This is a genomic window from Burkholderia sp. JPY481 (assembly GCF_038900515.1).
Lineage (GTDB): Bacteria > Pseudomonadota > Gammaproteobacteria > Burkholderiales > Burkholderiaceae > Paraburkholderia > Paraburkholderia youngii.
In genome coordinates this window covers 57260-287945 of the sequence record NZ_JAYMRT010000002.1, presented here as the reverse complement: position 1 = coordinate 287945, position 230686 = coordinate 57260, and the positions used below count along the sequence as shown (strand labels likewise).

General features: G+C 64.3%; 204 protein-coding genes and 5 pseudogenes (2 of these 209 cut by a window edge). 127 read left to right on the top strand and 82 right to left on the bottom strand.

Annotated elements, in window-relative coordinates; genetic code table 11:
• Together VSR82_RS06635 and VSR82_RS06630 are read right to left on the bottom strand one after the other, a co-directional pair.
• Nucleotides 1-1209: the 5' portion of an MFS transporter gene (locus VSR82_RS06635; RefSeq protein WP_429456262.1), read on the bottom strand. It extends 102 nt beyond the left edge of the window; the window shows 1209 of its 1311 coding nt (coding positions 1-1209); it begins with the start codon at nt 1207-1209; its stop codon lies beyond the left edge, outside the window.
• Between the two features lie 178 nt (nt 1210-1387).
• On the bottom strand, nt 1388-2482 hold the full coding sequence (locus VSR82_RS06630; protein WP_368583417.1) for a tartrate dehydrogenase: 1095 nt from the start codon (nt 2480-2482) through the stop codon (nt 1388-1390).
• Between the two features lie 124 nt (nt 2483-2606).
• Here VSR82_RS06630 and VSR82_RS06625 point away from each other — a divergent pair, with 124 nt between their 5' ends.
• The 19 genes from VSR82_RS06625 to VSR82_RS06535 all read left to right on the top strand — a co-directional run bounded on the left by VSR82_RS06625 (nt 2607) and on the right by VSR82_RS06535 (nt 18246).
• Complete coding sequence (locus VSR82_RS06625; protein WP_429456265.1) at nt 2607-3533, top strand: LysR substrate-binding domain-containing protein; 927 nt, start codon at nt 2607-2609, stop codon at nt 3531-3533.
• Between the two features lie 70 nt (nt 3534-3603).
• The gene (locus VSR82_RS06620) at nt 3604-4155 is read left to right on the top strand and encodes a BPSL0067 family protein (protein WP_429456267.1); all 552 of its coding nucleotides are present in this window, start codon (nt 3604-3606) and stop codon (nt 4153-4155) included.
• Nucleotides 4116-4283: an STY0301 family protein gene (locus tag VSR82_RS06615; protein WP_429457742.1), complete on the top strand. Its 168-nt coding sequence runs from the start codon at nt 4116-4118 to the stop codon at nt 4281-4283. Before VSR82_RS06620 ends, VSR82_RS06615 begins: the two co-directional genes overlap by 40 nt.
• Nucleotides 4284-4653: 370 nt before the next feature.
• On the top strand, nt 4654-5997 hold the full coding sequence (locus VSR82_RS06610) for a TAXI family TRAP transporter solute-binding subunit (protein ID WP_429456269.1): 1344 nt from the start codon (nt 4654-4656) through the stop codon (nt 5995-5997).
• Nucleotides 5998-6234: 237 nt separating this feature from the next.
• Nucleotides 6235-6438: a DUF3562 domain-containing protein gene (locus VSR82_RS06605; RefSeq protein WP_368583420.1), complete on the top strand. Its 204-nt coding sequence runs from the start codon at nt 6235-6237 to the stop codon at nt 6436-6438.
• Nucleotides 6439-6580: 142 nt separating this feature from the next.
• Nucleotides 6581-7042: a GNAT family N-acetyltransferase gene (locus VSR82_RS06600; RefSeq protein WP_498857530.1), complete on the top strand. Its 462-nt coding sequence runs from the start codon at nt 6581-6583 to the stop codon at nt 7040-7042.
• Nucleotides 7043-7198: 156 nt separating this feature from the next.
• Nucleotides 7199-7495, top strand: coding sequence for a hypothetical protein (locus VSR82_RS06595; protein WP_368583422.1), 297 nt, complete (start codon nt 7199-7201; stop codon nt 7493-7495).
• A gap of 101 nt (nt 7496-7596) precedes the next feature.
• Complete coding sequence (locus tag VSR82_RS06590; protein ID WP_429456273.1) at nt 7597-9309, top strand: acid phosphatase; 1713 nt, start codon at nt 7597-7599, stop codon at nt 9307-9309.
• A gap of 216 nt (nt 9310-9525) precedes the next feature.
• Nucleotides 9526-9885 (top strand): DUF3564 domain-containing protein, encoded by a 360-nt coding sequence (locus VSR82_RS06585; RefSeq protein ID WP_013092796.1) that lies wholly within the window; start codon nt 9526-9528, stop codon nt 9883-9885.
• A gap of 320 nt (nt 9886-10205) precedes the next feature.
• The gene (locus VSR82_RS06580) at nt 10206-10955 is read left to right on the top strand and encodes a DNA/RNA non-specific endonuclease (protein ID WP_368583424.1); all 750 of its coding nucleotides are present in this window, start codon (nt 10206-10208) and stop codon (nt 10953-10955) included.
• Entirely contained in the window at nt 10948-11208 is a 261-nt protein-coding gene (locus VSR82_RS06575) for a hypothetical protein (RefSeq protein WP_176107048.1), read from the top strand. The genes VSR82_RS06580 and VSR82_RS06575 overlap by 8 nt, the downstream gene beginning before the upstream one ends.
• Before the next feature lie 309 nt (nt 11209-11517).
• Nucleotides 11518-12633, top strand: coding sequence for a SpoIIE family protein phosphatase (locus VSR82_RS06570; RefSeq protein ID WP_410848708.1), 1116 nt, complete (start codon nt 11518-11520; stop codon nt 12631-12633).
• Between the two features lie 12 nt (nt 12634-12645).
• Nucleotides 12646-13209 carry a SiaB family protein kinase gene (locus VSR82_RS06565; protein WP_368583427.1) on the top strand — a complete coding sequence of 188 codons (564 nt, stop codon included), beginning with the start codon at nt 12646-12648 and terminating at the stop codon, nt 13207-13209.
• 19 nt (nt 13210-13228) lie between these two features.
• Nucleotides 13229-13624 carry a DUF1987 domain-containing protein gene (locus tag VSR82_RS06560; RefSeq protein ID WP_410848710.1) on the top strand — a complete coding sequence of 132 codons (396 nt, stop codon included), beginning with the start codon at nt 13229-13231 and terminating at the stop codon, nt 13622-13624.
• A 1-nt stretch (nt 13625) separates the two neighbouring features.
• Entirely contained in the window at nt 13626-14351 is a 726-nt protein-coding gene (locus VSR82_RS06555; protein ID WP_368583429.1) for a GGDEF domain-containing protein, read from the top strand.
• 137 nt (nt 14352-14488) lie between these two features.
• Nucleotides 14489-16483 (top strand): putative bifunctional diguanylate cyclase/phosphodiesterase, encoded by a 1995-nt coding sequence (locus VSR82_RS06550; RefSeq protein ID WP_498857529.1) that lies wholly within the window; start codon nt 14489-14491, stop codon nt 16481-16483.
• A gap of 148 nt (nt 16484-16631) precedes the next feature.
• Nucleotides 16632-17018, top strand: a complete 387-nt coding sequence (locus VSR82_RS06545) for a hypothetical protein (RefSeq protein ID WP_368583431.1) — start codon at nt 16632-16634, stop codon at nt 17016-17018.
• A 241-nt stretch (nt 17019-17259) separates the two neighbouring features.
• Nucleotides 17260-17577: a hypothetical protein gene (locus tag VSR82_RS06540; RefSeq protein WP_429456279.1), complete on the top strand. Its 318-nt coding sequence runs from the start codon at nt 17260-17262 to the stop codon at nt 17575-17577.
• Nucleotides 17578-17706: 129 nt separating this feature from the next.
• Nucleotides 17707-18246: an Mpo1 family 2-hydroxy fatty acid dioxygenase gene (locus VSR82_RS06535; protein WP_498857528.1), complete on the top strand. Its 540-nt coding sequence runs from the start codon at nt 17707-17709 to the stop codon at nt 18244-18246.
• A gap of 14 nt (nt 18247-18260) precedes the next feature.
• Here the strand turns inward: VSR82_RS06535 and rarD are convergent, their stop codons facing one another.
• Nucleotides 18261-19157: an EamA family transporter RarD gene (rarD, locus tag VSR82_RS06530; protein WP_429456283.1), complete on the bottom strand. Its 897-nt coding sequence runs from the start codon at nt 19155-19157 to the stop codon at nt 18261-18263.
• Nucleotides 19158-19715: 558 nt separating this feature from the next.
• Here rarD and egtD point away from each other — a divergent pair.
• Nucleotides 19716-20699, top strand: a complete 984-nt coding sequence (gene egtD / locus VSR82_RS06525) for an L-histidine N(alpha)-methyltransferase (RefSeq protein ID WP_410848714.1) — start codon at nt 19716-19718, stop codon at nt 20697-20699.
• A gap of 106 nt (nt 20700-20805) precedes the next feature.
• Here egtD and VSR82_RS06520 read toward each other — a convergent pair whose 3' ends face one another.
• Nucleotides 20806-21099 carry an acylphosphatase gene (locus tag VSR82_RS06520; protein ID WP_013092809.1) on the bottom strand — a complete coding sequence of 98 codons (294 nt, stop codon included), beginning with the start codon at nt 21097-21099 and terminating at the stop codon, nt 20806-20808.
• A gap of 138 nt (nt 21100-21237) precedes the next feature.
• On the opposite strand from VSR82_RS06520, the gene hpnA reads away from it, so the two are divergent.
• Nucleotides 21238-22248: a hopanoid-associated sugar epimerase gene (gene hpnA / locus VSR82_RS06515; protein ID WP_184057734.1), complete on the top strand. Its 1011-nt coding sequence runs from the start codon at nt 21238-21240 to the stop codon at nt 22246-22248.
• A 99-nt stretch (nt 22249-22347) separates the two neighbouring features.
• Nucleotides 22348-22902, top strand: a complete 555-nt coding sequence (locus tag VSR82_RS06510; protein WP_429456286.1) for a hypothetical protein — start codon at nt 22348-22350, stop codon at nt 22900-22902.
• 91 nt (nt 22903-22993) lie between these two features.
• Here the strand turns inward: VSR82_RS06510 and VSR82_RS06505 are convergent, their stop codons facing one another.
• Nucleotides 22994-24166, bottom strand: coding sequence for a glycosyltransferase (locus VSR82_RS06505; RefSeq protein WP_368583438.1), 1173 nt, complete (start codon nt 24164-24166; stop codon nt 22994-22996).
• On the bottom strand, nt 24166-25032 hold the full coding sequence (gene hpnC, locus VSR82_RS06500) for a squalene synthase HpnC (protein WP_429456288.1): 867 nt from the start codon (nt 25030-25032) through the stop codon (nt 24166-24168). The genes VSR82_RS06505 and hpnC overlap by 1 nt, the downstream gene beginning before the upstream one ends.
• Nucleotides 25033-25408: 376 nt before the next feature.
• Here hpnC and ispH point away from each other — a divergent pair, with 376 nt between their 5' ends.
• Nucleotides 25409-26353 carry a 4-hydroxy-3-methylbut-2-enyl diphosphate reductase gene (gene ispH, locus VSR82_RS06495; protein WP_368583440.1) on the top strand — a complete coding sequence of 315 codons (945 nt, stop codon included), beginning with the start codon at nt 25409-25411 and terminating at the stop codon, nt 26351-26353.
• A gap of 10 nt (nt 26354-26363) precedes the next feature.
• Entirely contained in the window at nt 26364-27518 is a 1155-nt protein-coding gene (gene hpnH / locus VSR82_RS06490) for an adenosyl-hopene transferase HpnH (protein WP_013092815.1), read from the top strand.
• Nucleotides 27519-27633: 115 nt separating this feature from the next.
• Here hpnH and VSR82_RS06485 read toward each other — a convergent pair whose 3' ends face one another.
• On the bottom strand, nt 27634-28236 hold the full coding sequence (locus VSR82_RS06485) for an MlaC/ttg2D family ABC transporter substrate-binding protein (protein WP_176120875.1): 603 nt from the start codon (nt 28234-28236) through the stop codon (nt 27634-27636).
• A 210-nt stretch (nt 28237-28446) separates the two neighbouring features.
• Between VSR82_RS06485 and hpnN the strand changes: the two genes are divergently transcribed.
• Together hpnN and VSR82_RS06475 are read left to right on the top strand one after the other, a co-directional pair.
• Nucleotides 28447-31062: a hopanoid transporter HpnN gene (gene hpnN / locus VSR82_RS06480; RefSeq protein WP_429456291.1), complete on the top strand. Its 2616-nt coding sequence runs from the start codon at nt 28447-28449 to the stop codon at nt 31060-31062.
• 2 nt (nt 31063-31064) lie between these two features.
• A complete protein-coding gene (locus tag VSR82_RS06475; RefSeq protein WP_368583442.1) occupies nt 31065-32084 on the top strand; it encodes an MlaA family lipoprotein in 1020 nt (339 codons plus the stop codon).
• Nucleotides 32085-32179: 95 nt separating this feature from the next.
• On the opposite strand, the gene VSR82_RS06470 is transcribed toward VSR82_RS06475, so the two are convergent.
• Together VSR82_RS06470 and VSR82_RS06465 are read right to left on the bottom strand one after the other, a co-directional pair.
• Nucleotides 32180-32665, bottom strand: coding sequence for an acyl-CoA thioesterase (locus VSR82_RS06470; RefSeq protein ID WP_368583443.1), 486 nt, complete (start codon nt 32663-32665; stop codon nt 32180-32182).
• A 219-nt stretch (nt 32666-32884) separates the two neighbouring features.
• Entirely contained in the window at nt 32885-33064 is a 180-nt protein-coding gene (locus VSR82_RS06465) for a hypothetical protein (protein WP_498857527.1), read from the bottom strand.
• Between the two features lie 545 nt (nt 33065-33609).
• Between VSR82_RS06465 and VSR82_RS06460 the strand changes: the two are divergent.
• The 3 genes and pseudogenes from VSR82_RS06460 to VSR82_RS06450 all read left to right on the top strand — a co-directional run bounded on the left by VSR82_RS06460 (nt 33610) and on the right by VSR82_RS06450 (nt 34410).
• Nucleotides 33610-33932: pseudogene (locus VSR82_RS06460) on the top strand (STM2901 family protein).
• A pseudogene (locus VSR82_RS06455) lies at nt 33929-34084 on the top strand (acyl carrier protein); the annotation flags it as partial. The pseudogenes VSR82_RS06460 and VSR82_RS06455, both read left to right, overlap by 4 nt.
• A gap of 104 nt (nt 34085-34188) precedes the next feature.
• On the top strand, nt 34189-34410 hold the full coding sequence (locus VSR82_RS06450) for a hypothetical protein (protein WP_368583445.1): 222 nt from the start codon (nt 34189-34191) through the stop codon (nt 34408-34410).
• A gap of 23 nt (nt 34411-34433) precedes the next feature.
• Here the strand turns inward: VSR82_RS06450 and VSR82_RS06445 are convergent, their stop codons facing one another.
• The 7 genes from VSR82_RS06445 to VSR82_RS06415 all read right to left on the bottom strand — a co-directional run bounded on the left by VSR82_RS06445 (nt 34434) and on the right by VSR82_RS06415 (nt 41559).
• Nucleotides 34434-35192 carry a phosphorylase gene (locus VSR82_RS06445; protein ID WP_429456296.1) on the bottom strand — a complete coding sequence of 253 codons (759 nt, stop codon included), beginning with the start codon at nt 35190-35192 and terminating at the stop codon, nt 34434-34436.
• A 3-nt stretch (nt 35193-35195) separates the two neighbouring features.
• Entirely contained in the window at nt 35196-37280 is a 2085-nt protein-coding gene (gene shc, locus VSR82_RS06440) for a squalene--hopene cyclase (protein WP_429456298.1), read from the bottom strand.
• Nucleotides 37277-38545, bottom strand: a complete 1269-nt coding sequence (hpnE, locus tag VSR82_RS06435; RefSeq protein ID WP_429456300.1) for a hydroxysqualene dehydroxylase HpnE — start codon at nt 38543-38545, stop codon at nt 37277-37279. Before hpnE ends, shc begins: the two co-directional genes overlap by 4 nt.
• A 4-nt stretch (nt 38546-38549) precedes the next feature.
• On the bottom strand, nt 38550-39398 hold the full coding sequence (gene hpnD / locus VSR82_RS06430; protein ID WP_429456302.1) for a presqualene diphosphate synthase HpnD: 849 nt from the start codon (nt 39396-39398) through the stop codon (nt 38550-38552).
• A 232-nt stretch (nt 39399-39630) separates the two neighbouring features.
• Nucleotides 39631-40581 (bottom strand): sensor domain-containing diguanylate cyclase, encoded by a 951-nt coding sequence (locus VSR82_RS06425; protein WP_429456304.1) that lies wholly within the window; start codon nt 40579-40581, stop codon nt 39631-39633.
• Entirely contained in the window at nt 40578-41201 is a 624-nt protein-coding gene (locus tag VSR82_RS06420) for a chemotaxis protein CheC (protein ID WP_368583451.1), read from the bottom strand. Before VSR82_RS06420 ends, VSR82_RS06425 begins: the two co-directional genes overlap by 4 nt.
• Nucleotides 41194-41559: a response regulator gene (locus VSR82_RS06415; protein ID WP_368583452.1), complete on the bottom strand. Its 366-nt coding sequence runs from the start codon at nt 41557-41559 to the stop codon at nt 41194-41196. The genes VSR82_RS06420 and VSR82_RS06415 overlap by 8 nt, the downstream gene beginning before the upstream one ends.
• Nucleotides 41560-42164: 605 nt before the next feature.
• On the opposite strand from VSR82_RS06415, the gene VSR82_RS06410 reads away from it, so the two are divergent.
• Nucleotides 42165-44459 (top strand): hybrid sensor histidine kinase/response regulator family protein, encoded by a 2295-nt coding sequence (locus tag VSR82_RS06410; protein WP_498857526.1) that lies wholly within the window; start codon nt 42165-42167, stop codon nt 44457-44459.
• Between the two features lie 236 nt (nt 44460-44695).
• A complete protein-coding gene (locus tag VSR82_RS06405; protein WP_429456309.1) occupies nt 44696-45868 on the top strand; it encodes a hypothetical protein in 1173 nt (390 codons plus the stop codon).
• A 104-nt stretch (nt 45869-45972) separates the two neighbouring features.
• Here VSR82_RS06405 and VSR82_RS06400 read toward each other — a convergent pair whose 3' ends face one another.
• Nucleotides 45973-46530, bottom strand: coding sequence for an NADPH-dependent FMN reductase (locus tag VSR82_RS06400; protein ID WP_429456311.1), 558 nt, complete (start codon nt 46528-46530; stop codon nt 45973-45975).
• Between the two features lie 289 nt (nt 46531-46819).
• Between VSR82_RS06400 and VSR82_RS06395 the strand changes: the two genes are divergently transcribed.
• Nucleotides 46820-47035, top strand: a complete 216-nt coding sequence (locus VSR82_RS06395; protein WP_176107084.1) for a hypothetical protein — start codon at nt 46820-46822, stop codon at nt 47033-47035.
• Between the two features lie 80 nt (nt 47036-47115).
• On the opposite strand, the gene VSR82_RS06390 is transcribed toward VSR82_RS06395, so the two are convergent.
• Nucleotides 47116-47250 (bottom strand): hypothetical protein, encoded by a 135-nt coding sequence (locus VSR82_RS06390; RefSeq protein ID WP_368583456.1) that lies wholly within the window; start codon nt 47248-47250, stop codon nt 47116-47118.
• Nucleotides 47251-47702: 452 nt separating this feature from the next.
• On the opposite strand from VSR82_RS06390, the gene VSR82_RS06385 reads away from it, so the two are divergent.
• A complete protein-coding gene (locus VSR82_RS06385) occupies nt 47703-48311 on the top strand; it encodes an RNA polymerase factor sigma-70 (RefSeq protein ID WP_368583457.1) in 609 nt (202 codons plus the stop codon).
• Nucleotides 48298-48504, top strand: coding sequence for a zf-HC2 domain-containing protein (locus VSR82_RS06380; RefSeq protein WP_429456313.1), 207 nt, complete (start codon nt 48298-48300; stop codon nt 48502-48504). Before VSR82_RS06385 ends, VSR82_RS06380 begins: the two co-directional genes overlap by 14 nt.
• A gap of 22 nt (nt 48505-48526) precedes the next feature.
• Here the strand turns inward: VSR82_RS06380 and VSR82_RS06375 are convergent, their stop codons facing one another.
• Nucleotides 48527-48817 carry a DUF1272 domain-containing protein gene (locus VSR82_RS06375; protein ID WP_429456315.1) on the bottom strand — a complete coding sequence of 97 codons (291 nt, stop codon included), beginning with the start codon at nt 48815-48817 and terminating at the stop codon, nt 48527-48529.
• 282 nt (nt 48818-49099) lie between these two features.
• Here VSR82_RS06375 and VSR82_RS06370 point away from each other — a divergent pair, with 282 nt between their 5' ends.
• A complete protein-coding gene (locus tag VSR82_RS06370; RefSeq protein WP_429456317.1) occupies nt 49100-50083 on the top strand; it encodes a sulfonate ABC transporter substrate-binding protein in 984 nt (327 codons plus the stop codon).
• Nucleotides 50084-50137: 54 nt separating this feature from the next.
• Here VSR82_RS06370 and arsC read toward each other — a convergent pair whose 3' ends face one another.
• On the bottom strand, nt 50138-50497 hold the full coding sequence (gene arsC / locus VSR82_RS06365; RefSeq protein ID WP_429456319.1) for an arsenate reductase (glutaredoxin): 360 nt from the start codon (nt 50495-50497) through the stop codon (nt 50138-50140).
• Nucleotides 50498-51218: 721 nt separating this feature from the next.
• Here arsC and parA point away from each other — a divergent pair.
• Both parA and VSR82_RS06355 read left to right on the top strand, forming a co-directional pair.
• Nucleotides 51219-51881, top strand: a complete 663-nt coding sequence (gene parA / locus VSR82_RS06360) for a ParA family partition ATPase (RefSeq protein WP_013092840.1) — start codon at nt 51219-51221, stop codon at nt 51879-51881.
• Nucleotides 51882-51905: 24 nt separating this feature from the next.
• Nucleotides 51906-52961, top strand: coding sequence for a ParB/RepB/Spo0J family partition protein (locus VSR82_RS06355; protein WP_368583462.1), 1056 nt, complete (start codon nt 51906-51908; stop codon nt 52959-52961).
• 58 nt (nt 52962-53019) lie between these two features.
• Here VSR82_RS06355 and VSR82_RS06350 read toward each other — a convergent pair whose 3' ends face one another.
• Nucleotides 53020-54369: a replication initiation protein gene (locus tag VSR82_RS06350; RefSeq protein ID WP_368583463.1), complete on the bottom strand. Its 1350-nt coding sequence runs from the start codon at nt 54367-54369 to the stop codon at nt 53020-53022.
• A gap of 2024 nt (nt 54370-56393) precedes the next feature.
• Between VSR82_RS06350 and VSR82_RS06345 the strand changes: the two genes are divergently transcribed.
• A complete protein-coding gene (locus VSR82_RS06345; protein ID WP_498857525.1) occupies nt 56394-57623 on the top strand; it encodes a DNA-binding protein in 1230 nt (409 codons plus the stop codon).
• A gap of 70 nt (nt 57624-57693) precedes the next feature.
• Here the strand turns inward: VSR82_RS06345 and VSR82_RS06340 are convergent, their stop codons facing one another.
• From VSR82_RS06340 to VSR82_RS06330, 3 genes are all read right to left on the bottom strand, one after another.
• On the bottom strand, nt 57694-58776 hold the full coding sequence (locus tag VSR82_RS06340) for a tyrosine-type recombinase/integrase (RefSeq protein WP_429456324.1): 1083 nt from the start codon (nt 58774-58776) through the stop codon (nt 57694-57696).
• Between the two features lie 115 nt (nt 58777-58891).
• The gene (locus tag VSR82_RS06335) at nt 58892-59290 is read right to left on the bottom strand and encodes a DUF2471 family protein (RefSeq protein ID WP_429456326.1); all 399 of its coding nucleotides are present in this window, start codon (nt 59288-59290) and stop codon (nt 58892-58894) included.
• Between the two features lie 67 nt (nt 59291-59357).
• Nucleotides 59358-60005 (bottom strand): helix-turn-helix domain-containing protein, encoded by a 648-nt coding sequence (locus tag VSR82_RS06330; RefSeq protein WP_429456328.1) that lies wholly within the window; start codon nt 60003-60005, stop codon nt 59358-59360.
• A gap of 137 nt (nt 60006-60142) precedes the next feature.
• Between VSR82_RS06330 and VSR82_RS06325 the strand changes: the two genes are divergently transcribed.
• The gene (locus VSR82_RS06325) at nt 60143-61348 is read left to right on the top strand and encodes a glycine C-acetyltransferase (protein ID WP_429456330.1); all 1206 of its coding nucleotides are present in this window, start codon (nt 60143-60145) and stop codon (nt 61346-61348) included.
• A gap of 28 nt (nt 61349-61376) precedes the next feature.
• Complete coding sequence (gene tdh / locus VSR82_RS06320; protein ID WP_176378814.1) at nt 61377-62408, top strand: L-threonine 3-dehydrogenase; 1032 nt, start codon at nt 61377-61379, stop codon at nt 62406-62408.
• A 41-nt stretch (nt 62409-62449) separates the two neighbouring features.
• Here tdh and VSR82_RS06315 read toward each other — a convergent pair whose 3' ends face one another.
• Nucleotides 62450-63100: a YceI family protein gene (locus tag VSR82_RS06315; RefSeq protein WP_368583469.1), complete on the bottom strand. Its 651-nt coding sequence runs from the start codon at nt 63098-63100 to the stop codon at nt 62450-62452.
• 122 nt (nt 63101-63222) lie between these two features.
• On the opposite strand from VSR82_RS06315, the gene VSR82_RS06310 reads away from it, so the two are divergent.
• The 4 genes and pseudogenes from VSR82_RS06310 to VSR82_RS06295 all read left to right on the top strand — a co-directional run.
• Nucleotides 63223-63894: a TetR/AcrR family transcriptional regulator gene (locus VSR82_RS06310; protein WP_429456335.1), complete on the top strand. Its 672-nt coding sequence runs from the start codon at nt 63223-63225 to the stop codon at nt 63892-63894.
• Between the two features lie 9 nt (nt 63895-63903).
• Entirely contained in the window at nt 63904-64383 is a 480-nt protein-coding gene (locus tag VSR82_RS06305) for a nuclear transport factor 2 family protein (RefSeq protein WP_410848736.1), read from the top strand.
• A gap of 247 nt (nt 64384-64630) precedes the next feature.
• Entirely contained in the window at nt 64631-65146 is a 516-nt protein-coding gene (locus tag VSR82_RS06300; RefSeq protein ID WP_152852699.1) for a hypothetical protein, read from the top strand.
• Between the two features lie 646 nt (nt 65147-65792).
• A pseudogene (locus tag VSR82_RS06295) lies at nt 65793-66322 on the top strand (MFS transporter); the annotation flags it as partial.
• On the opposite strand, the pseudogene VSR82_RS06290 reads toward VSR82_RS06295, so the two are convergent.
• Nucleotides 66322-66558: pseudogene (locus VSR82_RS06290) on the bottom strand (response regulator transcription factor); the annotation flags it as partial. The pseudogenes VSR82_RS06295 and VSR82_RS06290 overlap by 1 nt on opposite strands.
• 150 nt (nt 66559-66708) lie before the next feature.
• Here VSR82_RS06290 and hpaC point away from each other — a divergent pair.
• Entirely contained in the window at nt 66709-67245 is a 537-nt protein-coding gene (gene hpaC, locus VSR82_RS06285) for a 4-hydroxyphenylacetate 3-monooxygenase, reductase component (RefSeq protein ID WP_429456338.1), read from the top strand.
• Between the two features lie 119 nt (nt 67246-67364).
• Here hpaC and VSR82_RS06280 read toward each other — a convergent pair whose 3' ends face one another.
• From VSR82_RS06280 to VSR82_RS06265, 4 genes are all read right to left on the bottom strand, one after another.
• On the bottom strand, nt 67365-69014 hold the full coding sequence (locus VSR82_RS06280; RefSeq protein ID WP_429456340.1) for an NRAMP family divalent metal transporter: 1650 nt from the start codon (nt 69012-69014) through the stop codon (nt 67365-67367).
• Between the two features lie 875 nt (nt 69015-69889).
• Complete coding sequence (locus VSR82_RS06275) at nt 69890-70270, bottom strand: BON domain-containing protein (protein ID WP_410848739.1); 381 nt, start codon at nt 70268-70270, stop codon at nt 69890-69892.
• Between the two features lie 910 nt (nt 70271-71180).
• Nucleotides 71181-71939: an SDR family oxidoreductase gene (locus VSR82_RS06270; protein ID WP_429456342.1), complete on the bottom strand. Its 759-nt coding sequence runs from the start codon at nt 71937-71939 to the stop codon at nt 71181-71183.
• Between the two features lie 53 nt (nt 71940-71992).
• The gene (locus VSR82_RS06265; protein ID WP_429456344.1) at nt 71993-72955 is read right to left on the bottom strand and encodes a GlxA family transcriptional regulator; all 963 of its coding nucleotides are present in this window, start codon (nt 72953-72955) and stop codon (nt 71993-71995) included.
• Nucleotides 72956-73212: 257 nt separating this feature from the next.
• Here VSR82_RS06265 and VSR82_RS06260 point away from each other — a divergent pair, with 257 nt between their 5' ends.
• The 6 genes from VSR82_RS06260 to VSR82_RS06235 all read left to right on the top strand — a co-directional run bounded on the left by VSR82_RS06260 (nt 73213) and on the right by VSR82_RS06235 (nt 78864).
• A complete protein-coding gene (locus VSR82_RS06260) occupies nt 73213-73854 on the top strand; it encodes an HD domain-containing protein (protein ID WP_429456346.1) in 642 nt (213 codons plus the stop codon).
• Nucleotides 73855-73921: 67 nt separating this feature from the next.
• Complete coding sequence (locus VSR82_RS06255) at nt 73922-74185, top strand: YlcI/YnfO family protein (protein WP_498857524.1); 264 nt, start codon at nt 73922-73924, stop codon at nt 74183-74185.
• A gap of 21 nt (nt 74186-74206) precedes the next feature.
• Nucleotides 74207-75196 carry a LysR family transcriptional regulator gene (locus tag VSR82_RS06250; RefSeq protein ID WP_368583479.1) on the top strand — a complete coding sequence of 330 codons (990 nt, stop codon included), beginning with the start codon at nt 74207-74209 and terminating at the stop codon, nt 75194-75196.
• A 104-nt stretch (nt 75197-75300) separates the two neighbouring features.
• On the top strand, nt 75301-76494 hold the full coding sequence (locus tag VSR82_RS06245) for a CaiB/BaiF CoA transferase family protein (protein WP_368583480.1): 1194 nt from the start codon (nt 75301-75303) through the stop codon (nt 76492-76494).
• A complete protein-coding gene (locus tag VSR82_RS06240) occupies nt 76491-77456 on the top strand; it encodes a hydroxymethylglutaryl-CoA lyase (RefSeq protein WP_429456349.1) in 966 nt (321 codons plus the stop codon). The genes VSR82_RS06245 and VSR82_RS06240 overlap by 4 nt, the downstream gene beginning before the upstream one ends.
• A gap of 76 nt (nt 77457-77532) precedes the next feature.
• Nucleotides 77533-78864, top strand: a complete 1332-nt coding sequence (locus tag VSR82_RS06235) for an MFS transporter (RefSeq protein WP_410848744.1) — start codon at nt 77533-77535, stop codon at nt 78862-78864.
• A gap of 393 nt (nt 78865-79257) precedes the next feature.
• Here the strand turns inward: VSR82_RS06235 and VSR82_RS06230 are convergent, their stop codons facing one another.
• Nucleotides 79258-79989, bottom strand: a complete 732-nt coding sequence (locus VSR82_RS06230) for a GntR family transcriptional regulator (protein WP_368583483.1) — start codon at nt 79987-79989, stop codon at nt 79258-79260.
• Nucleotides 79990-80159: 170 nt separating this feature from the next.
• Here VSR82_RS06230 and VSR82_RS06225 point away from each other — a divergent pair, with 170 nt between their 5' ends.
• From VSR82_RS06225 to VSR82_RS06210, 4 genes are all read left to right on the top strand, one after another.
• The gene (locus VSR82_RS06225) at nt 80160-81380 is read left to right on the top strand and encodes a pyridoxal-phosphate-dependent aminotransferase family protein (protein WP_429456352.1); all 1221 of its coding nucleotides are present in this window, start codon (nt 80160-80162) and stop codon (nt 81378-81380) included.
• A gap of 174 nt (nt 81381-81554) precedes the next feature.
• Nucleotides 81555-82841: an MFS transporter gene (locus VSR82_RS06220; RefSeq protein WP_410848746.1), complete on the top strand. Its 1287-nt coding sequence runs from the start codon at nt 81555-81557 to the stop codon at nt 82839-82841.
• Between the two features lie 3 nt (nt 82842-82844).
• Nucleotides 82845-83594, top strand: coding sequence for a 2-keto-4-pentenoate hydratase (locus VSR82_RS06215; RefSeq protein ID WP_429456354.1), 750 nt, complete (start codon nt 82845-82847; stop codon nt 83592-83594).
• 47 nt (nt 83595-83641) lie between these two features.
• Nucleotides 83642-86674, top strand: coding sequence for an FAD-binding and (Fe-S)-binding domain-containing protein (locus tag VSR82_RS06210; RefSeq protein ID WP_429456356.1), 3033 nt, complete (start codon nt 83642-83644; stop codon nt 86672-86674).
• 36 nt (nt 86675-86710) lie between these two features.
• Here VSR82_RS06210 and VSR82_RS06205 read toward each other — a convergent pair whose 3' ends face one another.
• Nucleotides 86711-87586: a helix-turn-helix domain-containing protein gene (locus VSR82_RS06205; RefSeq protein ID WP_410848749.1), complete on the bottom strand. Its 876-nt coding sequence runs from the start codon at nt 87584-87586 to the stop codon at nt 86711-86713.
• A gap of 235 nt (nt 87587-87821) precedes the next feature.
• Between VSR82_RS06205 and VSR82_RS06200 the strand changes: the two genes are divergently transcribed.
• The 4 genes from VSR82_RS06200 to VSR82_RS06185 all read left to right on the top strand — a co-directional run bounded on the left by VSR82_RS06200 (nt 87822) and on the right by VSR82_RS06185 (nt 92297).
• Entirely contained in the window at nt 87822-88724 is a 903-nt protein-coding gene (locus VSR82_RS06200) for a DMT family transporter (RefSeq protein ID WP_429456358.1), read from the top strand.
• Nucleotides 88725-89057: 333 nt separating this feature from the next.
• Nucleotides 89058-91241, top strand: a complete 2184-nt coding sequence (locus tag VSR82_RS06195) for a hypothetical protein (protein ID WP_429456360.1) — start codon at nt 89058-89060, stop codon at nt 91239-91241.
• Nucleotides 91242-91335: 94 nt separating this feature from the next.
• Nucleotides 91336-91593, top strand: a complete 258-nt coding sequence (locus VSR82_RS06190) for a hypothetical protein (protein ID WP_176107130.1) — start codon at nt 91336-91338, stop codon at nt 91591-91593.
• 104 nt (nt 91594-91697) lie between these two features.
• The gene (locus VSR82_RS06185) at nt 91698-92297 is read left to right on the top strand and encodes a LysE family translocator (protein WP_429456362.1); all 600 of its coding nucleotides are present in this window, start codon (nt 91698-91700) and stop codon (nt 92295-92297) included.
• 44 nt (nt 92298-92341) lie between these two features.
• Here VSR82_RS06185 and VSR82_RS06180 read toward each other — a convergent pair whose 3' ends face one another.
• The 4 genes from VSR82_RS06180 to VSR82_RS06165 all read right to left on the bottom strand — a co-directional run bounded on the left by VSR82_RS06180 (nt 92342) and on the right by VSR82_RS06165 (nt 97743).
• Nucleotides 92342-94072, bottom strand: a complete 1731-nt coding sequence (locus VSR82_RS06180) for an FAD-dependent oxidoreductase (protein ID WP_498857523.1) — start codon at nt 94070-94072, stop codon at nt 92342-92344.
• A 117-nt stretch (nt 94073-94189) separates the two neighbouring features.
• Complete coding sequence (locus VSR82_RS06175; RefSeq protein ID WP_368583492.1) at nt 94190-95182, bottom strand: DedA family protein/thiosulfate sulfurtransferase GlpE; 993 nt, start codon at nt 95180-95182, stop codon at nt 94190-94192.
• Between the two features lie 407 nt (nt 95183-95589).
• Nucleotides 95590-95841, bottom strand: coding sequence for a hypothetical protein (locus VSR82_RS06170; RefSeq protein ID WP_008921056.1), 252 nt, complete (start codon nt 95839-95841; stop codon nt 95590-95592).
• Between the two features lie 501 nt (nt 95842-96342).
• Nucleotides 96343-97743: a GntP family permease gene (locus tag VSR82_RS06165; protein ID WP_368583493.1), complete on the bottom strand. Its 1401-nt coding sequence runs from the start codon at nt 97741-97743 to the stop codon at nt 96343-96345.
• Nucleotides 97744-98072: 329 nt separating this feature from the next.
• On the opposite strand from VSR82_RS06165, the gene VSR82_RS06160 reads away from it, so the two are divergent.
• The 7 genes from VSR82_RS06160 to VSR82_RS06130 all read left to right on the top strand — a co-directional run bounded on the left by VSR82_RS06160 (nt 98073) and on the right by VSR82_RS06130 (nt 107308).
• A complete protein-coding gene (locus VSR82_RS06160; RefSeq protein WP_429456365.1) occupies nt 98073-99539 on the top strand; it encodes a sigma-54 interaction domain-containing protein in 1467 nt (488 codons plus the stop codon).
• Nucleotides 99540-99638: 99 nt separating this feature from the next.
• Complete coding sequence (locus VSR82_RS06155) at nt 99639-99902, top strand: hypothetical protein (RefSeq protein ID WP_429456367.1); 264 nt, start codon at nt 99639-99641, stop codon at nt 99900-99902.
• A 517-nt stretch (nt 99903-100419) separates the two neighbouring features.
• Complete coding sequence (locus VSR82_RS06150) at nt 100420-100623, top strand: hypothetical protein (protein WP_018438439.1); 204 nt, start codon at nt 100420-100422, stop codon at nt 100621-100623.
• 143 nt (nt 100624-100766) lie between these two features.
• Complete coding sequence (locus VSR82_RS06145) at nt 100767-101966, top strand: serine hydrolase domain-containing protein (RefSeq protein ID WP_429456369.1); 1200 nt, start codon at nt 100767-100769, stop codon at nt 101964-101966.
• Nucleotides 101967-102091: 125 nt separating this feature from the next.
• Nucleotides 102092-102391 carry an H-NS histone family protein gene (locus VSR82_RS06140; protein ID WP_429456371.1) on the top strand — a complete coding sequence of 100 codons (300 nt, stop codon included), beginning with the start codon at nt 102092-102094 and terminating at the stop codon, nt 102389-102391.
• A gap of 710 nt (nt 102392-103101) precedes the next feature.
• Nucleotides 103102-104703, top strand: coding sequence for a peptide chain release factor 3 (locus VSR82_RS06135; RefSeq protein WP_429456373.1), 1602 nt, complete (start codon nt 103102-103104; stop codon nt 104701-104703).
• Nucleotides 104704-104872: 169 nt separating this feature from the next.
• Nucleotides 104873-107308 (top strand): bifunctional acetate--CoA ligase family protein/GNAT family N-acetyltransferase, encoded by a 2436-nt coding sequence (locus tag VSR82_RS06130; protein WP_429456379.1) that lies wholly within the window; start codon nt 104873-104875, stop codon nt 107306-107308.
• 42 nt (nt 107309-107350) lie between these two features.
• On the opposite strand, the gene VSR82_RS06125 is transcribed toward VSR82_RS06130, so the two are convergent.
• Both VSR82_RS06125 and VSR82_RS06120 read right to left on the bottom strand, forming a co-directional pair.
• Nucleotides 107351-107896, bottom strand: a complete 546-nt coding sequence (locus VSR82_RS06125) for a hypothetical protein (RefSeq protein WP_013092899.1) — start codon at nt 107894-107896, stop codon at nt 107351-107353.
• Nucleotides 107897-108025: 129 nt separating this feature from the next.
• Nucleotides 108026-108811 (bottom strand): IclR family transcriptional regulator, encoded by a 786-nt coding sequence (locus tag VSR82_RS06120; protein ID WP_176366385.1) that lies wholly within the window; start codon nt 108809-108811, stop codon nt 108026-108028.
• A gap of 249 nt (nt 108812-109060) precedes the next feature.
• Here VSR82_RS06120 and VSR82_RS06115 point away from each other — a divergent pair, with 249 nt between their 5' ends.
• The 4 genes from VSR82_RS06115 to VSR82_RS06100 are packed head-to-tail and all read left to right on the top strand — an operon-like array spanning nt 109061 to nt 112617.
• Nucleotides 109061-110101, top strand: a complete 1041-nt coding sequence (locus tag VSR82_RS06115; protein WP_429456382.1) for an aldo/keto reductase — start codon at nt 109061-109063, stop codon at nt 110099-110101.
• A gap of 7 nt (nt 110102-110108) precedes the next feature.
• On the top strand, nt 110109-110939 hold the full coding sequence (locus VSR82_RS06110; RefSeq protein WP_429456384.1) for an amidohydrolase family protein: 831 nt from the start codon (nt 110109-110111) through the stop codon (nt 110937-110939).
• Nucleotides 110940-110972: 33 nt separating this feature from the next.
• Complete coding sequence (locus VSR82_RS06105) at nt 110973-111716, top strand: SDR family oxidoreductase (protein WP_368583503.1); 744 nt, start codon at nt 110973-110975, stop codon at nt 111714-111716.
• 52 nt (nt 111717-111768) lie between these two features.
• Nucleotides 111769-112617 (top strand): ureidoglycolate lyase, encoded by an 849-nt coding sequence (locus VSR82_RS06100; protein WP_368583504.1) that lies wholly within the window; start codon nt 111769-111771, stop codon nt 112615-112617.
• 86 nt (nt 112618-112703) lie between these two features.
• Here the strand turns inward: VSR82_RS06100 and VSR82_RS06095 are convergent, their stop codons facing one another.
• Nucleotides 112704-113138: a PaaI family thioesterase gene (locus tag VSR82_RS06095; protein WP_176120798.1), complete on the bottom strand. Its 435-nt coding sequence runs from the start codon at nt 113136-113138 to the stop codon at nt 112704-112706.
• 283 nt (nt 113139-113421) lie between these two features.
• On the opposite strand from VSR82_RS06095, the gene VSR82_RS06090 reads away from it, so the two are divergent.
• Nucleotides 113422-115044 carry a methyl-accepting chemotaxis protein gene (locus VSR82_RS06090; RefSeq protein WP_410848760.1) on the top strand — a complete coding sequence of 541 codons (1623 nt, stop codon included), beginning with the start codon at nt 113422-113424 and terminating at the stop codon, nt 115042-115044.
• Between the two features lie 131 nt (nt 115045-115175).
• On the opposite strand, the gene VSR82_RS06085 is transcribed toward VSR82_RS06090, so the two are convergent.
• The gene (locus VSR82_RS06085; RefSeq protein WP_013092907.1) at nt 115176-115379 is read right to left on the bottom strand and encodes a cold-shock protein; all 204 of its coding nucleotides are present in this window, start codon (nt 115377-115379) and stop codon (nt 115176-115178) included.
• Between the two features lie 298 nt (nt 115380-115677).
• The gene (locus VSR82_RS06080; protein WP_498857522.1) at nt 115678-116811 is read right to left on the bottom strand and encodes an AGE family epimerase/isomerase; all 1134 of its coding nucleotides are present in this window, start codon (nt 116809-116811) and stop codon (nt 115678-115680) included.
• A gap of 222 nt (nt 116812-117033) precedes the next feature.
• On the opposite strand from VSR82_RS06080, the pseudogene VSR82_RS06075 reads away from it, so the two are divergent.
• The 6 genes and pseudogenes from VSR82_RS06075 to VSR82_RS06050 all read left to right on the top strand — a co-directional run bounded on the left by VSR82_RS06075 (nt 117034) and on the right by VSR82_RS06050 (nt 121981).
• Nucleotides 117034-117566 (top strand): annotated as a pseudogene (locus VSR82_RS06075) (MgtC/SapB family protein).
• 150 nt (nt 117567-117716) lie between these two features.
• Entirely contained in the window at nt 117717-119087 is a 1371-nt protein-coding gene (locus VSR82_RS06070; RefSeq protein WP_429456391.1) for a hypothetical protein, read from the top strand.
• Between the two features lie 163 nt (nt 119088-119250).
• Complete coding sequence (locus tag VSR82_RS06065; RefSeq protein ID WP_176107149.1) at nt 119251-119409, top strand: hypothetical protein; 159 nt, start codon at nt 119251-119253, stop codon at nt 119407-119409.
• Between the two features lie 480 nt (nt 119410-119889).
• On the top strand, nt 119890-120204 hold the full coding sequence (locus tag VSR82_RS06060) for a hypothetical protein (RefSeq protein ID WP_429456393.1): 315 nt from the start codon (nt 119890-119892) through the stop codon (nt 120202-120204).
• Between the two features lie 214 nt (nt 120205-120418).
• Nucleotides 120419-121294 carry a 3-hydroxyacyl-CoA dehydrogenase family protein gene (locus VSR82_RS06055; RefSeq protein WP_429457744.1) on the top strand — a complete coding sequence of 292 codons (876 nt, stop codon included), beginning with the start codon at nt 120419-120421 and terminating at the stop codon, nt 121292-121294.
• Between the two features lie 75 nt (nt 121295-121369).
• Nucleotides 121370-121981, top strand: coding sequence for a flavin reductase family protein (locus VSR82_RS06050; RefSeq protein WP_429456395.1), 612 nt, complete (start codon nt 121370-121372; stop codon nt 121979-121981).
• A gap of 4 nt (nt 121982-121985) precedes the next feature.
• On the opposite strand, the gene VSR82_RS06045 is transcribed toward VSR82_RS06050, so the two are convergent.
• On the bottom strand, nt 121986-123425 hold the full coding sequence (locus VSR82_RS06045; protein ID WP_368583510.1) for a polyhydroxyalkanoate depolymerase: 1440 nt from the start codon (nt 123423-123425) through the stop codon (nt 121986-121988).
• Between the two features lie 239 nt (nt 123426-123664).
• Between VSR82_RS06045 and VSR82_RS06040 the strand changes: the two genes are divergently transcribed.
• Nucleotides 123665-124318 (top strand): glutathione S-transferase family protein, encoded by a 654-nt coding sequence (locus VSR82_RS06040; RefSeq protein ID WP_368583511.1) that lies wholly within the window; start codon nt 123665-123667, stop codon nt 124316-124318.
• A 44-nt stretch (nt 124319-124362) separates the two neighbouring features.
• On the opposite strand, the gene VSR82_RS06035 is transcribed toward VSR82_RS06040, so the two are convergent.
• From VSR82_RS06035 to VSR82_RS06025, 3 genes are all read right to left on the bottom strand, one after another.
• Entirely contained in the window at nt 124363-126333 is a 1971-nt protein-coding gene (locus VSR82_RS06035; RefSeq protein WP_410848764.1) for a methyl-accepting chemotaxis protein, read from the bottom strand.
• Nucleotides 126334-126522: 189 nt separating this feature from the next.
• Entirely contained in the window at nt 126523-129162 is a 2640-nt protein-coding gene (locus VSR82_RS06030) for a heavy metal translocating P-type ATPase (RefSeq protein ID WP_429456399.1), read from the bottom strand.
• Nucleotides 129163-129257: 95 nt separating this feature from the next.
• The gene (locus tag VSR82_RS06025) at nt 129258-129905 is read right to left on the bottom strand and encodes an FMN-binding negative transcriptional regulator (protein WP_410848766.1); all 648 of its coding nucleotides are present in this window, start codon (nt 129903-129905) and stop codon (nt 129258-129260) included.
• 343 nt (nt 129906-130248) lie between these two features.
• Here VSR82_RS06025 and VSR82_RS06020 point away from each other — a divergent pair, with 343 nt between their 5' ends.
• Nucleotides 130249-131667, top strand: a complete 1419-nt coding sequence (locus VSR82_RS06020) for a DUF1254 domain-containing protein (RefSeq protein WP_429456401.1) — start codon at nt 130249-130251, stop codon at nt 131665-131667.
• 215 nt (nt 131668-131882) lie between these two features.
• Complete coding sequence (locus VSR82_RS06015; protein ID WP_429456403.1) at nt 131883-135665, top strand: DUF748 domain-containing protein; 3783 nt, start codon at nt 131883-131885, stop codon at nt 135663-135665.
• Between the two features lie 681 nt (nt 135666-136346).
• Here VSR82_RS06015 and acnA read toward each other — a convergent pair.
• From acnA to VSR82_RS05985, 6 genes are all read right to left on the bottom strand, one after another.
• Nucleotides 136347-139061 (bottom strand): aconitate hydratase AcnA, encoded by a 2715-nt coding sequence (gene acnA / locus VSR82_RS06010; RefSeq protein ID WP_368584182.1) that lies wholly within the window; start codon nt 139059-139061, stop codon nt 136347-136349.
• Nucleotides 139062-139103: 42 nt separating this feature from the next.
• Nucleotides 139104-140555 carry a bifunctional 2-methylcitrate dehydratase/aconitate hydratase gene (locus VSR82_RS06005; RefSeq protein WP_429456408.1) on the bottom strand — a complete coding sequence of 484 codons (1452 nt, stop codon included), beginning with the start codon at nt 140553-140555 and terminating at the stop codon, nt 139104-139106.
• Between the two features lie 24 nt (nt 140556-140579).
• Nucleotides 140580-141083: a hypothetical protein gene (locus VSR82_RS06000; protein WP_013092926.1), complete on the bottom strand. Its 504-nt coding sequence runs from the start codon at nt 141081-141083 to the stop codon at nt 140580-140582.
• A 101-nt stretch (nt 141084-141184) separates the two neighbouring features.
• Nucleotides 141185-142372 carry a bifunctional 2-methylcitrate synthase/citrate synthase gene (prpC, locus tag VSR82_RS05995; RefSeq protein ID WP_429456412.1) on the bottom strand — a complete coding sequence of 396 codons (1188 nt, stop codon included), beginning with the start codon at nt 142370-142372 and terminating at the stop codon, nt 141185-141187.
• Between the two features lie 57 nt (nt 142373-142429).
• Nucleotides 142430-143446 (bottom strand): HpcH/HpaI aldolase/citrate lyase family protein, encoded by a 1017-nt coding sequence (locus VSR82_RS05990; RefSeq protein ID WP_368584179.1) that lies wholly within the window; start codon nt 143444-143446, stop codon nt 142430-142432.
• A gap of 196 nt (nt 143447-143642) precedes the next feature.
• Nucleotides 143643-144626, bottom strand: coding sequence for a malate dehydrogenase (locus VSR82_RS05985; RefSeq protein ID WP_013092929.1), 984 nt, complete (start codon nt 144624-144626; stop codon nt 143643-143645).
• 539 nt (nt 144627-145165) lie between these two features.
• Between VSR82_RS05985 and VSR82_RS05980 the strand changes: the two genes are divergently transcribed.
• The 11 genes from VSR82_RS05980 to leuB all read left to right on the top strand — a co-directional run bounded on the left by VSR82_RS05980 (nt 145166) and on the right by leuB (nt 154939).
• Nucleotides 145166-145966 carry a GntR family transcriptional regulator gene (locus VSR82_RS05980; RefSeq protein WP_013092930.1) on the top strand — a complete coding sequence of 267 codons (801 nt, stop codon included), beginning with the start codon at nt 145166-145168 and terminating at the stop codon, nt 145964-145966.
• A 157-nt stretch (nt 145967-146123) separates the two neighbouring features.
• Nucleotides 146124-146540: a succinate dehydrogenase, cytochrome b556 subunit gene (gene sdhC, locus VSR82_RS05975; RefSeq protein WP_368584177.1), complete on the top strand. Its 417-nt coding sequence runs from the start codon at nt 146124-146126 to the stop codon at nt 146538-146540.
• 3 nt (nt 146541-146543) lie between these two features.
• Entirely contained in the window at nt 146544-146912 is a 369-nt protein-coding gene (sdhD, locus tag VSR82_RS05970) for a succinate dehydrogenase, hydrophobic membrane anchor protein (protein ID WP_013092932.1), read from the top strand.
• 4 nt (nt 146913-146916) lie between these two features.
• Complete coding sequence (gene sdhA, locus VSR82_RS05965) at nt 146917-148692, top strand: succinate dehydrogenase flavoprotein subunit (protein ID WP_368584176.1); 1776 nt, start codon at nt 146917-146919, stop codon at nt 148690-148692.
• A 26-nt stretch (nt 148693-148718) separates the two neighbouring features.
• Nucleotides 148719-149423: a succinate dehydrogenase iron-sulfur subunit gene (locus tag VSR82_RS05960; RefSeq protein ID WP_008924387.1), complete on the top strand. Its 705-nt coding sequence runs from the start codon at nt 148719-148721 to the stop codon at nt 149421-149423.
• 83 nt (nt 149424-149506) lie between these two features.
• Nucleotides 149507-149779 (top strand): FAD assembly factor SdhE, encoded by a 273-nt coding sequence (locus VSR82_RS05955; protein WP_008924386.1) that lies wholly within the window; start codon nt 149507-149509, stop codon nt 149777-149779.
• Between the two features lie 72 nt (nt 149780-149851).
• The gene (gene gltA / locus VSR82_RS05950; RefSeq protein ID WP_368584175.1) at nt 149852-151153 is read left to right on the top strand and encodes a citrate synthase; all 1302 of its coding nucleotides are present in this window, start codon (nt 149852-149854) and stop codon (nt 151151-151153) included.
• Nucleotides 151154-151471: 318 nt separating this feature from the next.
• The gene (gene leuC, locus VSR82_RS05945; RefSeq protein ID WP_368584174.1) at nt 151472-152881 is read left to right on the top strand and encodes a 3-isopropylmalate dehydratase large subunit; all 1410 of its coding nucleotides are present in this window, start codon (nt 151472-151474) and stop codon (nt 152879-152881) included.
• A gap of 5 nt (nt 152882-152886) precedes the next feature.
• The gene (locus VSR82_RS05940) at nt 152887-153045 is read left to right on the top strand and encodes an entericidin A/B family lipoprotein (RefSeq protein WP_013092936.1); all 159 of its coding nucleotides are present in this window, start codon (nt 152887-152889) and stop codon (nt 153043-153045) included.
• An 85-nt stretch (nt 153046-153130) separates the two neighbouring features.
• Nucleotides 153131-153784: a 3-isopropylmalate dehydratase small subunit gene (gene leuD / locus VSR82_RS05935; protein WP_410848772.1), complete on the top strand. Its 654-nt coding sequence runs from the start codon at nt 153131-153133 to the stop codon at nt 153782-153784.
• An 87-nt stretch (nt 153785-153871) separates the two neighbouring features.
• Entirely contained in the window at nt 153872-154939 is a 1068-nt protein-coding gene (leuB, locus tag VSR82_RS05930) for a 3-isopropylmalate dehydrogenase (RefSeq protein WP_429456421.1), read from the top strand.
• A 131-nt stretch (nt 154940-155070) separates the two neighbouring features.
• Here the strand turns inward: leuB and VSR82_RS05925 are convergent, their stop codons facing one another.
• Nucleotides 155071-155268, bottom strand: a complete 198-nt coding sequence (locus VSR82_RS05925; RefSeq protein ID WP_368584171.1) for a hypothetical protein — start codon at nt 155266-155268, stop codon at nt 155071-155073.
• On the opposite strand from VSR82_RS05925, the gene asd reads away from it, so the two are divergent.
• From asd to VSR82_RS05860, 13 genes are all read left to right on the top strand, one after another.
• The gene (gene asd / locus VSR82_RS05920) at nt 155267-156388 is read left to right on the top strand and encodes an aspartate-semialdehyde dehydrogenase (RefSeq protein WP_368584170.1); all 1122 of its coding nucleotides are present in this window, start codon (nt 155267-155269) and stop codon (nt 156386-156388) included. The two genes, VSR82_RS05925 and asd, sit on opposite strands and share 2 nt — an antisense overlap.
• Nucleotides 156389-156524: 136 nt before the next feature.
• A complete protein-coding gene (locus VSR82_RS05915) occupies nt 156525-159071 on the top strand; it encodes a FimV C-terminal domain-containing protein (RefSeq protein ID WP_429456423.1) in 2547 nt (848 codons plus the stop codon).
• Nucleotides 159068-159880 carry a tRNA pseudouridine(38-40) synthase TruA gene (gene truA, locus VSR82_RS05910; RefSeq protein WP_176123359.1) on the top strand — a complete coding sequence of 271 codons (813 nt, stop codon included), beginning with the start codon at nt 159068-159070 and terminating at the stop codon, nt 159878-159880. Before VSR82_RS05915 ends, truA begins: the two co-directional genes overlap by 4 nt.
• Nucleotides 159877-160587 carry a phosphoribosylanthranilate isomerase gene (locus tag VSR82_RS05905; protein ID WP_368584168.1) on the top strand — a complete coding sequence of 237 codons (711 nt, stop codon included), beginning with the start codon at nt 159877-159879 and terminating at the stop codon, nt 160585-160587. Before truA ends, VSR82_RS05905 begins: the two co-directional genes overlap by 4 nt.
• Before the next feature lie 60 nt (nt 160588-160647).
• Complete coding sequence (trpB, locus tag VSR82_RS05900) at nt 160648-161841, top strand: tryptophan synthase subunit beta (protein ID WP_013092943.1); 1194 nt, start codon at nt 160648-160650, stop codon at nt 161839-161841.
• 9 nt (nt 161842-161850) lie between these two features.
• Complete coding sequence (locus VSR82_RS05895) at nt 161851-162765, top strand: DNA-methyltransferase (RefSeq protein WP_429456426.1); 915 nt, start codon at nt 161851-161853, stop codon at nt 162763-162765.
• Nucleotides 162766-162845: 80 nt separating this feature from the next.
• A complete protein-coding gene (gene trpA / locus VSR82_RS05890) occupies nt 162846-163658 on the top strand; it encodes a tryptophan synthase subunit alpha (protein ID WP_429456428.1) in 813 nt (270 codons plus the stop codon).
• Between the two features lie 78 nt (nt 163659-163736).
• Nucleotides 163737-164609, top strand: a complete 873-nt coding sequence (gene accD / locus VSR82_RS05885; RefSeq protein WP_176378872.1) for an acetyl-CoA carboxylase, carboxyltransferase subunit beta — start codon at nt 163737-163739, stop codon at nt 164607-164609.
• A gap of 223 nt (nt 164610-164832) precedes the next feature.
• Nucleotides 164833-166143, top strand: a complete 1311-nt coding sequence (folC, locus tag VSR82_RS05880) for a bifunctional tetrahydrofolate synthase/dihydrofolate synthase (protein ID WP_368584165.1) — start codon at nt 164833-164835, stop codon at nt 166141-166143.
• Nucleotides 166144-166172: 29 nt separating this feature from the next.
• Complete coding sequence (locus VSR82_RS05875; protein ID WP_429456431.1) at nt 166173-167108, top strand: SPOR domain-containing protein; 936 nt, start codon at nt 166173-166175, stop codon at nt 167106-167108.
• A gap of 7 nt (nt 167109-167115) precedes the next feature.
• The gene (locus VSR82_RS05870; protein WP_368584163.1) at nt 167116-167667 is read left to right on the top strand and encodes a CvpA family protein; all 552 of its coding nucleotides are present in this window, start codon (nt 167116-167118) and stop codon (nt 167665-167667) included.
• Nucleotides 167668-167756: 89 nt separating this feature from the next.
• Entirely contained in the window at nt 167757-169307 is a 1551-nt protein-coding gene (gene purF / locus VSR82_RS05865; protein WP_368584162.1) for an amidophosphoribosyltransferase, read from the top strand.
• A 121-nt stretch (nt 169308-169428) separates the two neighbouring features.
• A complete protein-coding gene (locus VSR82_RS05860; protein ID WP_429456434.1) occupies nt 169429-170625 on the top strand; it encodes an O-succinylhomoserine sulfhydrylase in 1197 nt (398 codons plus the stop codon).
• 20 nt (nt 170626-170645) lie between these two features.
• On the opposite strand, the gene VSR82_RS05855 is transcribed toward VSR82_RS05860, so the two are convergent.
• Complete coding sequence (locus VSR82_RS05855) at nt 170646-171434, bottom strand: helix-turn-helix domain-containing protein (protein ID WP_429456436.1); 789 nt, start codon at nt 171432-171434, stop codon at nt 170646-170648.
• Between the two features lie 19 nt (nt 171435-171453).
• The gene (locus tag VSR82_RS05850) at nt 171454-171795 is read right to left on the bottom strand and encodes an FKBP-type peptidyl-prolyl cis-trans isomerase (protein WP_368584159.1); all 342 of its coding nucleotides are present in this window, start codon (nt 171793-171795) and stop codon (nt 171454-171456) included.
• A 196-nt stretch (nt 171796-171991) separates the two neighbouring features.
• Between VSR82_RS05850 and VSR82_RS05845 the strand changes: the two genes are divergently transcribed.
• A complete protein-coding gene (locus VSR82_RS05845) occupies nt 171992-172813 on the top strand; it encodes a sensor histidine kinase (protein WP_410848781.1) in 822 nt (273 codons plus the stop codon).
• A 91-nt stretch (nt 172814-172904) separates the two neighbouring features.
• Complete coding sequence (locus tag VSR82_RS05840; RefSeq protein WP_429456439.1) at nt 172905-174248, top strand: hemolysin family protein; 1344 nt, start codon at nt 172905-172907, stop codon at nt 174246-174248.
• A 40-nt stretch (nt 174249-174288) separates the two neighbouring features.
• On the opposite strand, the gene treY is transcribed toward VSR82_RS05840, so the two are convergent.
• The 8 genes from treY to VSR82_RS05800 all read right to left on the bottom strand — a co-directional run bounded on the left by treY (nt 174289) and on the right by VSR82_RS05800 (nt 193995).
• Complete coding sequence (gene treY / locus VSR82_RS05835) at nt 174289-177156, bottom strand: malto-oligosyltrehalose synthase (RefSeq protein WP_429456441.1); 2868 nt, start codon at nt 177154-177156, stop codon at nt 174289-174291.
• Entirely contained in the window at nt 177153-179357 is a 2205-nt protein-coding gene (gene malQ, locus VSR82_RS05830; RefSeq protein ID WP_498857521.1) for a 4-alpha-glucanotransferase, read from the bottom strand. Before malQ ends, treY begins: the two co-directional genes overlap by 4 nt.
• A complete protein-coding gene (gene treZ, locus VSR82_RS05825; protein WP_429456445.1) occupies nt 179354-181258 on the bottom strand; it encodes a malto-oligosyltrehalose trehalohydrolase in 1905 nt (634 codons plus the stop codon). The genes malQ and treZ overlap by 4 nt, the downstream gene beginning before the upstream one ends.
• Nucleotides 181259-181393: 135 nt before the next feature.
• Nucleotides 181394-183607, bottom strand: a complete 2214-nt coding sequence (gene glgX, locus VSR82_RS05820; protein ID WP_429456447.1) for a glycogen debranching protein GlgX — start codon at nt 183605-183607, stop codon at nt 181394-181396.
• A 115-nt stretch (nt 183608-183722) separates the two neighbouring features.
• Nucleotides 183723-185933: a 1,4-alpha-glucan branching protein GlgB gene (gene glgB, locus VSR82_RS05815; RefSeq protein WP_429456449.1), complete on the bottom strand. Its 2211-nt coding sequence runs from the start codon at nt 185931-185933 to the stop codon at nt 183723-183725.
• Entirely contained in the window at nt 185926-189393 is a 3468-nt protein-coding gene (gene treS / locus VSR82_RS05810; RefSeq protein ID WP_368584151.1) for a maltose alpha-D-glucosyltransferase, read from the bottom strand. Before treS ends, glgB begins: the two co-directional genes overlap by 8 nt.
• Nucleotides 189390-192842: a maltotransferase domain-containing protein gene (locus tag VSR82_RS05805; protein WP_498857520.1), complete on the bottom strand. Its 3453-nt coding sequence runs from the start codon at nt 192840-192842 to the stop codon at nt 189390-189392. Before VSR82_RS05805 ends, treS begins: the two co-directional genes overlap by 4 nt.
• Nucleotides 192843-193332: 490 nt before the next feature.
• On the bottom strand, nt 193333-193995 hold the full coding sequence (locus tag VSR82_RS05800; protein WP_429456451.1) for a DUF1345 domain-containing protein: 663 nt from the start codon (nt 193993-193995) through the stop codon (nt 193333-193335).
• Between the two features lie 342 nt (nt 193996-194337).
• Between VSR82_RS05800 and VSR82_RS05795 the strand changes: the two genes are divergently transcribed.
• From VSR82_RS05795 to VSR82_RS05780, 4 genes are all read left to right on the top strand, one after another.
• Nucleotides 194338-194964, top strand: coding sequence for a sugar dehydrogenase complex small subunit (locus tag VSR82_RS05795; protein WP_429456453.1), 627 nt, complete (start codon nt 194338-194340; stop codon nt 194962-194964).
• Between the two features lie 80 nt (nt 194965-195044).
• Complete coding sequence (locus tag VSR82_RS05790; protein WP_429456455.1) at nt 195045-196646, top strand: GMC family oxidoreductase; 1602 nt, start codon at nt 195045-195047, stop codon at nt 196644-196646.
• 21 nt (nt 196647-196667) lie between these two features.
• A complete protein-coding gene (locus tag VSR82_RS05785; protein WP_429456457.1) occupies nt 196668-198098 on the top strand; it encodes a cytochrome c in 1431 nt (476 codons plus the stop codon).
• Nucleotides 198099-198286: 188 nt separating this feature from the next.
• Nucleotides 198287-199024 (top strand): metallophosphoesterase, encoded by a 738-nt coding sequence (locus tag VSR82_RS05780; protein WP_410848793.1) that lies wholly within the window; start codon nt 198287-198289, stop codon nt 199022-199024.
• Between the two features lie 37 nt (nt 199025-199061).
• On the opposite strand, the gene VSR82_RS05775 is transcribed toward VSR82_RS05780, so the two are convergent.
• Together VSR82_RS05775 and VSR82_RS05770 are read right to left on the bottom strand one after the other, a co-directional pair.
• Nucleotides 199062-199763 (bottom strand): RES family NAD+ phosphorylase, encoded by a 702-nt coding sequence (locus VSR82_RS05775; RefSeq protein WP_429456459.1) that lies wholly within the window; start codon nt 199761-199763, stop codon nt 199062-199064.
• Nucleotides 199760-200122, bottom strand: a complete 363-nt coding sequence (locus VSR82_RS05770) for an MbcA/ParS/Xre antitoxin family protein (protein WP_368584143.1) — start codon at nt 200120-200122, stop codon at nt 199760-199762. Before VSR82_RS05770 ends, VSR82_RS05775 begins: the two co-directional genes overlap by 4 nt.
• Before the next feature lie 186 nt (nt 200123-200308).
• On the opposite strand from VSR82_RS05770, the gene VSR82_RS05765 reads away from it, so the two are divergent.
• A complete protein-coding gene (locus tag VSR82_RS05765) occupies nt 200309-200935 on the top strand; it encodes a hypothetical protein (protein ID WP_429456461.1) in 627 nt (208 codons plus the stop codon).
• Between the two features lie 44 nt (nt 200936-200979).
• Here the strand turns inward: VSR82_RS05765 and VSR82_RS05760 are convergent, their stop codons facing one another.
• Nucleotides 200980-201831: a LysR family transcriptional regulator gene (locus VSR82_RS05760; protein WP_429456463.1), complete on the bottom strand. Its 852-nt coding sequence runs from the start codon at nt 201829-201831 to the stop codon at nt 200980-200982.
• 98 nt (nt 201832-201929) lie between these two features.
• On the opposite strand from VSR82_RS05760, the gene VSR82_RS05755 reads away from it, so the two are divergent.
• The 6 genes from VSR82_RS05755 (at nt 201930) to arsH (ending at nt 205542) form a co-directional block, all read left to right on the top strand.
• Complete coding sequence (locus tag VSR82_RS05755) at nt 201930-202322, top strand: tautomerase family protein (RefSeq protein ID WP_429456465.1); 393 nt, start codon at nt 201930-201932, stop codon at nt 202320-202322.
• Between the two features lie 63 nt (nt 202323-202385).
• Nucleotides 202386-202718, top strand: coding sequence for an ArsR/SmtB family transcription factor (locus VSR82_RS05750; RefSeq protein ID WP_368584139.1), 333 nt, complete (start codon nt 202386-202388; stop codon nt 202716-202718).
• A complete protein-coding gene (locus VSR82_RS05745; protein WP_429456468.1) occupies nt 202715-203182 on the top strand; it encodes an ArsI/CadI family heavy metal resistance metalloenzyme in 468 nt (155 codons plus the stop codon). Before VSR82_RS05750 ends, VSR82_RS05745 begins: the two co-directional genes overlap by 4 nt.
• Entirely contained in the window at nt 203179-203700 is a 522-nt protein-coding gene (locus VSR82_RS05740; RefSeq protein ID WP_429456470.1) for an arsenate reductase ArsC, read from the top strand. Before VSR82_RS05745 ends, VSR82_RS05740 begins: the two co-directional genes overlap by 4 nt.
• Nucleotides 203687-204784, top strand: a complete 1098-nt coding sequence (arsB, locus tag VSR82_RS05735) for an ACR3 family arsenite efflux transporter (protein WP_429456472.1) — start codon at nt 203687-203689, stop codon at nt 204782-204784. The genes VSR82_RS05740 and arsB overlap by 14 nt, the downstream gene beginning before the upstream one ends.
• Nucleotides 204781-205542, top strand: a complete 762-nt coding sequence (gene arsH, locus VSR82_RS05730) for an arsenical resistance protein ArsH (protein WP_429456474.1) — start codon at nt 204781-204783, stop codon at nt 205540-205542. The genes arsB and arsH overlap by 4 nt, the downstream gene beginning before the upstream one ends.
• A 66-nt stretch (nt 205543-205608) precedes the next feature.
• On the opposite strand, the gene VSR82_RS05725 is transcribed toward arsH, so the two are convergent.
• Nucleotides 205609-205857, bottom strand: coding sequence for a hypothetical protein (locus VSR82_RS05725; RefSeq protein ID WP_368584134.1), 249 nt, complete (start codon nt 205855-205857; stop codon nt 205609-205611).
• A gap of 144 nt (nt 205858-206001) precedes the next feature.
• Here VSR82_RS05725 and VSR82_RS05720 point away from each other — a divergent pair, with 144 nt between their 5' ends.
• The gene (locus tag VSR82_RS05720; protein WP_368584133.1) at nt 206002-206706 is read left to right on the top strand and encodes an SDR family NAD(P)-dependent oxidoreductase; all 705 of its coding nucleotides are present in this window, start codon (nt 206002-206004) and stop codon (nt 206704-206706) included.
• 85 nt (nt 206707-206791) lie between these two features.
• Nucleotides 206792-207637, top strand: a complete 846-nt coding sequence (locus VSR82_RS05715) for a TOBE domain-containing protein (protein WP_368584132.1) — start codon at nt 206792-206794, stop codon at nt 207635-207637.
• Nucleotides 207638-207700: 63 nt separating this feature from the next.
• On the opposite strand, the gene VSR82_RS05710 is transcribed toward VSR82_RS05715, so the two are convergent.
• The 4 genes from VSR82_RS05710 to VSR82_RS05695 all read right to left on the bottom strand — a co-directional run bounded on the left by VSR82_RS05710 (nt 207701) and on the right by VSR82_RS05695 (nt 210773).
• The gene (locus VSR82_RS05710; protein WP_498857519.1) at nt 207701-208411 is read right to left on the bottom strand and encodes a sulfate/molybdate ABC transporter ATP-binding protein; all 711 of its coding nucleotides are present in this window, start codon (nt 208409-208411) and stop codon (nt 207701-207703) included.
• 1 nt (nt 208412) lies between these two features.
• The gene (modB, locus tag VSR82_RS05705; RefSeq protein ID WP_429456479.1) at nt 208413-209087 is read right to left on the bottom strand and encodes a molybdate ABC transporter permease subunit; all 675 of its coding nucleotides are present in this window, start codon (nt 209085-209087) and stop codon (nt 208413-208415) included.
• A 22-nt stretch (nt 209088-209109) separates the two neighbouring features.
• Nucleotides 209110-209883: a molybdate ABC transporter substrate-binding protein gene (gene modA / locus VSR82_RS05700; protein ID WP_429456481.1), complete on the bottom strand. Its 774-nt coding sequence runs from the start codon at nt 209881-209883 to the stop codon at nt 209110-209112.
• Nucleotides 209884-210071: 188 nt separating this feature from the next.
• The gene (locus tag VSR82_RS05695; RefSeq protein ID WP_429456483.1) at nt 210072-210773 is read right to left on the bottom strand and encodes a phosphatase PAP2 family protein; all 702 of its coding nucleotides are present in this window, start codon (nt 210771-210773) and stop codon (nt 210072-210074) included.
• Between the two features lie 360 nt (nt 210774-211133).
• On the opposite strand from VSR82_RS05695, the gene VSR82_RS05690 reads away from it, so the two are divergent.
• Both VSR82_RS05690 and VSR82_RS05685 read left to right on the top strand, forming a co-directional pair.
• Nucleotides 211134-212312: an extracellular catalytic domain type 1 short-chain-length polyhydroxyalkanoate depolymerase gene (locus VSR82_RS05690; RefSeq protein ID WP_429456485.1), complete on the top strand. Its 1179-nt coding sequence runs from the start codon at nt 211134-211136 to the stop codon at nt 212310-212312.
• A 109-nt stretch (nt 212313-212421) separates the two neighbouring features.
• Complete coding sequence (locus VSR82_RS05685; protein WP_176378905.1) at nt 212422-212604, top strand: DUF3563 family protein; 183 nt, start codon at nt 212422-212424, stop codon at nt 212602-212604.
• Here VSR82_RS05685 and VSR82_RS05680 read toward each other — a convergent pair.
• The 7 genes from VSR82_RS05680 to VSR82_RS05650 form a co-directional block, all read right to left on the bottom strand.
• A complete protein-coding gene (locus VSR82_RS05680; protein ID WP_368584126.1) occupies nt 212601-213059 on the bottom strand; it encodes a TspO/MBR family protein in 459 nt (152 codons plus the stop codon). The two genes, VSR82_RS05685 and VSR82_RS05680, sit on opposite strands and share 4 nt — an antisense overlap.
• Nucleotides 213060-213103: 44 nt before the next feature.
• The gene (locus VSR82_RS05675; RefSeq protein ID WP_498857518.1) at nt 213104-214603 is read right to left on the bottom strand and encodes a cryptochrome/photolyase family protein; all 1500 of its coding nucleotides are present in this window, start codon (nt 214601-214603) and stop codon (nt 213104-213106) included.
• 186 nt (nt 214604-214789) lie between these two features.
• Nucleotides 214790-215209, bottom strand: coding sequence for an organic hydroperoxide resistance protein (locus tag VSR82_RS05670; RefSeq protein WP_429456490.1), 420 nt, complete (start codon nt 215207-215209; stop codon nt 214790-214792).
• 171 nt (nt 215210-215380) lie between these two features.
• Nucleotides 215381-215833, bottom strand: coding sequence for a MarR family winged helix-turn-helix transcriptional regulator (locus tag VSR82_RS05665; protein ID WP_429456492.1), 453 nt, complete (start codon nt 215831-215833; stop codon nt 215381-215383).
• Between the two features lie 170 nt (nt 215834-216003).
• Complete coding sequence (locus VSR82_RS05660; RefSeq protein ID WP_368584122.1) at nt 216004-216810, bottom strand: BPSS1780 family membrane protein; 807 nt, start codon at nt 216808-216810, stop codon at nt 216004-216006.
• Entirely contained in the window at nt 216801-217796 is a 996-nt protein-coding gene (locus VSR82_RS05655; RefSeq protein WP_176107219.1) for a homoserine kinase, read from the bottom strand. The genes VSR82_RS05660 and VSR82_RS05655 overlap by 10 nt, the downstream gene beginning before the upstream one ends.
• A gap of 214 nt (nt 217797-218010) precedes the next feature.
• Nucleotides 218011-218409 carry a hypothetical protein gene (locus VSR82_RS05650; RefSeq protein ID WP_013092991.1) on the bottom strand — a complete coding sequence of 133 codons (399 nt, stop codon included), beginning with the start codon at nt 218407-218409 and terminating at the stop codon, nt 218011-218013.
• Between the two features lie 188 nt (nt 218410-218597).
• On the opposite strand from VSR82_RS05650, the gene VSR82_RS05645 reads away from it, so the two are divergent.
• A complete protein-coding gene (locus tag VSR82_RS05645) occupies nt 218598-220124 on the top strand; it encodes an AMP nucleosidase (RefSeq protein WP_368584187.1) in 1527 nt (508 codons plus the stop codon).
• A 31-nt stretch (nt 220125-220155) separates the two neighbouring features.
• On the opposite strand, the gene VSR82_RS05640 is transcribed toward VSR82_RS05645, so the two are convergent.
• The 3 genes from VSR82_RS05640 to VSR82_RS05630 all read right to left on the bottom strand — a co-directional run bounded on the left by VSR82_RS05640 (nt 220156) and on the right by VSR82_RS05630 (nt 222152).
• A complete protein-coding gene (locus tag VSR82_RS05640; RefSeq protein ID WP_429456495.1) occupies nt 220156-220686 on the bottom strand; it encodes a chromate transporter in 531 nt (176 codons plus the stop codon).
• Nucleotides 220683-221252 carry a chromate transporter gene (locus tag VSR82_RS05635; protein WP_429456497.1) on the bottom strand — a complete coding sequence of 190 codons (570 nt, stop codon included), beginning with the start codon at nt 221250-221252 and terminating at the stop codon, nt 220683-220685. The genes VSR82_RS05640 and VSR82_RS05635 overlap by 4 nt, the downstream gene beginning before the upstream one ends.
• A gap of 156 nt (nt 221253-221408) precedes the next feature.
• Nucleotides 221409-222152 (bottom strand): LOG family protein, encoded by a 744-nt coding sequence (locus tag VSR82_RS05630; RefSeq protein WP_368584119.1) that lies wholly within the window; start codon nt 222150-222152, stop codon nt 221409-221411.
• A 1-nt stretch (nt 222153) separates the two neighbouring features.
• Here VSR82_RS05630 and polA point away from each other — a divergent pair, with 1 nt between their 5' ends.
• The 3 genes from polA to VSR82_RS05615 all read left to right on the top strand — a co-directional run bounded on the left by polA (nt 222154) and on the right by VSR82_RS05615 (nt 227380).
• On the top strand, nt 222154-224895 hold the full coding sequence (gene polA / locus VSR82_RS05625; protein ID WP_410848813.1) for a DNA polymerase I: 2742 nt from the start codon (nt 222154-222156) through the stop codon (nt 224893-224895).
• Nucleotides 224896-225052: 157 nt separating this feature from the next.
• The gene (locus VSR82_RS05620; protein ID WP_410848814.1) at nt 225053-226408 is read left to right on the top strand and encodes an NAD(P)/FAD-dependent oxidoreductase; all 1356 of its coding nucleotides are present in this window, start codon (nt 225053-225055) and stop codon (nt 226406-226408) included.
• Between the two features lie 99 nt (nt 226409-226507).
• Complete coding sequence (locus VSR82_RS05615; RefSeq protein ID WP_429456500.1) at nt 226508-227380, top strand: dienelactone hydrolase family protein; 873 nt, start codon at nt 226508-226510, stop codon at nt 227378-227380.
• A gap of 109 nt (nt 227381-227489) precedes the next feature.
• Here VSR82_RS05615 and VSR82_RS05610 read toward each other — a convergent pair whose 3' ends face one another.
• The gene (locus VSR82_RS05610; RefSeq protein WP_410848815.1) at nt 227490-228359 is read right to left on the bottom strand and encodes a sulfurtransferase; all 870 of its coding nucleotides are present in this window, start codon (nt 228357-228359) and stop codon (nt 227490-227492) included.
• 149 nt (nt 228360-228508) lie between these two features.
• Nucleotides 228509-229615: an aromatic ring-hydroxylating oxygenase subunit alpha gene (locus tag VSR82_RS05605; RefSeq protein WP_368584114.1), complete on the bottom strand. Its 1107-nt coding sequence runs from the start codon at nt 229613-229615 to the stop codon at nt 228509-228511.
• A gap of 320 nt (nt 229616-229935) precedes the next feature.
• Here VSR82_RS05605 and VSR82_RS05600 point away from each other — a divergent pair, with 320 nt between their 5' ends.
• Both VSR82_RS05600 and VSR82_RS05595 read left to right on the top strand, forming a co-directional pair.
• Nucleotides 229936-230244: an exodeoxyribonuclease VII small subunit gene (locus tag VSR82_RS05600; protein ID WP_090808406.1), complete on the top strand. Its 309-nt coding sequence runs from the start codon at nt 229936-229938 to the stop codon at nt 230242-230244.
• Nucleotides 230241-230686, top strand: the 5' portion of a protein-coding gene (locus VSR82_RS05595; RefSeq protein WP_368584113.1) for a polyprenyl synthetase family protein. It continues 436 nt past the right edge of the window; only the first 446 of its 882 coding nucleotides appear in the window; the start codon lies at nt 230241-230243; the stop codon falls past the right edge of the window. Before VSR82_RS05600 ends, VSR82_RS05595 begins: the two co-directional genes overlap by 4 nt.

Sequence of the window (230686 nt, the reverse complement as noted above, 5' to 3'; positions counted from 1 at the left end):
ATAGAGCCCCGCCGTATAGCCACCCGTCACGTTCTTGAGCCAACCGATCGCAAACGGCCCGACGAAGCCGCCGAGGTTGCCGATCGAGTTGATCATCGCAATCCCCGCCGCCGCCCCGGCGCCCGACAGGAACATACTCGGCATCGCCCACAGTGGCGCCTTCGCGGCGCTGATGCCGACGTTCACGACGACGAGCGCAAGCACGATCATCAACGCCGTGCTCGCATTGCCGGCGAACACGAAGCCTACGCACGCAAGCGCGCACGGAATCACGACGTGCCATGTACGTTCGTCGGTACGATCCGAGTGCTTCGCCCATAGCACCATCGCGATCACCGCGAGCACGCTCGGCACACCGGCAAGCAGCCCGGTTTCGAACGTGCCGAAACCATATTGGCGGATGATCAGCGGCGCCCACAAGCCGAGCGTATACAGTCCCGCCGAGGTGCCGAAGTAGATCAGCGCGAGCGCGAGCACGCGCGGATCGCGCAACGCGCTGAGCGCGCCGGCCGTGTGGCCTGCCTGCGCGTGTCGCGCGTCGGCTTCGAGCTTCAGTTTCGCGATCAGCCAGTCGCGCTCTTCGGGCTGCAGCCATTCGGCTTGCGCGGGCTTGTCGGTCAGATACTTGAGCACGCAGAAGCCGAGGATGATCGCCGGCAAGGCTTCGAGTATGTAGAGCATCTGCCAGTCGGCGAGTCCGGCGATCGGCGGCAGTTTCATGATCGCGCCGGAAATCGGCGAGCCGATCGCGGTCGAAATCGGCGCGGCGGCCATGAACCACGCCGCCGCGACCGCACGCTGCCGGGTCGGAAACCACAGGCTCAGATACAGGATGATGCCGGGAAAGAAGCCCGCTTCGGCGACGCCGAGAATGAAGCGCAGCGCGTAGAAGCTGTTCGGCCCGACGACGAACGCCGACGCGAGCGACACGAGCCCCCACGACACCATCACACGAGCAATCCAGCGGCGCGCGCCGACCTTGTGCAGGATCAGGTTCGACGGCACTTCGAACAGAAAATAGCCGATAAAGAAGAGGCCGCCGCCGAGTCCGAACGCGGTCGGCGAAAGACCGATCGCCTTGTTCATCGACAACGCGGCGAAGCCCACATTCACGCGATCGAGAAAGCTCACGAAGTACAACAGCATGACGAACGGGATGATCCGCAGCATCAGCTTGCGGGACACCCGGCTTTCGAGTTCCGAAGTCATTGTCTCCTCCTTCTGCGCGCGGCAGTGGACCGCGCGCGAGCCTCGCGCCGGCCGACGTTGGGCCGAGCTAGTCGAGTCAAGGTTGGGTGCCGGCCACGTGGTGGCCGGGGCGTAGACCGCGCGCCTGGGTTGCGCGCGGTTCCCGCTCGGTACTGGTCAATTCAAGCGAATTCACCGCTCAAGCCGCGTTCGCCGCGGGCGTCGCCGCCTGCTCGATGAACGCGCATACGGCCGCCGTGACCTGCGCGGTCGTAGCCGTGCCGCCGAGGTCGCGGGTATGAAGCGACTTGTTCGCGGTGACCGCTTCGACGGCCTGCATTACGCGCGTGGCCGCGTCGAATTCGCCGAGGTGTTCGAGCAGCATCACGACCGACCAGAACGTGCCGACCGGATTCGCGAGCCCCTTGCCCATGATGTCGAACGCGGAGCCGTGGATCGGCTCGAACATCGACGGATAGCGGCGCTCCGGATCGATGTTGCCGGTCGGCGCGATGCCGAGGCTGCCCGCGAGCGCGGCTGCGAGGTCGCTGAGAATATCGGCGTGCAGATTGGTGGCGACGATCGTGTCGAGCGTGGCGGGGCGATTGACCATGCGCGCGGTCGCCGCATCGACGAGTTCCTTATCCCACGTGACGTCCGGAAACTCCTTCGAGATTTCGAGCGCGATCTCGTCCCACATCACCATCGCATGACGCTGCGCGTTGCTCTTCGTGATCACGGTCAACAGCTTGCGCGGACGCGACTGCGCGAGCCGAAACGCGAAGCGCATGATGCGCTCGACGCCGGCGCGCGTCATGATCGACACGTCGGTCGCGGCTTCGATCGGATGGCCCTGATGCACGCGGCCGCCGACGCCCGAATATTCCCCCTCCGAGTTTTCGCGAACGATGACCCAGTTCAGGTCCTCGGGCTTGCAGTACTTCAGCGGCGCGTCGATGCCGGGCAGGATGCGCGTCGGGCGCACGTTCGCGTATTGATCGAAGCCCTGGCAGATCTTCAGACGCAGACCCCATAGCGTGATGTGGTCGGGAATGTCCTTGTCGCCCGCCGAGCCGAACAGGATCGCATCCTTGTTACGGATCGCGTCGAGCCCGTTGCCCGGCATCATCACACCGTGCTGGCGATAGTAGTCGCCGCCCCAGTCGAAGTTCTCGAACTCGAACGTGAAGGCGCGGGTGGTTTTCGCGAGCGCTTCGAGCACCTGTGCGCCGGCCGGCACGACCTCCTTGCCGATGCCGTCGCCGGGAATGGTTGCGATGCGATAGGTCTTCATGTCTGCGTCCTGTGCTTGGCGAATGGCGTGAGTGGACTCTAGCGCGCTCGCACGGGTAAAAACCGGTGCTAAACTCAAAGCATCTTTAACTTGCATTCACAAATGCGAAGGCGTGGAAAAGACGATGCGCGACACCGTGCAGCCAGCGGATCTGAGCTTTTTCTCGACGCTCGCCGCGAGCGGCAGTCTCAGCGCGGCCGCGCGCGAGCTGGGGCTGACCGCGGCCGCGGTCAGCAAGCGCCTCACGCAGATGGAGCAGCGCGCGGGCGTTGCGCTCGTGAACCGCACGACGCGCCGCATGATGCTGACGCCCGAAGGCGAGCTATACCTCGAACGCGCGCGGCGGATTCTCGACGAGATCGACGAGCTGGCCGAATTGCTCGGCTCGGCGAAGAAGACACCTAAGGGTTTGCTGCGCGTGAACGCGACGCTCGGCTTCGGGCGCAGCCATATCGGGCCGGCGATTTCGCGCTTCGTCGCGCGGTATCCGCAGGTGTCGGTTCAACTGCAGTTGTCGGTCACGCCCCCGCCGCTCACCGACGACAGCTTCGACGTCTGCATCCGCTTCGGCGAGCCGCCCGATACGCGCGTGGTCGCACGCCGGCTTGCGCCGAACCGGCGTCTGCTGTGCGCGGCGCCGTCGTATCTCGCGGCGCACGGTACGCCGCTCACGGCGCACGATCTGACGCGCCACAACTGCATCGGCATTCGGCAAGGCGACGAAGCGTATGGCGTGTGGCGGCTGACTTCTGGGCGCGGCGCCGCGCGCAAGACCGAGGCGGTGCGCATCAAGGGAACGCTGACCACCAACGACGGCGAGATCGCCGTCAAATGGGCGCTCGAAGGACACGGCATTCTGCTGCGCGCGGAATGGGACATCCGGCAGTATCTGGCGGAGGGGTCGCTGGTTCAGTTGCTGCCTGATCACGACACGCCGAATGCGGATATCTTCGCGGTGTATTCACCACGGCATCAGATGTCGAATCGGATTCGCGCGTTTGTCGAGTTTATTGCGCGGGAGTTGGGGGGTGAGGTGGGGATGGTTGTGTAGTGCTGCGGAGCGGGTGACTCGAGGTCGAGCTACTCGACACATCGCGACACATTGATCGGGAGGCTGTTTCTTGCTCGCTAGCAACCAAGCGCATCTGATCGGGAATGGCGAGTGCGTTACACGCGTTCATGCTGTTGTGAGTATTTCGCGGTCTTCCTTATGGAAAAGGGGAGACCGGGTCCAAGGCAATGTCCTCATCGCCAAAGGAACCGTAATAGCTAAATTCGACAGCAATGGACGCTATGGAAATTACACGAACGGAACCAGCCACGCGGCAATTTATCTCGGGCAAACACTGGATGGAATCACTGTAATTGACCAGTGGAATGGACATACCAAACAACCTCCGCATCGGCGTACTATCCATTTCCGTCGCGGCCATGGAACGCCTGTTAATCCGATATTATGTTGTCGAATAAGGCGCTCTTCCTGGCAGTTTGCCTCGTGGCAACGAGCGCCGCGGGTGCGTCGCCAACACGGGTCCGGTTCGAATGCCCAAGCGTTCTTTCTGCGGGAGGGCAACATCATGTTCTGGATAACGCATCCCTGTTCGATGGTCCTCCAGAATAGGCGGCGGACCTTATTCCTGAGCCGGGAAAAGCATCTGACCAGTGGGATTTAACGGGCGTCGACCCCTATCTGGTATGCCGCTACCACGGCACTAACAGCACTCTTGTGATTCATGCTGTTGGTGCTCGGACCTGTGAAGCCACCAGCAAACCCTTTGCGGTTCACTGCACCTCTCGTTAAATGGACTGGGCAACCGCAAAATGGCGACCCGGCTCACAGTCGCTGCGGTTGCTGCCTAGATGCCGTTGGCACACGGCAAAGTTTGCATCACATTAACTCAACACTTGATACTGACGACCTTGAGCCTCCGACACCGCAACTCCCTCTGACTGAACAAACGACGCGCGTGTTCGTACGCCGGAATGGCCTGTACGACTGGAATCTGTAGCGCGAATATCGCGGTCGCCACAGTCTGTAAACAGACCCCGCCTGTTTTCACTGCACATCACTGGCTATCGAATAAAACTCCCCGATATCGTAAAGTTCAGGAACCAAACCCCGATCCCACTCCTTGACTCACCAAGGCCGGACCTGACCAAGCCGGGTAACGATGCCGAGACCAGACCCTGCGCCGTACCGCAGCCCGAGAACCCCGACGACACGGCGGCGCCGGCGTCTTCTGATCATCGGCTCGATCGTGCTCGTCGCCGCGCTCGGCTGGATGCTCGCGTTGATTCTCGAGCCCGCGTTCCAGCGCACGATCGTCATCACCTCCGGCGCGGACGGCGGCATTTACCGCGGCTTTGCCGATCGCTACGCGCCGCTGCTCAAGCGTGAAGGCATCAAGCTCGACATCCGCAGTTCGTCGGGTTCGGTCGAAAACTACCAGCGCCTCGCGGACCCGGACAGCGCCTATCAGGTCGGCTTCATCCAGTCGGGCACGACCAGTCCGAAAGACACGGACAATCTGCAAACCATCGCCGCCGTGTCGTACGAGCCGATCTGGGTGTTCTATCGCGGCGACGCGACGATCGACCGGCTGTCGCAACTGCGCGGCAAGCGCATTTCGATCGGCGTGCCGGGCAGCGGGCTGCTCAACGTCTCGCAGGTGCTGCTCGGCTACAGCGGCGTCACGAGTCAGAACTCGACGCTGCTGCAGATGGACGCGAACGCCGCATACGAAGGGCTGGAAAGCGGTCAGATCGACGCGGCGTTCTTCATCGGCCGGCCCGACGCCGACATGCAGCACACGCTGCTGACCAGCAACCTGAAGCTGATGAGCTTCGCGCAGGCCGATGCACTGGCGCAAAAATTCCCGTCGCTTTCGAAGATCGTATTACCGCGCGCCTCGACGAGCGTCGCCGACGATCTGCCGCGCAGCGACGTCACGCTGCTCGCGGCGACGGCGCTGCTGGTGTCGAAGGACGCGCTGCATCCGGCGCTCGTCTATCTGCTGCTCGACGCGGCGCGCACGGTGCACGGCGGCGAGGACTACTTCACGCCCCTCGGCACGTTCCCGAATCTGAACACCGAAGAATTCCCGATCTCCGACGAAAGCGTGCGCTACTTCAAATCGGGCCGGCCGTTTCTGTATCGCTACCTGCCGTTCTGGCTCGCGAGTCTGATCGAACGGCGGCTGCTGATTCTGGTGCCGTTCCTCGCGCTGCTGATCGGCCTCGCGCAGGCGCTGCCGCGCATGCTCGAAGCGCGTATGAAGAAACGCCTGTTCGTGTGGTACCGCGCGATCAAGGCGCTGGAGGACGAAGTGTGGAAGAACGCCGAGCCGACTCGCGCCCAGATCGCGCAATGGAGGGACGAGATTGAAAACATCGACGCGAACGCTAGCCAGATCCGGATTCCGTACCGCTACTTTCAGGACGTTTACGCGCTGAAGCAGGCGATCGGCGTCGTGCGCGACCGGATCGCGCATGTGGCGCAGAAGATGGAGAAGTAAAAACGCTGTTCGCTTATCCCTGCGCGTTTCCCGGGTATTCACCACCGCCGAACCGGTTGATTTTTCGCGCGCCCTCACCGCAGGGTCGCTTGCCGCAGCGCAAGAAGAAAATCTCTGTGAAACCGGTCGAACGATAGGCCGATTTAATTGGCGTGCTCGCGAATCGCATCCTGTAATGGACTCCTGCCGTGCGCGTACCGTCCATCCAGTCTGCCGCGCACTACCCGGAGAGCGCCCATGTCGCAGCCTGAGCCGAATGTCGACGAAGTAGTCCGCAGCATCGCCGAAGAAACCGACACGCCGACCGAAACGGTGTCCCGCATGTACGCCGATACGCTCGCCGAATTCCGGAGCGAGGCGCGCGTGTTCGACTACGTTCCGCTGTTCGCCGCGAAGAAGGTCCGCAACGAGCTTCGCCAGAAGCATTCTCGCAAGCACTGACACGCTGTAGGCGGTGATGCATCGGTTCACCGCACTGCCGCACGCGTCGTGGCTCCAGATTTGGCGATCATGGTGGAGCTAACAATCACGTCGCAAATTTTCTATGCTGGCGGTTCCATAGCTTTCCAAAGGAGCCGCCCACATGTCCGCCCCGCTGCAGATTCGCGCCGTCACCCGTGACGATTTCGATGCATGGCTGCCGCTGTGGAACGCCTACAACGCGTTGTATGGCCGCTCGGGCGAGACCGCGTTGCCGCGCGAGATCACGCAGATCACGTGGAATCGCTTTTTCGATGGCTACGAGCCGATGCATGCGTTCGTCGCCGAACGCGCCGGCCAATTGCAGGGCATCGTGCATTTTCTGTATCACCGTCATACGACGATGGCGGGACCGATCTGCTATCTGCAGGACCTATACACGCTCGATAGCGAGCGCGGCAAGGGTGTCGGCCGTGCGCTGATCGAGGCCGTCTATGAGCGGGCAAAAGCCGACGGCGCGCAACGCGTCTACTGGCAGACGCACGAGACGAATCACACCGCGATGCAGCTCTATGACAAGGTCGCGGACAAATCCGGCTTCGTGGTTTATCGCAAGACGCTCTAACGCACAGCGCTTCATCCAGTCCCATCGGCTTGCGTCCCGCCTATAGCGCGAAGCATGCGGCAATTCGGCCACGCGGTGCTATGCTTTGATCCGGTCCTAGCGGCGCGGTGTGTCCCAGCCGCGCGCTCGCGCCGCCCAAGCGTAGGAGGCCACGCCATGCCCAACGCGATCCAGATTCAGGTTGCCGACTCGCATCTTTATCCGGGCTGCGCGGTGCGCATCGCCGATCTTCCCGAACCGGCCGGCGCGCCGAACCTCGCCGAGGCGCGCGTCGAGTTCGCGGATGGCTCCGGGGCGCACGCCATTTGTCATCGGCGCGCGCATGACGAACTCGAATTGACCGTCGACCGTTACGCGACGCAAAAGCGTCATCCGATCGACGCACGGCACTGGCTACTATTGGCTGTCGATGCCACGCATCACAGCTGGCGCGTGAAGCGTCGGCTGCCGTAAAGCCGCGAGGCCTGCCGGCCTCGGCGGTTCCATAACCGGTGTCGCGCGCGCCGCCTGCAGCGGCGCCGAAGCGACCGTCACGTCTCCTTCGGAACTCACCGATGACCGACCACGATCCTCACCTGCCGCCGAAACTGGACAACCCCGATTCAATCGACAACACCAACGACGCCCCCGACGATCCCGAACGCCGGCGCGTCCTGACCGGTCTCGCGGCAGTCGGGCTCGGCCTCGCGCTGCCCGGCTGCAAAACGGGCGAGGAACTCGCGGGCAACGGCCCGCCGCGCAGCGCCGCCGACTTGCGGCTCGACGCTGCGCTGCACGATCAGGTGAAGAACATCGTGGTGATTTACGCGGAGAACCGCAGCTTCGCGAACCTGTACGGCAACTACCCGGGTGTCCAGCATCCGCTCGACGCGGTCACCGCCGAGCAGTACGTCCAGCTCGACCGCGATGGCAAGACGCCGCTGCCGCGGCTGCCTGCGATTTGGGGCGGGCTCGTGCCGCAGGCGCAGGAAGTGGACGGCAAGCGCTACATGATCGGCGAAAAAGATCTCGATCATCTGCGCAACCGGCCGTTCCAGATCGTCGATGCTCACGGCGCACCGTTGCCGACCGGCGTGATCACCCGCGATCTGATCCATCGCTTCTATCAGAATCAGATGCAGATCAACGCGGGGCGCAACAACCAGTTCGCCGCGTGGGGCGATTCGGGCGGCCTCGTGATGGGGCACTACCGCAATTCCGCCGACTCACTGCGTCTCTGGAATCTGGCGCAGCAGTACACGCTGTGCGACAACTTCTTCATGGCCGCTTTCGGCGGCTCGTGGCTGAACCACATCTTCCTGATCTCGGCGCAAGCGCCGTACTACCCGGACATCCACAACAGCCCGGCCAGGAAGATGGTGTCGGTCGTGGAAGGCGACGATCCGACCGGCACCCGTTTGAAGCTCGCGCCCAATTCACCCGCGTCGGCGCTCGACGGTCCGCCGAAGTTCGTCAACGACGGCGCTTTCACCGCCGACGGCTATGCAGTCAACACGATGGCGCCGCCGTATCAGCCGAGCAGCGTGCGTCCGGCCGAAGGCGGCGACCCGGCCTTGGCTGATCCGTCCGACCCGCGCGTTATGCCGCCGCAGAACTACGCAACGATCGGCGACCGGCTGACCGCCAAGGGCATCGACTGGGCATGGTACAGCGGCGCATGGCAATTCGCGCTCGATCATCGCGATACGGGATCGATGCCCGACTTTCAGTATCACCATCAGCCGTTTAACTACTTCGCCAATTACGCGCCGGGCACGGCCGCGCGCCGCCGCTATCTGCGCGACGGCGGGATGGGCAACGACGCGTCGACCAATCGCCTGATCGCCGAAATCGACGCGGGACGTTTGCCGACCGTCACGTTCTACAAACCGCAGGGCGACCTGAACATGCACGCGGGCTATGCCGACGTCGCCTCGGGCGACCGTCACATCGCGACGCTGATCGAGCATATTCAGCGCGGCCCGCAATGGCAGAACACGGTCGTGATCGTCACCGTCGACGAGAACGGCGGTTGGTGGGACCACGTCGCGCCACCGGTCGGCGATCGCTGGGGGCCGGGTTCGCGCGTCCCCGCGCTGGTGATCTCGCCGCTCGCGAAGAAGGGTTACGTCGATCACACGGTGTACGACACGAACTCAATCCTGCGTTTCATTAGTCGTGTGCATGGACTCGCTCCGCTCGATGGCGTGGTCGCGCGCGACAAGGCATTCGCCAGCAACGGACTCGCGCCGCTCGGCGATCTGACCGCTTCGCTCGATCTCGCTTGAACGCCTGTCGGCTGCGTTGATTTGCCGCGGCTCGCGATGTGCATGTGGTCGTTACAGCATGCATATCGCGTCCGCCGCGCCGCGGTGAGCATGCATCGTTCCTCCCCCACGGTTTGAAGAATTATTTTTCCATTCGCAAATCATGCCTTTGTCTTGCATAAAGCGCCGCGCCGCCTAGACTGGTAAAGCCCTTCGCAATTTATGAACGGAACTGCTATGCGACTGACCATCCTGATCAACGGTTCCGATCCCACCGTAAGCCATGATTACGCTGTGCTCTGGCTCGATACCGATGAACATCGGTGGTCGAGAGAAGCGCATCAAGGGATCGACTTGCCCCCTTGGGGTGAGCTGCGCGACGAGAACGGCGTGACCACGCTGTGCGCACCGAGCGCCGACGCGCCGCTCTGTACGTTGCGCGGTCTGCACGTCGATCGCAAGGAACGAGTGAGCGCCGCACAGGGCGCTGCAGCATGGACCGCGCTGCGAACCCGCAAGGCGACTAGCGGCTTCTGGCGTTTGCAGGCGGTGGATCGTCAAAAAACTCGCGCTGAAAACAGCGTGTTCGGTAATTAATCTCTGGCGCGCTTCGCCGCGCTTCTCTTTTCCGGTCGAAACTTCCGGCTCGTTGCGCGAGCACTGCTCGAACTCGTAAATCTGTTCGTGCGCAAACGAACATAACGTACCGCCATATCGCGAGCCTTAAGACCTTCTTAAGCTTGCGTGAGTAGAGTCGGAAGTCCACGCATTCGGGTCGCTGCAAAGCGGCCCACTTTTTTGTGCGGCGCACGCCGCCTCTTCTGTTTCCCATCCCCTTTCTTTGATTCGCATGGTGCGGTCGCTCGATGCGGGCCGCGACGCTATACTTGCGTCCCCTTTCATCGAACCACCGACACATGAAGAAGTGGCTTGCCTGTCTGTTCCTCGCCGTCGCCGCTCATGCGGGCGCGGCGCCCCCCTGCACCAGTTTCACGCCGAATGCGCAATGGCCCGTCCTCACCAACCAGAAGATGGCGCCCAAAACGCGCATGCTTTGTTATAGCGATTTCGCGGTACTGCATTCGGGTATCACGCACGGTCCGCTGTGGTCGGCCGAACATCTGACACGCGAGCACATCGAAGAAGCGAAGGACATGGTGCGTACCAACAAATTCTTCGAAGACGCGCGTCTGCCCGAAGGCGAAGGCGCGACTCTCGCCGACTACAAACGCAGCGGCTTCGATCGCGGTCATATGAGTCCGGCGGGCAATCGCTGGAACAATGAGGCGATGGCGCAATCGTTCTCGCTCGCGAACATCGTGCCGCAAGACCGTCAGAACAACCAACGATTGTGGGCGCGCATCGAAACCGCGGTGCGTAAGATCGCACTCGCCTACGACGACACGTACGTCGTCACCGGACCGCTATTCACCGGTCAGCAATTGCAGACGATCGGACCGACCCGCGTGTTCGTGCCGACCCAGTTGTACAAGGTCGTCTATGTGCCGTCGCGTCAACTGGCATTCGCAGTCGTGGTTGATAATGTAGCGACCAACCGCTACGACATGCGCACGATTCACGAACTCGAAGCGATGTCGGGCATCCGCTTTCCGGGCATTCCGGATAACCTGAAGGACCAGCGGCCAGGAGGACTAAAAGGTGTTTAAGCCCTACTCGAACGATGACGATGTGCTCAACATTCAGGGCGATGCGCTCACGCTCAGCAACGGCACGACGCGTGTCGTGCTGAACGGCACGCTCGAATTGACGCGCGATCAACGCGGATTGAAGGCGGCGCTCGCGCTGAAGGAAGCGCTCGATGCGATCGTCGCGAGTCTGCAGGCGCAGAAAGATCTGCCGGCGAAGGTGCAGGACGAGCCGGATGCCAAGCCGGGTGTCGTGCAGAATCCGTTTGAATAACTGGACCGTCGACGTTGCATTTGCGCAACCTCGCAACTCGCAAGTTTTACTGATGTCGGTCACGCAAACCTTTGCGTGACCACGCGTTTTCCAATCTCGCGCCAATCGGGCGGAGCACCTCCGCTCTGTCACATAAAGTACATAGAGAAACCTTAGCGTGCGAGGTTTCTTCATACATCGACTGGCGTCGCCATGCATCCAGCGTTCTCGAGGTTTCGCCGTTCTTCCGCACAGGGGAATCCGCGCACAGCCGGAGACTTGTGCCAGGAAGTTCCATCCGTAGACGTTGAAGATCCCAACTCCGTGGTCATGGAGATCTTCTCGGCGCGCCGCGACATGCAGAGTCTCGCTGTCATCAATCACCAGCGTCCCATCGGCCTGATCAATCGCGATATCTTCATGTCGCAGATGAGCAAGCCGTTCCATCGCGAGCTTTACGACAAGAAGAGTTGCATCGCGTTCATGGACAAGGACCCGCTCATCGTCGATGCCGGCGTGAGCATCGAGGCACTGACGTTCAGGACCGTCGAGGCCGGAGAAAAAGCACTGGTCGATGGTTTCATCGTGACGCGCGACGGACTCTTCTCAGGTCTCGGCAGCGGTTTGCAGCTGATCAGCGCGGTCGCTGAAATGCAGGCGGAGAAGAACCGCCAGATCATGCAGAGTATCGAGTACGCCAGCGTGATCCAGCGCGCCATGTTGCGCGCTTCCAGCGAGACGCTGTCGATGAAGCTGCGCGACGCGGCGATGGTCTGGGAACCTCGCGACGTGGTCGGCGGCGACTTCTATCATTTCGCGGCCTTTCCGAACGGCTGGTTCGGCGCCGTTGCCGATTGCACCGGACATGGCGTGCCCGGCGCCTTCATGACCTTGCTTGCTTCGGCGTCATTGTCGAAGGCGCTCGAACAGATCGGTCCGCGCGACCCCGCCGCGCTGCTGGCTGCCGTCAATCGCAACGTCAAGGCCTTGCTGGGGCAAGTGAACGGTGCCGACGAAGGAACCCAATCCAACGACGGCCTGGACACGGCACTCTTCTGGTTCGATGCCACCGAGAGCGTGCTGCATTTTGCTGGCGCGAGGATCGCGCTGCACATCCTGTCACCCGATGCCGGGGCGTTCGAAACGATCAGCGCCGACCGCATGGGTGTCGGCTACGTGGACAGTCGCGCCGACTATGCGTGGAGCTTGCGCTCGGTTCCGGTGACGGCGGGTAGCCTGCTGTTCGTCTATACCGACGGCCTCGCCGATCAGATCGGCGGCCCGCGCAACATTTCTTTCGGCCGGCGCCGTGCGCTCGACCTGATCCTCGAGAACCGCGCCGAAACCCCAGCGACGATTTGCGAGCGCGTCCGGCTCGCGCTCGCGGAGTGGCAAGGCAATCAACCGCGCCGTGACGACGTCACGCTTTTCTGTGCCCGCATTTAGTGAATTCCCAGAATGTCTCAACTACTAGAACAAGACAGCGCTTTTTTCGAACTCGCGCAGCGGCGCAACGTGCTCTTCTATCACAAGGGCTACTTCTCCCATAACATCGTCGCGTCGATGGGCGAAGTCGTGAAACTGCAACTCGAAGTCGCCGGCGTCAGCGGTCCTACCCGCCGCAAACTTTTCTCGTCTTTTATCGAGCTGGCACAGAACATCGTTCATTACTCGTCGAACGCGCTGGAGCCCGGCGGCGAACGGGCAGGCGCGATACGCGAGGGCGCGGTGTGCATCTCCAGGCACGGCGAGCATCATGTGATGCTGTGCGTCAATCCCATCGCGACCGCCGAGGTCGAGGGCCTGCGCAACCGGTTGGAGCCTCTGCGCAACATGTCGCTCGAAGAAATCAAGCAGGCGTACAGGGTGACATTGCGTGCCGACGCTCCGAAGGACAGCAAGGGCGCCGGCCTCGGCTTCCTGACGATGGCGCGCGACGCGAGCGCGCCCCTCGAATTCGCTTTTCATCCGCGTGCCGACGAACCCGGCACCACGCTGTTTTGCCTCATGGCCATCATCTGAGCAGGAAGGCACAAGAACAATGGAAAACCTACACATCCCCGCGACGACGACGTCGCCCGAAGTCGACTTTCGCTTCGACCAACACGCGTTGTCGATCAAGGGTGAGTCCTACCCGGAAAACGCAGCCGCTTTTTACGCGCCGATCATCGAGCAGATGCGTAAGTACCTCGCCGCGAACACCGGGGCCGAAATCACCATCGACGTCGCGCTAACGTACTTCAACAGCTCGAGCACCAAGATGCTGTTCAGCATCTTCGACGCGCTCGATCAGGCGGCGGAATCGGGAAGCCGCGTGTCGATGAACTGGTATCGCGACGAGGAAGACGAGACCATCGCCGAATTCGGCGAAGAACTGAAGGCCGATTTCCGCTCGATCGAGTTCACCGATCGTCCCATCGCGCAGCAGGGAAAATAAGGTGCGTTCGACCTCTTCCCGTGACGTGTCCTCGGGCGGCGCACCCGATCTGTTCCAGAACGAGAGCACGGCGCTGGCAAAGGCCCGCGCAATGCATTCGATCATCGATGCGGATGCCGCGGAATATCGCCAGTCGCTGGGCGAACTGATCGAGCACTTCCAGCGCCTGATGCGCGAAACACGGCGCCTGATCGGCCGCAGCGACCGGGCCGAACGCGAGATGCAGGTGCTGGCCCAGCAGTTGGCGTATCGCGCCTCGCACGACGCGTTGACGGGCGTACTGAACCGCAGCGCCGTAATCGAGCGGACCACCAAGGTTTTGCGCACCAGCAGCGCGGTGATGATCATCCTCGACATCGACGAATTCAAGCGGATCAACGACGACTACGGCCACCCCACTGGAGACGCGGTCATTTCGGGGGTCGTAGACTGTCTGCGCGGAATCGTCGGGGAACAAGGCTTCATCGGGCGAGTGGGCGGTGAGGAGTTCACCGTGCTGCTGCCCGGTCATGAACCGGCCAGTGGCGCCATTCTTGCCGAGCGCATGCGGGAAGCCATCGGTGACTCGCTGGTCGTTCCACCGGTCGAGCGCCGCATCACGGCCAGCTTTGGCGTCAGCATCAACGCAGTCGGAACCTGTTTCGACACCGCATACGGTCTCGCGGATGCGGCTCTGTACCGCGCCAAGCGAAGCGGACGCAACCGCGTGGAATTTGCTGATCAATAGGCGGATAAGCAGAGCCATAGCGCGCCATTACCGGGGTAGATCCCCAGCGCCCTAAGGCAAGTCATGCAGCCACCTGAACATTCACTATCCGGGCGGGCCGGTTTTCGCCCGCGCTGGGTTGACGCAAAGGAAGCGCCTTGGGACAGGAAGCAACGCGCAAAGCCGGTACTGTCATCGCCGTGCTTGCCATCCTCGCTGTCATTGCGACGAGTACCTTCCTCGCAATCCGCCAGAGCAGCGAGCAGGACAGTTCGCTTCGGACGATCCAGGCTTCCGGGCGGCTGCGCCACGACCTCGACCAGGTTCAGCATGCCATGCTCGATGAGCATGCGACGCTCTACACCTCGATAGCCACGGTGCCGCTCTACAACCGCGCGGCCTATACCTTTCCGATGCTGGAACTGCTCGCGTTGACGCGCGACGCGCGCGAGAGCTGCAGCGAGAATCAGGAATGCGTATCGCGGCTATCGGACCTGGACGACATGATCGGCAGACTCAGCGAGCTGAGCTTCGGTCTCGCGCGCACGATCGCGGAGCATCCCGGCAGCGTGGCAGTGGGCGACCCCAGACTCGAGGAAATCGACGCGTATTTCTATAGCGTCCTCGAACGGGTAGTCGACGTACGACTCGCGGCCGATGCCAAGGTCGCTTCAGTCGTCAGCAAATCCTCGCTCGACGGGAAGTGGTTTACGCGCGTGCTGTTGGGCTGCGGCGTCGCTTCGGCCTTGCTGCTGCTTTCGCTGATTCACTGGAACGGCCGCATCGGAGCGCATCTGCGCCGCTCGCTCAAAAGCCTCGAACATCAAGCCAGATACGATGCCCTGACCGAGCTGCCGAACCGGGTGCTGCTCGGCGAACACCTTTCGGAGTCGCTGGTGCGCGCGCAAGCGACTGGCCAGAACGTTTCCGTCCTTTTTCTCGATCTCGACCGTTTCAAGGACGTCAACGATTCGCTCGGACACCGCGTTGGCGATTTGCTGCTGCAAGCCGTGGCGCGAAGGCTTCAGCGCCTGCTGCGCGCGACGGATTTCGTCGCGCGCTACGGGGGCGATGAATTCGTCATCGTCGCGGAACGGGCCGACGCGACGCAACTCACCGAAATGCTGGAGACGCTGATTCACGAGATGAGCGAGCCGTATAGCATCGGCGAGCACGAGCTTTATCTCGAAGCAAGCATCGGCGTCAGTACGTTTCCACAAGACGGCGCGCAGCCTGAACTGCTCACGCGCAATGCCGATGCCGCGTTGTACGTGGCGAAATCGCGCGGGCGAAACGGCTATCAATTCTACGAACCGGAGCTGAGCCGGGCGGCCGCCGAGAAGTTGCGGCTCACGACGCGACTGCGGCGCGCGGCGAAAGCCAATGAGTTGTATCTCGCGTATCAGCCGCAGATCGATATGAAAACCGGATGCATCGTCGGTGCCGAGGCGCTGTTGCGCTGGCACGATGACGAACTCGGTGAGGTGTCGCCGGCCGTCTTCATTCCGCTTGCCGAAGAAACCGGTCTGATTCAGAGCATCGGCAGATGGGTATTGCGGCAGGCGTGCCTGCAGGCGAGCGCGTGGGTACGCTCGGGGCTTCCGCCCGTGCGCATCTCGGTCAATGTTTCGCCACTTCAACTCGAACGGGCGGACCTTCCCGGCGTAGTGCGCTCGGCACTCGAGGAGGCCAACTGGCCCGCCGAACTGCTGGAACTCGAAGTCACCGAGGGCACGCTGATGCGCAACGCCGAAGAAGCGCAGCGGGCTTTTCGCGAGCTGCGCGAACTCGGTGTGTCCATCGCCATCGACGACTTCGGCACCGGCTATTCGAGCCTCAGCTATCTGAAACGCTTTAGCGTCGATCGCATCAAGATCGATCGCGCCTTCGTTTGCGAGATCGGCAGAGACAAGGAGCTCGAAGCGCTATCGCTTGCGATCATCGCGATTGCTGAAACGCTGAGCTTCGATGTGATCGCTGAAGGGGTCGAGCTCGAGGTCCAGCGCGAGTTTCTGGTCCGCCACGGATGCACGGTGGCCCAGGGTTTCCTGTTTAGCCGAGCGGTCTCGCCGGAAGCTTTAGCGCAATTGCTCGGCAAATCCCCGGTCGCGTCTTCATTGAGCGTGGCGACTTTCCGTGGATTCACTTTCTGAGCCGCAACATGTATCCGCGCTGACGCACTACTTACGTTTTGTCACCAGCGCAGCGTCAACTCCTGTATTCCGCCCTACGTTAAACCGGCAGCGCTGAAATGATTCAGCCGCGACAAACGAATCCACCGATTCAACCAGGAGTCACATCATGAAGACGCTTTTCGCCGCTGTTGCTTCCGCACTGCTCGTGTCGACCGCATTTGCTCAAACGGCCGCACCGTCCGCCGCACAACCCGCACAACCCGCGCAAGCCACGCAGCTGCCGACTGCCGGCCACGCGAATCTGAAAGCAAGCACCGCGGTACAAGCCGGCGCGACGGACGACAGCGCGACCGCAGCGAAAGCGCCCGCCGAAGCCGCCGCGCAAAAGCACGTGAAAAAGACTTCCGCCCATACGAAGAAGGTCCACAAGTCCACGAGCAAGCATGCCGTCGAAACGAGCGCCGCGAAGACTAAAACGGAGAGTGCGAAAGAGGCCAGCACTGCCCCGGCGAAAGCCGACGGCGCACAAGCCGACACGACCAAAACGCAATAACACGTGATCGGTTTCGGCGCTGACCGGCCATGCAGGTGCTGTTCAAATAGAAGCTGATCGAAGCCGGACCGTGCCGTTCAGGGAGGGCGAGTCTTGTGACTCGCCTTTTTTTATTCCGCGCGCGATGCCGTGTCGTATCTTTTTGTCGACAGACGCGCGAATTTTTGCACCGTCTTTACTCGCGGGCGATTACTCTCGAATTGTTCCAATTCACCCTCGCGTTACACGAACGCCGCATCACATGGCTCTCACGCAATCGCTCGACACGCTCTCTGCGCAACCTGCCAGCAAGCAGGTTCAACCCAGCAACGTCATTCCTTTTCCGTCGGCGCGTTCGCTTCTGCTCGTGACGCTGCCGCAGCCTCACTTGCGCGCACTGCTTCATTCGCCGCTCGGCGTCTATGTCATCAACACGGAGCCGGTGCGCGGAGAAGTCCGCGTGCAACTCGGCATCGCGCGCGAAGATCTCGACTTCACGCTGCACATGCTGCTCACCTCGTTGCCCGCCGCGACGATCGGCCCATTGAAACGTCGCGCCGGTCACCCGAGCGCGCGTTAAACGCGCTCGACGAGCACAGTACGAACCATGCACAGCATCAGAGGGCGATCGTCGCTGATCGTCGGCTACCCTATGGTTTGAAAATCCGCTCCGCGCGATTATGCTGACGTTGACACAGGAGCGGCACTCATGAGAACGCTGACGCAGCAACTGACGCAATACGCGGCCTACCATCGCGACCGGCGCAATATCGCCACGCACTTCGTCGGCATTCCGATGATCGTGCTCGCGCTCGCGGTGTTGCTGAGCCGCCCGTCGTTCGGTGCCGGGATGTTCCCGGTCACGATGTCGCCAGCGCGGCTGTTGTTCGTCGCGGCGACCGTCTATTACCTCGCGCTCGACGTGCCGCTCGGCGTGCTGATGGCGTGCATCTCGGCGCTCTGCCTGAGGTTCGGCGAGTGGTTGGCCGCCCAAACGACGCTCGTGTGGCTCGCGACCGGCATTGGACTCTTCGTGATCGGCTGGGTGTTCCAATTCGTCGGTCACGTCGCGTACGAACATCGCAAGCCGGCCTTCGTCGACGACGTGATCGGCCTGTTGATCGGCCCGCTATTCGTGCTCGCCGAAGCGCTGTTCGGGGTCGGCTGGCGCCCCGAAATGCGCGACGCGATCGAGGCGCAGGTAGGCCCGACTCGCATCAATCCACAGCGGACCGAAGCGCATCGCTGAGCGCGCGTCGCCGTTCAGCTCGACGCAAACCGAACGAAGCGCACGCTGTGCAGTGCGGTCAGCGCAACGGCGATCCAGATCGGCACATAGGTCGCGAGTTGCGCGACGCTCAGCGTTTCGCGCAGCAGCGTGATCGATACGAACACGAGCAGCACCGGCTCGACGTAGCCGAGGATGCCGAACAACGCGACCGGCAACAGGCGGCTCGCCTTCAGATACGAAGCGAGCGCGAGCGTGCTCAACGCGCCGAGGCCCGGTAACAGCAGAAACCACATTTCCGCGCGTCCGGCGATCGCTTGCAGCGAACCGCCGACAAGAATGGACACGATCGCCACCGGCAGCAGCAAGGTCATTTCGACGGTGAACATCGCGAGCGAATCCTGATTGATCTGGCGGCGCAGCATGAAATAAGGCGGATAGCCGAGCGCGACGACGAGCGTCGGCCACGAAAACGCGCCGGTCACCCACAGCTCGTGCGCGACGCCAACCGCAGCGCAGGCGACCGCGAGCCACTGCAACGCGTCGAGCCGCTCGTGATAGTGGAAGCGCCCGACCAGCACCATCACGAGCGGCAGCAGGAAATAACCGAGCGACACTTCGAGCATGCGCCCATGCAGCGGCGCCCACAGAAACAGCCATAGCTGCACGCCGAGCAAGCCCGCGGCCACGCTCATCGCGATCCCGAGCTTCGGCTGCTTCATCATTCGGACAACGAGCGCGCGCAGAATCGGCAGACGCTTGCGCACCGCGACGAGCAGGACCGCGCCGGGCACGGTCCATACGATGCGCCATGCGAAGATGTCGAGGCCCGAAAGCGGTTTCAGCAGCGTCGCGTAAGCGGACAGCAGCGCGAACATCGCCGACGCCCCGACCGACAATGCGATCCCGCGCCTGAAGTCGTTGTGGTTCATTGCGCGGTCCGGAATCGGTGTGACGCTTGGCGTTGTGGCGCGCGACGCAGGCTCGCGGCGTTCGTTGTCGTCATGAATATGATGTCTCGTGAGCAGGCGGGCATGGGTGCAAAGCGGCCGGCCCTGCATTGTTGTTCTGAAGCGGCGCTGCAAAAAACTCAGAAAACGGGCATTCTAGACGGGTTGGTCGCCGACGGGCCTGCGCTTTTTCGTCAATCGGCTGCAATTAGTCGTGCGCATTGCCCGTCAATGCACTAGAACATAACTTCATGTGCGCGGCCGGCGAACTCATTTCCGGTTCGTCATCGTCGTGCGCGAATCTTGCTACCAGGTTTTGCACGCTGTGGCCCCGTCGCCCGCGACAACGACAGCCACAGTGGCACGAAACGAGCAGCACCCACGAGCCGGGTCGGCGAATGCAACTCCGAGCGTAGTCTCGGAGCCCGTCATCAACCGACGTCCGCGCATCTCGCCCACGGCACGCGTCAACCGCTTTTCATCGCGCATGCCACCACCCGGCAGCAATCCCGCTCATCGAATGTGACTACTGGAGCCAGCATGACCCAGCCAGCCCTATCGCTTAGCAACTCGCCTTCCGAACTGCGCCGCGCCTTCGCCGCCGACGTATACGCCGGCCTCACCCACACGCCGCAAAAAGAGCTGCCGTCGAAGTATCTGTACGACGAAGTCGGCTCCGCACTTTTTGAAGTGATTACCGTATTGCCCGAATACGGCGTCACGCGCGCCGAAGAGCGGCTGCTGACGAAGCACGCGGCCGATATCGTCGAGCATTTGCCGCATGACGTGACGGTCGCCGAACTCGGCAGCGGCAGCGGCCGCAAAACGCGGCGCATTCTCGAGGCGCTGTGTAAAAAGCGCCCCACTTCTTACTGCCCGATTGAAATATCGCGCAGTGCTTTGCAGTTGTGCCGGCGCGAACTCGGCGACATCGAGCGGATTTCGATCGTCGGTTATGAGCGTGACTATCTGGCCGGTCTCGCCGAGGTGAGCCGGCAGCGCGCACCCGGCGACCGCTTGCTCGTGCTGTTTCTCGGCAGCACGATCGGCAACTTCGGCCGGCTCGCGGCAACGCGTTTTCTGCGAGACATCCGCAACATGCTCGCGCCCGGCGACGCGCTGCTGCTCGGCACCGATCTGATCAAACCGACCCCCGTGCTGATCGCCGCGTACGACGACGCGGTCGGCGTGACCGCGTCGTTCAATCTGAACCTGCTCGCGCGCATCAACCGCGAACTCGACGGCGACTTTCCGCTCGATGAGTTCGAGCACGTGGCGCGCTTCAATCCGGACGCGCGCAGCATCGAGATGCATCTGCGCGCAAAGCGCGATATCACCGCTCACGTGCGCGCCGCAAAGCTGACGGTGTCGCTGAAGGAAGGTGAGACGATCTGGACCGAAAGCAGCCACAAGTATCGCGCGGAAGAATTGCCCGCGATTGCCGATGACGCCGGATTCGTGTGCAGCCATCAATGGATCGAGGATGAGTGGGGATTCGCGGAGAGTTTGCTGGTGGCGCGCTAAGCGCTGACCTCGCGGCGAATCACCGCCGATAAAGGCCATCAACGAAAAAGCGGCGCGCCCTCCTCTGGACGGCGCGCCGCTTTTTTTTAACCCGCGTAGCTCGAACTCAATGCTGCTCGAAGCGCTCGTACCGCTTGTCGGTCGCGCGCTCCTCGCCGCTCACCTCGGTCACACGCGCCGCCGGCGGTCCGTGACGCAGCCACGACAGCATCCGGTCGATCTGATTGGCCGGTCCCTGCAACATCGCTTCGACCGAACCGTCGTCGAGATTCGCGACCCATCCCTTGATGCCAAGGGCGTGCGCCTGGCGCACCGTCGCCAGGCGAAAGCCAACGCCCTGCACGGTGCCGCGCACCCGCGCGTAATACGTTTCGATCCGCTCATCCAGATCCGGGGCCATGCCGCTACCTCCTTTTAATGCCTGACAGTCTTTCAAGCCGGCATTCTAGTCGCGTCCCGGCGAGCGTGCTCGACAACACCCATCCATCGCGCGCGCCACGTACAATCCGTCGACCGTCACGCAGGAAATGGAAACAGAATGACCGAACAGAATCGCGATCTCGTGCTCGTGACCGGCGCATCCGGCTTCGTCGGCTCGTCGGTGGCGCGCATCGCGCAAAGCAAGGGCTTTCGTGTACGCGTGTTGGTGCGCGCGACGAGTCCGCGCAAGAACGTCGAATCGCTCGATGCGGAAATCGTCGTCGGCGACATGCGCGACGAAGCATCGATGCGCAACGCGCTGCGCGGCGTGCGCTATCTGCTGCACGTGGCCGCCGATTATCGGCTGTGGGCACCGGACCCCGGCGAGATCGAACGCGCGAACCTCGAAGGCACCGAGGCGACGATGCGCGCGGCGTTGAAGGAAGGCGTCGAGCGCATCGTATACACGAGCAGCGTTGCGACGCTGAAGGTGACGAGCTCCGGCCAGTCCGCCGACGAAACCTCGCCGCTGCGCGCCGATCAGGCGATCGGCGTCTACAAGCGCAGCAAGGTGCTCGCCGAGCGCGCTGTCGAGCGCATGATCGCCGAGGACGGTCTGCCCGCGGTGATCGTCAATCCGTCCACGCCGATCGGCCCGCGCGACGTAAAGCCGACGCCGACCGGCCGCATCATTCTGGAGGCGGCGCTCGGCAAGATTCCCGCATTCGTCGATACGGGCCTGAACCTCGTGCACGTCGACGATGTCGCCGCCGGCCACTTCCTTGCGCTCGAACGCGGGAAGATCGGCGAGCGCTATATTCTCGGCGGCGAAAATCTGCCGCTGCAGCAGATGCTGGCCGACATCGCGGCGTTGACCGGTCGCAAGGCACCGACACTGAGCCTGCCGCGCTGGCCTTTGTATCCGCTCGCGATGGGCGCGGAAGCGGTCGCCAAGTTCACGAAGCGCGAACCGTTCGTCACCGTCGACGGACTGAAGATGTCGAAGAACAAGATGTATTTCACGTCGGCGAAGGCGGAACGTGAACTGGGGTATCGCGCGCGGCCATATCGCGAGGGTCTCGCCGATGCGCTCGAATGGTTCCGGCAGGCGGGGTATCTGAAGCGGTAAGCGACAGCCGTAAGCAATTTGTTACAAGTCCCGCGCCGGCGACGGGTCCAAGCCCGCGCGCAGCAGGTAAAATCGCGGGTCCTACCTGAGAAACCTCGCATGAATCTTCACGAACAGCTCGGCGCGCTGGAAACGGGCGTCGATCAGCTCATTCAGGCTGTCGTGGCCACGCAGGCCGAGAACACTCCCCAGACAAACGCTGACGCGGCGGCATCGCCCGCGGCGGCGGAGCACGCCGCGCACGACATAGCGGCGGAAGCGGCAGCGGAACAGCCCGCGAGCCCCGCAGCAACCGCCGCAGCGATCGATAAGCCGGCCGCCCCGCAATTGCAGCCGACGCTCGAGATCAACCGCCCCGCCCGTGACGAAATCACGATGACGATCGGCAACCAGACCGTCGCGCTGCGCCCGGAGCAGATCAGCCGGCTGATCGAGGAACTGTCGAACGCGCGCGCGTCGATGACGCCGGAGCAGCCGCAGGGCATCCCGCCGGGCTGGCAATTCGTGTCGACGAAGAATCCGATGATGGCCGTGCAGAAGCAGTCGAGCGGCGACCGTTTGCTCGTGATGCGCCACACCGGCCACGGCTGGGTGCCGTTCACGTTCTCGCCGGACGTCGTGATCCAGATGTACATGATGCTGACGAACGCGTGATGAGCAGCGCGTGACGAAAAAAAAGCGGCCAGGAGCCGCTTTTTTTCGTCTGCATTCTGCCGGCAGCATCATTGGCCATCGCCAAACGAATTCACCTCTCCTGCACCGGCGCCTGCACGCGCGCCTTCCACTGTCCACCCTTGCCACGCCAGTAACGCACCGCAGATGCGAACGTTGCGCCGACATAGAACAGTGCCACGAGCGGCAGAAACGGCGCCCACAGTGGCGCGCGCCGGTAATAGACGAGCATCGGCGCATACGCGCAGCACATCGCGGCCCACGCGATCCAGGCCGGCCAGCCGAGCGGCCCGAGAATCAACGCCGCGACCGGCGGCAACAGATAGATGATCGCCATACCGACGAGCGTGCCCGCGAGCAGCAGCGGCGAGTAGCGCAACTGCGTGAACGCGGTACGGGCGATCATGTTCCAGATGTCGCGCCAGCTATCGTACGGACGCAGCGACACGCTCTTCGCCGCCACGTCGAGGCGGATCGGATGACGCCCGCTGCCGCGATGCTTGATGCGCGCCGCGAGACTGCAATCGTCGATCAGCTCGGCGCGGATCGACTCGATGCCGCCCGCCTCCTCGAGCGCCGCGCGGCGCACCAGCATGCAGCCGCCCGCCGCGGCCGCGGTACGGTTGCGCGGATTGTTGACCCACGCGAACGGATACAGCTTCGCGAAGAAGAATACGAAGGCCGGAATCAGCGCCTTTTCCCAGAACGAATCGCAGCGTAGCCTGACCATCAGCGAGACGAGGTCGCGCTTTTCGGCATCCGCGCGCGCGACGAGCTGCGTCAACGCGTCGGCGGGATGGCCGATGTCGGCATCGGTCAGCAGCAGGAACTCGGCTGGCAAATCGAGCGTGCGCACCGCCTCGATGCCCTGCGACTGCGCCCACACCTTGCCGGACCAGCCCGGCGGCAACGGCTTCGCGCCCAGCACGGTGAGGCGCTCCGGACATTGCAGCTGCAGCGCGGCGGCCCGCGCGGCGTCGGCGGTGCCGTCGGTGCTGTGATCGTCGACGACGATCACGTGGAACGCGCCCGGATAGTCCTGCTTGAGCAGCGACGTCACCGCCTCGGCGATCACGTCGACTTCATTGCGCGCCGGTACGACGGCCGCGACGGCCGGCCATGCTTCGCGCGCCGCGATGGTCAGCGGCGCGGCGGGACGCGCGCGCCAGAAGCCGCCGCGCGCGAACAGCAGCACGCACCAGATCAGCAGGGAAACACACGAAAGAATGAACAGGACCGCCGCCATTAAGCATTTCCCTCGATTGAGCGCGCCGCCATGCCGACGCGTCTGGATAGTTGCATTGTCAGGGTGCGTGCCGCCACCACGCACCAGTCGAACAGATTGAGCACCAGGCGCTTGCGGAACACATCGTAGTCCGCGCGTTCGATGCGCTCGAGATACCGCAGTCCGGCATGCACCGCGCCGCTCAGCTCGATGCCGAGCCGCCCCGGCGTGCGCAGCGCGAGCGGCGCGCCGCTGATCAGCGTGGCACGCACGAACGCGATTTCGTGCGCCATCAGCGCGCGCCACGCGTCATCGACGACCCCCTCGGCAATCTGCGCCTCGGTCACGCCGAAGCGCAGCAGATCGGCTTGCGGCAGGTATACGTGCTGTCGTTGCCAATCCGCAGCGACGTCGAGCCAGAAGCTGATCAGCTGCGAGGCCGTGCAGATCGCGTCGGCGTCGGCGAGGTTGTCCGGCGTCGCCGCGCCGACCAGATGCAGCAGCAGATGCCCGACCGGATGCGCCGAACGGCGGCAATAGTCGACGAGCGCGGCGCGATCCGCATAGCGATTCGTATCGATGTCCTGTGCGCAGCCGTCGAGCAGATCGTAGAACGGTTCGAGCGGCAGCTCGTATTGCGCGATCACGCCAGCCAGCTTGCCGAACAGCAGCGCATGCACGGGCGCTGCGCGCCGTTGCGCGATCGCGTCGAGCCCGGCGCGGAAATCGGCCAGACGGGCGTGCCGCTCGGCGGCGTTCCACTGACCTTCGGCGGAGATATCGGCCGCGGTGCGCACGACCTGATAGATAATACCGACAGGCGCGCGTAGCGCCTTCGGCAGCAACACGCTCGCGATCGGAAAGTTTTCGTGTTGATCGACGTCCATCCAGCGAGCCTCGAAACCATTCTGTAATACAGCGCGATGTCCGCGCAGCAAGGATCGGTAGTTTAAGGGTTCCGCCGTGACGGTGCAGTGTGCGGTCATGGCCGGGCGCGTTACGAGGCGATCTGGCGCTGGCTCCTTACATCGTGGTAACGCTCGTAGCCCCGGTCCTCCGCAAGGCCCGGCAGATGCGGCAAGCGCCCAACACACGGGCCGCACCAGAAAGCAAAGCGGCCCCGATAGCGTTAGAATGCGCGTTTGGTTTTGCTGTACCGGCCGGTCGCCGGGGCTCAAGACGTCAACTAATCAAGATGAGCGCGGCGATAAAGTCAGTTTCACGACTTCTTCGAAACCCGCGTTAGTCGGAGTTCGCCAACTTATGCGAGTCATCCTTGCCCAGCCGCGCGGCTTTTGTGCGGGCGTTGTCCGCGCGATCGAAATCGTCGATCGTGCGTTACAGCAACACGGCGCTCCCGTGTATGTCCGTCACGAGATTGTCCATAACCGTCATGTGGTCGACAATCTGCGCCAGAAGGGCGCGCGTTTCGTCGAGGAGCTCGATGAAGTGCCGCAAGGTGCCGTCGCGATATTCAGCGCGCATGGGGTTGCGCAAACTGTCGAACGCGATGCCGAAGCGCGCGGCCTCGACGTGCTCGATGCCACCTGCCCGCTCGTGACCAAGGTGCATGTGCAGGGTCGCCAGTACGTGGCCGCCGGCCGCACGCTGATCCTGATCGGCCACGCCGGCCATCCCGAAGTGGAAGGCACGATCGGCCAGATTCCCGGCACGGTGCTGCTGGTGCAGAGCGAGGCAGAAGTCGCGAAGCTCCAGTTGCCGGTCGATGCGCCGCTCGCCTACGTGACGCAAACCACGCTGTCGGTCGACGACACGCGCGGCATCATCGACGCGCTGCTGCGCCGCTTTAGCGACATCGTCGGTCCCGACACGCGCGACATCTGCTATGCAACGCAGAACCGCCAGGCTGCAGTGCGCGAGCTGAGCAAACAGGTCGACGTGCTGCTGGTGGTCGGCGCAACCAACAGCTCGAACTCGAACCGGTTGCGCGAAATCGGCAGTGAGAGTGGCGTGGCGAGCTACCTCGTCGCCGACGGCTCCGAAGTGAAGCCGGAATGGTTCGCTAACGTGCACACGGTCGGCATCACGGCCGGCGCATCGGCACCCGAAGAAATGGTCGAAAACGTAATCGATGCGCTGCGCGCATTGGGGCCCGTCGATGTCACGACGATGGCGGGCCGTGAAGAAAAAGTCGAATTCAAGTTGCCATCGAAACTGATGCAACCACTCGCTGCACGCGAAGTTTAAGGAGGACGCCTTGTCTATTCCGCTGCTACAGAAAGTCCGCGTCGGCGCATACATCATGCGCCAGCATCTCTCCGGCAACAAACGCTATCCGCTCGCCCTGATGCTGGAGCCGCTGTTCCGCTGCAATCTCGCCTGCAATGGCTGCGGCAAGATCGACTATCCGGATCCGATCCTGAACCAGCGTCTGTCGCTCGAAGAATGCCTTCAGGCAGTCGACGAATGCGGCGCGCCGGTCGTGTCGATCGCCGGTGGCGAGCCGCTGCTGCACAAGGAAATGCCGCAGATCGTCAAGGGCATCATGGCGCGCAAGAAGTTCGTATACCTGTGCACGAACGCGCTGCTGATGGAAAAGAAGATGGACGACTACGAGCCGAATCCGTACTTCGTGTGGTCGGTTCACCTCGACGGCGACAAGGAAGCGCACGACCACTCGGTGTCGCAGGAAGGCGTGTACGAGAAGGCCGTCGCCGCAATTCGCGAAGCGAAGCGCCGCGGCTTCCGCGTGAACATCAACTGCACGCTGTTCAACGACGCGCAGCCGGAACGTGTGGCGAAGTTCTTCGACACGCTTGGCCCGATGGGCGTCGACGGCATCACGGTGTCGCCGGGTTATGCGTATGAGCGCGCGCCGGATCAGCAGCACTTCCTGAACCGCGACAAGACCAAGCAGCTGTTCCGCGAAATCTTCAAGCGCGGCAACAACGGCAAGAACTGGTCGTTCAGCCAGTCGGCGATGTTCCTCGACTTCCTCGCGGGCAACCAGACCTACGAATGCACGCCGTGGGGCAACCCGGCGCGTACCGTGTTCGGCTGGCAAAAGCCTTGCTACCTGGTCGGCGAAGGCTACGTGAAGACCTTCAAGGAACTGATGGAAACCACGGACTGGGACAAGTACGGCACCGGCAACTACGAGAAGTGCGCCGACTGTATGGTCCACTGTGGTTTCGAAGCGACGGCCGTGATGGACACGGTTGCGCATCCGCTGAAGGCGCTGAAGGTCAGCATGCGCGGTCCTAAGACCACGGGCGCGTTCGCGCAGGACATCCCGCTCGACAAGCAGCGTCCCGCCGAGTACGTGTTCTCGCGTCACGTCGAGATCAAGCTCGAAGAAATCACGCGCGCCGGCAAGGGCAAGAAGGTGGAGACCGCGACGGCGACGCACTAACGCGTTCCACAGGAGGCGGCCGGGCGCCGCCTATGAAGGATGAAAAAAGCGCAGTGGCCAATCAAGGCCACCGCGCTTTTCTTTTACCGACTAACGCTTCTGTCGACCGACCCGCTTACGCGCCGCGCGCATTATGCTCGGTCAGGAATTTGATCAGCCCGTCGATGCCGCCTTTGGCGATCTGATCGGCGAACTGCGTCTGATACACCTGGATGAGCCACGCGCCCATCATGTTGATGTCGTAGATCTTCCAGCCCGACGGCCCCTTGGTGAGCCGGTAGTCGATCGCATCGTCGCCGCCGGTGCTGATTACGTGCGATTGCACGACGATGTCGGTCGCGCCGGCGGGCGCGCTGACCGGTGCAAACTGGAACTTCACTTCCTGGTCGCGCAATTGCGATAGCGATGCGGCGTAGGTACGCGTGAGCAGCAGCGTAAACTGCTCGTACAGTTGCTTCTGCTGTTCCGGCGTCGCGGTCGCCCACGGCTTGCCGACCGCGATACGCGTGGTGCGCTGGAAGTCGGTGGCGGGCAGGAAGTGCGTCTGGACGACCTGGGTGATCTTCGCCATGTCGCCGCCGCGCGCCTGCGGGTCAGCCTTCATTGCAGTCACCGTGCCCTGGACTGCACTTTTTACCACCGCGTCGGGTGCGCTCTGCGCAAACGCCGCCGTGGATACCACGGCCGCAGCCACAAAAGCAGTCAGATATCGTTTCATACGCTTGTCATGACTCGAAAGAAGTAGCGCCGGCGGGCCGCAGCCCCGCGGCTAAAGAGGGTAGACCAGTATAGCGGGGATTACGTTCCCATCCTGGCGAAGCTGTCAGGAGTCGTACTTGCTACCGAAGTCGGGCTTGCTTGCCCGGGCTCTGTATACTTATGCACCTTCGTCAAAAACAACACCCGTGATAAGGCCACGTCCGCCTACATGCTGAAGCCATACATCGTCCGTCTCGTCGCGTACTCGGTGCGTCATCCGCTCAGGATCATCGCGCTGTCGATCGTGCTCGCTGTCCTGAGCGGCATATACGTCGCGCATAACTTCAGGATCAACACGGACATCAGCCGTCTCGTCGAGACCGACAAGCAATGGGCGGCAGCCCAGAATGCGATCGACGCAGCCTTCCCCGACCGCGGCGGCACCATGCTGGTGGTGGTCGAGGCGCGCGCGCCCGAATTCGCCGACGCCGCGGCCAACGCTCTGACCGCCGCGCTCAGAGCCGATCCCAAAGAGTTCACGTCGGTCTCGCAACCCTCCGGGGGCCCGTTCTTCGAACACAACGGCCTGCTGTTTCCGTCCACCGACGAGGTGATGTCCACCACCTCGCAACTCGTACAGTCGCGCCCGCTCGTCAATCAGCTTGCGCATGATCCGAGCCTGACCGGTCTCGCCGGCACGCTGACCACGAGCTTGCTGCTGCCGCTGCAACTGGGCCAGGTCAAACTCTCCGACATGAGCCGGCTGCTTGCGCAAAGCGCGAACACGCTCGATCGCGTGCTGGCCGGCCAGCCCGCCGCGTTTTCATGGCGCGCGCTCGTCGATAAGAGCGCCGCCGCCGATCCGGCGCGTTCGTTCGTGGTCGTGCAGCCGGTCGTCAACTACGACGCGCTGGAGCCGGGCGCAAGCGCATCGAGGGCAATTCGCGCGACCGCGGTGTCGCTGCATCTTCAGGAGCGCTACGGCGCGACGATCCGCCTGACCGGCGAACAGCCGCTCGCAGACGAGGAGTTCGCGTCGGTGCAGGACGGCGCCGTGCTGAACGGCATCGGCACTTTCATCGTCGTGCTGATCATTCTGTGGCTCGCGCTGCGCTCGGGCCGCATGATCGCGGCCGTGTTCATCACGCTGTTCGTCGGCCTCGCGATCACGGCCGCGCTCGGCCTGTTGATGGTCGGCGCGCTGAACATGATTTCGGTCGCGTTCATGGTGCTGTTCGTCGGGCTCGGCGTCGATTTCGGCGTGCAGTTCGGCGTCAAGTATCGCGAGGAGCGCAACCGCGACGACCGGCTATCGGCCGCGCTGATGCACACCGCGCACAGCATCGGCGTGCCGCTCACGCTCGCGGCCGTGGCAGTGGCGCTGAGCTTCTTCTCGTTCCTGCCGACCGCGTATCGCGGCGTGTCGGAGCTTGGTCAGATCGCGGGCGTCGGCATGTTCGTCGCGTACTTCACCAACATGACGCTGCTGCCGGCGCTGCTGAAGATCTTCAATCCGCCGGGGGAAGTCGCATCGCCGGGTTTCAAGCAGCTCGAACCCGTCGACGACTTCCTCGATCGCAATCGCAAGCCGGTGCTGATCGGCACGCTGATCGTCGTGATCGGCGCGACGCCGCTGCTCGCGCACCTGCGTTTCGACTTCAATCCGCTGCATCTGAAGGACCCGCATACGGAGTCGATGGCGACATTGCTGTCTTTGAAGGATTCACCTGAAGCCGCGGTCAACAACGTGCAGGCGCTGGCGCCGTCGCTTGCCGACGCCGACGCGATGGCCGAGCGGCTGCGCAAGCTGCCGGAAGTGGGCCGCGTCAACACGCTGAGCACCTTCGTGCCGGCCGAGCAGCAGCAGAAGATGATGTTGATCGCAAGCGCCGCGCAGCAACTGCTGCCGGCGCTGCAACAGCAGCCTGCGCCGCAAGCCACCGACGCGGTGCGCGTCGCCGCCTTGAAGCGCGCGGCCAATCAGTTGTCGCTCGCCGCCGAGGACCACCCGGGCCCGGGCGCGGCGGAGGCACAGCATCTGTCGACGACCTTGCAAAAGCTCGCGGCCGCCGACGCCGCCACGCGCGACCGCGCCGAAGTCGCGATGTCCGACACGCTGCGCATCGCGTTGAAGCAGCTGGAGAACCTTCTGCAGCCGACCGAAATTACTCAGGAGACGCTGCCGCCAGGCATCACCGCGATGTGGATCGGCAAGGGCGGCCACTCGCTCGTCGATATCGCGCCGAAGGTGCCGCCCGGCGTCGACCCGAACGACGACCAGATGCTCGCCCGCTTCGCGCGCGCGGTGAAGCAGGCCGAGCCGGGCGCGATCGGCGGACCGATCTCGATCATCCATTCGGCCAACACGATCATCAAGGCGTTCCTGCAGGCGGCCGTCTATGCGCTGCTGTCCATCGCCGTGCTGCTGTGGATCGCGCTGCGCCGGATCGGCGACGTGCTGCGCACGCTGGTGCCGCTGCTGGTCTCCGCGTTGGTCACGCTCGAGCTGTGTGTGGTGTTCGGGATGCCGCTGAACTTCGCGAACATCATCGCGCTGCCGCTGATGCTCGGCGTCGGTGTCGCGTTCAAGATCTACTTCGTGATGGCGTGGCGCCACGGCCAGACCGGCCTGTTGCAGTCGAGCCTCACGCATGCGGTGCTGTTCAGCGCCGCCACAACGGCCACCGCGTTTGGTAGCCTGTGGCTGTCGCACCATCCGGGCACGTCCAGCATGGGGAGGCTGCTCGCGCTTTCGTTGTTCTGCACGCTGATCGGCGCGGTGGTTTTCCAGCCGGTGCTGATGGGCAAGCCGCGTCAACGTCGCGGGAAGCAAAAAGGAATATAAGCATGAAGCTGCGTAACACCGCGCTGGCGCTCACCGCCGCGGGTCTCATTTCGGGCTGCGCGACCGCCCCGGATCGCAAGCCGGGCGATCCGTTCGAGCCAGTGAACCGGGCGATCTTCACTTTCAACGACGGAGTCGATCGCTATATCGCGGTGCCGGTCGCGAAGGGCTATCAGAAGGTGACGCCGCAGCCGCTGCGCACCGCCGTCAGCAATTTCTTCTCGAACCTCGGCGATCTCACCAACGCCGCGAACGCGCTGCTGCAACTGAAGATCACCGACGCGACCGAAGACATCATGCGGTTCGCGTTCAACTCGGTGTTTGGTATCGGCGGCCTGCTCGACTGGGCGACGCCGGCCGGCCTGCCCAAGCATCATCAGGACTTCGGTCTGACGCTCGGGCATTGGGGCATTCCGTCGGGTCCGTATCTGGTGCTGCCGCTGTTCGGGCCGAGCACGGTGCGCGACAGCATGGGGCTCGTCGTCGATGTGAAGTTCAATCCGCTGAACTATGTCGAACCGGCGACCCGCAATCCGCTGTACGTGCTGCAGTTCGTCAGCACGCGGTCGGATCTGCTCGGCGCGACCAGCCTTCTGGAGCAGGCTGCGCTCGACAAATACTCGTTCGTGCGTGATGCCTATGTGCAGCAGCGCCTCGCGCGTCTGCGCGGCACGGGCAATAACCCGGCGCCGCTGCCGGAGTACGACGATCACGGCGATACCGGTCCGGCTGCTGCCCCCGCAGCAGGCGCGCCGGCGGGCGGCGTGCCGAATTACTCCGATCCGGGCGATGTGGGCGAGACGCCGAATGGGGCCTCAGGAGAGGGTGGCGCGGCCAAGGGCGCGCCGGGCGCGCTGCCGAACTACAACGATCCGGGTGAGTCCGCGCCGGCGCCCAATGGGGCTTCCGGCGGCGCGACCAAAGCGCCTGGCGCGGATCTGCCGAACTACGCCGATCCGGGGGACAGTGGCGCGGGTGCAATGCCGGCTGCGCCTGCGGCGCCGGCGTCGTCTCCGCAGTAATACGCGCTCCAAAGCACAGCGGGGCGCCCTCGATGGGCGCCCCGCGTGGAAGTCAACCGCCGCCCGACCAACCCGCGGGCCTTACTACAGCCCGCTCAGTGCAGGCTCTCGACCTCGCTGCGCGCCGCGACCCGATCTTCCTCCACCGTCGCGACTGATGCCGGTTGCGGCACCGGCTTGGAGTTCGCGCGATAGTGAGCGAACTGCTCGTCCGCGTAACGGATACGCGTGCGGCCGTGCGGCGCCGGGTCGCCGTTTTCGTCGAGATTGACGAACACCATTTTCTCGACCGTCAGAATGCTCTTGCGAGTGATCTTGTTGCGCACTTCGCAGCGCAGCGTGATCGACGTGCGGCCGAAATGCGTCGCGGTCATGCCCAGTTCGATGATGTCGCCCTGGCGCGCCGAGCTGACGAAGTTGATCTCTGACATGAACTTCGTCACCACACGCTGGTTGTCCAGCTGAGAGATCGCGTAGATCGCGGCTTCTTCGTCGATCCAGCGCAGCAGGCTGCCGCCGAACAACGTCCCGTTGGGATTCAGGTCTTCGGGCTTGACCCATTTTCTTGTGTGGAAATTCATTTGGCACTCCGTGTCTGAGGCTCCCGGGTAGGCGCGTCGTGCGCCAGAACCTAGGGTTAACGCTAGCATTGTACCAAAGACGAGGGTTTTCCCTGGTATATCAACGATTGCATAATTAATCGTGCCGATAGTCGGCGGTTCTCTTAAAGGACTGGCGATGGTTGCGACCGACGGAAAAAGCCCGCTCGAGAGCGAGCGGGCAGGTCAGGGATGTACTGCCTAGTCCATCGGGTCATACCGGTGGAATCCTTGGTAGCCGGTTGTGTCCTCTACCTTGGTTATCCGCCAGTGTCCGTTTTCCATTGCGACGAACACGAGGAGATTCTGCTTTTCGGCTAAGCCGAACGTCACTGGAATTACCCCGGTCCCGCCGAGCGCGATTGCCGGGTGCAAGGTCATCGTTTTGAGCCATATCTGTGGATCAAGGTCTTGCGCCCGCGTGAAGTAGTCCGCGCCGCCTCGCAAGCGTTTGTGACGATAGTCAATCCCGCAGATTATCGACCGTTGGTTTTGCCACATAGTTGTAAATGTGGTTATCCGTCAATTGATAAACGCCGCCCTCCTGTTGAAAATACCGTGTGTAAAACGCCTTTACAACAGTTTCTGGTGTATCCGGAGTCGCTGGGCTAGCTACGCCCGGCTTGAGTGTCAACGAAAGCGCCAGTGAGGCAAAAACGCACAAAATAAATTGATCATAGTCATTCGCGCCGGAATATTTTGTATGCGGGTTTGATGGTTCGATAGGGCCGGCCCCCTGATAAGCAGTGTATTTTCGTCCAACATCGCCTGAAATTTAGCGGGACGCGCTGATCATGTCGATTAGTGAAAATTAATTTCACCATAATTTGCGATTAAATCCACCATTTCTATAGTCAAAACGTTATCTCAAATAAAAAGAGCATTCGTCAGCTAGAATTTCCTCGTTTTACAGACGGGAGAAAGCAGTGAGCGATAACCGGTATTCGTTTGGCATACACAAAAATATTCGGGCCGTGGATTTGTTGACGTCCGTAGCGCTTGATGAAACGGCTAAACAATTCGGGATAAGCGACCTGACAGCTGCCGCAGTGGTCCTTTTAGGACAGGCAGATATACCGGTGTCGGGCAAGTAGCAGTTCGGATTGCTTTCACGCGGAATCTTGGTGCATTCGCCGGCCGGGTCCTAGTCATTGGGGAGATTTTTCTCGCTGCGGATGCGATACAGATCATGCGTCGCACCGTGACGACCTATAACCGTCTGGCGCTGCCCGAGGACAGGCTGCTGTGAATGACACGGATATCTGGGAACGCCTTGAGGCTTTCACTCGCGAAGAACTAGGACGGCCAATCTTTGGTGGCCCACTGAAGTTGACGCCCTCTACCAGGCTTGAACAGGACCTGGGGGTAACCGGACTTGATGGTGTCGAGTTTATCGACAGGTGAGCTCTCACGTTCAACGTGCAGGCGGACGGTTTTCCATACAGGCGCAAGAGGCCGGCGCGCCGACACTACGCCTGTCTGGCGCTCCACCGAACCGAACTGGTATGAACTGGATCGTCGATAAAGCGGCGCTTCTGCTCGCCGCTATCGCCGGTGCGGCGATCGCATGGACGCTGATTCGCTACAGCGGCCAGTGGTTTGCGCTGCTGCTGTTCACAGTGGCATTTGCCGGGCTTTTCGCGGACAACCAGCGGCTACGCAACCGCCTAAGGGACTTAGGCGAAGACCCGAGTCGCCGCTCCAAGTGCGGCTCCCGCACACGCTAGCGACTTGCTGCCATCGCCGTCGTTCAACCGGCGACACCCGTGAACCGCAGCGCGCCGCCCTCGCCCAACGCCTCCCGCGTCTCGACCAGCGTAGTCCGCGCGGCGCGCGCATCGCCGGCGAGCCGCAGCAGCGCACCCAGTTGCGATGGCTGCCGCAGCAATTCGAGCAGAATCGGCCCGAGCGCGGTGGTGCCGTCGTCGCGCAAACCCGCCGTCGCGGCCGGCGGCAGCGTGCGCCAGGCCGGATCGACGACCGCTCGACACACGGCGAACGGCAGACCGTGCGCGGCAGCGGTCGCCCCCGCGATGTGCGATTCCATGTCCACCGCTAGCGCGCCGGTCGATTCGTGCAGCGCGCGTTTGTCTTCCGCGGCGATCAGCGGCGCGGCGACCGCCGCCGTCGCGCCACGACGCACACGTCCCGCGAGCCGTTCGGCCGTCCTGACGTCGGTTACCGCGGCGGCAATCCGCTCCGACCACCGCCGATCCGTGTCGATGCGTCCAAACGGTCCATGCACCGCATCCGCGACGATCAGCGCCCCTGGCTCCAGATCCGGCGCGAGTCCACCCGCCGTGCCGAAACTGATGATCCCCGCCGCGCCGCGAGCGACCGCCGCGCTTAGCGCGCGCTCGAGCAGATCGGCCCGCGCCGCGTACACGACCTCGACGCGCTCGCTGCCGTCGCCGCGTGCGATGCGCGCCTCGAACGCCATGCCGGTCACGACGATCACTGGCAAACTGCTATCGCCCGTCCCGACGGACGGCGTCATCGATACGGACATCCGTCACATCCCGACCGTGACGCGCGTGAGCCCATTGCGCTTCAGATGACGGAAGCGCGCGAGCGCCCACAGCGGGAAGAACTTGCGATAGCCGTGGTAGCGCAGATAAAACACGCGCGGAAAGCCCGTCGCGGTAAAGCGCGTTTCGTCCCACAGCCCATGCTCGCGCTGCTCACGCTGCAGATAGTCGATCCCGCGCGCCACCGCATCGTGATCGACCTCGCCCGCGGCCATCAGCCCGAGCAGCGCCCAGGCGGTCTGCGACGCGGTGCTCGGCGCGCGCTCGTAGCCGCGATAGTCGAGCTTGTAGCTCTCGCCGCCCTCGCCCCAACCGCCGTCCTCGTTCTGGATCGACACGAGCCATTGCACCGCGCGCCGCATACGCGGGTCGTCGTGCGCCATGCCGGCCGCGTTCAGCGAGCACAGCGCGGTCCATGTGCCGTAGATGTAGTTCAGGCCCCAGCGGCCGTACCAGCTGCCGTCCGACTCCTGCTCCTGCAGCATGTAGTCGAACGCGCGCTGCGCCGGCTGGCTGTTTTGCGGCAACTCACCGATCTGCGCGAACATCGACAGACAGCGGCCCGACACGTCCGCGGTCGGCGGATCGAGCAGCGCGCCGTGGTCCGAGAACGGGATGTTGTTCAGGTAGTACTGCGTGTTTTCCGGCTCGAATGCGCCCCAACCGCCTTCGCTGCTTTGCATGCCGACTATCCATTCGCGCGCGCGCGCAATCGCTTCGCGATCGACATCGGACTTCGTGAGCGCAGCCGAACGATGCATCGCCATCGCGACCACCGCGGTATCGTCGACGTCCGGGTAATGCGCGTTGTTGTACTGGAACGCCCAGCCGCCCGGCCGCACGTTCGGGCGGCGCGAAATCCAGTCGCCGCGCACGTCGAGAATCTGCAGCGGACGCAGCCACGCAAGCCCGCGTTCGGCCGCCTGTTCGGCACGTGCCTCGCCGGTTTCGAGCAAAGCGTGTGCAGCGAGCGACGTATCCCACACCGGCGACAGACACGGCTGGCAATACGCTTCGTCGTCCTTGATGACGAGCAGCTTGTCCAGCGACTTGCGAGCGATCGCGCGGTTCGGATGATCGGCTGGATAGCCGAGCACGTCGTACATCATCACCGAGTTGGCCATCGCCGGGAAAATGGCGCCGAGGCCGTCCTCGCCGTTCAGCCGTTCGTCGACGAACGCGACCGCCGCGCGGATCGCGCGTTCGCGGCTCGCCTTCGGCAGCAGGCCGTCGACCGCGCGCAGCACCGTATCGACACAGCGGAAAAAGCCGAACCAGCCCGCATGCTGATGCGGCGCGCGCTCGTTCATACCGGTGTTCACCGGCGCGCCGCGGAACAGCTCGTCGATGCGCACCTTGCGCGGGTTGCGAGCGAGCGGCCGCTTCGCATTGAGCACGAGCAGCGGCACGATCACCGTGCGCGCCCAGTACGACACCTTCGACAGATGGAACGGGAACCACATCGGCAGCAGCATGATCTCGACCGGCATCATCGGCACCGCGCGCCACGACACCACGCCAAAGAGGGCAAGCAGAATTCGCGTGAACACGTTCGCGTGTTCCGCGCCGCCGTGCGCAAGGATCGCGTCGCGCGCGCGCACCATGTGCTCGGCGTCGACCGGGTCGCCGATCATCTTCAGCGCAAAGTACGCCTTCACGCTCGCGCTGATGTCGAGCGCGCCATCGGTGAAGAGCGGCCAGCCGCCATTCGGCAACTGGATGCGGCGCAGATAGCGCGCGATCTTCTGTTCGAGTTCGAGGTTCGGCGTCTCGCCGAGGTAGTGAACCAGCAGCACGTATTCGGCCGGAATCGTCGCGTCGGCTTCGAGTTCGTAGACCCAATGGCCGTCCGGCTGCTGCGCGGCCAGGATCGCATCGGTCGCGCGCGTGATCGACACGTCGAGCGGGCTCGCGCCGCCAGTTTGCATCGGCGACGGCGTTGCGGTTGCCAATGCGTCCGCCACGGCGGGCGCGTTGGCAACCACGGCAGCTTCGGCCAGGTTCGGCGCCGCGTCGGCGGCTTCGGGCAGCACCGCGTCGAGCGGCTGCGTTTGAGATAAGTCGTTCATCTGCGTTCCATCGGTTGATTCAGCAGCGTATCCGCGGCCTTCTGGCCGGAGCGGATCGCACCTTCCAGCATCGCGGGCAGGCCGGTGGACGTCCAGTCGCCTGCGAGCAGCAAATTGTTCCAGCGAGTGCGCGTGCCCGGTCGCAGCGTCTCCTGCGCGGGCAGCGCGGCGAACATCGCGCGCGGTTCGATCACGACCTGCCAGCGCGGTAGCGGCGCGAGCGGCAGGTTCACCGCCGCTGCAACCTCCGCCCAAACGGTCGCCGCGAGCGCGTCGTGCGGCATGTCGATGAGCCGCTCGTCACCGTTGAGCGTCACCGACAGGCGGTCGTCGAACGCAAACAGCCATTCGGCCGTTCCGTTCAGCAACGCCGTGATCTGCGGCAGATTGAACGGCGGCTCAAGCGCGAAATGCACGTTCAGTGCGGCCGCGAAACGCGTCGGCGCACGTAGCCCCGGCACCAGCGCAGCCGCGGCTTCGGGCGGCAGCGCCAGAATCACCGCCTCGTTCGCGCCGAGCGTGATGCTCTCATCGGCGAAATGCAGCGCCTGTACACGCGCCGGGTCGGCCGCGAACACGATGTCGCGCAGACGCGAACCGAGCCGGATCGTCGCGCCGCCATGTTGCAGGAGCCGCAGCGCCGGATCGACGAACGCACTGCCAAGACCGTTACGCGCGACGAGCGGCCGGCACGCGAGCCCGCCCGCGAGCAGCGTGTCGCGCACGAGCGCGCCGGTCAGTTCGGCCGAGGCGTCGCGCGGCTCCAGATTCAGCAGCACATGCAGCAGCGGCCGCAGCAGCCGGTCCCACAGCGGACCGTCACAGCGCATCGTCTGCGCGACGCTGCGGCCCGGCTTCGCGAACAGCAGCGGCACGAGCGACAGGTAGTCGGTCGGCACCGTGTTCGGCACGCGCGCATGCGCGTCGAAAATCCACCACGGCAGACGCCCCGGCGACAGACGCACGCTCCAGCGCGACCGCGTGGCCAGATCGACGAACGGATACTCGGGCTGCGCGGGGCCGACCAGTTCGTCGGCGGCGCCGATCGCGCGCACGTAGTTCAGCGTCGCGGCATTGGCCGACAGCACGATGTGATTGCCGCTGTCGAGCGTCGCACCGAGCTGCGTGTCGTAGTACGAACGGCAGCGGCCGCCCGCGTGATCCTGCGCTTCATGCAGCACGACCCGCGCGCCGCGCCGCTGCAACTGCACCGCGGCGGCGAGCCCGGCCACGCCCGCGCCGACCACGTGGACGAGCTTCGGCATCAGCTCAGAAAAGCGCGTAACGCGCGACGATCCACAGCAGGCGCAGCTTCGGCTTGCTGACCTTCGTGCGCGGAACGTCGAAGCCGCGCTCCAGCGTACGCTCGAGCAGCACGCGATAGACGCCCGACATGATGCGCGGCGCACGCACCTGAGCGCGCGGCTCGCGATCCATGATCGCATCGGATTCGGCGAAGTGCTGCTTCGCGCGCTCGGCGAGCGTCGCGCAGACGCGCGGCAGCGACGGATCGTCGGCGATCTGCCGCGGGTTCGTGGCAGCGATGCCTTCGCGCGCGAGCAGTTCGCGCGGCAGATAGCAGCGGTTGATGTCGGCGTCTTCGTCGATATCGCGCAGGATATTGGTGAGCTGCAGCGCGCGGCCGAGATGGTGCGCGAGCTGCCGGCCCGACTCCTCCCGCATCCCGAATATCCTCACCGACAGACGGCCGGCCGCGCTCGCGACGCGGTCGCAATACAGGTCGAGCGTGGCGTCGTCGGGCGCGCAGATGTCGGCGGCGGCGTCCATCGCCATGCCGTCGATCATCGCGTGAAAATCCTCGCGTTGCAGATGAAACATGTGAATGTGCCGCGTCAGCGCGCGCAGCGACGCGCGCGGCTGGCCGGCGTAGCAGGCGTCGATGTCGGCGCGCCATTGCTCGAGCCCGGCCGCGCGCTCGGCGGGCGGCAGGTTGCTGTCGGCGATGTCGTCGACGGCGCGGCAGAACGCGTAGACCTGATACATCGCATCGCGCTGCGCCGCCGGCAAGATGCGCATCGCGAGATAAAACGAGCTGCCGGACGTGGCGGCAGCCGCGTCGATTTCAGTATCGTCCACGACGAGATTGGAAACAGCCAAGACGATCTCCGCTGGAGGCGCCCGCTGAAAGGCGTTCAAAGAGGTTTTTATGCCGACCCGCAAGGCAGTGTGCCCGCGCGCGCGGACACGCGCGAAACATCCGGCTGGGCGGCCGGAAACGGCGAAAAGTATAGCAATCTTTGCCGGTGACCGCAGATTTGGCGGCCCATGAGGGACGAAAGAAAGGCCGCCGGGCGCGGCCGGCTGGAACCACGCCGCCCCCGCTAGCGAATCACGCCCCCGCGAGCCGGAACGCGACCGCGCAGTTGCGGCCCTGGCGCTTTGCTCTGTAGAGCGCCGCGTCGGCCTCGTTGATCAGCACGTCGTACGCGGGTACGCCCTCGCGCGCCGACGCGCCGCCGAGGCTCGCGGTGACCGGCACGCTGGTGCCGATCAGCTCGACCGGCGTTTCCTCGATCACGCGACGGATCTTCTCCGCCACCAGCATCGCGTCGTCGAGCGGCGTGCACGGCAGCAGCAGCGCGAACTCCTCGCCGCCGAAGCGCCCAAATGTGTCCTGCGCGCGCACCACACCCGCGACACGCTGCGCCATCACGCGCAGCACCGTATCGCCGACGCCGTGACCGAACTGGTCGTTGATCTGCTTGAAATGATCGAGATCGAACAGCAGCATCGACATGTCGCCGCCATAGCGCTGCCAGCGCGTGAACTCGTCGCGCAGCCTCGCTTCGAAAAAGCGCCGGTTCGCGATGCCGGTCAGCCCGTCGCGATTCGCATACTCCTGTAGCTTCGCAACCGCCTCCTCGCGTTCGCGCTGCACGATGCTCACATGCGTCACGTCGGAGATCGTCACGCACACGGCCACCACTTCGCGATCGCGCATCAGCGGCATGAACGTGCAGTCCTGCTGCATGAAGTCGACCCCGCCGGTGATCGGCCGGTCGTGATCGAACTTGAACAGGTACGGGCGCTGCTCCCACGAGCTGAACGCGAAGCTGCCGAGCTGAAACACGCTTTCGATCTTGCGCGACAGCCACACGCGCGGCAGCTCCGGAAAGTTCTGGTAGATCGAGCGGCCGACCACCTGCTCCGCCGACAGGCCGCTATGGTCCTGCATGAAGCGATTCCACATCAGCACGTTCAGTTCGCGATCGAGCACGAAGATGCCAAAACCGACCCGCTCGACTACGAGGTCGCTCAACGATTCCACTGGGACATTCATAGACTGGACAGCAGCGCATCGAGCGCTTCGTTCATGTGACGGATTGAGTCTTCGGCCATCAGCATCACCAGATGCGCGCGAAAACTATGATGTTCGAGCGCGAAGTTCACTTCGACGAGCAGCGCCACCTGCCATTGCAGCACGCCGGGCTGGAACACTTCGTCGAGCGTCAGCGTGTCGCCGAGCACGCCCGGCGCGGAAAACACCGGCGTGCGGCCAAGCTGGTCGAGTATCGACGACACGCAAGCACCCGACAGCAGGTTCGCGACGTCGAGCATCAGTTCGCGCTCGCCGATCGTCTCGTAGCTGGAACGCGCGTACGGGTCGCTGACCAGCGAACACAGCTGCGCGATGCTGTCGCTGCGACAGATCACCAGCACCTCGCCCTTGATGTCCGAGCGAAAGCCCTGACGCACCGCGCTGACCGTGTCGTCGATGTGGGTCATCTCGCGCAGCGTGCGCGCAGCATCGCTCACCGCGACCATCTTGACGCGCGGCACCGACAGCTCGATAAACGAATCGAGCAGTCCCGCGAGCCGCGTCGCGGCCCGGCCCATCGCAAGGTTGGCGATTTCCTGGAGCGCGTCGCGCTGGTCTTCGGTGAAGGCGGGCTCAGACATACAAGCCGTACTCCTTGAGGATGGGCAGGACCGCCTCCGGCGTCACCGGCTTGGCGATGAACGCGATCGCGCCGAGCTCGCGCACGCGCTCCTGGGCGAGCGGCTGCACGTCGGCGGATACGACGATCACGAAGGTGTTGAGGTCCTCGTGCTGCAACGCTTCGAGAACCTGGTAGCCAGTCATGTCCGGCATCGTCAAATCGAGGAACATCACCGAGGCCTTGCCGTCGCGATACAGCGCGAGCGCCTCGTGCCCGTTCGTCGCGTAGGACACGTCGACGGCCCAGTCGGGCGGCAGAGCCTTCGTGAGCAACTTGCGGGCGAGCAGCGAATCGTCGGCGATCACAATGGGCAGCATGGCAACGGCGGGTCGGGCGGTTTTTTAGGCGGGTCGAATAAAGGAATCGGCTCGTTCGTATGCGCGCTTTCCGCGCCTGGTCGTTTGCGTTTTGTTCGTCCCGACAGCGGAGGACGGCACGCCTTCGCGTGATGCCGACCGATGCGCGACCAGGTACAGTGGCGCCTGTCGAATTGCAATTGCCTATGGCGAGAGGGGTGCGAATGCGGCAGGACGCGTTTTGGCGGACCTCGACGATCCGGCGCACAGAGGTGGCAACGGCCTTTTATCGTGGCGAGGATTGTCGAAGCAAAGCCGCGCAAAAGCAACTCGCCGAAATCGCTGACCGTAACGTTCTGTTTCCACGCTAGGCTAATTTGAGAAATAGTTTTATCGTCTGAGCCAGCATTCTTTTAGCTTTATCCTTTTGTGTACGTTTGCGCTTCCCGATTCGTCGCTGTTTTAAAGCCGCTCTTAAAGAACGGCCGGTCCGGTGGACGCTCGTCCCCGACGCTTTGCGGCGAGTTTTTCCGCGCTGCGTCTATGCTTGTTCTGAAGGCGGCATGGTGCCGGCAATGGCCCGATACGGGGCTGCCACATTCGAACGACTTTTCGCGTCAACGACAATGACATCAGACCAGGTCGACTCCGTGCGAGCGGGCCGCCTTTCGGGTCGTCCTGCCCGCGAGCAGGACGACGCGTCGTTTCCCGCCGTGCCGGAACAGAACTTCCAGGTACGTCGCATCACCCTGATCGCGCTGCTGGTCGTGGCGATCGTGCTGCCGTTCGTCTACGTCGCCGCGATGGCTTTCAGCGATCTGCGCTCGCGCGAGGCCGACGCGACCGAGCTGGCGCTGCGCACGGTGCGGGTCGCCGAAGAACACGCGTTGAAGGTGTTCGACATGAACGAGACGCTGAACTCGCGCATCGTCGATCTGACCGAGGGCCTCGACGACGACGGCATCCGCGCGCGCGAACACACGATTCACGACAAGTTGCGCACGATGGGCGGCGGCTATCCGCAGGTGGCCTCAGTGTCGATCTACGGCGAACAGGGCGCGCTGCTGGCGAGCAGCCGCGTCTATCCGTCGCCTACGAGCTCGATCGAACAGCGCGCCGATTTCGTCGGCATCCGCGGCGGCAATGCGCTCGAACATGTGTCGAAAGTGACGACGGGACACGTGAGCGGCGAGCAGGTGTTCAACATGGGCGTCGAGCGTCAGGCACCCAACGGCTCGTTCGCGGGCGTCGTGTCGATCGCGCTGCGGCCCAGCTATTTCGATGCGTTCTATCGCGAGCTGCTCGGCAACAGCGACGACACGCCGATCATCATGAGTCTCGTGCGCACCGACGGCGCGGTCCTCGCGCATTACCCACGCGGCCCGCGCGAGCCGACCGCGCTCGCATCGGATTCGCCGTTCGCCGAAGCGGTCTCGCGCGGGCAGCGCTCCGGCGTCGTGCGGATGCACTCGAGCTTCGCCGACGGCAACCTGATCGTCGCGTTCCGGCACGTCGGCTCGTATCCGGTCTACGTGCTGTGCGGCTATCGCACGTCGGCGATCTGGGCCGCCTGGTACAGGCACCTGAGCGTGCTGATCCTGTCGATGTTCACACCGTCGATAGTGCTGTGGTGCGTGATCTGGCTGTCGCTGCGCCGCCTCGGCGCCGAAGAGGAAGCGTGGCAGCGCTGGCAGGCCGAGGCATCGATGCGCCGCTCGATCGAATCCGCGTACCGCCAGTCGCGCAAGATGGAAGCGCTTGGCACGCTGGTCGGCAGCGTCGCGCACGACTTCAACAACCTGCTGATGATCCTGTCGGCCAACGTGCAGATCGTGCGACGGCGCGGCGTCGGCGGACTGGAGCGCGAACTGTCGGCGATGGAGCGCGCGTTGAAGAGCGGCCAGTCGCTGACGCGGCAGCTGCTCGGCGTCGCGCGCAAGCAGCCGCTGCGCACCGAGACGCTGTCGCTCGAACGCTGGCTGCCGTCTTGCCGCGAGCTGCTGCGCGCGTCGCTCGGCGCGAAGGTGTCGCTCGTGATCGATAGCGGCGTCGATACCTGGCCGGTGCGTGTGGACGTCGCCGAGCTCGAACTCGCGCTGATCAACGTCGCCGTCAATGCGCGCGATGCGATGCCCAACGGCGGGCGCTTCACCGCGCGCGCGAGCAACGTCGTGTTCCGCCGCGAGGACGGCTTTCCGCTGACCGGCGAGTTCGTGCAGCTGTCGCTCGAGCACACCGGCGCCGGCATGGCGCCCGAGGTGCTCGCGCACGCGTTCGAGCCGCTTTACACGACCAAGTCCAAAGGCATGGGCACGGGGCTCGGGTTGCCGCAGGTGTTTGCGTTCTGCGAGGGCTCAGGCGGGCTCGCGGCAATCGACAGCGCGATCGGCGCGGGGACCGCGGTGCGGCTCTATCTGCCGCGCGCGTCGAGCGAGCCGCAGACGGCTGGACCCGCCGAAGCGCTCGCGCCCGCGAGCGACGCGCCGCACGGTCTGCGCGTGCTGCTGGTCGAGGACAACGAAGAAGTCGCCGCCGGCACCGAGGCGCTGCTGCAGATGATGGGCCACCAGGTGAGCTGCGTGTTCAACGCCGACACGGCGCTGCGCGTGCTCGACGATGCCCGCGCGAAGCGTGCGGACACCGGCGAGCCGCTGCCGTTCGATCTGCTGCTGTCGGACATTCACATGCCGGGCAAGATGAACGGCATCGACCTGGCCGAAGCGGTGCTCGGATTCGACCCGCCGCTGCCGGTGATTCTCGTCACCGGCTACGCGGAAGAGCTCGACCGCGCGCGGCACGTGAACGTGCATGTGCTGTCCAAACCGTTCGATATCGGACTGCTCGAACAGCTGCTCGAAACGATCCAGCGCAACGCCGTGCAGACGAGCGCCGATACCGCCACGGATCCGGCCGATACCTGACGTCCGCGACGTCCCGGCGTCATTTACCAGAACTTGTAAAAAGCGCGGCGCTCACACGCAGCGCCTCGTTCGTCGCGAGTCCGCGCGATGCGTAGCGCGGCGGGCATCGCGGCCGTGCACGGGACGCAGCGCCGTCGCGCGTCGGTGCGGGGGCATGATCGTTGCGTGCCCGAAGACGGCAAGGGGACGGCGCCTCGGGTGCCGCCCGTTCCAGCACAACATGTCGGGAGACAACCATGCAACATCTCGTGATTGGTTTATTCGACACTTACGTGCAGGCTGAAACCGCCCGCGACACGCTCGTGCAAACCGGTTTTGCGCGCGAGAAGATCGAGTTGCAGGCGAACGCCGAACCATCGGTTGGCTCGGCCACCAGCGAAGTCGCCAACGCGGGCGTACTCGCGAATATCGAGCGCTTTCTCGCCAGCCTGTTCTCGACTGGGCCGCGTCCGTCGGACACCGCCCGTTATGCCGAGGCGATGCGGCGTGGAGCGGTGCTCGTGTGCGTTCATGCCGCGAGCCAGTCGCATGCGGAATTGGCGCGCAACACGCTCGTGCGGCTCGGCGCGACCGATATCGGCGACCGCCTGCCCGAGGCGGACACCCCAGTCGCCTCCAGCCGCGACCACTCGGTGCTCGATGAGCTGGGCATCGGCGCGGTGATGCCGGGTACGCCGCGTACCTCGAGCGTGACCACCGAGGCGAGTGCGACGCCGGGCATGCGGGACACCAGGGCAACACCGGGGGCAAGTGTGAGTTCGAGTAGCGGCGCAACGGGTGCGGCGGGCATCAGCGAATCGACCGGAATCGCCGGCGCCACGAGCGCCACTTCGGCAACCGGTACGAGCGCGCCCGACACCGTGCCTCCTCCTGCTCCTCCGCGCCCCGATCCGCTGACCGCCATGCCGCCGGCGGACATCGGCGCGGCCGCCGAGCCGTTCGCGCCGCCGCCGATCAGCGATCGGCCGACGAGCGATCCGGTCAACGAACCCGTCGCCGATCCTCTCACCGGCGATGTGGGACGCAGCGCGATCGCCGCCGGCTCCGTGCCGGGTTCGGGCGCGGTGATGCAGCCCCAGCCGTCCGACATCGTCCCGGAAGGCGGACAGCCGGGCACCGGTCCCGGCGCGCAGATGCCGAACGAATATCTGGAGTATGAAGAAGACTTCCGCACGCACTACGACGAGCAGTACGCAGCCGCGAACGCGCGCTACGAAGACTATGTGCCGGCCTATCGCTACGGCGCGGAGATCGGTCGCGACGCGCGCTTCCGCGATCGTCCGTGGGAAGAGATCGAGCCCGAAGCTCGCCGCCATTGGGAAACCACGTCTCCGGAGAGCACGTGGGAGCGCTTCAAGCTCGCGGTGCGGCATGGGTGGGAGCGGGTGACCGGGCATCACCACGTATAGGTGATGCAGCGGGCGAAACGGGCGCGGCCGCCTCGCGCGGCGCGCGCCGTGTCCTCGTTGCTTCGGCGGATGGTCAGGGCGCGGTCAGCGCCGCTAAGTCTCGATTACGCCACCGCGCCATGCCGCTTGATCCACGTGACGTAGCGGTCCATGAACGATTGCAGGAACTTGCGCGTGCCTTCGTTGACGATCTCGCCTTTTTCGTTGATCACCGACGGATCGTGCTTGATGAACACCTCTGGCTGCCCCATCGTCGCGACGTCGAGATAGGCAAGCACGTTGCGCAGATGCTGTTGCGCGAGCGCCGTACCGGTGGCGCCGACCGAGGTGCCGATCACCGCGCCCGGCTTGTTGCCCCACGAGTTCGTGCCCCACGGCCGCGAGCCCCAGTCGAGCGCGTTTTTCAGCACGCCCGGCATCGAGCGGTTGTATTCGGGCGTCACGAACAGCAGACCGTCCGCGGCTTGCACGCGCTCCTTGAGCTTCTTGCCGGCTTCCGGATAGTCGGAGTCGTAGTCCTGTGAGTACAGCGGCAGGGAGCCGATATCGATGTATTCGAAGGTGAAATCGGCTGGAGCGAGAGAAATCACCGCCTGAGCCAGTTGGCGATTGAACGAATCCCGCCGCAGGCTGCCGACGACCACTGCAATGTGATAGGCCATGTTCGCTTCCTCGGTTAGTGCGCTCGACGCGCAGAGAGTAGGACTGTTCATGATAGGCAAAAGCCGCGTGAAACGCCTGGCCACTGGCGGATTTGGCGAGGCGATAGCGGATCGGGAAGGGTTCTTGCGGCAGCTTTCGGTGGATAACCTCGCAGCTCGAAAAGTTATCCACAGAATCGCTGAATAACCTTGTGGATAAGTAGAACTTTTGCCTTGTCAATCAAGCATGCCTTCGGGCCAGGGCGATCTGAGGCAAATGGACACCACCGACCTTCTGGAGGACCGGATCATGAGTCTCGACTACGCAGGAAAATCCCACGACGAAGCGGTCGCCGCGCGCAAGAAAGCGCGGCAGCGCGCGCAGGAGCCGGCGGGCGGCAAGATGGCCGTCGACGGCGTCGAAGCCGATGCCACGCATAGCTGCGGCGAGCTGTCGGAACAAGGCAAACAGGTGTGGCGTACGGGCGCCGGGCTCGATGGCGGAGGCAAGGCGCCGAGCCGCTAGGGGTTGATCGCTGAATGCAAAAAGGGCGCCGTTGCCGGCGCCCTTTTCTTTTGCTTGCTTGTTGCGTGTGCGGCGTGCGATCAGTTGCCGAAAAATACGTTGCAGTACGACTTCGGGCCGTTGCAGGTCGAAGCCGGAGCGTCGGCATGAGCGACGCTCGAAGCGGCTGCGAAGAGTGCGGCCGAAGCGATCAGGGCGGAGAAAATGCGTTTCATGGTCGGGACCTCGTTTGCGTATCGTTGCGCGATCTGATGCGATCGATGGCGTGAAGAATAGCGAGCGGGTCCGCGTCCACAAACAGCGAAGATGAGAAGATATTTTTTTATAAACTGAAATAATCGCTACTGCCTGAGCGCGCGGAACTGGTGATCGACCGCGACGCGTTGATTGAGCGATAGTCCGAGTCCAAGCTTGCTGGCGCGGAGGCTCGACTTATCATTTCTTGCAACAATTAATTGCCGCTGTCATAAGCCGCCGCGCCGCGCGACCAAGTTCCTTCGGGACATCGATTGCCAAGGGGTATATGTTCAATACCGCTTCGTTAGGGCACGAACGTGAGAGAGAATGGCGCACGCATCCGCAAATCGCGCGAGGACGACCATCCGCTCATGAATCACGACGTTTCAAGGCAACACCCACAGCCGGCACCGCAGCGACGGGGCACGCCGTGACGCAGCCAGGCGGCCCATCGCTCGACGATCCCATCTATCTCGCGCAATTGCGGCGCGACCTCGTGCGCTTCGCCCGTCTGCAATTGCGCGATGCCGCAGCCGCCGAGGACGCCGTGCAGGAAGCGCTGACCGCCGCGTGGATGCAGGCCGCGCGTTTCGCCGCGCAGTCGGAGCACAAGACCTGGGTGTTCGGCATCCTGCGCCACAAGCTCGTCGACACGCTGCGGGCGCGCCAGAGGACGGTCAATCTGTCGTCGCTCGAAGCGGAGATCGATGGCGAAGCGTTACTCGATCGCGAGCTTTTCAAGGACAACGGCCACTGGTCGCGCGAGACGAAACCGCGTCCATGGCCGACACCCGAAACCGCACTGCGCCAGCAGCAGTTCTGGACGCTGTTCGAAATGTGCCTCGAGCATTTGCCCGAGCACATCGGACGCGTGTTCATGATGCGGGAGTTTCTCGACCTCGACATCGCGGCGATCTGTGCCGAGCTGCAAATCAACGCGAATCATTGCAGCGTGCTGATCTATCGCGCGCGGCTGCGGCTGCGCACGTGCCTGAGCGAAAAGGGCCTATCCAGCGAGGACGCGAATGGGGAAGTGTAAAGACATCACGCGGCTGCTATCCGACGCGCTCGACCGCTCGCTGTCGACTGGCGAATGGCTCGCGATCCGCCTGCATCTGCCGACCTGCAGCGGGTGCCGGAACTATCGCAAACAGATCCGCCTGCTGCGGGTCGCCGCGCATGTGGCGAGCGGAATCGCGAGCGCCGATGGAGCGGTGAGCGGCGACGAGTGATTTGCCGCTTTGCCTTCGCGGTTCAGCGCTCGCCGGGCGGTACGTCGCGATAACGTTCGAAAAAGCGGGCGTGCGACGCTTCGTCGACGCCGACGGGATGCGCATCGGCACGCGCGGGATGTTTCGCGAGTTGCGCACGGGTGCGGATTGGCCGAGGCGCGAAATTGCCGCCGCAATTCGGACACACGTTGCGCAGCTCGGTCAGCGCGCAGACCTCGCAGAACGTGCACTCGTAGGTGCAAATCATCGCGTCGGGCGCGTTCGGCGGAAGTGACTTGCCGCAGCCTTCGCAGGTCGGTCGCAATTCAAGCATGACGGGGTGCTCCTGTCGTTGGCAACGCGGGGCGCGGTTTTCCTGCCTGGCGTCGCGAGAGGATCGATGCAGCCACGCGTTGCTGGCCGCTGCCGCTGTAATGCCGGTCGATTGTAGCGGGAGGGGATGGGGCGCGCACTCGGCGTTAGACAATGCTTCGCTACTCCCGAATGATTTGCTTATGCGAATTTATCGGTTCGTCCAGGCGGGCGGACGAATTATCGTCGGAGCCAATCGGACCAGCCTTGGTGTCCGTCAAATTCTCTTTCGACGAGTATTCTCATGTCCCGTGATCCGCTGCTGACGCGCCGTACGTTTCTCGCCGGCGTAGGTGCAACGCTGGCCGCCGCCGCGTTGCCGGTCTTCTCCACCACCGCATTTGCCGCCGATGAACATGCGAAAGAACTTCGCATCGGATATCAGAAAGCCGCGAGCACCCTGGTATTGCTGAAGGCGCACGGCACACTCGAAAAGCGGCTCGCGCCACTCGGCATCACGGTCAAATGGACGGAGTTTCCGGCGGGGCCGCAACTGCTGGAGGGGCTAAACGTCGGCGCGATCGACTTCGGCTATGTGGGCGAAGCGCCGCCCGTGTTCGCGCAAGCGGCCGGCGCCAATTTCGTCTATACCGCGTATGAACTTCCGACGCCGCACGCCGAAGGCATTCTCGTGCATCCGGACGCGCCGATCAGAACCTTGGCCGATCTGAAGGGAAAGAAGGTTGCACTGAACAAGGGCTCCGATGTGCACTGGTTTCTCGTCGCCGCGTTGCAGAAAAACGGCGTGAAGTTCAGCGAGATCCAACCGGTGTATTTGCCGCCCGCCGATGCACGCGCGGCCTTCGAGCGCGGTGCGGTCGATGCGTGGGCTATCTGGGATCCGTTTCTCGAAGCCGCCAAAAGGCAGACGAACGCGCGGCTGCTTGCCGATGCCGAAGGTATCGTTAGTCACCACCAGTTCTTTCTGAGCGCGCGACCCTTCGCGCAACAGAACGGCGACGTTCTTGCGATCGTGATCGATGAAGTCGGCAAGGAAGGGGCGTGGGTGCGCGGCCATTACAGCGAGGCCGCCGCACAACTCGCGCCGATTCAAGGGCTCGACGCGAGCGTGATTGAATCAGGCTTGCGCCATTACGCGCACATCTATAAGCCCGTCGACGCGAACGTGCTTGCGGAACAACAACGCATTGCGGACACGTTCACCGAACTGCGCCTGATCCCGACGAAAATCGTGACCAAGGATGCCGCGCTGTCGGGCAAAGCCTAGCTCAGCAGTTCGAGGTCGCATTGCGCACGTCGGTTGACTTTGAAGCTCGCGCGATCAGGGGAAAAGCGCGGCGACATTTTCGGGCGGGCGGCCGATCACGGCACGCCCGTTTCTCACGACGATCGGTCGTTGCAACAGAATCGGATGCTTCGCCAATGCTTCATAGAGCTGGGCGTCAGTCAGCGACGGGTCGGCGAGATTGAGTTCTTTATATTCGGCCTCGGTGTCGCGGATCATTTCGCGGACCGGACAGCCAAGTTGAGCATTGAGATTCTTGAGCTCTGCGACGGTCAGCGGCCTCTTCAGATATTCGACGATTTCCGTCGCTTCATTTGCGGGGTTGTAGGTGTTCGCGACGAGTTCGCAGGTGGCGCGCGATTTGGAGCAGCGTGGGTTGTGGTAGATGGTGATCATGGCTTGGTTCAGGGCTTGCGCCGTTGAAGGTTGCTGTGACGGTTAGACGGGTTCGGGAATTTTAGCGGGTGACTTGGTGGCGTGGCGGGGGATGATTGCGCGGCATGCGCGTTGTTCGAACGAACGATGGGGTGGGTCGGTTTATGCGCATAAACCGATGCGCTCTTCCGGGGTGAGTCGGTATCGTTTAATGCTTGCAGCGTGAGCTCTCGTCACTCCTCTGACCCGCTTACGCGGGCGCGATACAAACGACGACCTATATGCCATTGCTGATGAACCGCCTGCGGCACGTTGGCCGCTCCTGCCAAGTTCGGGGAGGAGCGGCGTCGGACGAATCCATGGCGAATGCTCTCCTGCAGGCCAATTTCCACGCGAACTTTTATGCGCATAAAGTCTGCGGCCCCTTGGTCGCTCCGATGTGCGCGTTCCTTCTCAGCGAGATCAACTCGAGAATCACGCGACCAGTCGCCCGCGACTGAGCACGCAGTACTTGAGCGCTCATTCCTTTCCTCCCGTCCCCTCCGAGGGATAGCGATCAGCAACGCTTAGCCTCAGTCCGCGCTCTTATAGGCCGCAAGCCCTCGAGCACACCCTTGATGCCTCTTTATGCGCATAAACCCTCTGCCGAATGGCGTATTTCCGAATTTTGCTTACTCAAATCATTTGAAATAGCAATTCAACCAGGTAAAATCCATTTGCGTCTAAAAAGAGGAGGTGAAATTTGGCGGCAGAAATCATCGCGGTAACACAGCAGAAGGGCGGGGTCGGGAAGAGCACCATCGCGATGCATCTCGGCGCTGCATTTCACGAGAAAGGCAAACGCGTTCTCGTCGTCGACGCGGATGGCCAAAACACTCTGATCCACTGGGCGAGCGCTGCGTCCGACGGCGACATCGGTATTCCATTCGCCGTCGTCAACCTGTCCGAAGCCGGCAGCCAGATCCATCGCGAGATCAAGAAGTTCGTGGCTGACTACGACATCATCGTCGTCGACTGCCCGCCCTCCATTACCGAAAAAGTCTCCGGCGTCGTCCTGCTTGCAGCGAGCGTCGCGGTGATCCCAACTTCGTCGTCCCCCGCCGATTACTGGTCGAGCATCGGCCTCGTCAAACTGGTTCAGCAGGCGCAGGTCATGAACGAAGACCTGCGTGCCGTGTTCCTGCTCAACAAGACAGAAGAGAAACGGATGCTGACGCGCGAACTGAAGCGCGCGCTCGAAGAACTCGGCTTCCCTCTCCTCAAGACCCAGATTCCCACGCGCGAAGCCTACAAGCAGGCAATGGCGTTGGGGCAAACGGTGCTTCAGATGAACGATCGCGGCGCCAAGCTCGCCGCGCTCGAAGTACGGGCGTGCGCCAACGAGATCGCCGCCTTGCTCCCGTGAATTTATGCGCATAAAGGACCCTGAATGAAACCGTCCCAATTCGCCAAAGGCTTTCAAGCACGTCCTGACACGACCAGCAGCGAAAAGCGCACAGCGCTCGACCGTCTGAATGCGATCGACGGCTTGGTTAAAAATGACGCGAAAAACTCCACGATCGCCGGGCGTCCGATTCCGGCCGTCGTACCGTCGCGTCTGCAGGATGCCGAGATCCCTGATCCGGATAACGAATCGGCGGCCTACCGCGCATGGCGGCTCGAGCACGGTTATCGTCCCGGCCAGGTCATCGAACTGGCGCTCAAGACCATCAAGCCGAGCCCGTTCAATCCACGGTATTTCTATGTGAAGTCGTCGATTGCGGAGCTTGCCGTCAATCTGGCGAAGCAGGGACAGCAGCAGGCGATTCACGTCATTCCCGACTACGACAACCCTGGCACCTACTTCGTCAGTGACGGCGGCCGACGCGTGCGCGCGCTGAAAGAAGCGAACAAGGAGTCGGTGAAGGCGATCGTCATCGATCTGCCGATCGGCATCCAGAGCTACAAACTCGGCTACGACCTCAACGTGCAGCGCGACTCGCAGACCGTGTTCGACAACGCGATCGTGTGGCGACGCTTTCTCGACGAGCGCCATTTCCAGAGCCAGAAGGAACTGGCCGAACATCTCGGGCTCGACGAATCGACGGTCGCAGTCGCGCTGTCCATCGCCAAGCTGCCGGAAACCGTGATGCAGGAGATGGTCGCGCGCCCTGACCGCTTCGGCTCGAACATGGCGTATCAGGTCGGCCGCTATCACACCGCTCGCGGCGCGGACGCGACGCTGCGACTGATCAATCGGATCCTTTCCGACGATCTGAGCACACGACAGGTCGCCGACATCGTCAAAGGGCGCGCGACCGCGCAGGAAAGCGCAAAACCGGCTGGCCGGCAGCGCTATGCGCAACGTCTGGAAATCAAGCTTGGTGGTGTGTCGGTCGGCGATCTGAAGTCATATGGGGACGACCGACTCGAGTTGCGCCTGAAAGGCCTCACGCGTGAAAAGCGTGACGACATCCTGCGGCAGATTGAGAAGATGCTGAAGTAAGACGTGAGAGGCGGTGCGCCCGCACCGCCCCTTTCCTTTCAAAGGCCGTTTCGACCCATCAGGCCGCGCGCGACTGGTTAAGGGTGAAGGCGAGCAGATCGCCATCGGTAGGTTCGCCCCAGGTCCTGCGCGCGAGCCAGTCAAAGAACGCCGTTTCCACGATCTTCGAATCGAGCCCGCGACGCCGCCAGTCGTCGCGCATGTGCGTGCCGAGCCCCGGCAATTCTTCTTCCTCGAACGACTGCCGCGCGATATCGCGCTCCGACTCGCCCTGTTCGTTGTACAACTCGTAGGCCTGCTTGCGACGGTAAGCCGAGTATTCGCCGAGCAGACGCGCCTTCAGATCGTCGGCCGGCGACGCCACCGACTTGCTGGTGCCGCCACTTGCCGGCAGCGCCTCGACCGGCGGCGCATAGCCCTTCTTCAACGCATCCTTGAACAGCGCCGGCGCGCTACGCACCGGCGGCAGCGACGTACTGCGCATCCGCTGCTCGGTCATCTGCAACGCGGCGCGGATCCGGTTCTCTTCGCTGTCCGCGTAAAGCGTCTGCGCTTCCTTCAGCGGAATGCCGATCTTCACCATCCGGTCGACCAACGTGCTGTCGAACACGTTCGGATGTTCGTCGAGCGCGAGCATCGGCTGCTTGCGCTCGGTCACGCGGAACTGGATTTCGGCGACGCGCCGACCCTCGCGATGCTCGATCAGCTCGACAAAAATGTTCGTGACCGCGTTGACCTCGGCGATGGCCGGGCGCAGATAGTCGCGCTTGAAATACTTGTACTCGCGCTTCGCCTCGTCGCCGGCTTCGGTATCCGGCGTGCCCGACAGAATCGGCCGCCACCATTCCCAGGTCTCGCGCATCGTCAGATGGCTCGGGTTGGTCAGGTAGCGCACGCAGATCTCGTAGAGCGCGAGGCCCGCGCTGCTGCGCAACTGGCTCTGGAACTGCAGACTCAGCCGCGCATACTGAACGGGATCGAGCAGTTTCTTCTTGATCTTCGGCGCGAACGAAAACTCGACCCAGACGCGACGCGTGGTCGGATCTTCGAGAATTTCCGCGTCCGCGATCAGCGTCGAAATACCCCATTTGCGGCCGGGCTTCTGACTCGAGGTGCCGGTGCTCCACTCGACCTGCACCGACACCATCCGGCGCAGGTGTTCCTTGACGAGCGCGGTGTCATTGGAATCGAACGCGGAATTGGCGACGATGTCGGACAGCAGCGCCCGATAGGTGTCGCCCGATTCATCCGCTTGCTGGGCCACCGCGAGCAACACGTTAAAGAGCTTGCGCGTGAGCAACGTGATCTTGCCGCTCTTGGGCTGGATCGCGATTGCCTCGACGGCTTTGCGCAGCTCAGCCGAGCTCGGGCTGACAACATCGGTCTTTTTCGCGCGCTTCGTGGCCATGCGTCGGGGTGAGGGAGGGGATTTCGCGAGAGCATACCGGCTGTGGTGATACGCGTCTATAGCGTGCATCTCACCATTGCCGGTGAAGCGAGTTTACGAAGCGCACCTCACCTCGAGCAAGTCCCGAAAACCCTCACCTCGGCTGCGTGTCACCAGGATCGGGCTATCCTTGCCGGTCGCGGCGTTTGCGTATCGGGCCCGTTTCGCTGCATACCGGAACGGGGAGCACTTGATCCCGAATCTTCTCACCTCAAAAATTTTCGCTGGTTTTTTCGGGACGTCATGTAAACGGACGATGTCTGGGCAGCCGAGGACTTCGTCGTGCGGCCTTGCGACGGTTTCGTCGATTCTCGCGGGCTGCCGGGCGACGCAAAATCCGGATCAATTGATGTAATCCGTGCCTTGTATCGGACTCGAAGCGCGGTGCAGGCCAGCGCCAAGCGCTTCGTGAGCCTTACTGACAGTGCATCAGGCTTGCTATCGCCGGGCGCGACGTACGACTGCGTGGCGCCTCTACTGACGACTCACCCATCACCGCCGAGAACGCTGCCGCCGCTAACCGCCGTTTGCGACTTTGAGCTTCGTCCGACTTGCCGTAAAAGGGGAGGTCGAGCCGCACGCAAATCCTCACCACTGTGGTGCTCCCGAAAACTCTCACCGTAGCACCGCGGCACGGGACAACACGATACGCGTTTGGGCCGCGCCAGTACCGCATTTCCCCAATGTGATCCTCCTGAAAAGCCTCACCTTTGAGGTTTCTGGAGGCCCAAACGCCCGTGTACTGAGACCTCCTGAAAACCCTCACCTTTGCTGCCGAAAAGGAAAAATTCCCATAATTTCAATGACTTGCGCCAACGCCTCCGAACGTTCGAGGGATGGGTACCCCGTAAAATCTCACCTTAAGCCGGCTTTTTCGCACCGCAGCACTTTTCACCGCCTTCCACGAGCTTCCCGAAAAACCTCACCTTTGTGGTCGGAGACCTGGTTCACCCACTCCCGCGAATCGCCATGCGGCGGGCATCTCCGGCCCACAGCCTTCATTTTGGTCCCGAATTTCCTCACCTTAACGCCCAGAACCCTGGCCAGAGCGTCCCGAAAAGTCTCACCTTTGGGGAAATCGCCGCCGAAACCAGATCGCAGAGCTGGCTTATCAGCCGGCGCCCTGAATCCCCTCACCTTTCGAATCGCGAGCGATTCCAGCCAGGCAGTCTCTCGGGTAGTCGACGCATGACAATCCATCTTCCCTCCCGTAAATCCTCACCTCAGCCGTCTGGATGCTCAAAAACAAAGCAAAATTGGCCAGCGAGCCCCGAAAAATCTCACCTCCGTTTCGCGTTTTCTCCCGCCACGGCTCACCAAAGCGGTTAACCACGTTAGAAAAGTCCCGAAAAACCCCGCTCGCGAGTTTCCCGAAAAACCTCACCTCGGTGCCGCTCCAACCGAACGAGTACTTATGAGGGCTGTCGGGTGCTTCGCGGCCATGAAGTCCCGCAAAACCTCACCTTTGCCCCGAACCCCACGTATACGGTGTTTCCTGAACCCGCTCACGTTCCGTCCCGGACCCGCTCACCGAGCTCCCCGAACCTCATCACTCGAGTTTCCCGCAGAGTCTCACCAAGTCTCCCGCAAAGCTTCACCTTGCCGGGCTGAAAGCCCCGCCAGACAAGGGTTTGCCGCGGCGTTAACGTTTTTAACAAGGGTTCAAAGGTGTTTACTTTTATTACTCTCAAGCCATGCACCCCGCGAGTCCCGTGAAACACGGGGCCTACAACCCACAGCGATTGGAGATCTATCGTGAAACACCGCGTGATCCCCGTAGAATCAAACAAAGCGCTTCTAATACAATGGCTTATTGGCTATTCTTCGTTTTGTTTCACGGAAAAAGTGGCATCGACGTGTTTACTATCGCGATTTGCCTAAAAAACTCCGTCTGTAAACGCCAATCCGTTCGCCACTGATGAATCGGTAGCAAACACTACGTAAATTGTTATGATCCATCCAATTCGAGCCACATCGAGGTAAACATGAATCTGGATCAGGAGCGGCAAGCCATTCGCAATGAGCTTGAATCAATGCGTGCGCAGGGCGTGCGCCGCCAGGATCTGTCACTGCACGCCTGCAAACGGCTCTTTTTCGATCTCGGCATCCGGCCATCGATGGCGGCCGTGCGCGATCTCACGCAAACGGGTAGCGCGAGCGACATCCCGAAAGACATCGATCATTTCTGGGAGCGCATCCGCCACGTTTCGCGGGTCAAAGTTGGCGCAGGCGCGATACCGAAGGCACTCGAAGATCGCGCCGGCGAACTGCTGGGCGCGCTATTCGAAGAAGCGGTCGTGCAGGCCAAAGCGTCGCTCGATGCCGAACGCGAAGAGATCCGCGCGCAGATCAGCGCGGCCGAACTTCGCGTACGCGACGCCGAGATTCGTCGGGATGCGGCCGACGAATCCATCAGGCGCAGCGAAGCGCGCGCCGAAGCCGCATGGGAGCGGGTTCGCGCGCTCGAAGGCCAGTTATTGAGCGCGACGACGCACGGCAGCGTTCATCTCGAAGGTATGCAGGCAACCACGCGCCGGCTCGACCAGGAAAACGAGGCGCTGCGGCAACGGCTCGAAAACGAGCAGGCCACCAATGCGGCGTTGCGCGACCGGATCGACGCGTTGCACGTCGAATTGCGGCAAAGCACCGAGCACTATGCGCAGCAGATCAAGGATGCGGTCGCCGAAGCGGAGCGGCGCGTCAAGCCGATGCTGGTCGAACTCGATTCGCTTCGCAGCATGGCCGCGACGTATCAGTCCGGCGTGCGCGACGCGAGCCGCAAGGAATTCGAGTTCATTCAGCAGATTGCCGCCGCCAAGGCGCGCGGCGACCGGCTCGACGCGCAGCTGCGCGAGCAATCGGACGAAGTCGATGCGCTGACCAAAGAAGTCGCCGCCTTGCGTGGCCAGCAGGGCATCGATCCGGCCATCGCCGTGCTGCTTTGCTCACTGGTCACCGAGGGGCGGCTCACGAGCAAAGAGCTGAGCATGATCGGCACCGCGGCCGACGGCCACGTGACGCTGCCCGCGCGATGCCCGAAATGCGAGGAAGGTGAGCCGGAGCTGTCGCAGGTCGATCACCGTTTCGAATTGTTGTGCCCGGAATGCGAGCACTCTTCCGGCCTCGGCGAATCGCGGCTCGCGGCGGTAAACCAGTTTCTGTCGAACGATGCGTCCACCGCGCCGTCGTCCCGCTCCTTGCAGACGATCCGCTAACCAGAAACGGCCAATCCAACGGAAAAAACGTCAAAGGTGAGGAAATTCGGGAGCGTCACGGTGAGGTCTTTCAGGGCTCGCCGGCTCCCGTTTTCCCCGTAAAACGCCCGTCACGCCGGGGCTCGGCCAACGGCGCCGCCGCCGGATCGGGCTCCTGTGCCGCGGGCGAATCCTGCTGATCAATCCAAGTTTGCCACGCGCGATACAGCCGGTTCGCGGACACCGCCTGCACGAAGCCGAGCCATTGACCGACCTGTTCGGCCTCCACTCCGCTTTCGAAAAGGTCTGCCGCAAACGTGTTGCGCAAGGTTTGCGGACTCGCGCGCGATTGGCGCGAGGCGGCAATTCCCGCTGCGTCCACGAGCGCATCCACCGCGCGCAGCATCGTGGCCTTGTGCATCGGCCTGCCGGAAGGCGACGCGGGAAACACGAGGTTGCCGGCCAACTCCGTTACCCGACGTTCGGCGAGCCAGGCGTCGAGAATCGCCGTTGCGAACGGCGCGAGACGTGTGCGCCGCGTCAGCATCGGATTCGGCGACTCGATCGTGACCCACGGCGAGCCCTCTCTCACGCAACTAACCGTAAGTGCTCCCGCTTCGCCCGTCTTCAGTCCTCCGCCCAGAAACACGGCGATCAGTGCGCGGTCGCGTCGCTCTCTCCAGCGCTGCGCGGTCGACAAGGCCGGCAACGGCGCGAACAATCGCGCGATCAACGCAGTGCGTTCCGCATGCGTGAGAAACCCGGTCGGCTCGTTGTCGCGAGCATTGCGCCACGCGGCTTGCCCATCCTGAGCAATGAAACGCGCCGGGTTGATCGACGCCGATTCGATCTCGCGCACGTGGTCGAGCACCCGCTCAATAAGCCGTAAATAGCGGACCCGTTGCGTTTTGCGAATCTCGAGGCTGGCGACGAATTCGGCGATCGCGGGCGTGTCGACCGTCGCGAGGTTTTGTTGCCGCGCGTCGAGCCAATCGAGAAACTGCCCCCACTGCGCCTGATAGACCAACGCCGAAGAGCGACGGAAATGCTGCTTCGCGAGCCACGCATCGAACGCGACCTGCGGGTCGCGACGCCAGTCTTCGCGTTGCTGATCGAACAGATCGGTAGACGGCGCGGGACGGGGAACGGGGTCGGACAGATGGGGAGGTGACATGGGCATTCCTTCGGTTAGTTGCACCGTTCGGTCCGCGTATTGTAGGCGCCAACCGCAGCACGGCCCACTTCGAGGAACGGATCACAATCCGAGCCATCCCGACCTGGCGCCACCATCAGCCGCCCCACGCCCTGGCGCGCTTCAAAGGCGCATCGACCGGCCATGGCAGCGCCGCCCGGCGCGCGGCTTCCTCGTACGCATTGACGGCAAACGCAAAAACGGCGGGCAATGCATTGGACGTACCGAAATCCACGCCGTCATCCGTTTCGGGATAAGGCAGATCGGACGGGCGCTGGAACAGCCCGAGCATCAGCGCGTCGTGCCGGCTGGCAAAACCGAGATCGGCCAGCGCCTCGGCTTCGATGGCATGGAGCAGACGCCACGTGAGCGGCACCTGTTTGACGATGTAGCGCCCGGCGATGCTGCGCACGATATGTTCGAGATCGCGCGCGGCGGTCTGGTAGCGCAGCGCGGCGAGCGTTTGATCGGTAGGGTCGGTTTTCAGGTTGTTCATTCTCGGCTCCAATCGACACGTGATACTGTACAAACATACAGTATCAGGCGCAACCTGGCCGAACGGCCTAGCCGTGAATCACCACCAGCAGCGCTTTCGCCTCGCTCTTGCCGACGTTGCGGATCGCGTGCGGTTCATCCGCGACATAGCGCGCGGTGTCCGCGACCTTGAGCCGCTTCGTCGCGCCGGCCGCGTCGATTTCGATCGAGCCGTGCAGCACGGTCAAATGCTCGCGCGTGCCAGGCTCGTGCGCGTTCGACACCAGCGCCCCGCCAGGCTGCAGCGTCAGCTCGTACCACTCGAATTTGCCGGCCAGCTCGATGGGGCCCCACACACGCAACTGGTATTTCGCTTCATGACCGCTTAGCGTGGGAATATCGTGCGGTCCCGAAACGGCGATCGCCTCTGGCGACTTCGGCGGCGCAAACAGCGAATCCAGGCTCACGCCGAGCGCGTTGGTCAGCCGCCAGGCAACCGCGATCGTCGGATTGGCCTTGTCGCGCTCGATTTCCGACAGCATCGATTTCGACACGCCGGCCGCGCGCGACAGATCGTCGAGCGTCATGCGCCGCTCGGCGCGCAGCCGCTGAATCTGCTCGCCGACGCGCGGCGGCGCCGCAATCGCCGCGTTCGGCGTTATTGCCGCGCTAGCGGAGGTGGGCGCCGCAGTGGCCGCGGCGCGGCGTGTACCCGAACTTGCCATTTCCTGACCCATCGTTTAGAGTTGTTCGATATACCGGATTTTAGTTCGGAAAAACGAAAAAATCCGATAAAGCTGACAACCGACTATAACAGGCCACCCTTCGCGCTCCCATGCGAACGCGGGCGCCGTCACCCTCAGGAGTCCCGTTCATGCGTGACCAATACCTTGCCCATCTGCGCGGCACCCTCGACCAGATCCGCGCCGACGGCTTCTACAAGAGCGAGCGCGTGATCGCGAGCCCGCAGTCGGCCGACGTGCGTCTCGCCGATGGCAGCGATGTGCTGAACTTCTGCGCGAACAACTATCTAGGGCTCGCCGACGACGCGCGGCTGATCGAAGCCGCCAAGCAGGGCCTCGATAACGACGGCTTCGGCATGGCGTCGGTGCGCTTCATCTGCGGCACGCAAACCGTGCACAAGCAACTCGAAGCGGCGCTCGCCGCGTTCCTGCAAACCGACGACTGCATTCTCTATTCGAGCTGCTTCGACGCAAACGGCGGCCTCTTCGAAACGCTGCTCGACGAAAACGACGCGATCATCAGCGACGAGCTGAATCACGCGAGCATCATCGACGGCGTGCGGCTGTCGAAGGCGAAGCGCTTTCGCTACCGGAACAACGACCTCGCCGATCTCGAAGCGCGTCTGCAGGAAGCCGATGCGGCGGGCGCGCGCTTCAAGCTGATCGCGACCGACGGCGTGTTCTCGATGGACGGCATCATCGCGAACCTCGCCGGCATCTGCGACCTGGCCGACCGCTTCGGCGCGCTGGTGATGGTCGACGATTCGCACGCGGTCGGCTTCATTGGCGAACACGGCCGCGGCACGCCCGAGCATTGCGGGGTGCTGGCGCGCGTCGACATCATTACCGGCACGCTCGGCAAGGCGCTCGGCGGCGCATCGGGCGGCTATGTCGCGGCGCGCAAGGAGATCGTCGAACTGCTGCGGCAGCGCTCGCGCCCATACCTGTTTTCGAACACGCTAACGCCGAGCATCGCCGCGGCGTCGCTCAAGGTACTCGAATTGCTCGCAAGTGATGAAGGCGCGCAACTGCGCGCACGCGTGCGCGAAAACGGCGCGCATTTCCGCCGCGCGATGAGCGCGCTCGGCTTCACGCTCGTACCGGGCGAACATCCGATCATTCCGGTGATGCTCGGCGACGCGCAACTCGCCGGAAAAATGGCCGATGCGCTGCTCAAGCAAGGCGTCTACGTGATCGGTTTTTCGTTTCCGGTGGTGCCGCGAGGCCGCGCGCGCATCCGCACGCAGATGAGCGCCGCGCATACGCCGGAGCAGATCGATCGCGCCGTCGACGCATTCGCGCGAGTCGGCCGCGAACTCGGCGTGATCCAGGCATAGTCGCCGCGTGATTGGAACGGAGAAGCAGATGAAAGCATTGGCAAAACTCGAACGGGGGCCGGGCCTCACGCTGACCGACGTGAAGAAGCCCGAAGTCGGCCATAACGACGTGATGATCCGGATCACGCGCACCGCGATTTGCGGCACCGACATTCATATCTGGAAGTGGGACGACTGGGCGCAAAAGACGATTCCGGTGCCGATGCACGTCGGCCATGAATACGTCGGCGAAATCGTCGAGATGGGGCAGGAAGTGCGCGGCTTTGCGATCGGCGATCGCGTGTCGGGCGAAGGACACATCACCTGCGGATTCTGCCGCAACTGTCGCGCGGGGCGCCGGCATTTGTGCCGCAACACCATCGGCGTCGGTGTGAATCGCGAGGGCGCGTTCGCCGAATACCTGGTGATTCCGGCATTCAACGCGTTCAAGATTCCGCCCGAAATCTCCGACGATCTGGCGGCGATCTTCGATCCGTTCGGCAACGCGACGCATACGGCGCTGTCGTTCAACCTCGTCGGCGAGGACGTGCTGATTACCGGCGCGGGGCCGATCGGCATCATGGCGGTCGCGATCGCGAAGCACGTCGGCGCGCGCAACGTCGTGATCACCGACGTCAACGACTATCGCCTCGACCTCGCGCGCAAGATGGGCGCGACGCGCGCGGTGAACGTGTCGCGCGAATCGTTGCGCGACGTGATGCACGATCTGCACATGGCCGAGGGCTTCGACGTCGGCCTCGAAATGTCGGGCGTGCCGAGCGCGTTTACCGACATGCTCGAAGCGATGAACCACGGCGGCAAGATCGCGCTGCTCGGCATTCCGCCCGCGCAAACCGCGATCGACTGGACCCAGGTGATCTTCAAGGGCCTCGAAATCAAGGGCATCTATGGGCGAGAGATGTTCGAGACCTGGTACAAGATGGTCGCAATGCTGCAAAGCGGCCTCGATCTTTCGCCGATCCTCACGCACCATTTCAAGGTCGACGACTATCAGGAAGCCTTCGCGACGATGCTCTCCGGCGAGAGCGGCAAGGTGATTCTTGACTGGACCGCTGCCTGAGCCGGCGCCTCACCGTCTGAACGACAACGCCCGCAGCGCGCTTACGCGCCTGCGGGCGTTTTCACGAACTCGGCCTGGATGCGCACGTGAACATCGTCGCCGACGGCCGGATACCAGGTCGTCAGACCGAACTTCGCGCGGCTGAAATGACCGTCGGCGGAAAAACCGAGCGTGTCTTTCTTGGTCAGCGGATCGGGCGCGAAGCCGTTGAACGTGACGTCGAGCGTGACCGGCTGCGTGACGCCGCGGATCGTCAGGTCGCCGCTCAGCGTGCCGCGAGCTTCGCCGGTGCGCTCGAAACGGGTGCTCGCAAAGCGGATCTGCGGATAGCGCGCGACGTCGAGCATGCTGTCGCTTTTCACCATCTTGTCGAGCAGCGGCACGTTCGTGTCGATGCTCGCGGCGTCGATCGCGACCGACGCCGAACTGCGGTCCAGTCCGCCGTCGTTCCAGTCGAGTTCCCCCTGCTTGCGATTAAAACGCATCGTAAAGCGCGTGTATTTGAAGTGGTCGATATCGAACGTGATGCTCGTATGGTCCTGATCGACGTCGTAGCGCCCTGGCGGCACGCGCGCCTCGTTCTGACTGACCGAATGCGTGAGGACCTGGATCGGCGTGCAGGCCATCGCGCCCAGCAGCGTTGCGCCGAGAAGCGCGCGTAGCCATGCGGTGCGAACGGAGGATGGTTTCATCGAAGCGCTTCCGGTTGAGCAGTGGTCAAGCGATCTCCATCAAGATAGCAGCAAGCGTACCCTTCGCGCGGAAGCGCGAAGAAAAACTTGACGACGGAGAATGATCGTTCTACCTTTTGCCGATGACACACGATACGAATCCGACTGCCCAAAACGACGCGGCCCAGCCCGGCACGGCGCGCGAACGCCTGCTCGATGCGGCCGAGGCGCTCATTTACGCCGGCGGCATCCATGCGACAGGCGTCGATGCGATCGTGCGGCAGTCCGGCACCGCGCGCAAAAGCTTCTACACGCATTTCGAATCGAAAGACGCGCTGATCACGGCCGCGCTCGAACGGCGCGACGAACGCTGGATGAACTGGTTCATCGCCGGCACGCAACAGCGCGGCAAGGGTGCGCGCAAACGCCTGCTCGGCATGTTCGACGTGCTGCGCGAGTGGTTCGCATCGGCTGATTTTCATGGCTGCGCGTTTCTGAACGCGGCCGGCGAAATCGAATCGGCTGACGATCCGATCCGCGTCGTCGCGCGCAAACACAAAGCACGTCTGCTCGATTTCGTGCGCGCCGAATGCGACGCGTTCGCGGCGCAAGCGCAAATCGACGCGCGTCGCGCAGCACCCCTCGCGCGGCAATGGCTCGTGCTGCTCGACGGCGCGATCGCGGTGGCGCTCGTCAGCGGCGAAGCCGCTGCGGCGCTCGACGCGCAGTCGATCGGCAAGATCTTGCTCGACGCGGCAGCGAAACCCGCCGCATTCAAACGGCCGCCATCCCGGCGCACCGCACAACCTGACTGAGGAACCATCATGGCCGATACGATCGAGACCCGCCCGCCGCTGCCGCCGTTCACGCGCGACACCGCGATCCAGAAAGTGCGCGCCGCGGAAGACGCGTGGAACACGCGCGAACCCGAGCGCGTCTCGCTCGCATACACGACGGATAGCGTGTGGCGTAACCGCGCCGAATTCGTGCATGGCCGCGTGGAGATCGTCGGCTTTCTGCGCCGCAAGTGGGCGAAGGAGCTCGACTATCGGCTGATCAAGGAACTGTGGTCGTTCACCGACAACCGCATCGCGGTGCGCTTCGCGTACGAATGGCATGACGATTCGAACAACTGGTTCCGCTCGTACGGCAACGAGAACTGGGAGTTCAACGAGCATGGTCTGATGGCGCGTCGTCACGCAAGCATCAATGACCTGCCGATCCGCGAAGCCGACCGGTTGTATCGCTGGCCGCTCGGCCGCCGGCCCGACGATCACCCCAGCCTGTCCGATCTCGGTCTGTAGAGGTTCCCGGCACGTTCATCGCCGACGGCGCGCGCGCTGCGCGCCGTGAACTTCTTCACCGCTTGTTCATCAGGACGCCATCGGTTCTCCGTTATCGTGGCGGTTCCGGCTGCGGGGCACGTCGCGTGCCCGGCCGGGCCGAGCGAGTCCTAAACATTGGGCGCGCCTTCAGGTACAGTGCGCGTCGGGCGGCACGCGGATCGCCAGAACACGATGACACCGGCGCTCGACCGGTGACGGAGAAGAAATGCACTTCAGGCAGATGAACAAGAATATCCGGCGCGCCGCGGTGGCGCTTTTCGCAAGCTTCGCGGCGGTCTCCACGGCACACGCGAGCTGGTGTGACGGCGGTGTATGGGTCGACGCGATGCTCGGCTCGTATCACATCAATCCCGATCCCGATACGCACTTCGAGCAGTTCAACCCCGGGCTTGGCGTCGAATGCTGGCTGAACAACCAGTGGGCGCTCACGGCCGGGGGCTTTCGCAACTCGCTGCGTCGGCCGTCCTACTATGGCGGCGCCGTGTGGGCGCCGGAGTTCGCGCATTGGGGCATTGTGCGGATCGCGGCGATCGGCGGGATCATCTCCGGCTATAACTACGGCAACTGGGGTCTCGGCAGCAATCACACGATCGGCCCGGTGGTCGCGCCGATCGTGATGCTCGAATACAAGCGCGTCGGTGCAAACTTCATCGTCGTTCCGCCAATCCCCTCTGATAATCTGCCCTTTACGATTGGTTTTCAGGTGAAGGTGAAGTTCTGACGGAGGGCTAAGCAATGAGGGCGATGGCCCTAAGGTGAGGTTTTTCGGGAGCCAAACGCTCCCGCTTCATCCGGATTGAGCCATTGCGGCGGGCGCGAGGCCTGGAATGCAGCGACGATCTCCTGGAATTCCTCACCTTTGCGAACCCGCGTCGTTCTCCTGACTCCTGGAAATCCTCACCATCCTGGAAGATCTCACCTTGGCAGGCTCGCTTCGACTTTTTGCCCCGCATTCCAGACTACTTTTCTCGCACTGGACACTGACGCGCTCCGCGCTGGCTGCTCCGAAACGCCGTTATTCGCCACAACGCTGAAGCCAGCGAAGCACGTTGTGCGCGCTTCGACGCGCCTCTTCCCCATCGCCGTTCCGACGCACACCGCGTGAGCTGTCGCACATCCCGCCCATCGTTCCCGTAAATCCTCACCGTAGTGCGACCTCCTGGAACTCCTCACCGGTCGCGCGACCGCGTTTATCGCCGCTCAAATCGTGCAGCCATGTCGTCCCGACGTGATGCCGGGACACGCCGGGCAAATTAGCTGCACTGATACCTGCCCTGCTTTTCGGCTAATTTGACGCGACCATCTGGCGCCTTGACACTGCATAGCGTGCGAAGCCTTTTCTGAAAGGCCGCAATCCCCCAATTCAGATGCGAGCAGACATGTCTTCCTCCCCGATCGCGGCCGGGCCCGCCACGGCAGAGTCGGATCGCGCACTCAGGAAAATCATCATTGCGTCGGTGGCCGGCAACGCGATGGAGTGGTACGACTTTTTGTGTACGGCACCGCGGCCGCGCTCGTACTCGGGCAACTGTTCTTTCCCGCCCACGCGGACCCGCTGATCGGCACAATCGGGGCGTTTGCCGCATTTGCGATCGGTTTCGTCGCGCGTCCGCTGGGCGGCATCGTGTTCGGGCACATCGGCGATCGCTATGGACGCCGTGCGTCGCTCGTCTGGACGCTGCTGATCATGGGCTTTGCGACCTTCGGCATCGGGCTGTTGCCGACCTATGAGCACATCGGTCTGGCCGCTCCCGCGGCGCTCGCGGGATTGCGCTTGCTGCAAGGCATTGCATCGGGTGGCGAATGGGGCGGTGGCGTGCTGATGATCAGCGAGAACGCTCCGCCCGAAAAACGCGGCTATTTCGCGGCGTGGAGCCAACTCGGCGTGGGCGGCGGCAGTTTTTCCTGCACATCGAAGCCGCTCACCTCCGGCATGCGGACGTCGAGCACGAGACAGCCGGGCACGTTGATGTCGAAGGCGCGCAGGAAATCCGCCGCGCTGACGAAGCCCTGCGACTGGATGCCGACCGATTCGAGCAGCCACGCGAGCGAGGTGCGCATGCCGTTGTCGTCGTCGACGATATAGACGATGGGGGCGGCATCGGTGACGGGAGGGCGGTCGCTTCGCGGCATTGGAATGGGCAGGCGTGTGCGTGGAAATCGCACGCGGGAATGATCGTCAGAGGGCTTTCATGATAGCGGGCCGACAAGCGGCCGCAAAACCTCGCCAACACTACCGATTCATCCTGCGATGACTGGCAAACGAACACAGGTGACTTCAACATGTCGAGCCAAGCAATACAGGCTGATGCCGGGATCGATCAAAACCGCCAGCAGTTCAGACAGGCGATGGCGCACCTCGGCGCGGCGGTCAACGTGATTACCACGGCGGGTGCTCACGGCTGCTGCGGCATCCCGGCGAGCGCGGTGTGCTCGGTCACCGATACGCCGCCGACGCTGCTGATCTGCCTGAACCGCTCGAGCGCGATGCACGCGGTGTTCGTCGGAAACCGTGATGTGTGTATCAACGTGCTGCCCGCGAGCCTCGAAAGTATCGCGCGTCACTTTGCGGGCATGACCAGTCTTTCGATGGAGGATCGCTTCAAGCTTCCCGTGTGGGATCAGGGCGAAAACGACGTGCCGGTGCTGCGCGGCGCGCTCGCGAGCTTGCAGGGGAGGATCGTCGAAGCGAAGGAAGTCGGCTCGCACTCCGTGATGTTCGTGGAGACCACGCAGATCCGCGTGCGTGCCGATGGCGACAGTCTGATTTACTTCGACCGGAATTTTCACCGGGTGCCGAGGGCCTGGAAGGGGCAATGATTTTTCCGAAGAGCTGCCGGACCGCTCAGGCTCCGGCAGCTCTTGCGTTGTCGCTCCGGACGTGGCTCCCGTAAAACCTCACCATTGCCCGGACCTCCTGGAACTACTCACCATTCGCACTACTTCAGCAACGCCATCTGCACGACCTTGACGATCACGAGCGCGATCGCGAGCAGCAGATAGCCGCGCAGCACGCCCATCCATACGCGTTTGGCGAGCGTCAGACGCGGCGGCGGCAGTTCGTCGAGCGGCGGCATACGCCATGTGTTGCGTGCTTCTTTTGTATAGCCAGGAGTCGGCTCGGCTGCGGCGGATTCGCCGCGCAGTTTGCGAAGCCCGATGCTCGCCGCATACCCGACGACAGCGAGCAACGTGCCGCCCGCCAGTACTTCGATGATCGTTTCCGCCGCGATGTCCGGATATATTACCGACGCGGTCAGGATGATCGACAGCATCACGAGCACCCAGATCACCGAGCCGGTAAACAGGTTGAGCTTCTTCGAGTTGGCCCACGGACCGAGCACCGCGCGGTCGTTGCACAGCAGCAGCAGGAACACGGTCGCGCTCGGCAGCAGCACGCCGGCGAGCGTTTGCACCGCTTCGGTCAGGAGACCGAGCGGACTGCCCGGAATCAGCACCAATGCCGCGGCGGCTGCGACGATCGAGAAATACACGACGTAGAAGCCCTTCGCGTCCGACACGCTACGGTGCAGCGAATGGCGGATCTTGAACACGTCGCCGATCGCATAGGCGGTCGATAGCGACACGGCCGCCGCGCCGATCACGCACGCGTCGAACAGCGCGATCGCGAACAGCACCGCCGAGGTCCGTCCCGCGTATCTCTCGAGACCGGCGATCACACCGCCCGCGTCCGTGAAGTTGCCGAACCCGGGGCGGCCTTCGAACAGCGCCGCGCAGAACGAGATCATCGCGACCGCGCCGATCAGCACGAACACGATGCCGATCCACAGGTCGGCTTTCTCATAGTTCATGAAGCGCGGGGTGATGCGCTTGTCGACCACGTAGCTCTGCTGAAAGAACAGCTGCCACGGAGCGACCGTCGTTCCGACGATGCCGATCACGAGCAGCATCACGTCGGACAGCTTCGAATGCGCGGGCCAGTTCGGAATGAAGAAGTCGCGCGCGATCTGGCCGACCGGCGGATGAATCGACACGAGCACCGGCACCAGCAGCAGGCTCAACACGCACAGCGCGACCGCGAAACGTTCGAAGCGGCGGAAGTCGCCGGTGCTGACGGCGGCCATCGTCAGCGCCGCGGCGATGCACACGCCCGCGATCTTCGAGACGCCGAAGAAGTCGAGCACGAACGTGATGCCGATGAATTCCGTCACGATGGTGAGCGCGTTCAGCAGGAACAGATCGACGACGCTGAACGCGCCCCAGAACTTGCCGAAGCGCTCGAAAATAAGCCGCGCGTGGCCCACGCCCGTGACCGCGCCGAGCCGTAGCACCATCTCCTGATTGACGAACAGCACTGGAACCAGCAACAGCATGGTCCACAGCAATGTGGTGCCGTAGTTCTGGCCTGCCTGCGTGTAGATGCCGAATGCGCCCGCGTCGTTGTCGCCGACCATCACGATCAGACCGGGGCCGAGGATCGCGAGCAGGGTGCGCAGGCGCGCCCACCAACTGGTGCGCGGCGCGATGTCATGGTGAGCGATCGTGCCGAGCGCGCCCTTGATATCGCCTACGTGTGCCGAATCGAGCACGGCGCTGCGCGCGGAGGAAAAGTTCGTCGGAGTAGACATGTCGTTCTCTCCTGGTTGTATTTGTCGGAGGCCGGATCGCGAAACGCTATGCCACGCGCGACATCAAGCGACGGCAGAAGGCGATAAACGGACGCGATTCGCGCGGGTTCAACACGAGCAGAGCGTCGTAAAACGCGCGCGATTCCTGTACGCGCGGGAACTTCGAAAGAAGCAGGCCGAATTGCATTGGGTATCTCCGTGCGCCGGTTTCGACGCGCTGGTGGAAAGCCAGCAGACACGGAGGCCGCGTATGTCCGGGCGCGGCGGTGGAGGTCTACTTGCTTTCCTCAGTTAATAGAACAGGGAAGCGGCATAAGGGATAACTGTCACTGCCGGGCATGGCGACTCCTTGTTGGTGTGAGGCGTGTATGAGCGATTGATACGTTCGCTACGCACGTTGCTACACACGTGTTTATCCACGCGTTCACGCGCACTGCGTTGACGCGCGCGCAAACGCGACCGCAAGCACGAGGCTCGCGATGCGGCGCCGTACCAACGCAGGGACGCGTTTGAACGCGGCGTTCCTGTCATGCGGATACGACGTTACGTTAGGTGCACGGGAAGAGACTGCGGCGCGCACCGTCTGCCTGCTGGCAAGACGGCGGCTGATGAAGAGAGCGCGGACGTCCTGCCGGTCAGGCAGCGAAACTGTTCGAAAGTCGGCTACTGCAGGTGTCCAAGGCGTGAGCCCCATTGATGATGATTCTTGAATTCTAGGGTTCGCTTTCCGCCGAGGTCAACCTGTTTCTTAAGCAGAGCGGAGAAAATGTGCGGCGCGCAACGCCGCGCGCCGTGAACGACGTGCGAGTCGAGGCCGATAGAGGGAAGGTCGAACAGGCGGCATCGATCCATCCGGCCGATGCCGCTACACATGCTTACTGATTGGCGCGCCGTCGCACGGTCAGCCGGTTATGCACGCTTCTGACGCCGCGAACCGATCGCGCCGCGTTGCCGGCTTGCCCGATTTGCGATTGCCGCGGCACGGTGCCGCTCAGCGTGACGATGCCGTGGCGCGATTCGACACGGATGTTCGCCGAATTGAGATTCGTGGTGCGCGTGAACGCGCGGCGGACGTCGCGGACGATCGCGCTGTCGGACCGGTTAGCGTTCCGGTTCGAAGCCGCTGGGGCCGGCTGGCTTTGCATCGACGCATTGTTCGGCATCTCGCGCGTCTGAGCGTTCGCATAGGTCGCGCAAGTCGCGATGGCCACCGCGAACATTGCGCCGAGGATTTTTCTCGCGCCGTTTGTTTTCATTCTTCCTCCTTTGCCGGTTTGTCAGGAACTGCCGTTCGAGCCGCGTGTTGCCAGCGTGGAAGAGGCGACGCAACGCACTGGCGCCTCGCGACGAGTAATCGACCGTCGGCTCCGATTATATTCTGCGGCGCCGCGTCGATATCGATAGGTGAGAAGATTCGGGAGCGGCCGAGGTGAGAGTATGCGCACCTGTACGCGCACTTCAAAACTAAAGGTGAGGGTATTCGGGAGTCGCCTCGACGGTGCGGCAAGTTGCGAGTGGTTTCTTTGGAAACATGGTTCCCGTCAGACGCGCAATGCGGTGAGGCCGTATCGCAGGAAGCCGGCGAGGGCGCCCGTCGGTTACTGGTTGCGCCTGATCGAATGATGGCGGCGCGTGCGGCACGCGAAAGGTGAGAACTTTCGGGAGTGGCCCGCGGGCGGGTCTTTTGCAACTAACCGGCCGCGCCAGAAGCGAAATAAACCGCGCGGCAAGCGGCGTGCGGCAATGCGCGCGTTTTGCCTGTCAGCGATAGGTGAGCATATTCGGGACCCGTCGATGCCGTATCTGTCGGCCCCATGCCTTATCGGCGTACAAAACCCGCTTCATGCAGTCGCCAATCATTGCATCCATCGCGTCGACCGCTCGCCGGCTGTGTAACGTAAGTCGTTGAATGTCCAGGCGATCTGCCGCTTACGCGGCCCGCATCGGCGACGCGAACCGGCTGCGTTCGATTAAAGGTGAGGATTTTCGGGAGCGGCGTGCAAGAGCCGCTCCGCGCGCGCTGAAATGCCCCCTCGAGCCCTCTTTTCACCGCGAAGGTGAGGCTTTTCGGGAGCACTGGCGACGCTACCTGACGCCGATTCACCGCCACTTCGTGCCAAAGGTGAGGCTTTTCGGGAGCGGCAGCACTCGCCAGCGATCACCCGTTCAGGCCGATTTCGCGATATCGCGGATGTCCGCGACCGGCGTCTGCCCGAAAGCATCGCTAAGCGCGTAGTCGATCAACCGCGCCGCGGATTGCTCGGGCGTCGACAGTTGGCCGTTGCGCTTCAGGTCTTCGAAGCGCTGGCGCATCGGGAATTGCTCTTCGCCGCTCCCGCGAATTTGCGCCTGCATGTCCGTATCGATCACGCCCGGCGCGAGGCTGCAGATGCGCAGCGCGCGAGTCGCGTCGAGCGCGACGGCGCGCGCGTGATGATCGAGCGCGGCCTTGGTCGCGCAGTAGATGCTCCAGCCCGGATACGCGTTGCGCGCCGCGCCGCTCGAAATGTGCACGATGCGCCGATCTGTTGCGTCGGCGGCCGCGGCGGCGAGCGCGCTCGCGAGCATCAGCGGCGTCGCGACGTTCAGGCTCACCGCGTCCGCGACGTCCGCCGCGTTCTGCCCTTCGATGGGCCCAATCGGTTCCACCGTGCCCGCATTGTTGATCAGCAGCACCGTCTGCGCGCCGCGCACGAAGTTGCTCAGCGCGTCGGTGGCGATCCATTGCGCGACTCGCGCAGGTTCGGCGAGCGGCAGCTCGATCTCTTCGAGCTGCGCGGCAAAGCGCGCCTTTAGCGCCGCATTGCGCGAGCGCGACAGACCCAGCACCGTGACGTTGCGGGCGAGCAGTTGTTCAGCGAGCGCCGCGCCCAGGCCGCGCGTATGGCCAGTGACGATCGCGCGAATTGGAGAAGAGGAGGTCATGTCGTTCCTTGTGAGCGTTGTCTTGCAGAATCGACGATTTTCTCACGCCGTATTCAGGCCGACCGAAAGCGCTCGCGATACTGCATCGGCGTCACGCCAAGCCGCTTCGTAAACACGATGCGCATGCGGTCGGCGGTGCCGAAGCCGCAATCGTAGGCGATCGTCTTCAGCGCCGCGGCGCTGCTTTCGAGCAGCTTGCGCGCCGCATCGACGCGCGCGCGTTCGACGAATTCATGCGGCGTTACGCCGGTTTCCTGCACGAACACGCGCGCGAAGTTACGCGCGCTCATGCCCGCGACGCTGGCGAGTTGCTTGACGGTGAAGCTGTCATGGATTCGCGCCATCACGTGCGCCTGGACTTTCGCGGCGGGCGAGGTGTCGTCGGCGGGCGCGGTCAGATAGGGGCTGAATTGCGACTGGCCGCCTTGCCGCTGCGCGAACACGACGAGCCGTTTGGCGACCGCGAGCGCGGTATGCGGACCGTGATGCTCGGCCACTAGCGCGAGCGACAGATCGATGCCGGCTGTCACGCCCGCCGACGTGACCAGCGGCCCGTCGCGCAGATAAATGCGATCGAACTCGACCCGCGCGCGCGGAAACTGCGCGGCGAGTTGCGCCGCGTGCTGCCAGTGCGTGGTCACATGCCGTCCATCGAGCAGGCCCGCGTGACCGAGCGCGAATGCGCCGGTGCAGATCGAGCCGTAGCGGTCGCAACGCGTCGCGACGTCAGCGAGCCAGTCGAGCAGGCGCGCGTCGGGCACTTCGTTGTGCGGCAGAGCGGGGCCGCCAGCGACGAGCGCGAGATCGAACGGTTCGCGCGCCTGCTCGAAGGTCGCGTCCGCCACCAGCGTCATGCCGTTCGACGCGCGCAACGGCGCCGCGGCCGCGGCCAGCAGCTTGACCTCGTAGTGCTGCGCGGGCGCGACGAAGCCGTTCGCTTCGGAGAACACGTCGACGGGACCGGCGACGTCGAGTGCCTGCACACCTGGAAAGATCGCGATCGCGACGGTGGGCATCGAATGACTTCCTTTGACGGGGAATGTGAAGGACATGCCGCGGCAGTCAACGCTGTGCGTTTGGCAGTGTTCAACGGCTCGCGGCGATTGTTCGCGGCGTCGCGCTAGCCAATACTGGGTTGGTCGGACGCGCGGTCTCACACCCAGGCGACAGGCATCCACATCACGGCGCGGACCAGCATACCAAAACGCGCTTTGAAGCCGCGCCGCGCGTCCCGTTGATCACTTTCACTTTCGCATTCGAAGGAGTACGTCGCATGGCTACGACGATCGCAGGTATCCGGATTCCCGACAGCATGATGGCGCGCGAAGCCACCGAACTCGTGCGCGACACGGAAACGGAGCTTCTCTATCACCATTCGCGGCGCGTGTTTCTGTTCGGCGCGCTGGCCGGGCAGCGCAAGCAGTTGAAGTACGACCCCGAGCTGCTGTACATCGGCGCGATGTTTCACGACATGGGGCTCGTCGCGCCGCATAGCAGCGAGCACGAGCGCTTCGAAGTCGACGGCGCGAACGCCGCGCGCGATTTCCTGCGGCGGCATCGGATCGGCGAAGACGATATCGAGCAGGTATGGACCGCGATTGCGCTACACACGACGCCAGGCATCCCGCAGCATATGAAGCCGGTGATCGCGCTCGTCACCGCGGGCGTCGAAATGGATGTGCTTGGCCTCGCCTACGACGAATTCAGCGAGCAGCAGCGCGAGGAAGTCACGCACGCGCATCCTCGCGGCCCGCACTTCAAGGAAGGCATCATCGATGCGTTCACGCACGGCACGATCCACAAGCCGCACACGACGTTCGGCAACGTGAAGGCCGACGTGCTCTCGCTGAAAGACCCGCATTATCGTCGCGAGAATTTCTGCACGATGATTCTGGGTTCGGCGTGGAAGTCGTGAACGCCTGCTTGCGGCAGAAATGAGGTAGCGCAATGATGCATCGCAGATGCGATGCATGGAGTGAACGATGAAAAGCGCTACTTTCCCGTCGGTGCGGGTCGAGCCCGAACTGCGGGCCGCGGCCGAGGACGTGCTGCAGGAAGGCGAAAACCTGGCCAGTTCGCCTGCTGAAGCGAAGCAAACCGGAGACTACGTGTCGGCCGACGACGTGCTCGCCGGCCTCGAAAGGCGGCTCGGCGAAGCAAAAGCCCAGGTCCCGCGCGAAGGCGACGACAGCCAAACCGTGACCGTGCTGGCGGTGCGCCATCAGCTAGAGGATCATTATCACTGACCGAACTTCCGTCGCCGCCCCATGGTCATCAAAAACCTTCTCCGTAAACTCGACCTCACCACGCTGCAGCTCTTTCTCGCCGTGTTCGAGGAGGGCACGCTAACGCGTGCCGCTGAGCGCGAGGCGATCGCAGTGTCCGCCGCCAGCAAGCGGCTGGTCGAACTCGAACAGGCGGTCGGCGCGTCGCTGTTCCAGCGCAACGCGCGCGGCATGACGCTGACGCCGGCCGGCGAAACGCTGCTGCATCACGCGCGCCGGGTGCTGCGCGACATCGAGAGCATCGGCATCGAACTGGCCGGCCATGCTAGCGGCGTGCTCGGCTATGTGCGGATGATGGCGAACCTGTCGGCGATCGTCGAATTTCTGCCCGAAGATCTGCGCGCGTTCCAGTCGCTGCACGAGCGCGTGAAGGTCGATCTCGAGGAGCGGCCGAGCGGCGGCGTCGTCAAGGCCGTCGACGAAAGCCTCGCCGATCTCGGCATCTGTTCCGGCGACGCCGATACGCGCGAGCTGCACGTCGAACACTACCGGCGCGATTCGCTCGTGATCGTGATGCGCGACGATCATCCGCTCGCGGCACGCGCGAGCATCGCGTTCGCCGAAACGCTCGATGGTGATCACGTCGGCCTGCATTCGGCGAGCTCGATCAACGCGCGTACGCACCTCGCCGCGCGTCAGGCCGGCAAGCCGCTACGGCTGCGCATCCACGTGCCGGGTTTCGATGCGGTCTGTCGGATGGTGCAAGCCGGCATGGGCGTCGGTGTGCTGCCGCAGAAGGTGTATCAGCTGATGGGCCGCCCGCTCGGCCTCGTCGGCACGGCGCTCGACGACGATTGGGCCGAGCGCAGCCTCGTGCTCGTCGTGCGTGACGTCGATGCGTTGTCGCCTGTGAGCCGGCTGCTGTTCGATCATCTGCGCACGGTCGAAGCGCGCGAAACGGCAGCGGACGCTCAACCCGAACCCGCTCCGATCACCACCGAACCACCGCGCCGCTCCCGCAGCCGCCGCTGAGCGTTCGCCGTTCGCGAACGGTCGTTGGCGAATTGCGGTTGGACGTCGCCACCACGCCGCTTCTAAGCTGTCTCCCAATACGAAACGAGTTCGGAGACGGCAACATGGGTGGACCACTGCAGGGTATTCGCGTCGTCGAGATCGGCACGCTCATTGCGGCGCCGTTCGCCGCGCGACTGATGGCCGAGTTCGGCGCCGATGTGATCAAGATCGAAGCGCCCGAAACCGGCGACCCCCTTCGGAAATGGCGCAAGCTGCATGAAGGCACGTCGCTGTGGTGGTATCTGCAGTCGCGCAACAAGAAGTCCGTCTGCGTGAATCTGAAATCGGCCGATGGCGTCGAAATCGTCAAGCGCCTTGCCGCCGATGCCGACGTCGTCATCGAAAATCTGCGTCCCGGTGCGCTCGAAAAGCTCGGCCTCGGCTGGGACGTGCTGCACGCGCTGAACCCGAAACTGACGATGGTGCGCATTTCCGGCTACGGCCAGTCCGGCCCGTATCGTGACCGGCCAGGCTTCGGTGCGATCGGCGAAGCGATGGGCGGCATCCGTTACACGACCGGTGAAGTGGACGGCGCACCGGCGCGCGTCGGCGTGAGTCTCGGCGATTCACTCGCGTCGCTGCACGGCGTGATCGGCGCGCTGATGTCGCTGCTGCGCGTGAAGACGGGGCAGGGCGAAGGCCAGGTGGTCGACGTGTCGCTGGTCGAGAGCGTGTTCAATCTGATGGAAAGCCTCGTGCCCGAATACGACCTGCTCGGCCATGTGCGCGAGCGCAGCGGCGGCGCGCTGCCGGGCATCGCCCCTTCGAACACCTATCGCACCGAGGACGACGGCTATGTCGTGATCGCGGGCAACAGCGATCCGATCTTCAAGCGGCTGATGCATCTGATCGGCCGCGCCGATCTCGCGGACGATCCCGCGCTCGCGCACAACGACGGCCGCGTGAAGCAGGTCGCGATGCTCGATCAGGCGATCACCGAGTGGACCTCGCATCACGCGACCGAAGACGTGCTGGCCGCGCTCGAACGCGCCGCAGTGCCGGCGGGCCGCATCTATTCGGTGGCCGACATCGTCGCCGATCCGCATTACCAGGCGCGCGACATGTTGCTGCAGGCGCAATTGCCGGGCGGCGCGTCGGTGAAGATGCCGGGCATCGTGCCGAAGCTGTCGGACACGCCGGGCGAAGTGCGCTGGCAAGGACCGACGCTCGGTGAACACACCAGCAGCGTGCTCAGCGAGCTTGGATTCGCGAGCGAAGACATCGAGCGGCTTCGTCGCGAGGGAGCGGTGCAATGAATTCCATGATCTTTTCCACGCGCGAGGGCGCGTCATTCGACCGACTGATCGTGCAGGAAGTCGCCCCGCGCGATGGCCTGCAGATCGAACCCACCTGGGTCGAAACCGCCGACAAGATCGCGCTGATCAACGGGCTATCCACATGCGGATTCACGCGTATCGAAGCGGGCTCGTTCGTGTCGCCGAAGGCGATTCCGGCGTTGCGCGACGGCGAGGCGGTGTTCCAGCAGATCGAGCGGCAACCCGGCGTGATCTACGTCGCGCTGGTGCCGAACCTGAAGGGCGCCGAGCGCGCGTTGTCCGCGCGCGCCGACGAACTGAACCTCGTGATGTCCGCGAGCCAGACGCATAACCGCGCGAACATGCGCATGAGCTGCGAGTCGTCGCTCGCGGCGTTCGACGATATTGTGCGTCGCGCGTTGGCCGCGGGCGTGCGGCTCAATGCGACGGTGGCGACCGCGTTCGGCTGTCCGTTCGAAGGCCGAATCGACGAAGACCGCGTGATCGGCATCGTCGACGCATATCGCGAGATGGGCATCGAAGGCATCACGCTCGCCGATACGACCGGCATGGCGAATCCGCGTCAGGTCGCGCGGCTCGTCGCGCGCGTGCTCGAAACCCTGCCGGCCACGGCGCTCACGCTGCACTTCCATAACACGCGCGGTCTCGGTCTCGCCAACGTGCTCGCCGCGTATCAAACCGGCGCGCGCCGCTTCGATGCGGCGCTCGGCGGCCTCGGCGGCTGCCCGTTCGCGCCGGGCGCCTCAGGCAACATCTGCACCGAAGACCTCGTGAACCTGTGCGACGAAATGGGCATTCCGACCGGGATCGATCTGCCGAAGCTGCTCGCGCTGTCGCGCGGCTTGCCTGCGTTGCTCGGCCACGACGTGCCGGGGCAAGTCGCCAAGGCAGGCCGCAATTGCGATTTGCATCCGGCGCCCGACTACGTTCGGCAGATCTGAACCGAACCCCGACAAACAACCCCTCAACCGATCAAACGACCGGACGGCACCGCCGAATCCGGCATTGGAGACAAGCATGAGTGACCTGGGCGCAGTGGCGGGCAGTACCCGCGAACATGGCGCGGACGATCTCGCGGCGATCGTCCGCAAAGTCGCGTGGCGGCTGATGCCGCTCATCATGATCTGCTATCTGTTCGCGTTCTTCGACCGCATCAATATCAGCTTCGCGAAGTTCCAGTTGCAAAGCGATCTGGGCTTGTCCGATACCGCGTACGGTCTCGGCGCGAGTCTGTTCGTGATCGGCTACGTGCTGTTCGAGGTGCCCAGCAATCTGTTCCTGTACAAGGTCGGCGCGCGACGCTGGATCGCGCGGATCATGATCTCGTGGGGACTCGCGACCGCGGCGATGGTGTTCGTCAACAACGAATGGCAGTTCTACGGGCTGCGCTTCGTGATCGGCGCGATGGAGGCGGGCTTCGCGCCCGGCGTGCTGTACTACCTGACGCTGTGGTTTCCGACCGAATATCGCGGCCGCATCACGTCGATGCTGTTTCTCGCGTCGGCGTTCTCGGGGCTGGTCGGTGCGCCGCTCGCGGGGCTCGTGATCGGCCATATGGACGGCGTGCTCGGCATGCCAGGCTGGCACTGGCTGTTCCTGCTCGGCGGCTTGCCGTGTGTGGCGCTCGGCCTGCTGGTGCTGAAGCTGCTGAAGGATCGCATCGACGATGCGGGCTGGCTGTCGTCGGCGGAGAAGAGCTTGCTCGCCGGGCAGATCGCGCAGCAAAGCCGCCCGGCGCCGACCGGCCATTCGCTGCTGGGCGCGCTGAAAACGCCGGGCTTCCTGACCCTCGGGCTCGTGTACTTCCTGATTCAGATCGCGTCGTACGGTCTGAATTTCTGGGCTCCGCATCTGATTCACGTGGCGGGTACGAAGAATCCCACCGTGGTCGGCCTGCTGACGGCGGTGCCTTATGTGTGCGGCGCGATCTGCATGGTGGTGGTCGGGCGCCTGTCGGACGCGACCGGCGAGCGGCGCAAGTTCGTGTTCGGGCTGCTGTTGATGTCGGCGCTCGGCTTCTTCGCCGCGGGCTACTTCGACAAACAGACCGCCTTGCTGGTGGTCGCGCTTGCGGTGATGGGCGCGGGCGTGGTCGCATCGATTCCGGCATTCTGGGCGCTGCCGCCCAAGCTGCTGACGGGCGCGGGCGCCGCGGGCGGTATCGCGTTGATCAACACGCTCGGACAACTCGGCGGGATCGTGAGCCCGGTGATGGTGGGCCGTGTGAAGGATCTGACCGGCAGCACGACGCCGGCGCTGTATGTGATCGGTGCGATGAGCGTGGTGTGCGCGCTGATCGTGCTGTATGGGCTGCCCGAGTCGCTGCGCAGCCGTGAAACGACGCAGTGAAATCGATGTGCAGGGCGCGGTCGTTCGCTTGCATCAGGCGACCTGCCGCGCCGCTGCCCGCTCCCGCATCCGCGAACGATAGGCCTGCCGCATCAATCACTTGGCAGGCCTGTGCGCAGGTTGTCCACAAGCTTGTTCCCAAATTATGTGGACAACTGGTCTTCGAGGTTGGTCCGACTGATACGGCATCCTTGCCAAGCGCGCTCGCCGCTATCACGGACTCCGTAGCGACGCTCGCTGCCTACGCGTGCACCGCATGCGGATAGTTCTCACGCTTCAAGTACTTAGGCTCGCTGTGCGAAGGTTGTCCACAGGCTTGCCAACAATTTAGGTGGACAAGTTTTGTTTGCCGACAGGGTGCCGTGAAGCGTGACTCTGCATCAGTCGTCCGCATCACGCCTTCAACACGGAGGCCGAAGCGACCACTTCGTCCTGCACCGGCACCTGCAAAACCGCATCCCGTTTATCGAGCAGATGCTGCCGCAAAATCGCGCTGAGCTTCTTGCCGTCGCGAGCCTCGAGCGCCTTCAGCATTTCATCGTGGTCGTGAATCGCGCGGTCCCACTTCGGCGTCTGATAGTTCGAGCGAAAGCGCAGCGCCTGCAGCCGCCGGTTGATCGACACATACGTCTGCCGCAGCGCTGAATTTCTCGCCGCTTCGTTGATCTTGTCGTGAATCGCCTGGTTGCGGCTGTAGTAGCCCGGCAGATCGTTCTGCGCGCGGCACGCGAGCATCGCGTAATGCAGTGCCTTGATCTCGGCGAGTTCGGCCGCCGTGATGCGCTCCGCTGCGAGTTCGCCCGAGAACGCTTCGAGGCCGCTCATCAATTCGAAGGTTTCGCGCACTTCCGCCTCCGACATTTTCGACACCGACGCGCCCCGGTTCGGCGAAATTTCGATCAAGCCCTCGGCGGCCAGCACCTTCAGCGCTTCGCGCAGCGGCGTGCGGGAAATGCCGAGCGTTTCGCACAACTCGCGCTCGTTCAGTTTCTTGCCGGGCGCCAGCACGCCCTCGACGATAAAGCGGCGGATGTGCTCTACCACCGTGTCATGCAGGCGCTGACGCTCGACCTTCGGCATCAGCGGGGCTGCGGTCACTCCCGCGTCGACATCCGAATTTTGCATACAAAAACCCTCAGCTCACATGATGTGGGATTTTATCGGAACCATATCGATTAGTTAATCGAGCGCAAACGCGGGTAAACACGGGCCTCAACGAGCATATTTCGCCTTGGGAGCGTCACGATTCTTCTGATACAGTTTTTTGAATGCAAAATTCAAATTGGAGGAACCCGATGCTGAAGCTAGATTTTCATCCCGCTGGCCGTCACTTCCTGCAGATTCCGGGGCCGAGTCCGGTGCCCGATCGCATCCTCCGCGCGATGAGCTATCCGACCATCGACCACCGCGGCCACGAGTTCGGCGAACTGGGTCTGAAGGTGCTCGACGGCATCAAGAAGATCTTCAAGACGCAGCAGCCGGTCGTCATCTATCCGGCGTCCGGCACGGGCGCATGGGAAGCGGCGCTGTCGAATACGCTGAGCCCCGGCGATCACGTGCTGATGTTCGAGACCGGCCACTTCGCGACGCTATGGAAAAAGATGGCCGAGAAGCTCGGCCTGAAGCCCGAGTTCCTGGGTCTGCCAGGCATCGAAGGCTGGCGGCGCGGCGTGCAGCCGCAAATGATCGAAGAGCGTCTGCGCGCCGACCCGCAGCATGCGATCAAGGCGGTCTGCGTCGTGCACAACGAAACTTCGACCGGCGTCACGTCCGACATCGCCGCCGTGCGCCGAGCGATCGACGCCGCGGGCCATCCGGCGCTGCTGCTCGTCGATACGATCTCCGGTCTCGCGTGCGCTGACTACCGCCACGACGAATGGGGTGTCGACGTGACCGTGTCGGGCTCGCAAAAGGGCTTGATGCTGCCGCCGGGCATCAGCTTCAACGCGATCTCGCCGAAGGCGATGGCCGCCAACCAGCACGCGAAGCTGCCGCGCAGCTTCTGGGACTGGTCGGAAATCGTCGAAATGAACAAGACCGGCTACTGGCCCTACACACCGAACACGAACCTGCTGTATGGCCTGCACGAAGCGATCGAGATGATTCTCGGCGAAGGGCTCGACAACGTGTTCGCGCGTCACGAGCGGCTCGCCGAAGCGACGCGCCGCGCGGTGCGTGCGTGGGGGCTCGAAATCCAGTGCGCCGATCCCGCCGTGTATAGCCCGGTGCTCACGGGCGTGATGATGCCCGACGGCGTCGATGCCGACGCTGTGCGCAAGCTGATCTACGAGCGCTTCGATATGTCGCTCGGCACGGGCCTCGGCAAGATGAAGGGTCGCATGTTCCGTATCGGCCATCTTGGCGATTGCAACGATCTGACGCTGCTCGCGACCCTGGCCGGCTGCGAAATGGGTCTGCGGCTTGCTGGCATACCCCTTAAGGAAAGCGGCATGCCTGCCGCTATGGAGTGGTTGAGCCACGCACCGAAGACGCCGGGGTTGAAGGCCGCGGCATAAGCGCCACCAGCAGGAAACAACCCGCAACACCAGGGAGCGCATTTCTCATCGGGCCGCGCGCAGAACGCTGCCATCACAACATGCAATGCGTCCATAACGGCTGTCGCGGCCGACGGGCGACGACGCAGCGCGCCACTTCAAGCGCGCCGTCGACACATGCCACGGAGAGAGAGGATGAAACGGTTTCGTTTGACCAGTGCGACCAGTATCGTTCTAGTGATGCTGTGCATCATGTACTTCATCACGTACCTCGATCGCGTGAACGTCAGCACCGCGGCCGCGGGTTTCGGCAAGGAATTCAATCTCACGCATACGCAGGTCGGCCTCGTGTTCTCGGCTTTCGCGTATCCGTATCTGCTGTTTCAGGTGATCGGCGGCTGGGTCAGCGATCGCTTCGGCGCGCGGCGCACGCTGCTGTTTTGCGGTGCAATCTGGGGTCTCGCGACGGTGTTCACGGGCCTCGCGGGCGGGCTCGCTTCGTTGCTCGCCGCGCGGCTCGTGCTCGGTTTCGGTGAAGGCGCGACGTTCCCGGCGGCAACATCGGCGATGTCGCGCTGGGTCGCGAAAGAAAAACGCGGCTTCGCGCAGGGCATCACGCACGCGGCGTCGCGAGTCGGCAATGCGGTCGCGCCGGCCCTCATCGTGCTGGTAATGACCACCTGGGGCTGGCGCGAATCGTTCTATATCTGCGGCGCGCTGAGCCTGGTGTGGGTCGCCCTGTGGGCGATCACGTTCACCGAGCATCCGAAAGATCATCCGCGCATCACGCCGGAGGAACTCGCGGTGCTGCCCGCGGTGAAGCCGAAAGTCGCAGGCCTGCCGTGGGGCAAGCTGTTTCGCCGCATGGCGCCGGTCACGATCGTCTACTTCTGCTACGGCTGGACGCTGTGGCTGTTCCTGAGCTGGATTCCGCTGTACTTCCTGCACAACCATCATCTGCAATTGCAGAAGTCGGCGATCTTCGCGTCGGTCGTGTTCTTTGCCGGCGTGATCGGCGATACGCTCGGCGGCCTCGTCACCGATGCGATCTTCAAGCGCACCGGCAGCCTCAAGCGCGCGCGCAGCTGGATGGTGTCGGGGTGCATGCTGTTCTGTCTGCTGTCGCTGATTCCGTTGATGTTCACGCATGACCTGACGCTGTCGATCGCCTGTCTCGCGTCGGGCTTCTTCTTCGCCGAGATGACGATCGGCCCGATGTGGGCGATTCCGATGGATATCGCGCCGGAATTCTCCGGCACCGCCAGCGGCATGATGAACACGGGCTCGGCGCTGGCCGCGATCATCTCGCCGGTGATGGGCGGCTTTCTGATCGACCACTTCGGCAACTGGGATCTGCCGTTCGTCGGCAGCATGTTGCTGATGGGCATCGGCGTCGTGCTCGCGTTCCGCATGCAGCCGGAGAGCCGCTTCGAACTCAGCGCGTCGGAGAAGGCGCAGGTTTCCAGCCGGATGGGCGCGTAAAACATGACTTCATCACTCAGCCAGCTTCTTGCCGATGCGCGTCGCAGTCGTACGGTGCTCGACACGTTGCCGCCGGAACAGTTGCCGTCCGATGCCGACGCGGCCTACGCAATCCAGCACGAAATCCTGAGCGCGTGCGGCGCGCGAATCGGCGGCTGGAAGATCGGCGCGAAGTCGGCGAGCGGGCCGATTCAAGGAGCGCCATTGCCCGACATCGATCTGCATGCCGACGGTGTGCGTCTGTCGCGCGAAGGTTTCGCCCCGCTCGGGCTCGAACTCGAAGTCGCGTTCCGTTTCGGCCGGCGTTTCGAGCCTTCCGCGACGCCGTACGGCGAAGACGAAGTGCTCGCGGGTATCGGCTCGATCGGCGCGACCATCGAGATCGTCGCGAGCCGCTATGCCGCGTGGCCCGCCATCGACAAACTAGCGCAGCTCGCGGACCTGCAGAATCACGGTGCGCTGATCGTCGGCGAATTCACGCGGTATCGCGAGGATTTCCCGTACTTGGCGCCGTCGCTGCAATTTGAGTTCAACGGACGCAATGTCGTCGCAACGACGCCCGCGAATCCAGCCGGCGATCCGCGGCGGCTGTTGACGTGGCTCGTCAATCACGCGAGTGCGCGCGGTATCGCGGTGACTCCGGAGATGGTGATCACCGCCGGTTCGTACACCGGCATGTTCTTTCCGCGCGAGGCGGGCAACGTGAGCGGGCATATCGAAGGGCTCGCGCCGGTGCATCTGACGCTGTACTAGGTAATTCGAGCCGCGCGGCTCACGCGCGCTCCTCACAGGCCGACGAAATGACGAATCCCACTGCGGGCTTGCTCGTCAAGCCGATCCATCTGGTCCCCTCCGCCGCGCGTGCCACGAGTCCGCTCGCGCAGCATCTGCGCAAAGCGCTGCGCGGCGATGTGCTGTTCGACCTCGCGAGCCGCGGCCGCTACGCGACCGATGCGTCGATCTATCAGATCACCCCGGTCGGCGTCGTGGTGCCGCGCGATCAGGACGATCTGCGCATCGCGCTCGAGATTGCGCGCAGCGAGAAAGTACCGCTGCTCGCGCGCGGCGCGGGCACGAGCCAGTGCGGGCAGACGGTCGGCGAAGCGCTGGTGGTCGATACGAGCAAGTGGCTCAACAACATCGTCGCGTTCGATGCCGACGCGCGCACCGTGACGGTCGAGCCCGGCGTCGTGCTCGATCATCTGAACGCGTGGCTAAAGCCGCATGGACTGTGGTTCCCGGTCGATGTATCGACTTCTGCGCAATGCACGATCGGCGGCATGGCCGGCAACAACTCGTGCGGCTCGCGCTCGATCGAGTACGGCAATATGGTGCACAACGTCGACGCGATCGACGCGATTCTCGCCGACGGCAGCGAAGCGCGCTTCGCGTCGCTGCGCGAGGCGCCGCAAGGCGAGCGCTTGCAGCAGATCGTCGCGGGCGTCGCGCGGATCGCGCAGCGCGAGCGTGATGAAATCGTCGCGCGCGTGCCGAAGGTGCTGCGCCGAGTGGCGGGCTACAACATCGATCTGTTCGACTGCCAGAGTCCGCGCGCCTATACCGATGACGGCAGCGCGAACCTCGCACATCTGCTGGTCGGCTCCGAGGGCACGCTCGCATTCAGCCGGCAGATCACGCTGAAGCTCGCGCCGCTGCCCGCGCACAAGGCGCTCGGCGTGGTCAACTTTCCGACCTTCCGGCAGTCGATGGCGCTCACGCAGCACATCGTCAAACTTAAGCCGGTCGCGGTCGAACTGGTCGATCGCACGATGATCGATCTCGCGTTGAGCAATCCCGCGTTTCGTCCGGTGATCGAGAAGGCGCTGGTCGGTGAGCCGCAGGCGATTTTGCTCGTCGAGTTCGCGGGCGAGGATCGGGACGCGCAGCTCGCGTCGCTGAAGCAGTTGACCGAGTTGATGGGCGAGCTGGGCTTGCCCGATGCGGTCGTCGAGATGCCGGACGCGAATGCGCAAAAAGCGCTGTGGGAAGTGCGCAAGGCCGGTCTCAACATCATGATGAGTATGAAGGGCGATGGCAAGCCGGTGTCCTTCATCGAAGACTGCGCGGTGCCGCTCGAACATCTGGCCGACTATACGAGCCGCCTCACCGATGTGTTTCATCGCCACGGCACCGAGGGCACCTGGTACGCGCATGCGAGCGTCGGCACGCTGCACGTGCGGCCGATTCTCGACATGCGCCGCGACGGCGCAACGAAGATGCGGGCGATCGCCGAGGAAGCGGCCGCGCTGGTGCGCGAGTACAAGGGCGCGTATTCCGGCGAGCATGGCGACGGTCTGTGCCGCGGCGAATGGGTCGCGTGGCAATACGGGCCGCGGCTTAACGAGGCGTTCAGCGAGATCAAGGCGCTGTTCGATCCGGACAATCGCTTCAATCCAGACAAGATCGTGCGTCCGCCGAAGATGGACGACGCGCGCAATTTCCGCTTTGCGCCGGGCTATCGCGAACAGCGTATCGAAACAGTGCTCGACTGGTCGATGTGGAACGTGAAGCGCGATCCGCTGACGGGAGAAGAAAGCGCGCCGGGCAGCGGTGACGACCTGAGCGGCGGTCTCGCGAAAGCGGTCGAGATGTGCAACAACAATGGCCACTGTCGCAAGTTCGACGCGGGCACGATGTGCCCGAGTTATCGCGTGACGAAGGACGAGCAGCATCTGACGCGCGGGCGAGCCAACACGTTGCGGCTCGCGATTTCGGGCCAGCTCGGCGAAAGCGGACTCGCGGGCGATGACGTCAAGGAAACGCTCGACCTGTGCGTATCGTGCAAGGGCTGCAAGCGCGATTGCCCGACCGGCGTCGATATGGCGAAGTTCAAGCTCGAGGCGCGGGCGGCGCGGGCGAGGACGCATGGCGTGCGGCTGCGCGATAGGCTCGTCGCGTTCATGCCCCGCTATGCGGGCGCTGCGAGCCGCATGCCGGGACTGGTGGCGCTCGCGGACAACGTGCCGGTGCTGTCGGCGTGGTTCAAGCGCGCGGCCGGGTTCGCTGCCGAGCGGAGTTTGCCGCGGTTCAAGAAGGCGTTTCTGGCCGATGCGGTGTCCGCGAGGCCTGCACGCGAGGCCGCGCAGCCGTCCACGCTGAAAGAAGTGCTGCTGTTCGTCGATACCTTCAACAACCACATCGAGCCCGACAACGCACGTGCCGCGCAACAGGTGCTCCAAGCGGCGGGCTACACGGTTCACTTCAATGCACGCCCGGGCGAGCGTCCTGTGTGTTGCGGCCGCACGTTTCTCGCGGCGGGTCTTGTCGATGAAGCGAAACAGGAAGCGCGGCGCATGCTCGATCTGTTCCGGCCGTTCGTCGAACGCGGCGTGCCGGTGGTGGGTCTTGAGCCATCGTGTCTGCTGTCGTTGCGCGATGAATTTCTGCAGTACGGTTTCGGCGACGAAGCGCGGCGCCTCGCGCAGCACGCGTTTCTATTCGAGGAATTCCTCGTGCGCGAAGAAAACGCTGGGCGTTTGCAGCTCAAATTGAAACCGCTGCCGATGCAGCAGGCGCTCGTGCACGGCCACTGCCATCAGAAGGCGTTCGACGCATTCACGCCGGTGCAGACCGTGCTGAAGTGGATTCCCGAATTGAAGGTATCGACGGTCGAATCGTCGTGCTGCGGTATGGCCGGCAGCTTCGGCTACGAAGCCGAGCACTACGCGACTTCGCAGGCGATGGCGGAGCTGTCGCTGCTGCCCGCGGTCCGCAAGCTCGACGCCGCCACGGTGATGGTCGCCGATGGCACCAGCTGCCGGCATCAGATTCACGATGGAGCGGGCGTGGACGCGATTCACGTCGCGCGCATGCTGGCGATGGCGCTGCAATGACGCGGAGCTAACTGGAAAGCGAAACCCGAACGCGACTCAAACGCCGATAGCCTGCCGAAACCCGCTCGGCGTCACACCGACAGCCTCGCGAAACCGGTGGCTAAAGTGACTCGCGTTCGCATAGCCGCATTGCTCGGCGATTTGCGCGAGCGGCAACGTCGTCGTGCGCAGCAGCGTGCGCGCGCGATCGAGCCGTTGCCGCGCGATCCACGCGGCCGGCGGCAACCCAAACGACTCCCGAAACATCCGCGCAAGATGAAACTCCGATAGCGCCGCGACACCCGACAGCTCACCGAGCGTCAACGGCTGCGCGAGACGACTGTCGATATAGTCGCGCAGGCGGCGCCGCGTCGCGGCCGACAGCCCGCCCTTCAGCGCCACGTTCGCGCGCCGCACGCCTTGTCCGCGCAACAGCAGGCTCAGCACTTCGTGCGCGGTTTCGTTGGTGCGCAGCAGACCGTCGGGACTTTCCCACTCCTCGTTGACGAGCGACTGGCACAGACTCGCAATGCGCGGGTCCTCGAAATAGGTCCGATCGGCGAGCGTCAATTCGCGCGGCTCGCGGTCGAGCTCCTGTACCGCGCGTCGCGTGAAGTGCTCGGGCAGGAAGTACAGGTGCATGAAGTGCATATGGCCGCGCACCCACCAGCGCGATTCGTGATCGCCGGGCAGTGCGCACAGCCGCGACGGCGCGCCGTAGTGGCCCGGCATTTTCTGGCGCTCGGTGCGATAGCCGCCGTCCAGATAGCACGACAGCGTGTGATGGCCGGGCCGCTCATAGATGGTCTCGGCTTCCTTCGTGTCGCGGGTCCAGAGTGCGATCGCGAGTCCGTCGCCGAGCCACGCGAAGCGGTCCAGATGCGCGTTCGCACTGGCGAGAGTGTGACAGACCGACTGCAGGCCAAAAGGCATGCCGGCGGTGGATATCACGGGAGCGGACGGGCTGGCGGTCACGGCGGCGAGCGGAGGATTTCCGGTGATGCGTCGGGTTGAGCGGCCAGTATACGGCGCGGCCAGTCTGGCCGCTCATTGCCACGAAAAAGTGCGCAATTTTGGACAATTGCAGGCGGCGGCGCGGCTGCATAGTCGGGGCTATCGTCAATGCTGCGCGTTATGGCAGCTTGTCATTGCAGTCCGAGGCCCGACCATGAATCTTTTGCTTTATGCCGTCACCGTGCTGATCTGGGGCACCACCTGGATCGCGATCAAATGGCAACTCGGCGCGGTGCCGCCGCCGGTATCGATTGCCTGGCGTTTCTGGATCGCCGCGCTGCTGCTGTTCGCGCTGCTGCGCATCATGCGCCGGCCGATCTGGCCGCCGCGCGACGCCTGGCGCTACCTCGCCGCGCAGGGCCTCGCGTTGTTCTGCCTCAATTTCCTGTGCTTCTACTACGCCGAACAGATCGTGCCGAGCGGGCTCGTCGCGGTGGTGTTCTCGACCGCGCCGCTGCTGAACTCGATCAACGGGCGGCTGTTCATGGGCCGGCCGCTGCAGCCGAGCGCGATTGCGGGCGCATTGCTCGGACTCGTCGGCATCGTCTGTTTGTTCGTGCAGCAGATGGCGGGGCATCTCGGCGATCACACCGCGTGGCTCGGGCTCGGCGTCGCGTTTCTCGGCACGCTGTGCTTCTCGGCCGGCAACCTGCTGTCGAGCCGCATGCAGTCGATGGGCCTGCATCCGTTCGCGACCAATAGCTGGGCGATGCTGATCGGCGCGGCCGTCCTGACGCTCGGTAGTCTGTTCGCCGGCTATTCGTTCACGGTGGAACCGTCGGCGCGCTATCTCGGCGCGCTCGCATATCTCGCGGTGTTCGGCTCGGTGATCGGCTTTACGGCGTACCTGATGCTGGTGGGCCGCATGGGCCCGGAGCGCGCCGCCTACTGCACGGTGCTGTTTCCGATCGTCGCGCTTGCGGCGTCGACGCTGTTCGAGGGTTACCGCTGGTCAGTGCTCGCGGTGGTCGGTCTGCTGCTCGTCGTAGCCGGCAATCTGGTCGCGTTCGATCTGACGCGGCGGATCTTCGTGCGTCGCCGGGCGGCGCGAACATGATGATGTGCATCGCGCTCAAGGTGAGGATTTACAGGAGCAGAACAAGCGCTTGAATCTCTGACCGGTGAGGATTTACGGGAACCGGTTTTTACCGGCTTCGTGAACGAAAGATTTGGTTTGAATCGTAAATCGATGCAAATGGAATGAATTGGATTGGGTGACATTCAATTATCTTTTTTTATTAATAAGTTTGCTATTTTTATATGAGAGGATAAAACGCCAACTCTGATGTGCGCACATCGTAACGCTACCAGCAATGATGCGCGTACAGGCGAAGCACGCCGGTCAGCCTGCCTGCCGTGCGTGCTTCGCGCCTAGCAAGGATCGACCGCCGTGAAGATTTTCCCCCGCCTTGGCCTGGCCGTGGTTCTAATCCATAGCCTGATCTCGCCGAATGTCTCCGCGCAATCCAAATTGAATTACACGACATCATGGGTCGGTAATAGTTTCGGATTTGGCGACGGCAAATGGATACAGCAGGATATTCAGGCCATTAGCGTCGATGCCAATGGCACCGTTTATACGAATGCGCCGTGGGACGAAAGCGGCAGCGAAATTGCCGCCTATCGCGCGGGGGACAAGCTCGCGGTCGCCGGTTCGACGCACGGCTGGGGCGCGGCCGGCGGCGACGCGGTGGCGGTGAATCACACGTACCTGTACGCGGCGATGTCGATCGGCAACGAGAACAATGCGCTGGTCGGCGCCGACTATCCGCCGGCCAATCAGACCTGGTACGGCATCACGCGGCGCACGCTCGCGAATCTCGCGGCCGGCGCGCCGTTTTCCGGCGGCATCGGCAATAGCGCGAACGCGACGAAGAACAGTTTCGTCGCGGTACAAACGGTGCAGACCGGCATCGACGCGGGCATTCGCGGCCTCGCCGCGAACGACAGCGAACTCTATGCGGCCGACACGTACGGCAACCGGATCGTCGTGTACGACGCGCAATCGATGCAGCCGCTGCGTTCGTGGAGCGTCGCATCGCCCGCGCGCATCGCGATCGACACCGACTCGACGCTGTGGATCATCAGCGCCTTCGGCACCGGCAGCCTGAGCGTCCTGCACTACCGCGCCGACGGCACCGCGCTCGCCGGTCCATTGGCGCTGCCCGCTGGCAGCGTGCCAACCGACCTCACGGTCACGCCATCCGGCCAGCTGCTGGTCGCCGACAACGGCGTTTCGCAGCAGATTCTCGTATTCAACAAAGGCGCGGGCGGCCAGATGCAGGCCGGCGCGTCGATTGGCACGCGCAACGGCATCTTCCATCCGGCGCGCGGCGTGCCGGGTGATACGCGCTTCAACGGCATCACCGGCATCGGCGTCGACGCGGCGGGCAATCTGTACGTCGCGCAAAACGGCGAAGGACCGCGCGCGCTGGGCTCGGCATCGGTAGGGCAAGGCGCGGTGCTGGAGAGCTACGTGTACGGCACGCGCGTGCTCAACTGGCGGCTCTACGGCCTGACTTTCGTCGATAGCGGCGCGTTCGATCCGGCCACGCCCGCTTCGATCTACACGGGCTCGAAGCGCTTCACGCTCGATTACCGGCAGCCGGCCGGCCACGAATGGTCATACGCGGCGTTCACGCTCGATCGCTTCGATTACCCCGACGACCCCGCGTTTCACCAGCCGCGCGGCGTGCGCGGCGAACCGATGGTGCGCAGATTCAATGGCCAGCGTTTTCTCTATACGCTCGATCCCGGCGCGCACTATCTGAACGTCTATCGCTTCGATGCCGCGCATGGCGAGATTGCGATTCCGTCAGGGATGCTCGCGCAGAATCCGCTGCCGGGCAGCTGGCCCGCCGCGCAACCAACTTACGGCGAATGGTTGTGGCGCGATAGCAATGGCAATGGCACCGTCGACGCGAGCGAGATCAGCGGCAATCCGTCGACCGGCAGCACGGTCGGCAACGGCTTCTGGTGGGTCGACGATTCCGGCAACGTGTGGCTCGCCACGCCATTGAGCGGCGTGCGCGAGATGCCGCTGCAAGGTCTCGACTCCACAGGCAATCCGATCTACACGTACGCAAGTGCGAAGATGTTCGCGATGCCCGCGCCGTTCACGCGGCTCGCACGGCTCGTCTATGTCGCAGCGACCGACACGATGTATCTGTCCGGCTTCACGAGCGCGATTCCGTGGGACCCGACGCACTGGAAGGAAGCGGGCCCGGTGCTTGCGCGCTACGACAACTGGAGCAGCGGCACGCCGGCCCTGACTTACACGGTCTCGCTGCCGTGGAACACGCAAAGCGATCCGCAGACCACCACGGTCGGCGTTGCGGTGGCGGGCAACTATGTCTTCGTCGCGGAGTTGTACACCGATCGCATCGACGTCTACGACGCGCGCAACGGCACGGCCGTCGGTTATATGACGCCGGGCGCGAACGTCGGCGGTAAGAGCGGCTGGGTCGACGTGTATCTCGGCATCAGCGCGGTGCAGCGCGATAACGGCGAGTACGTGGTGCTGGTCGAAGACGACGCGCGCGCGAAGCTGCTGATGTATCGCTGGACGCCTTGACGTGGGTCGCCGTCGCGCCGAACACGAATAGACGGCGGCGCATGATCGGTATATAACAACTTTACCGATGCACTCAAAGGAGTGGTGTTCGATCATGACGCAAGACGTTCCTCCCAAGCCGCCCTCCGACGATCGTCCGGAGATCGAGCAGCTCGACGCGGCGCTCAGTCACGTCGATCAGCAGATGTCGTCAGGTGGCATTGCGTCGGGCGCGGCGAAAGGCATTGTCTACAGTCTGATCGAAACGCTCGGCGCGCTGGTCGGCGATCCCGATTTGCCGGAGCACGCGCGTTCGGGGTATGAAGGGCTGCTGGAGGCCGCGCGCGAGTTGCGCGCGAAGCTGGAGCGCTGAGCGATGAGCCGAGTGGACCGCTGAACCGGCGGGTTCGCTTCGGCGCAGCCATCGTGCTGTCTGTGCTACAAAAGCGCAATGTGTAACTCGCCGTGCGCTTTTTTATGCTCTCTGCAACCGAGATCGCGTTGCTGGCCACCGGCATCATCGTGGTACTGGTGACGCCCGGCCCCACCAACACGCTACTGGCGGCGGCCGGTTTGCGCGCCGGTTTGCGCCGCGCGCTGCCGCTGATCGCCGCCGAACTGGCGGGCTATCTGGTGTCGATCTCCGCGTGGGGGCGCTTCTTCGCGCACGCGGCGCAAGCGTGGCCGTGGCTGCCGTCGCTGCTGCGCGTGGCCGCGAGCGTGTATATCGCGTGGCTTGCGCTCCATATGTGGCGCGCGGCGGTGGCACTGCCGGGCTCGACGCAACGCGCTGGCAACGTGCGCGCGCTGTTCGTCGCGACCTTGCTCAATCCGAAAGGGCTGCTGTTCGGCGGCACGATCTTTCCGGCCGCCGCGTTCATGCATCTGCCCGCTTATCTGCTCGCGATGGGGATGTTCGCGTGCGTTGCCGCGCCGATCGCGCTCGCGTGGATCGCGTTCGGCGCCGCACTCGGTAGCGGCCGGCTCCGCTGGCTCGAACCGGCGAAGGTGCAGCGCGGCGCGTCGATCGTGCTCGGCGTGTTTTCAGTGTCGCTCGCGTGGGCCGCGTTGCACTGAAGACGGATGCGGCAAAGACGATGCGCTAAAGACCGCATCGAGACTCACGCACCGAGCGGCATCTCTTCCCCGCTCATCTGCGCCAGCAGCTGGTGAATCTGCGCGACAACGGCCGCGCCTTCGCCGACCGCCGCGGCCACGCGTTTCGTCGACCCGGCGCGCGCATCGCCGATCGCATAGACCCCTTCGACCGTAGTCCCGAGATCGCACGCGGTGGCCGAGCCGTCCGCGCTGATGCCCGTCAGCACGAAGCCTTTCGCGTCGAGCTGCACGCCGCAGGTGCGCAGCCATTCGGTGTTCGGGTCCGCGCCGGTGAAGAGGAACAGATGCCGCGTGTCGAAGTGATCGACGCCGTCGGGCAGCGGCCGCTTCAGCGTGACCGACACGAGCCCGTCCTCATCGCCTTCGAGCCGGCCGACTTCCGAACCCGGATGCACGAACACGTTCGGCAGCGAGCGGATGCGGTCGATCAGATAGCGCGACATCGTCGCCTCGAAACCGCTGCGGCGGATCAGCACGTGAACCTTGGCCGCGTGCGTCGCCAGATAGACGATCGCCTGGCCGGCCGAATTGCCGCCGCCCACCAGTACGACCTCCTGGCGCTTGCACAGCTTCGCCTCGACCGGCGACGCCCAGTAGTAGACGCCGCGTCCGTCGAAGCGCTCGAGCCCGTCGAGCGCCGGGCGCCGGTACACGGCGCCGCTCGCGATCACGATCGTCCGCGCGCTGATGTGGCCGCCGCATTTCGTTTCGAGCCGATAAGGCGACTGCCCGCAATGCAGCGCCTGCACGCTGACCGGAATTGCAACGTGCGCGCCGAACTTCTGCGCCTGCACGAACGCGCGGCCGGCAAGCGCCTGGCCCGAGATGCCGGTCGGAAAGCCGAGGTAGTTTTCGATGCGCGAGCTCGCGCCCGCCTGGCCGCCCGGCGCGCGGCTGTCGAGCACGATCACCGACAGCCCTTCGGAGGCTGCGTACACCGCTGCGGCAAGTCCGGCCGGTCCCGCGCCGACGATCGCGACGTCGTACACGTAGGTGTCGTCGAGATCGGGCAGCAGACCTAAGCGCGTGGCAAGCTCCGGCATGCTCGGATGACGCAGCACCGTGCCGTCCGGGCAGATCACGAGCGGCAGGTCCTCGCGCTGCGCGGCGAACTGCTCGATCAGCCGCAGCGCGTCTTCGTCGCGTTCGTCGATCACCGAATGCGGATGGCCGTTGCGCGACAGAAAGCCTTGCAACATCACGAGCCGCGGGTCATTGCTGTTGCCGACGAGGATCGGCCCGCCCGCGCCCTTTTCGATCAGCGACACGCGCCGCAGAATCAGCGCGCGCATGATGCGCTCGCCGAGTTCCGCTTCGGCGACGATCAGCGCGCGCAGCCGGTCGGGCGGAATCAGCAGCGCTTCGACGGCGCTGGTCGCGAGGCCGTTCACCAGCGAGGGCTTGCCCGACAGCTGCCCGACCTCGGCCAGGAAATGCCCGGCGCCGCGCTCGCTGATCACGTGCTCGCGGCCGATGCCGTCACGCTGATAGACCTTCACGCGTCCTTCGAGCACCACGAACATGCCGGGGCCGGTGCGGCCGGTCTCGAACAGCAACTCGCCGGACTTCCAGCGACCGATCTCGCCGAAGCGGCGCAGCCTGTCGATCTCGGCGCAAGTGAGCTCCGGAAACATCTGATGCAAACGCGTCGACAGCGACGAAAACGGCGCGTCGGCGACGACTCCCTGCTGTCCTTCCACCTCTTGAGTCGAAACGTCCTGAGTCGAAAGCATTGAACCGCTCCTTCGATGTTCATCGCACGATTGAACGCAAGGCAACGCAATGCGCGCTCGCATGGCCGGACGAGCCGTGCCGCGCGCGCAGACGGACGATGCCGTCGCGAATTCCAGCTAGACGGCTTTGGGCGCGATATCGTCGACCGTGACTTCGGGCGGCGGCATTTCGGGCAGCGAGTCCACCGGCTTGCCCGAGTCGCGCCAGGCTTCCATGCCGCCGCGCAGCGGCAGCACGTCGGAGAAACCGGCTTCGGTGAGCTGCTTGGCCATCCATGCCGCGGAAATCTCGTTCGGGCAGGAGCAGTAGATCACGAGCTTCTGATCGCGTGGATAGCTGGCGACGATGCCGTCGAGTTGCCGTTCGTCGGCGAATTGCGCGCCTGGAATCACGAACGGATCGAGCTTGCGCTTCTCCTGCGAACGGATGTCGAACACGACCGGCGCCTGATTAGCCTTGTACAGCTTCGCGAGTTCGTCGACCTCGATGCGCGCGGACGCGAGCTTCGCGATCAACTGACGGCGGCGGATCCACCGGTACGCCGCGTACAGCGCCAGCAACGCGACGACGACTACCGCCGCCGTGCGCCCAAGCCGCCCGGCGATCGCGAACAGCATATCGATCTGCCGCGCGAACAACGCACCGAGGATCAGCCCGGTGCCGGACCACAGCGCGGCGCCGACGCCGTCGTAGGTGAGGAAGGTGCGGTAGCGCGTGCCCATCGCGCCGGCCATCGGGATCGATACGATCGACAGCCCCGGCACAAATTTCGCGACCGCGAGCACGCGCACGCCCCAGCGGCCGAAGAAGCGCTCGGTCTTTTTCACGCAGGTGTCGCGCGACAGCGACAGCCGGCAGATCGTCTTCAGCGTATTACCGCCGTAGATGCGGCCCGCGACGTACCACACGCTGTCGCCGATCAGCGTCGCGAAGATCGACAGCACGAGGACCGGCAGCAACTGCGAGCCGACGGAGCCGGGGTGCATCGCGGCCATCGCGCCGAACAGCACAAGCGACGGCATGGCGGGCACCGGCAGCCCGAGCGCGGCGGCCAGCACATTTGCGAAAACGAGCGCAGGTCCATATTGCGCGACGAGGTCATGTAGCATCGGTTTAACATCCGCGGCCCTTGCGGGCGCAGCGCGGTAAGGAACGCAAAGGGGAATGCAAGGATTATGGACGTATTTTCAAGACGTGCAACCGACCTGGAAATCGGCCCGTGTTCTGGCTGCGATCAGGCCTGCATATATGGTCGCATGTCCCGCTACACAAGCATGGCGACCGCTTGTGACAAGTGATTGAAGGCCGGGTAAGCATGCTCAACGAGACGCGCGAAAGCGCTTGCAAAAACCCGTAGGAAAGCGGGGATTGGCGGTTCGAGCGGAACAAACGGAAGCAAGGCGGCGCGCGCGGGCGCGCCCAATGCGAACAATTCTGCGCTGACGCGTCGAAGCGCGACGCCATCGGCGCAGGGAGACTGACGAGTCACGCGACGGTAATTCGCCGCGCGCCTGCTTCACTGACGATGGTTGTGCTGTTCGCCCGGCAACTCGGCGCCATGCGCGCGGATCGCGGCGATCAGCTCCGCGGGCGTGATTTCGTAGCGCACTTCACGATGTATGCCCGGCTTGCGCTCATCGACCTCGATCAGCAGGATGCCTTTGCCGTCTTCGGTCGATTCGAGGCGCAGCGAGCGGAGTTCGCGCGCCGTTGCGTCGTCGTATTCGGTGAGCAGGGCCATTGACCCGGAGGACCCGGTAATGCGCATCGAAGTTGTCCTTGTTGCGTTGGTGATGGAACCATTGTACGGGGCGGATGGCGTGCCGTCTGCCGCCTCGTCGTGCCGTGTTGCGTCTGCCTTTGTCTCTATCTCGCCCCGGTTTTAGCGCATTCGCGATTGCGGAGCGAGCAACCAGTTTAACGCGACTCCTCGTTGCGACGGCTGCATTTTTCATGCCCCTCGGCGGCGCGGCTTGGGTTCGGCTCTTGTCATGCGGGTGACGCGGGCGCGGGCTAGGCGGCGTCCGGCGACACTCTCGCTGTGGTTGGCGTCGCTCCCGGATTTCCTCACCTTTCGCGCACGAATCGCGCGCTGAAAAAAATAGCCCGTCCGGATAGGGACGGGCCGTTAAACGCCGTTGTTACTCGGGTCAGCCTGCCCTTGCAACATTGGGCGCTGACGACTCCATCCTCGTGCTTCGTCGGCGGGCTGTCGAGGTGGGACTAATGCGGATCTATCAGATCAAAGTGCTGGTTTCCGATTCGACGTTCACACGAGGCCGGTCGTGTAATACACCAGGATTACGAAGAACACCGCGAGAGTCTTGATCACCGTGACCGCGAAGATGTCGCGATACGACTGCCGGTGCGTGAGACCCGTCACCGCGAGCAGCGTAATCACCGCGCCGTTGTGCGGCAGCGTATCCATGCCGCCGCTCGCCATCGCGACCACCCGATGCAGCACTTCGAGCGGAATATTCGCGGCCTGCGCGCCCTTGATGAACGTATCGGACATCGCGGCGAGCGCAATGCTCATACCGCCCGATGCCGAACCCGTGATACCCGCCAGCGTGCTGACCGACACCGCCGCGTTGACGAGCGGATTCGGAATGCTTTTCAGCGCATTGCTGACGACGAGAAAGCCCGGCAGCGCCGCGATCACACCGCCGAAGCCGTATTCCGACGCGGTATTGAGCGACGCCAGCAGCGCGCCCGCCACCGCTGCCTTGGTGCCGACCGCAAAGCGGTGGCTCACCCGGCCGAACGCCGTCACGATGACCATGATGATGCCGAGCAGCAGCGCGCCCAGCACGGCCCAAATCCCCACCAGAGCCTTTACGCTCGTTTCGACCGGTGCATGCAGGCCCGGCAGGATCTCCGGCGTGACCGTGAAGGACGGGCCGTACCAGGTCGGAATCCAGCGCGTCAGGAAGAAGTTCGCGACGCCGACCACGATGAGCGGCGCGATCGCCAGCAGCGGATGCGGCAGCTCTTTCGATTCGACGCGCTCCGGCTCGTTGACGAGTTCGGTGCCGTAACCCTCGCCGGTCGCCATCGCGCTGCGGCGGCGCCATTCCAGATACGTCAGACCGACCACGATGATGAACAGCGAGCCGATCACGCCGAGCGTCGGCGCGGCCCACGAGGTGGTCTTGAAGAACGTCGTCGGGATGATGTTCTGGATCTGCGGCGTACCCGGAAGCGAGTCCATCGTGAATGAGAACGCGCCGAGCGCGATCGCACCGGGCATCAGCCGCTTCGGAATATTGCTCTGGCGATACAGCTCGGCCGCGAACGGATAGACCGCGAACACGACGACGAACAGCGATACGCCGCCGTAGGTGAGCAGCGCGCACACCGCGACGATCACCGCGTTCGCGCGCGAGCGGCCGATATAGCGGATTGCGGCCGCGACGATCGACTCGGAGAAGCCCGACAGCTCGATCACCTTGCCGAACACGGCGCCGAGCAGAAACACCGGAAAATACAGCTTCACGAAGCCGACCATCTTGTCCATGAAGATGCTCGTGAAGACCGGCGCGACGGCGGCGGGCTCGGTGAGCAGGACGGCGGCGAGCGCCGCGATCGGCGCGAACAGGATTACGCTGTAGCCGCGATACGCGGCCAACATCAGAAACGCCAGCGCGGCGATAACGATGAGAAAGGTCATTGAGTCTCCATAGCCTGGTTGTTCTACCTTTTTTGCCGTCCTGATCGAGCGACGGCGCGGCGCGGTCGAAATGCAGATTCCATGCCATGCCCGGCGTTTGTCCGCTGAAGCGCTGTGGCGCCTGGCGCGGGCGTGCAGCGGTGGCCCAAGGCATCGTGGGCGGATTGTACCCGGGTGTCTCCGAAACGGGACTCCAATCCGATCAAGATCACCGGAAACCAGGGTAAGTCACGATGCATAAGGCCTGTCGCCTGTCTCTATTTGGAGATAAATTTGTCTAGCAATTGAGATCGATTGCAAGCAAAACGATAAGCGGAGACAACGACAGCATGATGACCGACTGGACGGGCCTGCCCGCCACCTACGACGACGTGCTTCGTCGGGCGATGGAATCGCTGTTTCGCACGTTCGAAAACTTCAGTGAAGGCACCTTCATCGTAGACGGGCAAGCGCGCGTTGTCTGGATCAATAAACGGTATGCGGCGCGCTTCGGCTTTTCGGACCCGCAACAGGCGATCGGCCGCGATTGCGAAGCGGTGATCCCGAACAGTCTGATGCGCGAGGTCGTCAACACCGGCAAGCCGATCCTGCTCGACATCATGGAGACGGATCGCGAGCCGCTCGTCGTCACGCGTCTGCCGCTGAAGGACGATGCCGGCGCGACGATCGGCGCGGTCGGCTTCGCGCTGTTCGACGAGCTGAAAGCGCTGTCGCCGCTGTTTTCACAGTACTCGCGGCTGCAGCAGGAGCTGATCGCGACCCGCCAGTCGCTCGCGCAGGCGCGCCGCGCGCGCTATACGTTCGGCAGCTTCGTCGGCACGAGCCCGGCGTCGCTCGAAGTGAAGCGCCAGGCGCGGCGCGCGGCGCAACTCGAAGCGCCGGTGCTGCTGCTCGGCGAAACCGGCACCGGCAAGGAACTGCTCGCGCATGCGATTCACGGCGGCTCGGCGCGCGCGCATAAGCCGCTCGTCAGCGTCAACGTCGCCGCGATTCCCGACACGCTGCTCGAAGTCGAATTCTTCGGCGCCGCGCCCGGCGCATATACCGGTGCGGATCGCAAGGGGCGGGTCGGCAAGTTCGAGCTCGCCAACGGCGGCACGCTGTTTCTCGACGAGATCGGCGACATGCCGCTGCCATTGCAGGGCAAGCTGCTGCGCGTGCTGCAGGACAAGGAGTTCGAGCCGCTCGGCTCGAACCGCGTCGTGAGCGCGGATGTGCGGATCATCGCGGCGACCTCGGCCGATCTGCCCGCGCTCGTCGCGGCCGGACGTTTTCGCGCGGACCTTTACTACCGGCTCAACGTGCTGACGATTCTTGCGCCCGCGCTGCGCGAGCGTCCGTCCGACATTGAGGCGCTCGCCTACGCGATGCTCGAGGATCTGGCCGCGCAGGCAGGCGGCGGCAGCCACTTCGAATTGCACGACGACGCGTTGCGTCTGCTGTGCGCGTACGACTGGCCCGGCAACGTGCGCGAGCTGCGCAACACGTTGGAGCGCGCGGTGATGCTGTCCGACAGCGAACGCATCGATGCGCGCGTGCTTGCGCCGTTCATCGGCTCGGGGCAGGGCGGCGCAGCGGCGCCGGCGCGGACCCCGTCTGTCGCGGCCGCCGGCGTGGAAGCTGCGGCCACCGCCGAACCCACTTCGTGGAGCGACGCGATGGCCGCGTTCGAAAAGCGCTTTCTGTGCGACGCGTTGCGCGCGAACGGCGGCCGCGTCATCGACACTGCGAAACAGATCGGCATGGGCCGCGCGACGCTGTACAAGAAGATCGCCGCGCACGGCATCGACGTTTGACGCGCCGCACCTGCCCGGCCGCGCGGCACGAACTGACGCAGCACGAAGGCAGCGTGGCACAATCGCGAGATCGAAAAACAAGACGTGACCGGGGTCTCCATGAAACGCCTTTTCTTCTTCGCGCGCCGCTCGAGCGTCATGCTGGCCGTGGGCGCGATCGTCGCGCTTGGCGGGTGTAGCAGCAGCGCGCCGCTGTTCCTCCCGGACGGCCGCTCAACCACGCTGGTGCAATGCCCGGTGGGTTCCGACTCGTGCTCGCAACAGGCGGCCGCCAGTTGCAATGGCGCGTTCGACGTCGTGCGGCAGTCGAGCCAGAGCGGCACGTTGAGCCTGATCTACGCGTGCCGCGCGGCCGCGAAGTAAGCACCGGAAGCCGTGCCGGTACAACACCGGCGAGCGCGGCAGTTCGATTCGGAGGCGGCATCGGTTTTTTCACCCGTTCCCGGTAATTTCCTGCCAAGTCCCGATACGCTCGCGGTTACCACATGGTTGTCATAAATTGATGCGCCTAATGTGCGTCCGATCCACGATTGGCATGCGAATTGGGTTAAGTAAGCCGCGCGCGGCATTTTTACAACGTCGAGTCGCCGCACACCGATTATCCTTTGCGGCCCGATCACCATTTATCTTTAGCGTCGGGGTGTCCAACGAAGTTCAGTGCGGCAGGCAACGGAACGTGAAATTTGACAGCAGTATTCTTTTTAAACCGTTGGGAATTTAACCCCGGCGAGAAGAAACTGCCGGTTTTTTCCGGCGCAGAAAACGAAAAGGAAGATTTTCCCGCTACTGGCGGGCATTAGTTCGGGTCGCGCGGGCCAACGCGACTTATGCTTTCGATTTTTTTGCTTCAACACTAATTCAATAGAATCCGGGGAAAGCAATGAATCATCAGCAACTCGAAAAAGATATCGAGCATCTCGAACAGATCATTTCCCATATTTCCGCAGAAGACCGCATTCCGTTGTCTTATTGGCGAAACCGCCTCCAGCACGTTTCCGGCGCGGTTATCGTGCCGGCGCAGGCAACCCGCGTCAAACGCCTCGATGCCGCGCTTTGCGCATTGGAAAAACGGCAGAAAGCCTGAGTGTCGTCACTGAGTCCGCCAATCGGAATCGGCAATCAGGAAAGCCGTCGTGTGCGCTTTCACCGGACCAGCTATATCTTTCGGTTGATCGCCAAAGTGATATGGGCGCATGCACGCTTTCTTATTACCGACACAGGACGAACATGCAGATAGCAGGGCTTGCCGCGACCCGGCTCGCGAAGTTGACCACCACGCTGCAGGGCTACGTGGAGCGCGGCGAAGTGGCGGGGGTGGTGTCGCTCGTATGGCGGCGCGGCGAAATTGGCTACTTCGAACCGATAGGCCTACGCGACGAAGCCGCGCAATTGCCGATGGAGCGGGACACGCTGTTTCGCATCGCGTCGATGACCAAGCCGGTGACGAGTGCCGCGATCATGATGCTGATCGAGGAAGACCGCCTCGCGCTCGATGCGCCCGTTTCGCAGTGGCTGCCCGAGCTTGCGGCGCCGCGCGTGCTGCGTGATCCGACCGGACCGCTCGACCAGACCGATCCGATTCGCGCGCCGATTACGGTGCTCGACCTGCTCACGCATCGCGCGGGCTTCGCGTATCACTTCACGGCGACGGGGCACCTCGCCGAAGCCTATGCTGCCGCGTTCAACGGCTTCGAGGCGAGCGGCGGCAACAGCGCGTGGCTCGCGCGCATCGCCGCACTGCCGCTGATGTTCCAGCCCGGCTCGCGCTGGCACTACGGCGTGGCGACCGACGTGCTCGGCGTGCTGATCGAACGCGTGAGCGGCATGCCGCTCGGCGAGTTTTTCCGCACGCGCATTTTCGAGCCGCTCGGCATGCGCGACACCGCGTTCTGGGTGCCCGACACGCAGCTTGCGCGCCTCGCCACCGCGTACAACATCGATCCCGGCACGCGGCGTTGCGTGGTCGAGGATCATGCGGCCGCGAGCCGCTGGGCCAATCCGCGGCGCTTTCAGAGCGGCGGCGGCGGGTTGGTCTCGACCGCCCTGGACTACCTGCAATTCGCGCAACTGCTGCTCGGGCGCGGCCGCGTCGGCGATACGCGGCTGCTGTCGCATCGCTCGGTCGATCTGATGCGCAGCAATTTCCTGAGCCGCGATCAGCGCCGCCTGCCTGCCTTCGGTCACGTGATCTGGGCGGGGCAGGGTTTCGGCCTCGGCCTGTCGATCGTCGATGATCCGGCGCAGCAATTGCCGCTCGGCTATCGCTCGCTCGGCTCGTTCGGTTGGCCCGGCGCGTACGGCACGAGCTGGTTCGCCGATCCGGTCGAAAACATGATCGGCCTGATGCTGATCCAGCGCCGCTCGATCGACCCGTTCCCGATGGCCATCGACTTCGAACGCCGCGTCTACGATGCGATCGACGATTGAGCGCGGCCGCCGCGCCTGCGCTCGGCCGCGTGATTCACTATCCTGTGATTTATTCGTCTGATAGTGTCCGCCAACCATTCATCGCAATTCATCGCAGTGCGTCTAACCGAGGGGGGAACACCGGCATGGCCTCTTACAAACAGTTGACTGCGCAACTCGAAAAACTCCACAAGGAAGTCGCAGCCGCGCGCGACAAAGAAGTCGCGCAAGCTATCGCCGATATCAAGCAGAAGATTGCCGAATACGACCTGACTGCCGAAGAACTCGGCTTCACGAGCGCCGCAGCGAAGCCGCGCCGCAAGTCGTCGGCGACGGCGATCGCCAAGTACCGCAATCCGAAGACCGGCGAAACCTGGAGCGGCCGTGGACGCTCGCCGGGCTGGCTCGTCGGCAAGAATCGCGAGCGGTTTCTGATCGAAGGTTGAACTCCGCCTTGGATGCCGATGCGTCCGTGTTCTCTGAAGTGATGCGTCGCTTGATTGTTTCCGCACCGCTGCGGAGGTCCCGAAAACGCTCACCTTTGCGTGACGCCTGAACGTGTACAGCGAAATTCACCGATGCGTCCGGAGCTAGCGGGATGCTTCGGTGAGCCAGGCTTTGACGCGCAACGCACCGCCGCGGGTGCGAATCGCCGTGGTGTCGCGCCGCCGCGCATCGCTTGTCGCAAACCCGCGCCAGCCTTTGCTGGCGGGCGTTTCCAGGCGTCGAGCCGGAGCCTGTTCGTAGCGTTGCGACGCTTTACCGCGGTTTTCCCGCACATCGCGGTCGTGGTGCGTGCGCCGTGGCAGGTGCGCGCATGCGCTTCGCGATCCTCACCTTTGACCGCGAATCGATATTCGCCGCCGCAAGTCCCGAAAACGCTCACCTTTGGCCGCGAGCATGCGCGGCGCGCGGACGCTCGCGCCGTCGCCCGTCCGGCGCCGCAGCCCTTCCCCCCGGCCGTCGCGCCAGACGTGTATCATTCGCACCTTGCGCCGTTTTTGCGCCAGCGATTCCCGCATTGTCGAACCAGCGCCGGCCGATTCCGGCCCGCGCCCGACTCCCGCAGCTCGACGCCGCCGCGCCACGCGCGGCATACCGGCCGCCCAAAGCCGCCGGGAACCGCCCGAACCCCTTTCCGTGACCGCCAGACCCGATGTCAGTCTCCGAACTCAAACGCCGCCGCACGTTCGCGGTCATTTCCCACCCGGACGCGGGTAAAACCACGCTCACCGAAAAGCTGCTGCTGTTCTCGGGCGCGATCCAGATCGCCGGTACGGTGAAGGGCCGCAAGAGCAACCGCTATGCGACGTCCGACTGGATGGAAATCGAAAAGCAACGCGGCATTTCGGTCGCGAGCTCGGTGATGCAGTTCGAGTACGGCGATTGCGTGATCAACCTGCTCGACACCCCGGGCCACGAGGACTTTTCCGAGGACACCTACCGCGTGCTGACCGCGGTCGACGCCGCCGTGATGGTGATCGATGGCGCGAACGGCGTCGAAGCGCAGACGCTGAAGCTGCTCGAAGTCTGCCGCAGCCGCAAGACGCCGATCGTCACGTTCATCAACAAGCTCGACCGCGAAGTGCGCGAGCCGCTCGAACTACTCGACGAAATCGAGCAGCACCTCGGCGTGGCGGCGGTGCCGTTCACATGGCCGATCGGCATGGGCAAGGATTTTCAAGGCGTCTACGACGTCCAGCGCGATCAGGTGCGGGTGTTCCGCGCCGGCCAGGATACGGCCGGCGGCGCGGTCGAAACGCTGCAGGCACTGAGCGACGAGGAAGGCGAGCGCCGTTTCGGCCACGCGTGGGTGCGTGCGAAGGAAGAGATCGATCTGATCAGCGGCGCGACGCCCGAATTCGACCGTGAGCAGTTCCTCGCCGGCCAGCAGTCGCCGGTGCTGTTCGGCTCGGCGATCAACAACTTCGGCGTGAAGGAGATTCTCGACGCGCTGGTCGACCTCGCGCCGCCGCCGTCGATGCGCATGACCGTGCAGCGCCCGGTGCAGCCGGAAGAGTCGAAGTTCACCGGCGTCGTGTTCAAGGTGCAGGCGAACATGGACCTCGCGCACCGCGACCGCGTCGCGTTCATCCGCGTGTGCTCGGGGCGTTTCGAGCGCGGCATGGCGGTGAAGGTCACGCGCTCGAACAAGACGTTCCGCGCGAACAACGTGGTCACGTTCCTGTCGCAGCGTCGCGAGACGGTGAGCGAGGCGTATCCGGGCGACATCATCGGTATTCCGAATCACGGTACGCTGAGTCTCGGCGATACGCTGACCGAAGGCGAGCAACTGCAGTTCGTCGGCCTGCCGTTCTTCGCACCGGAAATTTTCCAGACCGTCGAAGTGGTCGATCCGATGCGCGCGAAGCAGCTCGGCGAGGCGCTGAAGCAGCTCGGCGAGGAAGGCGCGATCCAGGTGTTCCGTCCCGAAGCGGGCGGTCTGATGATTCTCGGCGCGGTCGGGCAGCTGCAGTTCGAAGTGGTGTCGCACCGTCTGTCGACTGAATACAAGGTCGACGTGCGGATGGCGCCGGCGCGCTACCGGCTGTCGCGCTGGGTGACCTGCGACGATCCGGCCGAGCTGCGCCGCTTCACCGATGCGTACTCGGCGCGCATCGCGCTCGATGCGTCCGATGCGCCGACCTATCTGGCCTCGCACGTATCGGAGATCGAAGTCGCGCAGAAGGCGTGGCCCAAGATCGTGTTCAACGAGTTGCGCGAGCACTCGGGCGCGCCGTTCCGGAAGGCGATGTAAAGCCGCGAGTCCGCTGGTTTCGAAACTGAAAAGCCGCGTCGTTCGACGCGGCTTTTTCTTTTCCGCCGCAACAACGCCCCGCGCCGGCGCGCGACTTCGCCTATGCTGACGGAACCACCCGCCCGCCGCGAAGCCGGCTCCAATTCCTGTCCAACCGTATGGAGCGCCCGTGACCGTTCGCAACCTCGACGCATTGTTTCGCCCGAAATCCGTCGCCGTGATCGGCGCGTCCGAGCGACCGGGCAGCATCGGCGCGATGGTCTGGGCGCGCGTGCTCGAAGGCGGCTTCGACGGTCCGCTATGGCCCGTCAATCCGAAGCACGCGACGCTCGGCGTCCACCCGGTGATCCACGACGTCAGCGATCTGCCGCAGGCGCCCACCGTCGCGGTGATCTGCACGCCGCCCGCGACGTGGCCCTCGTTGATTCACAAGCTCGGCGGCATGGGCACGCGCGCCGTGATCATCGTCGGCGAGGTGCGCAGCGATGAAGACCGGCTCGCGCTGCGGCACGCGCTGTCGGCGGCGCGGCCGCATCTGTTGCGCATCGTCGGGCCGGGTAGTCTCGGTGTGGTGTCGCCGGCGCTGGGCGCGCATCTGGGCGCGCCGTCCTGCACGGTCAAGGCGGGCGGCGTCGCATGGGTGTCGCAGTCGAATGCGCTGACCAACGCGGTGCTCGGCTGGGCGCGCGCGCGCGGGCTCGGTTTTTCGCATGCGGTGGCGCTCGGGGCGGAGGCCGACGTCGATGCCGGCGACGTGCTGGATTACCTTGCGAGCGACCCCGGCACCCGCGCGATCCTGATCGAACTAGACAGCGTGCGGGCGGCGCGTAAGTTCATGTCGGCCGCGCGCGCGGCGGCGCGCAACAAGCCGGTGCTCGCGCTGCGCTCGGGGCGCGACGATCCCGCCGACGGTCTCTATACAGCGGCGTTCCGGCGCGCGGGCCTCGTGCGCGTCGACGCGCTCGACGATCTACTCGACGAAATCGAAACGCTCGGCGTCGGCCGCGTGGCGGCGGGCGCCACCGCAACGCTGATCACCAGTGACCGCGGTCTCGCGACGCTCGCGCGCGACGCGTTCAGCGCCGCCGGCGGCCTGCTCGCGCCGTGGCCGGCCGCGGCGTCGGACGCGCTGCGCGAGGCGCTGCCGCTCGCGGTCGGCGGCAATCCGCTGCTGCTCGGCGACGGCGCGCGTCCTGAGCACTTCGGCACCGCGCTGAAGCTGCTGGGCGAGCATCGCGAGACCGGCACCGCCGTCGTGGTGCACGCATCGACGCATGGCGCACCCGTCGACGATGTCGCGCAGGCGCTGATCGAGCATCAGCGCTTTGCGTATCGCGGGCTGCTCGCGTGCTTCTTCGGCGGTGTCGATGCGGCGAGGCGCGACGCGCTGCATGCGCAGGGCATCCCGGTGCACACGACGCCGCAGCGGCTCGCGCGCGCGTTCGCCCGGCTGGTCGATTACCGGCTGGGTCGCGAATTGCTGATGCAAACGCCGGAAGGCCTGCCCGCGCAGATTCCCGAGTCGATCGACGCCGCTCAGGCGCAGGCTCGAGAAGCGTTGGCGGCGGGCAAAAGCGAACTCGCCGGGGACGCGGCGGCGCCGTTTCTGACGCGATTCGGGTTGCAGGTCGAGGGCGTGGAAGAAGGGAACGCCGCTGCGCCGTGCGCCGATGCCGACAGCGCGACAAAACCCATCGTCGACGTCGCCGTCGAACTGCACGACGACGACAACTTCGGCCCCGTATTCCGCTTCGCCGCGCCGCCGATCGACGGCGTCTCCAGTGGACTGCACGTGTACGGCCTGCCGCCGCTCAATCCGATGCTCGCGCGCGATATCGTCACGCGTTCGCACTACGCGAGGCTGGTCGCGCCGGAGCCGACGCTCGCCGCGTTGACGGCATTGTCGCAAGCGGTTTGCGACGTGCGCGAGATCGTCGGCCTGTCGTTGAAGCTGAGGGTCTACCGGGACCGCGTGACGGTGGTCGATCCCGTGTTGCGGGTCGGCGGAAAGCGCAGCCGCCTCGCGATCGTGCCGTATCCGCGCCGCTTCGAGGAAACGATCGACTGGCAGGGGATGCGTATAACGGTGCGGCCGATTCGCCCGGAAGACGAAAACGCGCATCGCGAGTTCGTGAACGCGATGACGCCGGAAGACCTGCGGCTGCGTTTTTTTGGCGCGGTCGGCAGTTTCGAGCACTCGCAACTCGCGCGCATGACGCAGATCGATTACGACCGGGAAATGGCGCTGATCGCGACGGTCGACAACGAAGACGGCGTCGCGCAGACGCTCGGCGTGGTGCGCGCGGTGGCCGATCCCGACAACGAGACGGCCGAATTCGCGGTGACCGTGCGCTCGGACCAGAAGGGGCGGCGCCTCGGCCAGTTGCTGATGCAGCGGATCATCGCGTACGCGCGGGCGCGCGATACGCACTGGCTGATCGGTGAAGCGCTGCGCGAGAACACCGCGATGATCGCGCTGGCGAAGGCCAGCGGCTTCACGATCACGCGAACCGAGGACCCCGGCGTGGTCGGCTTCCGGATGGCGCTCGACGAAACCGCGGGGGCGGACCCGAAGTCCGCCGCGCAGAACCAGCCGGGGCGTTGAGCGGCTTACGTTGCGACCCGCTCAACGCACGGTTTCATCGCCTTAAGCCGCCAGCTTCTGCGCCGCCTCATCGACCTGCGCGCGCGTCACCGACAGCTCGTCGAGCCACGCCTGCGCATACACCGCGCCGGTTTCGCGCTCGAGCCGCGCGATCGTCGCCGCGCAGCGGTTCGCGTCCTTCAGCGTCGAAATGAACGATTTCACCGACTCGCCGCCCTTGAACGCGTCGAACAGCGGCACGCGAATTTCATCGGGCAGCGGGCGGGTGGTCCATTGGTACGGCTTGCCGTTGAACGTCAGCGACGGCGGCAGCACGCGCTCCTTGCGCGCGGCCGGAATCAGGCCGTAGGTGCGCGCCGCTTCGCCGATCTGTTCGGGCGAAAACAACTCGTCGGGCGTGATGTCGAATTGCTGGATGAAGGTCTCGATGCTTTGCATCGCGGCGGCGCGGTCGTCGCGGCGCTTCTGCGCGTGAGCGACGATGTCGCGCAGTTCGTCGGCTTCTGCCGCGGTGATCGTGAAGCTCGACTGCTTCTGCTGGAGTTCGGAAAAACGCTGGAATTCGGAATCGGTCAGAAGTTTGGCCATTGCTCAATCGATGCGCGCGCATGAGCCGGTCATGCGGCGTTATTTTGGAAGGGCCGCCATTCTAAACCAAGTGCGCGTGCGTGCCGCCGTGCGAACCGTCGCGGCGCAACTTACCGCGCACCTTGCCAGTCACGCGGCCTGCTCGCGGAACATCGACAGCGCCTGCACCGTGTCGCGCAGCAGGGTGGTGGCCGCTTCGAGCGTCGGCGCGACGTATTCGTCGATCCGCCGCAGATACGGACAGGTGAGCACCGCGATCGCCTGTCCCGACGGCGCGAGGATCGGGAACGTCACGTCGGTGACGCCGAAAGTCTGCTGGCTGTCCTTCTGCCAGAAGCCCGCCGCGCGGATGCGCTCGCAGGCCTCCTCCAGCGCGTCGCGATCGAGCGTCACTTCACCCTTCACCTTGGTGTGCTCGGCAAGCATCTGCTGACGCTGCTCGACGCTCTGGAATGCAAGCATCACGCGCCCCGAGCCGGTGTCGATCAATCCGACCCGCGAGCCGAGCCGCACCGACATGCCCCACGTGCCCGGCCCGTCGACCTGGGCGATCACCAGCAGGTTGCCGCGGTCGTAGACCACCAGGTGGCACGACTGCTCGGCCGCGTCGGCGAAGCGCTGCATTAGCGGCAGCGCTTCGGCGATCAGCCGGTTCATCGGCGGATGACGGTGCGCGAGCGCGAACAGCTTCAGGCTCAGCGAGTAGCGGTCGCCGGCCGCCGAGCGCACCACGTATTGGCGCGCGACGAGGCGTTCGAGCATCCGGTACATCTCGCTCGCATTGCGGCCCAGCTGCCGCGTGATTTCGGCGCGCGTGAGTCCTTCCTTCTGCTCGGACAGCAACTCGAGGATGTCGAGGCCTTTGTCCAGCGCGGGGGCGCGGTAGCGGTCGTCGTCTTTGTCTTCGGCGTCCATCGTGAGGGTCGGGGATCTCGTCCGGAGTTCTTATTATCTGGCGCGCACGCAGCGTTTCGCGAACTGAATGTCTGCTGTCCAGGGAAAACCCCGGGCATAGCGTCGCGCAGTTTTCTTGACTTGGAAAAATTCGGATATGAATAATACGTTCATTGGTGAACAAATGCACCCGTGAGCGGGGCGCGCCTTTTCTGGCTGCGCATTGGGCCCGTCGCATGGTAAAAACACCACAAATAGGGAGACACGCTCATGTCGGCATCGATCGTATCGAAGATCGGGCAACGGCGCCGGATCGGCCGCGGCTCGTTGCAGGTGAGCGGACTAGGGCTCGGCACGGCGCCGCTCGGCGGCCTGTATCGCGACCTGTCCGACGAGGAGGCCCATGCGACCATCGCCGCCGCCTGGGACGCGGGCGTGCGCTACTTCGACACCGCGCCGCACTACGGCAACACCAAGGCCGAGCATCGGCTCGGCGCGGCGTTGCGCCACTATCCGCGCGGCGAATATGTGCTGTCGACCAAGGTCGGCCGCCGCTTCGTACCGCGCACGTCGCCATTCGACGACCGCGAAGGCTGGCAGAATCCGCTGCCGTTCGAAGCGATCTACGACTACACGCACGACGGCATTCTGCGTTCGTTCGAGGACAGCCAGCAGCGGCTCGGCATCGTCGATATCGACATCCTGCTCGTGCATGACATCGGCCGCGTCACGCATGGCGACCAGCATCCGCACCACTGGCGGCAACTGACCGAAGGCGGCGGCTTCCGCGCGCTGGAGCGCCTGCGCTCGACCGGCGCGATCAAGGCGATCGGCCTCGGCGTCAACGAAGGCGCGGTGATTCTCGACGCGATGGCCGAATGCGATATCGATTGCGCGTTGCTCGCGGGGCGTTATACGCTGCTCGAGCAGACCACCCTCGACGACCTGCTGCCCGCCTGCGAGGCGCGCGGCGTCAGCATCCTGCTCGGCGGCGCGTTCAATTCGGGCATTCTGGCGCGCGGCGTCGAAGGCGATCTGAAGTTCAATTACGGCGCGGCGCCGCCCGAGGTGATCGAGCGCGTCGCGCGTCTGGAGGCGGTGTGCCGCGCGCACAATGTGCCGCTCGCCGCCGCCGCGTTGCAGTTTCCGTATGCGCATCCGGCGGTCGCCACGGTGCTGACCGGCGCGCGCAGTGCCGACGAACTGCGCGAGAACGTCGCGTCGTTCGAGCAGCCGATCCCCGCGGCCTTGTGGTCCGCATTGCGCGACGCGGGCCTGCTCGACCCGCGCGCGCCCGCGCCCGAGGACTGAATCGACCATGCCGATCGACGCTCACCAGCACTACTGGGACCCCGCGCGGGGCGACTACGAGTGGCTGACGCCGGAGCTGAAAATCCTCTACCGGCCTTTCGGGCCTGATGATCTGAAGCCGTTGCGCGAACAGGCCGGCATCGAGCGGACCGTGGTCGTGCAGGCCGCACCGACGCTCGACGAAACCCGCTACCTGCTCGACATCGCGCGGCACGAGCCGTCGATCGCGGGCGTGGTCGGCTGGGTGCCGCTGCTGTTGCCGAACGCGCCCGATCTGATCGAGGCGCTCGCGCGCGAGCCGAAGTTCAAGGGTGTGCGGCCGATGCTGCAGGACCTGCCCGACGACGGCTGGATCGCGAACCCCGACCTCATGCCGGCGATCGACGCGCTGATTGCGCACGACCTCGCGTTCGATGCGCTGATCTACGCGCGCCACGTGCAGTACTTCGAGATATTCGCGCAGCGTTTTCCGGCGTTGCGCATGGTGGTCGATCATGGCGCGAAGCCGCCGATCCGCTTCGGCCAGGCGGGCTACGAGGTGTGGCGCGATGCGATTGCGCGGCTCGCCGCATTCCCGCAAGTGCACTGCAAGCTGTCGGGTCTCGCGACCGAGGCGTCGCCCGGCTGGACCGAGGACACGCTGCGGCCCTACGTCGAGCATCTGCTGAACACGTTCGGCCCCGCGCGGCTGATGTGGGGCAGCGACTGGCCCGTGCTCGAACTGAACGGCGACTATCTGCTGTGGCATTCGGTGGCGACCACACTGCTCGCGTCGTTGAGCGACGCCGAGCGCGACGCCGTGTTCGGCGAGAATGCCGCCGCGTTTTACCGGCTTTGATTTCGTTAGCAGCCCATTCAACTGGAGTCGTAGATGACACAAAGACTGGCCGGCAAAACGGCCCTGATCACCGCGGCAGGACAAGGTATCGGTCTCGCCACCGCCGAACTTTTCGCGCGCGAAGGCGCCCGCGTGATCGCCACCGATATCCGCATCGACGGACTCGCCGGCAAGCCGGTCGAGGCGCGCAAGCTCGACGTGCTCGACGGCGCGGCCATCAAGGCGCTTGCCGCGGAAGTCGGCACGATCGACGTGCTGTTCAACTGCGCGGGCTACGTGCATGCAGGCAATATCCTCGAGTGCAGCGAGGAGGACTGGGATTTCGCGTTCGACCTCAACGCGAAGGCGATGTACCGTATGATTCGCGCGTTTTTGCCGGCCATGCTGGAGAAGGGCGGCGGCTCGATCATCAACATGTCATCGGCGGCGTCGAGCGTGAAGGGCGTGCCGAACCGCTTCGCGTACGGTGCGTCGAAAGCCGCGGTGGTCGGGCTGACGAAGTCCGTCGCCGCGGATTTCGTCACGCGTGGTGTACGCTGTAACGCGATTTGCCCCGGCACGGTGTCTTCGCCGTCGCTCGAACAGCGGATCGCCGCGCAGGCGCAGGCGCAGGGCGCGTCCGTCGACGCGGTGCAGGCCGCGTTCATCGCGCGTCAGCCGATGGGCCGCATCGGCAAGCCGGAGGAGATCGCCGCGCTCGCGCTGTATCTCGCCTCCGACGAGTCGTCGTTCACGACGGGCCAGCTCCATGTGATCGACGGCGGATGGTCGAACTGATTCTGATTGATTGACGAACCGAACACTACTGAACGTAAAGGAAAGTGCAACGATGAAACTGCTTCGTTATGGGCCGAAGGGCCAGGAAAAGCCGGGCCTGCTGGACGCGCAAGGCAAGATTCGCGATCTGTCGAAGGTGGTGGGCGATATCGACGGCGCTGTGCTCGGCGACGAAAGCCTCGCGAAACTGCGCGCACTCGACCCGGCAACGCTACCGGTCGTCGAAGGCAATCCGCGCGTGGGCCCGTGCGTCGGCAAGATCGGCAAGTTCATCTGCATCGGCCTGAACTACGCGGATCACGCGGCGGAATCGAATCTGCCGGTGCCGGCCGAACCGGTCATCTTCAACAAGTGGACGAGCGCGATCAGCGGCCCGAACGACGACATCGAAATCCCGCGCGGCTCGAAGAAGACCGACTGGGAAGTCGAACTCGGCGTCGTGATCGGCAAGGCGGCGAAGTACGTCGACGAAGCGAACGCGCTCGAGCACGTGGCCGGCTACTGCGTGATCAACGACGTGTCGGAGCGCGAATGGCAGATCGAGCGCGGCGGCACTTGGGACAAGGGCAAGGGCTTCGACACGTTCGGCCCGATCGGCCCGTGGGTCGTCACGCGCGATGAAGTCGCCGATCCGCAGAACCTGAGCATGTGGCTCGAAGTGGACGGCCATCGCTACCAGAACGGCAGCACGAAGACGATGATCTTCAGTGTCGCGAAGCTGGTGTCGTATGTGTCGCAGTGCATGAGCCTGCAGCCGGGCGACGTGATCTCGACCGGCACGCCGCCGGGCGTCGGCATGGGCGTGAAGCCGAATCCGGTATTCCTGAAGCCGGGGCAGACGGTGCGTCTGGGTATCGAAGGGCTGGGCGAGCAGACGCAGAAGACTTACGCGGCGGAGTAACGCGCTCTCTCTTCCCGTCTTGTCGCTGTGAAATGCAAGGCCGTTCCTGTTACGCGCAGGAGCGGCCTTTTTCATGCCGCGCGGCTTTAACTCCCCGCCTCCTGCTCGCCATTCTCCCCAATCCGATTCACGGTCCCCTGCGCAACCGCCACCAGCTTCTCGCGGTTCCCTTCCATCACGAACACGCTGCACTGGCAGGTCGCCTGATGCCTGCCCGCATAGACGACGCTAGCGCGCGCGATCAGCGTGCCCTTCACGGCCGGGCGCAGGTAGTTGATCTTGTATTCACCGGTCACGACTCTCGGACCCAGCGACAGCGCGCCCGCGAACGTCAACGCATTATCGGCGAGATAGCTGATGACGCCGCCATGCACGAAACCATGCTGCTGCCGCAGTTCATCGCGAATCGGCAGACACAGGGTGAGCTCTTCGCTGCTGGCGTGCATCAACTCCGCGCCTAGCAGCATGCTGAACGGCTGGGCGTGCAACGCGCCGCGCGCCCGGTCGAGTAGGTCGGTCATCGTGGTTCCTTCGTGCAGGGTCGGGGTGGTGCATCGGTGCAACGGAGCATCCGCGCGGCGAGCACCACGCGGTCCCTACCCACTCTAGGAAGTGCCGCTGCGCTGCGCAAGGTGAATCCTCGCGATGAGCAGCGCATTGTTGCGCAAAACAACCTCAATCGCGACGATCGACGATGAAACCGGCACGTAGAGCGCTTTTTGCGGGAATTGGCCTCAAGCCGCCAATCGGCCTGCCGTTAACCCTGGTGTAGCCTCCGTCATCCTCTGTTCCCAGGTGTCCCCGATGTTCAGCAAGATCAAGGTCGCATCCGGCCTGCTATGTGTTCTGGCCGCGTTCTGCGTCTTCCAACTCGTCACGGTAGGGTTGGGCTTCTGGTCGCTGACGCGCACGCACGACGACGTCGGCGATCTGGCGAGCATCGCGCTGAAGCAGGTCGACGCGGTCAACCAGACGACGCAGCGCCTGATGGACGCGCGCATCAACCTGTCGCGCGCCGGCACGCGCATGGTGCGCGGCGGCGCCGAGCCGACGGACATCGTGCAGCACGCTCGCGAACAGCTCGCCGCCGCCGATCAGTCTTTCGCGGGCTTCATGAGCGCCCAGAAGACCAGCGACGAAGACAGCGCGCGCGCCACCGCGCTCGCCGAACGCTACAAGGCGTTGCACGGCGCGCTCGCGGAGCTCGTGCAGTATCTCGACTCGAACAACATCCAGGCCTTCCTCGATCAACCCACGCAATCGTTTCAGGACGCCTATCTGGCGGAAGTGCACAACTTCGAGCAATTCGGCGACGCCGCGAGCCGCGCGTCGCTCGCTTCGATCGATGCGCGCGTGGCGGCGTTTCGCATCGTCAGCGTGGTGATTCTGCTCGTGCTGGTCGCCGGCACGCTCGCCGTCTATATGGCGCTGCGCCGCGGCGTCGTGGCACCGCTCGAGGAGGCGGGCCGCCACTTCGAGCGCATCGCGCAAGGCCGTCTCGATCAACCGATTGCCGCGCGCGGCAGCAACGAAATCGGCCGGCTGTTCTCGGGCCTTGCCACCATGCAGGCGAGCGTCGCACGCACCGTCAGGAGCGTGCGCGAATCGGCCGACTCGATCCATCTCGGCGCCAACGAAATCGCGACCGGCAACGCCGATCTGTCCGCGCGCACCGAAGACCAGGCGGCATCGCTCGAGGAAACGGCGTCGAGCATGGAGGAACTGACGGCGACCGTGCGCCAGAACGCCGATCACGCGCGCGAAGCCAACGCGCTCGCCGAGACCGCGCTCGATGCAACGTCGCGCGGCAGCGAAGTCGTCAGCCAGGTGGTCGACAAGATGCGCGGCATCGCGCAGAGCTCGGATAAGATCGCCGAGATCATTTCGGTGATCGACGGCATCGCGTTCCAGACCAACATCCTCGCGCTCAATGCCGCCGTCGAGGCGGCGCGTGCCGGCGAGCAGGGCCGCGGCTTCGCGGTCGTGGCCGGCGAAGTGCGCGGTCTCGCGCAACGCAGCGCGCAATCGGCGAAGGAAATCAAGACGCTGATCAGCGAATCGGTCGCGGAGATTCAGGGCGGCTCGGCGCTGGTCGAGCGCGCCGGCGAAGCGATGAGCCATGTGTCGGCGTCGATCTCGCGCGTCACGCAGATGATGGCCGAAATCAGCGCGTCGTCGCTCGAGCAGAGCACAGGTATCGAGCAGGTGAACCAGGCGGTCGTGCAGATGGACGAGATGACGCAGCAGAACGCGGCGCTCGTCGAGCAGGCCGCGGCGGCGGCGGCTTCGCTGCATCAGCAAACCGAGCAGTTGAAACAGGCCGTTTCGGTATTCGAAATTTCTGAAAGTGTGTTGCGCACGCAACAGCGCGGAGCAATCTCCGCCGCCAATGCTGAATACGCATTAACCGCGACGCATGCCCTTTAAAGCGGCGACGCTTGAAAACGACGCAGAAATAGAAAATGGCTCGCATATTGCGAGCCATTTGCATTAGACGCAAGGGCCTATGGAGGCGCCTATCGTGACGTCCAAGTCTGCCTCAAAGTACCTGAAGGTACTTAGATCGACTGGATGTTTGCAGCCTGCTTGCCCTTCGGGCCTTGCTTGACTTCGAACGACACCTTCTGGTTTTCCTGCAGGGACTTGAAGCCCGATGCCTGGATTTCCGAGAAGTGTGCAAACAGGTCTTCGCCGCCGTCGTCCGGGGTGATGAAGCCAAAGCCCTTTGCATCGTTAAACCACTTAACAGTACCTGTTGCCATTTTTAATCCAAATAAATGTTGTGTATTGCATCGCGACCGCATTGCTCGAATGCAAAGCGAGCGCGAGGGGAGAGTTGTATCACGTCTTTATGACAGACGCCAATCAACATGCATCCGGGTATTCCCGGTTTTGATGTTTTTTCGCGCCTTGAGAACGTCTGGCGAGAACTTTTTTGCGCCAGGGTTTACCAGCGGCATCAAATTTTCCTTGCGAAGCGGCAGCGGATCTCCGTCCGGGCATGCGCTCTTTATTGAGACGATCAAGCGTCCAATTTCATCTATCGATGTCCAAATTCGCCTAAGTTCCCGCTCCCGATTCGTCACCCGCGGGCAGTGCTGCATAGGCGGTGGCCAGGTGATAGGGCGTGGTTGACGGCATGTCGTCGCGCGCAACTTCCCCGCTCGACGTCTTGCATTCGAACCAGCCATGGTCATGCAAAAAGCATCGCTGAAAACGTGCGATCTGTTGCGGCAGCGCCGCACGCACGGCCGGATCGTCGTGACAGGCGAGCGCGCGCAGGTATTCAGTCTGCGCCCAGATCCGCTGCGTCGCGTCGCTGACGTTGCCAGCCTCGTCGAGCGATGCGCACACCCCGCCGTTGTTCGCGTCCACGCCATGCTGCTGCGCGAAGGCGAAGGCGCGCGCCAGCGCTTCGATTAGCCCGGTACCGTCGAACAGCGCGCCCCCCTGCCTGACCAGCCAATACCACTCGAACTGATGTCCCGGCTCAAGACGGTTGTCGCTCGCACCGATCGGCAATTCCGCGATGCAGCCGCTCGGCGCATGCACGAAGTGTCGCGCGACCGCGCCGGCGAGCCGGCGCACCGCGGCGCCGAAGACGTTGTCGCGCGTCGCCTGGCAGGCGGCGAGCCACGCTTCGGTCAGGTGCATCAGCGGATTCTGCAGCGGCGTGGCGGTGACCTTCGAAAAGTCGGCGTTCAGCGCGGCGTTGAATAGATCGCCGTCGGCCGCGAAGTTCGCCTGGATCAGCGCGGTCGTGCTGTGCACGAGCTTCAGCGCGTCGAGGTTGGCGGAGCGCCGCGCGTATTCCGCGCAAGCGAACACGACGAACGCGTGCGTGTAGAGGTCCTTGGTCGTCTCGAGCGGTACGCCGAGCGCGTCGACGCTGTAAAACCATCCGCCGTGGTCGGCGTCCCGAAAGGTGCGCGTCAGCGAATCGAACAGCACGCGCGCGTGTTCCATGTCGCCCGCTTGCGCAAACGTGAACAACTGCCGCGCGCACGCCATCGCCCGATAGCGTTGCGCGGGCAGCGGCTCGCCTCCGGTGGCGTCGAGCGCTTCGTAGGGCAACTGCAGCGCGTGGTTGAAGCCGGGCCCGCGCCACATCGGCAGCACCACGTTCGCGAAGTGCTCGCGCAGCGCGTTCGCGGTGGTGGTCGTCGAAGCAGGGGGAGGGGTCGTGCTTGGCATGGTCGGTTGGTTCGGGCGCGTAACGTGCGCAGTGTATCGAGGCGGCGCTCAGGGTGGCGGCTCAGGGTTCCGCTCGGCCAGGTCGCTGTGGTCTGCGGCCTAGCATAAAGCAAACGCCTCGCGCTGACACCTCGAGTCAAACATCCGGAATGCTCGACGCCTACGAGGCGTGACGTGCGCTGTGCCCTCGCTGCAGCTCATTTCATATAAGGAGGAACAACGATGCTCAGTGATCTCGAACTGATCTCCGTCTGGTGCTGGCCGCGGTGCTCGATAGCGTGATCGGCTACGAGCGGGAGCGGCTGTCGTGGGCGGCGGGCTTGCGCACGCAAATGCTGGTCTGCGTGGGCTCGGCGCTCGTCATGATCGTGTCCGCGTATGGCTTCGCCGCGGTGCTTGGCGAGCATGTGATCCTCGATCCGTCGCGGATGGCCGCCCAGGTCGTGTCGGGCATCGGCTTTCTGGGGGCGGGCTCGATCCTGCTGCGCGGCGAAATCGTGCGCGGGCTCACGACCGCCGCGAGCGTGTGGTCGGTCGCGGCGCGCTGACGTTCCATTCGCTGCACGACGAACTCGGCGCCGCGTAGTCCGCGCGTCAAGCAATTCGTGATGCAGCAAAGTGACGAGGCGAACGAGTGCGACGAAGTGATCATCACGCTGCACCGTGTGTCGAACGCGGAATACGAGTCGATCTGCGCGCGCCTTCGGCAATTGCCGGGAGTGCGGGAATTCCGCGGCGACGACGCGAGGTCGTGACACGCGCGAGGGGCTCGAAAGCGCGCAAATCGTCGGGGAATGGCTTCGGCGCGGGCGGAGCGCCATGCGACAATGCTGGCTCTAAATATTCCAACGGCAATGACGAGCGGCATCCGGCGCCCGTTCCTGGCGACGACCGCTTTTTCCTCTATGGCAGATTCCGCAGCATCCCCGCAGTCCAGGCCCCAGCGCGTCGCTTCGAAGAAGCAGCGGCAGGGCGCCGTCTCCACTGAGACCGAAAACAAACTGGCGCGCGCGGCGCGCTCGGCGCAACGCCTCGCGCAACTTAGCGGCGTCGCCCGCGACGACAGCACGCTCGACCTGTTCCCTGACGATCCAACCCGCGCGACGCTCGAGGCGATGAACATCGACGTCCGTCAGGGCACGCTGCACGGCTTCGAATTGCCGGACGTGGTGCTGCAGGCGGTCGGCGCATTCGATGAACACATTGCGCTCGACAAGACAACGCGCCGCGCACCGCGTGCGGCGAAGCCGGATGTACCGATGCCGGTGAACGAGCAGTTGAGCGGGTTTGACGTCGAACCGTCGATGGCGGCTGCGGATGCGCCCGCCAGCAAGCTCGCGAACGGCGCCCCGGATGTAGCAACGCCGAACGCCGAAGCAAACACCGACGACAAACCCACCCCGCTTTCGCGTGAGTCATCCGCGCCGCTGAGTTCGGCGATGGCCGCCGCGACCGTCGCGCGCAGCGTGACCGCATTGCGTCAAGCGGCTGAAGCGGAGTCGGCCGCGACGGCGGGCGCGGGCAGGCCGCAGCAGCGTTTCGCCGCGACCTTTGCGAGAGCCGCGACGGCATCGCGCGATGCGACTGCGGCTGCGATTCCAGCGTCGTCCGCAACGTCCGCCACGACCGACGACAGTAGCGCCAGCCAGTTCACCATCGAGTCCGCGACGCGCACGCAGTCCGCCTCGCCAGAGCCTGTAACGGCGAAACAGGACGACAAGCCCTCGACCACCGCGCCGTTGACGACACCCCGGCCCGCATCCGCAGATAACCACAGCGGATTCGCCACGTCATGGCGTGACGCGCGCCGCACCGACGCGGCCGCCGCCGCGCTACGCTCGGAACCGGAACTCGACCACGCGCGCGCCACCGCGTTCGCCGATACGGTCGATGCGCTCTATGGCGTAATCGCTGATCAGCGCCGCGCCGCGACCGATCATTCGCGGCGCGTGAAATGGATGCTGTCGATCGTGGTCGGTGCGCTGCTGGTGACGGTGGCAATCGGCGTCGCGCAGACGCTGCTGCTGATGCGCCTCACGCACGAAACGACGGCCCAGCAACAGCGCATCGAACAGATGATACAGAACCAGCAAGCGGCGATGGTTAGCCTGCTCGACGCGCATACGGCGATGGCCGCGACGGCGAACGCGGCGTCCGCGCCCGCCGCCGTCACGACGCCCACCGCGGCGCCCCCCAACGCGCCCCTACAGTCCAGCGCTACGCCGACGCACGCGAGACACGCTCGCGCTCAGCACGGCCACCCGCCCGGGCGATGAATCGGGAATGTTGTCGCGATGCAACACCTCCCGGCCCAATGGCATCGCGACAACCCACCCCACCGAAATTTTGCTGCATTGCACTAGCTTTTTCCTAGGGGAAACCCCTATAATCGTGACTAAGGGAAAACCCTAGCAATGCAGTCACTAACCGGGAGTCGCCATGAGCTTCATCTTTGCACTGTTCCAAAAGATCAGCGACCTCTTTGCGTCGCCTCATCTGCCGCTGGATTCGGACTATTCGTATGCGGCGCGTGCCCGCGAAGCGGAGCGTCTGCGCCGCGCGCAGTCCACGCTGTTCGGCATCAAGCTGACGGACTAAGTCCGGCCGTAACCGTCCTGAGCGCGACACGACGCGCTGGGGCGCGCACTTCGGGTGCATTATTCATCGAGCCACTATTCGCGAAATGCGGATCGTGGCTCTTTGTTTTTGGGGATTCTGTTACCGCGATGCACCATTGCGCGACGAGGCTGGCCTTGCCCGCGCCAGGCCTGCTGCACTCGTCCGATTCCTTGCGAAATATTTCGGGGCCGAAATGAATGTAACCGGCTTTCATGCCGGTTCAGCGAGTCGAACAACGGTGCCGCCGCGTAAGCCTTGTTCAATGCAGTGAGAAGGCGAAATCGAGCTTCGATCATCCGCCGCCAACTATGAAATGCACGCTTACAAGTGCTAACGTCTCGACGCGATCCAGGCCGCTAAAGTGGGTCTCAAGCGTACGGCGTCTGGTTCGGAAGCGAATCGAACGATCCGGACAAACACGGACGCTGGCCTGGAATAAAACTTTGAAGGGAGGTCATTATGAAAACCTTTGGCAAGGCATCGCGCTCACTGATCGCAACGCTGCTCGCGGGCGGCGCACTCGTCGCGGCTGGTAGCGCATTCGCGCAAGACCGCGTGATCGTCGAGCACGGCCCGGCGCCGGTCGTGTACGGTCAACCGCACACGATGCCGGTGGGCTTGTCGATCAACATCGGCTGGCACGGCGATCGTTACTGGGACGGCCACCGCTACTGGGCGCACGACGACTGGATGCGCCGTCATCCGCACGACTACGATCCGCACCATCGCGGCGACTATCGCGACGATCACCGCCCGCCGCCCCCGCGCTACTAATGCGGACCTGACCGCGCCGCAACAGGCGGCGCGCGTCCACGAAGCCGGCCTTCTCTCCGCGGGAAGGCCGGCTTCGTCGCATTTGGGCTTGCAGGTCCGACCGGGGTATTGCTGCGTGCTGCGCTATGCTTCGGGACTTTGATCGACGGTGGTGGGAGTGCGTGTGGACAAGACGACGCAGGATGTAGCGATAGGGGTGGTGGGCACGGGACTGATGGGTGTCGGCATTGCGACGCAGGCCGCGCTGCATGGATACCGGACGATCGTTCACGACGTCGATCCGGCCAGGCTCGCGAGCGTCGCGCCGAAAGCGCAAGCGGTGCTCGACGAGCTGATCGACGCGGGCCGGATCGATGATGCCGCCAAACAGGCAGCGCTCGCGCGCATCGAAACGCATGCGCAGCTCGATGCGGTCGCGCAAGCGCGCTTCGTGATCGAGGCGATTCCCGAGGTGCTCGAACTCAAGCATCGCCTTTACACGACACTGACCGGCCTGCTCGCCGACGATGCGATCCTCGCGAGCAACACCAGCGGCTTCCCGCCCGACCAGCTCGCCACCCCGCTGCGCGCGAAAGAACGTTTCGTGATCGCGCATTTCTGGAACCCGCCGCACATGATCCCGCTCGTCGAGGTCGTGCCGGGCACCGAGACCGCCCCCGAAGTCGTGCAACAAACCGCTGCGCTGATGAGCGCGATCGGCATGGAACCGGTCGTGCTCGCGAAGGCGATTCCTGGTTTCGTCGGCAATCGGCTGCAGTTCGCGGTGCTGCGCGAGGCCTTGCATATCGTGCGTTCGGGGGCAGCAACGCCCGAAGTTGTCGATCGCGTGATGAAGGCTTCACTCGGACGCCGCTGGGGCATCGTCGGACCGTTCGAAAGCGCGGATATGGGCGGGCTCGACACCTTCGTCGACATCGCGTCGCATCTGATGCCGCAACTCGCAAAGGATGAGGACGTGATCGATCTGCTGCGCGCGCAGGTCGACGCCGGGCGGCTCGGCGTGCGCAGCGGCGCGGGTTTTCATGATTGGGACGAGGAGCGCATCGCGCGGGTCAACGAGGGGCGCAAGCGCGTGATCGGGCGCGGCTAGTGCTGTTATAAATAGCCGTTCCGGACCTGCTTCTGCTCCCCTTTTTTGCGCTGACTATCACTCGAGTCTCAATTCATGCCTCACTACTTTTACGACCCCGCCGCCGGTCACGGCCTGCCGCACGATCCTTTCAAGGCGATCGTCGCGCCGCGGCTGATCGGCTGGATTTCGTCACGCGATGCGCAAGGCTCGCTCAACCTCGCGCCGTACAGCTTTTTCGGCGCGTTCGCGACCTTTCCGCCGATCATCGGTTTTAGCAGCGAGGGCCGCAAGGACAGTCTCGCCAACATCGAGGCGACCGGCGAATTCGTGTGGAATCTCGCCACCCGGCCGCTCGCCGAGCAGATGAACCGCTCGTCGGCGCCGGTCGCGCCCCACGTCGACGAGTTCGCACTGGCCGGGCTCACGCCGGCGCCGGGCCGCAACGTGGCGGTGCCGCACGTGGCCGAATCGCCCGCTGCGCTCGAATGCAAGCTGCTGGAGATCGTGCGTCTGCATGATGTCGACGGCAAGCCGATGGACAACTATCTGTCGCTCGGCCAGGTGGTCGGCGTGCACATCGACGAGGCGTATCTGAAGGACGGCCTGTTCGACACGCATGCCGCACAGCCGATCATGCGCGCGGGTTATCGCGCCGACTATGCGCAGATCGGCGAGATGTTCCAGATGATCCGGCCAACGGCCTGAACGCTCAGGACGTCGCGGACGGCGGTTTGCGCGACGACTGCCCGGACGGTTGGGCCGACGAATCGCAGTTGCCGCTCCCGCTTCCGCCTACGGGCGCATCCACCTCCACCCCGACAACGGAGGCCGCGACCGGCGCGGCCGCCGCGACTTCCGCCGCGGTCGCCGCGGGCACCGGCTGGATCGGACGCGCGCGCGAACTGACGAGCACCGCGCGCGGTTCGTTGTCGTAAATCACGGCCCGCACGCGCGGATAAATGTGCCGCTCCCAGCGACGTCCGCTGAACACACCGTAGTGGCCGACGCCCGTTTGCACGTAATGCGTCTTCAGATACGGCCGCAGACGATCGCACATGTCCTGCGCGGCGAGCGTCTGACCGACTGCGCAGATATCGTCCTTTTCCCCTTCCACGGTCAGCAATGCGGTGCGGCGAATCTTCGATGGCTCGACCAGACGCCCCTCGACTTCGAGCGCGCGCAACGGCAGCGCATGCTGCTGAAAAACCGTGTCGACGGTTTCCAGATAGAAGTCGGCGGTCAGATCCATCGTCGCGAAGTACTCTTCGTAGAACGTGCGAATCGTGTCGGCCTTTTGTGGATCGCCCTTGCCGCGCTCGTAGTACATCGTTTCGAACGACTCGGCGTGGCGGCCCGGATTCATCGCCATGAACGCGGCCAATTGCACGAAACCCGGATACACGCGACGCTGCGCGCCGGCAAAACCGAACGGCACCGCGCTGATCAGGTTGCGCTCGAACCACTCGATCGGCCGGCTCCTCGCCAGTTCGTTGACGCGCGTCGGGTTGATGCGCGTGTCGATCGGGCCGGCCATCAGCGTCATGCTGGCCGGCTGCGCGGGATGGTCGTCGGCGGCCATCAGCGCGACGGCGGCTAGCGCCGCGACGGTCGGCTGGCAGACAGCGAGCAGATGCGTGCCGGACCCGATCGTCGCGGTGAAGTCGATCACGTGGCGCACGAATTCGTCGAAGCCGAAGCGGCCCTCGCCGAGCGGCACGTCGCGCGGATTGTGCCAGTCGGTGATATAGACATCGTGCTCGGGCAGCATCGTGCGCACGGTTGCGCGCAGCAGCGTCGCGAAGTGTCCCGACATCGGCGCAATCATCAGCACGCGCGGCTGCGGCGTTGAAAGCACGGCGTCCTTGCGAAAGTGCAGCAGCGAGCAGAACGGCGTGCGCGCGACGACTTCCTCGATCACCGCGACCGGCTCGCCTTCGGTGACGACGCTGTCGATGCCGAACGGCGGCCGCGTCGGCGTGAGTCCGCCGAGTATCAGCAGTTCGCAGGTCGCGCGCAGCGAGCGTCCGTGGGGCGTAGCCGCGAATGCGGGCCACGCACCGAGCGAGTGGTTCGCCAGCGCCGCGCCGTGTCGCAGCGGCAGCAGCATGTCGGCGCAGGCCTGATAGGCGGGATAGGCGAACAGATTCATACTTTCACTCGAATGCGCCAGAAAAACAGGAACCCGAATAAAAGCAAGCGGTGCGCCAGGCGCTGGCGCGCGTCGCCCGGTGTGCCGAGCTATGTCGCGGCATGTCTGCGTGCGTCGGCATATCACTTGCATGCGTAGGCGAAACGGGCCGGCCTTGCCGCGCTTTGGTGCGCGCGCGCACCGTGGCGTGCATGAGTGCAGGCACGCGCGGCGCGATACCGGATCTGGAGGACACACGCATGGGAAATACTACGCTCACGATTAGCAGCAGGAACTATTCGTCCTGGTCGCTGCGCGGCTGGCTGCTGACGAAGTTCAGCGGCTTGCCGTTCGAAGAGCTCGTCGTGCCGATCGACGACCCCGCGACGCGCGCCGAACTACTGCTGCTATCGCCGTCGATTCTGGTGCCATGCCTCGTGCACGACGGCGTCAAGGTCTGGGACACGCTGGCGATCGCCGAATATCTGAACGAGCTGAAGCCGCAAGCCGCGCTGTTGCCGCACGAGGTCCGCGCCCGCGCGCATTGCCGCTCGATCTGCGGCGAGATGCATTCCGGGTTTGCGTCGTTGCGCTCGGCGCTGCCGATGAACCTGAAGGCGCATTTCCCGGGCTTCAAGGTCTGGGCGCGCGCGCAGTCGGATATCGAGCGGATCGTGACGATCTGGCGTGAATGCCTGAAGGAGTACGGCGGCCCGTTCCTGTTCGGCGAGCGGACCGCGGCGGACGCGATGTACGCGCCGGTGGTCACACGTTTCGTGACCTATGACGTGCAACTCGATCCGGATATCGTCGAATACGGGCAGCACATCATGGCGCTGCCCGAAATGCGCGAGTGGATCGCGCTCGCGCGGCAGGAGGTCGAGGAGATCGACGAACTGGACGTGGAGTTCTGAGCGCTGCGGGCGTCGTGCGCCGGCGCCCGCAGCAAGCAGATCCGTTAGCCGCGCTCGCCTTCTAGCTTGAACACGCTGACCAGTTGAGCGAGCCGCGCAGCCTGCTCGCGCAACTCGGCCGCCGCCGTTTCCGCATCGACGACGATCGTCGCATTCTGCTGCGTCGCCTCGCCGATCTGCGTGACCGCCCGGTTGACCTGCTCGATGCCGCCCGACTGCTCGCGCGACGCGACGTTGATCTCGCTCATGATCGCGCGGACCTGACCGACCTGAGTGACGATTCCCTGCATCGTCGCGCTCGCTTCTTCGGCGATGCGAAAACCGCTGTCGACGTTCGCGCCCGACGCCGCGATCACCCCCTCGATCTCCTTCACCGCGGCCGCGCTGCGCTGCGCGAGCGCGCGCACTTCCGACGCCACGACCGCGAAACCCTTGCCGTGCTCGCCCGCGCGTGCCGCCTCGACGGCCGCGTTCAGCGCGAGGATGTTGGTCTGGAAGGCGATGCCCTCGATCACCGTCGTGATCTCGGCGATTTTTTGCGACGAGCGGCCGATCTCGCCCATCGTCGACACCACGCGTTCGACCGCGCGGCCGCCTTCGAGCGCGGCGTCGGCGGCTTGCGTGACGAGCGTGTTCGCTTCGGTCGCGTTATCAGCGTTCTGCTGCACGGTCGATGTGATCTGCTCCATGCTCGCGGCAGTTTCCTCGAGGCTGCTTGCCTGGGTCGCGATGCGCATCGCGATGTTGCCGCTGCCGGCGGCGATTTTCTCGGTGCCCGCCGACATGTCGGCCGACGCGTTGCGCACCTGCGCGACGATGCGCGCGAGGCCTTCGCCGATGCCGTCGATCGCCTGCATCAGACGGCCGATCTCGTCGGCGCGCGCGCGGCCGTGTGCGAGGCGCACGCTCAGATCGCCCGCGGCAAGACGCTCGGACGCCCGCGCAGCTTCGTCGAGCGGACGGCTGACGAGCCGCCGCACCGCGATGAGGAACACGATCGCGAACAGGCCTACCAGCGCGAGGCCGACCAGCAGGAACGCGTTGCGGGTGCGCACGACGTCGGCCATCACTTCGTCGCGCGGCGCGACGCCGCCGACGAGCCACTGCCACTCCGGCACCGTGACGAACGACACGAACTTGTCGCGCGCGTCGCTCTCGCCGAGCGTCGCGTCGGCCGAGCGGTAGTCGAGCTCGCCCTGCTTCATGTCGAGCATGCGCTGATACGGTGCGTTCGCGTCGTCGGCTTTCTGGCCTGCGGCGGCCGGATGCACGAGCAGCTTGCCGCGCTCCGCGCCGCTCGACGCATCGAGCACGAAGTAATAGCCGCTCGTGCCGATCTTCAGCGCGCGGATGCCGTCCTGGACCGACTGGATCTCCTTGTCCACGTCGACGCCGACGAACAGCGCGCCGATCACCCGGCCGCTCGCGTCGGTGATCGGCTTGTACTGCGTGATCATGCGCTTGCCGAACAGCGGGGCGAGGCCGGTGTACGTGCGGTTCGCGAGCAGAGGCGCATACGCGGGCCCCTTGCGGTCGAGCAGCGTGCCGATCGCGCGGGTGCCGTCCTGCTTCTTCAGCGACGTGGTCACGCGCACGAAATCGTCGCCGCTGCGCGCAAAAATGGTCGCGATCGCGCCGCTGCGTTGGAGGAACTGGTCGGGAATCGTGAAGTCGAGGTTCAGCACCTTGTCGCCGGCTTTGAAAGTCGGCGTCGCGGTGCCGCCGATGTCGACTTTCTGCGTGTCGTCGAGCGAGAAGTCGGCGGGCAGGAAGCTCGCGAATAGCGCCATCGACCGATCGACCTCGGCCGACAGCGCCTGGTCGAACAGCGCGATCATCGCGGCGATCGAGCGGTCTTTTTCGGCGATGCGCGCGAGCACCTGGTCGCGCACCTGGTCGCCGGCGGCGCGTGCGAGCGCCCACGCGAAGGTGCTGAAAATTACCGCGACCAGCACGCACGAGAGCACGGCAAGCCGGGCGCCGACGCTGGCGCGGCGCGAGAAGAGTGAGTTCATGGGCAGGCGTGAAATGGGGATTAGGCGATGCTCGTCGGGCGTGGCCGCGATCGGGCATCGATTGACTTGTTTACGGCTCGGAGAGGGCGGGCTTGAGGGTGAATGTAAGCCGGCCGTAACAGGTCGAAAGGGGCCGCAGCGGGCCCCAAAAAGGACGAGACGGAAGGCGGGAAGGGTGTTCTTCGCTACTCAACGCGCCTGATCGACGGTGCGACCGCGCGCTGTGCGCCACGTCCGCAGCAGCAGCGCATTGGTGACGACGCTGACGCTCGAAAACGCCATCGCCGCGCCCGCCAGCATCGGATTGAGTAAGCCGAACGCGGCCAGCGGAATGCCGATCAGGTTGTACACGAATGCCCAGAACAGGTTCTGCTGGATCTTGCGCCAGGTTCGGCGCGAGATGTCGATCGCATCGGCGACCAGCGCCGGGTCACCGCGCATCAGCGTGATGCCGGCCGCGTGCATGGCGACGTCGGTGCCGGTCGCCATCGCAATGCCGATGTCAGCGGCGGCCAGTGCGGGCGCGTCGTTGATGCCGTCGCCCGCCATCGCTACGATGCCGGCGTGGCGCATCTTCAGGTCGCGGATCACCCGGGCCTTGTCGTCGGGCAGCACCTCGGCGTGAAATTCGTCGATGCCGAGCGCCCGCGCGACGCTCGCCGCACTGCCGTGGTTATCGCCGGTCACGAGTACGCTGCGGATGCCCATTTGCGCGAGCCGCGCGACGGCCGCGCGCGCGGTCGGCTTCACCGTGTCGCCGAACGCGATCAGCGCGAGCGCTTCGGGGGAGTCCGGCGCACGCGTCATCAGCCACGACACCGTGTTGCCCGCCGCTTCGAGTTCCTGCGCGCGCGCGGTGAGCGCGGCCGGCAATGCGATGTCGAGCTCGCGCAGCCAGCGCGTGCTGCCGAGCGCGAGGGTGCGGCCGTCGACGTCGGCTTCGACGCCCCGGCCGGCGACGGCGCGAGCGGCGCTGGCGGTTGGCCCGCCGGGTTCGCCAGCGATTCGCCCGAGTTGAGCCTCGTACGCGCGCACCACCGCCCGCGCCAGCGGATGATCGCTATGCCGCTGCACCGCCGCCGCGAGCGCGAGCGCTTCGTCGCGGCTCGTGCTGCCGACCGGCTCGAACGCCGTCACTGATGGCTGGCCGAGCGTCAGCGTGCCGGTTTTATCGAACGCGACGATCGACACGCGATGCGCGACTTCCAGCGCTTCCGCGTCCTTGATCAGCACGCCGTGGCGCGCGGCGACGCCGGTGCCGGCCATGATCGCGGCGGGTGTCGCGAGTCCAAGCGCGCACGGGCAGGCGATCACCAGCACCGCGACCGCGTTCAGGATCGCGGTTTCCGCGCCCGCGCCGGCGATCAGCCAGCCGATGAGGGTCAGCGCGGCGAGCGCGAGAATGGCCGGCACGAAGATTTCGCTGACGCGGTCGACTAGGCGCTGGATTGGCGCCTTCTCGGCCTGCGCGCTTTCGACGAGCCGGATGATGCGCGCGAGCGTCGTCTCCGCCCCGATCGCGGTGGTCGTCACTACGAGCGCGCCTTCGCCGTTGATCGAGCCGGCCGTGACGGCGTCGCCGGTCTGCTTCGGCACCGGCAGGCTTTCGCCGGTGATCAGCGCTTCGTCGATATGCGTGCGGCCTTCGAGCACTGCGCCGTCGACCGGCACGCGCTCGCCCGGCCGGACGATCACGATGGTGCCGACCCGCACCTGCGCGAGCGGTACCTCGCGTTCGCCGGCGCCGTCGCGGATGCGCGCGCGCTCGGGGCGCAGCGCGTTGAGCGCCCGGATCGCGTCGGTGGTCTGGCGCTTCGCGCGCGCCTCGAGCCATTTGCCGAAGCGCACCAGCGTGATCACGACCGCCGATGCCTCGAAGTACAGATGCATCGTGTCGCCCCGATGCAGAGCGAGTTCGTAGACGCTGATGCCGTACGCCGCCGACGTGCCGAGCGCGACCAGCAGGTCCATGTTGCCCGCGCCGGCGCGCACCGCGCGCCAGGCGGCGCGATAGAAGCGCGCGCCGAACACGAACTGCACGATCGACGCGAGCACGAACTGCGGCCACGCCGGCAGCATTGCGTGCAGGCCGAACCATTCGCCGAACATCGGCGCGACGAGCGGCAGCGTCAGCAACGCGGACGCGACCACGCTCGCGAGGTCGCGGCGGATTTGAATCTGCTTGCGGTCGACGGCCGGGGCGTGCGTCGTGTCGAGGATCTCGCTGACGTCGCCAGTCGAGGCGGCCGTCGCTGCCGTCGGCTCGGCGGGAGCGACAGCAGCGGGCGGTGCGCTGAGCGTCGCTTCGTAGCCGGCTTTCCTGACGGCGGCGATCAGCGCGGCGGCATCGGCGGATGCGGTGCCTTGCGGATGAACGGTGGCGGTTTCGGTCGCCAGATTGACCGACGCGCGCACGACGCCAGGCACCTTCGCGAGCGCCTTTTCGACGCGCAACGCGCAGGCGGCGCAGGTCATGCCGCCGATCTCCAGTTCAGTGGTCAGCGGCGTGTCGGCGGGTGCCGCGGCAAGCGGCGCGATTGTCTGTTCGGCGACATCGGAGTTAGCGACCGGCGTTGCTTCATATCCGGCCTTGCGCACGGCATCGGCCAGTTGCTGAGGCGCGAGCGTCGCGTCGCTTTCCACGCGGGCGCGCTCGGTCGCGAGATTCACCGATGCGCGCGCCACCCCCGGCAGCTTGGTCAGCGCTTTTTCGACGCGGCTCGCGCACGACGCGCAAGTCATCCCGCCGATGTCGAGTTCGACGACGCGCGTAAGTGAAGGGGAAGCGGCAGCGTCGGCGGGGCGCTGCGGGTTGGCAAGTCCGGTCATGGCAGGCAAGGCTCGTGGCGGCATCGGGCCGCATGGTGAAGCCAGTATCGACCTTCCCATGATGGGAAGGTCAAGGCCGGATTATGCGCTCGCCGTCAAAACGCCGGCGGCGCGTCGAGCATCGCCTGTCCGACCGCTTTCTGTTGATCGCCGTCGCGCGCGAGCAGCGTTTGCGCCGCGCCGCGCCGGTCTTCGGCTGCCTTGTTCTGGCCGAGCTTCCATTTGCCGACGAGCCGCGTCACCTCGATTTCGATACCGACGATCGCGCCGAGCATCTGCGCGATGTAGTCGGCCGGCGCGTCGCCCATCTTCCACGGCACCGGCTCGCCGGCTTCCATCTTGCGCGTGAGTCGCGCGACGAGGCCCCGCAGGAACGATTCATCGTCATGCACCACGATCCTGCCATGTGCATGTACGACCATATAGTTGTAGGTCGGCACCTGCTTGTGCGTTTCGTGTTTGCTCGGGTACCAGCTAGGCGAAATATAGGCGGTGGGCCCCTGGAAGATTACGAGCGCTTCGGGATGAGTCGCGGCTTCCTGCCAGACCGGGTTCGCCCGCGCGACGTGCGCGCGCAGTACCAGCCGTGACGAATCCGCCGCGTCCGCCTGCGCCTCGAACGGCAAATGATTCGCGTCGAGCCCATTGGGGCCGTGCGTAATCAGCGCGCCGAAAGAGTGCTCGGCGATCAGGCGGTGAAGAACCTCTGGACGGTTCTCTTCGAAATGGGCGGGCATGTACATTGAAACGCTCCGAATGCAGGACGACGAAAGAGTAGGGGCAATCGGCAAAAAGGCGGATCGACGGATTCGCGAATCAAAAAAGCGTCGCGCGTTCGCGCGAGCCGTTGGCGCGGGAACATAATGTGGCAGCGACGCTGGATGCTCCCTCGGGTAGCCGCCTGTGCGCCGCTAGCTGCAATTCCCTGCTTTGTGCTTGCCTGGCTAGCAAGGATACGATACAACGCGAGGTTGTCGGAATCGCAATCCGCGGACTCGCTGCGCAGTGTTTCGGGAGAACCGCGCATGCACGTGGCGCTGCACACCGGCATCTCCTATAGGACTGCACGCTCCGCACTCTGAACGAATGATAAAAAATCTCCGAGAACTGTTTTTGCTGCAACGAACCTGTGTTTCGCTCGCGGGTCTCGCACTGCTGGCCAGCTGCGCGTCGACCCCCATCGCGACGCAACAAAGCAACGGCTGGGTCAAGGACGAAGTCGCCGACTCGTACGTATTCGGCTATCCGCTCGTGCTGATGAGCGCCGCGCGCGATGCGGCGGTCGGCACAGAGCCGGGCCAGGCGCCGTTCAACACGCTGCGTCACGCGCAGGCGCTGCCGCCGATCGGCGCGACCAACCCGCCGCAGCCGAGCCTCGACACGCTCGACTCGACCGGCTGGCTCGACCTTGCAGCCGAGCCGGTGATCCTGGCGCTACCTGATTCGCATGGCCGTTACGTCGATGCGCGCGTGCTCGACATGTGGACCAACGTCGCGTGGTCGACCGGGCCGCAGTTCGCCACGGGCACGGGCACTGCGAAGGGCCTGCGCGCGCAGACGATCGCGTTCGTCGCGCCGGGCTGGAAGGGCGAGCTGCCGAAGGGCGCGACGCGCGTCGAGGTGCCGACCCGCAACGCCTGGATCAGCGTGCGCATCCAGTCGAGCGGTGCGCGCGATCTGAACGCGGTGCGCAAGCTGCAGCGCGCGATCCGTCTGGAGCCGTTGAGCGTGTTTGTCGGCGACGCGGAGCCGGCGGTGCCGCCGCGCAGTTACGCAAGCAGCGTGGCGGGCCCGAGCGGCACGCCGGCGCAGCAGGTCGCCGCGCTCGACGCAGGCGGCTTCTTCGGCCGTCTTGCCGATGCGTTGCCTGACAATCCGCCGACACCGGCCGATCCGCACGCGCTCAAGTTCCTCTCCGACCTCGGCGTGACGCCGGGCGATCCCGTGAAGCTGCCGAAGTCATCGGCTGTGCTCGCGGCCGGTCTCGCCGAGGGTCGCGAGCGCGTCGCGACACCGCCGTCGAATCTGCTGAGCGCGAATGGCTGGAGCTGGCTCGGCGACGGCGTCGGCAACTATGGTCCCGACTACGCATTGCGCGCGTATGCGGCGAGCGCGCAGTTGGGGATCGGCACGAAGGATGACGAAGTACGCGCGGTCGTCACGCAGGACAGCGACGGCAACACGCTGAACGGCGCGAATCGCTACGTGATCCACTTCGCGGCGAACCAGTTGCCGCCGGTGCGCGGATTCTGGACGATCACCGCGTACACGAAGGATGGCGCGCTGAGCGAGAACGCGCCGGCGCGGCTCGCGGTTGGCGATCGCAATGGCGCGCGCCGCAATCGCGATGGTTCGCTCGATGTGGTCGTGTCGTCGACGCGCAGCCGCACCGGCAACTGGCTGCCCGCACCGCGCGCGGAGATGCAACTGGTGCTGCGCCTCTATGCGCCGAAGCCGCAAGCCACCGACGGCAGCTGGCAGCCGCCGCCGGTCGTGCGGCAATGATGTGAACGGCGCGCGGGCAAACCGCGCGCCGCCGTCCGGTGTCGTTATCTAACGCTCGCGATAATTTCTGCGCGGGAAAACCGGTCGGTCAGCAGCACGATTCGTCAAGGTGGGCCTGACATTCCTGTCTAACCATTGATTCAAGACTTATACTGCCGCTTGCGGGATCTCTGTTTTTCGCGGCGGGCTTGCCGCCGCCTTCCTCCACATCGAGCATGGCAAGCCTCAATAAAGCATCGTTAGCCTCCTCCATTCAGACTGTGCGCGCAGTCGCGCAGTCGCACCGTACGCGGCGAATTCTCGTCGGTTTGTTGATCTTCGTCGTCGTGTTCGGCCTGCTCGGCTTTTTCGCGGCGCCGCCGCTGATTCGCCATATCGCGAGCCAGCAACTGAGCAAGCAGCTCGACCGGCCGGCGTCGATCGGCCGCATCGCGCTCAATCCGTACACCCTGCGTTTCGAGGCCGACAACGTGCATATCGGCGAGCGCGGCGGCGCGGGTGACTTCGTCGATATTTCGCGGCTCATCGTGAAGCCGTCGTGGAGTTCGCTGTTTCGCGGCGCGCCGATCGTCGACGAAGTGCAGGTCGATTCACCGCGCTTTCATCTCGTTCGCCTCGATGCACAGCATTTCAATTTCAGCGACCTGATCGAGAAGTTCGCGAATCAGCCGGCAAAACCGAACAGCAAGCCGACGCAGTTCTCGGTGTCCAACATTCGCGTCGAAAACGGCCAGGTCAAGTTCGACGACCGCGTGCTCGGCACGAGTCACGTGATCGATGAATGGAAGCTCGGCATTCCGTTCATCGCGACGCTGCCGTCGAAGACCGATATCTTCGTCGAACCGCTACTGCGCGCGCGCATCGACGGGGACAGTCAGCTCGCGATCGACGGCAGGACCAAGCCGTTCGCTGCGTCGCGCGAGTCGGAAGTGTCGCTGCGCTTCGACGATCTCGACGTGCCGAAGCTGGTGTCCTACGCGCCGTCGAAGCTGCCGGTGATCGTGCAGTCGGGCAAGCTGTCCACCGACCTGAAGCTGAACTTCGTGATGGCGAACGACACGCCGTCGCTGCGGGTGGCCGGCACCGTCGACCTGAACGGCGTCGACGTGCAGGATCAGGGCAAGGCCCCGTTCTTCGCGGCGCGCGCCGTGCATGTGGCGGCGGCATCGCTCGAGCCGTTGAAGAGCGTCTATCACTTCGACGATATCCGCATCGACGCGCCGAGCGCGAGTCTCGCGCGCGACAAGAACGGTGTGTTGAGCGTCGAGCATATGTTTGCGCCCGCGCCGGGCAAACCGGCGGCAAAGGAAACCGCGGACACCAATGCCAAGCCCAAAGCCGCCGCCGCCGAAAAAGCGGCCCCGCCGTTCGACGTCGCGATCAAACGTTTCACACTCAACGACGGCACTGTGAACGTACACGACGAGGCCGCGTCCCGTCCGGTCGAAGCCGGTCTGCAAAATCTCGCGGTCACGCTGACCGATTTCTCGACGCTCGCGTCGGCGCCCGCGCATTACACGCTGAACACGAACCTGAAGGACGGCGGCGGTTCGCTCGCCGCCGACGGCACGGTCGGCCTCGCGGCGAAGACGGCGAGCGCGAAGCTCGATCTGAAGTCGCTGAAGCTGCCGCCGCTGCAGCCATATCTCGACACCGCGACGTCCGCGCAGGTGCTCGACGGTGCGTTGTCCGCGACGACGAATATCGACGCGAACTGGTCGAAGTCGCCCATGGCGCTGACGGTCGCGGACACGAAGCTGGACATGCAGAAGGTGAAGCTCGCGGCGCGCGGCGACAAAACGCCGGTGATCTCGCTCGCGCAGGGCAACGTGGTGGTCAAGCAGGTCGACGTCGCGGCGCGCACGGCCGACGTGACGAGCGTCGACGCAACCGGCCTCGCGGTCGACGCGCAACGCCTGAAGGACGGCACCATTAATCTGAACTCGCTCGCCGGGGCGCATGAACAGGCGACGGAGCGCACGGCGATTCACGCGGCGAAAAAAGCGCAGGCCGAGGGCCCGGCATGGCGCTACAAGATCGGCGAATTGACGCTCAAAGACGCGACCGCCGAGTTCACCGACAACACGACGCCGCAGCCAGTCAAACTGAGCTTTACGCCGGTGCAGCTGAAGGTGCAGCAGATCAGCGACGACCTGAGCCGACCGCTGCCCGTCGACCTGCAGGCGACGTTGAACAAAAAGGGCACGCTCGGCGTAAAGGGCGACGTCACCGCGACGCCGCTGAAGCTGGCCGTCAAGCTCAACGCGAACCAGCTCGACGCGGCCGCGTTCGAGCCGTACTTCGGCAGCAAGCTGAACGCGTCGCTCGCGAGCGCGCTGCTGAATGCGAATGGCGATCTCTCGGTCAGCCAGGCGAAGTCGCTGAAGGCGAACTATCGCGGCGACATGGCGCTCGTCGCCGTGCGGCTGATCGACAAGGCGACATCCGACCTGTTCGCGGGCTGGGGCTCGCTTGCGCTGACGAACCTGAAGGCCGATTACGACGAGCACGGAGGGACCGTGGTCGACGCGGGGCGGGTGACGTTCTCGAAGTTCTATGGCCGCGTGCTGCTCGACGCCCAAGGCAAGCTGAACCTGAAGGATGTGGTCGCGCACGAGGGCGGTACGACGCAGTCGCTGACGCGCAGCAAGAGCGGCTCCCACCCGATTCCGCTGACGCCCGAGGCGGTGTCCGAAGCCGTCGCGGCGTCGGCGCCGACGCCGGTCGGGGCAGCATCGGCTGCAGCGGCGGGCAAGGCAACCACCACGCCTGTGGTCACCGCCACGGCCGCGACGCCGCCACAAAATCCGCTCAAGATGCACTTCGGGCAACTGGTGTTGCAACAGGGCCGCGTGACTTACACCGACAACTTCATCAAGCCGAACTACACGGCGAACCTCGTCGACATTCAGGGCACCATCGGCGCGTTCGGTACGGAATCGACCACGCCCGCACCGGTCGACGTCGCCGCGAAACTCGCGGCCAACGGTCCGCTCACGATTCGCGGCACCGTCAATCCGCTGATCGCGAAACCGGCGCTCGATCTGACCGCGACCGCACACGACATCGAGCTGACCAACCTGACGCCGTATTCGGCGAAATACGCAGGCTATCCGATCACGAAGGGCAAGCTCAACGTCGATCTGCACTATCAGCTTGCGAACGACCAGTTGAACGCGAACAACCACCTGTTCATCGATCAGCTGACCTTCGGCGATCACATCGACAACGACACCGCGACCAAACTGCCGGTGCGTTTCGCGATCTCGCTGCTGAAGAACTCGCGTGGCGAGATCGACGTGAACCTGCCGGTGTCGGGCTCGCTGTCGAACCCCGAGTTCAGCATCGGCGGGCTGATCTGGCATGCGGTGCTGAATCTGCTCGAGAAGGCGGTGACCGCGCCATTCTCGTTGATTGCGCATGCGTTCGGCGGCAGTGGCGAGGACCTCGGCTATGTCGAATTCGAGGCCGGCTCGGCCACGCTCACCGACGCCGACAAGCAGAAACTCGACACGATCGTGAAGGCACTCACCGACAAGCCGTCGATCCGCATGGACCTGATTGGCCGCGTCGATCCGAAGGTCGACGAGCCGGCGCTGCGCACGCGATACGTCGATCAGATGGTCAAGCGGCAGAAGATCAAGGATACGGTGGGTAACGGCGAGAGCGTCGATCCGTCGACGGTCACGGTCGATCAGAAAGACTATGACAAGTATCTGACCAAGGCCTACAAGTCCTCCGACTTCAAGAAACCGCGCAACTTCATCGGCATGACGAAGACGCTGCCCGACGACGACATGAAGAGCGCGCTCGCGGCCAACGCGCCGATCGACGACGCGAGCCTGCGGCAGCTTGCGCAGCAGCGCGCGCAGAGCGTGCAACAGTACCTGGAGGGCAAGATCGACAGCAGCCGCGTGTTTATCGTCGCTCCGAAGATGAATGCCGACGATATCAAGGACAAGGGTGCGACGACGCGGGTCGATTTCGGCTTGAAGTGATGGTGGCGGGCACCGAACCCTGCACGCCCTTCGCGGACTAGGTGCGGTCCCGTCGAGTTGGGCACCAGAAAAACAAACGCGCCGGACATTGCGTACCGGCGCGTTTCATACAGGACACGTCTTCAGACGTATCTATCAGGACCGTTCAGTCCTGCGGGATGCTCGCTGGCTCTTACCGAAGCCACGCGAGCGGCTTACATAGCAGTGGTCAGAGTCAGTATTCAAAGGCATTCCCTCCAAGGTGAAGTTGAGCATAGCATTCAGCTTGCGTTGTATCAGGAGGACACGTCTCACGGGGCGCCGCAGCCAAGGGACGGCGTGCGGCCGTCATATGTGCGCTGTGCACGAGCGCGGCGCTGACGCCCGGGGTGAGACGCATCCCACACACGTCTTCTCATGATCGAAGACGCCCTCGGCGGCTACTCCAACTACCTCAACTGTTTGCCGCCTCAAGGAAAATGTAAGGTATTTCCCGCGAAGAAGAAATTGGGCAGGTTGTCGCGCGGCATGTTGTCGTGATGCCGAACTTCGCGTCAGGTTCGAGTCCCTTCCGCATCCTGCTTGGCACGCTGCGAAGAACCAAAAAAAAGCCCGACCTGAGGTCGGGCTCCAAAGTCGGCTGCGCCCTCCACAGGACGCAGCCCCTGCAAAACAGCGAGGCTATATTCGTTGCCGCGGGGTTTAAGCAGCCAGCAGCGAGCGCAGCACGAACGGCAGAATCCCGCCGTGCTTGTAGTAGTCCACTTCGATCGGCGTGTCGATACGCAGCAGCACCGGAACGCGCTTGTCGCCGTCCTTGCCGTGGATCACGAGCGTGACTTCCTGTTGCGGCTTGAAGTCGTCACCGAGGCCTTCGATGTCGTACGTTTCTTCGCCGGTGATGCCGAGCGACTGTACGCTATCCGAGCCCTTGAACTGCAGCGGCAGAACGCCCATGCCGACGAGGTTCGAACGGTGGATCCGCTCGAAGCTGCGTGCGACCACGGCCTTCACGCCCAGCAGCTGCGTGCCCTTGGCCGCCCAGTCGCGCGACGAACCCGTGCCGTATTCTTCGCCCGCGAAGACGATGGTCGGCGTGCCGGCGTCGATGTACTTCATCGCCGCGTCGTAGATCGACAGCTGTTCGCCGCTCGGCTGATGAATCGTCAGGCCGCCTTCGACGCGCGTGCCGTCCGCCTTCGCCGGGATCATCAGGTTCTTGATACGGACGTTCGCGAACGTGCCGCGCATCATCACGTCGTGGTTGCCGCGACGCGAGCCGTAGCTGTTGAAGTCGGCCTTCTGCACGCCGTTTTCCTTCAGCCAGCGGCCTGCCGGCGAGTCTTCCTTGATCGAGCCTGCCGGGCTGATGTGGTCGGTCGTGACCGAGTCACCGAAGATGCCCAGCGCGCGTGCGCCCTTGACCGGCGCGATGCTGGAAGCCGGCGTCATCGAGAAGTCCTTGCCGAAGAACGGCGGCTCGGCGATGTAGGTCGACTTCGGCCAGTCGTAGACCTGACCTTCTTCGCCCTCGATCTTGCTCCACAGGTCGCCCTTCTTCGTGAGCTGCGAGTAGTTCTTGCGGAACGCGTCGGCATCCATCGCGTACTTCAGCAGCGCGTTGACTTCGTCGCTGGTCGGCCAGATGTCGCCGAGGTAGATGTCCTTGCCGCCCTTGCCCTTGCCGACCGGCTCGGTCATCAGGTCGCGCGTGATGTTGCCGGCGATCGCGTATGCGACGACGAGCGGCGGCGACGCGAGGAAGTTCGCGCGGATATTCGGGTGGATACGCGCTTCGAAGTTACGGTTGCCAGACAGCACCGCTGCCGCGACGATGTCGTTCTTCGTGATTGCCTCGTTCAGTTCCGGCGTCAGGTCGCCCGCGTTGCCGATGCACGTCGTGCAGCCGTATGCGGCCAGCGTGAAGCCGAGCTTGTCGAGGTACTTCAGCAGGTCGGTCTTCGTCAGATACTCGGTGACGATGCGCGATCCCGGCGCCAGCGACGTCTTGATGTGCGGCGCAACCGTCAGGCCAGCCTCGACAGCCTTCTTCGCGAGCAGACCGGCGGCGAGCAGCACGCTCGGGTTCGACGTGTTCGTGCACGACGTGATCGCGGCGATCAGCACGTCGCCGTTCTTCACGTCGACGCCGTTGCTCGTCGTGTATTGCGCGTCGAGATCGGCGGCCTTTTTAGCGAAGCCGTTTTCAGAGACCGGCTTCGAGAACAGGTCGGTGAAGGTCGACTTCACGTGGCCGATCTCGATGCGGTCCTGCGGACGCTTCGGGCCTGCCAGCGACGGCGCGACCGTGGCGAGATCCAGCGTGACGACCTTCGTGTAGTCGATGTCGCCATCGGCCGGAATGCCGAACAGCTCCTGCGCCTTGAAGTAGTTTTCGAACGCCGAGATTTCCGCGTCCGTGCGGCCCGTGCCGTGGAAGAACTCGATGGTCTTTTCGTCGACCGGGAAGAAGCCCATCGTCGCGCCGTATTCCGGCGCCATGTTGCCGATCGTCGCGCGGTCCGGCACCGACAGCGAGCGCGTGCCTTCGCCGAAGAACTCGACGAACTTGCCGACGACCTTCTCCTTACGCAGCAGTTCGGTGATCGTCAGCACGAGGTCGGTTGCGGTCACGCCTTCGATCAGCTTGCCCTTCAGGTGCACACCGACGACGTCCGGCGTCAGGAAGTACACCGGCTGGCCGAGCATGCCTGCTTCGGCTTCGATACCGCCCACGCCCCAGCCGACCACGCCGATGCCGTTGATCATCGTGGTGTGGCTATCCGTGCCGACCAGCGAATCCGGGTAGTACACGGTGTCCGCGCCGTCGGCCTTCTTGTGCACGCCGCGTGCGAGGTATTCGAGGTTCACCTGGTGAACGATGCCGACGCCCGGGGGCACGACCTTGAACGTGTCGAACGCCTGCATGCCCCACTTCATGAACTGGTAGCGCTCGTTGTTGCGCTGGAATTCCAGCTTCATGTTCAGGTCGAGCGCGTTCTTCTCGCGGAAGTGGTCGATCTGCACCGAGTGGTCGACGACGAGGTCCACCGGCACCAGCGGCTCGATCGACTTCGGATTCTTGCCGACAGCCTTCGCGACGCCGCGCATCGCGGCGATGTCGGCGAGCAGCGGCACGCCGGTGAAGTCCTGCAGCACGACGCGCGACACGACGAACGGAATTTCATCGACGCGCGCCGCGTTCGGCTTCCAGTTCGCGAGTTGCGTGACATGTTCTTCGGCGATTTTCTTGCCGTCGTAGTTGCGCAGCACCGATTCCAGCACGATACGGATCGAGACCGGCAGACGGTCGATTTTGAGGTTCAGAGCCTTGCCGAGTTGCGGCAGGGAGTAGAACTTGCCTTTGCCGGAACCGCTGTCGAATTCCTTGAGCGTTTTGTGGAGGTTGTGGGCCATGGTGTTTTCCTTGGTTTGGATCGCGGAACTACAGTACTCAGCCTAGATGACGTAAAGATCGACGTATTCATTGACCGGCGTCGCTTCGAGCCTGGCCTGGTCGAGCGATGCGTCGAGAATCGCGAGTTGTTGCTTGACCGGAAAGCGCCGCGCGAGGTTGGTCTTGAACTTCTCGACCAGCAACGGAATACCGTCCTCGCGGCGGCGCTTATGACCGATCGGGTATTCGACTACGACTTCCCCGAACTTCGACCCGTCGTTGAATTCGATCGTCAGTGCATTGGCGATCGAACGCTTCTCCGGGTCGTGATAATCCTTCGTGAACTGTGGATCTTCCACGCATTCCATTTTCGCGCGCAACGCATCGATACGCGAGTCCTGCGCCACTGAATCTTCGTAATCGGCGGCAGTCAGACGGCCGAAAATCAGCGGCACCGCGATCATGTACTGGATGCAATGATCACGGTCGGCCGGATTGTTCAGCGGGCCTTTTTTATCGATGATGCGAATCGCGGCTTCGTGCGTGCGGATCGTCACGCGGCGAATGTCTTCGATGCGCCGGCCCTGTGCGGCGAGCTGCGCATGCAGCGCGAGCGCGGCTTCCGCGGCGGTTTGCGCGTGGAACTCGGCCGGAAACGAGATCTTGAACAGCACGTTTTCCATCACGTACGAGCCGTACGGACGCTGGAACCGGAACGCGTTGCCGTTGAACAGCACGTCGTAGAAGCCCCACGTTTTTGCGCTGAGCACCGACGGATAGCCCATCTCGCCGGTCTTCGAGATCAGCGCGAGGCGCACGGCGCGCGAGGTGGCGTCGCCAGCGGCCCACGATTTGCGCGAACCGGTGTTCGGCGCATGGCGGTAGGTGCGCAGCGCGTGCCCATCGACGAGCGCCTGCGATACCGCGTTGATCAGCTCGTCGCGCGTGAGGCCGATCAGCTGGCCGACCACCGCGGTCGACGCGAGCTTGACGAGCAGCACATGATCGAGCCCGACCTTGTTGAACGAGTTCTCGAGCGCGATGCAGCCTTGAATTTCGTGCGCCTTGATCATTGCGATCAGGACGTCTTTCATCGTCAGCGGCGCTTTGCCGGCTGCGATGGCGGTACGCGAGAGCCAGTCGGCCGTCGCGAGAATACCGCCGAGGTTATCGGACGGATGGCCCCATTCGGCCGCGAGCCAGGTGTCGTTGAAATCGAGCCAGCGGATCATCGCGCCGATGTTGAAGGCGGCCTGAACCGGGTCCAGCTGGAACGACGTGCCCGGCACCTTCGCGCCGTTGGGGACGATCGTGCCTGCCACGATCGGTCCCATCAGCTTGGTGCAGGCCGGGTAGGTAAGCGCCTCGAGTCCGCAACCGAGCGTGTCGATCAGGCAATGACGCGCAGTTTCCAGCGCGAGCGCGCTGTCGATCCGGTAATCCAGCACGTAGTCGACGATATCGACCAGGACAGCGTCCGGGGCGGGTCGTACGTTGGAGATCGGGGCGGACATCGGGGGCTTCCCTGGCGGCGAAAATCAGTTGCCGGTCTTGTTGATCGCGTTCGATTGCGTTGCAGCCGGCGCGCCCTGTTCCATCGCGACTGTCTTGCACTCGTCGGCGAGACGCGAGCTGTCCTTGTCCTGGAACAGCATGGCCTTCGTCGGGATCACGACGAGGTCCATACCGGTTGCTGCGTCGTGGAAGCGATCGGCGCCCGTCGTGGTCGCTTCGCGCGGCAGGTTGTAGTTTTTGTTCGCCCAGTGAACCGTGACGATCTGGTCACGCTTCATGTCGCCTTTCATTTCGAAAGCCAGACCGTCCTTGCACGACCACTTTTCCGACCCTTCCGGGATCGGATCGACCTTCGCTTCCTTCACCGGATTTGCCTTGCGTTTGACCAGGCGGCGCGGCTCCGGGCGCTTGGCGACGGCCTTCTTCGTGGTGGTGGTGGCCGTGTCCGCAGCAGCGGCGTCAGTCGCGACGGTCAGCATCGTCGTAGACAGGGCGCCAATCATGGCGGCGATCATCAGCTTTTTCATGGAGAAAACCTTTCTATCAAAATCAGTTAAACAGTGCGCGGACGACCGGTCCGGCGGCCGCGCGGGCTGAACTGCACGCGCTGTGGAGCGCACAGCGACCGCTATTTTCTCCTATTTAGCGGCACGTACTTTAAATTCTCGGGTCCGGTGTAATTTGCGCTCGGCCGGATGATCTTGTTGTCGACGCGCTGTTCGATGATGTGCGCGCTCCAGCCGGCCGTACGCGAGATCACGAACAGCGGCGTGAACATCGCGGTCGGCACACCCATCATGTGATACGACACCGCGCTGAACCAGTCGAGGTTCGGGAACATCTTCTTCGCTTCCCACATCACCGATTCGAGGCGCTCGGCGATCGAGAACAGCTTCATGTTGCCCGCTTCCTTCGAGAGCTTCTTCGCGACTTCCTTGATGACCTTGTTGCGCGGGTCCGAGATCGTGTAGACCGGATGGCCGAAGCCGATCACCACTTCCTTGTTCTCGACGCGGCGGCGGATGTCGGCTTCGGCTTCGTCGGGCGTCTGGTAGCGCGACTGGATGTCGAACGCGGCTTCGTTGGCGCCGCCGTGCTTCGGGCCGCGCAGCGCGCCGATCGCGCCGGTGATCGCCGAATAGATGTCCGAGCCCGTGCCCGCGATCACGCGGCCCGTGAAGGTCGATGCGTTGAACTCGTGCTCCGCGTACAGGTTCAGCGATACGTGCATCGCATCGACCCACGCCTTCGACGGCTCGACGCCATGCAGCAGATGCAGGAAGTGGCCGCCGATCGAATCGTCGTCGGTTTCGACCTCGATGCGCTTGCCGTTGTGCGAGTAGTGATACCAGTACAGCAGCATCGAGCCGAGCGAGGCCATCAGCTTGTCGGCGATGTCGCGCGCGCCGGACAGGTTGTGATCGTCCTTCTCGGGCAGCACCGTGCCGAGCACCGACACGCCGGTGCGCATCACGTCCATCGGATGCGCGGCGGCCGGAATCCATTCGAGCGCGGCCTTCACGTTGGCGGGCAGGCCGCGCATCGACTTCAGCCTGGTCTTGTAGGCGGTCAGTTCGGACTGGGTCGGCAGCTTGCCGTGAACCAGCAGGTAAGCGATCTCTTCGAATTCGCACGCCTCGGCGATGTCGAGAATGTCGTAGCCGCGATAGTGCAGATCGTTGCCGGTCTTGCCGACCGTGCACAGCGCGGTGTTGCCCGCGGTCACGCCCGACAGCGCGACGGATTTTTTCGGTTTGAAGCCGCTTTGCGTTTCGTTGCCGCCTGTTGCGTCAGCGGCTTGCGTCGTCTCGCTCATGTTCCGCCTTCTCCTGTGTGCCGGCTCATCGCTGCTGCCGTTTGAAAAACGCGTCGCTTATACCACTGACTGTCCGTTAGCGCCCACTCGCGCAAAGAGCGGCGCCGCTTCTTGCGGAACAGCGCGGCCGGTGCTCTGCGCGCGGCGCAGCACCGACCAGTAATAGCGGTAGCTCGCGCGGTCGTGCAGCGTATCACCGTGACGTGTCGGGCCCCAATGCGCGGACTGCGCAGCCAGCAGGATTTCGGTCGCGGTCGTGATCTCTTCGTCGCGCGGCGCGAACGCGGCGACGATCGACTCGATCTGCGCCGGATGAATGCTCCACATGCGCGTGTAGCCGAATTCATTGCGGGCGCGCTGCGCGTCGTTCGCGACCACGCTCATGTCGCGCACTTCGGTGCTGACGTTGTGCGACGGCACCTTGCCATACGCATGGCAGGCCGCCGAAATCTCGAGCTTCGCGCGCCGCACGAGCGGATGATCGAATTGGCCCGGCGAGCGCATCGCGGTATCGGGGATCGCGCCGTCGTGCGCGGAGACGAAGTCCATCAGGCCGAAGCTCAGCGCCTCGACGCCCGGCAGCGCGGCCAGTTCGAACACGCGCGTGAGCGCGCCGTGGGTTTCGACCAGCAACTGCACCGGCACCGGCTGCGCGATGCCGAGCTCGCGCCGCGTCGCCTCGATGAACGCGAGCATTTCGGCGGCATCGTGGACGTTGCGGATTTTCGGTAGCGTGATGTAAGCGGGTGCACGCTTTGCGGCGCGCAGAATCAGGCGCACGTCGTCGCGCCAGTGCGCGTGAGCGAAGTCGTGGATGCGCACGCCGACGCGGCCGAAGCGGTCGTGCTCGCTGCCCAGCAGCGATGCGACCAGTTCCGCGTGCTCGGCCTCGCGGCCGACCTGTGCGCCGTCTTCGCAATCGAGCGTGATATCGAACACCGGGCCGAGTTGCTGCTGTAACGCGAGCGACTTCAGCATCAGCTTTTCGCTTCCCGCGTAGTGGTCGCAGGCGGGCAGCACAGCGGGCGGCGCTTCGCCCTCAAACAGCACTTCGGCGGGTGTGAGAACGCGCATCTTCGGCGTGTGGGGCGTGGTGAGGATTGGGAATGTCGGATTCGGGCGCGCTCTGCGCGAGCATAGTCGGGCGACGGCAAAGCACGTTCGAATCAGAGACGAATGGCGACGATCGCAGCGCCATTCGCACGAAAAAAACCGGAACCCGCCGCGCTGACGCTTCGGAGTTCCGGTTCATCGGCATCAGATCAGATGCTTAGCCGAGCAGGTGCTGAACGCCGTCGCGCTCTTCCAGCAGTTCCTGCAGCGTGGCGTCCATCTTTTCGCGCGAGAACGCGTCGATTGCCAGACCTTCGACGCGCTTGTACTCGCCGTTTTCGCAGGTCACGGGCACGCCGTAGATGATGTCTTCGGGGATGCCGTACGAGCCGTCCGACGGGATGCCCATCGTGACCCACTTGCCGTTGGTGCCGAGCACCCAGTCACGCACGTGGTCGATCGCAGCGTTGGCCGCCGATGCCGCCGACGACAGGCCGCGCGCTTCGATGATCGCCGCGCCGCGCTTGCCGACAGTCGGGATGAACGTGTTGCGGTTCCATTCTTCGTCGTTGATCAGCTTGGTCAGGTCTTGACCTTCAGCCGTTGCGACGCGGAAGTCCGGGTACATGGTCGGCGAGTGGTTGCCCCACACTGCGAGCTTTTCGATCGACGCGACCGGCTTGCCCGACTTGGCCGCCAGTTGCGACAGCGCGCGGTTGTGGTCCAGACGCAGCATCGCGGTGAAGTTCTTCTTCGGCAGATCCGGCGCCGACTTCATTGCGATGTACGCGTTCGTGTTGGCCGGGTTGCCGACCACCAGAACCTTCACGTCGCGGCTGGCAACTTCGTTCAGCGCCTTGCCCTGAACCGTGAAGATTTCGGCGTTGGCCGACAGCAGATCCTTACGCTCCATGCCCTTCGAACGCGGACGCGCGCCGACGAGCAGTGCAATGTCGGCGTCCTTGAACGCGACCTTCGGGTCGTCCGTGATCACGACGCCCGACAGCAGCGGGAATGCGCAATCATCCAGTTCCATCACGACGCCTTTGACGGCGGCTTGCGCTTGCGGCAGATCGAGCAGTTGCAGGATCACCGGCTGGTCCTTGCCGAGCAGGTCGCCATTGGCGATGCGGAACAGCAGGGAGTAAGCGATTTGACCTGCGGCGCCGGTGACGGCAACGCGCTTTGCGGGCTTAGCCATTGAGAAATCTCCAGGACGATGCGTTAGACGCTAGGGAAAACGCCATTCTATATGCGCGTTCAGCGAAGCGTTATGAAACACGGCGGAATTCACTGTTCGCGTGCGGGCTCGGAATGTGCCGAGACCGGGCGGCGCGTTGCGGCAAGACCGCCGTGCCGGAAATCCGTACTACCGAGCGGGACGGGATGGTCCAGGGCTGACGCCGGGCCGGGCCGCGATTGCACGGTGCGGGCTCCTGCAAACAGCGCGTTTCGGCGAGTGTCGGGCCAGCGGCTGCAACACGGATACAGCACGCGAATGCAACGGATGGCGGCGAATCGAAACCTGGACTGCGTAGGGGACGGCATGGTGCAGAGTGGCGGCCGGAGCGTCGCGGCACTGCATCAAACAGCTGCCGCAAAATCCCGCAAACCCTTGCTCGACAAGGAGTGTAGGAGTCGAAACCGACAAAGTCAACAGTATCTTATGTCTTATATAAGACACATCTATCGAAGGGAAAACCCTAGACGTGCCCCGGCGCTTTATGATGAAATGCGCGCATGAATTCGAACCCGGCGAATCCTGTGAACCCGAATGGCCAGGGGGCCGCGGGCGAAGGTGTATCCGCTGTTTCCGCTGCTGCGTCGCCTACATTCAGCCCTTTGTATCAGCAGATCAAGGGTTTGATTACGCAGAGCCTCGAAAGCGGCGAATGGAAGCCGGGCGAGATCATTCCTAGTGAAGTCGAACTGGCCGCGCGTTTCAAGGTGAGTCAGGGTACGGTGCGCAAGGCGATCGACGAACTCGCCGCCGACAACCTGCTGGTGCGCCGTCAGGGCAAGGGCACCTTCGTTGCGACGCACAACGAAGAACGCGCGCAGTTCCGTTTCCTGAGATTGCTCGCCGACGACGGCGCCGAGCATCCGCACGTCAGTCGTCTGCTCGAATGCCGGCGGCTGCGCGCATCGGCGGAAATCGCCCGACAACTCGATCTGAAGCCGGCCGATCCGGTCGTGTTGATCAAGCGTTTGCTGCAGTTCGACGGCGAAGTCACCGTGCTCGACGAGATCTGGCTACCAGGCGCCGTGTTCCGCGGGCTCACGCTCGAGCGGCTTTCGGAATACAAAGGTCCCCTCTACGCGATGTTCGAGACCGAATTCGGCACACGCATGATTCGCGCCACGGAAAAAATCCGCGCGGTCGCGGCGGAGCCTTCCGTGGCGGACCTGCTGCATGTGCCGGCGGGTTTTCCGTTGCTCTCGGTCGAGCGCGTGTCCTATACCTATGGGGATCGGCCGGTTGAAGTCCGGCGAGGTTGGTATGTCACAACCGGGTATTACTATCAGAACGATCTGAGCTGAATCGGGCTGAAACGAGGCGCGGCGTCCCACACGCGTGCCGATCGGAAGGCGCTTTCATTGCGCGCGCAGCAAAGGACCTAGGGTGGTTTTCGCTGCAGCGCGTTATAAAAAGGCGCTAAAATTGCGGATTAGTGTGACTACATAGTAGGGGTCTAGCATGGCAGAAGCGGTAAAGAAACCGAGGCCGGAATTCCGGAACATCGGTATTGGGCAAATATTGACGGCATACCGTCTCCCGCTGGCGGGGCGCGTGTCGATTCTGCATCGCGTGAGCGGTGCCTTGTTGTTTCTTTTCCTTCCGTTCCTGCTGTTCCTCTTCGATCAGAGCCTGACTTCCGAATTGAGCTTCGAAGTCTTCAAGGGCTTCCTCTCCAACATCCTCGTCAAGCTGATCACGCTGGTTCTCGCGTGGGCTTTCCTGTTCCATTTCTGCGCCGGCATCCGTCACCTTCTGATGGATACGAATCACGATGCCGTGTCGAAGGAAAAGGGCAAGTCGACTTCTATCGTCGTGTTTGTCGTGTCGTCGCTGCTCACCATCGCATTCGCGGCAAAACTGTTCGGAGCATTCTAAAAAATGGCAGCCAATAACCGAATCGGTTCGAAGCGTCTCGTCGTCGGCGCGCATTACGGCCTGCGCGACTGGCTCGCGCAACGTGTCACCGCCGTCGTGATGGCGGTGTACACGGTGATTCTGCTCGCGTGGTTCTTCCTCGCGCGCGACTTTTCGTACGACGGCTGGGCGTCGATCTTCGCGACGCAGTGGATGAAGCTCGCCACGTTCGTCACGCTTCTCTCGCTGTTCTACCACGCGTGGGTGGGTGTGCGCGACATCTGGATGGATTACGTGAAGCCCGTTGGCACGCGTCTCGTCCTGCAGGCGCTGACGATCCTCTGGCTGCTCGCATGTGCGGGCTACGCTGCGCAGATTCTCTGGAGAGTATAAAAGCATGGTTGCAATCAAGAATTCTCTGCCGCGTCGCAAGTTTGACGTGGTTATCGTCGGCGCGGGCGGCTCGGGGATGCGCGCGTCGCTGCAACTGGCACGCGCCGGTCTATCGGTCTGCGTGCTGTCCAAAGTGTTTCCGACGCGTTCGCACACGGTCGCTGCCCAGGGCGGCATCGGCGCTTCGCTCGGCAACATGAGCGAAGACAACTGGCACTACCACTTCTACGACACGATCAAGGGCTCCGACTGGCTCGGCGACCAGGACGCGATCGAGTTCATGTGCCGTGAAGCACCGAACGCCGTCTACGAACTCGAACACTTCGGCATGCCGTTCGACCGTAACGCCGACGGCACGATCTATCAGCGCCCGTTCGGCGGCCACACCGCGAACTACGGCGAAAAGCCGGTGCAACGCGCCTGCGCGGCGGCTGACCGTACCGGTCACGCGCTGCTGCACACGCTGTATCAGCAGAACGTTGCTGCCAAGACGCAATTCTTCGTCGAGTGGATGGCGCTGGACCTGATCCGCGACGCCGACGGCGACGTGCTCGGCGTGACCGCGCTGGAAATGGAAACCGGCGACGTCTACATCCTCGAAGGCAAGACCACGCTGTTCGCCACGGGCGGCGCAGGCCGGATCTTCGCGGCATCGACCAACGCGTTCATCAACACCGGTGACGGCCTCGGCATGGCGGCCCGTTCGGGCATCGCGCTGCAGGACATGGAATTCTGGCAATTCCACCCGACCGGCGTGGCCGGCGCGGGCGTGCTGATTACCGAAGGTGTGCGCGGCGAAGGCGGTATTCTGCGTAACTCGAACGGCGAGCGTTTCATGGAACGCTACGCACCGACGCTGAAGGATCTGGCGCCGCGCGACTTCGTTTCGCGTTCGATGGACCAGGAAATCAAGGAAGGCCGCGGCGTGGGTCCGAACAAGGATCACGTGCTGCTCGACCTGTCGCACATCGGCGCCGAGACCATCATGAAGCGTCTGCCGTCGATCCGCGAAATCGCGCTGAAGTTCGCGAACGTCGACTGCATCAAGGAGCCGATCCCGGTCGTGCCGACCATCCACTACCAGATGGGCGGTATCCCGACGAACATCAACGGTCAGGTCGTCGGTACGCCGAAGGGCCACGAAGAAGTCGTCAACGGTTTCTACGCAGTGGGCGAATGCTCGTGCGTGTCGGTGCACGGTGCGAACCGTCTCGGCACGAACTCGCTGCTCGACCTCGTGGTGTTCGGCCGTGCTGCCGGCAACCACATCGTCAAGCACGTGAAGGAACTGAAGGAACACAAGCCGCTGCCGGCAGACGCAGCCGACTTCGCGCTGTCGCGTCTGGCGAAGCTCGATAGCTCGTCGTCGGGCGAGTACGCACAGTCGGTCGCGAACGACATCCGCGGCACGATGCAGAAGCACGCTGGCGTGTTTCGTACCTCGGCGCTGCTGGCCGAAGGGGTCGAAGCCATCCGCGAAGTGGCGGCGCGCGTCGACAACATCCATCTGAAGGACAAGTCGAAGGTCTTCAACACGGCCCGCGTCGAAGCGCTGGAAGTGGCGAACCTGATCGAAGTGGCACGCGCCACGATGGTCTCCGCCGAAGCGCGCAAGGAAAGCCGTGGCGCGCACGCGCAAAACGACTTCGAACATCGCGACGACGAAAACTGGCTGCGCCATACGTTGTGGTTCAGCGAAGGCGATCGCCTCGACTACAAGCCGGTTCACATGCAACCGCTGACCGTCGAATCGGTTCCGCCGAAAGCGCGTACCTTCTAAGGCACAAGTCAAAGGAATTCAGAGAAATGGCCAAGCGTACATTTGAAATTTACCGCTACGATCCGGACAAGGACGCCGCTCCGCGCATGCAAACGTACGAGATCGAAATCGACTCGCACGAACGCATGCTGCTCGACGCGCTCGTCAAGCTGAAGGCGCTCGACGAAACCCTGTCGTTCCGTCGCTCGTGCCGCGAAGGCGTGTGCGGTTCGGACGCAATGAACATCAACGGCAAGAACGGCCTCGCGTGCCTGACGAACCTGAACGACCTGCCGCAGAAGATCGTGCTGCGTCCGCTGCCGGGCCTGCCCGTCGTGCGTGACCTGATCTGCGACTTCACGCAGTTCTTCAACCAGTATCACTCGATCAAGCCGTACCTGATCAACGATACGCCGCCGCCGGAAAAGGAACGTCTGCAGTCGCCGGAAGAACGCGACGAGCTCGACGGCCTGTACGAATGTATCCTGTGCGCGAGCTGTTCGACGTCGTGCCCGAGCTTCTGGTGGAATCCGGACAAGTTCGTCGGCCCGGCCGGTCTGCTGCAAGCCTACCGCTTCATCGCGGATAGCCGCGACCAGGCAACCGGCGAGCGCCTCGACAACCTGGAAGACCCGTATCGTCTGTTCCGTTGCCACACGATCATGAACTGCGTCGACGTTTGCCCGAAGGGCCTGAACCCGACGAAGGCAATCGGCAAGATCAAGGAATTGATGGTTCGCCGCGCTGTCTAGTATCAATGAGCCCCGCGCTCCCTGGCGCGTGCTGCCCCGAGAGGGCAGTCAGTGCGCTTGGGCGCGGCGCGGGGTGTACCGACATGACCGATACATCGCATCAGTCCGACCCTCTCCGCCGCGCGCGTCTTCGCTGGCGCGCACGGCGGGGCCTGCTGGAAAACGACCTGATTTTCGAGCGTTTTTTCAGCCGATATGAGCATGACCTCAGCGATGCCGACGTTGGCGCACTCACGCGCCTGCTCGAGCTGAGCGATAACGACCTGATGGACTTGCTGCTCGCACGCAAGGAACCAGAAGGCGATCTAGCCGACCCGGACGTGGTCCGGGTTCTGGAGTTGCTGCGCAATGCTTGAGCGCCGCCAGTCCGTTGTTCCAGGCGTGCAATTATCGAAACCCTGTATCCATACTTCGATTGAGGATGTGCTATGACCCCGTCAGATGTTAAAGCCACGCTATCGTTCAGCGACAATTCGCCGAGCGTTGAAATGCCGATTTACAAGGGCACGATTGGCCCCGATGTAATCGACATTCGCAAACTGTACGGCCAGACCGGCAAATTCACGTACGACCCGGGCTTCATGTCGACGGCGGCGTGCAATTCGGCGATCACCTACATCGACGGCGACAAGGGCGAACTGCTCTACCGCGGCTACGCGATCGACAACCTCGCGCAGAACGCCGACTTCCTGGAAACCTGCTACCTGCTGCTGAACGGCGAGCTGCCGAACGAAAAGCAGAAGGCCGAATTCGTCGGCACCGTCACCAAGCACACGATGGTGCACGAGCAGATGCAGTTCTTCTTCCGCGGCTTCCGTCGCGACGCGCACCCGATGGCGATTCTGGTTGCCGCGGTCGGCGCGCTGTCGGCGTTCTATCACGACTCGCTCGACATCAATAACCCGCGTCACCGCGAAGTGTCGGCAATCCGCATGATCGCGAAGCTCCCCACGCTGGTCGCGATGGCGTACAAGTACAGCATCGGCCAGCCGTTCGTGTATCCGAAGAACGACCTGTCGTACAGCGCAAACTTCATGCGCATGATGTTCTCGAACCCGTGCGAAGAGTACGTGGTCAACGACGTGCTGGTGCGCGCGCTCGACCGTATCCTGATCCTGCACGCGGACCATGAGCAGAACGCGTCGACGTCGACCGTGCGTCTCGCCGGTTCGTCGGGTGCGAATCCGTTCGCATGTATCGCGGCCGGTATCGCGTGTCTGTGGGGCCCGGCGCACGGCGGCGCGAACGAAGCCGCGCTGAACATGCTGGAAGAAATCGGCTCGGTCGACAACATTCCCGAGTTCATCAAGCAGGTGAAGGACAAGAACTCGGGCGTGAAGCTGATGGGCTTCGGCCACCGTGTGTACAAGAACTATGATCCGCGCGCGAAGCTGATGCGCGAAACCTGCCACGAAGTGCTCGAAGAGCTGGGCCTGCACGACGACCCGCTGTTCAAGCTCGCGATGGAACTCGAAAAGATCGCGCTCGAAGACGAATACTTCGTGTCGCGCAAGCTGTACCCGAACGTCGACTTCTACTCGGGTATCGTGCAGCGCGCGCTGGGCATTCCGACGTCGATGTTCACGTGTATCTTCGCGATGGCACGCACGGTCGGCTGGATCGCGCAGTGGAACGAAATGATCGCTGATCCTGAGCAGAAGATTGGTCGTCCGCGTCAGCTGTTCGTCGGCGAGACGCTGCGTCAAGCGAAGCCGATCGCACAGCGCTAAGCGCTGATCAACCGCGATACGCGCGCCTGGCCACGGCATTCGTGTCGCGCACAGGCGCGAAATGGGAGTAAATAAAACGCCTCAACGGGTCTGCCGTTGGGGCGTTTCTGTTTCTGCGGCGCCGCGGGCCGTGCATGCGGCGCATTGGCGCCGCCGCTCGCCGATGCTTGCCGGGTAACACCGATACAGGTATTGGCACTACCAGCCAACTCCATGTTTTTTATCGGTTTTTTCGCTGTTTAAGCAGCCCATCGCGGGGCGTCGCGTGGCATAATCGACCGACACAGTCAGCCCGCAGTCATTACTACCCCGCATACCATGGCACAGACTCTCTACGACAAGTTGTGGAACACGCACGTGGTCCACACGGAAGACGACGGCACCGCGATTCTCTACATCGACCGTCACCTGCTGCATGAAGTGACCAGCCCGCAGGCGTTCGAAGGCCTGAAAATGGCTCATCGTCCGGTGTGGCGCATCAGCGCGAACCTGGCCGTGTCCGACCACAACGTGCCGACTACGGACCGCAGCCACGGCATCGCCGATCCGGTCTCGAAGCTGCAGGTCGACACGCTCGACACGAACTGCGACGCCTTCGGCATCACGCAGTTCAAGATGAACGATCAGCGTCAGGGCATCGTCCACATCATCGGGCCGGAACAGGGCGCTACGCTGCCGGGTATGACGATCGTCTGCGGCGACTCGCACACGTCCACGCACGGCGCGTTCGGCGCGCTCGCGCACGGCATCGGCACCTCGGAAGTCGAGCACGTGCTGGCCACCCAAACGCTGCTGCAGAAGAAGAGCAAGAACATGCTCGTGAAGGTCGAGGGCCAACTGCCGCGCGGCTGTACCGCGAAGGACATCGTGCTCGCGATCATCGGCAAGATCGGCACCGCGGGCGGCACCGGTTACGCGATGGAATTCGGCGGCTCGACGATCCGTTCGCTGACCATGGAAGGCCGCATGACGGTCTGCAACATGGCGATCGAAGCGGGCGCGCGCGCCGGCATGGTCGCCGTCGACGACACCACGGTCGAATACCTGAAAGGCCGTCCGTTCTCGCCGCAGGGCGCCGAGTGGGATCACGCGGTCGAGTACTGGAAGCAGTTCAAGTCGGACGAGGGCGCGCATTTCGATCACGTGGTCGAGTTGAACGCCGCGGAGATCGTGCCGCAGGTCACCTGGGGCACGTCGCCGGAAATGGTCACGCCGGTCGACGGCCGCGTGCCGGATCCTGAGCGCGAGAAAGACCCGGTCAAGCGCGACGCGATGGAGCGCGCGCTCAAGTACATGGCGCTCGAGCCGAACGCGCCGATCGAGTCCATCAAGCCGGATAAAATCTTCATCGGGTCGTGCACCAACGCGCGCATCGAAGACATTCGCGCCGCGGCTTACGTCGTGAAGAAGCTCGGCCGCCGCGTCGCGCCGAACATCCGTCTGGCGATGGTCGTGCCGGGTTCGGGTCTGGTGAAGGCGCAGGCGGAGCGTGAAGGCCTCGACAAGGTCTTTACCGACGCCGGGTTCGAATGGCGTGAGCCGGGCTGCTCGATGTGTCTGGCAATGAACGCCGACCGGCTCGAGCCGGGCGAGCGTTGCGCGTCCACGTCGAACCGGAACTTCGAAGGTCGTCAGGGCGCTGGTGGCCGCACGCACCTGGTGAGCCCCGCAATGGCCGCGGCTGCAGCCATCGAAGGGCATTTCGTCGACATTCGCAAGCTTGGATGAATCGCATGATGAAGAACATGAATCGCATCACTCTATTGCGCCGCTTCGCACTCGGCACGCTCGCCGGGCTTCTGCTCGGCCTGGCCGGATGCAACACGGTGCACGGATTCGGCCAGGACATGTCGCACCTCGGCAATTCGATCAGCAATCACGCTGAGAAATAAGCGGTTTTTGATTTTTGCCGGCGATGCGGCGCGGCGGGTTCCAACCGTTGGTCGCATCGCCCGTTCCTGAACAGGCGCAAGCGTCATGGATAAATTCATCGTACACACCGGCGTCGTGGCGCCGCTCGATCGCGAGAACGTCGACACGGACGCGATCATTCCGAAGCAGTTCCTGAAGTCGATCAAGCGCACGGGCTTCGGTCCGAACGCGTTCGACGAATGGCGCTACCTCGACCACGGCGAACCGGGTCAGGACAACTCGAAGCGTCCGCTGAACCCGGACTTCGTGCTGAACCAGCCGCGTTACCAGGGCGCCTCGGTGCTGCTCACGCGCAAGAATTTCGGCTGCGGAAGCTCGCGCGAACACGCGCCCTGGGCGTTGCAGCAGTACGGCTTTCGCGCGCTGATCGCGCCGAGCTTCGCTGACATCTTCTACAACAATTGTTTCAAGAACGGCGTGCTGCCGATCGTGCTGACCGAACAGCAGGTTGATCATCTGTTCAACGAGACGTATGCGTTCAACGGCTTCGAGCTGACGATCGACCTCGAAGCGCAAGTCGTGCGTACGGCCGACGGCGGCACCGAATATCCGTTCGAAGTCGCGGCGTTCCGCAAGTACTGCCTGCTGAACGGTTTTGACGACATCGGCCTCACGCTGCGTCACGCGGACAAGATCCGCCAGTTCGAAGCGGAGCGTCTCGCGAAGCAACCGTGGCTGAACAATCGCCTCGTCCGTTAAGCGAACCCGTGAGAGCGTAGGCGCGGCTAGTCCGCGCCCGCGTCGGTTTGCGCGAGAAACACCCGAAAAAATCATCAAGGAATTCGCATGAAGATCGCAGTATTGCCGGGCGACGGCATCGGTCCCGAAATCGTCAAGGAGGCCGTCAAGGTCCTGAACGTGCTCGGCGAGACGTTCGAACTCGAAGAAGCGCCGGTCGGCGGCGCGGGCTACGAAGCGAAGGGCCATCCGCTGCCCGATTCGACGCTCGCACTGGCGAAGGAAGCCGACGCGATCCTGTTCGGCGCGGTCGGCGACTGGAAATACGACAAGCTCGAACGCGCGCTGCGCCCCGAGCAGGCGATCCTCGGTCTGCGCAAGCACCTGGAACTGTTCGCGAACTTCCGTCCGGCGATCTGCTACCCGCAACTGACGGGTGCTTCGTCGCTGAAGGAAGAGATCGTTTCTGGTCTCGACATCCTGATCGTGCGCGAACTGAACGGCGACATCTACTTCGGCGCGCCGCGCGGCGTGCGTACGTCGCCGGACGGCCTGTTCGCCGGCGCGAAGGAAGGCTTCGACACGATGCGCTATTCGGAACCGGAAGTGCGCCGCATCGCGCACGTCGCGTTCCAGGCGGCGCAAAAGCGCGGCAAGAAGCTGACCTCGGTCGACAAAGCCAACGTGCTCGAAACGTCGCAGTTCTGGAAGGACGTGATGATCGACGTGTCGAAGGAATACGCGGACGTCGAGCTGTCGCACATGTACGTCGACAATGCCGCGATGCAGCTCGTGAAGGCGCCGAAGTCGTTCGACGTGATCGTGACCGGCAACATGTTCGGCGACATCCTGTCCGATGAGGCGGCGATGCTCACCGGCTCGATCGGCATGCTGCCGTCGGCGTCCCTCGACAAGAACAACAAGGGCTTGTACGAGCCGTCGCACGGTTCCGCACCGGACATCGCCGGCAAGGGCATTGCGAATCCGCTCGCTACGATCCTGTCCGCCGCGATGATGTTGCGCTATTCGCTGAACAAGGCCGAGCAGGCCGATCGCATCGAAACCGCGGTGAAGAAAGTGCTCGAACAAGGCTATCGCACTGGCGACATTCTCACGCCGGGTTGCAAGCAGGTCGGCACCGCCGCGATGGGCGATGCCGTCGTGGCCGCGCTGTAAAACGCGCGCAATAGTCAGGTCACCAATACTGACCATTAAAGCGCGAATCGGCCATGAAACAGGCCGATTCGCGCGTCATACGGCGAAGAACGCCGCCAGTTTTCTGTTTTCGTGTATATTGTTGCGATGGCTCAGATCTCCCAAATCTCCTCGATTTCAAAATTGCACGGCGCAACGGCCCGTGCAATCGAGTTCGCCATTACCATCAAAACCATTACCCCGAAAACGATCACGAAGCGCTGATCGTCCGTCGTGCCCGCCCATCTTCCCCGCGCGGTCACTGCGGGCAAAGATGCGGGGAAGTTTCCATTCGAAGGGTATGAAGTCATGAACGTAGGTCTCGTAGGTTGGCGCGGCATGGTCGGCAGCGTCCTGATGCAACGCATGCAGCAGGAAGGCGATTTCGACTTGATCGAACCGGTGTTTTTCAGCACCAGCAACGCGGGCGGCAACGCGCCGTCGTTCGCCAAAAACGAGACCAAGCTCAAAGATGCGACAAGCATCGAAGACCTGAAGAAGTGCGACGCGATCATCTCCTGCCAGGGTGGTGATTACACGAACGAAGTGTTCCCGAAGCTGCGCGCGGCGGGCTGGAACGGCTACTGGATCGACGCGGCTTCGTCGCTGCGCATGAAGGACGATGCGGTCATCATTCTCGATCCGGTCAATCTCGACGTGATCAAGAACGCGCTCGTCAAAGGTCAGAAGAACTTCATCGGCGGCAACTGCACGGTCAGCCTGATGCTGATGGCGCTGGGCGGCTTGTTCCGCGAAAACCTCGTCGACTGGATGACGGCCATGACTTACCAGGCCGCCTCGGGCGCGGGCGCGCAGAACATGCGCGAACTGCTGTCGCAAATGGGCACGCTGAACGGCGCGGTGAAGAACGAACTGGCTGACCCGGCTTCGGCGATTCTCGACATCGACCGCCGCGTGCTCGAAGCGATGAACAGCGACAGCATGCCGACCGACCATTTCGGCGTGCCGCTCGCGGGCTCGCTGATTCCGTGGATCGACAAGGATCTCGGTAACGGCATGTCGAAGGAAGAGTGGAAGGGCGGCGCGGAAACCAACAAGATTCTCGGCAAGCCGGCCATGGGCACGCCGGGCTCGATTCCGGTCGACGGTCTGTGCGTGCGGATCGGCGCAATGCGTTGCCACTCGCAAGCGCTGACGATCAAGCTGAACAAGGACGTGCCGCTCGACGAAGTGAACGGCATCCTCGCGTCGGCCAACGACTGGGTCAAGGTCGTGCCGAACGAGCGCGAAGCGTCGATGCGCGATCTGTCCCCGGCGGTCGTCACCGGTACGCTAACGGTGCCGGTCGGCCGCGTGCGCAAGCTCGCGATGGGTGGCGAATATCTGTCGGCCTTCACCGTCGGCGATCAGCTGCTGTGGGGCGCGGCTGAACCGTTGCGTCGTATGCTTCGCATTGTGCTCGACAAGTAAAGTAAACTACGCGCTCACGACGCGTAGACAACTCAAGAAGCGTCGCGCTTGCGCGGCGCTTTTTTCATTCTGTGCTCCGATCATCTTGTCTTTCCACTCGCAAAAAAGGCTGCGCGCTGACGCGCCAGGAGTCCCGATGAACTTTCGACGCTCCGCTCTTCGGGCCATGTTTATTCGTCACAAGAAGGTGCGATTCAGCGGCCGTCCGGCGGCGATGGCCGCTGCTGCCGCTTTCGCCATTGCGTTGCTCGGCGGTGCCGGGGGCAATGCGCTTGCCGCGCCGGCTCGTGCCACGAGCGCGCCGGACACCGCTTCCGCAGGCAGTTCCACTACCGCTGTCGTTGCCGTCGCCGCGGGCGCGCAGTACACGGTACATGCGGGGCAGTCGCTCAACGATGTCGCGATCGCTATTACGCAGTCGCATGACCGCGCGGTTCTCGCGCGCGCGACGCGCGCACTTTTCGACACGAATCCGGCTGCGTTCATGAATCACGATCCGAGCCGCATGCGTGTGGGCGCGGTGTTGATCGTGCCGGCGCTCGATGCGTCGGGGGCCTTGGCGGCTTCGTCGACTGGGGCTGCAGCGGGGGCGTCGGAGTCGACAGCGGCTGCGCCCGCTTCCGCGTCGACGGCGGCGCCGGCCGAGGCTGCGGCCAGCATGGCGAGTGCAACCCGCGCCGCAGTTCAAGCGACGACGCCAGCCGCATCCGAGGTCTCTGGCGCGGCCAGCGCGGCGGTATCGACTGGCGCGGCGGCGGGCGGCTTGGCTTCGTCCGCGCCAGTGGCCGGTTCGGCGCCTGCGGCGGCGAGTGGCACGCAGGAATGGACCGGATCGATTCAACCGGCGGCGAGCGCGCCTGCTGGACAAGCGCCGTCGGCGGCAACCGCGGCGGCACCCGCGGCGGCACCTGCGGCCGCAGCCGCGCAGGCGGCTTCGCAGCCCCGTCAGAAAGTGTCGAGTCTGCAGCAACTGCTGGCGCTGAAAAACCGTGTGCTAATGGAATTGCAGAAGCACGGTATCGGCGGGGCGCCCGTCGCTTCGAGCCCGAAGCCGACGAGCGCTGCGCAGCCGGCAGGGGCAGGTTCGGCGGCGACAGTACCCGTGGCGCCGCAGCACGCGAATGCGGCGACGTCGCCGTCGAATGAGGGCGGCCTGTCTCAGCGCAATTTGAGCATCGCGGCGGCGGTGGGCGCGGCATTGGTCGTTCTGCTCGCTGCTCTGCGCATGGGGCGCCGCAAGCGCGAAAAGGAGGCTGCGGCGCGGGCTCCCGAGGCGACTGATGCCACGGTGGCGGGATCGGCGCGTGACGGCGATTCGCGCGATGGCAGCGCGGTGGCAGGGCAGACAGCGGTCGCGGAAGCATCGGACGCGCAAGATCAGGAGCTTGCACGGCAAGCTGCTGCGGCGGCAGCGGCGGAGCATGCAGCTGCGGAGCGTGAGGCAGCCGAACGGGAAGCGGAAGAAAGTGCGGCGGCAGAACGTGCAGCAGCCGAGCAAGCCGCCGCCGAAAGAGCCGCAGCCGAACAGGTCGAACAGGAGCGAGCAGCAGCAGAGCGAGCAGCAGCCGAGGAACATGCCGAGGCGGAACGCGTGGCAGCGGAACGCGCAGCAGCCGAACAGGCAGCAGCGGAACAAGCAGCAGCGGAACAAGCAGCAGCGGAACAAGCAGCAGCCGAACAAGCAGCAGCCGAACAAGCAGCAGCACGCGTCGCCGCCGAACATGCAGAAGCGGAACGCACAGCGGCAGAACGCATCGCATCCGAGCGCGCCGCAGAGGAACAGGCGGCACAGCAAGCAGGCACGCTATCCAGCGGAAGCGAGCCGTCAACCGAACCACCATCGGACGCACCCGCCCCCGACGAGACGCTGCGCTCCGCGGGCACAGCCGCCAATCTGGCCGCCGCGGCAGAACTCGGCGCCGACGCGTTGCCGCTAGGACCGCTCGAACCGACCATCGGCGCGACGCAGGACGAGAACGCGCATCACGTGCAATGGGACGAGGAATCCACAGAAAGCCCGACCGCACCGCACACCGTGACGGCCGAACCGCAGTCCCCTTTGAACGTTCCGCCCCCAGTGATCGATTTCACGCAACACCAGACTGAACCGCGCGCCACCACGTCGCTCGGTCAGCCGTTCAGCGACATCCCCGTGCCGGTGCAACCCGCGGCGTCCGCGCCGACCGACTTCCCGCGCGACGCCGTCGACGCATTCGGCAGCCTGAACATGCCGCTGCCGCCCCGCATCGAAGTGCCCACCGTCGGCGAAGCAGCGCCGTCCACGTCGCTGTCGACGCAACCGGTCGCATCGCCCGACACGACCGCGCAGCAGGCCTTCGGCGTCCACGGCGCTGACGACGACACGCCGCACGTCGCCGACCAGATCGCCGCCGGCACGGCGGGTCACGGCGCCGTTGCGGGTCTCGGCGCAGCCGGCTTCGGCGCGCTGAAGCTCGACTTCGACCTCGAGTTGCCGCCGAGCCCGGCCCAGCCGCTGCCGGCCTTCACGCCGGCCGATCTCGCCCGCATCGCGCGCAACAAGCTGGAGTTGGCCTCCGAGTACATCGAGCTCGGCGATCTGGGGGGCGCCCGCGCGCTGATCAACGAAGTGATCGAAGCGAACGATCCGGCCACGCGCACCGAAGCTCGCGCGTTGCTTTCGACACTCGCACCGCTGTCGTGAAGCGCATCGCATTAGGCGTGCAGTACGACGGCGCGGCGTTCGCTGGATGGCAATCGCAGCCGCATGGCAACACGGTTCAGGACGAGCTCGAACGGGCGCTGCGCGAATTCACGCGCACGCCCGTGCACACGGTGGTCGCCGGCCGCACCGACCGCGGCGTGCATGGCTTGGGCCAGGTCGTACATTTCGACACCGAACTCGATCGCGTCGACATCTCCTGGGTGCGCGGCCCGAACGCATTTCTGCCGAAGACGATCGGCGTGCAATGGGCCAAGCCGATGCCCGACGATTTTCATGCGCGATTTTCGGCATTCGAGCGGACCTATTACTACGTGCTGTACGTCAGTCCGGTTCGCTCGCCAATGCTCACGACGCGCGCCGGCTGGGTGCACACGCCACTCGACGTCGACGCGATGCGCTCGGCCGCCGAGCACCTGATCGGCGAGCACGACTTTTCGGCGTTTCGTTCGTCGCAATGTCAGTCGAAGACGCCGTTCAAGCATCTGTACCAGATCGACGTCAAACGACAGGGTAACTTCGTGCATTTCCGCTTTCGCGCGAACGCGTTCCTGCATCACATGGTGCGCAACGTCATGGGCTGTCTGATCGAAATCGGCAGCGGCCGCCGCCCGGCCGCGTGGATGGCCGACGTGCTTGCGAGCCGTAGCCGCGACTGCGCGGCGCCGACCTTCATGCCCGACGGCCTGTATCTCGCGCAAGTGGGCTATCCTGAGCAATTCGGCGTGCCCGACCCGGCGACGGGCAGCGTGCCGTGGAGCAGCGTATGGACCGAGCAACCCGAAACATGAAAGCAGCCGAGACCCACGCCAACAAGGCCGACGCCACCGCCTTGCAAAGCGTGCCGCATCGCACGCGCATCAAGCTGTGCGGACTGTCCAAGCCCGCCGACATCGCACACGCGATCGACCTCGGTGCCGACGCGATCGGCCTCGTGTTCTATCCGCCGAGCGCGCGCTCGGTGAGCGTCGCCCAAGCGGTCGAACTCGTGCACGATGTGCCGCCGTTCGTGTCGGTCGTCGGCCTGTTCGTCAACGCAACGCCGGACTGGGTCCAAGAGGTCGCGAGCAATGTGAACCTGACAATGTTGCAGTTCCACGGTGACGAGACGCCGGACCAGTGCGAGACGCTCGCCGGCGTTGCGGGTTTGCCTTGGTTGCGTGCGCTGCGGGTCGCGGCGGATACTCGATCGGCCGATTTGGTAAAATCGGCGTTCAACTATTCAGCAGCCAGTGGTCTTCTGTTCGACACTCATGTCGAAGGCTACGGCGGCGGCGGGAAGGTTTTCGATTGGTCACTTATTCCAGCAGAGCTCGCGCATCGGGCCGTTTTGAGTGGTGGGTTGAACACGCAAAACGTCAGTGATGCGATCCATCGCGTGCGCCCGTACGCGGTCGATGTCTCGAGCGGCATCGAAGTGCCGGGCGCCCGGGGCGTGAAAGATCACGCCCGGATGGCGGCGTTCGTGCGCGCGGTGCGCGCCGCGGACGCTGAATGATTCAGGCTCGCGGGCGCTTTCCGATGAAAGCCGCGAGCCGTTCTGAGAAGAGTGATCACCATGTACAACTTGCCTGACGAAAGAGGCCACTTCGGCCAGTTTGGCGGCGTGTTCGTAGCCGAAACGCTGTTTTCCGCACTCGACGAGCTGCGCGAAGCGTACGAGAAATATCAGAAAGACCCGGAATTCGTCGCCGAATACGAGCGCGAACTGAAGTACTTCGTGGGTCGCCCGTCGCCGATTTATCACGCACAGCGCTGGAGCGAATTGCTCGGCGGCGCGCAGGTTTATCTGAAGCGTGAAGACCTGAATCACACCGGCGCACACAAAATCAACAACGTAATCGGCCAGGCGCTGCTCGCCAAACGCATGGGCAAACCGCGCGTCATCGCGGAAACCGGTGCCGGTCAGCACGGCGTGGCCACCGCGACGATCTGCGCGCGCTTCGGTATGGAGTGCGTGGTCTACATGGGCGCCGAGGACGTACGCCGCCAGGCCGCCAACGTGTACCGCATGAAGCTGCTCGGCGCGACCGTCGTGCCGGTCGAATCGGGTTCGCGCACGCTGAAGGACGCGCTGAACGAAGCGATGCGCGACTGGGTCACCAACGTCGAAAACACGTTCTACATCATCGGCACGGTCGCGGGTCCGCATCCGTATCCGATGATGGTGCGCGATTTCCAGCGTGTGATCGGCGACGAATGCCGCGTGCAAATGCCCGAACTCGCCGGTCGCCAGCCGGATGCGGTCATTGCGTGTGTCGGCGGCGGTTCGAATGCAATGGGTATCTTTTACCCATATATCGACGACAAATCAGTGCAGTTGATCGGTGTCGAAGCGGCCGGCGACGGCATCGAAACGGGTCGCCACGCGGCTTCGCTGATCGGCGGCAGCCCCGGAGTGTTGCACGGCAACCGTACCTATCTGCTGCAAGATGAAGACGGCCAGATCATCGAGACCCATTCGGTATCGGCAGGCCTCGACTATCCGGGCGTCGGCCCCGAGCACGCGTGGCTAAAAGAGAGCAACCGCGCGCAATATGTTGGCATCACCGACGAAGAAGCACTGAAGGCGTTCCACGACTGCTGCCGCATCGAGGGTATTATTCCCGCGCTGGAGTCGAGCCACGCGCTCGCGTATGCCACGAAGCTCGCGCCGACCTTGTCGAAAGACAAGATTCTGCTGGTCAACCTGTCGGGCCGCGGCGACAAGGACATGCACACGGTCGCCGAGCGATCGGGTATCCAGTTCTGAGCCGCGACGATGCGTGACGAGTTCGACGAGCCGCAGCCGGCGATTGAAACCACGAATCCGGCCGCCGAAGTACCGGCGGCCGCGGCATCTGCACCGCTGCTTGCGCAAGTGCCGGCTGGCATTCAGCTGTTGAACCGCGATTTTCTGACCGATGTAGCGAACATTCCCGACGGGTCGATCGACCTGATCGTCTGCGATCCGCCTTATGGGCTTGGGAAGGATTATGGCAACGACTCGGACATGCGCACGGGCGAGGAATTTCTCGTCTGGACGCGTGGCTGGCTCGAGCTGGCTGTCCCGAAGCTCAAGTCGTCGGGTTCGCTCTACATTTTCTGCACTTGGCAATACGCACCGGAAATCTTCAGTTTCCTGAAGACGAAACTCGTGATGGTCAACGAAATCATCTGGGACCGGCGTGTGCCGAGTATGGGCGGCACCACGCGCCGCTTTACGTCGGTGCACGACAACATCGGTTTTTTCGCGGTGTCGAAGGACTATTTCTTCGATCTCGACCCCGTCCGCATCCCGTACGATGCAGTCACGAAGAAGGCGCGTTCGCGAAAGTTGTTCGAAGGAAGCAAGTGGTTGGAGCTTGGCTATAATCCGAAGGATGTCTGGTCGGTCTCGCGTCTGCATCGGCAGCATGCGGAGCGCGTCGCGCATCCGACCCAGAAACCTCTGGAAATCGTCGAGCGAATGGTGTTGTCCAGTTGTCCGAAGGGCGGCCGCGTGCTCGACCCGTTCATGGGCAGCGGCACCACCGCAGTCGCTTGCGTCCGTCAGCAGCGCGAATTCGTCGGCTATGAGATCAACGAGAGCTATTGCGCGATAGCGCGCGAGCGCGTCAGCGCCGCTGCTACGCCTGCAGCGCCGCGTCGGACTCGAGCGAAGCCGAAAGTGCAGTCGTCGACCGAACTGCAGTGAAAAGCGCGCGATACGCCGCTAGTTTCGCCTAAAGGCGCGCGGCGATGAGCGCGCGGTAGCCCTAATTCGAGAATACTTCCATGTCCCGTATCAAGAACACGTTTGCCGCGCTGTCCGCCCAAGGGAAGAAAGGCTTGATCCCGTTCATGACCGCTGGCGATCCGGACCCGGCTCGCACGGTCGAATTCATGCACGCGCTCGCCGCCGGCGGTGCCGATGTGATCGAACTCGGCGTGCCGTTTTCCGACCCGATGGCCGACGGCCCGGTGATCCAGCAGTCGTCCGAACGCGCGCTCGCGAAGGGTGTATCCCTGCGCCACGTGCTGGCCGACGTCAAACGCTTCCGCGAAAGTGACGACAAAACCCCTGTTGTGCTGATGGGCTACGCGAACCCGATCGAGCGGATGGGCGCCGAGGCCTTCGCGAAAGCCGCGAAAGAAGCCGGTGTCGATGGCGTGCTGGTGGTCGATTATCCGCCTGAAGAATGCGCTAACTTCGCCGAACAGATGCAATCCGCCGGTATCGATCCGATCTTTTTGCTCGCGCCGACCTCAACCGACGAACGTATCGCCGAAGTCGGCCGCATCGCCAGCGGCTACGTCTACTATGTGTCGCTGAAAGGGGTCACCGGCGCCGCAAATCTGGACGTTTCCAGCATCGCGAGTAAAATCCCGGCCATCAAGTCGCGCGTCCCCCTGCCAGTGGGCGTCGGTTTCGGCATTCGCGACGCGCAAACGGCGCGTGCGGTGGGCGAGGTGGCCGATGCCGTCGTAATCGGCAGCCGTATCGTTCAATTGCTCGAACAGGCAGCCCCTGACGCAGCTGCCGAGACGCTCAAGCGTTTCGTTGCAGAAGTGCGCGAGGCGCTCGATAGCGTCGCGACTGCCCGATAACAGTTATTTTTGTCGCGGTAACGTGAGCGGCGGGCTCGTCCCGCCGTTTGCGCGACTGCTGACCCAGAAGGATTCCCTATGAGCTGGCTCGATAAGCTGCTGCCGCCAAAAATCAAACAAACCGACCCGAAGAACCGCAAGGGAATTCCGGAAGGCCTGTGGATCAAGTGCCCGTCGTGCGAAGCCGTGCTGTATCGCAACGACGTCGAGGCCAATCTGCATGTTTGCCCGAAGTGCGACCATCACATGCGCATCGGCGCGCGTGAGCGGCTCGACAGCCTGCTCGATCCGGAAGGCCGCTACGAAATCGGCCAGGAAATCGTTCCGGTCGACGCGCTGAAGTTCAAGGACAGCCGCAAGTACCCCGAGCGCATCAAAGAGGCGATGGACGAAACGGACGAGACCGATGCAATGGTCGTGATGGGCGGCGCGATTCACACGCTGCCGGTCGTCGTGGCGAACTTCGAGTTCTCGTTCATGGGCGGCTCGATGGGCTCGGTGGTCGGCGAGCGTTTCGCGCGCGGCGCGCAGAACGCGCTCGAACAGAAAGTGCCGTTCATCTGCGTCACCGCTTCGGGCGGTGCGCGGATGCAGGAAAGCCTGCTGTCGCTGATGCAAATGGCGAAGACCACCGCGATGCTCACGAAGCTGGCCGAAGCCAAGCTGCCGTTCATCTCGGTGCTGACCGACCCGACGATGGGCGGCGTGTCCGCGAGTTTTGCGTTCCTCGGGGACGTCGTGATCGCCGAGCCCAAGGCGCTGATCGGCTTTGCCGGCCCGCGCGTGATTGAGCAGACGGTGCGCGAGAAACTGCCGGAAGGGTTCCAACGCGCCGAGTTCCTGCTGCAAAAGGGCGCGATCGACATGATCGTCGATCGTCGCAAGCTGCGCGAAGAGATCGCGCAACTGCTGGCGCTGTTGAGCCATCAGCCGGCGGACGCGGTCGCGTAAGAACCGGGTACCGAAGCAAAAATAGCGCGCCGTGCGAGCAATCAAGCGGCGCGCTGTCATTTCCGGGATAATTACGGTCGCCTGCGATCCCGTGGCGCGGTTTATGCGCACAAACCCGATCTCCACCGATGACCGGCGACCCGCGATCCGGACGGCAACCGCCTGACCGCACCTTCGCAGCACTGCAGAACCGAACTACCGCGACTCACTCAAGATTCACCCGATGACGACATTCCCTACCCTCGACGCGTGGCTCACGCACCTTGAATCCGCGCATCCGGTCGGCATCGACATGGGTTTGAGCCGCATCTCCCAGGTACGCGATGCGATGCAGCTGTCGTTCGCGTGCCCGATCATTACAGTCGGCGGCACGAACGGCAAAGGGTCGACCTGCGCGATTCTCGAAGCGATTCTGCTGCGCGCGGGCTATACGGTCGGTTGCCACACGTCGCCGCATCTGCTTTCGTTCAACGAGCGCGCGCGCATCAACGGAGCAATGGCGAGCGACGCAGATCTGCTGCCGCACTTCGAAGCGGTCGAAGCCGCGCGCCAGAGCTTGGCTAAACCGGTCTCGCTGACCTACTTCGAATTCACGACGCTGGCGATCATGAGCCTGTTCGCGTCGCGCGGCCTCGACGCGGTGATTTTCGAGGTCGGCCTCGGCGGCCGTCTCGACGCGGTCAATATCCTCGATACCGACTGCGCGATCATCACGAGCATCGACATCGATCACACCGACTATCTCGGTGATACACGCGAGAAAATCGCCTTCGAAAAGGCCGGTATCTTCCGTCCCGGCAAGCCGGCGATCTGCGCGGACCCGGTGCCGCCGCAATCGCTGATCGATCACGCGGAAAAGATCGGCGCGCAATTGTGGCTGTTCGGCCGCGACTTCCGTTACGAAGGCCAGGCCGGCAGTGAGCGCCAGCAGTGGAGCTACGTCGGTCCGACGCTGCGCCGCTCGGCGCTCGCCTATCCGTCGCTGCGCGGTGCGAATCAGCTTATCAACACGTCGGCGGCGCTGGCCGGGCTCGAAGCGTTGCGCGACCGTCTGCCGGTGTCGGCGCAGGACATTCGGCTCGGCATCGCCAACGTCGATCTGCCGGGCCGCTTCCAGGTGCTGCCGGGCAAGCCGTCCATTGTGCTCGACGTCGGCCACAACCCGCATGCCGCCGCGGTGCTCGGGCAGAATCTCGGCAACATGGGCTTTTTCCCGTACACGTACGCGGTGTTCGGTGCGATGCGCGACAAGGACATCGCCGGCGTGCTCAGTCATCTGAAAGGGGAGATCGATCACTGGTGCGTGACCGATCTGCCGACCCCGCGCGCCGCCTCCGCGCTAGAACTGGAAACCGCATTGCGCGAGCTGGGCGTGGAAGACAGCGCCGACAGCAGCGTCACGCGTTACGCGACGCCGGCAGAGGCTTTCCAGGACGCGCTAAAACGTGCGTCAGAGAATGATAGAATCGTGGTTTTCGGCAGTTTCTATACGGTAGCGGGTGTGATGGCCTACCGGAAATCGCAGCAACACTGAGCGGGCGCCAGGCTCGAACCAAGCGATTCATGGGAATTTTCTCGTTCGGCAAGAAAGACGACGCGCCCAGCAGGCGCGGCGCAAACACCAGTTCCAATCGGGCCGCCCGGGGTGAGCGCGTCGAGCGGCGTACCCGCCGCACCGAGCGCACCGTCGATGCAGACGCAATGCTGCTCGACCCCACGCTGCCGGAAAAGCAGCGCGCGCGCCGCCGGCTCGTCGGCGCAATCGCACTGGTCGTCGCGGCGGTAATCATTCTGCCGATGGTGCTGGATTCGCACCCGAAGCCCGTCACCGACGACATCTCAATCGACATTCCTAGCCGGCCCTCGCCGAGGCTCTCCAGGTCCACCGCCAACGAAGACGTGCAAGCCGGCGTCGCGCCGGACAATCCGCCGGCCGCCGACAGCGGCATCGCCGCGTCCAGCCTTGCGCCGGCAGCGACCGCGGCATCCGCCGCGACTACGGCGGCGGCCCCGGCCTCCGCCGCGAAACCAGCGCAACCGACTCAATCGACTCAATCGACTCAATCGACTCAATCGACCGCAGCGAAACAGGGCACGACCTCGTCCGTCGCAACCGGCAGCGTTACCGCCGCGACACCGAAGCCCGCCAAACAGACGAAAGCACCCGCCGCCGCACCGTCGGCATCGACCGACGACGACGCGAACCCAGCCACCGCCAGCGCCGACGCGAATTCCGGCACGCCGGCCTCGCCGCCGGGCAACCGTTTCGCGGTGCAGCTCGGCGCGTTCTCGAACGAAGCGAATGCGCGCAATTGGGCCGCGAAGTTGAAAGCGGCGGGCGTGCCCACATATACCGAGCATAGGAAGCAAGCCGACGGTTCGACGCTGACCTTGCTGCGTGCGGGCCCGTTCGCCGACCGTGCCGCGGCCACCGCCGCTGTCGCGAAGGTCCGCGAGGCGGGCCTCGTGTCGGGCTCGAACGGCGGCGGCGCACAGTAAGCGAGCGATGTTCACTGCCTTCGACTACGCTGTAATGGCGGTGATCGGTTTGTCGGCGCTGCGAGGCGCCTGGCGCGGTTTGCTGTCGGAAGTGTTTGGTTTGATCGGCTGGGTCGCGGCGTTTTTCGTCGCCTGCGAGTTCGTCGGCTATGTGGTCCCGTATATCCCGTCCACCTGGCCGGGCGGCGCGTTGACGCAGTGGCTGCTGGCTTTTTCGCTCGTGGTGATCGGCGTAGTGCTGGTCACGAGCGTGGTGAGCGCGCTGCTCAGCCGCCTCGTGCAGGTCACGGGACTGGGCGGTGCGGACCGCTCGCTCGGTTTGATGTTCGGCCTCGTCCGCGGGGTCGTTCTGGTGCTGATTCTGGTCGCCCTCGCAGGCTTGACCGAACTGCCCAAAGAGGAATTCTGGCGCAATGCGCTGCTTCGTCCGTATGCTGTTGCGGGCGTCCGCGCAATGAAACCGCTGCTCCCCGAGGCGCTCGCCGCTTACGTCCATGTGGACGATCTGGGCGCCCCGAGCAACGCGCAACAGGACTCCGGCGCATACCGGCTGCCTTGACGGCGTAGCGCGTCCCGTCGCATCGAAGCGCGGGCGCGAGCATAGGCACCGGTCGCCATCACGAATTTTGTACCTTTGAAGGACATGCCATGTGCGGCATCGTAGGCGTAGTTTCCCACTCCCCGGTCAACCAACTGATCTATGACAGCCTGCTGCTGCTGCAGCATCGCGGTCAGGACGCCGCCGGCATCGCGACGGCGAACGGCAGCAATTTCCACATGCACAAGGCCAACGGCATGGTGCGCGACGTGTTCCGCACGCGCAACATGCGTAGCCTGCCGGGCACGACCGGCATCGGCCAGGTCCGTTACCCGACCGCCGGTTCGGCGTCGAGCGAAGAAGAGGCGCAGCCGTTCTACGTGAACGCGCCGTTCGGCATCATCCTCGCGCACAACGGCAACCTGACCAACTGGCAGCAGCTGAAAGATGAGATGTTCCGCATCGATCGCCGCCACGTGAACACCAATTCCGATACCGAAGTGCTGCTCAACGTGTTCGCGCACGAGCTGCAACTGTCGAGTTCGGGTCTGCAACTCGATCCGGCCGCGCTGTTCAAGGCGGTAGCGGGCGTGCATCGGCGGGTGCGCGGTTCGTATGCGATCGTCGCGCTGATCGCCGGTTACGGTCTGCTCGGCGTCCGCGATCCGTTCGGTATCCGTCCGCTGTGCCTCGGCAAGCTGGAGACGCCTGAAGGCGTCGAGTGGATGCTGGCGTCGGAATCGGTGGCGATCGAAGGCATTGGTTTCGAATTCGTGCGCGACGTGCAGCCGGGCGAAGCGGTTTTCATCGACGCAGAAGGCCAGCTGCATTCGCAACAGTGCGCGACGGCTCCGAGCCTGAACCCCTGCATCTTCGAACTCGTGTATCTGGCGCGTCCGGATTCGGTGCTCGACGGCGTGCCGGTGTACAACGTGCGCCTGCGCATGGGTGACTACCTCGCCGAGAAGATCAAGCGCGAACTGCCCGACGTCGCAATCGACGTCGTGATGCCGATTCCCGACTCGTCGCGCCCGGCCGCGATGCAAGTCGCGAAGAAGCTCGGCGTCGAGTATCGCGAGGGCTTCTTCAAGAACCGCTATGTAGGCCGTACCTTCATCATGCCGGGCCAGGCGGTGCGCAAGAAGTCGGTGCGCCAGAAGCTGAACGCGATGAACATCGAGTTCAAGGGCAAGAACGTGCTGATCGTCGACGACTCGATCGTGCGCGGCACGACGTCGCATGAAATCGTGCAGATGGCGCGCGATGCGGGCGCGAACAAGGTGATTTTCGCGTCGGCGGCGCCGCCGGTGAAATTCCCGAACGTCTACGGCATCGATATGCCGACGCGCGGCGAACTGGTCGCGCACGGCCGCTCGGACGAGGAAGTCGCGCGCATGATCGGCGCGGATCACCTCGTGTATCAGGACGTCGACGCGCTGAAGCAGGCGGTGCGCGATATCAATCCGGCGCTGAGGGCGTTCGAGGCTTCGTGCTTCGACGGCAACTACGTGACCGGCGACATCACGACCGAGTACCTCGACCGCATCGAAAGCGCGCGTCTCGCGCCGTCGTCGCAATCGGATCGCGATGCCGCGAGCGAAGCGATCGACGGTGGTGGCCCGGCGCGTTCGCAGCTGCATCTGCAACTGTCGGTGGGTTGAGCGTACACACCGCGCCCCTCCCCACACGAAGCCCGCTTATGCCGACGCAAAAGCGGGCTTTTTTGTTGCTGCCTCATTTAGCCACCAAAGCCGCGACGGACTCCTGGAGACCAGACCCAACATGGACGACTCCCTGAACCTCGACTTCGACACGCTGGCCGTCCGCTCGGGCACCGCGCGAAGCAACTTCAACGAGCACTCGGAAGCGATCTTCCTGACCTCGAGCTTCGTATTCGCGAGCGCCGCGGAAGCCGCCGAGCGCTTCAAGAACTCCGAAGACTATTTCACGTACTCGCGCTTCTCGAATCCGACCGTCTCGATGTTCCAGGACCGGCTGGCCGCGCTCGAGGGCGGCGAGGCCTGTATTGCGACCGCGTCGGGCATGGCCGCGATCATGTCGGTCGTGATGTCGATGTTGCAAGCGGGTGATCACCTCGTCAGCTCGCGGGCGCTGTTCGGCTCGACACTCGGCATGTTCTCGCAGATCTTCAGCAAGTTCGGCATCACGACTACGTTCGTCGATCCGACCGATTTGAACGCGTGGAACGAAGCGGTGCGTCCCGAAACGAAGATGTTTTTCCTCGAGACGCCTTCCAACCCGCTGACCGAGGTTTCGGATATCGAAGCGATCGGCAGGATCGCGAAAGCCGCGAATGCGTTGTTCGTCGTCGATAACTGCTTCTGCAGCCCGGCGTTGCAGCAGCCGCTGAAACTGGGCGCGGATGTCGTCATGCATTCGGCGACCAAGTTCCTCGACGGCCAGGGCCGCGTGATCGGCGGCGCGCTGGTCGGTTCGAAGCAATTCATCATGGAAAAGGTGTTTCCGTTCGTGCGCAGCGCCGGGCCGACGCTGTCCGCGTTCAACGCGTGGCTGCTGTTGAAAGGCATGGAAACGCTGTCGTTGCGCGTCGAAAAGCAGTCAGCGAACGCGCTCGAAATCGCGCGCTGGCTCGAGTCGCATCCGGCCATCAATCGCGTGTTCTATCCGGGGCTCGAATCGCATCCACAGCATGCGCTCGCGATGCGTCAGCAGAAGTCGGGCGGCGCGATCGTGTCGTTCGAATTGAAGGGCGACACGCCCGAGCAGATGCGCGCGAACGCATGGCGCGTGATCGACGGCACGAAGGTCTGTTCGATCACCGGCAACCTGGGCGACACGCGTACGACGATCACGCATCCGGCGACGACCACGCACGGCCGCATCACGCCCGAAGCGCGCGCGGCGGCGGGCATCAGCGAAGGTCTGATCCGGCTTGCGGTGGGGCTTGAAAACGCGGGCGATATCCGTGCGGATCTGCGGCGTGGCTTAGAAGGCTGACAGGACCTTCGCCGCCGCCCTCAGTGCCGCAACGCGCGCCACTGTCCGGGCGCGAGCCCAAAACGCCGCGTAAATGCGTGCGTGTAAGCGCTCTGATCGGCAAAGCCGATGTCGAGCGCAATATCGGTCAACGAAAGACGCGGGTCCGCGAGCAGCGTGATCGACGTGTCGAGCCGCAGCCGCTGCAAATAGCGATGCGGCGTCTCGCCGAACGCATCGATAAACAGTTGATGAAAACGCCGCATGCCGAAGCCGCAGTGCGCGGCGAGGTCCGCGATCTTCAGCGGCTCGGACAGATGCGCGCGCAGCCAGCGGTCGATGCGCGCGAAATCGAGCCGAACGCCTTCGCTCTGCGCACCGGCGAGTGCCCCGGAATCGACGACGAGCGCGGCGCCCAGACGTGCCGCGGCATCCCAATGGAAGCGACAGTGACCGACGGCATTATCTTGCGCTTCACCCGCGCCGCCCGCCGCATGCGCGGCAATCGTGTGCACGAGCTGTGCGAGCGATGGATCGACGGCCACGGCTCGCGCGCGCTCGAACAGCCGCTCGGGCACCGCCAGCGACGTCGCGGGCAAATCGAGTACGAGCTGACGGTTCGTGCCGACGCCCGAGTAATCGTGCCGCGCGCCGGCCGGGATCAGCCATGCGGAGCCGGCGTCGATCTGCTCCGCGACGCCGTCCACCGCCATCACCATCGCACCGTCGAGTCCCAGCACGACTTGATGGAAGTCGTGCACGTCCGACGCTTCGATCGCGCCGTAGCAGCGCAGCGAAACGTTAGGGGCGGTGACGGCGGCGTGGCTCATGGCAATACTTGGGTCTAGCTCAGACCGCGAGCAGTTCGACTTCGAACACGAGCGTCGCGTTCGGCGGAATCACGCCCCCCGCGCCGCGCACGCCGTAGCCGAGTTGCGGCGGAATGGTCAGCTTGCGCTTGCCGCCGACCTTCATGCCTTGCACGCCTTCGTCCCAGCCCTTGATGACCATGCCGCCGCCCAGCACGAACGCGAACGGGTCATTGCGGTCCTTGCTCGAATCGAACTTCTGGCCGTCGGTCAGCCAGCCCGTGTAGTGCACGGTCACGCTCTTGCCGGCGACGGCTTCGGCGCCGGTGCCTTCCACGAGGTCTTCGTACTTCAGGCCGGATTCGGTCGTCATAGTCGACATGCGTTGCTCCTCAGATCAAAAACGTAAAACCGACATTGTAGGCGCGTTGACGCCGATCGCCGAATCTTGTCCGGTTTCGCGCATGGCATGCGGATTGCGTCGCGTCTCGCGGTTCGGCCTCCACTGGTCGGTCCGAACGGGATGCCTATAATGAGGCTTCCCCCCATCATCCAGCACTGCCTGAGAGGACTCGATCGTGACTACGTCACCCACCGGGACTGCTGGCGCCCAGCCGGCGTCGGCCGGCTTCGTCATCTCCGAACGCAGCGCGCTGCTGCGCGCGGAAACCGCATTGTTCATGCGCGATCATGTGCTGTCGCTGGTGTCGCACGACCTGCGCGGTCCGTTGAATGCGATTCATAGCTGGGCTTACGTGCTCGAGCGCAAGCTCGACGCGAACGATCCCAACTCGCAGCGCGCGATCACCGGCATTCGCAGCGGCGTCGATCAGCAGGTGAAGCTGCTCGAGACGATCGTCGATACGACGCGCGCCGAAACCAAATCGCTCGCGCTCACGTATGAGCCTTTTCCGCTGCATCCGCTGCTTGCCGAAACCGTCGAGGAAGTCCGCGCCGGCCTCGCCCGCGCGCGCGGCGTCGACGTGCGGCTCGACTCGCAGATCGCCACCGAGCAACTGAACGGCGACCGCGTTCGTCTTGCCGCCGCGCTGTGGCTGATGCTGACGTTCGCCGTCGAAGCGAGCGCGCGGGGCGCCGAGGTCGCACTGGCCGCGCGCGCGGACAACGGCACATGGCATGCGAGCGTCACGTACGAGCCGAACGAGGCCGCGTTGAACGACGCCGCGCTGCCGCACGTGCTCGAAGCGTTCGCGCGCAAGCAGGCCGGCGAGCCGCGCGAGGCGAAGCGCATCGCGTGGGTGTTCGCGTTGTGCAAGCGCGTCGCGGAGGCGCACGGCGGCAGCTTCGAGCAAAGCGATTCGACGGAAGCGGGCAGCGTTACCGCGACGCCCGCTACGCTCGTGCTGCGCGTGCCGTTCAGCGCGGCGGTGCCGAAATGAGCGTCGCACGCGAATGCGTTTGCGCACAATAAAGATTTCATTGAGCTTTCAGCCCCTATACTGACAACTTTTGTTGCCGGAGCCCGTCGCTTTGATACAGGTTGTCGCCCTCATCGGTGCAATGTTTCTGGTTGCACTCAACGGCTTTTTCGTCGCAGCCGAATTCGGTCTGGTCAAACTGCGGCAGACCCGCGTGCAAAGCCTCGCCGCCCAGCATGGCATGCGCGGCCGTCTGCTCGCGAAGGTGCACGGACAGCTCGACGCCTATCTGTCGGCCTGTCAGCTCGGCATCACGCTCGCGTCGCTCGGGCTCGGCTGGATCGGCGAACCGGCTTTCGCGCAACTGCTGATGCCGCTTTTCTCGTTGATCGGCGTCGAGTCCGAGAAGCTGATCCACGGCATTTCGCTGTTCTTCGCGTTTTCGTGCATTTCGTTCCTGCATATCGTGGTCGGCGAGCTCGCGCCGAAATCTCTGGCGATCCGCGAGGCGGAGAAAATTTCCCTATGGGCCGCCACACCGCTGTACGCGTTCTACTGGGCGATGTACCCGGCCATCTGGCTGCTCAACACGAGCGCGAACGCGGTGCTGAAGGCCGCGGGCCTCGATACCGACCACGGCCACGACTCGCGTTACTCGACCGAAGAACTCAAGCTGATCCTGCGCGGCCGCCGCGCGAACGTCGCGAGCGAACTCGGTTCGTCGAGCGGCGCGTACAGCCAGGACGAATGGAACACGATCGCGCACTCGCTCGACTTCTCGCGTATGACCGTATCGGACCTGATGCGGCCGTCGCATGAAATGGTTTGTCTGCGGCGCGATCTACCGCTGCGCGACAACATGCAGGTGGTCGCGCGGCACCGCTTCAGCCGCTATCCGCTGTTCGAGGATGCCGCGGGCGAGCGCGTGGCCGGCATGATCCATCTGAAGGATCTGCTGCTCGCGCGCCAGGCGGGCAGCACGCTCGAAGACCTGTCGCGCTACGTGCGCCCCGTGCAGTACGTGAAGCCGGACATGCCGGCGCTGGAACTGTTCCGGCGCTTTCGCAAAGGTGCGCCGCACTTCGCGCTGGTCGGCCACAAGAACGAGAAGCCGATCGGCTTCCTGACGCTCGACAACCTGCTCGGCGCGCTGGTCGGACAGATCCACGACGAGTTCCGTCAGGGCGACGCCGACTGGACCCGCATGGACGACGGCACGCTGATGGGCAAGGGCAGCTTGCCGGTGGTGTCGCTCGAACGGGCGCTGGGTATCGACATCGATGAGGGCAAGGCCGAGTCCGTGGGCGGCCTCGTGATCCAGGCGCTCAACGATTTGCCCGGCGAAGGGCAGCGCGTCGAGTTCGAAGACTTCGACGTGGTGGTCAAGAAGATGAAGGGACCGCGCATCGTGCTGGTGCGCGTGTATCCGAAGGTGTTCGACGACGAGGGCGGTTGAGGCCCGAGCCGACCCCCAGCCTCAACCCGGTTCATCCGCCTCAGCTTCGAGGCACCCCATCCTCCACCAGCACCGCGACCGGCATCGCGGCGAGCGCGTCGCGCAGATACAGCAGCCCGTGATCGTCGACTTTCGGCGCCGCGGGGCTCAGCCAGTCGAACAGCGCGCGCGCCGACAGATCGGGCGGCATCTCGATGGCCGTATCCGCCCATTGCGCCGGTTCGACGAGCGGCAGATCGCCTTCGTCGCCAAGCAGGCCCGCGGCCAACCGGCTGGCGATCACTACGGCCCACGCATTGCCATGGCGCCGCGCGAACGCGATCACATTCGACGCATGCACGCCGCGCACCGTGAGCTGCAAATACGTGCCCTGACTCAGCAGCTCCGGCAGATGCGCGCGCAGCGCCAGCACGCGCTGGATCATCGCGAGCTTCACGCGCCCGTCGCGCCAGTCCGCGAGGAATTCCGACGGCGGCGTTTGCGGCTGAGGCAGCCATGCCTCGCGTTTCGCGAAATCGACGGGCCGCCGATTGTCCGGATCGACAAGGCTGAAGTCCCACAGCTCGGTGCCTTGGTAAAGATCGGGGATTCCTGGTGACGCGAGACGCAGCACCGTCTGCTGCAGACTGTTGAGCGCGCCCGCGCGACCGATTCGCTCGACGAACGCAGACAGTTCCTTCAGGAACGCGTCGCGCCGCTGCGGCGCGAGGATGCCGAACAGAAACTCGCGGCAGCCGGCTTCGTAGGCTTCATCGGGGGCGAGCCAGCTGGTTTGCAGCTTCGCCTCGCGCAGCTCCTTCAACTGCCATTGCGCGACGCGCTCGGCCAGCTCCTTGACGCCGGCTTCGTCGTCGGCCCGCAGATCGGGCGGCCAACAGCCCACCAGCGTCTGGTACAGCATATCCTCGGCGGCGGGGCCGGGAGCCCATGCGTCGCTCTTGTCCTGGCTCACGCTGCTGATCGGCGTGCCGTCGAGCGCGCGTCGCTGCGGCGCGTTCAACGTCGACCATGCACGCAGCGTCGCGCCCCATTCGTCGGCGATCTCGCTCAACACCGCGAGCCGCGCGCGCACGTCTTCACCGCGCTTGTGATCGTGCGTGGCGGTCGCCAGCATCGCATGCGGAAAACGTTGCGCGCGCTCGAGATTGCCCGCATGAAACTGCTCGACCGACAGCGCGAACTCGCCGGGATCCGAGCCCACTTCGTTGCGCGACAGCAGACGCCCGTAGCGATAGCAGGCGGTGTCCTCGATCGCTTTGGCGGCGAGCGGCGCGGTCAGCTGCGAAAACAGCGTTTGCGCGCTGCGCCGGGACGATCCCGCGTGCGGCGGCGGCCCGCCGCCTTGCGCCTGCTGCTGCGACTGCGCGCCGGGCCGCGCGGGCGGCCCCTCTTCGGCGCTGCCGCCGAGCCACGCATTCACGCGCTCGAGCGTCGCGTCGTCCGAGCGCGGCAGCGAAGCGCGCGCGCCGGCGAGCGCCTGCTCGAAATAGACGTTGTCGGCGGCGCTGCGCAGTCCGCCCAGCGGATACATGCGGTACACGGGGAAATGCACGACCAGTTCGGTCAGCACGCGGCGCAGCGCCGGGTACGTGAAGTCGCGCGTGCTCAGCGAATCGCGTGCGATCCGATGCAGTGCGCGCGCCGCGCGGTCCAGTTCCGCCGAGAAGTTTTCCGCGAGAATCTTGCGCCGTGCCGCGTGCGCTTCATCGGCGAAGCGCGCGCTGCGGCCGGTCAGCTCGGCCCAGGTGTTGGCGAGCGGTTCGGCGCCGGCCGGATCGTGCAGCAGCGCGCCGACGTCGCTCATGAAGTCGTAGCCGGTCGTGCCGTCGACGGGCCAGTCGTCGCGCAACGGCTCGCCGCGGCCGAGAATTTTTTCGACCACCACGTACGGCGCGGTGTCGCGCAACTCGCTGAGCCGCTGGCGCAAACGCTGGCAGTATTCGCGCGGCTCGGCGAGCCCGTCGATATGATCGATCCGCAAGCCGTCGATGAGCCCTTCGCGGTAGAGGCGAAAGATCAGCGCATGCACCGCCTCGAACACCTCGGGCCGCTCGACGCGCACGGCGGCGAGCGTGGAGATGTCGAAGAAGCGCCGCCAGTTCACTTCGTCGGAGGCGGTGCGCCACCACGCGAGCCGGAAATGCTGCCGCTCGATCAGCCGATGCAGCCGGTCGCGCGTGACCGGATCTTGCGGCGCGTAAGTCTCCAGCACGAACTCGATCGCCGACGCGCCTTCGCGCGCGACGAACTCGCGCAGCGCGTCGCGCGCCTCGGCGGCGCGCGGCTGATCGGCGGGCTGCGTCGTGAGTCCGTGAAAGCGATTGGCGAGCGCGCTCAGATCGGCGCGGTCGGCGCCTTGCAGGATCGCCGCGTAATCGACCGGGCAGACCGGGAACACGTGCGGACCGTAGCCGATATAAAAGCGTCCGCTGTCAGCGGCGAAATGCAGCGCGATGCGGCCCGCCACCAGTTCATCGCCGTACGACGCGCCGAGCGTCGGCAGCAGCACCTTGCCGCGCAGCGCGGGATCGGGCGAATGCCAGTCGACGTCGAAATGACGCGCAAACGCGCTGTGGCGTCCCCATTCGAGGATGTCGAGCCACCACGCGTTGCTCGAACCGCCGACGCCCATATGATTCGGCACGATGTCGGCGATGAGCCCCATGTCGTGCGCGCGCAGCTTGTCGACGAGGCGCCTCAAGCCCGCCTCGCCGCCGTATTCGGCGCTGACCTGGGTGTAGTCGACGGTGTCGTAGCCGTGCATCGAGCCGGGCTCGGCCGTCGTGATCGGCGACGCGTACAGATGGCTGATGCCGAGCGCGGCGAAATATTCGACGTGGCGCGCGGCGTCGTCGAACGTGAAGCCCCGATGGAACTGGAGGCGCAGTGTGGAGCGTGGGACGGTCATGGCGTGTCGGGCTCCGCGGAAGTGTTCGGTGAAGGCGCGGCGGCGCGGCGGGCGCCGTCGACGGCCAGCAGTCGGTCGGTGAATACAGGGTCGTCGAACATCGCGTCGACGGGCAGCGTCATGCGGCGGCGCCAGTTCGGATGTTCGTCGATCGAGCCCGGCAGGTTCGGCTGCTCGGCAAGCGCGAGCAGGTCTTCGAGCGGGAACGTGACGAGCGGCCCGGGCGTCGCGGCGACGAATGCGAGCGCTTCGTCGACTGGCGGGTTGTCGGCGTCCGGCGGCGCGACGTCGGGCGCGGCCACGCCCGCTCGCTGAAACGCGCGCCACAAGTCGGCGCGCTGCTGCGCGCGCTCTTCGAGCGCCGCTTCTTCGGGGTCGCGGCCGTCGGCGCGCGCCATCGTCTGGCCGATGCGATTGCGCCACATGATGTCGCTGCCGCGCCACCAGCCGGCAACGGTCGGCAAATCGTGCGTGGTCGTCGTGCCGACCGCGTAGCGGTCCCAATCGGCGGGCGCCTTGAAACCGTGGCCGTCGGGCGCGCCTTCGAACCACAGCACGCGAATCCCTTCGATGCCGTGCTCGTCGAGCCGCTCGCGAAAACCGGACGGCACGGTGCCGAGATCCTCGCCGATCACGATCGCGCGATGCCGCCACGATTCGAGCGCGATCAGCCGCAGCAGGTCTTCGAGCGGATAGCGCAGATACGCGCCGTTGCGCGCGCTTTCGCCTTCGGGCACGAGCCACAGGCGCCGCAAGCCGAGAATGTGATCGATGCGGATGCCGCCGGCATGCGCGAACGCCGCGCGCAGCATGTCGATGAACGCGGCGAAGCCTTGCGTGCGCATCGCGCGCGGCGAAAAGGTGGTGAGTCCCCACGACTGGCCGGCCTGGTTGAACAGATCGGGCGGCGCGCCGACCGACACGCCCTGAAGCATGTCGTCGGGGTAGGACCATGCATGGCTGCCGGCGCTGTCGCAACCCACCGCGAGATCGGCGATCAGGCCGACCGCCATGCCGGCTTCGCGCGCGGTGTGCTGCGCGTGCAACAGGCCGCGCGAGGCCAGCCATTGCAGGAACAGATGAAAGTCGACCTCGTTGCGCTGCGCGGCGGCGAACGCGTCGACTTCGGGGCTGCGCGGGTCGCGCAACGCGTCGGGCCAGTTGCGCCAATGGCCGTCGCCGCCTTGCGCGAGTTGCGCGGCTTGCAGCGCTTCGAAGCGCGCGTGATCTTCGAGCGCGCGCCCCGCGCGTTCGCAGAAGCCGTGAAATTCGAGTGCGCGGGGCGAGTGCTGCGGGCGCTCGTGCGCGTTGAACTGCTCGTACAGCGCGCGCAATACCGAGAGTTTCAACGCTGTCGCGTGCGGCCAGTCGATCAGCGGCAGCTCTTCGTATTTCGACGATGCGTTGCCGGCCCGCGCCGATGCCGATGCGCACGCGTGGGCGCCGAACACCGCGGCCGGATCGATATGCGTGACGTTGAGCCACAAACGCGACGACGGTGCGTATGGGCTGAAGCGCTCGGGCTGCGCGCTGAACATCGCGTGGGTCGGACTGACGGCGAGTGCGTGTGCGCCGCGCTGCGCGCCGTGCCGCGCAAGCTGCGCGAGCGCCGTGTAATCGCCGATGCCGCCATCGCCGACGCGACGCAAGCCATACAGCTGCGCGGCGATGCCCCACAGGGGCGGCATCGGCGGCACGCCTTCGCGTTCGCCATCGCCTTCGCCGCCGTGCAGCGTGCGCCATGCGTCGGCGACGGTGTAGCAGCGCGGCGGCGCGACCGCGAGCGTCATGCGCTGGTCGTTGATCACGAGCGTGTGATAGCCGGCTTCGTCGATCGGCGCGAGCAGCGCTCCCTCGCCTTTCGGCGCGGTGAAGCGGCCGTCGATGATCGCGCCGCTCTCCAACTCGATCCGGTAATGGCTGCCCGACTTGACCGCGGCCGCCGGCAGCGCGATGCCACGCCCGATCACCGCGGTCATCAGCGGCGGTAGCCGGCGGCCCGATAGTTCGGCCTCCAGAGCAGCGGCGCTGTGGCGGATATCGGTGGCATTGCCGCACGGCAGACCCATGCGTTCGAGCAGCGTGCCAAGCGTCTTCTCGGGCACGTGCTGCGCGTTGTGGTGCGCGTCCTGCCACTCCACCTCGAAGCCTGCACGGGTGGCGAGCGCGACGAGCCGGTCGTTGGGGCGTCGGGTCGTCACGCGCGCTGCTCCTCGTGCGATGCGATGCGCGCATCGTGGCGGCTGGCGAATTCGTTGATGTCGCCGGTCAGCCATGCGATGCACGCATCAGCGGGCAATAGCCGCGCGTCGGCCTGCTCGCGCGCGCGTGGCGGCGTTTCGAAAATGATCTTGCCGGCGGGGATGTCGTCGAACGCTACGCTCTGTTTCGACAGATTCAGCGCGATCGACAGCGTCTCGCCATCGCCGAGTTTCCAGCGCGCGACTAGTGCGTTCGCGTCGCCGCCACCTGCGTCGCGCAGCACGGTCGCGCCGCACGCCTTCGTATGTTTCAGGCGTGGCGTGATCAGCTTCGCGCGCACCGCGAGCGCGGACTTGTAGTAATGCATCCAGTCGAGCCGATCCGGTGTCGGCTTCGCATCGGGCGCGGGTGGCGACGACGCGGCGAAGGTCTGGGCATCGTTCGGATCGGGAATCTGCGCGCGGCTTTTCTCGTCGCTGAACGCGGCGAAGCGCGCGAATTCACGGCGTCGCCCTTCGCGCACCGCGTCGGCGAGATCGCCGGTGTAATCGGTGAAAAACAGGAACGGTTGCGTCGAGCCGTATTCTTCGTCCATGAACAGCAGCGGAATTTGCGGCGACAGCAACAGCAACGCGGTCGCGGCGCGCAGCGCGTCGTCCGAAGTCAGCTTGCGTAGACGTTCGCCGAACGCACGGTTGCCGATCTGATCGTGGTTCTGCAAAAACATCACGAACGACGTCGGCGGCAGATGCGCACTCGCTTCGCCACGCGGTGCACCATCGTGCAGCGGCGACGGCTCGCCCTGATACGCGAAGCCTTCGGACAACACGCGCGCGAGCCGGCGAATCGGTTCGTTCGCATACGCGTGGTAATAGCCTTCGGTTTCGCCGGTCAGCAGCACGTGCAGCGTGTTGTGCGCGTCGTCGTTCCATTGCGCGTCGAAATGCGCGTCGAGCAGGCTCGCGCTGTTGTGCTCGTTTTCGAGCACCAGATGCACATGGCGGCCATGCTGCACGCGCGCGCGGATATGGTCCGACAGCTCGCGCAGCCACGCGGGGTTGTCGATCGCATGCACCGCGTCGAAGCGCAGGCCGTCGAAGCGGTACTCGTTGATCCAGTAGACCGCGTTGTCGGTGAAGAAGTCGCTGACTTCGCTGCGCTCGAAGTCGATCGCGGGGCCCCATGGCGTCTTTACGCCCGCGCGGAAAAACGGCTCCGCGTAAGTATGCAGATAGTTGCCGTCGGGTCCGAAGTGGTTGTAGACGACGTCGAGAAACACCATCAGGCCGATACCATGTGCGGCGTCGATCAGCGCCTTCAGTTCTTCAGGGCGGCCGTACGCGGAGTCGGGCGCGTACGGCAGCACGCCGTCGTAACCCCAGTTGTGACGGCCGGGAAAGTCGTTCAACGGCATCAGTTCGATAGCGGTGACGCCGAGCGCGGCGAACTCGGGCAGACGTTTTTGCACGCCCGCATAGCCGCCCATTGCACCGACGTGCAATTCGTACAGTACCGTTTCTTCCCAGGGCCGGCCGTGCCATTCGGTGTGTTCCCAATGGTAGGCGCGCGGATCGATGACCTCGCTCGGGCCATGCACGTCCCGCGGCTGGAATCGCGAGGCGGGATCGGGCACTGTCTGCTTGCCGTCGAGCTGGAACCGATACAGCGTGCCCGCACCGCTCTCCACGGTGGTCTCGAACCAGCCGTTGCCGGTCGGCGCCATGTCGTGCGTGCCTTGCGCGTGGCCGCTTTCGATGACCACCTGCACGCTGTTGCACGACGGTGCCCAGAAACGGAACCGCGTGCGCGGTCGCGCGCCGCTCGCGCCGATCAACTGCGCGCTGAACGGCAGACAGTGCGCGTGATGATGCGTGTGTGGATCAATCGGACTATCGGACATGTCTTCACCATTCGAATCTGCAAACGCGCCTGGCTAGCAGGGTGACGCAACGCAAGCATTGCGTCGCAACATTCTTGCCACCCCGGCCGCGTTGCGATTTGTCCACGCTCGAACTATGTCGCCGCAGTGCATCGTTCATTGCGAGCCATCGTCGTCTGGTGTCTGCGCGCCGGGGTCGGGCGGCAGCGCGGTCAACAACCGCGGCCCGTGCTGCGCGCCAGCCACCCAGCCGGCTTGCCAATCCGCTTCGCCGGTCGGCTGCGCGGCTAGTATCACGAGGCCGTGTGCGCCGACCTCGAGTTCGGCCGTGGCGAGTCTCTGCGGCGCGCGGTCCGGATCGGCGGTGTCCAGCAGCACATGCCATTCCAGATGCGGCGCGGGAGGCGAGAACTGCAGCGGTTCGTCGTGAGCGTTGAGCATCAATAACAATACTTCGGTTTCGCCATTCAGGCCCGGTCCCGCGCGACGCAACGTGAACGCGCGTCCCTCCGGGTCCTGCCACGCTTCGATCGTCAGCGGATCGCCGTGTTCGTCGAACCAGCCGACGTCGAACAGGCCGGGCAGCACCTCGCGGTCGCCGAACAGAAAGCGCGTTTCACGCAACAGCGGGTGGCGCTTTCGCAAGCCGATCACGCGCGCGACGAACTCGGTCATGCGCCGGCCTTCCGCTGAATCGGCAAGGTCCCAGTCGATCCAGGATAGGTCGTTATCCTGACAGTAAGCATTGTTGTTGCCGCGTTGGGTGCGCAGCGCTTCGTCGCCGGCGAGCAGCATCGGCGTGCCGAGCGCGATCATCAGTGTCGCGATCAGCGAGCGCGACACGCGGCGGCGCGTGGCGAGAATCGCGGGGTCGTCGGTCGCGCCTTCGACACCCCAGTTGCGGCTGCAATTCTCGTTGTGGCCGTCGTTGTTGTCTTCCTGATTCGCTTCGTTGTGCTTCTGCTCGTACGCGGTGACATCGGCCAATGTGAAGCCGTCATGCGACGTGACGAAGTTGAGCGACGCCCACGGCTTGCGATGCCGCCGGTTGAACAGATCGGCCGAACCGGTCAGGCGCGCCGCGAGGTCGGGCCGCAGGCCGGCGTCGCCGCGCCAGAACCGTCGCACCGTGTCACGGAAACGGTCGTTCCATTCGCTGAAGCCCGGCGGATGATTGCCTAGCTGATAGCCGCCAGGGCCGATATCCCATGGCTCGGAAATCAGCTTGCGTTGCGACAGCACCGGGTCCTGGCGCAACGCGTCGAACAGGCCCGAACCCGGGTCGAAGCCGTGGCTTTCGCGCCCGAGCGTCACACCGAGATCGAAACGGAAGCCGTCGATGTTGAACGCGGTCGACCAGTAGCGCAGCGAATCCATCACCATCTGCATCACGCGCGGATGCGGCAGATTGACCGTGTTGCCGCAGCCGGTGTCGTTGATATGGTGACGCTCGTCGCCGGGGATCAGCCGGTAGTAGCTGGCGTTGTCGAGGCCGCGCCATGAGATGGTCGGGCCCATCTCGTTGCTTTCGCAGGTGTGGTTGTAGACCACGTCGAGAATCACCTCGATGCCGGCCGCGTGAAGTTGCCGCACGGCGATGCGCATTTCGTCGAGCCGGTGCGTGCTCAGGTAGGTCGGCTCCGGAGCGAAGAACGCGGCCGTGTTGTAGCCCCAGTAGTTGCGCAGGCCGCGCTCCACGAGGAAGCGGTCGTTCAGAAACGCGTGCACGGGCAGCAGCTCGACCGCGGTCACGCCGAGCTTCAGCAGATGCTCGATGAACTCCGGCGCCGCGAGTGCCGCGAACGTGCCGCGTTCATGCTGGCGCAGATCGGAGCGCAGCATCGACGCGCCGCGCAGGTGCGTTTCGTAGATCACGGTTTCGCCCCACGGCACGTCCGGACGCCGGTCGTGCGACGAGTCGAACGCCTCGTCGACGACGACGCACTTGGGCATCGCGGGCGCGGAATCGCGCCGGTCGATCGAAAGGTCCGCGCGATTCGAATGCACGCGATAGCCGAACAGCGCGTCGGACCAGCGAAACTGCCCGACGAGCTTGCGCGCATACGGGTCGAGCAGCAGCTTGTGCGGATTGAAGCGATGCCCGAAATGCGGCTGATACGGCCCGTGCGCGCGAAAGCCGTACGCGGTGCCCGGATGCGCGTTCGGCAGATAGCCGTGCCAGATCTCGTCGGTGCATTCGGGCATGGCGAAGCGGCGGATCTCCTTGCGTCCGGTGGAATCGAACAGGCACAGCTCGATTTTTTGCGCATTGGCCGAGAACACCGCGAAGTTGACGCCCAGCCCGTCCCAGCTCGCGCCGAGCGGATACGGTGAGCCGGGCAGCAACCGGTCGGGCAACGCATGCGACATGTTTTCCCTTTCCTGTTCTGATTGTCGAGCTAGAGCCCGGGTCCGTCCGAGTCTTCATGCAACGGGTGCGCGGCGCTTGCCTTTGCGCCGCGCACCTGTGCTGCGGCACGTTTCCTTAGTCCGCGCGCAAGACGATAGTTGCGAGTGGCGGCAAAGTCAGCGCGGCGGAATGCGGCCTGCCGTGGCTCGTTACCTGGTCGGAATGGATCAGCCCGCCGTTGCCCATGTTCGAGCCGCCGTATACGGCCGCATCGGTGTTGAGCACTTCCACCCAGCGCCCGCCGCGCGGCATGCCGAGCCGATAGCCGAGCCGCGGCACCGGCGTCATGTTGCACACCACGACGAACTCCTGGCCCGCGCCGTCGGTGCGCCGATAGGCGAACACGCTGTTGGCGCTGTCGTCGCCGATCAACCATTCGAAGCCGCCCGGTTCGCTGTCGAGCAGATGCAGCGCCGGCTCGTTGCGATACAGATGGTTCAGGTCGCGCACCAGCAATTGCACGCCGTGGTGAGCCGGATCGTCGAGAAGATTCCAATGCGGCGAGCCGTCATGATCGAACTCCGCCATCTGGCCGAATTCGCCGCCCATGAACATCAGCTTCTTGCCCGGGTGCGTCCACATGAAACCGAAGTACGCGCGCAGATTCGCGAAACGCTGCCAGCGGTCGCCGGGCATCTTGCCGAGCAGCGAACCCTTGCCGTGCACCACCTCGTCGTGCGAAAGCGGCAGCACGAAGCGCTCGGAATACGCGTAGACCATGCCGAACGTCATGTTGTGGTGGTGGTACTGGCGATACATCGGGTCTTCGTGCATGTAGTGCAGCGTGTCGTGCATCCAGCCCATGTTCCACTTGAAGTCGAAGCCGAGACCGCCGTCCGCGACGCTTGCGGTCACGCCGGGCCATGCGGTGGATTCCTCCGCGACCGTGATCGCGCCGGGTGCGCCCGGCACATAGCGGACTTCATGATTCAAGCGCTTCAGGAACGCGATCGATTCGAGATTCTCGCGCCCGCCATAGATGTTCGGCACCCACTCGCCGGCCGCGCGCGAGTAGTCGCGATACAGCATCGACGCGACCGCATCCACGCGCAGGCCGTCGACGTGATAGCGCTGCAGCCACGCGAGCCCCGACGCGATCAGGAACGCGCTCACCTCGTTGCGGCCGAGGTTGTAGATCATCGTGTTCCAGTCCTGGTGATAGCCCTCGCGCGGATCGGCATGTTCGTAGAGCGGCGTGCCGTCGAAATCGATCAGGCCATGCGCGTCGTTCGGAAAATGCGCGGGCACCCAGTCGAGAATCACGCCGAGCCCCGCTTCGTGCGCGCGATCGACGAAACGCGCGAACTGCTCGGGCTTGCCGAAGCGCGCGGACGGCGCGAACTGCCCAAGCGGCTGATAGCCCCACGAGCCGCCGAACGGATGCTCGGCGATCGGCAGAAATTCGATGTGCGTGAAGCCCATGCTCTTCGCGTAGGGAATCAGCCGCTCGGCGAGCTCTTCCCAGACGAGACCGCGCTGGCCTTCTTCGGCGATGCGCAGCCATGACTCTGCATGCACTTCGTAGATCGCAATCGGCGTGCGCGCGGTCTGCTTGCCGGCGCGCGACTGGATCCACTCGTGATCGGTCCACGGAAACTGCTCGATCTCGTCCACGTGCGCGACGATCGACGCGGTGCCCGGCGGCTTTTCAGTCTGCATCGCGCACGGATCGGCCTTCAAAGGCAGCGGATGGCCGTCGCGCGACAGCAGCTCGTACTTGTAGCGCGTGCCGGCGCCGACGCGCGGCACGAACAGCTCCCACACGCCCGCCTGGTGACGCAGCCGCATCGGATGACGGCGGCCGTCCCACGCGTTGAAGTCGCCGACCACCGACACGCGCCGCGCATTCGGTGCCCACACGGCAAAGCGCACGCCCGGCACACCGTCGATGTCGACCGGCCGCGCGCCCAGACATTCGAGCACCGCGTACGGATCGCCGTGCGCAAGACGTTGGAGCGGCTCGTCGCCGAGCACCGGACCGAACGAATAGGTATCTTCCACTTCCTGCACGACGCCATGCCAGTCGATGCGCAACCGATACGGCATCGCCGACGTGATGCGGCCCGCGAACAGGCCAGGCCGGAGTTGCTCGAGCTCGCCGAGCGTCGCGCCATCGGCGCGCGAAATCACGGTGACGTGCGCGGCATTCGGCAGCAGCGCGCGCACGATCGGACCCGCGGCGGTCTGATGCAGCCCCAGCTGCGAAAACGGATCGGGGTGGCGCGCTTCGACGAGCGCGTCGATATCGACGGGTTGAAGGCCTGCGGCCGGATCATGCTCACTCATAGTCGCCCTCGGCCGGGTTGGGCGGCGTAGCGGAGCCGGACACCCGGGTTGATGGATCGTAATGCGGCGGTGCGCCGGTATCGCCCAGCAGTCGGCTCGTGAGCGCGGCGAGGCCGCGTACCGGTAAGCCGAGCCATGTCGGCCGGTTGGCCGCCTCGTAGCGAATCTCGTAAGCGGCCTTCTCGATCAGGAACAGATCGAGCAGCGCCTCTTCGGATTCGGGCGCGACGAGCGGCTCCGACGACTGAGCGGCCGCCGCGCGGTATTCGGCGAGGAACGCCGTGGTCGCGTGGGAGCGGAAGCGCTCGAACAGAGCACGCTTGCGATCCGCGGTCTGTTGCGGCGCGCTTTCGGTGGTCGATTGCGCGGCCGCGCTCGCATACGACAGCGAGCGCATCAGACCGGCCACGTCACGCAACGGGCTCGATTTCTGGCGACGCTCCTCGAGCGAACGCGCGGGCTCGCCCTCGAAGTCGATCAGATACGCGTCGCCGTGCGCGACCAATACCTGACCGAGATGGAAGTCGCCGTGGATGCGGATGCGCAACGCCCCCGCGTCGCCCGGCACGAGATTGTCGACCGCCTTGACCAGCGCGGCGCGCCGATCGATCAGACTTTGCGCGAGCCCCTTCGTGTCCGCGTCGCTCATCTCCGCGATGCGCGGCGCGAGCAGATCGAGCGCGCTCGCGAGCATCGTCTGCGTTGCGTCGACCCATGCTTTCACCTGCTCGGCGTTGGCATGTTCCGGCGCGAATGCGGGGTCGTCGCTCGGCGTGGCGAGCGCGACGTGCAGCTCGCCGAGCCGTCGGCCGATGATGCCCGCGAGTTCACCGTAGCCGTCCAGCAGAATCGACTCGTTCGTGCGGTCGGGTGCGGTCTGCGTTTCGGTGTCGACCGCGATTGCCAGCTCGTCGACCGAGCGGCGCAGATAATCGAGCGACCAGTTCCACGCGTCGCCCTGATTGTCGATAAAGCCCTGCAGGATCGCGAGCGTATGCGGCACGCCCTCGGGATCGACGCGCACCACTTCGCCATACAGCGGCGCGGTGTTCGCATAGCCGAGCTGTGTCAGATAGCGGCTGATTTCCGCTTCCGGATGGATGCCGCTGACGAGCCGCCGCACCAGCTTCAGCACCGCGGCATCGGCGATGATCAGCGAGCTGTTGCTCTGCTCGGCGGCAAGCCAGCGAATCTCGGGCCGCTCGCCGAGATTGTCGAGTTCGGCGAAGCGCTCGGTCGGCAGGAACTTGATCTCGCTCTTCTGCACGGTCGGCACGACTGCGTGTTCGCGCATCTTGCGCAGCACGTTGTGGGCGAAGATCGGCAGCGAGAACGCGTCGGTCAGATGGCCGACGGTGCGGCCCCGTCGCACGCGCGCCAATGCCAACTGCAGGAACAGCGGCGTGGTGGTTTCACCGCCCCATGTGAGCGCGATCGGCACCACGTAGCGCTCGGTGTGATCGCCGACGTCCACTTCGATTTCAGTGAATGCGAAGCCGCCGTTCGGAATCGTGGTCAGCGCGGCGAGCCGCACCGCATGCATCTTCTGATCCTTCGACGCGAACCAGCGGCGCCGGCTCAGCCACGACGGCAGCACTTCGGATTCGAGCAGCCGCACGTTTTCGGGTGTCGGCCCGGTCTGCCCCTCGCGGATCACGATCGTGACGAACTCGGGCAGCGGCTCGGAATGCGCCTGCGCCCACGTCGGCCGTCCGCCGCCTTCGCACAGCATGAACCACAGGAAGCCGTATGGCGGGAACGTCAGCAGATAGGTCAGTTGGCCGATCGCGGGGAACACCGAATCGGCGGTCATCTCGACCGGCACGAAGCCGTTGAATTCGGACAGGTCCAGCTCGACCGCCTGCGGCGCGCGCGACAGATTCGCGACGCACAGGATCGGCGCCTCGCCGGGCATCTCGCGCAGATACGCGAGAATCTTGCGGTTTTCCGGCTTCAGAAAGCGGATCGTGCCGCGTCCGAAGGTCTGCTTCGAGCGCCGCGTCGACAGCATGCGGCGCGTCCAGTTCAATAGCGAGTGCGGGTCGCGGCTCTGCGCTTCGACGTTGACCGCGTCGAAGCCGTACAGCGTACCCATCACGGGCGGCAGCACCAGTTGCTCGGGGTCGGCGCGCGAGAAGCCGCCGTTGCGATCCGACGACCACTGCATCGGCGTGCGCACGCCGTCGCGGTCGCCGAGGTGGATGTTGTCGCCCATGCCGAGTTCGTCGCCGTAGTAGATGACGGGCGTACCGGGCATCGACAGCAGCAGCGAGTTGATCAGCTCGATGCGGCGGCGGTCGCGCTCCATCAGCGGCGCGAGACGGCGGCGAATGCCGAGATTCAGACGTGCGCGGCGATCGCTCGCATAGGTGTTCCAAAGATAGTCGCGCTCGGAATCGGTGACCATTTCGAGCGTCAGCTCGTCGTGATTGCGCAGGAAGATCGCCCACTGGTTCGAATCGGGGAGGTCCGGCGTCTGCTTCATGATGTCGGTGATCGGGAAGCGGTCCTCGCTCGCGATCGACATGTAGATGCGCGGCATCAGCGGGAAGTGGAACGCCATATGGCATTCGTCTTCGTTGCCGAAGTACTCCTTCACGTCCTCGGGCCACTGGTTCGCCTCGGCGAGCAGCATCCGGTTCGGATACTCGGCGTCGATGGTCGCGCGAATCCGCTTCAGGATCTCGTGCGTTTCCGGCAGGTTCTCGTTGTTGGTGCCTTCACGCTCGACCAGGTACGGCACCGCATCGAGCCGCAGCCCGTCGATGCCCATGTCGAGCCAGAAGCGCATCACCTGCAGCACCTCTCGCATCACCGCCGGATTGTCGAAATTCAGATCGGGCTGGTGCGAGTAGAAGCGGTGCCAGTAGTACGCGCCCGCAACCGGATCGTGCGTCCAGTTCGACGGCTCCGAGTCGATGAAGATGATGCGCGTCTCCGCGTACTTCTGATCGGTATCGGACCACACGTAGTAGTTGCGATAGTTCGAGCCGGCCTTCGCGCGCCGCGCGCGCTGGAACCACGGGTGCTGATCCGACGTGTGGTTGATGACGAGCTCCGTAATCACGCGGATGCCGCGCGCGTGCGCTTCCTGAATGAAGCGCCGCACGTCCGCGAGCTGACCGTAGTCGGGATGCACGTTGCGGTAGTCGGCGATGTCGTAGCCGTCGTCACGGCGTGGCGACGGGTAGAACGGCAGCAGCCAGATCGCGTTGACGCCCAGCTCGGCGATGTAGTCGAGCTTGGCGATCAGGCCGGGGAAATCGCCGACGCCGTCGTTGTTCGCATCGAAAAACGACTTGATGTGCACCTGGTAGATGATCGCGTCCTTGTACCACAGCGGATCGTCGCTGAGCGCCGCGGGTTTGCCGCGCCGGCGCGTGCGTACCTTCGCCGCGGTGCCGACGGCCGCGGCCGTTTGCGCCTCGTGCGTGGATTGGGCTGGATCGTCGCGCTTCATGTTCCACCTTCCATCCAGGTTGGGGTGACAGCGTCTGCGTGAAGAGTGCTGTCGTGTTCGTGGTCGCTGTCCTCCGGGCGATCGGCGGGCAGGCCGCCTAGCGGCGCGATGCGCCAGATCGAGAACGGCTGGCCCGAGCCGAGCCGCACGTGCTGCCAGCGTCCGTGCCATTCGAAGCGTGCGCCGGTCATCTGGTCGATCACTTCGAGCGCGGCATGGTCGTGCAGATGCCAGCGCTGGAACGTGTCCCACGACAACTCGATGTCCGCGCCCTGTTCGTTGAACGGATCGAGATTGATCGCGACGACGATCACGTTGTCGCGCGACTCGGTCGCTTTCTCGAAGAACAGGATGTGATCGTTGTGCGCGGTGAGGAACGTGAGACCGAGATGCGTTTGCAGCGCGGGATTCGCGCGCCGGATGCGATTCAGTGCGGTGATCTCGCCGACGATATTGCCGGGCCGGTGCCAGTCCCACGCGCGCAACTGATACTTTTCGGAGTCCAGGTACTCTTCGCTGTTCGGCAGCGCGGTGGCCTCGCACAGTTCGAAGCCGCTATACACGCCCCACAGCCCGGCCAGTGTCGCGGCCAGCGCCGCGCGGATCAGAAAGCCCGTGCGTCCCTGCGATTGCAGATGGCGCGGGTTGATGTCCGGGGTATTGACGAAGAAGTTCGGCCGGTAGAAATCGCGCGCGCCGGTCTGCGTGAGCTCACTCATGTACTCGATGAAATCGCGCTTCGACTCGCGCCACGTGAAGTACGTGTACGACTGCGAGAAGCCGATCTTGCCGAGCCGGTTCATCATGCGCGGCCGCGTGAACGCTTCGGCGAGGAAGATGACATCGGGGTGGCGCGCACGCACGTCGGCGATCATCCATTCCCAGAACGGCAGCGGCTTGGTGTGCGGGTTGTCGACGCGGAAGATGCGCACACCCGCGTCGACCCAGAACAGGATCACGTCGCGCAACGCGAGCCACAGGTCGGGCTTCGCATCGTGCGCGTAGAAGTCCGGGTTGACGATGTCCTGGTACTTCTTCGGTGGATTCTCTGCATAGCGCAGCGTGCCGTCGGGGCGCCACGCGAACCACGTCGGATGTTCTTTCAGCCACGGGTGATCGGGCGAGCACTGGATCGCGAAGTCGAGCGCGATTTCGAGGCCGTGCGCATGCGCGGCGGCCAGCATCGCCTTGAAATCGTCGAGCGTGCCGAGCTGCGGATGCACGGCGGTGTGGCCGCCTTCGGCCGCGCCGATCGCATAGGGACTGCCGACATCGCCCGGCTGCGCGGTCAGCGTGTTGTTGCGGCCCTTGCGGTTCGCGAGGCCGATCGGATGAATCGGCGGAAAGTACAGCACGTCGAAGCCCATGTCGCGGATGCGCGGCAGTTTCGCGGTCACGTCCGCGAACGTGCCGTGGCGCGATTCGTCGTCGCTCATCGAACGCGGGAAGATCTCGTACCAGCTCGCGAAATAGGCCGCGGTGCGTTCCGCGTCGATCTTGTAGATCACCTGATCGCGGCTCAGAAACGGCCGGTGGCGCGCGGCGGTCATCGCTGCCGCGGTGGCGGGCGCGAGAATCAGCGCGAGCTTCTGTTCGGCGTCGGCCTTCTGGAAGTCGCGCACGATGTGTTCGAGCTGCTCCTTGTCCGCGCCTTCGCTAGTCTCGACTTCGGCGAGCACGAGCGCGAACAGATGCGCGGCTTCGTCGAGTTCGATCTCGACGGTCTGGTTCGCCTTCAGCTTCTTCTGGATGTGCTCGACGAGCGAGGCAAAGTCGTCGCGCCACGCGATCACGGTGAATTCATAGCGGCCGATCCGCTCGAGCGGAATCCGCGCGCTCCACAAGTCGAGACCGGCCGGCGGCGCGGGCGACATCAGCTCTTCGTGCCACGCGGTTTCGTCGGCCGCGCGCCACAGCACGGCGGCCGCGATCTTGTCGTGACCTTCGGCAAAGATCGCCGTGCGAATCTCCGCGCGCTCGCCGACGCTGCGCTTGGCCGCGAAGCGGCCGTTTTCCACCGACGGCGACACGCTCTCGATTGCGACGCGCGGCGCTTCGATCGCGTCGAGCACGGTCTTGTGGCCGCTGCGCTTGCTGTTCGACTTGTCGATGGGCGGCGCGAGGTAGATTGGCTGTTCCGCGAACGCGCGCAGCAGCCGCACCGCGCCCGGCGCGAGCGCGAACGGCGCGAGGGCCGCGGGTTCGTTCCGGCCGCGCGCATCGAGCGGCACGAAGCGCGTGAAGCTGCCCGGCACGCCCGCGAGGAAGCGCGCGGGATCGACCCGCACTGGCGCGCCGAGTTCGGGATTCACGACGATCAGGAGTGCTTCGCTGGCGTCGCGCAGATCGGCCGCGTCGGCGCGCAGCAGAACCGCGGCCGATGCGCCGGGTCCGCTCAATTGGCGCAATTCACCGTTCGCATGCAGCGTCGGCGTATTGCGCGCGAAGTCGTTCGCCTGGGTGACGGCGGCGCTCAGATCGAAGCGCCGTGACTGCACGGCGCGCGCGAACTGCGCGGCGTCGCCGCGCGTTTGCGACATCGGTTCGGCGATGCCGTATTCGAAGCCCATCGGCATCATCCAGCCGCTGCCCAATGCAACCGACGTGAACAGCGCGCGTCGATACGCCCGCTCGACGATCGCCGCATCGTGCACGTCGCTCAACTCGGCGGCGAGGCGCGTGCCGTACGGCGCTTCGGGAAAGGCGATCGGCGCACCGACGCGCGCGAGCGCCGCATGCTCCTCGGCCATCCAGCTCGAACGGAAGTCCCACCAGCGCACGGACGAAAACGCGCTGTCGAAGCCGGCTGCTTCGAGCCCGGGCAGATCGCCGCGCGACAGGCCCGGCGTTGCCGCGAGAAAGCGCATATGCGGATGCTTCGCGCGCACTTCATCGCCGAGATGCCGCCATACGGCAGCCGGCACGCGGTGCGGCGAATCGAAACGGAAGCCGCCGACGCCCGCCTCGGCGAGCGCGAGCAGTTGCTGGGTCCACCAGACGCACAGCGAGGCACTCGTCGCGGGGTCGTCGAAATTCGCATAGGCGACGTTGTCTTCACGATGCACGTGACGCGGATCGAGCCGCGCGAGCTCGGACTCGCGCGCGTGAAACCAGTCCGAATGTTCGCTGTACAGCACGCCGTCGGCGGCCACGCGGTCGATCACCAGATCGATCAGCAGCGTCAGATTATTGCGGCGCGCGGCATCGGCGAGCATGCGTACGGCGTCGGGCACCGAATGCTGCGCCTCGAACACCGGATGCAGCCGCGCGTGATTGCCGACCACCTGAGCGTGGCCCGCCTGGCCCGGCTCGAACAGCCCGGCGATCAACGCGTGATCGAAGCCGAGCCCGGCCGCGTGAGCGAACTGCGCAGGCCAGGCATCGAGAGGCCCGACGAGAAGAGAGTGAAAAAAGTAAATCCGCGGCGCGTACCCGTTTGGAGGTTCCATCGGTCGTTTCCAGAGTTGTCCTGCTGCGGTGTGGATGCAGTTGGCATGCGATCACAGCGCTCATTGGGCTTCCCGAGCCGGATACCGCGCGATGCGTCAGCGGGGGCACGTACTGGTCAATGTAGTGCAAAGATCGTCACCCCGCTGGCCAGTCGCGGGTGCTTTCGCGCCAGACGCCGGTCCGGTGGGACTGGTCGTCACTCGTGGCGGAAAGGGAGCAAACCGTGTGCCAACGCGGCGACCCGCTAGCGGGAAAAGGGGGAGGTTACGTTGAGATGGCGGGTGCCGAAGGTGCGCGTCCGCACGGAGCGCGTGCGATTAAGCGGGCATTGTTACGCACGCCGCGGCTGGCGCGGCATGTAAAACGGGACCACGCGGGTCGGATTTACACGGACGGACGCGCGATGCCAGGGTGACGCTCACGTGGCAACCATGTGGCACGCGCGTGGCATTTGCATGAAATTCATGCGAGCGCCGCGCAATGGCCGAGTCACGAACCCAGCAGCCCCGCCGCGATGTTCACGCACAAGCCGAGCACCGCGACGTTGAAGTAGAACGACAGGACCGATTGCGCGAGTGTCGCGCGACGAATTTCGCGCGAGCGCAGCACCACGTCGGAGGTCTGCGACGCGACCGCGATCGTGAACGAGTAGTACAGGAAGTCCCAGTAATTCGGCAGTAAATGATGATCGGGAAATTTCAGCGCGGTCTCTTTCGCGTCGGCGTCGTAGTAGAGGCGCGCGTAGTGCAGCGTGAAGATCGTCGGAATCAGAAACCATGCGCCGATCAGCGTCAGACCGGTCAGCAGGTAGTGCCAGAAGGTCGTTGCGCCGCCCGAGCCCTTGGCCGACGCGAGTTCGAGCACGATCGCGGCGATGCTTGCGATCGTCGCGACGCAGATCACGATCAGTACGACGCCCGCGTTTTCGTCGTCGCGTATCGCGTATTCGCGCACGCGGTGCTCGTCGGCGAGAGCCATGTGCACCCAGATCATCAGCAGGTAGCTCCAGATGGCCGCGTCCCAGCCGATCAGTGTGCGCGCCATCGGACTCGTATGAACGGGCACGAGGAACGCGACGACGATCCCGATCACGAGGCCGATCACCGTGCGGGGCCGATTGCGAAGAACCTGCGGATAGTAGTTGATGGCCATGAGTCGAGATGTACGGCGAAGTATAGGGCAGTCGGTGTCGCGGATTCTACGCGTGCAACGAGGACCGATTGTCGAATGGTGGGTCACAGGCTATAGTCTTTCGCAGCGGCCTTGCGCGCCGCTTTCAGTTGAAAGGCGATTGGCAGAAAACGGCAGTAATCGTTGCCATTTCGCTCATGCATGCAACACCACACATGCGGCGCGCGTGAATCGCGCGCACGATTCGAGACCGCTGAAGCGGCGTCAGACCAGGTTTGGGGAAGAGCAAACGAAGCGGCACGCGAACGGCATCATGCCTTCCGAGTGCGGCTCGTCGAGAACGACTCATCATCTGGAGCCCCCATGACAGATGTTCCTGAGGATAACGATGCGCATCCCTACATGACGCATCGGCAAGGAGCGAAGTCCTATCGCAATGCCACGCGTTTCACCGGTTTATCCCAGTCGTTTTCCGCTTCGCGCAGGGCCTGGGTGCTCGGTTCGTGCGCGGCGGCCGCGGCGCTCGCGTTCGCCGGCGCGAGCCGTTCGCTGTCGTGGCTCGCGCCCGTCTTCGCCGCGACGCCGCCAGCCGGCGGCGGACTCGATGCCTTCCTCGCGCTGTCGCAACACCTCACCGGTCGTAGCAGTTTCGACACCGTGCTCGGCCAGCGTGTCTACGATGCGCTGTCGCGGGCCGATAACCAGTTCGCGCAGAACGTCGCGGCGCTGAATACGTGGCTGCAAGGCCACGGCGGCGTGCCGTCCGATACCGTCACGCAGGCGCTGCAGACCGACCATCCGGCGCTTGCGAAAGCGGTCGGCGCGATCATGCGCGCGTGGTATCTCGGACTCGTCGGCGACATGCCGCACGTCCAGGTGGTCGCGTATGAAAAGGCGCTGATGTTCGAGCCCGTGCAAGACGTGCTCACGATTCCCTCTTATTGCCGCGACGTGCCGTTCTACTGGACGCAGAAGCCGCTGCACGCGTGAGCCGCGCGGGCCCGCTAGCGGGCCACGCCAGCAGCGCACGAACAAAGCCCGCAACAGGCAGGGCACCGAAGAGAGAAACGATGGCAAACACACAATCCGCCGATATCGTCGTGGTCGGCTCGGGCGTCGCCGGCAGTCTGGTTGCGCATCAACTGGCGCTGGCGGGCGCGTCGGTGATGCTGCTCGAAGCCGGGCCGCGCATTCCACGCTGGCAGATCGTCGAGAACTTCCGCAACTCGCCGGCCAAGTCCGACTTCGCGACGCCGTATCCGTCGACGCCTTACGCGCCGCATCCCGAGTACGCGCCCGCGAACAACTACCTGATCCAGAAGGGCGATTATCCGTACAACTCACAATACGTGCGGCTCGTCGGCGGCACGACGTGGCACTGGGCGGCCGCCGCGTGGCGGCTGCTGCCGTCGGACTTCCAGTTGCACAAGCTGTATGGCGTCGGGCGCGATTGGCCATATCCGTACGAAACGCTCGAGCCGTGGTACGTCGCCGCCGAAGTGCAGCTCGGCGTGTCCGGTCCGGATAGTTCGATCGATCTCGGTTCGCCGCGCTCGAAGCCCTATCCGATGCAGCAGTTGCCGCTGTCGTACATGGATCAGCGTTTCAGCGACGTGCTCAATGCCCAGGGCTTCAAGGTCGTGCCCGAGCCGGTCGCGCGCAACAGCCGGCCCTACGATGCGCGACCGACCTGCTGCGGCAACAACAACTGCATGCCGATCTGCCCGATCGCCGCGATGTACAACGGCGTGATCCATGCGGAGAAGGCCGAGCAGGCCGGCGCCAAGCTGATTCCCGAAGCGGTCGTGTATCGCATCGAAGCGGACGACAAAGGGCTCATCACCGCGGTCCACTACAAGGACCCGAACGGCAATAGCACACGCGTCACCGGCAAGCTCTTCGTGCTCGCGGCGAACGGCATCGAAACGCCGAAGCTGATGCTGATGTCGACCTCGGACAAGTTCCCGCACGGCGTCGGCAACAGCTCCGATCAGGTCGGCCGCAACCTGATGGACCATCCGGGTACCGGCGTCACGTTTCTCGCCAACGAACCGCTGTGGCCCGGCCGCGGTCCGATGGAGATGACCTCGATCGTCAACTTCCGCGACGGCGCGTTCCGCTCCGACTACGCGTCGAAGAAGCTGCATCTGTCGAACGGCGTGCCGACCATGGGCGTTACCGCCGACCTGCTGAAAAGCGGCCTGACCGGCGCCGAGCTCGACCGGCAGATTCGCGACCGCGCGGCGCGCACGCTGAGTATCAACAGCTTTCACGAACATCTGCCGGAGCCGCAGAACCGCATCGTGCCGTCGGCCGATCACAAGGACGCGCTCGGCATTCCGCAGCCCGAGATCTACTACTCGATCAACGACTACGTGAAGAAGAGCGCCGCCGATACGCACGAACAGTACGCGAAGATCGCAGCGCTATTCGGCGGCAGCGAGGTCTCGTTCGACGACAGCTTCGCGCCGAACAATCACATCATGGGCACGACGATCATGGGCAGCGATGCGGCGAGTTCGGTCGTCGACGCCGACTGCCGCACGCACGATCATGCGAACCTGTTCATCGCCAGCAGCGGCGTGATGCCTACCGCCGCGTCGGTGAACTGCACGCTGACGATCGCGGCCTTGTCGCTGAAGCTGGCCGACAGGCTGAAGCGCGAAATCTGAGCGCTGACCGGAGAGCCACAAATGCTGAAGAACATCTCTCGCGTGCAGCCGGATTCTGCGCGGATGCACGTGGCCCAGCGCCGCCGCTTCGGCGGCGCGGCGCTCGCGGCCGCGTTTTCGCTGTTCGCGCTGTCGATTGCGTGGCACGAGTCGCACGGCCCCGACGCAGTTTCGACCGACGAAATGCCGATCACCCAGGCGCGCGCCGACGACGCGGCGCAGGCGTCGGACGGCGGCCAGGCGACGCTCGACGGCAGCGCCAGGAATGGCGAACTCGTGAAGCGCGGCCAATACCTGACCCGTGCCGCCGATTGCGCGGCCTGCCATACGGCGGACAAGTCGCGCCCATTCGCGGGCGGCCTGCCGATCAGCACACCGTTCGGCACGATCGTGACACCGAACATCACGCCCGATCCCGACACCGGCATCGGCCGATGGAGCGACGCCGACTTCATGCGCGCGATGCACGAAGGCATCGGCAAGGGCGGCGAGCGGCTCTATCCGGCGTTTCCGTACACGGCCTACACGCGCGCGACCAATGAGGACGTGCTCGCGATTCGCGCTTATCTGAACACGCTGACGCCGATTCACTACACGCCGCCCGCGAACAGTCTCAAGTTCCCGTTCAATCAGCGCTGGCTGATGGTGTTCTGGAACATGTTCAACTTCACCGAGGGGCGCTTCGTGCCGGACCCGAAAAAGAGCGCCGAATGGAACCGAGGCGCGTATCTGGTCGAAGGGCTTGCGCATTGCGAGGAATGCCACACGCCGCGCAATTTCATGCAGGGTCTGCAGTCGAGCGCGCGTTTCTCCGGTGCGGTGCAGGCCGGCTGGCATGCGTTCAATATCACGCCGGACAAACTGAGCGGCGTCGGCGACTGGCGCGACGACGAACTCAGGTCATATCTGTCGACCGGCGCGGCGCCGGGCCGCGCGAACGCTGCCGGACCGATGGGCGAGGTTGTCGCGAATAGCACGCAGTATCTGACGCCGGTGGATCTGCGCTCGGTCGTCGAGTTCTTGCGCTCGGTGCCGGCCGTGAGCGGCGGTGACGCGCGTCCCCGTCATCAATGGGGCAATCCCGCCAACGATGTCACCGCGCTGCGCGGCACCGCGATCACCGGCGTGAACGGCGCGCAGCTGTTCGTCGCCAATTGCGCGACCTGTCATAACTGGACCGGGCAGGGCGTGGGTGCGAGCGCGCCGGGCGCGTATCCGTCGCTGCTCCACAACTCGACGGTCGGCGCGAACGACGCAAACAATCTCGCGTTGGTGATTCTGCACGGCGTGAACCGCGCGACCGCGCACGCGGACGTGCTGATGCCCGCGTTCGGCGGCCATCTCGACGACGAGCAGATCGCGGCGATCACCAACTACGTGACGAAACAGTTCGGCAATCCGCAGGCGACGATCACGACCGGCCAGGTGGCGAAGCTGCGCACGCTGCAATAGCACGCGAGGCGACTCGCGCGCGCGGCAGGAGTGACTCACGAAAGCGTGCATTTCCGGTAACGCATACCGCGAACGTGTCGTTTTAGCGTCGTTTTTGCGTCGTTCGATCTCTTTCTTGCTCAATGAAGCGCGCCGATACGATAGGCACCCCGCATACGCGGGCGCGTCGGCGGCATTATCATGATGAGATGAACGCCACCCCCGCCAACTTCGTTCAGCATCACGACGCCAACGAGGCCGGCCGCGATTTCGTGGTCGGCGATCTGCACGGCTGCGTCGATGCGTTGCGTTACCTGCTGCGTCAGATCGCGTTCGATCCGACGTGCGACCGGCTGTTTTCGGTCGGCGATCTGGTGGATCGGGGCGAGCACTCGGAGCAGGCGCTCGCGCTGCTCGCGAAGCCGTGGTTCTATGCGGTGCTCGGCAATCACGAAGACGCGCTGTGCGCGGTCGCCGACGGCCGCTTGCGGCGGCAGTGGTGGTACGGCATCGGCGGCGCGTGGGCGGCCAACGTGCCCGACGAACGTCTGCGTTACTACGCCGAGCATCTGCGCACGCTGCCGCTCGTGCGCGTGGTCGGCAGCGGCAAGACGCGCTTCAACGTTCTGCACGCCGAATTCTTCGGCTCGGACGCCGATCTCGACGCGGGCAATTATTCGGCCGCAACGCGCCAGCAATTACTGTGGGGCCGCGAGCTCGCGCTCGGTCATGGCGATCCGCTGCGGCAACGCGGACTGTCGCTGACCTATTGCGGCCATACGCCGGTGCGCGACATCACGCAGATCGGCTCGCAGGTGTTCATCGATACCGGCGCGTTCGGGCCGGACGGCACGCTGACGATCGTGCAGCCGCAGGCGCTGCGCCGCTGGTCGATCTCGGTCGAAGCCGCTCGCGCGGAAGGCGCGGCGGAACTGGCCTTGCCTTGAGCGGCTGAAGTTGCCACGCGGCTGCGCTGCTCTCCTGTCAGCCGACCTGGTTCAACTCGAACACCATATCCACGCTCGTGCCGTTCCAGTTGTATTCGAGGTATGCCGCGTGATGGCAGTCGCGCAGCAGCGCCGTGCGGAACGCCGCGAGGCATTCGCCAGCGCTGTCGCGCACCGACGGATAGACGATGCCCGGCGCACCCGCCTCGCGCACCGCGCGCCCGAGCGCCTGCCCGGCAACGTAGTCGTCGGGCGATAGCACGGCTGCGTCGAGCTCGGGGTCGCGACGCAAGTCGACCACGCTGCCTTGCGCGGCTACCGTGTAAAGACGCATCTGCTGACGCATCGGCGGCTCGGCGGTCGCTTTGAGAAACTGACCGGTGTGATAGCGCGTTTCGGCGATCGCCGTCTCGCGTGAACGCGCGCAATAGAACACGCCGTAGGTGCCGTCGGAAAAGCGGCTGCCAAGCGGATTCAGATGCGTGAGCGCGGCCATGATCGGCCCGTAGCCCGGCCCGAAGCGGCGCTCCTCGCGCGGCACCAGATCGAGTTCGCCGATTTCGGTGCGCAGACGGTCGTTGGTCATTGCTTCGAGCGCGTACAGCGCTTCGAAATCTTCCGGCGACGCGACCCGATCGAACAGATTGATGGCCGGGAAGCGCGTCGGAATCACGCGATACGCGGGCGTCCAGTCGAGCGCGGCGCTGGTCCAGCGGTCCTGCCATTGCGGATTTGTCACGCCCAGCCGCCTCGCATTGCGTCGAGATACTGGCGCACGGCCACGAGATCGCTGATGTTGCCCGCCAGCATGCGGTCCAGCGCGCGTTTGCCGCCGAACGGCGGTGCGCTATTGGGGCGTTTGACCCAAGTGTCTGCGGCGTTGGGCTGCGGCAGCAGAATCTGCAGCGCCTTGTAGATGCCAAGCAGCAGCGACAGTCGCTCCAGCGTGTCGTGGCTGAGGCGTGCGGTCTCAGGCGTCGCTCTCCACTTGAAGAACGTCGAGCGGCCCGGCTTGCCGAGCAGCACGATCTGCTCGTCGGCGCTCAGGTCCCAGTCGCGCGCGATGTTGAAGAACGCACGCAGACCCGCCGCGGACATTTGCGTTAGCGTGGGTTCCGAAAGCGATCGTCGCGGCGACGCCTCGGGCGAGGAAATTCGGGCAGCGTGAGCCATTTCGGGTAAGTCCCTATGTGTACTTTTTAGTGATATTAGTCCATAAATGGATTTTTGCAAGAGAATATAATCCCGGCTCGTTTGGGCAGTCGTCGATCAGGAGAGCAGCAGATGCGGGTTCGAGCAGTGGCAGCGGCGCTGGCCGTGTGGTGTGTGTCGCAGGTGGCGTTGGCCGCCGGTTATGCGGAAGTATGGAATCCGCCGGAGGCGAGCGGACACGTTGTCAGGCAGGCGCACGCGCGGAAAAAGCCTGAGGCGACGAAGGTGAAGGTGAAGGCGGGCACGCAGAGTGGCGTCAAGTCCAAGGCCGGTGCGCATGCGCAGCAGGCGGCCAGTGTCCGGCACGCGGCGCCTCGCGTCGCATCGGCCGGCGCGAGCCACGGCGGCAACGTCGCGGCGCATGGCGGCGGCGTGGAAGTCGCGGCGTCGAGCCGGAACCGGTCGCACGCCACCGTGACCGCGCGGGCCGCGCAGCACGCGCAGCCGCATGTGCAACTGGCGCACGCAAAGCCGGCTCAGGGCAAGGTCGTGCGCGCCGATTTCGCGGCAGTTCACACCGCGCGTCCGCATGTGGACAAGGTTGCGGCCCAGCCGGCGGTTTCCCGTGCGAATCCGATCAGGCCCGCTACGCAGACTTCGCCGGACACGTCCGCAAACGTTAGCGGCGTCGCGCCGATGGGCTCCGTGCCCAATCCGGCGACCGCCAGCAGCGGTTCCCTGCCGCCGATCATCCACTGAGACTCCTTCGAGCGGTGCCGCGTGGCGTGGCATCGGTCGACGTGTCACGCCGCGGCGAGGCCGTTTGCGAGCAGCCGCAGCGTTTCCGCCGAGCGAGCCTCGCGTACGCGCGAATGCAGCGTTACACGCGATTCCGGTAGCGCAGGCAGGCCGAGCCGCACGCCGACGTCGATCAATCCGCGCGGCGCAACCCGGCGCGCGAGCGGCGACACGGCGAGCCCGGCGGCCACGGCCGCGCCCACCGCCGCGACACCACCCCCCACAAACACCTCCTGCCATGCGACCCCCGCCGCTGTGAGCGTGCGCAACGCGACGTCGCGCACGTTGCACGGCGGGCTCAATAGCGCGAGCGCCAGCGGCTCATCGAGTCGCGGTAGCCATGTCGGCGTCGCCAGCCAGCCGAGCGGTTCGCTGAACAGCGTCTGCGCGTCGTCGCGCGGCGGTTCGTCGGCGCCGTAGCGGACGATCGCCGCATCGAGCCGGCGTTCGTCGAACTGCGCGAGCAGCGCCGCCGACGTGCCCATATGCAGCTCGACCACCAGACCCGGATCGTGCGCGTTGAGCCGGCCTAGCAGGTGCGGCAGATCGGGCCCAGCGACGTGCTCGCTCAGCCCGAGCACGAGCCGCCGCCGCTCCACCGACAGCGCGCCGAGCGCGCGCTCGTGCGCGTTCAGCAACTCGCGCGCGGCGCCGAGAAACGCCTGGCCGTCGGCGGACAGACGCACGACGCGCGGCGTGCGCTCCAGCAACTGCTTGTCAAGGTGCGCCTCCAGTCGCTTCAATTTCAGGCTGACGGCCGATTGCGTGGTGTCGAGCGCGTCCGCGGCGCGCGTGAAGCTGCGCAGATCGGCGACCAGCACGAAGGCCCGCACGGCATCGAGATCGAGGACTTTCATTTCGAATGGAAATGGATGAAATAAGCATGGATATCTGTTTATTATGATCGAGCGCGCCTAAGCTGTGTTCATTCCAACACCGCAACAAGGAACCCATCATGCCGCTCACCCGAATCTCACTGCGCGCCGGCAAGCCGGCCGACTATCGCCATGCGCTGACCGCCGGTATTCAACGCTCGCTGGTGGACACGTTCAACGTGCCGAAGGACGACATGTTCATGCTGATCACGGAGCACACGGCCGACAACATGATCTACGACCGGCAATACCAGAATATCGAGCGCGGCGACGATCTCGTCGTGATCCAGCTCACCGTCAGCAACACGCGCTCGGTCGAGCAGAAGAAGGCGCTGTACCGGCGCATCGTCGATGAACTCGGGAAGTCGCCCGGCGTGCGGCCCGAGGATGTGTTCATCAATCTCGTCGAGGTCGAGAAGGAGAACTGGTCGTTTGGGAATGGGATTGCGCAGTACGCGAGCCGTCCCGACTAGCGCCCTGATCTCTACATTTCAACAAATGTTGAAATGTAGAGATGGAGTGGATATAGTGTCTTCATGGACACGATCAATGCCGTACGCGCGCTCGGCGCGCTCGCTCACGAATCCCGTCTCGCGATCTTTCGCCAGCTCGTCGTTGCCGGTCCCAAAGGCATGGCGGCTGGCGAAATAGCGCAGCAATTGGGCATTTCGCCTTCCGGCCTTTCATTCCACCTGAAAGACCTGACCCACGCCGCACTGGTGAATCCGCGGCAGGAAGGGCGCTTCGTCATCTACACCGCGAACTTCGACGCGATGACGTCGCTGATCGGCTTCCTCACAGAGAACTGCTGCTCCGGTACCTCGTGTGCCGCCAGCGACCTTCCCAACTGCTGCCCGGACGAAACATGAAACGCATGCACATTCACGTGGCTGTCGACAATCTTGCCGACAGCATCCGCTTCTACAGCGCGATGTTCGGCAATGTCGAGCCGACGGTCATCAAGAGCGATTACTGCAAGTGGGAGTTGAGCGACCCGGTCGTGAACTTCGCGATCTCGCAACGCGGGGCGAAGCCTGGCGTCGATCACATCGGCATCCAGGTCGAAACCGACGAGGAACTGGCAGAGATGAACGCGCGTTTCGCCGCCGCTGAAGTTCCCGTGCAACATCAGAGCGGCACGACATGCTGTTACGCGAAGTCGGACAAGGCATGGACAGTCGATCCGCAAGGCGTGGCTTGGGAAACCTTCCGGACGCTCGAATCGGCTCCGATCTATGGGCAATCTCATACCCAGGCATTGGCAGCGAACGAACCCGCGGCAGCCTGCTGCGTTCCGTCGCAGACAAGCATTTCATTTCGGAGCCGCACGTGAGCGGCAAACCGTATTCCGTGCTGATTCTCTGCACTGGCAACAGCGCCCGCAGCATCATGGCTGAGGCGCTGTTCAACGTGCTCGGCAAAGGCCAGTTTCGCGCGTACAGCGCGGGCAGCCATCCGTCCGGCGCAGTGAATCCGTTCGCGATCGAGAAATGCGCGGCGCTTGGCTACGACACCGCGAAGATGCGCAGCAAGAGCTGGGACGAGTTCGCCACGCCCGGCGCGCCGCGGATGGACTTCGTCATTACCGTATGCGATCAGGCTGCGGGCGAGGTCTGCCCGATCTGGCCCGGCGAGCCGGTCAGCGCACACTGGGGCTTTGAAGATCCCGCAGCCTGCCACGGAACCGACGACGAGAAGCGCCAGGTTTTCGACAAGGTCTATCGACAGATCATGAACCGCGTGAACCAGTTCGTGAACCTGCCGCTGCATGCGCTCAGCCACGACACGATCGAGCGCGAAATGCGTGCGATCGGCGAGCGTCCGGCAGAGGAAACCAATGAGTCGCGCTGACGCTCGTGCAGCCGCGCGCCCAGCTATCGGCTTCTTCGAGCGCTATCTGACAGTGTGGGTCGCGTTGTGCATCGTGGCAGGCGTGATCCTCGGCCAGATCTCGCCCAACGTGTTTCAGGTGCTCGGGCGCATGGAAGTCGCGCACGTGAACCTCCCGGTCGGCGCGCTGATCTGGGTGATGATCATCCCGATGCTCATCAAGATCGACTTCTCGGCGATGAAGCAGGTCGGCAGCCAATGGCGCGGTATCGGCGTGACGCTCGCGGTCAACTGGCTCGTCAAACCGTTCTCTATGGCCGTGCTGGGCTGGGTGTTCATTCGTCATGTGTTCAGGCCGTGGCTGCCCGACGGGCAACTCGACAGCTACGTCGCGGGTCTCATTCTGCTCGCGGCCGCGCCGTGCACGGCGATGGTTTTCGTGTGGTCGCAGTTGTGCAAGGGCGATCCGTATTTCACTCTGTCGCAGGTCGCGCTGAACGATTCGATCATGGTCGTAGCGTTCGCGCCACTCGTCGCATTGCTGCTGGGGCTGTCCGCGATTACGGTGCCGTGGGACACACTGATTGCTTCGGTTGGCCTGTATATCGTGTTCCCGGTCATCTTCGCGCAACTGCTGCGCCACCGCTTGCTTCGAAAGGGCGAAGAGCATTTCCTTAGTGTCGTTGCCCGTCTCGGTCCCTGGTCCATCTGCGCTTTGCTCTTGACGCTGGTCCTGCTGTTTGCGTTTCAGGGTCAACAGATCCTCGAGCAGCCGCTGGTAATCGCGATGCTCGCCGTGCCAATCCTGATCCAGGTGTTTCTGAACTCGGGACTGGCCTACCTGCTCAACCGCCAGTTGGGCGTCGCGCATTGCGTCGCTGGCCCGTCGAGTCTGATTGGCGCGAGCAACTTTTTCGAACTCGCCGTGGCCACGGCGATCAGCCTGTTCGGTTTTCATTCGGGTGCCGCGCTCGCGACCGTGGTCGGCGTCCTGATCGAGGTCCCGGTGATGCTGCTCGTCGTGGGCGTCGTGAAGCGTTCGCAAGGATGGTACGAATCAGGGCAGCGAAAAATCGCGCCCGCCTTGGGGAGAAACGGACCGTGATGAGTGACCTGCCGAACGTCAGCCCTTTGCACCTCGACATACCGGACGCGGACAAGCTGGCACCCGTGACGATTTCGGCGCATCCGCCACGCATCCTGCTGCTGTATGGTTCGCTGCGAGCAACGTCGTATAGCCGGTTGCTGACGCTCGAAGCCGAGCGCATCCTCCGGCATTTCGGCGCTGAAACTCGGGTATTCGACCCGCACGGCTTGCCGCTCGCCGATAGTGTCCCGGCAGACCATCCGAAAGTCGTCGAACTGCGCAAGCTGTCCGAATGGTCGGAGGGGCAGGTTTGGTGCAGCCCGGAGCGCCACGGCAATCTCACGGCCGTATTCAAGAATCAGATCGACTGGCTGCCGCTCGAAAGCGCGGGAATACGGCCGACCCAAGGCCGCACGCTGGCTGTGATGCAGGTGTGCGGAGGTTCGCAATCGTTCAATGCGGTCAACGCGCTGCGCGTGCTTGGCCGCTGGATGCGGATGGTGACCATCCCCAATCAGTCGTCGGTCGCGAAGGCATACCAGGAGTTCGATTCCGATGGCCGGATGAAGCCCTCGTCCTACTATGACCGCGTGGTCGATGTGATGGAAGAGCTGTTCAAGTTCACGCTGCTGGTGCGGGACCGTTCCGACTATCTGACCGATCGGTACAGCGAGCGCGAGGAGGCTGCGCCGATGCAGGGGAGCCTGCTTGCAGGCGCGGCGATGCGGCACGAAATCAGCTCCAATGCCGACACCGACGACAGCGAAACCGAATGAACCCTTAACCCGAGCACCTGCATGCCCGGCTGAAGACGCGGGTGCTGGCGTGGCCGAGCGGGCTGGCTAGTGCTTACCCCACCGCCAGCGTGGCGGCTCGCCCTTCAGCCAGCACACGAGCGCGAGAGCCGCGGTTAATAGTGCGACCAGCAACGCGAACATGAGCGGATGACCCGCGGGATGAAAGCGGAAAGCGACCACCCCGAGCAACACGAGATACGCGAGCAGCGTCACCCATCCTTGCCAGCGCACGGGAAAGCCCCAGCCCCAGCCATAGCGTTTAGCCGGGAACCAGTAGTGATCAGAGAGTGGCATCGGGCGGTCTCCTGATTCGGGCTTTTGCTCATTGTCGACGATTCACGGTCGATAAGTGCAAGCATTGCATCTTCCGCGCCGTGTCACGCGTGACTATGTTTCGTTGACCAGTTTCAACCCGAGTCCATCGACAGGAAACGCTCCATGCAACCCGCAACCGAACAAAAAACCGTGCTTCTGATCGGCGCCTCGCGCGGCCTCGGCTTCGCAATGGTCGAGGAGTACCTGAAACGCGGCTGGCGAGTCATCGCCACCGGCAGGCAAAATTCCACGAGCCGGCTCCTTCAGCTTGCGAAGGCGTCACCTGCGGCGCTCGAAGTCGAAACGGTCGACATCACGATTCCCGAACAGGTCGCCGCGCTGCGCGGCCGCCTCGAAGGACGCCCGATCGACATGCTCTTCGTCAATGCCGGCGTCAAGAACGACGATCGCGAAACGATCGCGGATGTATCGACCGACGAATTCGTGCGCGTGATGGTGACCAACGCGTTGAGTCCGATGCGGGTCGTCGAGGCGCTGCAGGATCTCGTTCGGCCGAGCGGCACGATCGGCGTGATGTCGTCGGGGCAGGGCAGCGTCGCCAACAACGAGAACGGCAACTACGAGGTCTATCGCGGCAGCAAGGCCGCGCTCAACATGTTCATGCGCAGCTTTGCCGCGCGTCATCGAAGCGACACCAAAACCCTGCTGCTGATGGCGCCCGGCTGGGTGCGAACCGACCTGGGCGGCCCGGACGCGCGTCTGAGCATCGACGAAAGCATCCCGAACCTGGTCAGCACGATCGACGCTTACGAAGGCCGCACCGGTTTGCATTACCTCGACTACCTCGGCAGAGTCGTGCCGTGGTGAGCCGCGAGCGCAGCGGCCAGCGGCGCAAGAGCGCGTCGCTATAATGATTTTCCGCCCGACCACGTACGCTCGACTACTGTCCGTCATGACCACCGACCGCCCCGATCCTCCGCGCGACGCTCTCGAACTCGGCGGCTCCGTCTGGTTTCAAGCCGGCACGCAGACGCTCGGCGGCGCGGCCCGTATCGCGCTGCTCGCAGCGATTGGCGAGACCGGCTCGATCACGAGCGCGGCGAAGGCGGTCGGCATCAGCTACAAAGGCGCGTGGGATGCCATCGACACGATGAACAACCTCGCCGGCGAGCCGCTCGTCGTGCGTCTGACCGGCGGCAAGGGCGGCGGCGGCACGACGCTGACGCCGCGCGCGGTGAAGCTGATCGACACGTTTCGCGCGGTCGAGCGCGAGCATCGGCGCTTTCTCGAACGCGCCGGCGCGGCGATCGGCGAAGGCTTCGCGACGGACTGGGACCTGATCGGCCGCATCGGCGTGAAGACGAGCGCGCGCAATCAGTTCTACGGCACGGTGTCGACGATCGAGCGCGGCACCGTCAACGACGAGGTGTCGCTCGCGCTGCCCGGCGGCCACACGATCGTCGCGGTGCTCACGCACGAGAGCACCGAAGCGCTCGGGCTCGCGGTCGGCGTGGCGGCGTTTGCGCTGATCAAGGCGTCGTGGGTCGTGCTGCTCGTTGCGGGTGACGGCGATGGCGATGCGCCGTTGAAGCTGTCGGCGCGCAATCAGTTGCGCGGCACCGTGCAGAGCGTGAAGCGCGGCGCGGTGAACGCGGAAGTGTCGCTCGGGCTCGAAGGCGGCGCGGTTGTCACCGCGATCGTCACCAATGGCAGCGTCGACACGCTCGGTTTGCAGGAAGGCGCGAGTGCGGTCGCCGTGTTCAAGGCGTCGAGCGTGATACTCGGCGTGAAGGATTGAGGCTTGCCGGGGCGTAGTGGAGGCGCAAGCCAAGCCTCGAAGCGAGGGCGCCAAGCCGCCCGCTCAACGAGGTGACGCCTCGCTGCGCGCATACCCGGGAAAAGGATGATCCTCGAGCACGCGGCCGTCGCTGATCTGCACGACCTGATCGCCGAATGCGGCGACGTCGTCGGGATCGTGCGTGATCAGCACCATCGGAATGTCGAGCCGCGTTTGCAGGTCCGATAGCTCGCGCCGCATGCGCTGGCGCAACTGGCTATCCAGCGCGGAAAACGGCTCGTCGAGCAGCAGCAGGCGCGGCTGCGAAATGAGCGCGCGCGCGAGCGCGACCCGCTGCTTCTGCCCGCCCGACAGTTGCGCCGGATGATTGCCCGCCACGCCCCTCAATTCGAGCGCGTCGAGCCAGTAATCGACCTCCGTGTGCGCGCCGCGCGCGCGCGGATTGAGCCAGCCCTGGTGTAGCCCGAAGCCGATGTTTTGCCGCACGTTCAGATGCGGAAACAGCGCGTAGTCCTGAAACAGATACGCGATCTTGCGCGCCTGCGGCTTCTGATCGATACCGACCGCGCTATCGAACAAGGTGGTGCCGTGCAGGGTGATGATCCCTTCATCGGGACGCAGCAAGCCGGCGATCGCCTGCAACGTCAGGCTTTTACCCGCGCCCGACGGTCCGAACAGCACGAGCCGTTGCGTGTTCGCGCTGAACGCGATGTCGAGCGTGAAGCGCCGCTCGGCGGTCTCGAAGGTCTTGCGGATGGCGACGTTGAGCGGCATGTCAGCGGGCTCTCAGAAGCGTGTGCTGCGGCACGAGGCGTCCCGCGAGCAGCAGGATCGTCACGCACGCGACCGAGGTCACGAGCACGAGGAAGTTGGCGGTGCGGTCGTCGCCGGCCTGCACCGCCGAATAGACCGCGACCGACAGTGTCTGCGTGCGGCCCGGCAGGTTGCCCGCGACCATCAGCGTCGCGCCGAATTCGCCGAGCGCGCGCGCGAACGCGAGCAGGCCGCCGGCGAGGATGCCGCGCGCGGCGAGCGGCAGCGTCACGCGGAAAAACACCGCGGGCTCGCTGATCCCGAGCGTGCGCGCCGCGTGCTCCAGCTGCGGATCGACGCCTTCAAAGGCGGCGCGCGCCGACTTCAGCACCAGCGGAAACGCGACCACCGTCGACGCGATCACCGCGCCCTGCCACGTGAAGACGAGCTGGATGTCGAAGCGGTCGAGCCACGCGCCGATCACGCCGCGTCGGCCGAGCAGTACGAGCAGGTAGTAGCCGAGCACGGTGGGCGGCAGCACGAGCGGCAGCATCAGCAGCGAATCAATCACGTCGCGCGCGCCGGAGCGCCAGCGCGACAGACCGAGCGCCACCGCGACGCCGAGCACGAGATTGAGCGCGGTGGCCCAGCCCGCGACCTTCAGCGACAGCAGCAGCGGAACCCAGGCCTGTTCCATGAGCGTGTGCTCTCCGTGTGAATCAATGCGCCGGCTTGAAGCCGTACTTCGCGAGCACCGCCTGGCCGGCCGGCGACAGCACGAAGTCGATAAATGCCTGAGCGTCGGCTGCGTGATGGCTGCCTTCGACCTGCGCGATCGGATAGGTGATCGGCGTTTGCGTCGGCAGGCTCATCGCGACCTTGACCTTGTCGGGCATGATCGCGGCGTCGGTGCCGAACACGAAGCCGGCGTCGACTTCGCCGCGCGCGACGTAATCGAGGCTCTGACGCACGTTCGACGCAAGCACCGCCTTCGCGTTGACCGCGTCCCACACGCCCGCGGCCTGCAGCGCGCCCTGCGTGTAGCGGCCGACCGGCACCGAGGCCGGATCGCCGAATGCGACGCGCTTGACGTTCGCGGTCGTCAGCGCCTTCAGGTTGGCGGGAGCGAGATGACTGTCGGCCGGTACGATCAGCACCAGCGAGTTGGCGGCGAAGTCGCGCCGCGTCGCCGGCACGATCACCTTTTCTGCGGCGGCCTTGTCCATTGCCTTCTGATCGGCGGACGCGAAAACGTCGGCGGGCGCGCCTTTGACGATCTGTTGCATCAGCACGTCGGACGCGCCGAAGTTCAGCAGAACCTTGGTGCCCGGATGCTGCTGCTCGAACGCGTCGCCGACCGCCTTGAACGCATTGGTCAGACTGGCGGCGGCCGAGACCACCAGTTCATCGGCGTGCGCATTCACGCTGACCACGACGGAGGCAGCGGCTGCGACGCACAGCGCGTACTGCTTCAGATGGCGAGAGAGGGTCATGTAGGCTCTGGAGTCTGACGTGAACGGGAAGCAGCGGCTTAAAACCCTATCGTAATGTATGCGCGGTTATAGCGGTGGGCGAAACGATCGATTCGGTGTTGCGCTTCGCGCATAGCGCGAGCGCAAGCGAAGCGTTACGAAACTGTAAAAGGAAGCTCGAAAACGCGCCGGAAGGGCCGGTGCAGCGTTCAGATGTCCGACGCGCGCATCGGCTCGAGCCTATTGCGAGTTTGCGACAGCGGCGCGGCCGATGGCCGAATGATGCGGGTGGACCGCCATGTCGCGCGAATGAACGGCCGGTCGTGGCCGGACACCTTCAGCGCGATATGCGTGACCCAGCGCTGCGTGGGCACGTGCACGCCATGCATCAGCAGTGCGAGCACCATCATGCTGACGGCGACCGGCAGCGCCGACAGCCGGTCCGCTTCCGCATTCCACGCGATTCGCACGAACGCGAGCGCGGCAAGCGCGCCGACGAGGCAGCCAGTCACCGCTTCGGACGGCGAATGCGCGCTCAGCACGACGCGCGACAAGCCCACCGCCAGGCCGGCGGCAAGCCCTGCAAGCACACCCAGCACCCGGATGGCGCGGCGCGCAGGCAATAGCATCAAAAATAACGCGACCGGATAGACGGCGGTGGACAGCATGGAGTGACCGCTGACGCCGGTGAAATCGAGTTCGCGCACGCCGACGCCCCACCCGAGGAAGGCGAGCTTGGTCACGGTCACGACGCCGATCGCCGTACCCAGCAGTGCGAGCCAGCAGGCCGCGAGGCGCCACGAGTAGCCGACCGCCAACCACAGCGCTATGGCGAACGCGAGCGGCAGCGTCAAGCCGGCGCCGCCGAGGCTAGTGATCGAATACCACAGGTGGATCGGTAAATCGGGCATGGGCGAAGCGCGACGGGGTCGCGTGAAATCGGGTTGGTGGAAATCGGCGCGCTGCCGGCGCGGAACGCCGCTGCGGCCAGGATCGACACGTCGGGAAATCAACCGCCAGTATAGTCGGGTGTCGCGCGAACGGTCTCGCGGCGCACGGCGCATTTGCGCGCCGAAGTGTGGGCTGCCGAACAGCTATCGACGCAGTTTGACGACAGGCCGCAGGCAAGGTTCGGGGTGACTGAAATGGGCACGAAGACCGGCGCCGACGTTCAGCAACGCAGGAAAAATGATGTTATTGTGCATTGCACAACTTCATCTGATCCGCAGTATCTGGGGTCCGTTTTTGTCCCTTTTGCGAGGCTATCGCCGATGGCAAAAAGCCTGTCGAAAATCTGGCTGCGCGGTTTCAAGCGCCTGCTCGCGATCCAAACCGAACACGCGCAAAAAACCGCCAAGCGAGTACAGGCGCGACCGGCTCGCGCCGCTACCACCAAACCGTCGAGCAAGGCTCATCCACTGAAGCCGACTGCCGCGCTGCGCAAGCCCGCGAAACGCGAAGCGCCGCGCGAGTCGCGCGTGCGTCCCCGGGCGGCCGCATGGGCGAGCGGCGCGTGGACGCGCTCGTTCCATTCCGCGCCGGCCGCGCCGGGCCGGCTGGTCAATCATTTGCAGTACGGGCTCTATATACCGTCCGGGCACGCGCACGAGGCGATGCCGCTCGTCGTGATGCTGCACGGCTGCACGCAGTCGATCGACGAGTTCGCCGAAGGCACGCGGATGAACCTGCTCGCCGATCGCTACGGCTTCGCGGTCGTGTACCCCGAACAATCGAAGCACGCGCACTCGCACCGCTGCTGGCATTGGTACGACGCCGGCGACAACGCGGGCGGCGCGGAAGCGCGCGCGGTCGTCTCGCTGGTGGATGCGCTGGTCGAGCAGCACGGCTTTGACCGCGAGCGTGTGTACGTGGCGGGGATTTCGGCGGGCGCGGGGCTGACGGCGCTGTTGGCCGTCAGGTATCCGCAGCATTTCGCCGCTGTCGCGCTGCATTCCGGCCCCGCGTTCGGCGAAGCCCGCTCCGGCATTACCGCGATGGACGTCATGCGGCGTGGCGCGCGTCGCGAGCCGGTTGAACTCGTCGACGAAACGACGAACGTCGCGCAGTACCCGGGGATGCCGGCATTGATCATCCATGGCGACGCCGACCATGTGGTCACGCCGGTCAACGCCGACCAGTTGGCGACACAGTTCGTGCGCCTGAACCGCCTCATCGACGCAAACGGCGCGCGCAAAGCCGGCGAGACGCGCGAAGACCGCAAAAATGGCGTCGTGGTGCGCGATTATCTGCGCGGCGGGCGGCGCGTGGTGCGCGTATGTCGCGTGCAAGGGCTCGGTCACGCATGGGCCGGCGGCGACGATGCGCTGCCGTTCCATTCGTCCAAGGGCCCGGACGCGAGCGCTATGTTGTGGGAGTTTTTCCGGCACCAGCGTCGCACGGACGCAGGCCGCATCGCGGAAGGATTCGCGGCGTCTTCGGCTGGGCGGTGACGTCCGAGCAACACCTCGAAAATGAACAGTAGCGCGAACTCAGGGTTTTCCCTATAATACGGGTTATCCCTTAGGCGCAAACGCCTAGCTATCATTGCCGAGGTGAACCATGTATCTGCTCAGCCGCCTGTTCCTCTTTTTGACCAAGTCGCCGGACCAGCTCGCAAAAGAGCGTGCTGACGCTTATCTGGCCGAAGCGACCGATCTCTACGACCTCGAATTCCGTATGCGCAAGCTCGATCAGGAATCGAACCTGCGTGCGCCGTCGTGGATGAGCCAGCACTACGGCTAAGCAGCCGGATTCAGCTGCCACAACGCGTAGTTCAGAAGGGCCGCATACGCGACCCACACGACGTACGGCACGAGCACAATGCCCGCGAGGCGATCGCGTCGCCAGAACACATACGTCAGCATCACGATCAGCAGCAGCAAGATCAGGATGTCGATCAGTGCTATCTGCGGCCGATGCAGGCCGAAAAACAGCCACATCCATGCTGCGTTGAACAGCAACTGCACGACCCACAGTACGATCGCCGCGCTCGGGCCGTCGCGCTTCCACACGCGCCAGGCGGAAAACGCCATCAGCACGTAAAGCACGGTCCACACGGGCGGGAAAACCCAGTTCGGCGGATTGAACACGGGCTTTTGCAGGCCCGTGTACCACGCATCCGGCAGCGACAGACTCGCGGCCCAGCCGGCCGCCAGCGTCAGAATCAGAAACACGAGCAGCGACGGCAGACGGCGCATCTTCACCCCTCCAGACGTTCTTATTCAACGATGTGAGCAGGCACTCACTTTCCGTATCGGGCCAGTGTGCGCTCGCGGGCTTGTGCGTGATCGACGATCGGCTCGGGATAATTTCCGCCTAACACCACGCCGAACTCCGCGAGCCGCTCCGCACCTGCCAGCCACGGCGCGTGAATCCATTTTGCCGGCAACTTGGCGAGCTGGGGTAGATATCGTTTGATAAAGCGTCCGTCGGGGTCGAATTTTTCGGATTGCGTGACCGGATTGAAAATACGGAAGTAAGGTTGCGCGTCGCAGCCGGTCGAGGCGGCCCACTGCCAGCCGCCGTTGTTCGCCGAGAAATCGAAGTCGTTCAGCAGATCGGCGAAGTAGCGCTCGCCGAGCCGCCAGTCGATGCCGAGATCTTTCGCGAGGAAGCTCGCCGTGACCATCCGCAGGCGGTTGTGCATATAGCCGGTCCGGTTCAACTGCAGCATCGCGGCATCCACGAGCGGATAGCCGGTGCGGCCGTCGCACCAGGCGGCGAACGCTGCGTCGGCCGAGGGACCTTTTTCCCAGCGCAAATGCTCGTATTCCGGTTTGAACGGCGCGCCTTTCGCGATGCGCGGATGGTGCGCCAGGACCATGAAGTAGAAGTCCCGCCAGATCAGTTCCGACAACCACGTTGCCGCGCCTTTGCCGTCGGGTTGCAGCGACATCTCGTACGCGAGCCGTGCGAGTGTGCGGATCGATATCGTGCCGAAGCGCAGGTGCACCGACAGATAGCTCGGCCCCTTGGCGGCGGGGAAATCACGCCTGTCCGCGTAGCTATCGATGCGCGTCAGAAAATCGTCGAGCAACTGTTGCGCGCCGCTCATGCCGGCGGGCAGTTGCAAGTCCGTCAGGTTGCTCGGCGTGAAGCCGAGCTGATCGAGCGTGGGCAAGCGACGATCGAGCTCGCGCGGCAGCGCCGCCAGATGCTTCGTGTAGGTCTCCACCGGGTAGGGCTTGAGATCGAACCCGTTCAATTGCTTGAGCCACGCGTTCCTGTACGGCGTGAAGACCGCGAACGGCTTGCCCTGGCCGTTCAGCAGCTCGTCGCGCTCGAAAATCGTCTGGTCCTTGAACGTTAGCCACTGCCGGCCCGCATCCTCGAGACGCTCGCCGACTGTCGCGTCGCGTTCGATCGCCACTGGCTCATAGTCGTGATTCGCGAACACCGCATCGACGCGCAACTCCGCCGCGAGCTTCGGCACCAGCTCGGCCGGATCGCCGTATAGCACGACGAGGCCGCCGCCGAGCGCGCGCAACGCGTCGTCGAGTTCAGCCAGTGACGCGAGAATGAAGTCAATGCGGCGATCCCGCACCGGCTCACCTGGGTGGCGCGTCTGCCAGGCATCGACGATTGGCTGCAGGATCGTCGTGTCGAACACGAACACGCACCAGACGCGCTCGCAATGCTTGAGCGCGTAGTACAGCGCGGCATGGTCGGTGCTGCGCAGATCGCGGCGAAACCAGACGAGGCCGGCGTCGAAACTGTCGTGCAGGCGGCGGGCGCGTGTCATCGGGAAGAGCGGTCGGAATGAAGGTAGTTGACGACCGGCATCGCACATAGCGTGCCGCACGCGCCAGAATGATCAGCGCCCGTCCCAATTGTGCAGGGTGCGGGCGCTGCTCGCGACGGCGCCGGGTAATGCGCCGTCAGCGGTTCTTCCCTGGCGGTGCTGATCGGCGCGACGGCCGACCTCACCTCAAGCGACGTGCAGACGAACCGCGACGTTGTTACGCGTAGCGTTCGAGTACGGGCAGACCTGGTGTGCCGCATCGACCAGTTCCTTCGCTGCGTCCGCAGCGAAGCCCGGCAGCGAGATACGCAGATCGATGTCGAGCGCGAAGCCGCCCTTGTCGTTCGGGCCGATGCCGACGTCGGCGGAAACCTGCGTGTCGGCCGGCAGGGCCTGCTTGCGCTGGCCGGCGACGAACTTCATGGCGCTCAGGAAACAGGCCGAGTAGCCGGCCGCGAACAGCTGTTCAGGGTTCGTGCCTGCCGCGCCATTCCCGCCGAGCTCACGCGGCGCGGCCAGCTTCACTTCCAATGCATTGTCCGACGATACGGCGCGGCCGTCGCGGCCACCGGTGCTCGTTGCGCTTGCCTTGTAGAGGATGTTCATGGTGCAGCTCCTTGTTTTGGGTGTCGAAGTTGGCATGTTTGCCGCTGGCTGCCGGTTCGCCGGTCTGGCGAAGTGCTAGCGAAGCGGCATGTGAGTAAGATAGTACACAAATCATTTGTGTGCAAATTAATTTTGCGGTTAAACCGGAACTAGTCCGTTTCAGTTATCGCACTACTGGTCCATAAAGTCGTTGAGCGTCGTGCGCAGGCGGGTGAGGTCGTCGCGCAGACGCAGCAGGAAGTCCGGCGACTGCTGCGTCGCGCAGAGGATCTCGCCGGGCACGTCGCGCGCCTGACGCTTGAGCGCTTTGCCCGCGCCGGTCAAGCGAATGTAGACGAGGCGCTCATCGTCGGTGCCGCGCGCGCGCTCGACGAGTCCCTGCGCTTCGAGGCGCTTGAGCAGCGGCGTGACCGTCGCCGGGTCGAGATTCAGACGCGTGGCCATGTCCTTGACGGTGACGTCGTCGGTTTCCCACAGCACGAGCATCGCCAGATATTGTGGATACGTGAGTCCGAGCTTTTCGAGCAGCGGCTTGTACGCTTTCGTCATCGCGAGGGAGGTCGAGTAGAGCGCGAAGCACAGTTGCTCGTCGAGCGTGAAGGGGAGAGCGGGGCGCTGGGTCATGATCCACCTCGGCAAAAAAAAGCGTACAAATGGATTGCACACAAACCATTGTGCCGCAAATCGATTCAGAATGCCGGGCGTTGGGAGCAGGTGTTCCGACAGAGACGTCGGGGAGATGCGTAACACGCAATGCGCGGGCGCCAGAACGGCACCCGCGCGGGAACGACGGATCAGGCCGCCGGCGTGGTCGGCAGATCCGGCGTTTGCGGCGTCTGCACGCCGAAGCAGCCGCGATAGGTCGCGTAGAACGAGCAGTACAGCATGGTCGTCACGATCATCGTCGCGGGCATCAGGATCGCAAACGCGAAGTCCGCCGCGCCGAGCGCCTGCATCAGCGCGGACAGCCCGATCGACACGACCGTTGCGACTGCGAACCACAGCGCCGCAAACACGATGAAAGCGCCGCGATTGCGCCAGCAACTGACGACGCTGAAGAACATCGCTTTGACGGGCGGCACGTCATGCCAGGCGGCGAGGATCGGCGAGAACCAGAACAGCATCGCGACCGGCACGTAGAACGCGAGCGCGGTGATCACCGCGAGCGGGATATTGCTGTTGGCGATTGCGTTTTCATCCATCGACGCGTTGCCGAGCATCACCTTCAGCAGCATGCCGCCGTCGGCGAGCGCCGAGCCGGCCAGCACGAGCGCCATCGCGATCACATACAGCGCGCCGAGCACGAGCAGCCGCCGCGCGACCACCGGGCCATACGAATGAAAGCCGTCGACGAGAATGGTCGGAAACACCGGTTTGCCCGCGATCGTGTTGCGGCACGCGGCCATGAAGCCGACCGCGACACCCGGAATGAACAACAGCGGCAACACGCCGCCGACCACCGGAATCTGCGACACGAGCGTCATCACCAGCAAATAGGTGAAGAACAGCGTCAGGAAAGCGAGCGGATTCTTGCGGAACAGCCAGATGCCCTGGCGGAACCACACGTAGCCGGTTTTCGCGGGGACTTCGATCAGTTGCATGGGGTATGGATGCCTGGATTCGCGACGCCCAGCAGGCGCTCGCGCAGAATGCGTTCGAAATGACCGGGGTCGTGCGGCTTCAGCAGTTCGGCCGCGCGCGGCAAATGAAAATCATACAGGCGCGAGACCCAGAAACGGTATGCACCCGCACGCAGCATGTCGCCCCAGTGATGGTTTTCCTCGACGGTGAACGGCCGCACCGTCTGATACGCGCGCAACAGCGCCTCGGTGCGTTCGGAGTCGAGCTTGCCGGTCGCGAGGTCGACGCACCAGTCGTTGACCGTGACCGCGACGTCGAATAGCCACTTGTCGCAGCCGGCGAAATAGAAATCGAAGAAACCGCCGAGCCGCACTTCGTGGCCGGTCTCGGGCGCCGCGTGCGCGAACATCGCGTTGTCGCGGAACAGATCGGCGTGGCACGGACCCGAGGGCATGGCCGCGTAATCTGCGGAGGCGAAGAACGCCTCCTGATGCGCAAGCTCGGACGCCAGCAGATCGCGCTGCTCGCCTTCGAGATACGGCAGGATCGTCGGCACGGTCTCGCGCCACCACGGCAGGCTGCGCAGGTTCGGCTGATAACGCGGATAGTCGCGGCCCGCCAGGTGCATGCGCGCGAGCATGTGGCCGACCTCGGCGCAGTGCTCGACGCCGGGCGCGAGTTCCGGCGCGCCTTCGAGCTTCGTCACGATCGTCGCGGGTTTGCCGAGCAGCATGCCGAACAGCGCGCCGTCGAGGCGCGGCATCGGATCCGGCACCGGCACGCGATGCGCGGCAAGATGCCGCATCAGGTCCAGATAGAACGGCAGTTGTTCAGCTGTCAGCTTCTCGAAAATGGTCAGCACGTATTCGCCGCGCGTCGTCGTCAGAAAGAAGTTGCTGTTTTCAATGCCGGACGAAATGCCGCGAAACTCGACGACATCGCCGAGATCGTAGTGACTCATCCATTCTGCGAGTTGGGATTCGTTGACAGCGGTGAAGACGGCCATGCGGAAACGTCGGATCAGGTTGTTCGGGCTGGCGCTGTGCGGCCAGTGCGAGGTGAGACAAGCGAATGGGGTGCAGCGCGCGACGAGTGCGGAACGGCGAAATGTACGCGTCGCCGCATTCAGCGCAAGTTCATCGCGCCGCGGCCGCGATCGGGTGTAACCGGGTCACGACCACGCCGCGGCCGCCGTTGCCGGCGGGCCGCTTTCGTAACGATCAATAGCGGAGATTCACCGACGGCAGGCGGGTGCTGGGCTTGCCGCTGTCGTGAACGGTCGGCGACGTGTCGGGCGACGCGCTCATCTGGTAGCGCGTGCCGAAATTCGATTGCACGTTGATTTCGACCGGCTTGCCCTTGTCGCGGAATTCAGTGATTTCGGTGCCGTTCGGGCTGACCTCGTGAAAGCTCGGCGTGCGCGGAACGTTGTTGATGTCGACCTTCGAGCTGACCTCTGCGGCTGGACGATTGATCTTGGCGAGGTCCGGCAGACCGGCCCGTTCATTGGCGGACTGGGGCACGCCGGCGGGCGGCGGTTCGTCGACGGGCTGGGCAGCCATCGCGGCGTTGCCGAAGGCGAGAGCCAGCGCAACAGCGATGGGAAGGAGCGGCTTCATGGTGATTCTCCAATGGGGTGCCCGGATTCTAGCAAATCCGGCCTGGCGTTCGGGCGCGAAGCCTTATTTTGCGCCGCTTTCGCACATCACGCGCGCGTTCTCGCGAGCGCTGTTGCAAGCGTCGCCGCCGACATTTGGCAATAGCGGGTTCCGTGGTAATGTCGTCTCATCAAAAAGGGTGAACGATGATGAACAACGATATCAATCAGCGCACGGTGCAGACTCCCGCCAACAGCTTCCCTACCGAAGGCTTCGACGACGCGGCCGAAGCCGTCACCCGCCTCGCCGCGATCTACGAGGCGAACACGTCGTTCCTGCGCGATGCGTTCGCGCGCTACCGCCGCAACGAGCAGTTCGACCATCGTGTGCGCGCCTGCTATCCGTTCGTGCGCGTGCGTACCGACGTCAACACGCACATCGATTCGCGCCGCTCGTACGGGTTCGTCGCGGGGCCGGGCGTGTTCGAGACGACCGTCACGCGACCAGACCTGTTCGGTAACTACTATCGCGAGCAATTGCGGCTGCTGGCGAAAAACCATCACGTGCAGATCGAGGTCGGCGTGTCGGACCAGCCGATTCCGATTCATTTCGCATTCGCCGAGGGCATCCACCTCGAAGGCGATCTGGACCGCGAGCGCCTGTTCCTGATGCGCGACATCTTCGATACACCTGACCTCGCGCTGCTCGACGACCGCATCGTCAACGGCACGTACGAGCCGCTGCCGGGCGAGCCGCATCCGCTCGCATTGTTCACGGCGGCGCGCGTCGATTTTTCGCTGCATCGGCTGAAGCACTACACGGCGACTTCGCCGACGCATGTGCAGAACTACGTGCTGTACACGAACTACCAGTTCTATATCGACGAATTCGTCAAGCTCGGCCGCGCCATGATGGCCCGCACCGACGACGCGGAATTGCGCGCGTATCGCAGCGAATACACGTCGTTCGTCGAACCCGGCGACGTCGTCACCTACAACGAGAATCTCGGCGAGCAGGCGCAGGAGGGCACGCCGCCGCCGCGTCTGCCGCAGATGCCCGCGTATCACCTGAAACGCGCGGACGGCAGTGGCATCACGATGGTCAACATCGGGGTCGGGCCGTCGAATGCGAAGACCATCACCGATCACATCGCGGTGCTGCGCCCGCATGCGTGGATCATGCTCGGCCACTGCGCGGGGCTGCGCAACACGCAGCGTCTCGGCGACTACGTGCTCGCGCACGGCTATGTGCGCGAAGATCATGTGCTCGATGCCGATCTGCCGCTGTGGGTGCCGATTCCGGCGCTCGCCGAAGTGCAGGTCGCGCTCGAGCGCGCGGTCGCGCAGGTCACGCAACTCGATGGCGTCGAACTGAAGCGCGTGATGCGCACGGGCACCGTGGCGAGCGTCGACAATCGAAACTGGGAGCTGCGCGATCATCGCGAGCCGGTGCAGCGGCTATCGCAGAGCCGCGCGATCGCGCTCGATATGGAAAGCGCGACGATCGCCGCGAACGGCTTTCGCTTCCGGGTGCCTTACGGCACGCTGCTATGCGTGTCGGACAAGCCGCTGCACGGTGAGTTGAAGCTGCCGGGCATGGCCGATCAGTTCTATCGCGCGCAGGTCGACCAGCATCTGCAGATCGGCGTGAAGGCGATGGAATTGCTGCGCATGAACGGGTTGCATCGGTTGCATAGCCGCAAGCTGCGGAGTTTCGCGGAAGTCGCGTTTCAGTAACTCGGGCCGAGGCAGGGTGACGCTCGCGTGTTCAACCCTGCCCGAACCCGGTCAACCCGATCAGGCTTCCAGCGGCTAACAGCCACAACGGATGAATCCGCGTCTTCGTCGCCATCACGGACGTGAACGCGGTAATCGCCCACCCTATCGCGGTCGGATTCGACGCGCGCGCGATCAGCGCCGCGCTCGCCGCCACGAGGCCGGCCGTCACCGGCACGAGTCCGAGTTGCGCATAGCGGCGCCACGGGCGGTCCTTGAAGCGGTCCCACGCATGCAGCGCGAGGATCGTCACGAGCGACGAAGGCCCGAACTTCGCAATCGACGTGACGAGCATGCCGGCCCAGCCGGCCACATGCCAGCCGATCAGCGTGACGATCATCAGGTTCGGGCCGGGCGCGGCTTGAGCGAGCGCGAACAGCGCGCTGAATTCGCTGGCCGGCATCCAGTGATGCACGTCGACCACTTGCCGCTGCATCTCCGGAAGGATCGTATTGCCGCCGCCGAACGCGAGCAGCGACAGCTGACTAAAAATCGCCGCAAGGGATCCGAGCGTGTCGTTCATCGCGCGCTCCTTGCTGCAAGATAAATACTGAGCGGCGTGAGCACGAGCATCGTTGGCAGCAGCGGCAAGCGCAGCACGGCAATCGCAACGAAGCCGAGCACGGCGATCAACGCGGCGAGCGGCTTGTTGCGCAACGGCAGCACGATCTTGAATGCCATCGAAATCAGCAGGCCCGAAGCCGCCGCGGCGAGCCCCGCGAACAGATGACGCACGTGCGGATCGTTCTGCGTGTGTTCGTACAGCACGCCGAGCCCGATCACCACCAGCGAAGGCCCGGCAATCAAGCCGAGCAAACCGGCCAGCGCACCGGGCACGCCGCGAAAGCGCATGCCGATCGCGACCGATAGGTTGATGACGTTGCCGCCGGGCAGGAATTGACAGAGGCCGAGCAGGTCGGTGAATTCGTCGCTGGTCAGCCAACGGCGTTGCTCGACGAGTGCGCGGCGCGCGAGCGGCAACGCGCCACCGAATGAAATGAGGCCGAGCCCGAGAAAGCCGCCGAAGATCTCACGCAACGTTGGCGTGGGTGCGAGCGCGGCCTCGGGCGAGGTGAGGTCGTTGTTCATATCGCGAGCTTCGGGTACAAGCTGGGGAGGTTAGCGCCGAACGGCAAGCCTGCAAAACGAAAGCGGGCAGCCCGCAGGCTGCCCGCCATGTGCGCGACCTGATGGGTGCGCAATGCATCGTGCTACGCGTATTGCGAGGCGCGCAGCGTCATGCGATCACAGGTAGAACATCCGGTCTTCGTCCGACTTGACCGGATGCGCTTCGCCTTCTTCACGGTCTTCGTAGAACTTGAGCACCGCTTCGAGCACCTGGTCCGGATTGTCGATCACCTGCATCAGATCGATATCGGTCGGATTGATCAAACCCATCGGAATCAGCGAGCTCTTGAACCACGCGAGCAGACCCTCCCAGAACTCGCCGCCGACCAGAATGATCGGCACGTGGCGCGACTTCTTGGTCTGGATCAGCGTGAGTACTTCGGCCAGTTCGTCGAGCGTGCCGAAGCCGCCGGGCATCACGATCACCGCGTCCGAGTTCTTCACGAACGTAACCTTGCGCGTGAAGAAATGGCGGAAGCGCAACGAGATGTCCTGCCACTGGTTGCCCGACTGCTCGTGCGGCAACTCGATGTTCAGACCGACCGACGGCGCCTTACCCGCATGCGCGCCCTTGTTGGCCGCTTCCATGATGCCGGGGCCGCCGCCGGAGATCACCGCGAAGCCAGCATCCGACAATTTGCGCGCGATCTGCGTGGCGAGTTTGTAGTACGGCGAGTTCGGTTTCAGGCGCGCCGAACCGTAGATGCTGACCGCCGGTCGAATCTCCGACAGGTACTCGGTCGCCTCGATAAACTCTGCCATAATCGTGAACATCTGCCACGATGCGCGGGCTTTTTTGGCCGTTGCGCGCTCTTGATCTGCGAGCGATCGCAGACTCGGAATCACTTTTCTCTTAGTCATAATGCCTGAAGAACGAAGCCTTGAAGGTAAGACCCTGCTGTTGGTCGACGGTTCGAGTTATCTGTACCGGGCCTACCATGCGATGCCTGATCTACGCGGCCCCGAGGGTGGCCCGACGGGTGCGCTCTACGGGATGATCAACATGCTGCGGCGCATGCGCAAGGAAGTCACAGCAGAGTATAGCGCGTGCGTGTTCGACGCCAAGGGCAAAACGTTTCGCGACGACTGGTATCCGGAGTACAAGGCGAACCGTCCATCGATGCCGGAAGATCTTGCCCGTCAGATCGAGCCGATTCACGTCGCGGTGCGTGCGCTCGGCTGGCCGCTGCTGATGATCGATCGTGTCGAAGCGGACGACGTGATCGGCACGCTGTGCACCGAGGCGGAAAAGCTCGGCATGAACGTGGTCGTGTCGACCGGTGACAAAGACCTCGCGCAGCTGGTGTCGAACCGCGTGACGCTCGTCAATACGATGACCAACGAAACGCTCGATCGCGACGGCGTGGTCGCGAAGTTCGGTGTGCCGCCGGAGCGGATCATCGATTATCTGTCGCTGATCGGCGATACCGTCGACAACGTGCCGGGCGTCGAGAAATGCGGTCCGAAAACCGCGGTCAAATGGCTGACGCAATATGAGTCGCTAGATGGCATCGTCGAGCATGCGAACGAGATCAAGGGCGCGGTCGGCGATAATCTGCGCCGTGCGCTGGACTTCTTGCCGATGGCGCGTAAGCTCGTCACAGTCGAGCGTCATTGCGATCTGACCGGCCACATCGTATCGATCGAAGAAAGCTTGCCGAGCCTTCCCGAGTCGCGCGAAGAGTTGCGCGAGGTGTTCACGCGCCACGGCTTCAAGACGTGGCTGCGCGAAGTCGAGATTGCCGACGCGGTCGAAGGTCCGGAAACCGACGTGCCGCCCGCGTTGTCCGTCGATCACGAGCGCCACTACGAGACCGTGCAAACATGGGAGCAGCTCGACGCGTGGCTGGACAAGATCAATGCGGCCGAGATAACTTCGTTCGATTCCGAAACCACGTCGCTCGATCCGATGGTCGCGCAGATCGTCGGCTTATCGCTGTCGGTCGAAGCGGGCCGCGCCGCGTATGTGCCGCTCGCGCATCGCGGCCCCGACGCGCCGGTGCAGCTGCCGCTCGACGAAGTGCTCGCGAAGCTCAAGCCGTGGCTCGAAAGCGCGGACCATAAGAAGGTCGGTCAGCATCTGAAGTACGACGAACAGGTGCTCGCCAATTACGGCATCGAAATGCGCGGCGTCGAGCATGACACGCTGCTCGAATCGTATGTGCTCGAATCGCATCGCACGCACGACATGGACAGCCTCGCGCTGCGTCATCTCGGCGTGAAGACGATCAAGTATGAAGAGGTCGCGGGCAAGGGCGCGCAGCAGATCGGCTTCGACGAAGTCGCGCTGGACAAAGCCGCCGAATATGCGGCCGAAGACGCAGACATCACGCTGCGGTTGCATCAGGCCTTGTATCCGCAAATCGCCGTGGAGAAGTCGCTCGACCACGTGTATCGCGAGATCGAAGTTCCGACTTCGCGCGTGCTGCGCAAGATGGAGCGCACCGGCGTGCTGATCGACGCGGAGAAGCTGCGTCAGCAGAGCAGCGAGATCGCCACGCGTCTGATCGAGCTCGAAGGCAAGGCGTACGAACTGGCTGGCGGTGAATTCAACCTGGGCTCGCCGAAGCAGATCGGCCAGATTTTCTTCGAGAAGCTCGAACTGCCGGTCATCAAGAAAACGCCGAGCGGCGCACCTTCTACCGACGAAGAAGTGCTGCAGAAGCTCGCCGAAGACTACCCGCTGCCGAAGATCCTGCTCGAACATCGCGGCCTGTCGAAGCTGAAGTCGACCTATACCGACAAGCTGCCGCGCATGGTCAATCCGCAAACCGGCCGCGTGCATACGAACTACGCGCAAGCCGTCGCGGTGACGGGGCGGCTCGCGTCGAACGATCCGAACCTGCAGAACATTCCGGTGCGTACCGGCGAAGGCCGGCGCATCCGCGAAGCGTTCATCGCGCCGCCGGGGCACAAGCTCGTATCCGCCGATTACTCGCAGATCGAATTGCGCATCATGGCGCACATCTCCGGCGACGAATCGCTGATGCGCGCGTTCTCGCAGGGCGAAGACATTCACCGCGCCACCGCATCGGAAATCTTCAACGTGACGCCGCTCGAAGTGTCGAGCGATCAGCGGCGGGTCGCGAAGGTCATCAATTTTGGTCTCATCTACGGCATGAGCGCGTTCGGCCTCGCGTCGAATCTCGGCATCACGCGCGATGCGGCGAAGATGTATATCGACCGCTATTTCGCGCGCTATCCCGGTGTCGCTCGCTATATGGACGAGACGCGTTTGAGCGCGAAGGCGAAGGGCTACGTCGAAACGGTGTTCGGCCGCCGGCTGTGGCTGCCCGAGATCAACGGCGGCAACGGTCCGCGCCGCCAGGCCGCGGAGCGGGCCGCGATCAACGCACCGATGCAGGGCACCGCGGCCGATCTCATCAAGATGTCGATGATCGCCGTGCAGAACTGGATCGAAGACTCGAAGATCGGCACGCGCATGATCATGCAGGTGCACGACGAACTGATTCTCGAAGTGCCCGACGCTGAGCTGTCCGAAGTCCGCAAGCGCCTGCCAGAACTGATGTGCGGTGTCGCCGCGCTGAAGGTGCCGCTGGTCGCCGAAGTCGGCGCGGGGCTGAACTGGGAGGAGGCGCATTGACATGCCCGTGACACGCGCACGATAACGTCGTGCGCATGTCACACATGGGTATTGGTCACTTGTGACTTCCCTGGCGGGTCGAGGACAATCGGTTCAGGACGGCGCATTCATGCGCCGCGTCGCGACAGATAATTCATCGGCTACACGGAGAAGTGCAATGCATCGATTTATCGTCGTTGGCGGAGGTGCGGGAGGACTGGAACTGGCGACGCGTCTTGGCGATCGCTACGGGGCCGGCAAGAAGGGGCGCAGCGCGCAGGCCCAGGTCACGCTGGTCGATCGCTTTCCGACGCATATCTGGAAGCCGTTGCTGCACGAAGTGGCGGCGGGCAGCATGGACCCGTTCACGCAGGAGCTCCCTTACGCGGCGCAGGCGCGCTGGCATGGCTTCGAGTTCCAGCAAGGCGATCTGACCGCACTCGACCGCGCGAACCGGCGCATCACGCTCGGCACCGTGCTCGACGACGACGGCGCGGAACTGCTGCCCGAACGTGTGCTCGAGTACGACACGCTGGTCATCGCTATCGGCAGTACCACGGCCTTCTTCGGCGTCAAGGGAGCGGCCGAATTCTCGATTGCGCTGGATACGGTTAGCGAGGCAGAGCGTTTCCGCAAGCGGCTCATCGCGGCGTGCATGCGCGCCGAACATCAGGCGCACCAGCCCGTCGAGTCGCGACCGGGACCCGGCACGTGGACGTCCAGCGAGCCGCGCATTCAGGTGGCGATTGTCGGCGGCGGCGCGACGGGGGTCGAGTTATCGGCGGAGTTGCGTAATACCGCCCAAGTGCTGTCCGCATATGGCTTGCACAAGCTCGATCCGCGGCATGACGTCGGCATCGTGCTGATCGAGGCGGGGCCGCGCATTTTGCCCGCGTTGCAGGAACGCGTTTCCACGGCCACCGCCGAACTGCTGACCAAGCTCGGCGTGAAGCTGATGATCGGCGAGACCGTGGCCGAGGTTGCGCCGGGCTACATCCGCACCGCGAGCGGTCACACAGTGCGGGCCGACCTGACCGTGTGGGCGGCGGGCATCAAGGCGCCGGCGGTGCTCGGCCAGCTCGACGGCTTGCCGGTCAACCGGCTCGGCCAGCTGGTGGTGCGCCGCACGCTGCAAACCGAGGTCGACGACAACATCTTCGCGCTCGGCGACTGCGCGGCCTGCGAGTGGCCGGGCAACGAGCGCAACGTGCCGCCGCGCGCGCAGGCCGCGCATCAGCAGGCGAGCTTTCTGCTGAAGGGACTGGCGGCGCGCCTCGAGAACAGGCCGCTACCGGAGTTCACTTATCGCGACTTCGGCTCGCTGGTCTCGCTCGGACACTTCAGCGCGGTCGGCAATCTGATGGGCGGGGTGATCGGCGGCAATATGCTGATCGAAGGGCTGTTCGCGCGCTTCATGTACATGTCGCTGTACCGGCTGCATATCGCGGCGCTGCACGGCTATCCGCGCATGATGCTCGACACCTTCGCGCATTGGTTGCGCCGTACCACGCTGCCGCGCGTCAAGCTGCACTGACTGCATCGGCGCGGGCGGACGTTCTGCTCAGTTGAATCTGCAACGGGATGCGCGCAAGGCGTATCCTGTTGCCTCTAACAATTCTTCGAGGAGCGCCCCATGCTGAAGCCTGAAGTTGATTGTCTGATTCCGCACGTTTCCTTCGATCGGCGCACCTTCATGAAGGCGGCGCTCGGCACTGGTTTCGCGGCAGCGGTGCTGCCAGTCTCGGCGCAGGCCATTCATACCGACAGCGACGGCCTCGAAGCAGGGGAAGTGGCGTTCCATTCGGGCGGTACGCTGATACCGGCCTATCGCGCGCAGCCGAAGGGCAAGACGCATCTGCCGGTGATCCTCGTCGTGCATGAAATCTTCGGCGTCCACGAGCATATCGCCGACGTGTGCCGGCGCTTCGCGAAGCAGGGCTATCTGGCGATCGCGCCGAACCTGTACGAGCGCGAGGGCGACCCGACCGCCTACACGAGCATGCAGCAACTCAACGAGCAGTTGGTCAGCAAAGTGCCCGACGAGCAGGTGCTGGCTGACCTCGACGCGGCCGCTGCGTGGGCCGGCGAGAACGGCGGCGACCTGAACCGGCTCGGCGTGAACGGCTTTTGCTGGGGCGGGCGCATCTCGTGGCTGTATGCGGAGCACAATCCGCGCGTGAAGGCGGGCGTCGCCTGGTATGGTCGCGTGACCGGCGCGAAGAATGCGATGACGCCGGCCAATCCGCTCGATCTCGTCGCCGACCTGCATGCGCCCGTCCTCGGCCTGTATGGACGCCAGGATCAAAGCATTCCGCAGGACACGCTCGAGCAGATGAAGCAGGCGATCGCGCAAGGGCCGCAAGCGGGACGCGGCTCGCAGTTCGTCGTTTATGACGACGCAGGTCACGCGTTTTTCGCCGACTACCGTCCGAGCTACAAGAAGGCCGATGCCGAGGATGGCTGGCGTCGCACGCTCGTGTGGTTCAAGCAACATGGGGTTGCTTGAAACCCTCATGTGTTTGTTTCTCTAGCGATAAATCCGATAAAAAAAGGCCGTTGCCGCTTCGAATCGGCAACGGCCTTTTTGTCTGATGACGACTCGCCGCGGCAAGTGCTCAGGGGTTCGCTCCGGTCGCCACCGGCCGTTTCGGATCGGAACTCCACTCGCTCCACGAGCCCGGGTACAGCGCTGAGCCATGCAGGCCGGCAACCTCCATCGCGAGCGAATTCACGCAGGCGGTCACGCCCGAGCCGCATTGCAGCACCACGTGCTCCGGCGACGTGTCGCCGAGCAGCGCATGGAATTCCTCGCGCAGAGTGTGCGCCGGCTTGAAGCGGCCGTCGGCGGTCAGGTTGTCCTTGAAGAAGCGGTTCAGCGCGCCCGGGATATGGCCGCCGACGCGGTCGAGCGTCTCGTTTTCGCCGCGATAGCGATCGGGCGCGCGCGCATCCACGACGATTCGCTCCTTCGAGTCGAGGTTGCGCTCGATCGCCTGGCTATCGATGGTCACCGCGAGCGGCGCGGCCGCCTTGAAGTCGCCGGTATTCTGCGCGGGTACGGCCTGCGTCAGCGGTTGGCCAGCCGCTTCCCATGCCTGCAGCCCGCCGTCGAGCAGCGCGACCGCGTCGTGGCCGAGCCAGCGCAACAGCCACCAGACGCGCGCCGCGTACATGCCGCCTTGCGCGTCGTATGCGACGACCTGTTGACCTTGCTTCAGCCCCCGCGACTCGAGCGTTTCGACGAGCCGCGCGCGATCGGGCAGCGGATGCCGGCCGTTCGAGCCGTTCTTCGGCCCGGACAGATCGCGATCGAGATGCAGATAGTGCGCGCCCGGCAGATGGCCAGCCAGCCAGGCTTTCTCCCCCGCGTCGGTATCGGCGAGGTCGAACCGGCAGTCGATCACGAACACGCTGCCCGGCGCGGCAGTGAGCCGCTCGGCAAGATTGGTCGCGGAGATCAGGGTGGTGTAATGAGTGTGGGGCATGAGCGTCTCCTCGATACGGGCGATGGCGGCTGCGGGCCGCGTCGTTCACGCGGTTGGCGCAATCGCCGGTCTATGTCGTTAGTCTAAACAAAAAAAGACGGGTCGAAGCCCGTCTTTCGTTGAGTCGATCGATGCGCCAAGCGGCGGGATCAGATCGTGCCGAGTTCGCGCCGCAGAAACTCATGGAAGTGCTGCATGCCGTCTTCCATCGGGCTCTGATACGGACCGACCTGCGACTCGCCGCGCTCCATCAACGCGAGACGGCCGGCGTCCATGCGCTCGGCGATCTCGTCGTCTTCGCGGGCCGTCTCCATATAGGCGGCGCGCTCGGCTTCGACGAAATCGCGCTCGAACAGCGCGATTTCCTCGGGGTAATAGAACTCCACCACGTTGGTGGTCTTCTGCGGACCGCGCGGAATCAGCCATGACACCACCAGCACGTGCGGATACCACTCGATCATGATGCCCGGGTAGTACACCATCCAGATCGCGCCGAACTCGGGCGGATTGCCGTCGCGAAAGCGCAGCACTTCATCATGCCACTTGCGATACGTCGGGCTTCCCGGTTGCTCGAGCGCCTTGTGCACACCGACTGTCTGCACGCTGTACCAGTCGCCGAACTCCCAGGTTAGATCATCGCAATTGACGAAGCTGCCGAGGCCCGGATGGAACGGCGCGACGTGATAGTCCTCCAGATAGACCTCGATGAAGGTCTTCCAGTTGTAGTTGCACTCGTGGACTTCGACGTGATCGAACATGAAGCCCGAGAAGTCGAAGTGGCGCTTGGTGCCGAGGCGTGCGAGATCTTTCGCGACGTTGCGACCTTGCGCCTCGAACAGCAGACCCTGCCAGTTCTGCAGCGGCGTGGAGCCGAGATTCAGGCACGGGTTGTCGGCGAAATGGGGCGCGCCGAGCAGCTCGCCCTTCAGGTCGTACGTCCAGCGATGCAGCGGACAGACGATGTTCTGCGTCTGCCCGCGGCCGTTGAGCATGATGGCTTGCCGGTGGCGGCACACATTCGACAGCAACTCAACTTGCGACTGCTGGTTACGGACGAGTACCCGCCCCTCGCGTTCGCTGGGCAAGGCAAAATAATCCCCCGCTTCGGGCACCATGAGATCGTGGCCGATGTAGCGAGGACCTTTCTTGAAAAGGGTGTCGATTTCGCGCGTAAGAAGCGCTTCGTCAAAGTAAGCCGTGACTGGCAGCTGGCTGTGAACAGACCGCAACTGCAATGCATTGCTCAGATTGGACATTCCCACTCCCGATGAAGACGTGAAAGCAGTGAACAACCCAACCATCGAAGATTCGATTTAGGGAGCCCGCGATTATACCCGTTTCCCTGTGACAGGGACACTTAAGTCCCTGATTTGGGTTAAAAATGTCAAGAAAGTTCGGCATTTTCGCCGCAGACCTCGAGCTTTTTTTCTGCGAGACTTCAGGGTCGAAGCGGGGCAAAGGTGGACATCGGACAGGCTCGAAGCAAGGTGGCACGGCGGAGCGCAGGCCTTCGAGCGGATCGAAAATGTCGCTTTTGCCGTAGAATGTCCGACTTGTTTTAATTTTGCGACTATTCATGGCGAAGACCGCATCGAACGATTCCGCCGCCGCGCCAGCCGAAAGCGGCGACAGCGCGCCGCTGCCGGAGAATTACGAGGCAGCGCAGACGGAGCTGGAAGAGCTCGTTGCGCGCATGGAAGGCGGCAGCCTGAGCCTCGAGGAATCGCTGGCCGCGTACCGTCGCGGGGCGGCACTTGTCGCATTCTGTCAACAGCAGCTCGAAAAGGTCGAGCAGCAGGTGCGGGTCCTCGATGGCGAGACCCTCAAGCCGCTGCCCATGAATACCGCAGGCACAGCCGCGACTGAGAGCGGGGACGACCTATGACATTCGAACAATGGACGCGCTCGGTGCTCGAACGCGTCGAAACGGCTCTGGAACACTATCTGCCGGCCGAGACGACCGAACCCGCCAAGCTACACGAGGCGATGCGCTATGCGGTGCTGGGTGGCGGCAAGCGGGTGCGGCCACTCCTGTGCCACGCGGCCGGCGAGCTGACCGGCGCGCGCGCCGAACGCCTCGATGCGGCGGCGGCGGCGCTGGAAATGATCCACGTGTACTCGCTCGTGCACGACGACATGCCCTGCATGGACGACGACGAACTGCGCCGCGGCAAGCCGACGGTCCACGTCAAGTATGACGAAGCGACCGCGCTGCTGGTCGGCGACGCGCTGCAATCGCAGGCATTCGTCGTGCTCACGTCCGACGTATTGGGCCAGCCGCAGCAGGCCTCGCTCGTGCGCGAACTCGCGCTCGCCAGCGGCTCGAT

Coding starts and splice junctions, on each gene's coding strand:
- VSR82_RS06630 (WP_368583417.1), bottom strand. CDS start 2,482: ATGAAGACCTATCGCATCGCAACCATTCCCGGCGACGGCATCGGCAAG.
- VSR82_RS06625 (WP_429456265.1), top strand. CDS start 2,607: ATGCGCGACACCGTGCAGCCAGCGGATCTGAGCTTTTTCTCGACGCTC.
- VSR82_RS06610 (WP_429456269.1), top strand. CDS start 4,654: ATGCCGAGACCAGACCCTGCGCCGTACCGCAGCCCGAGAACCCCGACG.
- VSR82_RS06605 (WP_368583420.1), top strand. CDS start 6,235: ATGTCGCAGCCTGAGCCGAATGTCGACGAAGTAGTCCGCAGCATCGCC.
- VSR82_RS06600 (WP_498857530.1), top strand. CDS start 6,581: ATGTCCGCCCCGCTGCAGATTCGCGCCGTCACCCGTGACGATTTCGAT.
- VSR82_RS06595 (WP_368583422.1), top strand. CDS start 7,199: ATGCCCAACGCGATCCAGATTCAGGTTGCCGACTCGCATCTTTATCCG.
- VSR82_RS06590 (WP_429456273.1), top strand. CDS start 7,597: ATGACCGACCACGATCCTCACCTGCCGCCGAAACTGGACAACCCCGAT.
- VSR82_RS06585 (WP_013092796.1), top strand. CDS start 9,526: ATGCGACTGACCATCCTGATCAACGGTTCCGATCCCACCGTAAGCCAT.
- VSR82_RS06580 (WP_368583424.1), top strand. CDS start 10,206: ATGAAGAAGTGGCTTGCCTGTCTGTTCCTCGCCGTCGCCGCTCATGCG.
- VSR82_RS06570 (WP_410848708.1), top strand. CDS start 11,518: ATGGAGATCTTCTCGGCGCGCCGCGACATGCAGAGTCTCGCTGTCATC.
- VSR82_RS06565 (WP_368583427.1), top strand. CDS start 12,646: ATGTCTCAACTACTAGAACAAGACAGCGCTTTTTTCGAACTCGCGCAG.
- VSR82_RS06560 (WP_410848710.1), top strand. CDS start 13,229: ATGGAAAACCTACACATCCCCGCGACGACGACGTCGCCCGAAGTCGAC.
- VSR82_RS06545 (WP_368583431.1), top strand. CDS start 16,632: ATGAAGACGCTTTTCGCCGCTGTTGCTTCCGCACTGCTCGTGTCGACC.
- VSR82_RS06540 (WP_429456279.1), top strand. CDS start 17,260: ATGGCTCTCACGCAATCGCTCGACACGCTCTCTGCGCAACCTGCCAGC.
- VSR82_RS06535 (WP_498857528.1), top strand. CDS start 17,707: ATGAGAACGCTGACGCAGCAACTGACGCAATACGCGGCCTACCATCGC.
- rarD (WP_429456283.1), bottom strand. CDS start 19,157: ATGAACCACAACGACTTCAGGCGCGGGATCGCATTGTCGGTCGGGGCG.
- egtD (WP_410848714.1), top strand. CDS start 19,716: ATGACCCAGCCAGCCCTATCGCTTAGCAACTCGCCTTCCGAACTGCGC.
- VSR82_RS06520 (WP_013092809.1), bottom strand. CDS start 21,099: ATGGCCCCGGATCTGGATGAGCGGATCGAAACGTATTACGCGCGGGTG.
- hpnA (WP_184057734.1), top strand. CDS start 21,238: ATGACCGAACAGAATCGCGATCTCGTGCTCGTGACCGGCGCATCCGGC.
- VSR82_RS06510 (WP_429456286.1), top strand. CDS start 22,348: ATGAATCTTCACGAACAGCTCGGCGCGCTGGAAACGGGCGTCGATCAG.
- VSR82_RS06505 (WP_368583438.1), bottom strand. CDS start 24,166: ATGGCGGCGGTCCTGTTCATTCTTTCGTGTGTTTCCCTGCTGATCTGG.
- hpnC (WP_429456288.1), bottom strand. CDS start 25,032: ATGGACGTCGATCAACACGAAAACTTTCCGATCGCGAGCGTGTTGCTG.
- ispH (WP_368583440.1), top strand. CDS start 25,409: ATGCGAGTCATCCTTGCCCAGCCGCGCGGCTTTTGTGCGGGCGTTGTC.
- VSR82_RS06485 (WP_176120875.1), bottom strand. CDS start 28,236: ATGAAACGATATCTGACTGCTTTTGTGGCTGCGGCCGTGGTATCCACG.
- hpnN (WP_429456291.1), top strand. CDS start 28,447: ATGCTGAAGCCATACATCGTCCGTCTCGTCGCGTACTCGGTGCGTCAT.
- VSR82_RS06475 (WP_368583442.1), top strand. CDS start 31,065: ATGAAGCTGCGTAACACCGCGCTGGCGCTCACCGCCGCGGGTCTCATT.
- VSR82_RS06470 (WP_368583443.1), bottom strand. CDS start 32,665: ATGAATTTCCACACAAGAAAATGGGTCAAGCCCGAAGACCTGAATCCC.
- VSR82_RS06465 (WP_498857527.1), bottom strand. CDS start 33,064: ATGACCTTGCACCCGGCAATCGCGCTCGGCGGGACCGGGGTAATTCCA.
- VSR82_RS06450 (WP_368583445.1), top strand. CDS start 34,189: ATGAACTGGATCGTCGATAAAGCGGCGCTTCTGCTCGCCGCTATCGCC.
- VSR82_RS06445 (WP_429456296.1), bottom strand. CDS start 35,192: ATGTCCGTATCGATGACGCCGTCCGTCGGGACGGGCGATAGCAGTTTG.
- shc (WP_429456298.1), bottom strand. CDS start 37,280: ATGAACGACTTATCTCAAACGCAGCCGCTCGACGCGGTGCTGCCCGAA.
- hpnE (WP_429456300.1), bottom strand. CDS start 38,545: ATGCCGAAGCTCGTCCACGTGGTCGGCGCGGGCGTGGCCGGGCTCGCC.
- VSR82_RS06425 (WP_429456304.1), bottom strand. CDS start 40,581: ATGAATGTCCCAGTGGAATCGTTGAGCGACCTCGTAGTCGAGCGGGTC.
- VSR82_RS06420 (WP_368583451.1), bottom strand. CDS start 41,201: ATGTCTGAGCCCGCCTTCACCGAAGACCAGCGCGACGCGCTCCAGGAA.
- VSR82_RS06415 (WP_368583452.1), bottom strand. CDS start 41,559: ATGCTGCCCATTGTGATCGCCGACGATTCGCTGCTCGCCCGCAAGTTG.
- VSR82_RS06410 (WP_498857526.1), top strand. CDS start 42,165: ATGACATCAGACCAGGTCGACTCCGTGCGAGCGGGCCGCCTTTCGGGT.
- VSR82_RS06405 (WP_429456309.1), top strand. CDS start 44,696: ATGCAACATCTCGTGATTGGTTTATTCGACACTTACGTGCAGGCTGAA.
- VSR82_RS06400 (WP_429456311.1), bottom strand. CDS start 46,530: ATGGCCTATCACATTGCAGTGGTCGTCGGCAGCCTGCGGCGGGATTCG.
- VSR82_RS06395 (WP_176107084.1), top strand. CDS start 46,820: ATGAGTCTCGACTACGCAGGAAAATCCCACGACGAAGCGGTCGCCGCG.
- VSR82_RS06390 (WP_368583456.1), bottom strand. CDS start 47,250: ATGAAACGCATTTTCTCCGCCCTGATCGCTTCGGCCGCACTCTTCGCA.
- VSR82_RS06380 (WP_429456313.1), top strand. CDS start 48,298: ATGGGGAAGTGTAAAGACATCACGCGGCTGCTATCCGACGCGCTCGAC.
- VSR82_RS06375 (WP_429456315.1), bottom strand. CDS start 48,817: ATGCTTGAATTGCGACCGACCTGCGAAGGCTGCGGCAAGTCACTTCCG.
- VSR82_RS06370 (WP_429456317.1), top strand. CDS start 49,100: ATGTCCCGTGATCCGCTGCTGACGCGCCGTACGTTTCTCGCCGGCGTA.
- arsC (WP_429456319.1), bottom strand. CDS start 50,497: ATGATCACCATCTACCACAACCCACGCTGCTCCAAATCGCGCGCCACC.
- VSR82_RS06355 (WP_368583462.1), top strand. CDS start 51,906: ATGAAACCGTCCCAATTCGCCAAAGGCTTTCAAGCACGTCCTGACACG.
- VSR82_RS06350 (WP_368583463.1), bottom strand. CDS start 54,369: ATGGCCACGAAGCGCGCGAAAAAGACCGATGTTGTCAGCCCGAGCTCG.
- VSR82_RS06345 (WP_498857525.1), top strand. CDS start 56,394: ATGAATCTGGATCAGGAGCGGCAAGCCATTCGCAATGAGCTTGAATCA.
- VSR82_RS06340 (WP_429456324.1), bottom strand. CDS start 58,776: ATGTCACCTCCCCATCTGTCCGACCCCGTTCCCCGTCCCGCGCCGTCT.
- VSR82_RS06335 (WP_429456326.1), bottom strand. CDS start 59,290: ATGAACAACCTGAAAACCGACCCTACCGATCAAACGCTCGCCGCGCTG.
- VSR82_RS06330 (WP_429456328.1), bottom strand. CDS start 60,005: ATGGGTCAGGAAATGGCAAGTTCGGGTACACGCCGCGCCGCGGCCACT.
- VSR82_RS06325 (WP_429456330.1), top strand. CDS start 60,143: ATGCGTGACCAATACCTTGCCCATCTGCGCGGCACCCTCGACCAGATC.
- tdh (WP_176378814.1), top strand. CDS start 61,377: ATGAAAGCATTGGCAAAACTCGAACGGGGGCCGGGCCTCACGCTGACC.
- VSR82_RS06315 (WP_368583469.1), bottom strand. CDS start 63,100: ATGAAACCATCCTCCGTTCGCACCGCATGGCTACGCGCGCTTCTCGGC.
- VSR82_RS06310 (WP_429456335.1), top strand. CDS start 63,223: ATGACACACGATACGAATCCGACTGCCCAAAACGACGCGGCCCAGCCC.
- VSR82_RS06305 (WP_410848736.1), top strand. CDS start 63,904: ATGGCCGATACGATCGAGACCCGCCCGCCGCTGCCGCCGTTCACGCGC.
- VSR82_RS06300 (WP_152852699.1), top strand. CDS start 64,631: ATGCACTTCAGGCAGATGAACAAGAATATCCGGCGCGCCGCGGTGGCG.
- hpaC (WP_429456338.1), top strand. CDS start 66,709: ATGTCGAGCCAAGCAATACAGGCTGATGCCGGGATCGATCAAAACCGC.
- VSR82_RS06280 (WP_429456340.1), bottom strand. CDS start 69,014: ATGTCTACTCCGACGAACTTTTCCTCCGCGCGCAGCGCCGTGCTCGAT.
- VSR82_RS06275 (WP_410848739.1), bottom strand. CDS start 70,270: ATGAAAACAAACGGCGCGAGAAAAATCCTCGGCGCAATGTTCGCGGTG.
- VSR82_RS06270 (WP_429456342.1), bottom strand. CDS start 71,939: ATGACCTCCTCTTCTCCAATTCGCGCGATCGTCACTGGCCATACGCGC.
- VSR82_RS06265 (WP_429456344.1), bottom strand. CDS start 72,955: ATGCCCACCGTCGCGATCGCGATCTTTCCAGGTGTGCAGGCACTCGAC.
- VSR82_RS06260 (WP_429456346.1), top strand. CDS start 73,213: ATGGCTACGACGATCGCAGGTATCCGGATTCCCGACAGCATGATGGCG.
- VSR82_RS06255 (WP_498857524.1), top strand. CDS start 73,922: ATGAAAAGCGCTACTTTCCCGTCGGTGCGGGTCGAGCCCGAACTGCGG.
- VSR82_RS06250 (WP_368583479.1), top strand. CDS start 74,207: ATGGTCATCAAAAACCTTCTCCGTAAACTCGACCTCACCACGCTGCAG.
- VSR82_RS06245 (WP_368583480.1), top strand. CDS start 75,301: ATGGGTGGACCACTGCAGGGTATTCGCGTCGTCGAGATCGGCACGCTC.
- VSR82_RS06240 (WP_429456349.1), top strand. CDS start 76,491: ATGAATTCCATGATCTTTTCCACGCGCGAGGGCGCGTCATTCGACCGA.
- VSR82_RS06235 (WP_410848744.1), top strand. CDS start 77,533: ATGAGTGACCTGGGCGCAGTGGCGGGCAGTACCCGCGAACATGGCGCG.
- VSR82_RS06230 (WP_368583483.1), bottom strand. CDS start 79,989: ATGCAAAATTCGGATGTCGACGCGGGAGTGACCGCAGCCCCGCTGATG.
- VSR82_RS06225 (WP_429456352.1), top strand. CDS start 80,160: ATGCTGAAGCTAGATTTTCATCCCGCTGGCCGTCACTTCCTGCAGATT.
- VSR82_RS06220 (WP_410848746.1), top strand. CDS start 81,555: ATGAAACGGTTTCGTTTGACCAGTGCGACCAGTATCGTTCTAGTGATG.
- VSR82_RS06215 (WP_429456354.1), top strand. CDS start 82,845: ATGACTTCATCACTCAGCCAGCTTCTTGCCGATGCGCGTCGCAGTCGT.
- VSR82_RS06210 (WP_429456356.1), top strand. CDS start 83,642: ATGACGAATCCCACTGCGGGCTTGCTCGTCAAGCCGATCCATCTGGTC.
- VSR82_RS06205 (WP_410848749.1), bottom strand. CDS start 87,586: ATGCCTTTTGGCCTGCAGTCGGTCTGTCACACTCTCGCCAGTGCGAAC.
- VSR82_RS06200 (WP_429456358.1), top strand. CDS start 87,822: ATGAATCTTTTGCTTTATGCCGTCACCGTGCTGATCTGGGGCACCACC.
- VSR82_RS06190 (WP_176107130.1), top strand. CDS start 91,336: ATGACGCAAGACGTTCCTCCCAAGCCGCCCTCCGACGATCGTCCGGAG.
- VSR82_RS06185 (WP_429456362.1), top strand. CDS start 91,698: ATGCTCTCTGCAACCGAGATCGCGTTGCTGGCCACCGGCATCATCGTG.
- VSR82_RS06180 (WP_498857523.1), bottom strand. CDS start 94,072: ATGCTTTCGACTCAGGACGTTTCGACTCAAGAGGTGGAAGGACAGCAG.
- VSR82_RS06175 (WP_368583492.1), bottom strand. CDS start 95,182: ATGCTACATGACCTCGTCGCGCAATATGGACCTGCGCTCGTTTTCGCA.
- VSR82_RS06170 (WP_008921056.1), bottom strand. CDS start 95,841: ATGCGCATTACCGGGTCCTCCGGGTCAATGGCCCTGCTCACCGAATAC.
- VSR82_RS06165 (WP_368583493.1), bottom strand. CDS start 97,743: ATGACCTTTCTCATCGTTATCGCCGCGCTGGCGTTTCTGATGTTGGCC.
- VSR82_RS06160 (WP_429456365.1), top strand. CDS start 98,073: ATGATGACCGACTGGACGGGCCTGCCCGCCACCTACGACGACGTGCTT.
- VSR82_RS06155 (WP_429456367.1), top strand. CDS start 99,639: ATGAAACGCCTTTTCTTCTTCGCGCGCCGCTCGAGCGTCATGCTGGCC.
- VSR82_RS06150 (WP_018438439.1), top strand. CDS start 100,420: ATGAATCATCAGCAACTCGAAAAAGATATCGAGCATCTCGAACAGATC.
- VSR82_RS06145 (WP_429456369.1), top strand. CDS start 100,767: ATGCAGATAGCAGGGCTTGCCGCGACCCGGCTCGCGAAGTTGACCACC.
- VSR82_RS06140 (WP_429456371.1), top strand. CDS start 102,092: ATGGCCTCTTACAAACAGTTGACTGCGCAACTCGAAAAACTCCACAAG.
- VSR82_RS06135 (WP_429456373.1), top strand. CDS start 103,102: ATGTCAGTCTCCGAACTCAAACGCCGCCGCACGTTCGCGGTCATTTCC.
- VSR82_RS06125 (WP_013092899.1), bottom strand. CDS start 107,896: ATGGCCAAACTTCTGACCGATTCCGAATTCCAGCGTTTTTCCGAACTC.
- VSR82_RS06120 (WP_176366385.1), bottom strand. CDS start 108,811: ATGGACGCCGAAGACAAAGACGACGACCGCTACCGCGCCCCCGCGCTG.
- VSR82_RS06115 (WP_429456382.1), top strand. CDS start 109,061: ATGTCGGCATCGATCGTATCGAAGATCGGGCAACGGCGCCGGATCGGC.
- VSR82_RS06110 (WP_429456384.1), top strand. CDS start 110,109: ATGCCGATCGACGCTCACCAGCACTACTGGGACCCCGCGCGGGGCGAC.
- VSR82_RS06105 (WP_368583503.1), top strand. CDS start 110,973: ATGACACAAAGACTGGCCGGCAAAACGGCCCTGATCACCGCGGCAGGA.
- VSR82_RS06100 (WP_368583504.1), top strand. CDS start 111,769: ATGAAACTGCTTCGTTATGGGCCGAAGGGCCAGGAAAAGCCGGGCCTG.
- VSR82_RS06095 (WP_176120798.1), bottom strand. CDS start 113,138: ATGACCGACCTACTCGACCGGGCGCGCGGCGCGTTGCACGCCCAGCCG.
- VSR82_RS06090 (WP_410848760.1), top strand. CDS start 113,422: ATGTTCAGCAAGATCAAGGTCGCATCCGGCCTGCTATGTGTTCTGGCC.
- VSR82_RS06085 (WP_013092907.1), bottom strand. CDS start 115,379: ATGGCAACAGGTACTGTTAAGTGGTTTAACGATGCAAAGGGCTTTGGC.
- VSR82_RS06080 (WP_498857522.1), bottom strand. CDS start 116,811: ATGCCAAGCACGACCCCTCCCCCTGCTTCGACGACCACCACCGCGAAC.
- VSR82_RS06070 (WP_429456391.1), top strand. CDS start 117,717: ATGGCAGATTCCGCAGCATCCCCGCAGTCCAGGCCCCAGCGCGTCGCT.
- VSR82_RS06065 (WP_176107149.1), top strand. CDS start 119,251: ATGAGCTTCATCTTTGCACTGTTCCAAAAGATCAGCGACCTCTTTGCG.
- VSR82_RS06060 (WP_429456393.1), top strand. CDS start 119,890: ATGAAAACCTTTGGCAAGGCATCGCGCTCACTGATCGCAACGCTGCTC.
- VSR82_RS06055 (WP_429457744.1), top strand. CDS start 120,419: ATGGGTGTCGGCATTGCGACGCAGGCCGCGCTGCATGGATACCGGACG.
- VSR82_RS06050 (WP_429456395.1), top strand. CDS start 121,370: ATGCCTCACTACTTTTACGACCCCGCCGCCGGTCACGGCCTGCCGCAC.
- VSR82_RS06045 (WP_368583510.1), bottom strand. CDS start 123,425: ATGAATCTGTTCGCCTATCCCGCCTATCAGGCCTGCGCCGACATGCTG.
- VSR82_RS06040 (WP_368583511.1), top strand. CDS start 123,665: ATGGGAAATACTACGCTCACGATTAGCAGCAGGAACTATTCGTCCTGG.
- VSR82_RS06035 (WP_410848764.1), bottom strand. CDS start 126,333: ATGAACTCACTCTTCTCGCGCCGCGCCAGCGTCGGCGCCCGGCTTGCC.
- VSR82_RS06030 (WP_429456399.1), bottom strand. CDS start 129,162: ATGACCGGACTTGCCAACCCGCAGCGCCCCGCCGACGCTGCCGCTTCC.
- VSR82_RS06025 (WP_410848766.1), bottom strand. CDS start 129,905: ATGTACATGCCCGCCCATTTCGAAGAGAACCGTCCAGAGGTTCTTCAC.
- VSR82_RS06020 (WP_429456401.1), top strand. CDS start 130,249: ATGATAAAAAATCTCCGAGAACTGTTTTTGCTGCAACGAACCTGTGTT.
- VSR82_RS06015 (WP_429456403.1), top strand. CDS start 131,883: ATGGCAAGCCTCAATAAAGCATCGTTAGCCTCCTCCATTCAGACTGTG.
- acnA (WP_368584182.1), bottom strand. CDS start 139,061: ATGGCCCACAACCTCCACAAAACGCTCAAGGAATTCGACAGCGGTTCC.
- VSR82_RS06005 (WP_429456408.1), bottom strand. CDS start 140,555: ATGTCCGCCCCGATCTCCAACGTACGACCCGCCCCGGACGCTGTCCTG.
- VSR82_RS06000 (WP_013092926.1), bottom strand. CDS start 141,083: ATGAAAAAGCTGATGATCGCCGCCATGATTGGCGCCCTGTCTACGACG.
- prpC (WP_429456412.1), bottom strand. CDS start 142,372: ATGAGCGAGACGACGCAAGCCGCTGACGCAACAGGCGGCAACGAAACG.
- VSR82_RS05990 (WP_368584179.1), bottom strand. CDS start 143,446: ATGCGCGTTCTCACACCCGCCGAAGTGCTGTTTGAGGGCGAAGCGCCG.
- VSR82_RS05985 (WP_013092929.1), bottom strand. CDS start 144,626: ATGGCTAAGCCCGCAAAGCGCGTTGCCGTCACCGGCGCCGCAGGTCAA.
- VSR82_RS05980 (WP_013092930.1), top strand. CDS start 145,166: ATGAATTCGAACCCGGCGAATCCTGTGAACCCGAATGGCCAGGGGGCC.
- sdhC (WP_368584177.1), top strand. CDS start 146,124: ATGGCAGAAGCGGTAAAGAAACCGAGGCCGGAATTCCGGAACATCGGT.
- sdhD (WP_013092932.1), top strand. CDS start 146,544: ATGGCAGCCAATAACCGAATCGGTTCGAAGCGTCTCGTCGTCGGCGCG.
- sdhA (WP_368584176.1), top strand. CDS start 146,917: ATGGTTGCAATCAAGAATTCTCTGCCGCGTCGCAAGTTTGACGTGGTT.
- VSR82_RS05960 (WP_008924387.1), top strand. CDS start 148,719: ATGGCCAAGCGTACATTTGAAATTTACCGCTACGATCCGGACAAGGAC.
- VSR82_RS05955 (WP_008924386.1), top strand. CDS start 149,507: ATGACCGATACATCGCATCAGTCCGACCCTCTCCGCCGCGCGCGTCTT.
- gltA (WP_368584175.1), top strand. CDS start 149,852: ATGACCCCGTCAGATGTTAAAGCCACGCTATCGTTCAGCGACAATTCG.
- leuC (WP_368584174.1), top strand. CDS start 151,472: ATGGCACAGACTCTCTACGACAAGTTGTGGAACACGCACGTGGTCCAC.
- VSR82_RS05940 (WP_013092936.1), top strand. CDS start 152,887: ATGATGAAGAACATGAATCGCATCACTCTATTGCGCCGCTTCGCACTC.
- leuD (WP_410848772.1), top strand. CDS start 153,131: ATGGATAAATTCATCGTACACACCGGCGTCGTGGCGCCGCTCGATCGC.
- leuB (WP_429456421.1), top strand. CDS start 153,872: ATGAAGATCGCAGTATTGCCGGGCGACGGCATCGGTCCCGAAATCGTC.
- asd (WP_368584170.1), top strand. CDS start 155,267: ATGAACGTAGGTCTCGTAGGTTGGCGCGGCATGGTCGGCAGCGTCCTG.
- VSR82_RS05925 (WP_368584171.1), bottom strand. CDS start 155,268: ATGACTTCATACCCTTCGAATGGAAACTTCCCCGCATCTTTGCCCGCA.
- VSR82_RS05915 (WP_429456423.1), top strand. CDS start 156,525: ATGAACTTTCGACGCTCCGCTCTTCGGGCCATGTTTATTCGTCACAAG.
- VSR82_RS05905 (WP_368584168.1), top strand. CDS start 159,877: ATGAAAGCAGCCGAGACCCACGCCAACAAGGCCGACGCCACCGCCTTG.
- trpB (WP_013092943.1), top strand. CDS start 160,648: ATGTACAACTTGCCTGACGAAAGAGGCCACTTCGGCCAGTTTGGCGGC.
- VSR82_RS05895 (WP_429456426.1), top strand. CDS start 161,851: ATGCGTGACGAGTTCGACGAGCCGCAGCCGGCGATTGAAACCACGAAT.
- trpA (WP_429456428.1), top strand. CDS start 162,846: ATGTCCCGTATCAAGAACACGTTTGCCGCGCTGTCCGCCCAAGGGAAG.
- accD (WP_176378872.1), top strand. CDS start 163,737: ATGAGCTGGCTCGATAAGCTGCTGCCGCCAAAAATCAAACAAACCGAC.
- folC (WP_368584165.1), top strand. CDS start 164,833: ATGACGACATTCCCTACCCTCGACGCGTGGCTCACGCACCTTGAATCC.
- VSR82_RS05875 (WP_429456431.1), top strand. CDS start 166,173: ATGGGAATTTTCTCGTTCGGCAAGAAAGACGACGCGCCCAGCAGGCGC.
- VSR82_RS05870 (WP_368584163.1), top strand. CDS start 167,116: ATGTTCACTGCCTTCGACTACGCTGTAATGGCGGTGATCGGTTTGTCG.
- purF (WP_368584162.1), top strand. CDS start 167,757: ATGTGCGGCATCGTAGGCGTAGTTTCCCACTCCCCGGTCAACCAACTG.
- VSR82_RS05860 (WP_429456434.1), top strand. CDS start 169,429: ATGGACGACTCCCTGAACCTCGACTTCGACACGCTGGCCGTCCGCTCG.
- VSR82_RS05855 (WP_429456436.1), bottom strand. CDS start 171,434: ATGAGCCACGCCGCCGTCACCGCCCCTAACGTTTCGCTGCGCTGCTAC.
- VSR82_RS05850 (WP_368584159.1), bottom strand. CDS start 171,795: ATGTCGACTATGACGACCGAATCCGGCCTGAAGTACGAAGACCTCGTG.
- treY (WP_429456441.1), bottom strand. CDS start 177,156: ATGACCGTCCCACGCTCCACACTGCGCCTCCAGTTCCATCGGGGCTTC.
- treZ (WP_429456445.1), bottom strand. CDS start 181,258: ATGTCCGATAGTCCGATTGATCCACACACGCATCATCACGCGCACTGT.
- glgX (WP_429456447.1), bottom strand. CDS start 183,607: ATGTCGCATGCGTTGCCCGACCGGTTGCTGCCCGGCTCACCGTATCCG.
- glgB (WP_429456449.1), bottom strand. CDS start 185,933: ATGAGTGAGCATGATCCGGCCGCAGGCCTTCAACCCGTCGATATCGAC.
- treS (WP_368584151.1), bottom strand. CDS start 189,393: ATGAAGCGCGACGATCCAGCCCAATCCACGCACGAGGCGCAAACGGCC.
- VSR82_RS05805 (WP_498857520.1), bottom strand. CDS start 192,842: ATGGAACCTCCAAACGGGTACGCGCCGCGGATTTACTTTTTTCACTCT.
- VSR82_RS05800 (WP_429456451.1), bottom strand. CDS start 193,995: ATGGCCATCAACTACTATCCGCAGGTTCTTCGCAATCGGCCCCGCACG.
- VSR82_RS05795 (WP_429456453.1), top strand. CDS start 194,338: ATGACAGATGTTCCTGAGGATAACGATGCGCATCCCTACATGACGCAT.
- VSR82_RS05790 (WP_429456455.1), top strand. CDS start 195,045: ATGGCAAACACACAATCCGCCGATATCGTCGTGGTCGGCTCGGGCGTC.
- VSR82_RS05785 (WP_429456457.1), top strand. CDS start 196,668: ATGCTGAAGAACATCTCTCGCGTGCAGCCGGATTCTGCGCGGATGCAC.
- VSR82_RS05780 (WP_410848793.1), top strand. CDS start 198,287: ATGAACGCCACCCCCGCCAACTTCGTTCAGCATCACGACGCCAACGAG.
- VSR82_RS05770 (WP_368584143.1), bottom strand. CDS start 200,122: ATGTCCGCGGCGGGTCTGCGTGCGTTCTTCAACATCGCGCGCGACTGG.
- VSR82_RS05765 (WP_429456461.1), top strand. CDS start 200,309: ATGCGGGTTCGAGCAGTGGCAGCGGCGCTGGCCGTGTGGTGTGTGTCG.
- VSR82_RS05760 (WP_429456463.1), bottom strand. CDS start 201,831: ATGAAAGTCCTCGATCTCGATGCCGTGCGGGCCTTCGTGCTGGTCGCC.
- VSR82_RS05755 (WP_429456465.1), top strand. CDS start 201,930: ATGCCGCTCACCCGAATCTCACTGCGCGCCGGCAAGCCGGCCGACTAT.
- VSR82_RS05750 (WP_368584139.1), top strand. CDS start 202,386: ATGGACACGATCAATGCCGTACGCGCGCTCGGCGCGCTCGCTCACGAA.
- VSR82_RS05745 (WP_429456468.1), top strand. CDS start 202,715: ATGAAACGCATGCACATTCACGTGGCTGTCGACAATCTTGCCGACAGC.
- arsB (WP_429456472.1), top strand. CDS start 203,687: ATGAGTCGCGCTGACGCTCGTGCAGCCGCGCGCCCAGCTATCGGCTTC.
- VSR82_RS05725 (WP_368584134.1), bottom strand. CDS start 205,857: ATGCCACTCTCTGATCACTACTGGTTCCCGGCTAAACGCTATGGCTGG.
- VSR82_RS05720 (WP_368584133.1), top strand. CDS start 206,002: ATGCAACCCGCAACCGAACAAAAAACCGTGCTTCTGATCGGCGCCTCG.
- VSR82_RS05715 (WP_368584132.1), top strand. CDS start 206,792: ATGACCACCGACCGCCCCGATCCTCCGCGCGACGCTCTCGAACTCGGC.
- VSR82_RS05710 (WP_498857519.1), bottom strand. CDS start 208,411: ATGCCGCTCAACGTCGCCATCCGCAAGACCTTCGAGACCGCCGAGCGG.
- modB (WP_429456479.1), bottom strand. CDS start 209,087: ATGGAACAGGCCTGGGTTCCGCTGCTGCTGTCGCTGAAGGTCGCGGGC.
- modA (WP_429456481.1), bottom strand. CDS start 209,883: ATGACCCTCTCTCGCCATCTGAAGCAGTACGCGCTGTGCGTCGCAGCC.
- VSR82_RS05695 (WP_429456483.1), bottom strand. CDS start 210,773: ATGCCCGATTTACCGATCCACCTGTGGTATTCGATCACTAGCCTCGGC.
- VSR82_RS05690 (WP_429456485.1), top strand. CDS start 211,134: ATGGCAAAAAGCCTGTCGAAAATCTGGCTGCGCGGTTTCAAGCGCCTG.
- VSR82_RS05685 (WP_176378905.1), top strand. CDS start 212,422: ATGTATCTGCTCAGCCGCCTGTTCCTCTTTTTGACCAAGTCGCCGGAC.
- VSR82_RS05680 (WP_368584126.1), bottom strand. CDS start 213,059: ATGCGCCGTCTGCCGTCGCTGCTCGTGTTTCTGATTCTGACGCTGGCG.
- VSR82_RS05675 (WP_498857518.1), bottom strand. CDS start 214,603: ATGACACGCGCCCGCCGCCTGCACGACAGTTTCGACGCCGGCCTCGTC.
- VSR82_RS05670 (WP_429456490.1), bottom strand. CDS start 215,209: ATGAACATCCTCTACAAGGCAAGCGCAACGAGCACCGGTGGCCGCGAC.
- VSR82_RS05665 (WP_429456492.1), bottom strand. CDS start 215,833: ATGACCCAGCGCCCCGCTCTCCCCTTCACGCTCGACGAGCAACTGTGC.
- VSR82_RS05660 (WP_368584122.1), bottom strand. CDS start 216,810: ATGCAACTGATCGAAGTCCCCGCGAAAACCGGCTACGTGTGGTTCCGC.
- VSR82_RS05655 (WP_176107219.1), bottom strand. CDS start 217,796: ATGGCCGTCTTCACCGCTGTCAACGAATCCCAACTCGCAGAATGGATG.
- VSR82_RS05650 (WP_013092991.1), bottom strand. CDS start 218,409: ATGAAGCCGCTCCTTCCCATCGCTGTTGCGCTGGCTCTCGCCTTCGGC.
- VSR82_RS05645 (WP_368584187.1), top strand. CDS start 218,598: ATGAACAACGATATCAATCAGCGCACGGTGCAGACTCCCGCCAACAGC.
- VSR82_RS05640 (WP_429456495.1), bottom strand. CDS start 220,686: ATGAACGACACGCTCGGATCCCTTGCGGCGATTTTTAGTCAGCTGTCG.
- VSR82_RS05635 (WP_429456497.1), bottom strand. CDS start 221,252: ATGAACAACGACCTCACCTCGCCCGAGGCCGCGCTCGCACCCACGCCA.
- VSR82_RS05630 (WP_368584119.1), bottom strand. CDS start 222,152: ATGACTAAGAGAAAAGTGATTCCGAGTCTGCGATCGCTCGCAGATCAA.
- polA (WP_410848813.1), top strand. CDS start 222,154: ATGCCTGAAGAACGAAGCCTTGAAGGTAAGACCCTGCTGTTGGTCGAC.
- VSR82_RS05620 (WP_410848814.1), top strand. CDS start 225,053: ATGCATCGATTTATCGTCGTTGGCGGAGGTGCGGGAGGACTGGAACTG.
- VSR82_RS05615 (WP_429456500.1), top strand. CDS start 226,508: ATGCTGAAGCCTGAAGTTGATTGTCTGATTCCGCACGTTTCCTTCGAT.
- VSR82_RS05610 (WP_410848815.1), bottom strand. CDS start 228,359: ATGCCCCACACTCATTACACCACCCTGATCTCCGCGACCAATCTTGCC.
- VSR82_RS05605 (WP_368584114.1), bottom strand. CDS start 229,615: ATGTCCAATCTGAGCAATGCATTGCAGTTGCGGTCTGTTCACAGCCAG.
- VSR82_RS05600 (WP_090808406.1), top strand. CDS start 229,936: ATGGCGAAGACCGCATCGAACGATTCCGCCGCCGCGCCAGCCGAAAGC.